The 228,691-nt window shown below is 66.9% G+C and carries 214 protein-coding genes, 2 tRNA genes, 2 other RNA genes and 1 pseudogene (2 of these 219 cut by a window edge); 101 read left to right on the top strand and 118 right to left on the bottom strand.

The genetic code is table 11. From position 1 onward, the window contains the following. The 8 genes from rseP to rpsB all read right to left on the bottom strand — a co-directional run. Positions 1–717, bottom strand: the 5' portion of a protein-coding gene (gene rseP, locus ASE75_RS06040) for an RIP metalloprotease RseP (RefSeq protein ID WP_055930435.1). 429 nt of this gene lie to the left of the window's left edge; only the first 717 of its 1,146 coding nucleotides appear in the window; its start codon is at positions 715–717; the stop codon falls past the left edge of the window. Further along, positions 714–1,871: a 1-deoxy-D-xylulose-5-phosphate reductoisomerase gene (gene dxr, locus ASE75_RS06035; protein WP_055930431.1), complete on the bottom strand. Its 1,158-nt coding sequence runs from the start codon at positions 1,869–1,871 to the stop codon at positions 714–716. The genes rseP and dxr overlap by 4 nt, the downstream gene beginning before the upstream one ends. A gap of 11 nt (positions 1,872–1,882) precedes the next feature. Beyond that, a complete protein-coding gene (locus tag ASE75_RS06030; RefSeq protein ID WP_055930428.1) occupies positions 1,883–2,629 on the bottom strand; it encodes a phosphatidate cytidylyltransferase in 747 nt (248 codons plus the stop codon). Between the two features lie 47 nt (positions 2,630–2,676). Beyond that, on the bottom strand, positions 2,677–3,450 hold the full coding sequence (locus ASE75_RS06025; RefSeq protein ID WP_055930426.1) for an isoprenyl transferase: 774 nt from the start codon (positions 3,448–3,450) through the stop codon (positions 2,677–2,679). Next, a complete protein-coding gene (gene frr / locus ASE75_RS06020; protein WP_055930423.1) occupies positions 3,447–4,004 on the bottom strand; it encodes a ribosome recycling factor in 558 nt (185 codons plus the stop codon). The genes ASE75_RS06025 and frr overlap by 4 nt, the downstream gene beginning before the upstream one ends. After that, positions 3,991–4,731 carry a UMP kinase gene (gene pyrH, locus ASE75_RS06015; protein WP_055930421.1) on the bottom strand — a complete coding sequence of 247 codons (741 nt, stop codon included), beginning with the start codon at positions 4,729–4,731 and terminating at the stop codon, positions 3,991–3,993. Before pyrH ends, frr begins: the two co-directional genes overlap by 14 nt. Positions 4,732–4,934: 203 nt before the next feature. Then, positions 4,935–5,861 (bottom strand): translation elongation factor Ts, encoded by a 927-nt coding sequence (tsf, locus tag ASE75_RS06010; RefSeq protein WP_055930418.1) that lies wholly within the window; start codon positions 5,859–5,861, stop codon positions 4,935–4,937. 90 nt (positions 5,862–5,951) lie between these two features. Further along, complete coding sequence (rpsB, locus tag ASE75_RS06005) at positions 5,952–6,806, bottom strand: 30S ribosomal protein S2 (protein WP_055930415.1); 855 nt, start codon at positions 6,804–6,806, stop codon at positions 5,952–5,954. A gap of 135 nt (positions 6,807–6,941) precedes the next feature. Between rpsB and ASE75_RS15850 the strand changes: the two genes are divergently transcribed. After that, on the top strand, positions 6,942–7,364 hold the full coding sequence (locus tag ASE75_RS15850) for a hypothetical protein (RefSeq protein WP_235512526.1): 423 nt from the start codon (positions 6,942–6,944) through the stop codon (positions 7,362–7,364). Here the strand turns inward: ASE75_RS15850 and pssA are convergent. Both pssA and ASE75_RS05990 read right to left on the bottom strand, forming a co-directional pair. Further along, a complete protein-coding gene (gene pssA, locus ASE75_RS05995) occupies positions 7,303–8,079 on the bottom strand; it encodes a CDP-diacylglycerol--serine O-phosphatidyltransferase (RefSeq protein ID WP_082463828.1) in 777 nt (258 codons plus the stop codon). The genes ASE75_RS15850 and pssA overlap by 62 nt on opposite strands. A 68-nt stretch (positions 8,080–8,147) precedes the next feature. Next, positions 8,148–8,870: a phosphatidylserine decarboxylase gene (locus tag ASE75_RS05990; protein ID WP_055930412.1), complete on the bottom strand. Its 723-nt coding sequence runs from the start codon at positions 8,868–8,870 to the stop codon at positions 8,148–8,150. Between the two features lie 130 nt (positions 8,871–9,000). On the opposite strand from ASE75_RS05990, the gene ASE75_RS05985 reads away from it, so the two are divergent. Then, positions 9,001–10,221: an NADP-dependent isocitrate dehydrogenase gene (locus tag ASE75_RS05985; protein WP_055930408.1), complete on the top strand. Its 1,221-nt coding sequence runs from the start codon at positions 9,001–9,003 to the stop codon at positions 10,219–10,221. 107 nt (positions 10,222–10,328) lie between these two features. Here ASE75_RS05985 and ASE75_RS05980 read toward each other — a convergent pair whose 3' ends face one another. Beyond that, entirely contained in the window at positions 10,329–10,772 is a 444-nt protein-coding gene (locus ASE75_RS05980) for a hypothetical protein (protein ID WP_055930405.1), read from the bottom strand. A 75-nt stretch (positions 10,773–10,847) separates the two neighbouring features. Between ASE75_RS05980 and ASE75_RS05975 the strand changes: the two genes are divergently transcribed. Next, positions 10,848–12,617 carry a cation:proton antiporter domain-containing protein gene (locus ASE75_RS05975; RefSeq protein ID WP_055930403.1) on the top strand — a complete coding sequence of 590 codons (1,770 nt, stop codon included), beginning with the start codon at positions 10,848–10,850 and terminating at the stop codon, positions 12,615–12,617. 37 nt (positions 12,618–12,654) lie between these two features. Here the strand turns inward: ASE75_RS05975 and ASE75_RS05970 are convergent, their stop codons facing one another. Genes ASE75_RS05970 through ASE75_RS05955 form a run of 4 tightly spaced genes read right to left on the bottom strand, consistent with a single transcriptional unit; the run spans position 12,655 to position 17,502 of the window. Beyond that, positions 12,655–13,023, bottom strand: coding sequence for a hypothetical protein (locus ASE75_RS05970; protein WP_055930400.1), 369 nt, complete (start codon positions 13,021–13,023; stop codon positions 12,655–12,657). Positions 13,024–13,062: 39 nt separating this feature from the next. Continuing rightward, positions 13,063–13,512, bottom strand: a complete 450-nt coding sequence (locus ASE75_RS05965) for a hypothetical protein (protein ID WP_162233718.1) — start codon at positions 13,510–13,512, stop codon at positions 13,063–13,065. Beyond that, the gene (alaS, locus tag ASE75_RS05960; RefSeq protein ID WP_055930394.1) at positions 13,513–16,179 is read right to left on the bottom strand and encodes an alanine--tRNA ligase; all 2,667 of its coding nucleotides are present in this window, start codon (positions 16,177–16,179) and stop codon (positions 13,513–13,515) included. It abuts the gene before it with no gap. Positions 16,180–16,233: 54 nt separating this feature from the next. Then, positions 16,234–17,502 (bottom strand): M24 family metallopeptidase, encoded by a 1,269-nt coding sequence (locus ASE75_RS05955; RefSeq protein WP_055930390.1) that lies wholly within the window; start codon positions 17,500–17,502, stop codon positions 16,234–16,236. A gap of 74 nt (positions 17,503–17,576) precedes the next feature. Between ASE75_RS05955 and ASE75_RS05950 the strand changes: the two genes are divergently transcribed. Next, on the top strand, positions 17,577–18,935 hold the full coding sequence (locus ASE75_RS05950) for a dicarboxylate/amino acid:cation symporter (protein WP_055930387.1): 1,359 nt from the start codon (positions 17,577–17,579) through the stop codon (positions 18,933–18,935). Here the strand turns inward: ASE75_RS05950 and ASE75_RS05945 are convergent. The 6 genes from ASE75_RS05945 to ASE75_RS05920 all read right to left on the bottom strand — a co-directional run bounded on the left by ASE75_RS05945 (position 18,920) and on the right by ASE75_RS05920 (position 26,176). Beyond that, the gene (locus ASE75_RS05945; protein WP_055930384.1) at positions 18,920–19,558 is read right to left on the bottom strand and encodes a glutathione S-transferase family protein; all 639 of its coding nucleotides are present in this window, start codon (positions 19,556–19,558) and stop codon (positions 18,920–18,922) included. The genes ASE75_RS05950 and ASE75_RS05945 overlap by 16 nt on opposite strands. After that, positions 19,555–20,397, bottom strand: a complete 843-nt coding sequence (locus ASE75_RS05940; RefSeq protein WP_055930381.1) for a class I SAM-dependent methyltransferase — start codon at positions 20,395–20,397, stop codon at positions 19,555–19,557. The genes ASE75_RS05945 and ASE75_RS05940 overlap by 4 nt, the downstream gene beginning before the upstream one ends. A gap of 291 nt (positions 20,398–20,688) precedes the next feature. Continuing rightward, on the bottom strand, positions 20,689–21,774 hold the full coding sequence (recA, locus tag ASE75_RS05935) for a recombinase RecA (protein ID WP_082463827.1): 1,086 nt from the start codon (positions 21,772–21,774) through the stop codon (positions 20,689–20,691). A gap of 301 nt (positions 21,775–22,075) precedes the next feature. Then, positions 22,076–22,900, bottom strand: a complete 825-nt coding sequence (locus tag ASE75_RS05930; protein WP_055930378.1) for a 4-(cytidine 5'-diphospho)-2-C-methyl-D-erythritol kinase — start codon at positions 22,898–22,900, stop codon at positions 22,076–22,078. Beyond that, positions 22,897–24,474 carry a hypothetical protein gene (locus ASE75_RS05925; protein ID WP_235512525.1) on the bottom strand — a complete coding sequence of 526 codons (1,578 nt, stop codon included), beginning with the start codon at positions 24,472–24,474 and terminating at the stop codon, positions 22,897–22,899. The genes ASE75_RS05930 and ASE75_RS05925 overlap by 4 nt, the downstream gene beginning before the upstream one ends. Before the next feature lie 46 nt (positions 24,475–24,520). Then, positions 24,521–26,176 carry an electron transfer flavoprotein-ubiquinone oxidoreductase gene (locus ASE75_RS05920; RefSeq protein ID WP_055931057.1) on the bottom strand — a complete coding sequence of 552 codons (1,656 nt, stop codon included), beginning with the start codon at positions 26,174–26,176 and terminating at the stop codon, positions 24,521–24,523. 121 nt (positions 26,177–26,297) lie between these two features. On the opposite strand from ASE75_RS05920, the gene ASE75_RS05915 reads away from it, so the two are divergent. From ASE75_RS05915 to moaB, 3 genes are read left to right on the top strand one after another with little or no spacing between them, the layout of a single operon-like run. Then, complete coding sequence (locus tag ASE75_RS05915; RefSeq protein ID WP_055930375.1) at positions 26,298–27,071, top strand: uracil-DNA glycosylase family protein; 774 nt, start codon at positions 26,298–26,300, stop codon at positions 27,069–27,071. Continuing rightward, the gene (locus tag ASE75_RS05910) at positions 27,068–28,948 is read left to right on the top strand and encodes a lytic transglycosylase domain-containing protein (RefSeq protein WP_055930371.1); all 1,881 of its coding nucleotides are present in this window, start codon (positions 27,068–27,070) and stop codon (positions 28,946–28,948) included. The genes ASE75_RS05915 and ASE75_RS05910 overlap by 4 nt, the downstream gene beginning before the upstream one ends. Further along, positions 28,938–29,465 carry a molybdenum cofactor biosynthesis protein B gene (moaB, locus tag ASE75_RS05905; RefSeq protein WP_055930368.1) on the top strand — a complete coding sequence of 176 codons (528 nt, stop codon included), beginning with the start codon at positions 28,938–28,940 and terminating at the stop codon, positions 29,463–29,465. Before ASE75_RS05910 ends, moaB begins: the two co-directional genes overlap by 11 nt. 124 nt (positions 29,466–29,589) lie before the next feature. Here the strand turns inward: moaB and ASE75_RS05900 are convergent, their stop codons facing one another. Both ASE75_RS05900 and ASE75_RS05895 read right to left on the bottom strand, forming a co-directional pair. Then, positions 29,590–30,144: a YbjN domain-containing protein gene (locus ASE75_RS05900; protein ID WP_082463826.1), complete on the bottom strand. Its 555-nt coding sequence runs from the start codon at positions 30,142–30,144 to the stop codon at positions 29,590–29,592. Positions 30,145–30,226: 82 nt separating this feature from the next. Continuing rightward, positions 30,227–30,559 (bottom strand): VOC family protein, encoded by a 333-nt coding sequence (locus ASE75_RS05895; protein ID WP_055930362.1) that lies wholly within the window; start codon positions 30,557–30,559, stop codon positions 30,227–30,229. 56 nt (positions 30,560–30,615) lie between these two features. Here ASE75_RS05895 and ASE75_RS05890 point away from each other — a divergent pair. Further along, positions 30,616–30,849, top strand: a pseudogene (locus ASE75_RS05890) (PA0069 family radical SAM protein); the annotation flags it as partial. Between the two features lie 50 nt (positions 30,850–30,899). Here the strand turns inward: ASE75_RS05890 and ASE75_RS15380 are convergent. Continuing rightward, complete coding sequence (locus ASE75_RS15380; RefSeq protein WP_156340206.1) at positions 30,900–31,319, bottom strand: hypothetical protein; 420 nt, start codon at positions 31,317–31,319, stop codon at positions 30,900–30,902. Between the two features lie 105 nt (positions 31,320–31,424). Between ASE75_RS15380 and ASE75_RS05885 the strand changes: the two genes are divergently transcribed. Further along, positions 31,425–32,492 (top strand): PA0069 family radical SAM protein, encoded by a 1,068-nt coding sequence (locus tag ASE75_RS05885; RefSeq protein WP_055930356.1) that lies wholly within the window; start codon positions 31,425–31,427, stop codon positions 32,490–32,492. Between the two features lie 18 nt (positions 32,493–32,510). Here the strand turns inward: ASE75_RS05885 and ASE75_RS05880 are convergent, their stop codons facing one another. Together ASE75_RS05880 and dnaE are read right to left on the bottom strand one after the other, a co-directional pair. Continuing rightward, on the bottom strand, positions 32,511–34,106 hold the full coding sequence (locus ASE75_RS05880) for a long-chain fatty acid--CoA ligase (protein ID WP_055930354.1): 1,596 nt from the start codon (positions 34,104–34,106) through the stop codon (positions 32,511–32,513). Between the two features lie 36 nt (positions 34,107–34,142). Next, entirely contained in the window at positions 34,143–37,640 is a 3,498-nt protein-coding gene (gene dnaE, locus ASE75_RS05875) for a DNA polymerase III subunit alpha (RefSeq protein ID WP_235512524.1), read from the bottom strand. Positions 37,641–37,733: 93 nt separating this feature from the next. On the opposite strand from dnaE, the gene ASE75_RS05870 reads away from it, so the two are divergent. Beyond that, on the top strand, positions 37,734–38,306 hold the full coding sequence (locus ASE75_RS05870; protein WP_055930351.1) for an HdeD family acid-resistance protein: 573 nt from the start codon (positions 37,734–37,736) through the stop codon (positions 38,304–38,306). 9 nt (positions 38,307–38,315) lie between these two features. Here ASE75_RS05870 and ASE75_RS05865 read toward each other — a convergent pair whose 3' ends face one another. From ASE75_RS05865 to ASE75_RS05845, 5 genes are all read right to left on the bottom strand, one after another. Next, the gene (locus tag ASE75_RS05865) at positions 38,316–38,795 is read right to left on the bottom strand and encodes a glutathione peroxidase (RefSeq protein WP_055930348.1); all 480 of its coding nucleotides are present in this window, start codon (positions 38,793–38,795) and stop codon (positions 38,316–38,318) included. Further along, entirely contained in the window at positions 38,792–39,394 is a 603-nt protein-coding gene (locus ASE75_RS05860; protein ID WP_055930345.1) for a GNAT family N-acetyltransferase, read from the bottom strand. The genes ASE75_RS05865 and ASE75_RS05860 overlap by 4 nt, the downstream gene beginning before the upstream one ends. Beyond that, positions 39,391–40,065: an ABC transporter ATP-binding protein gene (locus tag ASE75_RS05855; protein WP_055930342.1), complete on the bottom strand. Its 675-nt coding sequence runs from the start codon at positions 40,063–40,065 to the stop codon at positions 39,391–39,393. The genes ASE75_RS05860 and ASE75_RS05855 overlap by 4 nt, the downstream gene beginning before the upstream one ends. Continuing rightward, positions 40,058–41,308, bottom strand: coding sequence for a lipoprotein-releasing ABC transporter permease subunit (locus ASE75_RS05850; protein WP_055930339.1), 1,251 nt, complete (start codon positions 41,306–41,308; stop codon positions 40,058–40,060). Before ASE75_RS05850 ends, ASE75_RS05855 begins: the two co-directional genes overlap by 8 nt. 490 nt (positions 41,309–41,798) lie before the next feature. Next, positions 41,799–44,228 (bottom strand): TonB-dependent receptor, encoded by a 2,430-nt coding sequence (locus ASE75_RS05845; protein ID WP_055930336.1) that lies wholly within the window; start codon positions 44,226–44,228, stop codon positions 41,799–41,801. Between the two features lie 250 nt (positions 44,229–44,478). Here ASE75_RS05845 and ASE75_RS05840 point away from each other — a divergent pair, with 250 nt between their 5' ends. Next, positions 44,479–44,943, top strand: coding sequence for an Hsp20 family protein (locus ASE75_RS05840; RefSeq protein ID WP_055930333.1), 465 nt, complete (start codon positions 44,479–44,481; stop codon positions 44,941–44,943). Between the two features lie 46 nt (positions 44,944–44,989). Here ASE75_RS05840 and ASE75_RS05835 read toward each other — a convergent pair whose 3' ends face one another. Together ASE75_RS05835 and secG are read right to left on the bottom strand one after the other, a co-directional pair. Then, entirely contained in the window at positions 44,990–46,624 is a 1,635-nt protein-coding gene (locus tag ASE75_RS05835; RefSeq protein WP_055930330.1) for a CTP synthase, read from the bottom strand. A gap of 85 nt (positions 46,625–46,709) precedes the next feature. Continuing rightward, positions 46,710–47,054, bottom strand: coding sequence for a preprotein translocase subunit SecG (gene secG, locus ASE75_RS05830; protein ID WP_055930329.1), 345 nt, complete (start codon positions 47,052–47,054; stop codon positions 46,710–46,712). Positions 47,055–47,338: 284 nt separating this feature from the next. Here secG and ASE75_RS05825 point away from each other — a divergent pair, with 284 nt between their 5' ends. From ASE75_RS05825 to eda, 8 genes are read left to right on the top strand one after another with little or no spacing between them, the layout of a single operon-like run. Beyond that, on the top strand, positions 47,339–47,659 hold the full coding sequence (locus ASE75_RS05825) for a MarR family transcriptional regulator (protein WP_055930326.1): 321 nt from the start codon (positions 47,339–47,341) through the stop codon (positions 47,657–47,659). Next, positions 47,622–47,975, top strand: a complete 354-nt coding sequence (locus ASE75_RS05820; protein ID WP_235512523.1) for an SH3 domain-containing protein — start codon at positions 47,622–47,624, stop codon at positions 47,973–47,975. The genes ASE75_RS05825 and ASE75_RS05820 overlap by 38 nt, the downstream gene beginning before the upstream one ends. Beyond that, entirely contained in the window at positions 47,972–48,901 is a 930-nt protein-coding gene (argC, locus tag ASE75_RS05815; RefSeq protein ID WP_055930324.1) for an N-acetyl-gamma-glutamyl-phosphate reductase, read from the top strand. Before ASE75_RS05820 ends, argC begins: the two co-directional genes overlap by 4 nt. Positions 48,902–48,926: 25 nt before the next feature. Beyond that, positions 48,927–50,387 (top strand): glucose-6-phosphate dehydrogenase, encoded by a 1,461-nt coding sequence (gene zwf / locus ASE75_RS05810; protein WP_055930321.1) that lies wholly within the window; start codon positions 48,927–48,929, stop codon positions 50,385–50,387. A gap of 50 nt (positions 50,388–50,437) precedes the next feature. Beyond that, positions 50,438–51,145, top strand: coding sequence for a 6-phosphogluconolactonase (gene pgl / locus ASE75_RS05805; RefSeq protein ID WP_055930318.1), 708 nt, complete (start codon positions 50,438–50,440; stop codon positions 51,143–51,145). Then, positions 51,142–52,959, top strand: coding sequence for a phosphogluconate dehydratase (gene edd / locus ASE75_RS05800; protein ID WP_055930315.1), 1,818 nt, complete (start codon positions 51,142–51,144; stop codon positions 52,957–52,959). The genes pgl and edd overlap by 4 nt, the downstream gene beginning before the upstream one ends. Positions 52,960–53,006: 47 nt before the next feature. After that, the gene (gene glk, locus ASE75_RS05795) at positions 53,007–53,975 is read left to right on the top strand and encodes a glucokinase (protein ID WP_055930312.1); all 969 of its coding nucleotides are present in this window, start codon (positions 53,007–53,009) and stop codon (positions 53,973–53,975) included. Continuing rightward, positions 53,972–54,589, top strand: a complete 618-nt coding sequence (gene eda / locus ASE75_RS05790; protein WP_055930309.1) for a bifunctional 4-hydroxy-2-oxoglutarate aldolase/2-dehydro-3-deoxy-phosphogluconate aldolase — start codon at positions 53,972–53,974, stop codon at positions 54,587–54,589. The genes glk and eda overlap by 4 nt, the downstream gene beginning before the upstream one ends. Positions 54,590–54,634: 45 nt before the next feature. Here eda and mltG read toward each other — a convergent pair whose 3' ends face one another. The 5 genes from mltG to fabD all read right to left on the bottom strand — a co-directional run bounded on the left by mltG (position 54,635) and on the right by fabD (position 59,126). Further along, complete coding sequence (mltG, locus tag ASE75_RS05785; protein WP_055930306.1) at positions 54,635–55,603, bottom strand: endolytic transglycosylase MltG; 969 nt, start codon at positions 55,601–55,603, stop codon at positions 54,635–54,637. Positions 55,604–55,693: 90 nt separating this feature from the next. Then, positions 55,694–56,950: a beta-ketoacyl-ACP synthase II gene (fabF, locus tag ASE75_RS05780; protein WP_055930304.1), complete on the bottom strand. Its 1,257-nt coding sequence runs from the start codon at positions 56,948–56,950 to the stop codon at positions 55,694–55,696. A 152-nt stretch (positions 56,951–57,102) separates the two neighbouring features. After that, positions 57,103–57,339 carry an acyl carrier protein gene (locus ASE75_RS05775; RefSeq protein WP_055930301.1) on the bottom strand — a complete coding sequence of 79 codons (237 nt, stop codon included), beginning with the start codon at positions 57,337–57,339 and terminating at the stop codon, positions 57,103–57,105. 75 nt (positions 57,340–57,414) lie between these two features. Continuing rightward, positions 57,415–58,152, bottom strand: a complete 738-nt coding sequence (fabG, locus tag ASE75_RS05770; protein WP_055930298.1) for a 3-oxoacyl-[acyl-carrier-protein] reductase — start codon at positions 58,150–58,152, stop codon at positions 57,415–57,417. Between the two features lie 38 nt (positions 58,153–58,190). After that, complete coding sequence (gene fabD / locus ASE75_RS05765) at positions 58,191–59,126, bottom strand: ACP S-malonyltransferase (protein ID WP_055930295.1); 936 nt, start codon at positions 59,124–59,126, stop codon at positions 58,191–58,193. 187 nt (positions 59,127–59,313) lie between these two features. On the opposite strand from fabD, the gene ASE75_RS05760 reads away from it, so the two are divergent. The 4 genes from ASE75_RS05760 to rplI all read left to right on the top strand — a co-directional run bounded on the left by ASE75_RS05760 (position 59,314) and on the right by rplI (position 61,161). Then, positions 59,314–59,697 (top strand): RcnB family protein, encoded by a 384-nt coding sequence (locus ASE75_RS05760; protein ID WP_055930292.1) that lies wholly within the window; start codon positions 59,314–59,316, stop codon positions 59,695–59,697. Positions 59,698–59,875: 178 nt separating this feature from the next. Beyond that, positions 59,876–60,322, top strand: a complete 447-nt coding sequence (gene rpsF / locus ASE75_RS05755) for a 30S ribosomal protein S6 (protein ID WP_055930289.1) — start codon at positions 59,876–59,878, stop codon at positions 60,320–60,322. Between the two features lie 2 nt (positions 60,323–60,324). Continuing rightward, complete coding sequence (rpsR, locus tag ASE75_RS05750) at positions 60,325–60,549, top strand: 30S ribosomal protein S18 (RefSeq protein ID WP_010543816.1); 225 nt, start codon at positions 60,325–60,327, stop codon at positions 60,547–60,549. Positions 60,550–60,561: 12 nt separating this feature from the next. Then, the gene (gene rplI / locus ASE75_RS05745; RefSeq protein ID WP_055930286.1) at positions 60,562–61,161 is read left to right on the top strand and encodes a 50S ribosomal protein L9; all 600 of its coding nucleotides are present in this window, start codon (positions 60,562–60,564) and stop codon (positions 61,159–61,161) included. Positions 61,162–61,407: 246 nt separating this feature from the next. On the opposite strand, the gene ASE75_RS05740 is transcribed toward rplI, so the two are convergent. The 3 genes from ASE75_RS05740 to mutL all read right to left on the bottom strand — a co-directional run bounded on the left by ASE75_RS05740 (position 61,408) and on the right by mutL (position 64,885). Further along, complete coding sequence (locus ASE75_RS05740) at positions 61,408–62,475, bottom strand: endonuclease/exonuclease/phosphatase family protein (RefSeq protein ID WP_162233717.1); 1,068 nt, start codon at positions 62,473–62,475, stop codon at positions 61,408–61,410. A 102-nt stretch (positions 62,476–62,577) separates the two neighbouring features. Next, positions 62,578–63,114 carry a hypothetical protein gene (locus tag ASE75_RS15375; protein ID WP_156340200.1) on the bottom strand — a complete coding sequence of 179 codons (537 nt, stop codon included), beginning with the start codon at positions 63,112–63,114 and terminating at the stop codon, positions 62,578–62,580. 7 nt (positions 63,115–63,121) lie between these two features. Beyond that, entirely contained in the window at positions 63,122–64,885 is a 1,764-nt protein-coding gene (gene mutL, locus ASE75_RS05735) for a DNA mismatch repair endonuclease MutL (protein ID WP_055930280.1), read from the bottom strand. 149 nt (positions 64,886–65,034) lie between these two features. On the opposite strand from mutL, the gene ASE75_RS05730 reads away from it, so the two are divergent. The 7 genes from ASE75_RS05730 to katG all read left to right on the top strand — a co-directional run bounded on the left by ASE75_RS05730 (position 65,035) and on the right by katG (position 73,434). Then, positions 65,035–66,078 (top strand): rod shape-determining protein, encoded by a 1,044-nt coding sequence (locus ASE75_RS05730; protein ID WP_055930277.1) that lies wholly within the window; start codon positions 65,035–65,037, stop codon positions 66,076–66,078. Positions 66,079–66,102: 24 nt separating this feature from the next. Continuing rightward, positions 66,103–66,978, top strand: coding sequence for a rod shape-determining protein MreC (gene mreC / locus ASE75_RS05725; RefSeq protein ID WP_055930274.1), 876 nt, complete (start codon positions 66,103–66,105; stop codon positions 66,976–66,978). Beyond that, complete coding sequence (locus ASE75_RS05720; protein WP_055930271.1) at positions 66,975–67,490, top strand: hypothetical protein; 516 nt, start codon at positions 66,975–66,977, stop codon at positions 67,488–67,490. Before mreC ends, ASE75_RS05720 begins: the two co-directional genes overlap by 4 nt. 25 nt (positions 67,491–67,515) lie before the next feature. Further along, complete coding sequence (gene mrdA / locus ASE75_RS05715; RefSeq protein WP_055931046.1) at positions 67,516–69,597, top strand: penicillin-binding protein 2; 2,082 nt, start codon at positions 67,516–67,518, stop codon at positions 69,595–69,597. After that, the gene (gene rodA / locus ASE75_RS05710; RefSeq protein WP_055930268.1) at positions 69,594–70,706 is read left to right on the top strand and encodes a rod shape-determining protein RodA; all 1,113 of its coding nucleotides are present in this window, start codon (positions 69,594–69,596) and stop codon (positions 70,704–70,706) included. Before mrdA ends, rodA begins: the two co-directional genes overlap by 4 nt. Positions 70,707–70,799: 93 nt before the next feature. Beyond that, a tRNA-Lys gene (locus ASE75_RS05705) sits at positions 70,800–70,875 on the top strand. 324 nt (positions 70,876–71,199) lie between these two features. Beyond that, complete coding sequence (gene katG, locus ASE75_RS05700; RefSeq protein ID WP_055930265.1) at positions 71,200–73,434, top strand: catalase/peroxidase HPI; 2,235 nt, start codon at positions 71,200–71,202, stop codon at positions 73,432–73,434. A 48-nt stretch (positions 73,435–73,482) separates the two neighbouring features. On the opposite strand, the gene ASE75_RS05695 is transcribed toward katG, so the two are convergent. Continuing rightward, positions 73,483–74,736, bottom strand: coding sequence for an MFS transporter (locus ASE75_RS05695; protein WP_055931044.1), 1,254 nt, complete (start codon positions 74,734–74,736; stop codon positions 73,483–73,485). Between the two features lie 282 nt (positions 74,737–75,018). On the opposite strand from ASE75_RS05695, the gene ASE75_RS05690 reads away from it, so the two are divergent. Further along, a complete protein-coding gene (locus ASE75_RS05690; protein ID WP_162233716.1) occupies positions 75,019–77,994 on the top strand; it encodes a ligand-binding sensor domain-containing protein in 2,976 nt (991 codons plus the stop codon). A 12-nt stretch (positions 77,995–78,006) separates the two neighbouring features. Here the strand turns inward: ASE75_RS05690 and ASE75_RS05685 are convergent, their stop codons facing one another. Both ASE75_RS05685 and ASE75_RS05680 read right to left on the bottom strand, forming a co-directional pair. After that, complete coding sequence (locus ASE75_RS05685) at positions 78,007–78,984, bottom strand: polysaccharide deacetylase family protein (protein ID WP_055931041.1); 978 nt, start codon at positions 78,982–78,984, stop codon at positions 78,007–78,009. 29 nt (positions 78,985–79,013) lie between these two features. After that, complete coding sequence (locus ASE75_RS05680) at positions 79,014–80,825, bottom strand: sensor histidine kinase (protein ID WP_055930259.1); 1,812 nt, start codon at positions 80,823–80,825, stop codon at positions 79,014–79,016. Between the two features lie 243 nt (positions 80,826–81,068). Here ASE75_RS05680 and ASE75_RS05675 point away from each other — a divergent pair, with 243 nt between their 5' ends. Beyond that, the gene (locus ASE75_RS05675; RefSeq protein ID WP_055930255.1) at positions 81,069–81,536 is read left to right on the top strand and encodes an Lrp/AsnC family transcriptional regulator; all 468 of its coding nucleotides are present in this window, start codon (positions 81,069–81,071) and stop codon (positions 81,534–81,536) included. A gap of 113 nt (positions 81,537–81,649) precedes the next feature. Here ASE75_RS05675 and ASE75_RS05670 read toward each other — a convergent pair whose 3' ends face one another. Next, positions 81,650–82,945, bottom strand: a complete 1,296-nt coding sequence (locus tag ASE75_RS05670) for a hypothetical protein (RefSeq protein ID WP_055930252.1) — start codon at positions 82,943–82,945, stop codon at positions 81,650–81,652. 171 nt (positions 82,946–83,116) lie between these two features. Between ASE75_RS05670 and yaaA the strand changes: the two genes are divergently transcribed. From yaaA to ASE75_RS05620, 10 genes are all read left to right on the top strand, one after another. Further along, positions 83,117–83,869 carry a peroxide stress protein YaaA gene (gene yaaA / locus ASE75_RS05665; protein ID WP_055930249.1) on the top strand — a complete coding sequence of 251 codons (753 nt, stop codon included), beginning with the start codon at positions 83,117–83,119 and terminating at the stop codon, positions 83,867–83,869. Further along, positions 83,866–84,573 carry an SDR family NAD(P)-dependent oxidoreductase gene (locus ASE75_RS05660; protein WP_055930246.1) on the top strand — a complete coding sequence of 236 codons (708 nt, stop codon included), beginning with the start codon at positions 83,866–83,868 and terminating at the stop codon, positions 84,571–84,573. Before yaaA ends, ASE75_RS05660 begins: the two co-directional genes overlap by 4 nt. A 58-nt stretch (positions 84,574–84,631) precedes the next feature. Continuing rightward, entirely contained in the window at positions 84,632–85,603 is a 972-nt protein-coding gene (gene trhO, locus ASE75_RS05655; protein ID WP_055930244.1) for an oxygen-dependent tRNA uridine(34) hydroxylase TrhO, read from the top strand. A 75-nt stretch (positions 85,604–85,678) separates the two neighbouring features. Beyond that, positions 85,679–86,743, top strand: coding sequence for an NAD(P)-dependent alcohol dehydrogenase (locus ASE75_RS05650; RefSeq protein ID WP_055930241.1), 1,065 nt, complete (start codon positions 85,679–85,681; stop codon positions 86,741–86,743). 52 nt (positions 86,744–86,795) lie between these two features. After that, positions 86,796–87,182: a reverse transcriptase-like protein gene (locus ASE75_RS05645; RefSeq protein ID WP_055930238.1), complete on the top strand. Its 387-nt coding sequence runs from the start codon at positions 86,796–86,798 to the stop codon at positions 87,180–87,182. Positions 87,183–87,258: 76 nt separating this feature from the next. Continuing rightward, positions 87,259–87,546 carry a hypothetical protein gene (locus ASE75_RS05640; RefSeq protein WP_055930234.1) on the top strand — a complete coding sequence of 96 codons (288 nt, stop codon included), beginning with the start codon at positions 87,259–87,261 and terminating at the stop codon, positions 87,544–87,546. Between the two features lie 50 nt (positions 87,547–87,596). Continuing rightward, the gene (locus ASE75_RS05635) at positions 87,597–88,229 is read left to right on the top strand and encodes an ABC transporter ATP-binding protein (protein WP_235512522.1); all 633 of its coding nucleotides are present in this window, start codon (positions 87,597–87,599) and stop codon (positions 88,227–88,229) included. Then, the gene (locus tag ASE75_RS05630; RefSeq protein WP_055930228.1) at positions 88,226–90,748 is read left to right on the top strand and encodes an FtsX-like permease family protein; all 2,523 of its coding nucleotides are present in this window, start codon (positions 88,226–88,228) and stop codon (positions 90,746–90,748) included. Before ASE75_RS05635 ends, ASE75_RS05630 begins: the two co-directional genes overlap by 4 nt. Further along, positions 90,748–91,809, top strand: a complete 1,062-nt coding sequence (locus ASE75_RS05625) for a lipocalin-like domain-containing protein (protein WP_055930225.1) — start codon at positions 90,748–90,750, stop codon at positions 91,807–91,809. Before ASE75_RS05630 ends, ASE75_RS05625 begins: the two co-directional genes overlap by 1 nt. Before the next feature lie 2 nt (positions 91,810–91,811). Then, positions 91,812–93,290, top strand: a complete 1,479-nt coding sequence (locus ASE75_RS05620) for a deoxyribodipyrimidine photo-lyase (RefSeq protein ID WP_055930222.1) — start codon at positions 91,812–91,814, stop codon at positions 93,288–93,290. 16 nt (positions 93,291–93,306) lie between these two features. On the opposite strand, the gene ASE75_RS05615 is transcribed toward ASE75_RS05620, so the two are convergent. Continuing rightward, positions 93,307–94,452 carry an extracellular catalytic domain type 1 short-chain-length polyhydroxyalkanoate depolymerase gene (locus tag ASE75_RS05615; protein WP_156340197.1) on the bottom strand — a complete coding sequence of 382 codons (1,146 nt, stop codon included), beginning with the start codon at positions 94,450–94,452 and terminating at the stop codon, positions 93,307–93,309. Between the two features lie 190 nt (positions 94,453–94,642). On the opposite strand from ASE75_RS05615, the gene ASE75_RS05610 reads away from it, so the two are divergent. Beyond that, positions 94,643–95,587: a DUF808 domain-containing protein gene (locus tag ASE75_RS05610; RefSeq protein WP_055930219.1), complete on the top strand. Its 945-nt coding sequence runs from the start codon at positions 94,643–94,645 to the stop codon at positions 95,585–95,587. A 35-nt stretch (positions 95,588–95,622) separates the two neighbouring features. Here the strand turns inward: ASE75_RS05610 and ASE75_RS05605 are convergent, their stop codons facing one another. Next, positions 95,623–96,261 (bottom strand): TetR/AcrR family transcriptional regulator, encoded by a 639-nt coding sequence (locus ASE75_RS05605; protein ID WP_055930216.1) that lies wholly within the window; start codon positions 96,259–96,261, stop codon positions 95,623–95,625. A gap of 96 nt (positions 96,262–96,357) precedes the next feature. Between ASE75_RS05605 and ASE75_RS05600 the strand changes: the two genes are divergently transcribed. The 4 genes from ASE75_RS05600 to ASE75_RS05585 are packed head-to-tail and all read left to right on the top strand — an operon-like array spanning position 96,358 to position 102,625. Next, on the top strand, positions 96,358–97,563 hold the full coding sequence (locus tag ASE75_RS05600; RefSeq protein ID WP_055930213.1) for an efflux RND transporter periplasmic adaptor subunit: 1,206 nt from the start codon (positions 96,358–96,360) through the stop codon (positions 97,561–97,563). A gap of 6 nt (positions 97,564–97,569) precedes the next feature. Continuing rightward, the gene (locus tag ASE75_RS05595; RefSeq protein WP_055930210.1) at positions 97,570–100,785 is read left to right on the top strand and encodes an efflux RND transporter permease subunit; all 3,216 of its coding nucleotides are present in this window, start codon (positions 97,570–97,572) and stop codon (positions 100,783–100,785) included. Further along, a complete protein-coding gene (locus tag ASE75_RS05590; protein WP_055930207.1) occupies positions 100,782–102,278 on the top strand; it encodes an efflux transporter outer membrane subunit in 1,497 nt (498 codons plus the stop codon). The genes ASE75_RS05595 and ASE75_RS05590 overlap by 4 nt, the downstream gene beginning before the upstream one ends. Beyond that, positions 102,278–102,625 (top strand): hypothetical protein, encoded by a 348-nt coding sequence (locus tag ASE75_RS05585; RefSeq protein WP_055930204.1) that lies wholly within the window; start codon positions 102,278–102,280, stop codon positions 102,623–102,625. The genes ASE75_RS05590 and ASE75_RS05585 overlap by 1 nt, the downstream gene beginning before the upstream one ends. 51 nt (positions 102,626–102,676) lie before the next feature. Here ASE75_RS05585 and rimM read toward each other — a convergent pair whose 3' ends face one another. The 3 genes from rimM to ffh form a co-directional block, all read right to left on the bottom strand. Further along, on the bottom strand, positions 102,677–103,243 hold the full coding sequence (gene rimM / locus ASE75_RS05580) for a ribosome maturation factor RimM (RefSeq protein WP_055930201.1): 567 nt from the start codon (positions 103,241–103,243) through the stop codon (positions 102,677–102,679). A gap of 106 nt (positions 103,244–103,349) precedes the next feature. After that, positions 103,350–103,760 (bottom strand): 30S ribosomal protein S16, encoded by a 411-nt coding sequence (gene rpsP / locus ASE75_RS05575; protein ID WP_055930198.1) that lies wholly within the window; start codon positions 103,758–103,760, stop codon positions 103,350–103,352. A 50-nt stretch (positions 103,761–103,810) separates the two neighbouring features. Further along, positions 103,811–105,331, bottom strand: coding sequence for a signal recognition particle protein (ffh, locus tag ASE75_RS05570; protein WP_055930195.1), 1,521 nt, complete (start codon positions 105,329–105,331; stop codon positions 103,811–103,813). A gap of 246 nt (positions 105,332–105,577) precedes the next feature. Between ffh and ASE75_RS05565 the strand changes: the two genes are divergently transcribed. The 4 genes from ASE75_RS05565 to ASE75_RS05550 all read left to right on the top strand — a co-directional run bounded on the left by ASE75_RS05565 (position 105,578) and on the right by ASE75_RS05550 (position 110,215). Continuing rightward, complete coding sequence (locus ASE75_RS05565) at positions 105,578–107,215, top strand: putative bifunctional diguanylate cyclase/phosphodiesterase (RefSeq protein ID WP_055930192.1); 1,638 nt, start codon at positions 105,578–105,580, stop codon at positions 107,213–107,215. A gap of 91 nt (positions 107,216–107,306) precedes the next feature. Further along, complete coding sequence (gene mtaB / locus ASE75_RS05560; protein WP_055930188.1) at positions 107,307–108,587, top strand: tRNA (N(6)-L-threonylcarbamoyladenosine(37)-C(2))-methylthiotransferase MtaB; 1,281 nt, start codon at positions 107,307–107,309, stop codon at positions 108,585–108,587. After that, on the top strand, positions 108,584–109,519 hold the full coding sequence (gene ftsY / locus ASE75_RS05555; protein ID WP_055930184.1) for a signal recognition particle-docking protein FtsY: 936 nt from the start codon (positions 108,584–108,586) through the stop codon (positions 109,517–109,519). Before mtaB ends, ftsY begins: the two co-directional genes overlap by 4 nt. A gap of 81 nt (positions 109,520–109,600) precedes the next feature. After that, the gene (locus tag ASE75_RS05550; RefSeq protein ID WP_055930180.1) at positions 109,601–110,215 is read left to right on the top strand and encodes a septation protein A; all 615 of its coding nucleotides are present in this window, start codon (positions 109,601–109,603) and stop codon (positions 110,213–110,215) included. Positions 110,216–110,334: 119 nt separating this feature from the next. Here the strand turns inward: ASE75_RS05550 and ASE75_RS05545 are convergent, their stop codons facing one another. Next, positions 110,335–110,946, bottom strand: a complete 612-nt coding sequence (locus ASE75_RS05545; protein ID WP_055930178.1) for a superoxide dismutase — start codon at positions 110,944–110,946, stop codon at positions 110,335–110,337. A gap of 66 nt (positions 110,947–111,012) precedes the next feature. Next, complete coding sequence (pspF, locus tag ASE75_RS05540; protein WP_055930175.1) at positions 111,013–112,047, bottom strand: phage shock protein operon transcriptional activator; 1,035 nt, start codon at positions 112,045–112,047, stop codon at positions 111,013–111,015. Positions 112,048–112,216: 169 nt separating this feature from the next. On the opposite strand from pspF, the gene ASE75_RS15370 reads away from it, so the two are divergent. From ASE75_RS15370 to ASE75_RS05500, 9 genes are all read left to right on the top strand, one after another. Then, on the top strand, positions 112,217–112,363 hold the full coding sequence (locus tag ASE75_RS15370) for a hypothetical protein (protein ID WP_156340191.1): 147 nt from the start codon (positions 112,217–112,219) through the stop codon (positions 112,361–112,363). A gap of 82 nt (positions 112,364–112,445) precedes the next feature. After that, a complete protein-coding gene (pspA, locus tag ASE75_RS05535; RefSeq protein ID WP_055930172.1) occupies positions 112,446–113,114 on the top strand; it encodes a phage shock protein PspA in 669 nt (222 codons plus the stop codon). Between the two features lies 1 nt (position 113,115). Beyond that, the gene (gene pspB, locus ASE75_RS05530; RefSeq protein ID WP_055930169.1) at positions 113,116–113,394 is read left to right on the top strand and encodes an envelope stress response membrane protein PspB; all 279 of its coding nucleotides are present in this window, start codon (positions 113,116–113,118) and stop codon (positions 113,392–113,394) included. 1 nt (position 113,395) lies between these two features. Further along, entirely contained in the window at positions 113,396–113,779 is a 384-nt protein-coding gene (gene pspC, locus ASE75_RS05525; protein ID WP_055930166.1) for an envelope stress response membrane protein PspC, read from the top strand. 31 nt (positions 113,780–113,810) lie between these two features. Continuing rightward, positions 113,811–114,107, top strand: a complete 297-nt coding sequence (locus tag ASE75_RS05520) for a hypothetical protein (RefSeq protein WP_055930163.1) — start codon at positions 113,811–113,813, stop codon at positions 114,105–114,107. A gap of 56 nt (positions 114,108–114,163) precedes the next feature. Beyond that, entirely contained in the window at positions 114,164–114,430 is a 267-nt protein-coding gene (locus ASE75_RS05515; RefSeq protein WP_055930160.1) for a hypothetical protein, read from the top strand. A gap of 63 nt (positions 114,431–114,493) precedes the next feature. Further along, positions 114,494–114,715: a hypothetical protein gene (locus ASE75_RS05510; RefSeq protein WP_235512521.1), complete on the top strand. Its 222-nt coding sequence runs from the start codon at positions 114,494–114,496 to the stop codon at positions 114,713–114,715. Positions 114,716–114,726: 11 nt separating this feature from the next. Continuing rightward, positions 114,727–114,969, top strand: coding sequence for a hypothetical protein (locus ASE75_RS05505; RefSeq protein ID WP_055930157.1), 243 nt, complete (start codon positions 114,727–114,729; stop codon positions 114,967–114,969). Positions 114,970–115,272: 303 nt separating this feature from the next. After that, positions 115,273–115,680: a SufE family protein gene (locus tag ASE75_RS05500; RefSeq protein WP_055930154.1), complete on the top strand. Its 408-nt coding sequence runs from the start codon at positions 115,273–115,275 to the stop codon at positions 115,678–115,680. Here ASE75_RS05500 and ASE75_RS05495 read toward each other — a convergent pair whose 3' ends face one another. Further along, positions 115,681–115,986, bottom strand: a complete 306-nt coding sequence (locus ASE75_RS05495; protein WP_055930151.1) for a hypothetical protein — start codon at positions 115,984–115,986, stop codon at positions 115,681–115,683. 10 nt (positions 115,987–115,996) lie between these two features. Continuing rightward, positions 115,997–116,536: a J domain-containing protein gene (locus ASE75_RS05490; RefSeq protein ID WP_055931032.1), complete on the bottom strand. Its 540-nt coding sequence runs from the start codon at positions 116,534–116,536 to the stop codon at positions 115,997–115,999. A 241-nt stretch (positions 116,537–116,777) separates the two neighbouring features. Between ASE75_RS05490 and ASE75_RS05485 the strand changes: the two genes are divergently transcribed. Further along, positions 116,778–118,337 carry a SulP family inorganic anion transporter gene (locus ASE75_RS05485; RefSeq protein ID WP_055930149.1) on the top strand — a complete coding sequence of 520 codons (1,560 nt, stop codon included), beginning with the start codon at positions 116,778–116,780 and terminating at the stop codon, positions 118,335–118,337. Continuing rightward, positions 118,334–119,035 (top strand): carbonic anhydrase, encoded by a 702-nt coding sequence (locus ASE75_RS05480; RefSeq protein ID WP_082463824.1) that lies wholly within the window; start codon positions 118,334–118,336, stop codon positions 119,033–119,035. Before ASE75_RS05485 ends, ASE75_RS05480 begins: the two co-directional genes overlap by 4 nt. A 79-nt stretch (positions 119,036–119,114) precedes the next feature. Here ASE75_RS05480 and ASE75_RS05475 read toward each other — a convergent pair whose 3' ends face one another. From ASE75_RS05475 to ASE75_RS05430, 11 genes are all read right to left on the bottom strand, one after another. Further along, entirely contained in the window at positions 119,115–121,046 is a 1,932-nt protein-coding gene (locus ASE75_RS05475; RefSeq protein WP_156340185.1) for a hypothetical protein, read from the bottom strand. Positions 121,047–121,108: 62 nt separating this feature from the next. Further along, an RNA gene (gene rnpB / locus ASE75_RS06990) (RNase P RNA component class A) lies at positions 121,109–121,490 on the bottom strand. Positions 121,491–121,713: 223 nt separating this feature from the next. Then, positions 121,714–122,412, bottom strand: a complete 699-nt coding sequence (locus ASE75_RS05470) for an N-acetylmuramoyl-L-alanine amidase (RefSeq protein WP_055930141.1) — start codon at positions 122,410–122,412, stop codon at positions 121,714–121,716. Then, complete coding sequence (locus ASE75_RS05465; RefSeq protein ID WP_082463823.1) at positions 122,409–123,383, bottom strand: DMT family transporter; 975 nt, start codon at positions 123,381–123,383, stop codon at positions 122,409–122,411. Before ASE75_RS05465 ends, ASE75_RS05470 begins: the two co-directional genes overlap by 4 nt. A 38-nt stretch (positions 123,384–123,421) precedes the next feature. Next, entirely contained in the window at positions 123,422–124,273 is an 852-nt protein-coding gene (locus ASE75_RS05460; RefSeq protein WP_055930138.1) for a CheR family methyltransferase, read from the bottom strand. Beyond that, entirely contained in the window at positions 124,267–125,349 is a 1,083-nt protein-coding gene (gene cheB, locus ASE75_RS05455) for a chemotaxis-specific protein-glutamate methyltransferase CheB (RefSeq protein ID WP_235512519.1), read from the bottom strand. Before cheB ends, ASE75_RS05460 begins: the two co-directional genes overlap by 7 nt. A gap of 16 nt (positions 125,350–125,365) precedes the next feature. After that, positions 125,366–125,731, bottom strand: a complete 366-nt coding sequence (locus ASE75_RS05450) for a response regulator (protein WP_055930135.1) — start codon at positions 125,729–125,731, stop codon at positions 125,366–125,368. A gap of 76 nt (positions 125,732–125,807) precedes the next feature. Next, entirely contained in the window at positions 125,808–126,236 is a 429-nt protein-coding gene (locus ASE75_RS05445; protein ID WP_055930131.1) for a chemotaxis protein CheW, read from the bottom strand. Further along, the gene (locus ASE75_RS05440; protein WP_055930128.1) at positions 126,233–128,554 is read right to left on the bottom strand and encodes a chemotaxis protein CheA; all 2,322 of its coding nucleotides are present in this window, start codon (positions 128,552–128,554) and stop codon (positions 126,233–126,235) included. Before ASE75_RS05440 ends, ASE75_RS05445 begins: the two co-directional genes overlap by 4 nt. Positions 128,555–128,615: 61 nt before the next feature. Then, positions 128,616–129,272 (bottom strand): histidine phosphotransferase family protein, encoded by a 657-nt coding sequence (locus tag ASE75_RS05435; RefSeq protein ID WP_055930120.1) that lies wholly within the window; start codon positions 129,270–129,272, stop codon positions 128,616–128,618. Positions 129,273–129,282: 10 nt separating this feature from the next. Further along, positions 129,283–129,729: a M67 family metallopeptidase gene (locus ASE75_RS05430; RefSeq protein ID WP_055930117.1), complete on the bottom strand. Its 447-nt coding sequence runs from the start codon at positions 129,727–129,729 to the stop codon at positions 129,283–129,285. Positions 129,730–129,746: 17 nt separating this feature from the next. Between ASE75_RS05430 and ASE75_RS05425 the strand changes: the two genes are divergently transcribed. The 3 genes from ASE75_RS05425 (at position 129,747) to mtgA (ending at position 132,401) form a co-directional block, all read left to right on the top strand. After that, on the top strand, positions 129,747–130,694 hold the full coding sequence (locus ASE75_RS05425) for an RluA family pseudouridine synthase (RefSeq protein ID WP_055930115.1): 948 nt from the start codon (positions 129,747–129,749) through the stop codon (positions 130,692–130,694). A 60-nt stretch (positions 130,695–130,754) separates the two neighbouring features. Then, positions 130,755–131,660: an RNA polymerase sigma factor RpoH gene (gene rpoH, locus ASE75_RS05420; protein WP_055931026.1), complete on the top strand. Its 906-nt coding sequence runs from the start codon at positions 130,755–130,757 to the stop codon at positions 131,658–131,660. Positions 131,661–131,723: 63 nt separating this feature from the next. After that, positions 131,724–132,401, top strand: a complete 678-nt coding sequence (mtgA, locus tag ASE75_RS05415; RefSeq protein ID WP_055930109.1) for a monofunctional biosynthetic peptidoglycan transglycosylase — start codon at positions 131,724–131,726, stop codon at positions 132,399–132,401. Positions 132,402–132,486: 85 nt separating this feature from the next. On the opposite strand, the gene ASE75_RS05410 is transcribed toward mtgA, so the two are convergent. The 8 genes from ASE75_RS05410 to ASE75_RS05380 form a co-directional block, all read right to left on the bottom strand. Beyond that, positions 132,487–132,810, bottom strand: a complete 324-nt coding sequence (locus ASE75_RS05410; RefSeq protein ID WP_055930106.1) for a YbaB/EbfC family nucleoid-associated protein — start codon at positions 132,808–132,810, stop codon at positions 132,487–132,489. Then, the gene (locus ASE75_RS05405) at positions 132,807–134,510 is read right to left on the bottom strand and encodes a DNA polymerase III subunit gamma/tau (protein WP_055930103.1); all 1,704 of its coding nucleotides are present in this window, start codon (positions 134,508–134,510) and stop codon (positions 132,807–132,809) included. Before ASE75_RS05405 ends, ASE75_RS05410 begins: the two co-directional genes overlap by 4 nt. 200 nt (positions 134,511–134,710) lie before the next feature. Next, positions 134,711–134,805, bottom strand: an RNA gene (ffs, locus tag ASE75_RS15060) — signal recognition particle sRNA small type. Positions 134,806–134,852: 47 nt separating this feature from the next. Next, a complete protein-coding gene (locus ASE75_RS05400; protein WP_055930100.1) occupies positions 134,853–135,161 on the bottom strand; it encodes a hypothetical protein in 309 nt (102 codons plus the stop codon). Between the two features lie 97 nt (positions 135,162–135,258). Next, positions 135,259–135,567, bottom strand: a complete 309-nt coding sequence (locus ASE75_RS05395) for a hypothetical protein (protein WP_156340182.1) — start codon at positions 135,565–135,567, stop codon at positions 135,259–135,261. Positions 135,568–135,671: 104 nt separating this feature from the next. Then, positions 135,672–135,980, bottom strand: coding sequence for a 2Fe-2S iron-sulfur cluster-binding protein (locus tag ASE75_RS05390; RefSeq protein ID WP_055930094.1), 309 nt, complete (start codon positions 135,978–135,980; stop codon positions 135,672–135,674). Continuing rightward, positions 135,977–137,059 (bottom strand): cysteine desulfurase family protein, encoded by a 1,083-nt coding sequence (locus tag ASE75_RS05385; protein ID WP_055930088.1) that lies wholly within the window; start codon positions 137,057–137,059, stop codon positions 135,977–135,979. Before ASE75_RS05385 ends, ASE75_RS05390 begins: the two co-directional genes overlap by 4 nt. Then, on the bottom strand, positions 137,056–138,117 hold the full coding sequence (locus tag ASE75_RS05380; RefSeq protein ID WP_082463822.1) for a cysteine desulfurase family protein: 1,062 nt from the start codon (positions 138,115–138,117) through the stop codon (positions 137,056–137,058). The genes ASE75_RS05385 and ASE75_RS05380 overlap by 4 nt, the downstream gene beginning before the upstream one ends. A gap of 92 nt (positions 138,118–138,209) precedes the next feature. Between ASE75_RS05380 and ASE75_RS05375 the strand changes: the two genes are divergently transcribed. After that, a complete protein-coding gene (locus ASE75_RS05375; RefSeq protein ID WP_055930085.1) occupies positions 138,210–138,866 on the top strand; it encodes an alpha/beta hydrolase in 657 nt (218 codons plus the stop codon). A 236-nt stretch (positions 138,867–139,102) separates the two neighbouring features. On the opposite strand, the gene ASE75_RS05370 is transcribed toward ASE75_RS05375, so the two are convergent. From ASE75_RS05370 to ASE75_RS05360, 3 genes are all read right to left on the bottom strand, one after another. Beyond that, a complete protein-coding gene (locus ASE75_RS05370; protein WP_055930082.1) occupies positions 139,103–139,282 on the bottom strand; it encodes a hypothetical protein in 180 nt (59 codons plus the stop codon). A 3-nt stretch (positions 139,283–139,285) separates the two neighbouring features. Beyond that, the gene (locus ASE75_RS05365) at positions 139,286–140,896 is read right to left on the bottom strand and encodes a GNAT family N-acetyltransferase (protein ID WP_443025292.1); all 1,611 of its coding nucleotides are present in this window, start codon (positions 140,894–140,896) and stop codon (positions 139,286–139,288) included. Between the two features lie 72 nt (positions 140,897–140,968). Next, positions 140,969–141,931: a threonine ammonia-lyase gene (locus ASE75_RS05360; protein WP_055930079.1), complete on the bottom strand. Its 963-nt coding sequence runs from the start codon at positions 141,929–141,931 to the stop codon at positions 140,969–140,971. A gap of 137 nt (positions 141,932–142,068) precedes the next feature. Here ASE75_RS05360 and ASE75_RS05355 point away from each other — a divergent pair, with 137 nt between their 5' ends. From ASE75_RS05355 to ASE75_RS15365, 3 genes are all read left to right on the top strand, one after another. Continuing rightward, complete coding sequence (locus tag ASE75_RS05355) at positions 142,069–143,289, top strand: type III PLP-dependent enzyme (RefSeq protein WP_055930077.1); 1,221 nt, start codon at positions 142,069–142,071, stop codon at positions 143,287–143,289. Between the two features lie 121 nt (positions 143,290–143,410). After that, positions 143,411–144,460 (top strand): 1,9-bis(guanidino)-5-aza-nonane synthase, encoded by a 1,050-nt coding sequence (locus ASE75_RS05350; protein WP_055930074.1) that lies wholly within the window; start codon positions 143,411–143,413, stop codon positions 144,458–144,460. A 132-nt stretch (positions 144,461–144,592) separates the two neighbouring features. Then, a complete protein-coding gene (locus ASE75_RS15365) occupies positions 144,593–144,976 on the top strand; it encodes a hypothetical protein (protein ID WP_156340179.1) in 384 nt (127 codons plus the stop codon). A gap of 101 nt (positions 144,977–145,077) precedes the next feature. Here the strand turns inward: ASE75_RS15365 and ASE75_RS05345 are convergent, their stop codons facing one another. From ASE75_RS05345 to ASE75_RS05285, 13 genes are all read right to left on the bottom strand, one after another. After that, entirely contained in the window at positions 145,078–145,725 is a 648-nt protein-coding gene (locus ASE75_RS05345; protein ID WP_055930070.1) for a L,D-transpeptidase family protein, read from the bottom strand. 28 nt (positions 145,726–145,753) lie between these two features. Then, complete coding sequence (locus tag ASE75_RS05340) at positions 145,754–147,640, bottom strand: XrtA/PEP-CTERM system amidotransferase (protein ID WP_055930066.1); 1,887 nt, start codon at positions 147,638–147,640, stop codon at positions 145,754–145,756. Next, positions 147,640–149,154, bottom strand: a complete 1,515-nt coding sequence (gene xrtA, locus ASE75_RS05335; RefSeq protein ID WP_055930063.1) for an exosortase A — start codon at positions 149,152–149,154, stop codon at positions 147,640–147,642. The genes ASE75_RS05340 and xrtA overlap by 1 nt, the downstream gene beginning before the upstream one ends. Then, positions 149,151–150,323: a TIGR03087 family PEP-CTERM/XrtA system glycosyltransferase gene (locus ASE75_RS05330; RefSeq protein WP_055930060.1), complete on the bottom strand. Its 1,173-nt coding sequence runs from the start codon at positions 150,321–150,323 to the stop codon at positions 149,151–149,153. The genes xrtA and ASE75_RS05330 overlap by 4 nt, the downstream gene beginning before the upstream one ends. After that, positions 150,320–151,369 (bottom strand): FemAB family XrtA/PEP-CTERM system-associated protein, encoded by a 1,050-nt coding sequence (locus ASE75_RS05325; protein WP_055930057.1) that lies wholly within the window; start codon positions 151,367–151,369, stop codon positions 150,320–150,322. Before ASE75_RS05325 ends, ASE75_RS05330 begins: the two co-directional genes overlap by 4 nt. Next, entirely contained in the window at positions 151,366–152,205 is an 840-nt protein-coding gene (locus ASE75_RS05320) for an XrtA system polysaccharide deacetylase (protein WP_055930054.1), read from the bottom strand. The genes ASE75_RS05325 and ASE75_RS05320 overlap by 4 nt, the downstream gene beginning before the upstream one ends. Positions 152,206–152,210: 5 nt before the next feature. Beyond that, positions 152,211–153,233 (bottom strand): ExeA family protein, encoded by a 1,023-nt coding sequence (locus ASE75_RS05315; RefSeq protein ID WP_055930051.1) that lies wholly within the window; start codon positions 153,231–153,233, stop codon positions 152,211–152,213. Between the two features lie 11 nt (positions 153,234–153,244). Then, positions 153,245–154,918 carry a hypothetical protein gene (locus tag ASE75_RS05310; RefSeq protein WP_156340176.1) on the bottom strand — a complete coding sequence of 558 codons (1,674 nt, stop codon included), beginning with the start codon at positions 154,916–154,918 and terminating at the stop codon, positions 153,245–153,247. Continuing rightward, the gene (locus ASE75_RS05305) at positions 154,915–155,880 is read right to left on the bottom strand and encodes an AAA family ATPase (protein ID WP_055930048.1); all 966 of its coding nucleotides are present in this window, start codon (positions 155,878–155,880) and stop codon (positions 154,915–154,917) included. Before ASE75_RS05305 ends, ASE75_RS05310 begins: the two co-directional genes overlap by 4 nt. Continuing rightward, positions 155,877–157,403 carry an XrtA system polysaccharide chain length determinant gene (locus ASE75_RS05300; RefSeq protein ID WP_055930045.1) on the bottom strand — a complete coding sequence of 509 codons (1,527 nt, stop codon included), beginning with the start codon at positions 157,401–157,403 and terminating at the stop codon, positions 155,877–155,879. Before ASE75_RS05300 ends, ASE75_RS05305 begins: the two co-directional genes overlap by 4 nt. Positions 157,404–157,417: 14 nt before the next feature. Then, a complete protein-coding gene (locus tag ASE75_RS05295) occupies positions 157,418–158,068 on the bottom strand; it encodes an XrtA/PEP-CTERM system exopolysaccharide export protein (protein ID WP_055930042.1) in 651 nt (216 codons plus the stop codon). Between the two features lie 101 nt (positions 158,069–158,169). Further along, positions 158,170–159,417 carry a pyridoxal-dependent decarboxylase, exosortase A system-associated gene (locus ASE75_RS05290; protein WP_235512518.1) on the bottom strand — a complete coding sequence of 416 codons (1,248 nt, stop codon included), beginning with the start codon at positions 159,415–159,417 and terminating at the stop codon, positions 158,170–158,172. Continuing rightward, positions 159,414–160,937: an AMP-binding protein gene (locus ASE75_RS05285; RefSeq protein WP_055930039.1), complete on the bottom strand. Its 1,524-nt coding sequence runs from the start codon at positions 160,935–160,937 to the stop codon at positions 159,414–159,416. The genes ASE75_RS05290 and ASE75_RS05285 overlap by 4 nt, the downstream gene beginning before the upstream one ends. A gap of 101 nt (positions 160,938–161,038) precedes the next feature. On the opposite strand from ASE75_RS05285, the gene ASE75_RS05280 reads away from it, so the two are divergent. The 3 genes from ASE75_RS05280 to ASE75_RS05270 are packed head-to-tail and all read left to right on the top strand — an operon-like array spanning position 161,039 to position 162,800. Then, positions 161,039–161,311, top strand: coding sequence for an acyl carrier protein (locus ASE75_RS05280; RefSeq protein WP_055930036.1), 273 nt, complete (start codon positions 161,039–161,041; stop codon positions 161,309–161,311). Beyond that, positions 161,308–162,024 carry a hypothetical protein gene (locus ASE75_RS05275; protein ID WP_235512517.1) on the top strand — a complete coding sequence of 239 codons (717 nt, stop codon included), beginning with the start codon at positions 161,308–161,310 and terminating at the stop codon, positions 162,022–162,024. Before ASE75_RS05280 ends, ASE75_RS05275 begins: the two co-directional genes overlap by 4 nt. Continuing rightward, positions 162,000–162,800, top strand: a complete 801-nt coding sequence (locus tag ASE75_RS05270; RefSeq protein WP_235512516.1) for a hydrolase 1, exosortase A system-associated — start codon at positions 162,000–162,002, stop codon at positions 162,798–162,800. The genes ASE75_RS05275 and ASE75_RS05270 overlap by 25 nt, the downstream gene beginning before the upstream one ends. Before the next feature lie 44 nt (positions 162,801–162,844). On the opposite strand, the gene ASE75_RS05265 is transcribed toward ASE75_RS05270, so the two are convergent. Continuing rightward, entirely contained in the window at positions 162,845–163,654 is an 810-nt protein-coding gene (locus tag ASE75_RS05265; RefSeq protein ID WP_055930033.1) for a GcrA family cell cycle regulator, read from the bottom strand. A gap of 119 nt (positions 163,655–163,773) precedes the next feature. Here ASE75_RS05265 and ASE75_RS05260 point away from each other — a divergent pair, with 119 nt between their 5' ends. Next, on the top strand, positions 163,774–164,625 hold the full coding sequence (locus tag ASE75_RS05260; RefSeq protein ID WP_055930030.1) for an ABC transporter permease: 852 nt from the start codon (positions 163,774–163,776) through the stop codon (positions 164,623–164,625). Between the two features lie 56 nt (positions 164,626–164,681). Then, positions 164,682–165,977, top strand: a complete 1,296-nt coding sequence (locus ASE75_RS05255) for a serine hydrolase (RefSeq protein WP_055930027.1) — start codon at positions 164,682–164,684, stop codon at positions 165,975–165,977. Here the strand turns inward: ASE75_RS05255 and ASE75_RS05250 are convergent. The 4 genes from ASE75_RS05250 to ASE75_RS05235 all read right to left on the bottom strand — a co-directional run bounded on the left by ASE75_RS05250 (position 165,974) and on the right by ASE75_RS05235 (position 171,954). Further along, the gene (locus tag ASE75_RS05250; protein WP_055930024.1) at positions 165,974–167,209 is read right to left on the bottom strand and encodes an MFS transporter; all 1,236 of its coding nucleotides are present in this window, start codon (positions 167,207–167,209) and stop codon (positions 165,974–165,976) included. The two genes, ASE75_RS05255 and ASE75_RS05250, sit on opposite strands and share 4 nt — an antisense overlap. A 201-nt stretch (positions 167,210–167,410) precedes the next feature. Next, a complete protein-coding gene (locus ASE75_RS05245; protein ID WP_055930021.1) occupies positions 167,411–169,051 on the bottom strand; it encodes an NAD-dependent malic enzyme in 1,641 nt (546 codons plus the stop codon). A gap of 19 nt (positions 169,052–169,070) precedes the next feature. Next, entirely contained in the window at positions 169,071–170,594 is a 1,524-nt protein-coding gene (locus ASE75_RS05240; protein ID WP_055930018.1) for an alginate export family protein, read from the bottom strand. Between the two features lie 52 nt (positions 170,595–170,646). Beyond that, positions 170,647–171,954 (bottom strand): dicarboxylate/amino acid:cation symporter, encoded by a 1,308-nt coding sequence (locus tag ASE75_RS05235; RefSeq protein ID WP_055931009.1) that lies wholly within the window; start codon positions 171,952–171,954, stop codon positions 170,647–170,649. A 414-nt stretch (positions 171,955–172,368) separates the two neighbouring features. On the opposite strand from ASE75_RS05235, the gene ASE75_RS05230 reads away from it, so the two are divergent. Together ASE75_RS05230 and ASE75_RS05225 are read left to right on the top strand one after the other, a co-directional pair. Then, complete coding sequence (locus ASE75_RS05230) at positions 172,369–174,132, top strand: sensor histidine kinase (protein WP_055930015.1); 1,764 nt, start codon at positions 172,369–172,371, stop codon at positions 174,130–174,132. 19 nt (positions 174,133–174,151) lie between these two features. Continuing rightward, positions 174,152–175,429, top strand: coding sequence for a sigma-54-dependent transcriptional regulator (locus ASE75_RS05225; RefSeq protein WP_055931008.1), 1,278 nt, complete (start codon positions 174,152–174,154; stop codon positions 175,427–175,429). On the opposite strand, the gene ASE75_RS05220 is transcribed toward ASE75_RS05225, so the two are convergent. Continuing rightward, the gene (locus tag ASE75_RS05220) at positions 175,426–177,453 is read right to left on the bottom strand and encodes a M3 family metallopeptidase (protein WP_055930012.1); all 2,028 of its coding nucleotides are present in this window, start codon (positions 177,451–177,453) and stop codon (positions 175,426–175,428) included. The genes ASE75_RS05225 and ASE75_RS05220 overlap by 4 nt on opposite strands. Positions 177,454–177,518: 65 nt before the next feature. Next, a complete protein-coding gene (locus ASE75_RS05215; protein WP_055930009.1) occupies positions 177,519–177,722 on the bottom strand; it encodes a hypothetical protein in 204 nt (67 codons plus the stop codon). A gap of 269 nt (positions 177,723–177,991) precedes the next feature. On the opposite strand from ASE75_RS05215, the gene ASE75_RS05210 reads away from it, so the two are divergent. The 5 genes from ASE75_RS05210 (at position 177,992) to ASE75_RS05190 (ending at position 184,905) form a co-directional block, all read left to right on the top strand. Further along, the gene (locus ASE75_RS05210) at positions 177,992–178,201 is read left to right on the top strand and encodes a hypothetical protein (protein WP_055930006.1); all 210 of its coding nucleotides are present in this window, start codon (positions 177,992–177,994) and stop codon (positions 178,199–178,201) included. A 10-nt stretch (positions 178,202–178,211) separates the two neighbouring features. Next, positions 178,212–179,927, top strand: coding sequence for an alpha-amylase family glycosyl hydrolase (locus ASE75_RS05205; protein ID WP_082463821.1), 1,716 nt, complete (start codon positions 178,212–178,214; stop codon positions 179,925–179,927). 6 nt (positions 179,928–179,933) lie between these two features. Continuing rightward, positions 179,934–180,956, top strand: a complete 1,023-nt coding sequence (locus ASE75_RS05200) for a glycosyltransferase family 4 protein (protein WP_055930002.1) — start codon at positions 179,934–179,936, stop codon at positions 180,954–180,956. Positions 180,957–181,077: 121 nt separating this feature from the next. Beyond that, positions 181,078–183,018 (top strand): CocE/NonD family hydrolase, encoded by a 1,941-nt coding sequence (locus ASE75_RS05195; RefSeq protein WP_055931005.1) that lies wholly within the window; start codon positions 181,078–181,080, stop codon positions 183,016–183,018. Positions 183,019–183,264: 246 nt separating this feature from the next. Then, positions 183,265–184,905, top strand: coding sequence for an NAD(P)/FAD-dependent oxidoreductase (locus ASE75_RS05190; RefSeq protein WP_055929995.1), 1,641 nt, complete (start codon positions 183,265–183,267; stop codon positions 184,903–184,905). A 145-nt stretch (positions 184,906–185,050) separates the two neighbouring features. Here ASE75_RS05190 and lepA read toward each other — a convergent pair whose 3' ends face one another. Then, positions 185,051–186,862, bottom strand: coding sequence for a translation elongation factor 4 (gene lepA, locus ASE75_RS05185; protein ID WP_055929992.1), 1,812 nt, complete (start codon positions 186,860–186,862; stop codon positions 185,051–185,053). Positions 186,863–187,090: 228 nt separating this feature from the next. On the opposite strand from lepA, the gene ASE75_RS05180 reads away from it, so the two are divergent. Then, positions 187,091–187,167, top strand: a tRNA-Pro gene (locus ASE75_RS05180). 215 nt (positions 187,168–187,382) lie between these two features. On the opposite strand, the gene ASE75_RS05175 is transcribed toward ASE75_RS05180, so the two are convergent. After that, positions 187,383–188,822, bottom strand: coding sequence for a phospholipase D-like domain-containing protein (locus ASE75_RS05175; RefSeq protein WP_055929990.1), 1,440 nt, complete (start codon positions 188,820–188,822; stop codon positions 187,383–187,385). 235 nt (positions 188,823–189,057) lie between these two features. Here ASE75_RS05175 and dinB point away from each other — a divergent pair, with 235 nt between their 5' ends. Further along, positions 189,058–190,149 (top strand): DNA polymerase IV, encoded by a 1,092-nt coding sequence (dinB, locus tag ASE75_RS05170; protein ID WP_268796022.1) that lies wholly within the window; start codon positions 189,058–189,060, stop codon positions 190,147–190,149. A gap of 28 nt (positions 190,150–190,177) precedes the next feature. Here dinB and ASE75_RS05165 read toward each other — a convergent pair whose 3' ends face one another. The 5 genes from ASE75_RS05165 to glmU form a co-directional block, all read right to left on the bottom strand. Next, positions 190,178–192,031 carry an ATP-binding protein gene (locus ASE75_RS05165; RefSeq protein ID WP_055929985.1) on the bottom strand — a complete coding sequence of 618 codons (1,854 nt, stop codon included), beginning with the start codon at positions 192,029–192,031 and terminating at the stop codon, positions 190,178–190,180. After that, complete coding sequence (locus tag ASE75_RS05160; protein ID WP_055929983.1) at positions 192,028–193,929, bottom strand: putative bifunctional diguanylate cyclase/phosphodiesterase; 1,902 nt, start codon at positions 193,927–193,929, stop codon at positions 192,028–192,030. The genes ASE75_RS05165 and ASE75_RS05160 overlap by 4 nt, the downstream gene beginning before the upstream one ends. A 125-nt stretch (positions 193,930–194,054) precedes the next feature. Beyond that, the gene (locus ASE75_RS05155; RefSeq protein ID WP_055929980.1) at positions 194,055–194,951 is read right to left on the bottom strand and encodes an ROK family protein; all 897 of its coding nucleotides are present in this window, start codon (positions 194,949–194,951) and stop codon (positions 194,055–194,057) included. Further along, the gene (gene glmS, locus ASE75_RS05150) at positions 194,948–196,771 is read right to left on the bottom strand and encodes a glutamine--fructose-6-phosphate transaminase (isomerizing) (RefSeq protein ID WP_055929977.1); all 1,824 of its coding nucleotides are present in this window, start codon (positions 196,769–196,771) and stop codon (positions 194,948–194,950) included. The genes ASE75_RS05155 and glmS overlap by 4 nt, the downstream gene beginning before the upstream one ends. Before the next feature lie 35 nt (positions 196,772–196,806). Next, a complete protein-coding gene (gene glmU, locus ASE75_RS05145; RefSeq protein WP_055929974.1) occupies positions 196,807–198,162 on the bottom strand; it encodes a bifunctional UDP-N-acetylglucosamine diphosphorylase/glucosamine-1-phosphate N-acetyltransferase GlmU in 1,356 nt (451 codons plus the stop codon). A 62-nt stretch (positions 198,163–198,224) separates the two neighbouring features. Here glmU and ASE75_RS05140 point away from each other — a divergent pair, with 62 nt between their 5' ends. Beyond that, entirely contained in the window at positions 198,225–198,893 is a 669-nt protein-coding gene (locus ASE75_RS05140; protein ID WP_055929971.1) for an HAD-IA family hydrolase, read from the top strand. On the opposite strand, the gene ASE75_RS05135 is transcribed toward ASE75_RS05140, so the two are convergent. The 4 genes from ASE75_RS05135 to ASE75_RS05120 are packed head-to-tail and all read right to left on the bottom strand — an operon-like array spanning position 198,857 to position 201,494. Then, entirely contained in the window at positions 198,857–199,897 is a 1,041-nt protein-coding gene (locus tag ASE75_RS05135; protein ID WP_055929968.1) for a nucleotidyltransferase domain-containing protein, read from the bottom strand. The genes ASE75_RS05140 and ASE75_RS05135 overlap by 37 nt on opposite strands. Continuing rightward, positions 199,894–200,754 carry an HprK-related kinase A gene (locus ASE75_RS05130; RefSeq protein WP_055929965.1) on the bottom strand — a complete coding sequence of 287 codons (861 nt, stop codon included), beginning with the start codon at positions 200,752–200,754 and terminating at the stop codon, positions 199,894–199,896. The genes ASE75_RS05135 and ASE75_RS05130 overlap by 4 nt, the downstream gene beginning before the upstream one ends. Next, positions 200,751–201,029 (bottom strand): HPr-rel-A system PqqD family peptide chaperone, encoded by a 279-nt coding sequence (locus ASE75_RS05125; protein WP_235512515.1) that lies wholly within the window; start codon positions 201,027–201,029, stop codon positions 200,751–200,753. Before ASE75_RS05125 ends, ASE75_RS05130 begins: the two co-directional genes overlap by 4 nt. Before the next feature lie 6 nt (positions 201,030–201,035). Further along, positions 201,036–201,494, bottom strand: coding sequence for a hypothetical protein (locus tag ASE75_RS05120; RefSeq protein ID WP_443025291.1), 459 nt, complete (start codon positions 201,492–201,494; stop codon positions 201,036–201,038). Between the two features lie 100 nt (positions 201,495–201,594). On the opposite strand from ASE75_RS05120, the gene ASE75_RS05115 reads away from it, so the two are divergent. The 10 genes from ASE75_RS05115 to ASE75_RS05070 all read left to right on the top strand — a co-directional run bounded on the left by ASE75_RS05115 (position 201,595) and on the right by ASE75_RS05070 (position 211,397). Next, a complete protein-coding gene (locus tag ASE75_RS05115; protein WP_055929962.1) occupies positions 201,595–202,845 on the top strand; it encodes a sensor histidine kinase in 1,251 nt (416 codons plus the stop codon). 52 nt (positions 202,846–202,897) lie between these two features. Beyond that, positions 202,898–203,944, top strand: coding sequence for a substrate-binding domain-containing protein (locus ASE75_RS05110; protein WP_055929959.1), 1,047 nt, complete (start codon positions 202,898–202,900; stop codon positions 203,942–203,944). Next, positions 203,944–205,317, top strand: coding sequence for a phosphate ABC transporter permease subunit PstC (gene pstC, locus ASE75_RS05105; RefSeq protein ID WP_055929956.1), 1,374 nt, complete (start codon positions 203,944–203,946; stop codon positions 205,315–205,317). The genes ASE75_RS05110 and pstC overlap by 1 nt, the downstream gene beginning before the upstream one ends. Next, a complete protein-coding gene (pstA, locus tag ASE75_RS05100) occupies positions 205,310–206,608 on the top strand; it encodes a phosphate ABC transporter permease PstA (protein WP_055929953.1) in 1,299 nt (432 codons plus the stop codon). Before pstC ends, pstA begins: the two co-directional genes overlap by 8 nt. Continuing rightward, complete coding sequence (pstB, locus tag ASE75_RS05095) at positions 206,608–207,375, top strand: phosphate ABC transporter ATP-binding protein PstB (RefSeq protein WP_055929950.1); 768 nt, start codon at positions 206,608–206,610, stop codon at positions 207,373–207,375. The genes pstA and pstB overlap by 1 nt, the downstream gene beginning before the upstream one ends. Positions 207,376–207,388: 13 nt before the next feature. Further along, positions 207,389–208,072, top strand: coding sequence for a phosphate signaling complex protein PhoU (phoU, locus tag ASE75_RS05090; RefSeq protein WP_055931001.1), 684 nt, complete (start codon positions 207,389–207,391; stop codon positions 208,070–208,072). A gap of 46 nt (positions 208,073–208,118) precedes the next feature. Beyond that, complete coding sequence (gene phoB, locus ASE75_RS05085; protein WP_055929948.1) at positions 208,119–208,811, top strand: phosphate regulon transcriptional regulator PhoB; 693 nt, start codon at positions 208,119–208,121, stop codon at positions 208,809–208,811. 110 nt (positions 208,812–208,921) lie between these two features. Next, positions 208,922–209,293 carry a hypothetical protein gene (locus tag ASE75_RS05080; protein ID WP_055929945.1) on the top strand — a complete coding sequence of 124 codons (372 nt, stop codon included), beginning with the start codon at positions 208,922–208,924 and terminating at the stop codon, positions 209,291–209,293. A 96-nt stretch (positions 209,294–209,389) separates the two neighbouring features. Continuing rightward, complete coding sequence (locus tag ASE75_RS05075; RefSeq protein ID WP_055929942.1) at positions 209,390–210,289, top strand: SDR family NAD(P)-dependent oxidoreductase; 900 nt, start codon at positions 209,390–209,392, stop codon at positions 210,287–210,289. A 76-nt stretch (positions 210,290–210,365) separates the two neighbouring features. After that, on the top strand, positions 210,366–211,397 hold the full coding sequence (locus ASE75_RS05070) for a hypothetical protein (RefSeq protein ID WP_055929939.1): 1,032 nt from the start codon (positions 210,366–210,368) through the stop codon (positions 211,395–211,397). A 16-nt stretch (positions 211,398–211,413) separates the two neighbouring features. On the opposite strand, the gene ASE75_RS05065 is transcribed toward ASE75_RS05070, so the two are convergent. Further along, positions 211,414–211,755, bottom strand: coding sequence for a DUF2794 domain-containing protein (locus ASE75_RS05065; protein WP_055929936.1), 342 nt, complete (start codon positions 211,753–211,755; stop codon positions 211,414–211,416). Continuing rightward, a complete protein-coding gene (gene epsC / locus ASE75_RS05060) occupies positions 211,755–212,438 on the bottom strand; it encodes a serine O-acetyltransferase EpsC (protein WP_055929933.1) in 684 nt (227 codons plus the stop codon). The genes ASE75_RS05065 and epsC overlap by 1 nt, the downstream gene beginning before the upstream one ends. Positions 212,439–212,592: 154 nt before the next feature. Between epsC and ASE75_RS05055 the strand changes: the two genes are divergently transcribed. Continuing rightward, a complete protein-coding gene (locus ASE75_RS05055; protein WP_055929930.1) occupies positions 212,593–213,357 on the top strand; it encodes a sulfite exporter TauE/SafE family protein in 765 nt (254 codons plus the stop codon). A 40-nt stretch (positions 213,358–213,397) separates the two neighbouring features. Here ASE75_RS05055 and ASE75_RS05050 read toward each other — a convergent pair whose 3' ends face one another. Both ASE75_RS05050 and ASE75_RS05045 read right to left on the bottom strand, forming a co-directional pair. Next, the gene (locus ASE75_RS05050) at positions 213,398–213,916 is read right to left on the bottom strand and encodes a carboxymuconolactone decarboxylase family protein (RefSeq protein ID WP_055929928.1); all 519 of its coding nucleotides are present in this window, start codon (positions 213,914–213,916) and stop codon (positions 213,398–213,400) included. A gap of 124 nt (positions 213,917–214,040) precedes the next feature. Beyond that, positions 214,041–214,583: a peroxiredoxin gene (locus ASE75_RS05045; protein WP_055929925.1), complete on the bottom strand. Its 543-nt coding sequence runs from the start codon at positions 214,581–214,583 to the stop codon at positions 214,041–214,043. 152 nt (positions 214,584–214,735) lie between these two features. Between ASE75_RS05045 and ASE75_RS05040 the strand changes: the two genes are divergently transcribed. Both ASE75_RS05040 and ASE75_RS05035 read left to right on the top strand, forming a co-directional pair. Next, positions 214,736–215,638 carry a hydrogen peroxide-inducible genes activator gene (locus ASE75_RS05040; protein ID WP_055929921.1) on the top strand — a complete coding sequence of 301 codons (903 nt, stop codon included), beginning with the start codon at positions 214,736–214,738 and terminating at the stop codon, positions 215,636–215,638. An 84-nt stretch (positions 215,639–215,722) separates the two neighbouring features. Then, the gene (locus ASE75_RS05035; RefSeq protein WP_082463819.1) at positions 215,723–216,349 is read left to right on the top strand and encodes a fasciclin domain-containing protein; all 627 of its coding nucleotides are present in this window, start codon (positions 215,723–215,725) and stop codon (positions 216,347–216,349) included. Here ASE75_RS05035 and ASE75_RS05030 read toward each other — a convergent pair. The 3 genes from ASE75_RS05030 to pgsA are packed head-to-tail and all read right to left on the bottom strand — an operon-like array spanning position 216,346 to position 217,597. Next, on the bottom strand, positions 216,346–216,786 hold the full coding sequence (locus ASE75_RS05030) for a molybdenum cofactor biosynthesis protein MoaE (RefSeq protein WP_055929918.1): 441 nt from the start codon (positions 216,784–216,786) through the stop codon (positions 216,346–216,348). The two genes, ASE75_RS05035 and ASE75_RS05030, sit on opposite strands and share 4 nt — an antisense overlap. Then, positions 216,783–217,040 carry a molybdopterin converting factor subunit 1 gene (gene moaD, locus ASE75_RS05025; protein ID WP_055930995.1) on the bottom strand — a complete coding sequence of 86 codons (258 nt, stop codon included), beginning with the start codon at positions 217,038–217,040 and terminating at the stop codon, positions 216,783–216,785. Before moaD ends, ASE75_RS05030 begins: the two co-directional genes overlap by 4 nt. A 5-nt stretch (positions 217,041–217,045) precedes the next feature. Beyond that, complete coding sequence (pgsA, locus tag ASE75_RS05020; protein ID WP_055929915.1) at positions 217,046–217,597, bottom strand: CDP-diacylglycerol--glycerol-3-phosphate 3-phosphatidyltransferase; 552 nt, start codon at positions 217,595–217,597, stop codon at positions 217,046–217,048. Positions 217,598–217,715: 118 nt separating this feature from the next. On the opposite strand from pgsA, the gene ASE75_RS05015 reads away from it, so the two are divergent. Next, on the top strand, positions 217,716–219,005 hold the full coding sequence (locus ASE75_RS05015) for an MFS transporter (protein WP_055929912.1): 1,290 nt from the start codon (positions 217,716–217,718) through the stop codon (positions 219,003–219,005). Positions 219,006–219,015: 10 nt separating this feature from the next. Here the strand turns inward: ASE75_RS05015 and ASE75_RS15670 are convergent, their stop codons facing one another. Then, positions 219,016–219,183, bottom strand: coding sequence for a hypothetical protein (locus tag ASE75_RS15670; protein ID WP_162233713.1), 168 nt, complete (start codon positions 219,181–219,183; stop codon positions 219,016–219,018). Positions 219,184–219,320: 137 nt separating this feature from the next. Between ASE75_RS15670 and ASE75_RS05010 the strand changes: the two genes are divergently transcribed. Both ASE75_RS05010 and ASE75_RS05005 read left to right on the top strand, forming a co-directional pair. Next, positions 219,321–219,785, top strand: coding sequence for a GreA/GreB family elongation factor (locus tag ASE75_RS05010; protein ID WP_055929910.1), 465 nt, complete (start codon positions 219,321–219,323; stop codon positions 219,783–219,785). 3 nt (positions 219,786–219,788) lie between these two features. Then, on the top strand, positions 219,789–220,964 hold the full coding sequence (locus tag ASE75_RS05005; RefSeq protein ID WP_055929907.1) for a CaiB/BaiF CoA transferase family protein: 1,176 nt from the start codon (positions 219,789–219,791) through the stop codon (positions 220,962–220,964). Between the two features lie 11 nt (positions 220,965–220,975). Here the strand turns inward: ASE75_RS05005 and ASE75_RS05000 are convergent, their stop codons facing one another. The 3 genes from ASE75_RS05000 to ASE75_RS04990 form a co-directional block, all read right to left on the bottom strand. Then, positions 220,976–222,535, bottom strand: coding sequence for an alpha-N-arabinofuranosidase (locus tag ASE75_RS05000; protein WP_055929903.1), 1,560 nt, complete (start codon positions 222,533–222,535; stop codon positions 220,976–220,978). Between the two features lie 111 nt (positions 222,536–222,646). Further along, positions 222,647–224,452, bottom strand: a complete 1,806-nt coding sequence (locus tag ASE75_RS04995; protein WP_055929900.1) for an IlvD/Edd family dehydratase — start codon at positions 224,450–224,452, stop codon at positions 222,647–222,649. Positions 224,453–224,964: 512 nt separating this feature from the next. Continuing rightward, entirely contained in the window at positions 224,965–226,047 is a 1,083-nt protein-coding gene (locus ASE75_RS04990) for an NAD-dependent epimerase/dehydratase family protein (RefSeq protein WP_200922314.1), read from the bottom strand. Positions 226,048–226,369: 322 nt separating this feature from the next. Between ASE75_RS04990 and ASE75_RS04985 the strand changes: the two genes are divergently transcribed. Beyond that, on the top strand, positions 226,370–228,691 hold the 5' portion of the coding sequence (locus ASE75_RS04985) for a glycosyltransferase family 2 protein (RefSeq protein WP_055929894.1). Its footprint extends 990 nt past the window's final position; only the first 2,322 of its 3,312 coding nucleotides appear in the window; it begins with the start codon at positions 226,370–226,372; its stop codon lies beyond the right edge, outside the window.

Here is a 228,691-nt window from a genome sequence, read left to right as displayed (position 1 = left end):
CAGGCCGACCGGAACGACCACCGGATTGGACGGCGCGATGCCGATCCGCCCCATGCGATATTCATTGCCAAACCGGTCCCGTTCCAGCGCGGTCCCGATCACCAGTTCGCGCGACCGCGCGGTGCCGGCGCGGACGAAGTCCACCCGCACCCGCTCCTGCGCGCGGATCTGGACATAGCGGATCAGGTCGTTGAACGAATCCACCTCGCGACCGCCGATTGCGGTGATCCGGTCGCCGGGGACGAAGCCAGCGCTCGCGGCGACGCTGCCGGGCAGAACCTGTCCGACGACGGGTTGCAGGCGCACGTCGCCATACGCGACGGCAAAGCCGCCCAGGATGATGATCGCCAGCACGAAATTGATGACAGGCCCCGCAGCGACGATAATCGCCCGTTGCCACACCGGCTTGGCCTGAAACGTCTGCTGCCGCTCCGCCGCCGGCAGCGCGAGCCATTCGGCGTTCGGCGTGCTGGCGGGGCTCATGTCCCCGGCAAACTTCACATAGCCGCCAAGCGGGAGCCAGCCGAACTTCCAGCGCGTGCCGCGGGAATCGGTGAAGCCGGCGATCTCGCGCCCGAAACCGACCGCGAACGCATCGGCCTTCACGCCGAACATCCGCCCCGCCAGATAATGGCCCATTTCGTGGATGAACACGAGCGGGCCGATGACGAGGGCAAAAGCCAGTATCGTGAACGCGATACCCGGGGTTTCAATCAAACGACCGCATCCTTTACGCGCATATCGGTCCGCCGCCGCGCCTCGCCGTCGATGTGCAGCACATCGTCCAGCGTGGTTGGTGCGGGCGGATCATAGCCGTCGAGGATATGCTCGACGATTGCGGCAATTTCGAGGAAGCCGATGTGCCCGGCAAGGAAAGCCGCGACGGCTATCTCATTGGCCGCGTTCAGGATCGCCGGTCGCGCACCGCCGGCATCCAGCGCCGTCCGCGCCAGCCGCAACGCCGGGAAGCGCGCAGGATCGGGTGCCTCGAAATCGAGCCGGCCGATCGCGACCAGATCCAGCGGCGGCATCGGCGTCGGCATCCGGTCCGGCCACGCCAGCGTATGCGCGATCGGTACCCGCATGTCCGATGGCCCCAGCTGCGCGAGCATCGACCCGTCGACATAATCGACCATCGAATGAATGACCGACTGCCGGTGGAGCACGATCTCGATCCGGTCATGCTCGACTGGGAACAGCCGCGCCGCCTCGATCAGTTCGAGGCCCTTGTTCATCATTGTCGCCGAATCGACCGATATCTTCGCGCCCATCGACCAGTTGGGATGGGTGACCGCCTGCGCCGGCGTGACGCCCCGCATCGCCGCGCTCGACCAGTCACGAAACGGTCCGCCACTGGCCGTCAGGACGATCCGCCGCACCCGTTCGGGACGATCGAAATCGAAGCACTGATAGATCGCGTTGTGTTCGGAATCGGCCGGCAGCACGGTCGCATGGTGATCGCGCGCGGCGGCAAGCACGATGTCACCGGCCGACACCAATGGTTCCTTGTTCGCCAGCACCACGACGCCACCGCTGCGCAGCGCGGTCATGATCGGCTTCAGTCCGGCACAGCCGACGATCGCCCCCATCGTCCAGTCCGCGCCGCTTGCTGCCGCCTCGTCGATGCCGGTCGCGCCACCCGCCGCGCGGATACCGGTGCCCGACAGCGCATCCCGCAAATCGGGCAGGCACGCCTCGTCGGCCACGACCGCCAGTTCGGCCCGCGTCCGGATCGCCGCCGCCGCGAGGCGCTCGACATCACAATTGGCGGTCAGCGCACGGACCCGGAACCGGTCCGGCTCGCGCTCGACCAGGTCAAGCGTGGACGTACCGACCGAACCGGTCGCCCCCAGAATCGTGACGGTTCTCATCGTGCCGGTTCTCATCCGATCAGTGCCGGCAGGATCACCAGCAACGCCGCCACCGGGGCGACCGGTACGACCCCGTCGAGCCGGTCGAGCACGCCGCCGTGCCCCGGCAGGATATTCCCACTATCCTTCACGCCCGCGCGCCGCTTCATCCAGCTTTCGAACAGGTCGCCGCCCTGCGACAGCACTGCCAGCACCGGCGTCGCCAGCGTCAGACGCCACGGCAGGCCGAAATACCAGTGCATCCCGGCCGCCAGCACGCTCGACAGCACGACACCACCGATCAGCCCCGCCCAGGTCTTGTTCGGGCTGAGCCGCGGGGCCAGTTTCGGCCCGCCGATCGTCCGCCCGGCAAAGAATGCGCCGATGTCGCTCGCCCACACCAGCGCCATCGCCCAAAGCGTGAACATCAACCCCTGTGTCTGCACGTCGATCAGCAGCAACGAAAAGACCGGCAGCCCGCAATACAGCACACCCGCCGCGAGCATCCGGTTGCGCGTGACGATGACGACGAAGAACGCCGCCCCGGCCAACAGCCCCAGCGCGAACGCACCCGGACCCGCCGCGATCGGTGCCATGATCGCCAGCGGCACCGACAGCGCATATTGCGCCAGCCGCTTTCGGTCGCGCGGCAGGTCCAGCAGGTCGCCCCACTCGTCCATCATCAGCAGCGCGATGACGACCGTCAGCAACCAGAAGGCCAGACCGCCCAGATACAGCGCCAGCGTCGCGACCGCGATCATCGCCACGCTGGCGACCATCCGCAACCGAAGGTTGGACGGCGTACGGACCGCCGGATCGGGAATGCTCACAGGCCGCCGAACCGCCGCTGGCGACACCCGAACACCGCAACCGCATCCGCCAGCGCGCGCTCGTCGAAATCGGGCCACAGCGTGTCGACGAACAGCAGTTCGGCATAGGCCGCCTGCCACAGCAGGAAGTTGGACAGGCGCTGCTCTCCCGACGTGCGGATCATCAGGTCGAGCGGCGGCAGGTTGCTCGTGTCGAGTTCCGCCTCGATCGCCCGTTCGTCGATCGCTGCCGGGTCAATCGTGCCGTCCCGCGCCTTGCCCGCCAGCCGTCGCACGGCCGCCGCTAGTTCGGCCTGCGCGCCGTAGTTCAGCGCGATAGCCAGGACCGGTCCCGTATTGGACGCCGTCCGGGCCACCGCATCATCGACCAGATCGACCAGATCGGACGAAAACCGGCGATAGTCGCCGATGATCCGCAGCCGGACACCCTCGCGTACCAGTTCCTCGATGTCGCTTTTGATGAAGTGGCGCAGCAAACCCATCAGGTCGCTGACCTCCTCCTCCGGCCGCCGCCAGTTTTCGGACGAAAACGCATACAGCGTCAGCGCCTCGATCCCCATCGCCCGCGCGGCCCGGGTTACCCGGCGGACCGCGTCGACCCCGGCCTTGTGGCCTGCGAAGCGCGGCAGGAACCGCTTCTTCGCCCAGCGTCCGTTGCCGTCCATGATGATGGCGACATGGCGCGGCACGCCCCCGCCGGCGGGAACCGCGACCGGATTTGCCGCGGCACCGGCAACCGGGCCAGAAACCGGGACCGCGAGCGGTTTCACTTGCCGAGGATTTCCTTCTCCTTGGCGGCCGCCGTCGCGTCCAGTTCGGCGATGATCGCATCGGTCAGCTTCTGGACCTCGGTCTCGTGCCGCTTGCGATCGTCCTCGCCGAACACGCCCTTCTTCTCGTCAACCTTAAGCGAATCCATGCCGTCGCGGCGCACGTTGCGCACGGCAATGCGAGCCTTTTCGGCATACTGGTTGGCCAGCTTGGCCAGTTCCTTGCGGCGCTCCTCGGTCAGGTCGGGGATCGGCAGGCGCAGGGTCTGGCCGTCGACGATCGGGTTCAGGCCAAGGCCAGCCGACCGGATCGCCTTGTCGGCCGGGCCAACGTTGGACTTGTCCCAGACCTGCACCGACAGCATCCGCGGCTCGGGCGCGGACACGGTCGCCACCTGGTTCAGCGGCATCGACGACCCATAGACGGTCACCATCACCGGATCGAGCAGCGTCGTCTGCGCGCGACCGGTGCGCAGGCCGCCCAAATCGTGCTTCAGGGCTTCGACGGCACCGGCCATGCGGCGCTCCAGATCGGACTTGTCATAGGCTGGCATTGGGAGTCTCCAGTGTTTGCACGATCGTCGATACGCCTTCACCGCTCAGAACCGAGGCGAAGTTGCCGTGTTCGCGGATGTTGAAGACGACGATCGGAATATTGTTGTCGCGGCACAGCGCGACCGCGCTGGCGTCCATGACCTTCAGGTTCGCCGACAGCACCGTGTCATAGCTGATCGTGTCGTAGCGCTTGGCGTCCTTCACGACCTTCGGATCGGCGTCGTAGATGCCGTCGACCGACGTGCCCTTGAACAGCGCATCGCACTTCATTTCGGCGGCGCGCAGCGCGGCTCCCGAATCAGTGGTGAAGAACGGACTGCCGACACCGGCCGCGAAGATCACGACGCGGCCCTTTTCCAGATGCCGCTCGGCACGCCGCCGGATGAAGGGTTCGCAGACGCTGGCCATCGGGATTGCCGACTGGACCCGCGTGTCGACGCCGATCTGCTCCAGCGCATTCTGTACCGCGAGCGCGTTCATGACGGTCGCGAGCATGCCCATGTAATCGGCGGTCGCCCGCTCGAAACCCTTTGCGGCCGCTGCAAGCCCACGGAAGATGTTGCCACCCCCGACGACGATGCACAGTTCATAGCCCCTGGCCTTCACCTCGGCGATTTCGCTGGCGACACGCGCGGTGATGGCGGGATCGATCGCAAGGCCACCCTCCCCCATCAGCACTTCGCCGGACAGCTTCAGGAGGATGCGTTTGTAGCGCGGTTCAGTCATTGGGTCCAATGGTCTGGAAGTGAGGGTTCGGGAGGTGGGCGGCGCGCACCCTAGGCGGCGATGCAGCGGATTGGAAGCGCGTCCTGTCCGTCACATCGGCGAAAGCACGCGAGCGGCGTACAAACGGAGGCAGCAAAAAGGGGATGCGACGGATCGCATCCCCTCCTTCAACCCCATATCCCATTCGGGACAGGGTGCCGTGCTTACTTGATGCCGGCGGTCGCGGCGACTTCGGCGGCGAAATCGCTGACTTCCTTCTCGATGCCCTCGCCCAGCTGGAAGCGAACATAGTCCACCAGCTTGATCTCGGCACCCGCGTCCTTGCCGGCCTTGGCCACCACGTCGCTGATCTTGGTCTTGCCGTCCATGACGAACAGCTGGCTGACCAGCGCATGCTCCTTGCGATACTTGGCGATCGCACCGTCGACCATCTTGGCGACGATCTCGGCGGGCTTGCCCGACTCGCCGGCCTTCTCAGCGGCGATCGCGCGCTCGCGCTCGATCAGCTCGGCGTCGAGGTCTTCCTCGTTCAGCGCCTGCGGGAAGGCCGCGGCGATGTGCATCGCCAGCTGCTTGCCGAGCGCCTGGAGCACCTCGTCCGACGCCTCCGACTCAAGCGCGACGAGCACGCCGATCTTGCCGAGGCCGGGTGCGGCCGCATTATGAACGTAGGGCACGATCGCACCCTTGGTTACTTCCAGGTGACGCGCGCGACGCAACGACTGGTTCTCGCCGATCGTGGCGATGTTGTTGGTGAGCGTCTCCTCGACGGTCTTGCCCGACGGCATTGCCTCGGCCTTCAGCGCGTCGATATTGTCGCCCTTGGCCAGCGCGATCTGGGTGACCTCGCGGACGAACGACTGGAACTGGTCGTTCTTGGCGACGAAGTCCGTCTCCGAGTTCACCTCGACCGCAGCACCCTTGGTGCCAGATACGGCAACGCCGACCAGCCCCTCGGCCGCGGTCCGGCTCGACTTCTTCTGCGCGGCGGCGAGGCCCTTGGTGCGCAACCAGTCCATTGCCGCGTCCATATCGCCGGCGGCCTCGGTCAGCGCCTTCTTGCAATCCATCATGCCTGCGCCGCTCTTGTCGCGCAGATCCTTTACCGCTGCTGCCGTGATGTCGGCCATGTCAGTCGTCCTTCTTGTGTGTCGAATATGGGTGCGGGCGAGGCAAGGCGGCTGCCTTACCCCGCCCGCATGACGGTTCGGCGACGACGCTTACGCGTCGAGCTGGCGTTCCGCCTCTACGGCCTGCTCGGTCTCGACCGGCTGTGCAGCCTCGGCCGTCTGGGCAGCCGGAGCTTCCTCGACGATCGGGTCGGTGCCCAGCTCGTCCTCGCTCGGCGGCGTGACCATCGAACCGATGTCCTGGCCACGGCGTTGCTGCTGCTCGTGACCGCCACGGGTCGCGGCGATCGCGATGGCTTCGCAATACAGGCGGATGGCGCGGCTGGCGTCGTCGTTGGCGGGCACCGGGAAGGCGATGCCGTCCGGCGACACGTTCGAGTCGAGGATAGCGACGACGGGAATACCCAGCGTGTTGGCTTCCTTGATCGCCAGTTCTTCTTTGTTCGCGTCGATCACGAACATCACGTCGGGGATGCCGCCCATGTCGCGGATGCCGCCCAGCGACAATTCCAGCTTGTCCTTTTCGCGGGTCAGCTGCAGCACTTCCTTCTTGGTCAGGCCGTGCGTGTCGCCCGACAGCTGCTCCTCAAGCGTCTTCATGCGCTTGATCGAGTTGCTGATCGTCTTCCAGTTGGTGAGCATGCCGCCCAGCCAGCGATGGTTGACGAAATGCTGGCCCGACTTGCGCGCCGCGTCCGCGACCGGATCCTGCGCCTGACGCTTGGTGCCGACGAACAGGACCTTGCCGCCGCCGGCGACCGACTGCGACACGAACTCGAGCGCGCGTGCGAACAGCGGCACGGTCTGCGACAGGTCGAGGATGTGAACGCCGTTGCGGTCACCAAAGATGTAGGGCTTCATCTTCGGGTTCCAGCGATGCGTCTGGTGACCAAAGTGCGCACCAGTTTCGATCAACTGCTGCATGGAGACGACAGGTGCCGCCATAGGGATAACTCCTTCCGGTTGAGCCTCTGGGAAGCGGATGACCATGACCTGAAGGCCGCGGCACCGGGCTATATGCTTCCCATGCGGGATGTAGAGGCGCGCGCTTTAGCCGAGCGCCTGCCATGATGCAACCGCTTGACGAAAGAACGAAATGGGAACACACAGGGTTCACACGGCGTACAGGGGCACTATCAGTCGTCCGAATCGGCATCGAAACGATCGGCACGGATGACGGGGTCGTTGCGCGACGGGAACCTAATCGGACGTCAAGCTGTTGATCCGGCTTGTAATGCGTTCGCGACTTTCGAACTGGAGGCGGACTTGGGCTCTTTCATTAACGCAGCGATCTTTGCCGGTGCTTTCATCCTGTCGGTTACCGTCATCTACGCGATGATCGCCCCGCAGTGGCGTCGCATCCTGGATCTGGCGGCCGGCAATCCGGAACGCGCATTCGCGCCGCTCCAGACACTGGCGACGGCCGAACGCCGCATCGCCGTCAGGCGCTGGGCGTCGACGCCGGTTCCGTCGGCACTGCGTTCGTTGCGCGAAGCCGCTTGACCCGGGCATAGCTGGCAATGCTGAGCGGCAGCAGCGCGACATAGACGATGGTGATGACGGCCAGCGTGTGCCACGGGGCGGACACCAATGCCGCGCCAATCAGCACGATGGCAACCAGCGCCTCGAACCGAACATGACGACGGAGTTTCAGCGACTTCCATGAGAAGGTTGCGATACTCGATACCATCAGGATGGCCGAAAACGCTGTCCACGGTGCCACGAGATAGGGCGACGCAAAGACCGGAAGGTCCGTCACGAACCACAGATACATTGGCAGCATGGCAACGCCCGCGCCCGCCGGTGCCGGAATACCGGTAAAGAAACCGGCGGACTTGTGTGGTTGGTCGCTTTCGTCGATCGCCGCGTTGAACCGGGCCAGACGCAACGCGCAGAACACCGCGAAGATCAGTGCACAGATCCAGCCGACCCGCGGCAACCATGCCAGCGACCAGAGATACAGGATCAGCGCGGGCGCGACGCCGAACGAGATCGCGTCGGACAGTGAATCCAGCTCAGCCCCGAACCGGCTTTCCCCGCGCAGCATGCGCGCGATGCGACCGTCCAGACCATCAAGCACACCAGCGACCATGATCATGGCGACGGCATATTCCCACTGCCCGGCAATCGCGAAGCGAACGCCGGACAGCCCCGAGCACAGAGCCAGCGCCGTCACCGCATTGGGCAGGACCGATCGCAACGGGAAGCCGCGCGGCATGCGCGCCCGGCGTCGGCCAGCGCCGGATGCGCGCGCCGATCGCCCGGACGTCGCCGACTTTGCTGGGATCACTGCGAAATCCCGCTGACGGGCGTGCCCATGACGCGGCCGATGACGGTTTCCCCGGCGATGGTACGCTGACCCAGCGCCACCTGCGGCACGACGTCGTCGGGCAGGTATACGTCAACGCGGCTGCCGAAGCGGATCAGGCCGATCCGCTGGCCGGTGGCAACCATGTCGCCCGGCTTCACGAAGCACAGGATGCGACGCGCGACCAGTCCGGCAATCTGGGTAAAGCCGATCTTGCGGCCATCACGCCCCTCGACGACGAAATGCTGGCGCTCGTTTTCCTCCGACGCCTTGTCGAGATCGGCGTTCAGGAACTTGCCCGAGATATACACGACCTGGCGGATGACGCCGGCGATCGGCGTCCGGTTGATGTGAACGTCGAACACGCTCATGAACATCGACACGCGGACCAACGAGGTCGCGTTCAGTTCAGCCGCCATCTCGCGCGGCACCGGCACCCGGACGATCATCGTCACCAGACCGTCCGCCGGCGCGATCACCAGCCCCTCACCCGCCGGCGTCGTGCGTACCGGATCACGGAAGAACGCCGCGACCCAAATCGTCAGGCCGACGAACGGCCAGAACAGCACGTTGGTCAGCATCGTCGCCAGCAGTGTCAGACCGCAGGAGATCAGGACGTATTTACGCCCCTCGGGATGGACGGCGGGGAAGCGCCACTTGACGGTTGTCGTGACGACGGGTGGCTTTTCTAAGGATGGCATGGCTCTCGTGTATCGGTGCGGCATCGGCCTGACAATGCGCGTCGATCACATCCGGCAAGGTTGATCGTCGCGACCGCCTCCCCTAGACGCATCGTCAACCTCCCCAAACAGCGCACAGGAAAATGCATTCATGGCGAAGATCAAGGTAAAGACGCCGGTCGTGGAGATGGACGGCGACGAGATGACCCGGATCATCTGGGAATGGATCCGCGAGCGTCTCATCAAGCCGTACCTCGATATCGACCTCGATTATTACGACCTCGGCATGAAGCACCGTGACGACACCGACGACAAGGTGACGGTCGACAGCGCGAAGGCGACCCAGAAATACGGTGTCGGCGTCAAGTGCGCGACGATCACCCCGGACGAGGACCGGGTGAAGGAATTCGACCTCAAGAAGATGTGGAAGTCGCCCAACGGCACGATCCGCAACATCCTGGGCGGCGTGGTGTTCCGCGAACCGATCGTCATCAAGAACGTCCCCCGCCTGATCCCGGGCTGGACGCATCCGATCGTCGTCGGCCGTCACGCGTTCGGCGACCAGTATCGCGCGACCGACTACAAGGTCCCCGGTCCGGGCAAGCTGCGCCTGGTGTTCGAGGGCGACGATGGCACCGTGATCGACGAGGAGGTGTTCCGCTTCCCGTCCGCCGGCATCGCACAGGCGATGTACAACCTCGACGATTCGATCCGCGACTTCGCGCGCGCCAGCCTGAACTATGGTCTCGGCCGCAACTGGCCGGTGTACCTGTCGACCAAGAACACCATCCTCAAGGCCTATGACGGCCGCTTCAAGGACATCTTCCAGGAAGTGTTCGAGGCCGAGTTCGAGGCGGACTTCAAGGCAGCCGGCATCGTCTATCAGCATCGCCTGATCGACGACATGGTCGCCTCCGCGCTGAAGTGGCATGGCGAGTTCGTCTGGGCGTGCAAGAACTATGACGGCGACGTTCAGTCGGACCAGGTCGCGCAAGGCTTCGGGTCGCTCGGCCTGATGACGTCGGTATTGATGACGCCGGACGGCAAGACGATCGAGGCGGAGGCTGCGCACGGCACCGTCACCCGTCACTTCCGCCAGCACGAGCAGGGCAAGGCGACGTCGACCAACCCGATCGCGTCGATCTTCGCCTGGACCGGCGGCCTGAAGTATCGCGGCAAGTTCGACGACACGCCCGACGTGACCCGCTTCGCCGAGACGCTGGAGCGCGTCTGCGTGAAGACGGTCGAGGACGGCATGATGACCAAGGATCTCGCGATCCTCATCGGCCCGGATCAGCCCTGGATGACCACCGAGCAGTTCTTCGAGGCGGTTCGCGCCAACCTCGAAACCGAAATGGCCAACTGGGCCTGACGGTCGGATGGGCGGCAAGGTTTGCCGCCCATCTTCCTTCCCGAGGTGTAGAGCGGTGGCCGGCACGCTTGCCACCGGCCCGACGATGATGCCTCGACCGTCAGTCTTTATTCCCGAACGCCACGGCGGACCGCAGCCGCCCGCAGATACTGGAAATAGACCGCGCACCCGGCGAAAAACAGGGTGAACGGCAACCGCGAAAGCTTCCAGAAATCGACCCGTGCGAACGGGCACCACAGCAGGAACGCGGATATCCCGACCGCGACGAACGACAGCAGGATGGATGGAAACGTCCGCCCGATGCCGGTGAGCACCGGCGCAGCGCCACTGTAGCGAACAAGATACAGGGCCATGGTGACGAACCAGACCGAAGCCCATGCCGGGGCCGTCATCATTACCGAGACAAACAGCATGCCCGGCGCGTCCGGGCTTTTCCCGCCCTCGGCATAGTGTAGCTCCCCGCCGTACAGCAGCAGGGGAAACACCGTCAGCGCAAGGACGCTGCCGATGAACCAGAGCACGCTCGCCCGGTGCGGTGTTCGCAGCGCCATTCGATACCCCCCTCCCGTCGCCCCGTCGCGAAACGCGCTGGCCTATCGCCCCCGGGCCTGATCTATAAAGGTACCATGGCACTTCATCTCGACAACAGCGGTTTCAGCGACACACTGGTCATCCTGGGCGCGGCCGGGCTGGTGATCCCCGCCTTTGCCCGGTTCAAGGTGACGCCGGTTATCGGCTTCATTCTGGTCGGCGTACTGGTCGGCCCCGCCGGGCTTGGGTCGCTGGTCGGTCAGTTCCCGTGGCTGTACTACATCACCATATCCGACCCGCTGTCGATCGAGCCGTTCGCCGAGTTCGGCATCATCCTGCTGCTGTTCTCGATCGGGCTGGAGCTGTCGTTCAAGCGGCTATGGGCGATGCGACGGCTGGTGTTCGGCACCGGCGCGTCCGAACTGATCGGCTCCGGCCTCATCATCGGCGTCGCCATCCATTTCCTGGGGCAGGACTGGCCCGGCGCGATCGGCCTTGGCTTTGCGCTCGCACTATCGTCGACCGCGCTGGTGCTGCCGCTGGTCGGCACGACGAGCGCGGTCGGGCGGGCTGCCTTCGCGATGCTGCTGTTCGAGGATCTGGCGCTTGTGCCGATCATCTTCGTGCTCGGCGCCTTCGCCCCGACCGCCGCCGATGGCTGGAGCGGGATCGCCGGCGTCGCCCTGCGCGGCGCGTTGACCGTCGTTGCGATGTTCATCGCCGGTCGCGTGGTCCTGCCCCGACTGTTTGCGCAGGCCGCACGCACGAAAAGCCCGGAGCTGTTCCTCGCCGCCTCGCTGCTGGTGGTCATCGTCGCCAGCGTCGCGACGACCGCCGCCGGCCTGTCGCCGATCGTCGGCGCGCTGCTCGCCGGCCTGCTGATCGCCGAAACGGAGTATCACAGCGAGGTCGAGGTGATGACCGCCCCGTTCAAGGGGCTGGCGCTCGGGGTGTTCCTCATCACCGTCGGGATGGGGCTGGACCTGCGCCTCATCGTCGCCAACTGGCCGTCGTTGCTCGCGGCGGTCGTCGGCGTCGTGGCGGTCAAGACGATCGTCACCTTCCTGTTGCTGCGCGTCGCCAATGCCAGGCGCGGCACGGCGGCGGAAACCGGGCTGCTGATGGGCAGTCCGTCCGAAACCACGCTGATCGTGCTGGGTACGGCGGCGCAGGCCCAACTGATCCTGCCGTCGACCGCCAGCTTCTGGCAGACGGTGACCGCGATCGGCCTGACCATCACGCCCCTGCTGGCGACGATCGGCCACGCCATTTCGCGTCGGCTGGAGGCTTCGGACGGCGGCGCGGAAACACCGCCGATGACCGAGGGGACGCGCAGCGTCGTGATCGGCTTTGGCCGCGTCGGGCGCATGGTCGCGGACATGCTGACCGTCCACAAGCTCGCCTATGTCGCGGTCGACGCGGATATCGACACGGTGAAGGCGGGGCAGCGGCGCGGCTATGCCGTGCTGTTCGGCGATGTATCGCGCCCCGAACTGGTCGATCGGCTCAATCTCGACCAGGCCAATGCGCTGATCCTGACGATGGACGATCCGGTGCTGACCGTGCGGCTCGCGCGCGCGGTGCGACTGCGCGCGCCCGACCTGCCGATCATCGCCCGCGCGCGCGATCCCAAACACGCGACCGAACTCTACAAGGCCGGCGTCACCGACGCGGTGCCCGAGACACTGGAAAGCTCGCTGCAACTCTCGGAGGCGGTGCTGGTCGATCTGGGCGTCGCGATGGGGCCGGTCATCGCCTCGATCCACGAAAAGCGCGACGAGATGCGCCAGACCATCCGCCGCGAGGCCGAATTGAACCGCGAGCCGCGCATCCGGCGGGTGCGGCGGATGAGCGACCTGACCTGACGCGCCGCCACACCCGGCAGAACGGGTGAAGGTCCGGCTAGCGCTCCTCCACCCTGGTCGCCGTCGTCATCGCCGTCGTGATCTGTCCGCGCTTTGCGAGCCCGGCGATATTGGCCGGCCCGGCATAGAAGCCGCGCAGGAATGCCGCGTCCAGCTGGGTCATCCGGTCGGGCGGGGATGGTGCGTCGAACAGCGTCAGGATGCTGTCAGTGCCTCCGGCATCAACGGGATCGACCCCCGTCAGCGCGCGCATCGCCGCGTAATCGGCCAGCTGCTCGATACCGCGACCGACGATCGCCGCACGATCGAACAGGACCACGCTGGCGATCATGTCGCGGCGATAGGGCAGTTGAAGCGCGGACGCGGTATGCACCGTCAATTGCGGCGCGCCACCGCCCGTCCGCATGACCGGTTGCCCGTCACGGTTGTGAACCTCGGCCGTGGTCTAGGCATAGGCCGCGCCCTTGCGCGCCGTGATCGCGCGGATCTGGCTCAGGTCCAAGGAGCCGAACAGTCCTGCCGAGCGCAGCCGTAATCGCTCGATGGCGGCGGCTGGCGCATCGGCGAACACGACCAGGATCGACGGCCTGCACCCCTCCGCCGCGACGGCAATGCCCGCATCCAGCGCAACCCGGACGATCCGGTCGCTGATCGCCGCCAGATGTGTAGCCGGCAAACCGGCGGCCCCGACGCAGATCGGCGTGGTGAAGCGCGCGAACGGGACCGTCGATTCCGCGCGGCGGGTCAGCGCGTTGGTGAACCGACGGGCCTGCGGTGTATCCGGCGGGCGCTGTCCCGTGACAACGATATCATGGCCGGCATCCACCTGCGGAACGGCCGGCGCAACCGTCTGGACGAGCGCCGCCAATCCCAGTCCGATCGCCGGCACTGCCACTCAGCCCGCCAGCGCGCTTCGTACCGCCGCGACCGCGTAGGCCGCCTTGTCCGCATCGGGACCACCGCCCTGCGCCATGTCGGGCCGTCCACCACCGCCCTGCCCGCCCAGCGCCGCAACGGCGAGGCGGAGGAGGTCGACCGCGTTATGGCTCGCGACGAGATCGGCGGTCACCCCGACCGCGACCGAGGCGCGCCCCTCGTTGATCGCGACCAGCACGACGACGCCCGACCCGATCCGCTGCCTGGTTTCGTCGACCGCGCCGCGCAGCCCCTTGGCGTCGAAGCCGTCGAGCACCTGCCCGACGAAGGTCACGCCATTGACCACCTCGGGACCGGCCGCGTCACCGCCGCCGCCCATCGCCAATGCTTTCTTCGCCTCGGCCAGTTCGCGTTCCAGCCGCCGGCGGTCCTCGACGAGCGCCGCGACCCGCGCGGGCACCTCGTCGGGCGTGGTCTTCAGTACCGCGGCCGCCTCGCGCAGCCGCTCGTCACGACCCACCAGCCATGTCCGCGCCGCCTCGCCGGTCAGTGCCTCGACCCGGCGGATGCCGCTCGACACCGCACCCTCACCGACGATCTTCAGCAGGCCGATGTCACCCAGCGCGTCGACATGCGTGCCGCCGCACAATTCGATCGAATAGGTGCCGTTCTTGCCCCCATCCCTGACAACGCCCGGCGCATCGGTGCCCATCGACACGACGCGGACCTCGTCGCCATATTTCTCGCCGAACAGCGCCATCGCTCCCATCGCGATCGCGTCGTCGGGCGTCATCAGCCGGGTGACGACGCTGCCATTGCCGCGGATCTGCGCGTTCACATCGGCCTCGACCTGCGCGATATCGGCCGGTGTCATGGCCGCGGGCTGCGAGAAATCGAACCGCAGCCGCTCGGGCGCGACCATGCTGCCCTTCTGCGCGACATGCGTGCCCAGCCGCTCGCGCAGCGCCTCGTGCAGCAGGTGCGTCGCCGAATGGTTGGCGCGGATCGCCCCGCGCCGCGCGACGTCAATCGTCAGGCGAACGGGGTCGCCGACCTTGATACCGCCCGACTCGATCTGCGCATGATGCACGAAGATCCGCCCCAGCTGCTTCGACGTATCGGTCACCAGCGCGCGCAAGCCCGCATCATTGCCGATATGCCCGGTATCGCCGACCTGCCCGCCGCTTTCGGCATAGAAGGGCGTCTGGTTGGTCACGATCGCGACCGTATCCCCTGTCGTGGCGTGATCGACGCGGACGCCGTCCTTCACCAGCGCGACGACTTCGCCCTCGCCGGTGTCGGCGGTGTAGCCGATGAATTCGGTGCCGCCATGCGCCTCGGCGATGTCGAACCACAGGTCGTCGGACGCCTTGGCCCCGGATCCCTTCCACGCCGCGCGCGCCGCCCGCTTCTGCTCGGCCATCGCCGCGTCGAACCCGGCGCGGTCGACCGACAGCCCCTGCGTGCGCAACGCGTCCTCGGTCAGGTCATAGGGGAAACCGAAGGTGTCGTAGAGCCTGAACGCCGTCGCACCGGCCAGCGTATCGCCCGCGCCCATCGACGCGGTCGCCTCGTCGAGCAGCTTCAGTCCCTTGTCGAGCGTCCGGCGGAACTGCGTTTCCTCCTGGGCCAGCGTCGCCTCGATCTGCGGCTGCGCGCGCAGCAACTCGGGGTACGCCGCGCCCATCTCGGCGATCAGCGCCGGGACCAGCCGGTGCATCAACGGCTCCTTCGCGCCCAGAATGTGCGCGTGGCGCATCGCCCGCCGCATGATCCGGCGCAGCACATAGCCGCGCCCCTCGTTTGCCGGCAGCACGCCGTCGGCAACCAGGAATCCGGCAGTGCGCAGGTGATCGGCGATCACCCGGTGGCTGGCGGTATTCGCGCCATCGGTCGCGGTATGGGTCAGCGCGCCGGACGCGGCGATCAGCGCCTTGAACGTATCGGTATCGTAATTGTCGTGGACGCCCTGCATCACCGCTGCGATCCGCTCCAGCCCCATGCCAGTGTCGATCGACGGCTTGGGCAGATTGCCGGTGATCTCACCCGCCTCCTGCTCATATTGCATGAACACCAGGTTCCAGATCTCTACGAAGCGGTCGCCGTCCTCGTCCGGGCTTCCCGGAGGGCCACCGGGGATATGCTCGCCGTGATCGTAGAAGATTTCCGAGCACGGCCCGCACGGACCGTTATCGCCCATTGCCCAGAAATTGTCCTTGGTCGGGATGCGGATGATCTTGTGATCGGGCAGGCCCGCGATCTTTTTCCACAGGTCGAACGCCTCGTCGTCAGTATGATAGACGGTCGCGGTCAGCTTCGCCGGGTCCAGCCCCCATTCACGGGTCAGCAGGCCCCATGCGTTGACGATCGCCTGTTCCTTGAAATAATCGCCGAACGAGAAATTGCCGAGCATTTCGAAGAACGTGTGATGCCGCGCGGTGTAGCCGACATTGTCGAGGTCGTTGTGCTTGCCGCCGGCCCGCACGCATTTCTGCGACGAGGTGGCGGTGACGTACGGCCGCGTCTCCAGCCCGGTGAAGACGTTCTTGAACGGGACCATCCCGGCGTTCACGAACATCAGCGTCGGGTCGTTCTGCGGCACCAGCGGCGCGGAGGGCACGATCTGATGCCCCTTGCTACCGAAATAGTCGAGGAAGCTGCGGCGGATGTCGTTCGTCGATGTCATGGGACGCGGCTTAGGCGAGCGGGGGCCTTCGCTCAAGCGTGACGATTATGCCCGCTACTCCATCGGCGCGTCGATCGACGCCGGCGGCGTGCTGAACCACATCGGCCCCGTGTCGCTCATATGGAAACAATCCTCCAGTCGCACCCCGAACCGGCCCGGCAGGTACAGTCCCGGTTCATTGGAAAAGCACATGCCGGCCGCCAGCAAAGTCGCCTCGCCATGCACCAGATTGACCGGCTCATGCCCATCCATGCCGATGCCGTGCCCGGTCCGGTGCGACAGGCCCGGCAGGCGATAGCCCGGGCCATAGCCTTGCGCGGTGTAATAGCGCCGCACCGCATCGTCGATGCTGCCCGCCGCCGCGCCGATCCGCGCGGCGGCAAGCGCGACCTGCTGCCCCCGCGCGACCGTGTCCCACACCTTGCGCACGTCGGCCGACGCGACCCCGTGAACGAAGGTGCGCGATACATCCGACTGATAACCCTGCACGGTACAGCCGCAGTCCATCAGCACGACGCTGCCCGGCGCGACGCGCACGACCTTGCGCGTGCCGTGCGGATAGGCCGCCGCCTCGCCGACCAGCGCCATCGAAAACTCCGGGGATCCGCCCAGTTTTCGCGTCGCCGCATCCATCAGCGCGCCGATCTCGCGGCCGGTCATGCCAGCCTCGACGCGGGAATGGACCCAGCGATAGGCGGCGATCGTCACGTCGGTGGCGGCCTGCATCAACGCTATCTCGGCCGGCGTCTTGACCATCCGGCACCCGTGCACGACCGGATTGGCGCTGACGAACCGCGTCGCCGGCAATGCGCGACGCAGGCCATCGACCGCAAAGAACCGCACGCTCTCCTCGATACCGATCACCCGGCGGTCCAGCCCGCGCTCGCGCAGCCACCCGGCGATCAGCGCGGTCGGGCTTTCATCCTCCTGCCACACGCGAACGACCGCCGGCACGCCCAGGGATTCGCGGATCGACGGCTCCTCGAAAAACGGCGTCACGACCAGCGGTTCACCCTCGACCGGTATCACCGCCGCCGTCAGCCGTTCGCTGCGCCCCCAGCGGATCCCGGTGAAATAGGTCAGCGACGACCCCGCCTCGACCAGCACCGCGCCGATGCCGGCCGCGCGCATCAGGCCCTGCGCGCGCACCATCCGCCCGTGCCGCTCGGCGGCGTCGATCGGTGTCGCCTCCGTCGTGATGTCGCTCAGCGTCGACAGGTCCGGTTCGGCCGCGCGCAGCAACGCCCCGGACACCGATCTGGATGACAACAGCGGCAGCGCGGCGGTGGCGGCGATCAGGTCGCGGCGGGTCAGGTAAGCCATGCCACGGCGATACGGTCCTTGACCTCGCGGCCGCAATCCCCTTCCCTGTTCTGCATCAACCTGGGGAATATCGGATGGCCAAGCGCCTCACTTACTGGATCTTGGGCGCGCTGGTCGCGGGGCTTGTCGTCGGCTGGCTCATCAACGCCAACATCGACGACGGCACGCCCGCGGCCGCCGAACGGCTGACCGTGATCGCCGGCTATTTCAGCATCGTGACCCAGGTTTTCCTGCGGCTCATCAAGATGATTATCGCGCCGCTGGTCTTTTCGACCCTGGTCGTCGGCATCGCCCACATGGGCGACACCGGCGCGCTGGGGCGCGTCGGCCTGCGCAGCCTTGCCTGGTTCGTCTGCGCCAGCCTGTTGTCGCTGACGCTTGGCCTCATCCTCGTCAACGTCCTGCAACCCGGTGTCGGCCTCGCCCTGCCGATCCCGCCCGCCACCGCCGCCAGCGGCGTCGACAAGGGCGCGTTCGACCTGGCCAAGTTCCTGACGCACATCGTGCCGTCGTCGATGGTCGATGCGATGGCGACCAACGAAATCCTGCAGATCGTGATCTTCTCGGTCTTTGTCGGCGTCGCGATCACCGCGGTCGGCGAAAAGGCGGCACCGCTGGTGCGCGGGATCGAGGCACTGGTCGCCGTGATGCTGCAGATCACCAACTACGTCATGCGCTTTGCACCCTTCGCGGTGTTCGCCGCCGTCGCCTCGACGCTGGCGGAACGCGGCCCCGGCGTGCTCGGCGACCTCGCCTATTTCATGGGATCCTTCTACCTCGGCCTTGCGCTGCTCTGGCTGTCGCTGATCGCCATCGCCTTCGTGCTGATCGGGTCGCGGACGCGGTTGCTGGTGCGCTACATCCGCGATCCGCTGATCCTCGCCTTCTCGACCGCCTCGTCGGAGGCCGCCTATCCGCGCACGCTGGAGGCGCTGGACCGGTTCGGGGTGCCGCCGCGCATCGCCAGCTTCGTCCTGCCGCTCGGCTATTCGTTCAACCTCGACGGGTCGATGATGTACATGACGTTTGCGTCGCTGTTCATCGCGCAGGCTTACGGCATCGACCTGTCGCTGGGCGAACAGATCACGATGCTGCTGGTCCTGATGGTCACGTCGAAGGGGATTGCCGGCGTGCCGCGGGCCTCGCTGGTGGTCATCGCGGGCACGTTGTCGATGTTCAAGATCCCGGAGGCCGGCCTGCTGCTGATCCTGGCGGTCGACCATTTCCTCGACATGGGCCGATCGGCCACCAACGTCGTCGGCAACGCGATCGCCGCCACCGTGATCGCCAAGTGGGAGGGCGGGCTGGACCCGCGCGACCCCGCCGACCGCGATCCGCCGGTTGCCCCGACGGGTCACGGGCCGGCGAAGGACATCGACAGTTTCGAGCAGATCGGCGGCCAGACGCAGGGTCAGACTCAGGCAAAGGCGTAAGGGCCACCCTTTTCCAGCGCGGTCCGGTACGCGGGCCGCGCATGCACCTTATCAAGCCACGCGATCGTCGCCGGGCGGCTAGCGTCCAGCCCGCCACGACTGCGCGCCGCCTCCAGCGGAAAACTCATCATGATGTCCGCCGCCGTCATTTCGGCCCCGGCAAACCACGGCCGCTTCGCCAGTTCGGATTCGACGAAATCCAGATGCACGTCGATCATCGGCTGGATCCGCTTCAGCGCGATCTTGCCCATGATCGGGATGCGCGACACGACCAGTTTCAGCAGCAGCGGCGGCATCATCGACCCTTCGGCATAATGCAGGAACTGCCGGTATTGCAGGACGGAGTCGCGGCGGGCCAGCGGCCCCAGCCGCCCGTCGGCTTTCTCGACCAGATATTCGACGATCGCCCCGGTTTCGGCGATGACCACGCTTCCGCTGGAACTCCGGTCCTCGATCACAGGCGATTTGCCAAGCGGATGCACCTGCTTCAGTTCGGGCGGGGCCAGCATCGTCGCCGTGTTCCGCTCGTACCGCTTGATCGTGTAAGGCAGGCCCAGCTCCTCCAGCATCCAGAGGATCCGCTGCGACCGCGAGTTTTCGAGATGATGGACGGTTATGGTCATGGCGTTCCTGCTCCTGCGGGTCGTTTGGCCGACCATATCCATGCAACGGCCGGAAACACCACCCGGTTGCCGATCCGCCGCGCGGCACAGGCGGTCGACAGCGCGGCGACCGCCCGCGCTCGATCCGGCGCCTCGCGCAGCAGCGACGCGGCAGGACCGATCCGGCCGAAGAACGCGGTCGCGTCCGCCACGCAATCCTCGCCGTCCCCCGCGACATAGTCGAACGCGACCCGGCGTGGCGGCGCTGCGATCCAGCCGCCGCGCGTCAGAATCTGTTCGACATGGGCCGGGTCGGCAAACGCGAACGGCCCCGGTGTAACGCCGGTATCCACGTCCGCCGCGCCGCCCAGCGCGACCGCCGGCTCGATCGCCCAGCGATTGGCGGCACGCGCGGCAAAGCAGGAAAAGACGAGGCTGGCGTCGGGTGCCGATCGTGTCGCAAGCATGGCGAAGGCCGCGGCCGGATCGTCGAAGAACATGACGCCGTGGCGCGAACAATACAGGTCGGCCGGCGGTGTATCGGCGATGACGCGCAGGACATCGCCCGCGCGAAAGTGGACGTTACGGCTACCCCCCGCCCGTTCGCGCGCCACCGCGACCAGCGCCGCCGACAGGTCGATCCCCAGCACATCCGCATCCGGCCGCGCAGACGCCAGCGCCAGCGCCGTCGCGCCCGCCCCGGCACCCAGATCGACCGCGCGAAACGGTCCTGGCGGGGCGGCAGACAGGATCGCCGCGTCGAGGTGGGGCGAAAGATCCCGGAAGCTGCGGTCGGTCCGCGCCCATTCGGCGGCCCATACATCGCCGACCGGCCCGGTCCAGTCGAAGGATTGCGTCATGGTTATCGGCCTCCGATGGTCACCAACAGGTCGCGAAGTTAGTGAAGTTGTGGTTCGTGACCAGCCCCGCCGATAACAATCCGCAGGACCGATTCGACGTTTACCGTCCTTGCAACTGACCCCTACTGATTTCTCCGATATCCCGGGCCTGACCCGGGATGACGATCGAAAAGACGTTGTCCGGGTGAGCGTCGGTCCTGCCTGAACCGTGCGGACCAGATATGGCACCACGAAAAAAGGCCCGCCATCATGGCGAGCCTTTTTCTTTCTTCCGATCGGCAATCGCACCGATCAGACATCGTCCTCGTCGCTGGGGCCGACCATCAGTTCCTCGGCGACCTTGTCGGTCCGGTGGCGGATCGCCGCCTCCAGCCGGTCGGCCATCTCGGTATTTTCCTTCAGGAACGCCTTCGCATTCTCGCGGCCCTGACCGATGCGGACGCTGTCATAGCTGAACCACGACCCCGATTTCTCGACCAGCCCGGCCTTGACGCCCAGATCGAGGATCTCGCCGATCTTCGACACGCCCTGCCCGTACATGATGTCGAACTCGACCTGCTTGAACGGCGGCGCGACCTTGTTCTTCACCACCTTCACGCGGGTGGCATTGCCGACCACGTCCTCACCGGTCTTGATCGCACCGGTCCGACGGATATCGAGCCGGACCGAGGCGTAGAACTTCAGCGCGTTACCACCGGTCGTCGTCTCGGGATTGCCGTACATCACGCCGATCTTCATGCGCAGCTGGTTGATGAAGATCACCATGCAGCGCGACCGGCTGATCGACCCGGTCAGCTTGCGCAGCGACTGCGACATCAGACGCGCCTGAAGCCCGACATGGCTGTCGCCCATCTCGCCCTCGATTTCCGCGCGCGGCACAAGCGCCGCGACCGAATCGACCACCAGCACGTCGATCGCGTTGGAACGGACCAGCGTGTCGACGATTTCCAGCGCCTGCTCGCCGGTGTCCGGCTGCGACACGATCAGTTCGTCGATGTTGACGCCCAGCTTCTTGGCATAGACCGGGTCGAGCGCGTGTTCGGCGTCGACGAACGCGGCGGTGCCGCCACCCTTCTGCGCTTCGGCGATGACGTGCAGCGCCAGCGTCGTCTTGCCCGAGCTTTCCGGGCCATAGATCTCGATCACGCGGCCGCGCGGCAAGCCGCCGACACCCAGTGCGATGTCTAGGCCGAGCGACCCGGTCGAGATCACCTCGACCTGCATCGTCTCCTTGGACCCCAGCTTCATGGCCGACCCCTTGCCGAAGGCACGGTCGATCTGTGCGAGGGCGGCTTCGAGCGCCTTGGCGCGGTCAGCGGTCTGCTTGTCGGTTGCGCTTGCCATGCCGGAATTGATTACCTTCAGATTGGCGGCCATTTATCGCTCCCGTCGCTAAAGCATCTGTGCGTCGCGTACAACGCGTCATGCACCATGTATTGCATTTGTTCCTGCGGAACAAGTGGCGAACGAAATAATCGGTCCGGAATGCAAAATGGGGCGGCCATCCGATTGGACGACCGCCCCGAAATGGCTGACGCCCGGCGGGTGCCGGGGATCATGGTCGGGCGTGGGGCCTTGCGGCGACGGACCCGATTGCTCGTTGCCAGACAAGCCCAGAATGCCGTGGATTTCCAGTGTCCGCGCCGTGACCCACTGTCCCGCTGCGGCACAGCGATGCTCAGCTCAGTGTCGATTCGAGGCACCACCAGCCTTGCACTGCGGCCGTCCGCGCTGCCCTGGCACGGTCGGCGGCGGAGTCGAACAAGGCGAAACACGTCGCACCCGATCCCGACATGCGCGACAGGATCATCCCCGGCGCCGCGTCGAGCAGTTCGCGCACCGCGCCGATGACCGGTGCGACCGCGCGCGCCGGCGGCTCCAGGTCGTTGCGCCCGCCACGCGCCATCGCCAGCAGGTCGCCGTCGCCAATCGCGCCGCGATCGACCCCGTCCCATCCGCCGAACACCGCCGCCGTCGATACCCCGACCCGCGGATTGACCAGCAGGATCGGCGTGCCGGACAGCCCCTTCAGCATGCGCAGGTCATCACCCCTGCCCGTCCCCAGCGCGGTCCGCCCCGACAGGCAGGCGGGCACGTCGGCGCCAAGCGCGGCGGCGATCGCCACCAGCTGCGGCGCATCCCGGTCGATCCCGCGCCACCGCGCCAGCGCGTGCAAGGTCGCCGCCGCATCCGCCGACCCGCCGCCGATACCCGACGCGACCGGCAGATGCTTGTCCAGCCGGATCGCAAAAGATTGATCCACGCCGAACGCCCCCGCAAACGCAGTCGCGGCGCGCTGGACAAGATTATCGTCGCCGGTCGACAGTCCGGCCGAAAACGGTCCGGTGATCGTCAGCGACCCCGTATCGGCCGGGGTCAGCGACACCGTGTCGCCATCCGCGCAGAAGGCGAACAGCGTCTCGATCTCGTGATAGCCATCGGCGCGACGGCGTCGGACGTGCAGTGCCAGATTGACCTTCGCCGGCGCGGTTTCGAAGATCACCGCGAACGTTCCTTTGCGGTGGCCAGTCCGCCCGCGATCTTGCCGGCAAGCCGTGCGTCGGTCGTGGCATCCGCCACCACGGCCGCCGCGCGCCAGGCGTAGCGTGCGTCATATCGCCGCCCGAGCGTCCAGTAGGCATCGCCCAGATGCTCGGCGATCTCGGCGTTGGTGGGGGCGGCGGCGGCGGCCCGTTCCAGCAGCGGCAGCGCGCGCGCGCTGTCGCCGGTCAGGTGATAGGCCCAGCCCAGCGAATCGATAATCGACGGATCGTCTGGCTTCAACGCCCGCGCCCGCTCCAGCATCCGCGCCGATGCGGCCATGTCCTCGCCCCGCACGATCCGCGCATAGCCCAGATAGTTCAGCGCCAGCGGTTCGGCCGGGGCCAGCGCGACCGCCCGGACCAGCGCGGGTTCGGCGCGCAGCCACTGCCCCGCCTCGTCCAGCGCGCCGCCATATTGCAGCCACGCCGCCCAGTCGTCGGCGGTGTCCGGGGCCTTGGTGACCCGCGCATACCAGGTCGCCGCCTCCGCCGGGCGCGCTGCGGCGGTCAACAGGTCGGCGTACCGCTGCCAGTCGTCGGGGCCGGCGTCGGCGCGGTCGGCAAGCGCGCGCGCCTCGACCAGCGCGGTTTCGGCCAGCACCGGGTCGGATCGCCCGGCCAGCGCGAGTACCGCAACCCGCGCCGCCGCGACCGCCCCGGCATAGGGGCCTGACCGGTCGATCGCCGCCAGCACGGACAGCGCATCGTCCGTCGCCCCGCTGCGCGACAGGGCATCGGCCAGGATCAGCCGGGCACGGTCGTTGGCCGGATCGGCCACCAGCGCGATCCGGCCCAGCGCGATCGCCATCGTACCCGTTTCGCCGGTCGCCAGATCGGCGGCGACGCGGGTGAAGATACGCGAAATGCCGAACGCCATGCTCGGCCGGACGCCGGGGGCCTTGCGCAACGCCGCCAGCATCGGCGCATCGCCCGGCAACAGGGCCGCTGCCTGTTCGCCGCGTCCCTGCCCGGCCAGCAGGCGTGCGACCGCGATGCGCAGGTCGAGCGGCGCGCGCGCGCCGCCCAGGGCGTCGAGTCCGGCCAATCCCGCATCGACCTGTCCGCTGGCGATCAGCAACTGGACCCGCGCCTCCGCGGTGAAGCGGCGGGCGACGGCGTCGTCGCTGACCGGCCCGGCCGGCGCAGGCGATGCGCGCCCCTCGGTCAGCGCGATCCAGCCCTCGATCGCCGGCGTCAGCGCCATCAGCGGTCCGGCCTGCAACCGTTGCACGGCCAGCCGGGCCATACGCGGGTCGCCGGCATGCGCGGCATCGGCGATCGCCAGCAGGGCCACGTCCGCCGGTGCCACGCCTGCCGCCTGCAACACGCCGGCCGCACGCCGGGCCAGCGCGATATCCCCATGGTTGAGCGCCGCGCGGTAGGCGGGCGCGGCGATGACCGGATTGGCCGGCGATGCCGCCAGCGCCGTCGCATATGCATCGAGCGCGACGGCGGGACGGCCAGCGGCCTCGGCGGCGCGACCACGCAGATAGGCGGACAGGTCGCCGGTATCGGCCCGGGCCGGCACGGCCACGACGCCGAACGTCGCCGTGTTCAGACCCAGTGCGAAGATCAGATGCTTACATATTGGGATAGTTCGGGCCTCCGCCGCCTTCCGGTACGACCCAGTTGATATTCTGGGTCGGATCCTTGATATCGCAGGTCTTGCAGTGGACGCAATTCTGCGCGTTGATGACGAACTTTGGATCGCCCGTCTCCACGCCCACGACCTCATAAACGCCGGCCGGGCAATAACGCTGCGCCGGTTCGTCATACAGCGGCAGATTATGGCGGATCGGGATGTCGGGATCCTTCAGCGTCAGGTGGACCGGCTGGTCCTCCTCATGGTTGGTGTTCGACAGGAACACCGACGACAGCCGGTCGAAGGTCAGCACCCCGTCCGCCTTGGGATAGACGATCGGCGCGACCTCATCCTTGCGCCACAGGCTTTCGTGATCGGGATGATGACCGAGCGTGAACGGCATCTTGATGCCGATATGCTCGGCCCACATCGTGACGCCGGCCAGCGCCGATCCGACGAAATCACCAAACTTCTTGACCAGCGGCACGACGTTGCGGACGACCGACAGCTCCTTCTTCACCCAGCTCGCCTCGAACGCGGCGGTATAGGCGGTCAGCTCGTCATGCTCGCGCCCCTCGCCGATCGCCGCGAATGCCGCCTCCGCCGCCATCATGCCGGACTTCATCGCGGTGTGCGTGCCCTTGATCCGCGGCACGTTCAGGAACCCGGCCGAACAGCCGACCAGCACGCCGCCGTTGAAGGTCAGCTTCGGGATCGACTGCAACCCGCCGTCGTTGATCGCGCGCGCGCCGTACGAAACGCGCTTGGCCCCCTTGAGCAGTTCGGCGATCTCCGGGTGCGTCTTCCACCGCTGCATTTCCTGGAACGGCGACAGATACGGGTTGCGGTAGTTCAGCCATGTCACGAAGCCCAGCGCGACCTGGCCATTGGCCTGATGATAGATGAAGCCGCCGCCGTTCGCGCCGTCACCCAGCGGCCACCCCTGCGTATGGATCACCCGGCCGGGCGCGTGCCTGGCGGGGTCGATGTCCCACAATTCCTTGACGCCAAGGCCGTAGACCTGCGGCTGGCTGTCCTTGGCCAGATCGAAGGTGCGGATAATCTCCTTGGACAGGTGCCCGCGCACCCCTTCCGCAAAGAAGGTGTACTTCGCGTGGAGTTCCAGCCCCGGCGTATAGTCGCCCTTGTGCGTGCCGTCGCGTGCGACGCCCATGTCGCCGGTCGCGACACCCTTCACCCGCCCGCTGTCGTCGAACAGGATTTCGGCCGCCGCGAAACCGGGGAAGATCTCGACGCCCAGTTCCTCGGCCTGTCCCGCCAGCCAGCGGCACAGATTGGCAAGGCTTCCGGTGTAGGTGCCCTTGTTGTGCATGAACGGGGGCGTCAGGAAATGCGGCAGCGAGCGGCGCTTGGTCGCGCTCAGCACCCAGTGCTGGTTGTCGGTCACCGGCACTTCGGCCAGCGGGCACCCCTGGTCGCGCCAGTCGGGGAGCAGCTCGTCGAGACTGCGCGGGTCGATGACCGCGCCCGACAGGATGTGCGCGCCAACCTCCGACCCTTTTTCCAGGACGCAGACCGACAGCTCGCGCCCGGCCCCGGTCGCCAGCTGTTTCAGGCGGATCGCGGCACTCAGGCCCGCCGGGCCGGCACCGACGATCACGACGTCGTACGGCATGGATTCGCGGTCGCTCATCATCACTCTCCCGCAGGCGCCCGCGCGGACCCGTCGGTCGGGCGCGCAGCGGCAACGTCCTGTCCGTCAAGCCACTCAATCAAGTTGACCGCCACGTCAACCGGGCAGCTATAGGGTGGTCATGGGGGCAGATCAGGCAATAGACTGGGCGGCATTGACCGCGAGCACGCTGGACTGGTGGCAGGAGGCCGGCGTCGACGTGCTGGTCGAGGACGCGCCGCGCGACTGGCTGGTCGTGGAGGAGCCGGTGATCCTGCCGCCCCCCGCAAAGCCTGCGCCGGTCGCCGACGTTACGGCATCGCCGCCTGCCACGGCACTCGCGAGCGACGTTCCCGTGCCGGCAATGCCCGATACCATCGCCGCCTTCCTCGACTGGCGTGGCGGCCCCCATGCCCCGGAGGCCGGCTGGCCGGGCGCGACCATCCTGGCCAGCGGCCCGGTCGACGCGGCGATCATGGTGCTGGTCGACCAGCCCGACCGCGAGGATTGCGACGCGGAAAAATTATTGTCGGGCACCGTCGGGCGGCTGTTCGACCGCATGCTGGCGGCGATCGGCCAGTCGCGTGATTCGGTGCATGTCGCGTCGGTATGCGTCAAACGCCCGGCGGCGGGGCGTGTCGCGCGCGATCTCGACGCCCGGCTGGGTGAAGTCGCCCGCGCCCATGTCGCGCTGGTCGCGCCGAAACGCCTGTTCCTGATGGGCAATGCGGCGAGCCGTGCCGTCCTCGGGATGGATTTCATGAGCGCGCGCGGTACTTTACACCGCTTTAACTATGGTGATGCGCATAGTGAGGCCGTGGCAAGCCACCACCCGCGCTTCCTGATCGAAAAGCCGATCGCGAAGGCCGATGCGTGGAAGGATTTGCAGCTGCTGATCGGGGGACTGACCGAATGATCCGCACTTTGAGCCTGGCCGCGAGCCTCGTTCTCGTTACGTCGCCCGCGCTGGCCGCTCCGGCCGAAGCCGGGGACAACGGCGATGTGCGCACGATGCCGGCCGCGCAGGCCCCCATTCCGGGCCAGATGGACGCGACCCAGCGCGAGAATTACCGCGCCGTCTTCGCCGCCATCCGCGACGGCAAGTGGACCGATGCGCAGTTGCAGCTCGACGCGATGAAGCCCGGCCCGCTGCATGCGATCGCCCGCGCCGAACTGTACACCGCCAAGGGATCGCCCAAGGTTGCGCTGGAACCGCTGGTCGCCCTGCTGAACGAGGCACCCGAGCTGCCACAGGCGGCGCAGCTTGCCCGCATGGCCCAGAGCCGTATGGGACAGAGCCGTATGGGGCAAAGTCAGGGGGGCGCGGTCGAACTGCCGCCGCTGCCCGTCGCACAGCGGCTGATCTGGCAGGATGGCGCCCCCCGTCGCGTCCGCGCCGCCAGCGTCAAGAGCGACATGATCGCCGCCGACCTCGCCGTGAAGATGCAGCCCTACGTCAAGGGCGACATGGCCCCGGAGGCGCAGGCCCTGCTCGATGCGACCGCCGGCCTGACGCCCGATGCGCAGACCGAATGGCAGGCCAAGATCGCCTGGATGTATTTCCTGCGCGACGACGACGTGAACGCCCGCGCAATGGGCGCGAAGGCGGCATCCGGCACTGGCGACTGGGCGACCAGCGGGCGCTGGACCGGCGCGCTGGCCGCGTGGCGTCAGCAGGATTGCAGCGCGACCGAAAGCAGCTTTGAAAACGTCGCGGCGCGGGCCGGCGATGTCGATATGCGCGCGGCCGCCCTCTACTGGGCATCGCGCGCCGACATGGCCTGCGGACGACCCGACCGGGTCGAGGCACGGCTGAAGTCGGCGGCGCAGTTCACCGAGAGTTTCTATGGTCAGCTCGCGCGTCAGGCCTTGGCCATGCGCGACAAGGGCAAGCCGCTTGGCGGCCTCGTCGCGACCGACTGGGTCGCGCTCGACAAGCGACCCAATGTCCGCGTCGCGGCCGCGCTGGTCGAGATCGGCGAGAGCGAACTGGCCGACGACGTCATCCGGCAACAGGCACGGATCGGCGACCCGCGCGAATTCGGCAATCTTGTTCGCCTCGCCGAATCGCTCGATCTGCCATCGACCACGGTGTGGCTGGCGCATAATTGCCCCAGGGGCGTCACCGCCACGGCGGAGGCGCGCTATCCGACGCCGAACTGGACACCGGACAGCGGCTGGCGCGTCGACAAGGCCCTCGTCTATGCGCACACGCTGGAGGAATCCGGTTTCCGCAACAAAGTCGTCAGCCCGGCCGGCGCGTACGGCCTGATGCAGATCATGCCGGCCGCGGCGACCGATTTCGCGCGCGAACGCGGTCTGGGATCGCTCGACAAGCAAGCGCTGACCAAGCCGTCGACCAACATGGATATCGGTCAACGTCACCTGGAGCGCCTGCGCGACATGGCCGGCGTGACCGGCGGGCTGCTGCCCAAGGTGATCGCCGCCTATAACGCCGGTCCGCGCCCGGTCGGCGACTGGAACGCCATCGTCCACGATCACGGCGATCCGCTGCTCTACATCGAAAGCATCCCCTATTGGGAAACGCGCGGTTACGTGACCACCGTCCTGCGCAATTACTGGATGTACGAGGGCCAGGCCGGCAAGTCGGCATCGGCCAGCCGCAAGGCGCTGGCGCAGGGCATGTGGCCGCGCTTCCCGGGCCTGCCCGGCGCGACCGCCATCCGCATGAACGCGCAGCCCAATGTCCGCGCCTCCGCCAACGCCAGCCGGGCAACGATCGCGATCAACGCCGCGGTGGGCGCGCAGTCGACGGTGACGCGTGCCGATTGATCCGACGCTGACGTTCCTGCCGGTCCGCATTGCCGTCCTGACCGTATCCGACACGCGAACCATTGCCGACGACCGGTCCGGCGATACGCTGGTCGCGCGACTGATCGAAGCCGGCCATATGCTGGCCGATCGGGCCATCGTCCGTGACGACGTGGACCTGATCGTCGCCCGGCTGCACGGCTGGATCGACGATCCGCAAATTGATTGCATCATCACCACCGGCGGCACCGGCGTCACCGGTCGCGACGTCACGCCCGAGGCGATCGACCGGATCGCCGACAAGAGGATCGACGGCTTCGGCGAGCTGTTCCGCTGGCTCAGCTATGCCAAGATCGGCACGTCGACGGTCCAGTCCCGCGCCTGCGCCTGCGTCACGCGCGGCACCTATATCTTCGCGCTGCCCGGTTCGACCGGCGCGGTGAAGGATGGTTGGGACGGGATACTGCGCGAGCAGCTGGACAGCCGCCACCGCCCCTGCAACTTCGTCGAACTGATGCCGCGCCTGCTGGAACGGTGATCTGCCGCTGACGGCGGCGGCCCTTGGGTAGCGACACTGGTCTCAATCAGCGGCATATTCCCAAGATCCGGGACGACCCGCCGGGATCGGCCAAGTCCCGGATCCCGACAATCTCGACACACGTTCAGATTTTTGGCGCGGTTTTGCCCGGAGAAGGTGCAGCCGCGCCAGCCTTGGCGGCAACCGGATTGGCGTCGAAATATTTGCCAAGCTCGCCCAGCATCGCGCTCCACCAGTCCAGCACGTCGCCGAAGTTCTTGCGGTTCACGCCGCCGATCGTCGCCAGATCATAGCGCACCTCAACCGATCCGCTCTTGGAGATCGACATCTGCATGAACCGCTTGTTCATGTTCCACTGGTTGGCGAATGCGGCATCCCGCCCGTCACTTTTGAACGAGGCGTAGAGCTGGATCGAATCGCACTGCACGGCCTTCTCGCACCCGTAGAAATACACGGTGAACGTGTAGCCCGCCGCCGCGCTCTCGATCATCGGATCGCCGGTCGCGTCCTTGGAGATCAGCGCCTGATAGCCAGCCTTCATCATCGCCGCTGCGACCGACGTCGGATCGCTCGCGCAGATCATATCCTTTTCGCACGGCACGACATCCTTGGCCTGCGCCGGCCCTGCCGCCATGCCGGCCATCACCATCGCCGCAACCGTCGCCAAAACCGTCCGCATACAGCCCCCCCCTCTTGTGCTCACCAGCTGCGCTCACCCGCCGCAACCATAGCGGACACGGCCGCGCGCTCAATCCCGCCCGTCAGTCCGCCTGCATCACCGCCAGTTCGTGACCGTCGGGATCGCGGAAATGAAATCGTCGACCGCCGGGAAACGCAAAGACCGGCACCGTAATCGTGCCCCCGGCCCGCTCGACCGCCGCCTGCACGCTGGCAAGATCGTCGACCTCGATCACTGGCAAAGGCCGTGTCACCCGGTCCGCCCCGGCATCCAGCCCGACATCGGTATCGCCGGTGGTCGTGGCCGCATAATCGGGGCCATAGCCTGTGAAGGTCCATGCAAACGCCGCTGTGTAAAAGGCGCGGCTGGCCGCCAGATCACCGGTCGGCATCTCCAGATACTGCAATCGCGCCATTGCCATCCCCTTTTCCTGTTCTTGCTATGTTCTGCATCGCGAACTATGATTTGTCAATGACCCATCGCCGACCTTCGCGTGGAGCCACGTCGAATATCGTAAGCGGCCGGTTTGCCTTGGCGCAGGTCGAGGCGGACGGCGACTGGCTCGATGCGCGCGCCGATCTGGACGAAGTGCCGCCCCCCCTGCGCACCACCGTCACCGTCGAACACCCGAAAACGATCATCACCCGCAACACCTCCCCCGACGTGCCGTTCGACCGGTCGATCAACCCCTATCGCGGCTGCGACCAGCCCCGCAACGGTTATGCGAGCGTCCGAAGATGGTGGAATGCTGGCGTTCAAAGCCGTTTTGGAAGTGACTGATTGGTGATCGTCCGCTTTGGGTCTCGTGGCACTGGAAGAAGGCAATTCGCCCGGTAGACAGTCGTCCACTGGCCGGTATCGAGAAGCTGGAGGGCGCGTCCGCCAAGCGCGACACGCACTATTCGCGCGTCGCCTGCAACCCATGCATCCAGTGCACGCTCGAAAGTGAGGGCGCTCTTTTCGAATGGAAAGAAGTTCGACCAGAAGTCAGCAACGCCGAAATTGAGTTCGTCACCATTTTGAAGGCCAAGAGTGATGGGAAACGATAGCCCATCTTGTTCTGGAAACTCCCAAAGCACCTCAATGGGAGCGTCGGGGACAACGGTATAAACAAGCCTATGCCTCTCGGCGAAGCGAGTGAAAAGGGCGGTAGCTTCCTCGCTATGGTCGATCATGCACGGCGTTATCGCTCACCGACCCAATGTCCGCAATTAGGCGTTTTCAGACATTGCGCTACGGCTCGCGCTTGCACACTTGTTCGTGCTATGTTCTAATAATTAATGACCAAAAACGTAGGTCGTGGCGCGACCGAGAACACAATCAGCCGGCGGTTCAACCTACCTGACCGGGAACCCGACGGCGACTGGCTGGACGAGCGCCGTCTGATCGACGGTGCGCCGCCGAAGCAGCGAACCACCGTTACCGTGCTCAAGCCGAAGACCATCGTCACCTACAACACGTCGCCGGACGTCCCGTTTACCCAGTCCATTAACCCTTTTAACGGCTGCGAGCATGGGTGCGTTTACTGTTTCGCGCGGCCAAGCCATGCCTGGCACGACCTGTCGCCGGGGCTGGATTTCGAGAGTCGGCTGTTTGCCAAACCCGATGCGGCGGCGCTGCTGCGAGCGGCACTGGCCAAACCCGGATATGCCGTCGCGCCGATCGCGCTCGGTACCAACACCGATCCCTACCAGCCGATCGAGGCAGACTGGGCGATTACCCGGTCGATCGTCGCGGTGCTGGCCGAAACCGGGCATCCGCTGACCATCACGACCAAGTCCGACCGGATCCTGCGCGACCTGGACCTGCTGGGTCCGATGGCCGAGCGCGGGCTGGTGTCGGTGGTCGTGTCGATCACCAGCCTGGAGCCGAAGATCGCGATGACGCTGGAGCCGCGCGCCCCCCACCCCGAACGGCGGTTGCGCGCGGTGCGGCTGCTGGCCGACGCCGGCATCCCCGTGCATGTGTCGATCGCGCCGGTCATCCCGGGGATCACCGACCACGAGATCGAGCATCTGCTGGAGCGCGCGGCGCAGGCCGGGGCACGCGCCGCGTTCTTCATGCCCGTCCGCCTGCCGTGGGAGGTTGCGCCGCTTTTTCGCGCCTGGCTGGACACGCACTTCCCGGATCGCGCCGACAAGGTGATGGCGACGATCCGCTCGATCCGCGGCGGGCGGGACAACGACCCGGCTTTTCACTCGCGAATGAAGGGCCAGGGTCCAGGGGCGGACCTGTTGCGGACACGGTTTCGGATCGCCTGCCGCCGGCACGGCCTGAATGCCGAGCGCATTGTCCTGCGAACCGACCTGTTCCGCCCACCCGCCAGCGCACAGGGCACGCTGTTCTGATCGCGCGGCCACCACCGGTCAGGCCGTGGCGAGCGTGAAATCCTTATACTGTTCACGCAACGCGGTCTTCAGCAGTTTGCCGGTCGCGGTGTGCGGCAGCGAATCGACAAAGACGATCGCATCCGGCAACCACCAGCGCGCCACCTGTCCCGACAGATGCCCGGTGATCGCCGCCGCCGTCACCTCGCTTCCCGGCTTGCGCACGACCAGCAGCAGGGGCCGTTCGTCCCATTTCGGATGATCGACCCCGATCGCGGCGGCTTCCGCAACGTCGGGATGGCCGACCGCCGCGTTCTCCAGCTCGACCGAGCTGATCCATTCACCACCCGACTTGATAACGTCCTTGGCGCGGTCGGTGATCTGCATCGTGCCGTCCGGGTGGATGACCGCAACGTCGCCGGTGTCGAACCAGTTGTCGCCGTCGATCGCCGGGCCGCTCTCGTCCTGGAAGTAGCGCTGGATGACCCACGGTCCCCGGCAATGCAGCCGGCCCGAGCTTACCCCGTCGCGCGGCTGTTCGGTCCCGTCGTCGTCGACCACGCGCAGTTCGACCCCGAAGGGCACCCGGCCCTGACGCGCGACCTGATCGACCTGCTGGTCGAACGTCAGATCGTCCCAATCGGCGGAGCGCGCGCCCATCGTCCCGATCGGCGACGTCTCCGTCATGCCCCAGGCGTGGTTCACGCGGATGCCGGATCGCATCAGCCGCTCGATCATCGCGCGCGGTGCAGCGGACCCGCCGATTGTGACGAGTTCCAGATGCCGGGGCTGTTCGCCGGTCGCGTCGATATGCCCGAACATCCCCATCCAGACGGTCGGGACGCCCGCCGAATGGGTCACCTTCTCATCGTTCATCAGCGCGCACAGGACGGCAGGCTCGTTCACGGCGGAGAACACGAACTTCACGCCCGCCATCGCCCCGGCAAAGTTCAGCCCCCAGCCGGCGGCGTGGAACATCGGCACGATCGGCATCACGACGGACCGCGTATCCAGCCCGAACACCGCCGGCTGAATCTCCGCCATCGCATGGATCACCGACGACCGATGGCTGTACAGCACGCCCTTCGGATTACCGGTCGTGCCGCTGGTGTAGCACAACATGCACGGTTCGCGCTCGTCGCCCTCTGCCCAGGCATAGTCGCCGTCCTGCGCATCGACCATGGCGCGAAACGAATCCGGGCAGTCACCATCCATCACCACATAATGGTCGATGCTGGTCAGCCGGTCGCGCAGCCGGTCGACGATCGGCTGGAACGCGCGATCATAGAGCAGCACGCGGTCCTCGGCATGGTTGGCGATGTAGACCAGTTGATCGTCGAACAGCCGGGGGTTCAGCGTGTGCAGGACGCCGCCCATACCGATCACGCCGTACCACGCGGCCAGGTGATGGCCGTGGTTCATCGCCATCGTCGCAACCCGGTCGCCGCGCTTGATGCCAAGCGCTTCAAGCGCCTGCGCCAGTCTGCGCGCGTCGCGTGCAACGCCCGCCCAGTCCGACCGGGCTTCGCGCCCATCGGCCCATCGCGTGATGACCGGCCGGTCGCCATATTCGCGCGCGGCATGGTCGATCAGGCGCGGCACCCGCAATTCGAAATCCTGCATTGACCCAAGCATCGCTCTCTCCCGCAGACGCCCGGTGCACCGGGCATGCTATCCGACGAGCGCGAGCCTCGTTTCGGAGGCCTTCAGCGCAACGTCGGCGATACCGTGCAACGTCTCGATCCGGGCCGCAAGTTCGGCGTCCAGCAGGAAGTCGCGCCCCAGCAGCACAACCGCCTCCCCATCGCCCAGCGGCAGGCGCGCGCGCACCTCGCCACGCCCGCCACGATGATCGGCGAGCATTGCAGCCAGCGCGGCGAACGCGCGCTGGTCGGCGATCCTCACCTCGATCACGAACCGCGCGTTGCTGGCCAGCGTTTCGAACGGCTGGATTCGCGCGACCGACACGCGCGGCGTGTCCTCGCCCGGCTTGCGGTCGAGTTCGACCGTCACCAGTCCGCATCCGCCGACCTTGGCCGCCTCCTCCAGATCGCGGGCGACCGCATCGTCGAAACAGGTCGCGGCAAACTGTCCGCTCGCGTCCGACAGCATCGCCATCATGTACCGCTTGCCGCGCGCGGAGGTTCGCCAGCGCGCATCCTCGACCAGCACCGCCATCGTCGCGCCGGCCCGGCTGCCGTCACTGGGGATCGCGAGTTCGGTCAGCGCGGTATAGCTGCGCGCGCCGTGGCTCTTGGCGATATGCGCATAGCGATCGACCGGATGCGCGGAAAAATAGAAGCCGAACGCCTCCTTTTCCTGCTCCATTCGCTCGGCCAGCGTCCAGCGCGCGGTGGTCGACAGGCGGATCGCATCGCCGGCCGGCTCCGCGTCGCCGAACAGGCCACCCTGCCCGCTGGTCTTGGCCGCATGAGTTCGCGCGGCGATGGCAAGAATGGTCTCTGCGGCCGCATGGATCCCGGCGCGATTGGGATCGAGCGCGTCGAACGCGCCTGCTGCCGCCAGCGTCTCGACCTGGCGCTTGTTCAGCAGGCGCGGATCGACGCGTAATGCGATCGCATCAAGACCGGGATAGGGACCATTGGCCTCGCGCTCGACCACCAGCTTTTCCATCGCCCCCTCGCCGACGCTTTTCAGCGCGGCGAGCGCGAAGCGCACGGCGAGGCCGTCGGCGGTTTCCTCGACGTCGAACTCGGCCTGGCTCGCATTGATGCACGGCGGCAGCACGGCCACGCCCATCCGTCGCATATCGTCAACGAAGATGTTCAGCTTGTCTGTCTGCGCCATGTCGTAACACATCGAAGCCGCGTAGAATTCATGCGGATAATGCGCTTTCATCCACGCGGTCTGATAGGCCAGCAGCGCGTAAGCCGCGGCGTGACTCTTGTTGAAGCCATAGCCGGCGAACTTGTCAATCAAGTCGAACAGCTCGTTCGCCTTCGCCTTGGGGATGCCGTTCACCTCGGCGCATCCCTTGACGAAAATCGCGCGCTGCGCGTCCATCTCCGCCTTGATCTTCTTGCCCATCGCGCGGCGCAGCAGATCCGCGCCGCCCAGCGAAAAGCCGGCCAGGATCTGCGCGGCCTGCATCACCTGTTCCTGATAGACGAAAATCCCGTAGGTTTCGGACAGGATCTGTTCGAGCAGCGGATGCGGATAGGCGATATCCTCCTGCCCGTTCTTGCGCCGGCCGAAGCTCGGGATGTTGTCCATCGGCCCCGGTCGATAGAGCGACACGAGCGCGATGATGTCGCCGAAATTGGACGGCTTCACCGCCGACAGCGTGCGTCGCATCCCCTCGGACTCAAGCTGGAAGACGCCGACGGTGTCGCCCTTCTGGAGCAGCGCGTAGACGCCCTCGTCGTCCCAGGTCAGACCATCCAGATCGACAACTATCCCTCGCTTCGCAAGCAGTTGCAGGCCCTTCTTCAGCACCGACAGCGTCTTCAGGCCAAGAAAGTCGAACTTCACCAGCCCCGCGCCCTCGACATATTTCATGTCGAACTGGGTGACCGGCATGTCGGACCGGGGATCGCGGTACAGCGGCACCAGTTGCGCCAGCGGACGGTCGCCGATCACGACGCCGGCGGCATGGGTGGAGGAGTGGCGCGGCAGCCCCTCCAGCTTCATTGCAAGATCAAGTAACTTCCGTACCTGATTGTCATTGCTGTATTCCTTCGCCAGATCGCTGACACCGTTCAACGCGCGATCCAACGTCCAGGGATCGGTCGGATGGTTCGGCACCAGCTTGGCCAGCCGGTCGATCTGGCCATAGCTCATCTGCAGCACGCGGCCGGTATCCTTCAGGACGGCACGCGCCTTCAGCTTTCCGAAGGTGATGATCTGCGCGACCTGATCGCGCCCGTATTTTTCCTGGACATAGCGGATGACCTCGCCGCGGCGGGTTTCGCAGAAGTCGATGTCGAAATCGGGCATCGACACGCGCTCCGGGTTCAGGAATCGCTCGAACAGCAGGCCCAGCTTGATCGGATCGAGATCGGTGATCGTCAGCGCCCAGGCGACGACCGACCCCGCGCCCGAACCACGACCCGGGCCGACCGGGATGTCATGGTCCTTCGCCCATTTGATGAAATCCGCGACGATCAGGAAATAGCCGGGAAAACCCATCTGGACGATGACGTCGACCTCAAACGCCAGCCGCGCGCGATAGACCGCGCGCCAGTCGGGATCGTCCGCCGGTTGCGTCCCCAATTGCTCGATCCGGTCGAGCCGCGCTTCAAGTCCGGCAGCGGCATCGTCGCGCAACATCTTGGCTTCACCCGACAAATCGCCCGCCAGCGTTGGCAGGATCGGCTTGCGATACGGGGCCATCACCGCGCACCGTTGCGCCACGACCAAGGTGTTTTCGATCGCTTCGGGCAGGTCGGCGAACAGCGCCTTCATGGTGTCGGCGGACTTCAGCCATGCGTCGGGGCAACTGCGGATCCGGTCCGCGCTTTCGACATAGGTCGAATGGGCGATGCACAGCATGATGTCGTGAGCATCCCCGAACGCGCTTTCGGCAAAGCAGCACGGGTTGGTCGCGACCAGCGGCAGGTTGCGGGCATAGGCCAGGTCGATCAGCGCTCCCTCGGCCGCCGTCTCGGTCGCGTCGTTGCGGCGAGCCAGCTCGATATACAACCGGTCGGGGAACAGCGCCTGCAACTGATCGAGATAGGCGAACGCACGCTCGGGTTGCTGCTCGGCGAACAGGCGGGCCAGCGCCCCCTCCCCACCTGCGGTCAGCGCGATCAGTCCGTCGGTCCGCCCGGCCAATGCGGCCATCGACACATGCGCCGCCTGCTCGATCGGCCGGTCGAGATGCGCACGCGACACCAGCGCGCACAGATTTTCGTATCCGACCATGTCCTGCGCATACAGCGCGATCCAGTCGATCGCGTCGATCCCCTCGGGCATGTCGGGGCGCGACACGCCCAGCATGGTGCCGATGATCGGCTGGACGCCGTCCTTCTTCGCCGCGTCGGAAAACGCCATCGCCGCATACAGGCCGTTGCGGTCGGTCAGCGCGGCGGCAGGAAAGCCCTGCTTGCGCGCATGGGCGGCGATCGCCTTTGGCTCGATGGCGCCATCCAGCATGGTGTAGGACGAAAAGATACGAAGCGGTACGAACCCGGAGTGCATGGCCATGACCTAGGCCTTGCGGGATGATTCTACCAGCGGTCCGGAACTCCCGGCGCGACGGGCCGTTGCGCGGAAACTTTCATCGGCGAGGCACGGATCATGACGGATACACGCAATTTCGGCTCCGCGACGCCAAAGGTCGGCGCAGGCTGGGGCTGGATGCTCGCGTCGGGCGTGTTGTCGGCACTTCTGGGATTGGCCGCGTTCGTGTGGCCGTTCGCCGCGACCTATGCCGCGACGCTGGTGATCGGCATATTCTTCCTTATCGCCGGCGGCGTGTCGATCGCCGCCGGACTGGCGGGGCGCAGCCATGAGCGGCGTGGGTACGCGATCGGGTTCGGCATCCTGTCGCTGATCGTCGGGATGGTCATGGTATTTGCGCCAGCGACGGCAGCGCTGTCGCTGACCTTGATGGTTGCGCTCTGGCTCGGCCTGCGCGGCGCGATGGAGATCGGGTTTGGCACCCGTCTGAAGCGGGGACGCGGCTGGATGATCGGGCTTGGCATCCTGAACATCGTGCTCGCGGTCATCGTGTTGTCGACCCTGCCATTTTCCGCGCTGACGCTGCCCGGCTATATCCTCGGGATCAGTTTCCTGTTCAGCGGCATCACGTCGATCGCCGCCGCGCTGGACCACCGCAAGGGCGCGGCCGCGTTCGGATCGCCGGCCTGAACCGTCGCCCTACAGCAGCGCCTCGATCTCGGCGCGCAGATCCTCGGGTTTGGTCGTGGGGGCGTGACGTGCGACCGTATGGCCGGCCCGGTCGACCAGAAACTTGGTGAAGTTCCACTTGATCGCCTTCGTGCCCAGCACGCCGGGTGCGTCTGCCTTCAGGCGATCGAACAACGGGTCGGCGGAACCGCCGTTTACGTCGACACGCGCGAACACCGGAAAGGTGACGTCGTAAGTCAGCGAGCAGAAGCTGGCGATTTCGGCGGCATCGCCCGGTTCCTGCGCGCCGAACTGGTTGCACGGAAATGCCAGCACCGCGAATCCACGTTCGGCATAGTCGCGGTGGAGCGCCTCAAGACCGGCATATTGCGGCGTAAACCCGCATTTCGAGGCGGTGTTGACGATCAGAAGCACCTGGCCGGCGTAATCGGCCAGCGACACGCTGCCGCCATCCGCGCCCTTAACCGTGAAATCCGTTATGCCGGTCATGCCGAATACCTTCCGCGGGCGAGCAGGAATTGCAGGTTCTGCCGGACCGCCGGCCACTCGCGGTCGAGGATGCTGTATACGACGGTGTCACGCAACCGGCCATTCGCCATGACCTGATGCCCCCGCAACAGGCCGTCGCGCTTGGCCCCAAGACGCTCGATCGCGCGCTGGCTGGTCAAATTGAGCGCGTCGGTGCGGATCTGGACGCACTGGCATCCCATGACGTCGAAGGCCTGCGTCAACAGCAGCAACTTCGCCTCGGTATTGACGCCGGTCCGCTGCACCGCCCTGGCATAGAATGTGCCCCCAATCTCCAGCCGCCGATGCGCCGGGGCCATCCGCATGAACCGCGTACTGCCGACCACCATGCCCGCCGGATCGCACACCGCGAACGGCAGGGCGCGGCCATCGGCGTGATCGCGCTCGACCGCATCGAACCAGCGGTCCGGTGTCTTCAGCATCGACACATTGGCGTAGAACAGATCCCACAGATCGCCCGCCGACGCCGCTGTGACCAGATCACCCTCGTCGTCGCGCACCAGCGGGCGCAGGGTGACGTGCCGACCGACCAGCGTTGGCGTGTCGGTCCAGACGGTCACGTCAGCGTGCCCTCATGCAGGCGGACCAGCCGATCCATCTTCAGCGCCAGCCGTTCATTGTGGGTCGCGACCAGCGCCGCCGTCCCCTCCTCGCGCACCAGCCGCAGGAACTCGCCAAGCACGATGTCGGCGGTGTGCTCGTCCAGATTACCGGTCGGCTCGTCGGCCAGCACCAGCGCAGGCCGGTTGGCGAGCGCGCGCGCGACCGCGACACGCTGCTGCTCGCCACCCGACAACTGGCTCGGCCGATGGGTCAGCCGGTGGCCGAGGCCGAGCGCGGTCAGCAGGTCGGCGGCCCGCAACGCGGCGATATCACCCTCCTCGCCCTTCACCAGTTGTGGCAGCACGACATTCTCGGTCGCGTTGAAATCAGGCAGCAGGTGGTGGAACTGATAGACGAAGCCAAGGCTGTCACGGCGCACGACGGTGCGGCCGTGCGCGTCCAGCTTCGACGCCTCCTTACCGGCGATGCGGATCGACCCCTCGAACCCGCCCTCCAGCAGGCCGACCGCCTGTAGAAGGGTCGACTTGCCCGAACCGGATGGTCCCAGCAGCGCGACGATCTCGCCCGGCGCGATCGTCAGGTTGACGCCGCGCAGAACGTGGATGGTTTCCTCACCCTGCCTGAAGCTGCGCGCCAGCCCGGTGGTCTGGAGGACGGGTTCACTCATAACGCAACACCTGTACGGGATCGGTACTCGCCGCCTTCCACGCCGGATACAGCGTGGCCAGGAAGCTGAAGATCAGTGCCATCAGGGTGATGACGGTGACCTCGACCGGATCGGTCTTGGACGGCAGTTCGGTCAGGTATCGGATCGACGGATCCCACAGGTTCTGGCCGGTCACCAGCTGGATGAAGTTCACCACCCCCTGCCGGTAGAACAGGAACACGAACCCAAGGCCCAGCCCCGCGATCGTACCCAGCGCACCGATCGTCGTGCCGACCACCATGAAGATCCGCATCAGCCCACCACGAGTCGCCCCCATCGTCCGCAAAATCGCGATGTCCCGCGTCTTGGCGCGCACCAGCATGATGAGTGACGACAGGATGTTGAACACCGCGACCAGGATGATGATCGACAGTACCGTGAACATCGCCACCCGCTCGACCGCCAGCGCCTCGAACAACTGCGCGTTCATCGTCCGCCAGTCGGCGATCAGGCCGCGCCCGCCGATCTTCTGCGCCAGGGGCCGCAGGATCTGGTCCACCTTGTCCGCATCGGTCGTCTGCAGTTCGACCATCCCGACATTGTCGCCGAGCAGCAGCAGCGTCTGCGCATCCTCGATCGGCATCACGACATAGGCCTTGTCGTAATCGTACACGCCGATCTCGAAGATCGCACCGACGGTGTAGGCGACATAGCGCGGCATGGTGCCGAACGGCGTCGTCGCGCCGGCCGGATTGACCAGCGTTATGCTGCTGCCAACCTGTGCGCCCAGCGCCTCGGCGAGTCGCGAGCCGATGGCGATCCGGCCGCTGCCGGCAGTGATCGACGCCAGCGATCCCAGCACGATCTTGTTCTGGATCGTCGAATTGCGGCGGATATCCTCCACGCGCATCCCGCGCACCAGCACCGCCTCGACCCGGCCGTTATAGGTGGTCATCAGCGGCTGTTCGATCATCGGCACCGCGCGCGTGACGCCGGGCGTCGCCTTGGCCTGCGCCACGATGTCGCGCCAGTCGGGCAAGCGTCCACCGATGCCCTGCACTACCGCATGGCCGTTCAACCCGACGATCTTGTCGAACAGCTCGGCGCGAAAGCCGTTCATCACGCTCATCACGATAATGAGCGCGGCAACACCCAGCATCACCGCCACCAGGCTGATGGAAGCCACGAGAAAGATGAAGGCTTCCCCCTTGCCCGGCAGCAGATAGCGCCGGGCGATCATCCGTTCGTAGCGCGACAGGATCATGGGAAAAACAGGTCCGATAGGTAGGGTATGTTGCCCGGCTCTACGGCGGGCCGAACCGGCTGGCAACCGATGGTCACGCTGTTGCGGATTCGCCACAGCATCAGGGCAATCGTGGCGATGACGCCGCAAAGCCCGTGACAACAGCCGCCATGTTTCCTAGCAACACAATCACTGAGACACAGGCAATGGCCGTGGTTCGGGGATAACTCCAACGCCCCGCCGCAAAGGCGTGAGGGCGAGAGTGGGACAAGGGGGCTGACGAGCGATCGTCACGCAGGCGCCCGGATCGGAAACGGTCCGGGCGTTTGCTTGTCCGGCATCATCGAATACTTTCCACTGGCATCGGTTCTTTGCAAATCCGACCGGGTCACCCGTCGGATTCTGTCGTCAGGCGGCTGGCACCGGGCAGGGCGCGGGAGCTTCCAATTCACGCCCCCTGCCCGGCTCCAGCCCGCCCGTCACGGGTGTGGAACGTCGAAGCTGAACCGGATCAGAACGTCTTTGACAGGGTCACGCCATAGGTTCGTGGATCGCCCGGCTGACCCACGACCAGTCCGGTGCTCCCCGACTGGGTGGCGAGCAGTTCGTAATAGTCGGTGTCGAACGCATTGCGCAGCCAGCCAAAGACGTTCCAGTCGCCGTCCTTGCGATACCCCAGCCGGAAATTGGTCAGCGCATAGCCGTCGATATCGGTCGCGATCGACCGCGACGGGTTGGATGAGAAGGTCGACCGATAGCTGCCATCGACGCCGGCGTAGAACTGGCCATCGATCCCGAACAGGCTGGCGGGAAAATTGTATTCGCCACCATAGGAAAACGCCCATTTGGAAACGCCGGGAAGGATCTGGCCCGAGATATCGCAATTGGCCGGGCTGGCCCCGCCTGCCGTACCCGCCGCGCTGGCCGGATTGGTGGCGCTGGCCGCGCTGCCGCCCGACAGTTCGGGCGGGCATGGCGCGTCGACGAACTTGGCGTACTTCGCATCGGTGTAGGCGGCGTTGACGTAGAGGTTCAACCGTTCGGTCGGGCGGAAGGCGACATCGGCCTCCACGCCCTTCACCCGAACCTTCGCGGCATTGGCCAGATAGCCGCGCAGAACCCCAAGCTGTCCGTTGGTGACCGTCGCCTGATAATCGCCGATCTCGGTCCAGAAGGCGGCAAGATTGACCGTGGCGCGGCGGTTCAGGAACTGCGTCTTCAGGCCAAGCTCGTAATGATTGACCGTCTCCGGCTTCACCGTGCTGGCGGACAGGATCGGCATGTTGGCGGCGTCGAGCGGCAGGCCCGACAGGTTGATGCCGCCCGATTTGAAGCTGCGCGCATAGGTGGCATATCCATGGACATCGTCGCTGAAATCATAGGCTGCCGTCACGTCGCCGGATACATTCCAGTCATCGAAACTGGGGTCGTAGCTTTGCGGGGCCAGCACGCCGCGCTGGTCACTGTTCAAGATGCTGCTGCCAGTGCCGGTCACAACGGTCGAGACATAGGATCCATCCTTCTTGTCATAGTTGACGCGCAGCCCCGGCTGGATGCTGAAGCGGTCGGTGACATGCCAGGTCAGCTTGCCGAACGCGGCAGCGCTGGTGTTGGCAAAGCCGATCGTGTTGGTCGAGCGCAGGCCGTTCAGGACCGCGGGATTGTTCGCGTTGGTTGATATCGGGTTCAGCAGCCAGCGGCTCGCGGCGCTGCCCTGGACCTGCAACCCCTGCGTGTCGATCGTCTGGTGAAAGTAGAACAGACCGCCGACATAATCGACGGTGTTGGTCCCGTTCGACGCATAGCGCAGTTCCTGGCTGACCTGGCGCTGTTGCGACGGATTGGCCGACACCGACGTGATCGGCAGGCCGGTGAAGTCGCGGTCGTTCGACGGGTTCCAGTTCCAGAACCGCCACGCGCTGACCGACGTCAGCGTGCCCGGCCCGACATCCCATTCCGCCAGCAGCGACAGCCCGCCCAGTTCCTGCTTCGCTCGCAGCGGCGTGTCGAGGTCTGTCACCCGGTCGAACGCATTGGTGCTTGGCGGGGCATAACCGAAGGCGCGGGCCAGGGCCGCATATTGCCGGCTCAGCGGGCGCTGGGTTGGACCGGTGCGGGCATAGATCTGCGCGCAGCAATCCGGGTTCTGGTAGTTGTAATCCCCCGACAGCGTCAGGTTCAGGGTCGGCATCGCCCTCCACAGGATGCGGCTGCGGAGCGACAGGTTGTCCTGCGAATTGACATAGTGCCGCGAGGTCACGTTGTAGATCGTGCCGCGCCGGCTGGTATAGCCCGCGGACAGGCGGATCGCGACCGTGTCGTCGACCAGCGGCCCGGACACCGACGCCTTGGCCTGGACGAAATCGAGATTGCCGTACGTGACCTCCGCGCGCGCCTCGGGCGAAAAGCTGGGCGGGCGCGACGTCACGTTGATCGCGCCGGCCGTGGTGTTCTTGCCGTACAGCGTCCCTTGCGGTCCGCGCAGGATTTCGACCCGCTCGACATCGGTGAAGTCGAACGTCGCGGCGGCGATGCGCGCATTGTAGACCTGATCGACATAGATGCCGACGCCCTGTTCGATACCGTCGTTGGTCAGCCCGAACGGCGCCCCCAGCCCCCGGATGTTGGCGGCCGAATTGCGCGGGTTGGTCGAATAGAATTGCAGGCTGGGCTGCAACTGCGTCAGTCGGCCGACATTATAGGCCCCCGTCTCGGCCAGCGCCGACCCGCCGATGACCGACATGGCGATCGGCACGCGCTGGATCGATTCGGCGCGGCGGCGGGCGGTGACGATGATTTCCCCGCCGGCATCGCCGACCGCCGGCCCGGCCCGGCCTGTTTCATCGCCCTGGTCCGATTGCGTCGGTGCGGGTGTGGGGGGCGGCGGCGGAACGCTCACCGGCGCGGATTGCAGCAGGATGAGAGCGATGGTGATCGACATGACGAAGGCCCCTGAAGTGTAGTCCAGGCAATCGTCCACTGATTCGATGGGAAATGAAAGCGTGACGGCGTTGCCGCCACTAAAGCTGAACTTTACGACCTATTTTTCGTGCCGCCCGGATCTTGACGCCGCCGTGACGGCTCCCATTTTCCTGTCCGTGCGGTGCCGCTGACGGACCGCACGAAACCCTCGCGTCGCGGATGGTCCGGGCGCGGGACATCATCGCTTAGTGCTCAAGAGAGGCTTTAACATGCGACTTGATCTTACCCCCTATCGCCGTTCCACCATCGGCTTCGACCGGCTGTTCGACATGATCGAAACCAATTCGCGGGCGACGGCGGAAAATTATCCCCCGTTCAATCTGGAGCGGATCGCGCAGGACCGATACCGCATCACATTGGCGGTTGCCGGGTTCACCCGCGATGAAATCGACATAACCGCGCAGCAAAACCTGCTGCTGGTGGCCGGTCGCAAGGACGAACCGAAATCGGAGGGGCAGTTCCTGCACGTCGGCATCGCCAATCGCAGCTTTGAACGCCGTTTCGAACTGGCCGATTTCGTGCTGGTCGACGATGCACGGCTGAACGACGGTCTGCTCGTTATCGACCTGGTCCGCGAAGTGCCCGAGGCGATGAAGCCGAAGTCGGTGGCGATCCGGTCTGGCACACCGCTGAGCGCCGTCGACGCCGCGCCAACGGTCGATCAGGCCGCCTAAGTCGAAAAGGTGCCTCGTCCGCACGGACGGGGCACCTGCTTTCGGATCAGACCAGCCGGCTTTGCGCCACCGCCGCCGCGATGAAGCTGGCGAACAGGGGATGCGGGTCGAACGGCTTTGATTTCAGTTCGGGGTGGAACTGAACCCCGACGAACCACGGATGATCGGGCCGCTCGACGATCTCGGGCAATGTGTCGTCCGGCGACATGCCGGAGAATACCAGTCCGCCTTTTTCCAGCGCCTCGCGATAATTGGTGTTGACCTCGTAGCGGTGCCGGTGCCGTTCGCTGATCGCAGTGCCGCCATAGATCGACGCGACCACGCTGTTCCCGTCGAGCTTCGCGTCATACGCGCCCAGCCGCATCGTGCCGCCCAAATCGCCGCTCGCCTCGCGCTTCTCCAGCCCGTCTCGGCCCATCCATTCGTTGATGAGGCCGACGACCGGCTGGCTGGTCGGGCCGAACTCGGTCGATGATGCGTCGGTGATGCCGGCAGTATCGCGGGCGGCCTCGACACAGGCCATCTGCATGCCGAAGCAGATGCCGAAATACGGCACGCGCTTTTCCCGCGCAAACCGCACGCTGGCGATCTTGCCCTCGGCCCCGCGCTCGCCGAACGCGCCCGGGACCAGGATCGCGTGCAGCGGCTCCAGGCTGGCGGCGATATCGGCGTCGTCGCCCTCGAACAGTTCGGCGTCGATCCAGCGGATGTTGACCTTGACCCGGTTGGCGATGCCGCCATGCACCAGCGCCTCGTTCAACGACTTGTACGCATCCTGCAGGCCGACATATTTGCCGACGACGCCGACCGTCACCTCGCCCTCCGGGTTGGTCAGGCGGTCGGTAATCTCGGTCCAGCGCGACAGGTCGGGCTTGCCCTCGACCGGCAGGCCGAACGCACGCAGGACTTCCTCGTCCAGCCCCTCGCCGTGATATTGCAGGGGTACGGCGTAGATGCTCTTGGCATCCAGTGCCGGAATCACGGCTGAGGCCGGCACGTTGCAGAACTGCGCGATCTTGGCCCGGTCCGACGCTGGCAGCGGGTGTTCGCAGCGGCAGACCAGCACATCGGGCTGCACGCCCAGCGCGGCCAGTTCGCGCACCGAATGCTGGGTCGGCTTGGTCTTCAACTCGCCGGCGGCGGCGATATAGGGCACCAGCGTGACGTGGATGCTGATCGCATTGCCGCGACCCAGATCGTTCTTCAACTGGCGGATTGACTCGATGAACGGCAGCGATTCGATATCGCCGACCGTTCCGCCGATCTCGCACAGCACGAAATCGAGATCGTCGGTTTCGGCCCGCGCGAACGCCTTGATCGCGTCGGTGACGTGCGGAATGACCTGCACCGTCGCGCCCAGATAGTCGCCGCGCCGCTCGCGCTGGATGATCGTCTGATATATCCGGCCCGACGTGACGTTGTCGCTCTGGCGCGAGGGTACGCCGGTGAAGCGTTCGTAATGGCCAAGGTCGAGGTCGGTTTCCGCGCCGTCGTCGGTCACATAGACCTCGCCGTGCTGATACGGACTCATCGTGCCGGGATCGACGTTCAGATAGGGATCGAACTTGCGGATCCGCACACGGTAGCCGCGCGCCTGCAACAGCGCCGCCAGCGATGCCGCCATGAGACCTTTGCCGAGCGACGAGACCACGCCGCCGGTGATGAAAATAAACCGCGCCATGGGAGATACCGCCTAGCGTGTAATGATGTCGAACGAAAGCCTCCCGCGCGACGCGCGGGGGCGATTTAACGGTAGCGCGTGGCCGTCAGTTGGCCAGCGGTACGGCGCTGTTGTCAGCGGGTGCGGCAGCGGGGGCCGCCGGGGCGCCGGCCACCGGAGCCTGCGCCACGGGCTTGCGCGCGAGCGACGTGTCGATCGCGCCGCTGCGATGGTTGGCGGCGAATACCGCCAGCACGATCGAGAAGCCGACAAACAGCGTCGCCAGGATGGTCGTGGCACGGGTCAGGAAATCCGCCGCGCCACGCGCCGACATCAGGCCGGACGGGCTGCCGCCCATGCCCAGGCCGCCGCCTTCCGACCGCTGCATGAGGATCACCGTGACGAGCGCGGCGGCGATGATGGCGTGGACGACGAGAAGAAAGGCGAACATGGGCGCAGGGCTGTCCCGGATATGAGTGCGAAGGCGCGCACATAGGCGAGCCTGCGCCGGCGATCAACCGCGGTGGCGATAGCTCCCACCCGGACGGATACCGCCCGGCCGCGCCATGCGTCGGACAAAAGCCCGACCCCCGGGGAAACCACCGGCCCATGCGGGCGTTATACAAACGAAATGAAATGATGGTGTCGACCTCAGGCATCACTCCGAAAACCGGACGACCTCCAAAGTTGGAAAATCGCGTGGCTTCTTTTGTCGGACCCCCCCTGTCCAGCTGGATGGCGACCCTGATCGACTATGTACGCTCGGGCGAGCCGGACCTCACCAATCGGCAGATGGCGTTGCTGCTGGTCGTGTACCTCAAGCCCGGGCCTCATACGGTACGCGGGTTGGCACGTGCGCTCAACGTGTCTAAGCCGGTTGTCACTCGCGCCTTGAACAGGCTCGGTGCGCTCGGCTATCTGCGCCGTCAGCGTGACGATAGCGACAAACGTAATATCTTTATCGCGCAGACGGCGGAAGGGGCAGATTTTCTTGAAGAATTCGGGCAGCTTATCGGCATTGGCGACAGCCCTGCCGACCGCCGGGCCAGCGCATAAGAGTTTTGCGCTGACCGGGCGATCCGTAACGCTCGACCCGCGCACCCATGCCGTTCGTGCCGATATCGCCGATATCCGCCTCGCCGATCAGGTTTTTGCGCCGCATTATGCCGTGCCCATGCCGCAAATCGTGACTGTCCCGGTTTCCCTGATGGCCGCGCGCCAGGACGGCGCGGACGTCCTGGCACAGCTTCAACCGGGTGAAACGTTTGAAATGCTGGAAATTGCCGGACCCAAGGCCTGGGGCATCGCCGTGGCGCACGGGCTGGTCGGTTATGTCGACCGGTCCGCGCTGGACAGTGGTGTACGGTCATGAGCGATAGCGTATTCATCGACGGCGCGGCGGGTACGACGGGGCTGGAAATTCGTGATCGCCTTGCCGGTCGCAGCGATATCAGCCTGATGACCATCGACGATTCGCGGCGCAAGGATGCTGCTGCCCGGCGTGAGGCGCTGAACGAGGCCGATTATGTCATCCTCTGCCTGCCCGACGATGCGGCGCGCGAGGCGGTGACGCTGATCGACAACAAGCGAACCCGGGTGATCGACGCGTCCAGCGCGCACCGGGTCGCTCCCGGTTGGGTCTATGGCTTTGCCGAGCTGGAGGCGGATCAGGCCGAGCGGATCGCCAACGCCACTCGCGTGACGAACCCCGGCTGCTATCCCACCGGGTTTCTGGCGCTGGTCCGGCCGCTTGTGCGGGCCGGTCTGGTGCCAGCGGACTGGCCGCTCTGCGTCAATGCCGCGTCCGGCTATTCCGGCGGCGGCAAGGCGATGGTCGCCGAGTTCGAGCAGGGCGGCACCGACACCGCGTTCCGTGCCTACGCCCTTGGCCTCGCGCACAAGCATGCGCCGGAGATGACCCGGCATGCCGGTCTGGCCTATGCGCCGATCTTCGCGCCGTCCGTCGCCAGAACCTATCGCGGTATGCTGACCGAAGTGCCGCTGCACCTGCACGCCATGCCCGGCGCACCGACGCTGGACGCGGTGCGCGAGGTATTGACCGAAGCCTATGCCGACAGCCGGGTCGTTCGCATCGGCGACGGCGCGCCGGCGGCCATCACGATCGAAGCCGATGCCGGCAAGGACCGTATGACCCTGCACGTCTGCGGCAACGCCGACACCGGCCAGGCGCGACTGGTCGCCACGCTCGACAATCTGGGCAAGGGGGCCGGTGGGGCCGCCGTCCAGAATCTTAATATCATGGCCGGGCTTGACCCGGTCGCCGGCCTGGCGCTCTAGGCGCGCGGGTCCCCAAGGAGGCGTCATGCGGCAACCGGTTTCAAAATTGCTCCTGTTCGGGGCGACGGGCGATCTTGCGCAGCGGATGCTGCTGCCGTCGCTGTTCGGCCTGCACGCCGACGGGCTGCTGCCGGAGGATCTGACGATCACCGGCACGGCGCGGTCGGATCATGACGACGCGTCGTTCCGCAAGTTCACGAAGGCGGCGCTCGACGAGTTCCTGCCGGACGATCGCAAGGATGCCGAGGCGATCAAGACCTTCCTGCACCGTATCGGCTACCAGCCCGTCGATGCGTCGAAGACCGAAGGGTTTCCCGCGCTGGCCGAAAACGTCGGCGATGTCGCGGGTGGTCTTGCCATCTTCCTGTCGACCGCGCCGTCGCTGTTCGAGGCGACGATCAAGGGCCTCGAATCGGTCGGGCTGGCCGGCGACACGGTACGGATCGGCCTGGAAAAGCCGCTGGGCTATGACCTGGAGTCGAGCCGCGAGATCAACGACGCGGTCGCCTCTGCCTTTCCCGAGGAGCGGATTTTCCGCATCGACCATTATCTGGGCAAGGAAACCGTCCAGAACATCCTCGCCCTGCGCTTCGGCAATTCGTTCTTCGAACCCGTGTGGAACGCGCGCGGCATCGACAATGTCCAGATCACGATCGCCGAGACGGTCGGGCTTGAGGATCGCGCGGGCTATTACGAGGGCGCCGGCGCGCTGCGTGACATGGTGCAGAACCATATGCTCCAGCTGCTCGCGCTGATCGCGATGGAGCCGCCCGCCCGTTTCGACGGCACGGCGATCCGCGACGAAAAGGCCAAGGTGTTCCGTTCGCTGCGGCAGATCGCGCCCGAGGATGTGCCGCACAGCACCGTGACCGGCCAATATGGCGACGGTGCCGTCGGTGGCGCGATCGTCAAGAGCTATGCCGAGGAACTGGGCAAGCCGTCCAAGACCGAGACGTTCGTCGCGATCAAGGCGCATGTCGACAACTGGCGCTGGCAGGGTGTTCCCTTCTACCTGCGCACCGGCAAGCGGATGCCCGCCCGTCGGAGCGAGATCGCGATCCAATTCAAGGCGGTGCCCCATTCGATGTTCGCCGGACGCGGCGGGGTACTTCAGCCCAACATGCTCATCATCCGGTTGCAGCCGGAGGAATATGTCCAGCTGCTGGTGATGGCCAAGGAACCCGGCCTTGACCGCGACGGCATCCGCCTGCGCGAAGTACCGCTGAACCTGTCGATGGATGCCGAGTTCGCCGGATCGCGCCGCCGGATCGCTTATGAACGCCTGCTGCTCGATCTGATCGAAGGCGACCAGACCTTGTTCGTCCGCCGTGACGAGGTCGAGGCGCAGTGGCAGTGGATCGACGCGATCCGAAAAGGCTGGGACATCAACGACGTGAAGCCCAAGAGCTATGGCTCGGGCAGCTGGGGGCCTTCCGCCGCGGTCGCGCTGACCGAGCGTGACGGCGTTACCTGGCAGGACGACTGACTTTCATCGCCGGGCGGCATGTGCTGCCCGGCCAACACGAGTTTGAGTACATGACCGAGATCGAATGGTGGGATTATGACGACGCCGCCGAGATGGCCGCGGCCGTCGCCGGCGATGTTCAGTTCATCATCGAAAGCGCGATCGACGCGCGCGGCGCGGCGGTGATCGCGTTGGCCGGCGGCAAGACGCCGGTGCCGATCTATGAAAAGCTGAGCGCGGCCAAGCTCGACTGGAAGCGCGTCACCATCGTCCCCACCGACGAGCGCGTCGTGCCGCTGGGCGACCCGTTGTCGAACGTGACGATGATCGCCAAGACCTTCCTGCCCAAGGGCGCGCGGGTCATGCCGATCGTCAGCAACGCGGCCGCCGACTACAAGGCGGCCGGCCGCTCGGCCGACGCGCTGATGCAGGATCTGCACTGGCCGCTCGACCTATGCCTGCTGGGTGTCGGCGGCGACGGGCATACCGCGTCGATCTTCCCCGGCCCGGATTATGACGAGGCGATCGCCGGTCCCAAGGAGCGCCGCGCGCTGGGCGTCATGCCCGATCCGCTGCCGCCCGAGGCGCCGGTGCCACGCGTCACGTTGAGCCGCGAAGGCATCATCACCGCGCGTGCGCTCATCATCGCTTGCAGCGGTGCCGCCAAGCGCAAGGTCATCGAACAGGCGATCGAGCAGGGACCGTCGTCGAAATACCCGATCGGTCGCCTGCTGGCCGACGTCGAACTGCCGGTCGATATCCACTGGAGCGCCGAATGACTCTCAACGCCGTCGTATCCGCCGTCACCGACCGCATCATCGCCCGGTCGAAGGACAGCCGTGCCGCCTATCTGGCGCTGATCCAGAGCGAGGGTGAGGGCACGATACGACGGCCCAATCTGGGCTGCGCCAATCTGGCCCACGCCTATGCCGGAACCGAGGAGGACCGCGACGCCATGAAGGCGGATCGCGGCATGAACATCGGCATCGTCACCGCGTACAACGACATGCTGAGCGCGCATGCGGTCTATTACCGCTATCCCGAACTGATGAAGGTCTGGGCGCGCGAAGTCGGGGCGACTGCACAGGTCGCCGGCGGCGTGCCGGCGATGTGTGACGGCGTGACGCAGGGCTATCCCGGCATGGAATTGTCGCTGTTCAGCCGCGACACGATCGCGCTGTCGACCGCGATCGCGCTGTCCCACGGCACCTTCGAGGGTGCGGCCCTGCTCGGCATCTGCGACAAGATCGTGCCGGGTCTGCTGATGGGTGCGCTGCGCTTCGGGCATCTGCCGATGATCTTGATCCCAGGCGGACCAATGCCGTCGGGCCTGCCGAACAAGGCCAAGGCCGCCGTTCGCGAGCAGTTCGCCGAAGGCAAGGTCGGCCGCGACGAGTTGCTGGAAGCCGAGATCGGGGCCTATCATTCCAAGGGCACCTGCACCTTCTACGGCACCGCCAACACCAACCAGATGATGATGGAGGTCATGGGCCTGCACATGCCCGGTTCCGCCTTCGTCAATCCGGGCACCAAGCTGCGGCAGGAACTGACGCGCGCGGCGGTCCACCGGCTCGCGAAGATCGGTGCGCGCGGCGATTCGTACCGGCCGATCGGCCACTGTGTCGACGAACGGTCGATCGTCAACGCGGCGGTCGGCCTGCTGGCTACCGGCGGATCGACCAACCATCTGTTGCACGTTCCCGCCATTGCGCGCGCGGCCGGCGTCATCATCGACTGGGAGGATTTCGACCGGTTGTCGGCGGCGGTGCCGTTGCTGGCGCGCGTCTATCCGAACGGATCGGCCGACGTGAACGGGTTCGAGGCGGCGGGCGGCATGGCCTATGTCATCCGCGAGTTGCTTGGGGCTGGCCTGCTGCATGGCGATATCATGACCGTGTCGGGGGACAGCCTGGCGGCCTATGCCGAAAAGCCGGTGATCGCGGGCGACGCGCTGACGTGGCAGCCGGTCGGCGACAGCGGCGACGACACGATCCTGCGCCCCGCCGCCGCGCCGTTCTCGGCCGATGGCGGCATGCGCATCCTGGCTGGCAATATCGGTCGCGCCTGTATCAAGGTCAGCGCGGTCGAGCGTGACCGCTGGATCGTCGAGGCTCCTGCCCGCGTGTTCGAGGATCAGTTGGACGTGCTAGAGGCGTTCAAGGCCGGCACGCTGGAGCAGGATGTCGTCGTCGTCGTCCGCTTCCAGGGACCACGCGCCAACGGCATGCCCGAGTTGCACAAGCTGACACCCGCGCTGGGCGTGCTGCAGAATCGTGGGTTCAAGGTCGCGCTCGTGACCGATGGCCGTATGTCGGGCGCGAGCGGCAAGGTGCCGTGCGCGATCCATTGTTCACCGGAAGCACTGCTCGACGGTGCGATCGGCCGGATCCGCGACGGCGACATGATCCGCGTCGATGCCGTCAACGGTACGCTGGATGCGCTGGTCGATCCGGCGGAATGGGCCGCGCGCGAACCCGCCCCCGCCCCGGTCGCCGCCGAGGGCATGGGCCGCGAACTGTTCGGCCTGTTCCGCGGCAACGCCGACGAGGCCGAAAAGGGCGCGTCCGCCGTGCTGGCCGGCGCCGGACTGTAATCATCCAGACCTGGGGTCAACCCGGCGCGAATCTCAGGAGAGACGACATGGAAATCGTAAGCGTCGACATCGGCGGCACCCACGCCCGCTTCGCCATCGCCGAAGTCGAGGATGGCCGGGTCGTCCATCTGGGCGAGCCGGTGACGCAGAAGACGGCCGAACATGCCAGCCTCCAGACCGCGTGGCAGGCGTTCGAGGCGAGCCATGGCCGCCCGCTGCCCCGCAAGGCCGCGTTCGCGGTCGCCTCGCCGATCACCGGCGATGTCATCCGCCTGACCAACAATCCGTGGACGATCCGCCAGTCGCTCATCACCGAGCGGCTGAACGTTGACGACTGGGTCTTCATCAACGATTTCGGCGCGGTCGGCCATGCCGTCGCGCAGGTGCCGCAGAGCGATTTCCTGCATGTCTGCGGCCCCGACGTGCCGCTGCCGGTCGAAGGCGTCACCACCGTCTGTGGTCCGGGCACGGGTCTTGGCGTGGCACAGGTGCTGCACAAGAAGGGCCAGTATCATGTACTGGAGACCGAGGGCGGGCACATGGACTTCGCGCCGCTCGACGGGATCGAGGACGCGATCGTCAAGCGGCTGCGCAAGACCTATACCCGCGTGTCGGCCGAACGCATCGTGTCCGGCCCGGGCATCGTCGCGATCTACGAAACGCTCGCCACGCTGGAGGGGCGCCCCGTTCCCAGCCATGACGACAAGACGATCTGGACCGAGGCGCTGGGTGGCACCGACTCCATCGCGCTGGCCGCGCTGGACCGGTTCTGCCTGTCCCTTGGCGCGGTCGCTGGCGATCTGGCGCTGGCGCACGGGGCCAAGGCGGTCGTGATCGCCGGCGGCCTCGGCTACCGGATCAAGGATCATCTGGAGCGGTCGGCGTTCGACCAGCGCTTTGTCGCCAAGGGCCGGTTCCAGTCGCTGATGGCGTCGATCCCGGTCAAGCTCATCACTCATCCGCAGCCGGGCCTGTTCGGGGCAGCGGCGGCCTTCGCACAGGAACACACGCTATGACCGACACCCTGCTTGATATCGGCGCGATCATGCGCACCAGCGCCGTCATTCCGGTGCTGGTCATCGACGATGCCGCCACCGCCCGCCCGCTCGCCGAGGCGCTGGTCGCTGGTGGCCTGCGCGTGCTGGAAGTCACGATGCGCACGCCCGCCGCGCTGGAGGCGATCGCCGAAATGAAGAAGGTGCCCGGTGCGATCGTCGGTGCGGGCACCGTCGTCAACGCCAAGCAGTTTGCGCGGGTCATGGACGCCGGCGCGGAGTTCATCGTCTCGCCCGGCCTGACCGAACGGCTGGCCGACCCGATCATCGCCAGCGGCGTCCCATTCCTGCCGGGCATTTCCGATGCGGCCGACATCATGCGCGGCCTCGACCTCGGCCTCGACCATTTCAAATTCTTCCCGGCGGAGGCGAGCGGCGGGCTGAAGGCGCTGAAGGCGCTGGCCGCGCCGTTCTATCAGTGCCGGTTCTGCCCGACCGGTGGTATCACCGAGGCCAGCGCGCCCGAGTGGCTGGCGTTCGACCGCGTCCTGTGCGTCGGCGGCAGCTGGATCACCGGCGGGTCGATGGCTGATGTCGAGGCGAGGGCGCGCGCGGCGTCGGCCTTGCGCGGCTGAACAGATCCTCTGTCATCCTCGCGCAGGCGAGGATGACAGGCCCGCCTACATTTCCCCTCGCGCGCGGCGGATGGCGTACCATTTGGTAACGTTAGCGTTGTGTTCGGCCAATGTGTTCGCAAACACATGGCCACCAGTGCCATCGGCAACAAAGTATAGCGCGGTCGTCTTTTCCGGGTTCAGCACCGCGTCGATCGACGCCCGCCCCGGATTAGCGATCGGCCCGACCGGCAGACCGGGCGAAGCGTAAGTATTGTAGCCATTCTTGTCCTGAAGCTCCGACCGCTTGATGCGCCGGCCGAGCGGACGCCCCTTGGTGATCGGATAGATCACGGTCGGATCGGCCTGAAGCGGCATGCCGAGGCGCAGGCGGTTCCCATAGACGGCGGCCACCATGCGGCGTTCCGACGGCTTGCCCGTCTCCTTCTCGACGATCGACGCCAGGATGATGGCCTGTGCGGGCGTGGTGACCGCGATGCCGGGCTTGCGCGCGGCCCAGGCCTTGACGAGATAGGCGTCCATCGCCCGTTGCATCCGCGTGACGACGCTGGCGCGCGTATCCCCACGCTGGAACGCATAGCTGTCGGGCAGGATCGACCCTTCGGTCGGTACGGGAACGCTGCCGACCAGACCATCGGCCTTCGCGAGCGCGTCGTGGACGAGCACCGAGGGATACCCCTCAGGCACGACCACCAGCCGTTGCAGCGCCTTGCCACCCTGCAACAATTTCAGGATGTCGGACTGGCTGGCATGGGCGGGAATGCGGTATTCACCGGCCTTGATCGGATCGCCGGACCCGAAAATGCGCGCATAGAGACGGAAGCGGCTGGCGGAGGGGATCGCGCCCGCCGTCTCCAGTTCGGCAGCGGCCTTGGCGAGCGTCGATCCGTCCGCGACATCGACCGTCAGCGTGCGCGGTGCCGGACCGGACCCGCCCCAGCTTTGCACCACGACGAACAGGGCGATGCCGGCCAGCAGCACGACGAGCAGGCTCAAGCAGCCGACTTTACGCATTCATCAACCCCATCGTTCCTCCGCGAAGCCGGAGGTCCAGTCCAACGCCTCGGTCTGGACCCCCGCCTGCACGGGGGAACAGGATCCGGCTCAAATCGCCTTCATCACCAGCGATGCGTTGGTGCCGCCGAAGCCGAAGGAATTGTTCAGCACGGCCCGCACTTCGCGCTTCCGGGCGACATGCGGCACAAGGTCGACGCCCTCGGCCCCCTCCTCCGGATTGTCGAGGTTCAGCGTCGGGGGGACGATCTGGTCGCGCATTGCCAGGATGCAGAAGATGCTCTCCACCGCGCCAGCGCCACCAAGCAGATGGCCGATCGCCGACTTGGTCGAACTCATCGACAGCCCGCCGATCGCATCGCCGAACAGCCGCTTGACTGCGCCCAGCTCGATCATGTCCGCCATGGTCGAGGTGCCATGGGCGTTGATATAGTCGATGTCGGACAGCGCGAGGCCGGACCGCTTCATCGCCATTTCCATCGAGCGATAGGCACCCGACCCCTCCGGCTCCGGCGCGGTGACGTGATAGGCGTCGCCCGACAGGCCGTACCCGACCACCTCGCAATAGATCTTGGCACCGCGTGCCTTGGCCCGCTCATATTCCTCCAGCACGACGACGCCAGCGCCCTCGCCCATGACGAAGCCGTCGCGGTCGCGGTCATAGGGGCGGCTGGCCTGTTCCGGCCGGTCGTTGAAACTGGTGTTCAGCGCGCGTGCCGCGGCAAAACCGGCGATGCCGATCGGGCAGATCGTGCTTTCGGCACCACCGGCCAGCATCACGTCCGCATCGTCCATCGCGATCATCCGCGCGGCGTCGCCGATCGAATGCGCGCCGGTCGAGCAGGCCGTGACGACCGCGTGATTCGGTCCCATCAACCCGTGCTGGATCGAAACCTGACCGGAAATCAGATTGATGAGCCGGCCATGGACGAAATGCGGCGAAACGCGCTTCGGTCCCTTTTCGGCGAGCACCAGCGATTCGCTCTCGATTCCGGGCAGGCCGCCGATGCCCGAGCCGATCGAGCAACCGGCGCGAAACCGCTCGGCCTCGGTCATCTGCGTGAGGCCGGCGTCTTCCAGCGCCTGTCCCGCGGCGTCGATGCCATAGACGATGAAGGGGTCGACCTGCCGCTGGATCTTGTAATCCACGCGCTTGTCGGGATCGAAGCCGTATGGATGGTCCGCCGGCTTTACTTCGCAGGCGATCAGACACTTCTGATCGGACGCGTCGAAACGCGTGATCGGGCCAGCGCCCGATTTGCCCGCGATCAGGTTTGCCCAGGCCAGTTCGACCTCCGCACCAAGCGGGGTCACCAGACCCAGGCCGGTTACGACAACGCGCCGCATACCTCTCACTCCATCCAGTCCAAACATTCGGCCACCCGCGCGCCGGATAGTCGATACCAAAACGGCCCCCCGCCCACTGTGCCGGGGACGGGGGGCCGTTCTAATCCAGCCCTGACGGGCGCAGGCGAGGCAAAGGCCCGACCTGCTGGATCTTACGCCTTGTGCTCGTCGATATAGGTGATCGCGTCCTTGACGGTCGTGATCTTCTCGGCGGCATCGTCCGGAATCTCGACGCCGAATTCTTCCTCGAACGCCATGACCAGCTCGACGATGTCGAGGCTGTCAGCACCCAGGTCGTCGATGAAGCTCGCGTCCTCGGTCACCTTTTCGGCTTCAACGCCGAGATGCTCGACGACGATCTTCTTCACGCGGTCGGCGGTCTCGCTCATGGTAGTCCCTCTTCGTTTGGGTAATTTCGAGTATTCCTGAACGCACCTAGAACGGGGTCGTTCACGTGGCAAGCATCAGATCATCGCCATCCCGCCGTTCACATGCACGGTCTGGCCCGTGACGTATCCGGCTTCGCGGCTGGCGAGGTACACGACAGCGGCGGCCACGTCAGCCCCCTCGCCCAGCTTGCCCGCCGGGATCCGCGTGGTCAGTGCCGCCTTCTGCGCCTCGGGCAGCCCGTCGGTCATCGCCGACGCGATGAATCCCGGCGCGACGCAGTTCACGGTGATGCCACGGCTGGCCAGTTCCTGCGCCATCGCCTTCGACATGCCGACAAGGCCTGCCTTGGACGCGGCATAATTGGCCTGGCCCGGGTTGCCGGTCGCGCCGACGACCGAGGTGATCGACACGATCCGGCCGAACCGCGCCTTCATCATCGGTTTGGCGGCGGCACGGCAAAGGCGGAACGCCGCCTCCAGGTTGACGCGGATCACCTGATCCCATTCGTCGTCCTTCATCCGCATGAGCAGGTTGTCGCGCGTGACCCCGGCGTTGTTGACCAGAATGTCGAGCCTGCCGAGCGCGGCCACCGCCTGCGGTGCCAGCGCATCGACCGCCGCCCCGTCCGACAGATTGCACGGCAGCGCGACATGGTCGCCCGGCAGCGTGGCCCGAAACGCCTCCAGCTTGTCCGCATTCGAACCGGACACCGCCAGCCGCGCCCCCTGCGCGGCCAGCGCCTGCGCTATGGCGGAACCGATACCGCCGGATGCGCCGGTCACCAGTGCGGTCATGCCTGTCAGGTCGAACATGATACTCTCCTTCGTGTGTCGTAGTGCTGTCGGTCGCGTTACAGCGTCTTCAGCAGCGCCTCGATATCGTCCATCGTGATGACGCTGGTCGCGGTCACGTCGGGGGCGATGCGTTTGACCATCGGGGCAAGAACCTTGCCGCCGAACTCGACGAAGCCGTGGACCCCGGCCGATTCCATCGCCAGCACCGATTCGCGCCAGCGGACCATGCCGGTGACCTGCTCTACCAGCAGCCGGCGGATCGTATCGGGGTCGCTGACGGGCGCGGCGGTGACGTTGGCGAAGACGGGCACCAGCGGCGCGTCGATCCTGGCCTCGTCCAGCGCGGCCTCCATAGCATAGGCGGCCGGCTGCATCAGCGAACAGTGGAACGGCGCCGACACCGGCAGGGCCATCGCCCGCTTGGCACCGTGATCCTTGGCGATGGCGATGGCGCGGTCGATCGCGGCCCTGGTGCCTGAAATCACGACCTGGGTCGGGTCATTATCGTTGGCGACCGCGCAGACATCGCCCTGCGCCGCCGCGTCGGCGATCGCCTGCGCCCTGGCCAGATCGGCACCCAGCAGCACGGCCATGCCGCCCTCGCCCACCGGCACCGCCGACTGCATGGCCAGCCCTCGCAGCTTCAGCAGACGCGCCGTGGTCGTCAGGTCGATCGCACCCGCCGCACACAGCGCGCTGTATTCACCCAGGCTGTGGCCGGCGACATAATCGGCCTTGTCCGCCAGCCGGACGTTGCCCTCCACCTCCAGCACGCGCAGCGTGGCGATGGCGTTGGCCATGATTGCCGGCTGCGCATTCTGCGTCAGCACCAGTTCCTCGGCCGGACCATCGGCCATCAGCCGGAACAGGTGCTGCCCCAGCGCCTCGTCGACTTCCTGGAATACGGCCCGCGCCGTCGGACTGGCATCGGCGAGCGCACGGCCCATGCCGACGATCTGGCTGCCCTGCCCCGGAAAGATGAACGCACGCATCGTTATGACTACCCTCGTGAACGCGAAACGACGGCCCGTATAAACTCAAGGACAGCTGTGCAAGCTGCGACATTTTGCGACCAATTGGCCACGTCCCTGCAAAAGGTCTGCGACAGCTGGCTTCCATATATGTTTCCAGACGGCGGGCATGACGCCCTTCGCCGGATGACAAGAAGGAGTGATTGTCATGAAGAAGTTCCTGATGAGCGCCATTGCCGCCACGCTGATCGCTGCCCCCGTGATGGCCACCGCCGCCGATGCGCAGGCCTATCGCCAGACCGAGCGGACCGTGACGACGGTGAAGCAGAAGCCCAATGGCCGCACGGTCGTGAAGCAGCGGACGGTGGCACGCCAGCCCCAGGCCCGCGTCGTGTACCGGACCGGCTGGCGCAAGGGTGAGCGGTTCAACCGGCTTCAGGCCCGCAATTACCGGGTGATCGACTATCGCCAGTATCGCGGCCTGCGCGCCCCGCCGCGCGGCTACCGTTACGTCCAGTCGGGCAATGACGCGGTGCTCGTCGGCATCACCAGCGGGATCGTCGCCGCCGTGCTGAGCGGGGTCATCCGCTAAGACCGGAGACCCGACTTGCCTTTCGCGGTCAATGCGCTAAGGCCGATCGCAACCGGGGTGAAGGACCGCAACGTCCTTTGCCCCGGTCTGCATTCAAAACGTTTGCATTCGAGACGACAGCCGGAGGGGTATGCGCATGGGGCGTATATCAGCGATCGGCCAAGACGAAGGACGAGACATGGCTCTATACGAGCATGTGTTCCTTGCGCGCCAGGATCTGGCACAGGCGCAGGTGGACGCACTGGCGGAAATCGCCACCAAGATCGTGAATGACAACGAAGGCCGGGTCGTCAAGACCGAGAGCTGGGGCCTGCGTTCGCTGGCGTACAAGATCGCCAAGAACCGCAAGGCGCATTATGTCATGCTGGAAATCGACGCACCGGGTTCGGTCATCGCCGAGCTGGAGCGCCAGACCCAGATCAACGAAGACATCATCCGCTACATGACCGTCAAGGTCGACACCCTCGAAGAGGGTCCCACCGTGATGATGCGCAAGCAGGAGCGCGACCGTGAGCGTCGTGGCGACCGCGAGGGTGGTCGTGAAGGCGGCCGTGAAGGCCGTGGCGATCGTCCGGACCGTGGCGACCGTGGTCCCCGTCGTGACCGCGAAGAGGGAGCTGAATAATCATGGCACGCCCATTTTTCCGCCGCCGCAAGAGCTGCCCGTTCTCGGCCAAGGATGCTCCCCGGATCGACTATAAGGACGTCCGTCTGCTCCAGGGCTTCGTGTCCGAGCGTGGCAAGATCGTCCCCTCGCGCATCACCTCGGTGAGCGCGAAGAAGCAGCGCGAACTGGCCCAGGCCATCAAGCGCGCCCGTCATCTGGGCCTGCTGCCCTACATCGTTAAGTAAGGACACGCCCACATGGACGTCATTCTGCTTGAGCGCGTCGAAAAGCTTGGTGCTATCGGCGACGTCGTGAAGGTGAAGGACGGGTATGCCCGTAACTTCCTCCTTCCCAACAAGAAGGCGCTTCGTTCCAACGAAGCCAATCGCAAGGTGTTCGAGGCCAACCGCGCCCGGATCGAATCGGACAACGCCGCGCGTCGTGCCGATGCCGAGACGGAAGCCAAGACCTTCGACAACGCCACCGTCACCCTGATCCGTCAGGCATCGAACACCGGCCAGCTTTATGGTTCGGTCGCGGTGCGTGATCTGGTCGAGGCGCTGGTCGCCGACGGCCACAAGGTCGGCAAGACCGCGATCGTTCTGGACAAGCCGATCAAGTCGATCGGCGTCTACACGATCAAGGTCGCGCTGCACCCCGAGGTGTCGGTGCCCGTCAAGGTCAACGTCGCCCGTTCGCCGGAAGAGGCCGAGATGCAGGCGCAGGGCGTCGACGTGATGTCGGCCATGTTCGAAAAGGACGAGGCCGGTTTCGTCGAGGATTACGATCCCAACGCTGAGCCGGGCGCGACCGCCGAAGTCGATCGCGACCAGCCGGAGGACGAAGCGCAGGGCTGATCCCCTTCGTTTCCTTCGCCAAGGAAAAAGGCCACCCGGAGCGATCCGGGTGGCCTTTTTGTTGCGTTCAGCATTTTGTGGCGGTTGGCGTCACGGGCAGCTGACGCATGCGCCGACGACGGCGAGCAAGGGAACAAGGGCACAGAAAAGGGGAAAAGCCTGCTTCATGACAAGTCACTCTATGACGGGGTTCACCTGACAGAATGACCGATCGCGTCAAAGGTTGCGTTACGATGAACGCGGTTGTCAGTGCGTGTCGGTTTCGCGATATTCGTTCAGGATTTCCCGCGCGTCCTTGCGGTCCTCGGTCGATACCTTCGGCGCGGGTGCATCGGGTACCGTATCGCCCAGGCACAGCACCGCCGTCACGGGCAGATGATCGGACCCGATCGATGCGCCGACGCCCAGCGACCGCACCCGGAACTCCGGCGTGAAGAACAGATGGTCCAGCGGCCAGCGGAAGCCGGGATACCCGGCCGGGAAAGTCGGATAGGTGCCCCGCCCGATCCGGGGATCGAGATAGCCGCCAATCCGCTTGAACAATTGCGACGTGTGCGACCAGGCGACGTCGTTGAAGTCGCCCCCGGCCAGCACCGGATATTTCATCGCCCGCGCACGGCCCGCCGCGATCGCGATTTCGGCATCGCGCGCTTCGGTATCCTGCCCCGGCAGCGGCGGGCGCGGATGCAGGCCGATATAGTTGAACGGCGTGCCGCCACGCGTCGTCAGGCTGGCGAACACCGACGGCGTCTCCTTCTCGATGATCGCGCCGATCCGCCCCTTCGTCATGGGCAGCCGTGTCGCGAACATCAGGCCGTACGTGTTGTCGAGCGGCCGGTCGACGCGGTGGGGATAGCGGCGCAACACCGGCTCCAGCGCCACCGCCCATTTGCTGCCGGTTTCCAGCAGCAGCAGGATGTCGGGATCCTCGCGGTCGATCAGCGCGATCGTCCGCGCATAGTCGGTGTTGTATTGATAGACGTTCAGGGACAGCACGCTGAAGCAGGATTTCGCGTCGAATGCGTCATCGGCGAACGCGACCTCCCTGGACGCGAACGGTGTGTAGGGCAGGATCCGGTATACCTGCCAAGCGGCCGCAAGCGCCAGCAGCCCAAGCGCCGGCCAGCGCCAGCGACGACCGATCCAGCCGATCGCGATCGCAGCGACGGCCAGCCCGACAAGGATCTGGACGCGCGGAAAATCCCAGATCCGAATCCACCACTCGTTGGACTCGATCGCGCTGAGCGCCGTGACGAGAACGAGCAACCCGGCGATCGCGTACACCGCGCCTGCCGCTATCCTGGTCCACCGCATCAACCCGTCCCCCATATCCAGCCAACGCCTGGACCCGAAGCCGTTCGCCATTGGCGGCAGAACAGTCAAGCGCACGGCACGCGCGTCGGGCGTTATGGTCGGCTATTCCTGCCAGCGAACCACGCCCAGAATCTCGACATGCGGCTTGCCGGCGACAGATATCGACGGTGGAGTGGCGCACGCCCCGCCACTCAGAACAAGGACAGTGGCTGCGCCCTTCGCTTTCAGGACACGTGATACGTTATCGAGCGCATTCCAGCCAATTGCGCGCGCCGAAGCCCCCCTTGCTGGTTGAAAGCATAACAGGAATATCGCCAGCTTCGGGCCGGACCAAGATTCAACGGCGTTGGCCATCACGCCGGGGTCCATTGGTTTGCCTGCCGAATCGACGATCGCAAGAAAGGGGCCGGGCATAGGATCATAGATCGGCGGTGGCGCAACCGGCACGGATGATGGAGCGCCCTGCTGCGGTGATACTGGTCGCGCTGCCGGACCGGTAGCGGCCATTATAAGACCAGCAAACCCGACTAAGGTTGGGGTCAGCCTTAGTTTTACCATGACCACTGTCCTGTCGCTTTTGGTTGGATGGATGTGGTTGCCTGTTTCAACGACGACTTGAAAACGGGGTAGAGTCTTCAAGGTGGCCCTATTTTCGTCCGAACAGCTTCTCGATATCGCCGTGGGCCAGCTTGATCCAGGTCGGGCGGCCGTGGTTGCACTGGCCCGAATGCGGCGTGACCTCCATTTCGCGGAGCAGCGCGTTCATTTCGGCGACGGCCAGCACGCGGCCGGCGCGGACCGATCCGTGGCAGGCCATGGTCGAGGCGACGAGGTCGACCCGCTCCTTCAGCGACAGCGCCTCGTCGAACGCCGCCAGTTCGTCGGCCAGGTCGGTGACCAGCGCGGTCGTATCCCCCGCCCCCAGCAGCGCCGGGGTCGCCCGCACCAGGACCGCACGCGGGCCGAAGCGTTCGATCTCCAGCCCGAAATCGGCCAGTTCGCCGGCGCGCGCCTCCAGCCGGTCGCACGCCGGTTCATCCAGTTCGATCACCTCGGGCAGCAGCAGCGCTTGTGACGCGACCCGCCCGCCCGCCAGCGCGGCGCGCATCCGCTCCAGCACCAGGCGTTCATGCGCGGCATGCTGATCGACCAGCACGAGTCCGTCCTCCGCCTCGGCGACGATATAGGTCTTGGCCACCTGCCCACGCGCGACACCCAGCGGGAAGGCCGTCGTCGCCGGTGGTGGTGCCCAGGCGGGTTCGGCGCGGGCCTGTGGCGGGGCTGAGAAGAACGTCGGGCGGTGGTCGGCGACATGGGCGGATATCTGCGGCGTATAGAATGTCGGCGCAGTCGCAGGCCCGGGAACCGCCGGCTGTTCCGGCTGCCACATGCCGAGCGCCGCTTCGGTCGGGCGCTGGACGCTGCGATGGCCGGCAGCGTCCAGTGCGCGACGCAGGCCGGAAACGATCAGCCCGCGCACCATCGCCGGATCGCGGAACCGGACCTCGGTCTTGGCCGGGTGGACGTTCACGTCGACCTCGCTGGTCGGCATGTCGAGGAACAGCGCCACGACCGCATGGCGGTCCCGCGGCAGCATCTCGGCATAGGCACCGCGGATCGCGCCCATCAACAGCCGGTCCTTCACCGGGCGGCCATTGACGAACAGATACTGATGATCGGCAATCCCGCGATTATAGGTCGGGATGCTCGCCACCCCGCCCAGCACGACCCCGTCGCGTGTCCAGTCGATCGCGACGCAATTGTCGGCCAGCGCGCGGTCGGTCAGCGTCGCGACTCGCGCCGGGCGATCCTCCGCCAGCGGCGCGGAAAGCGCGCGCCGCCCGTCATGCTCCAGCGTGAAGGCGATGTCGGGCCGGGCCATCGCGAGCCGGCGCACTACGTCAAGGCAGGCGGCATATTCCGACCGGCCCGAGCGCAGGAACTTGCGCCGCGCCGGCACCCGCGCGAACAGATCCTCGACCACTACGCGCGTGCCCGGCGGCAGCGCGGCCGGCCCCTCACGCAGGACTTGGCCGTTGTCGACCACGCGTTGCCAGCCATCGGCCCCGCGCGGCCGGCTTTCCAGCGTCAGCCGCGCGACGCTGGCGATCGAGGGCAACGCCTCGCCGCGAAACCCCAGCGTCACCACCGATTCGATCGCCTCGTCGGGCAGCTTGGAGGTGGCGTGACGTTCCAGCGCCAGCGCCATCTCCGCCGGGTCCATGCCACAGCCGTCATCGGCCACCTCGACCCGCGCGATTCCGCCGTCCGACAGGGTGATGGCGATGCGCGTGGCACCGGAATCGATGGCGTTCTCGACCAGTTCCTTCAACGCACTGGCGGGCCTTTCGACCACTTCACCGGCAGCGATACGATTGACGAGGTGCTCGGGCAGGCGCCGTATTGACATGGGTTCGGCTGTAGACCAAGCGACGGCATCCCGCGACCCCGCAAACGTGTTGAACCCGAGCCTCGACAGGCTTGCGGCGGACGATGGGGAACAACGTACGATGCGCGGTCGGCAATGATGCCCGGCGGCCAGAACGGGACCCGGATTGAATGGCCTTCTACTCGCGTTTCTTCAAATTCATGTCGCATGACATGGCGATCGACCTGGGGACGGCGAACACCGTCGTCTATGTGCGCGGGCGCGGCATCGTGCTGAACGAGCCGTCGGTCGTCGCGGTCGAGACGCTGAACGGCGTGAAGCGGGTGAAGGCGGTCGGTGACGACGCCAAGCTGATGATGGGCAAGACCCCCGGCAATATCGAGGCGATCCGCCCGTTGCGCGACGGCGTGATCGCCGACATCGACGTGGCCGAACAGATGATCAAGTATTTCATCCAGAAGGTGCACGGCCCCCGCCGGTTCGCGCGCTGGCCCGAAATCGTGATCTGCGTGCCGTCGGGATCGACCAAGGTCGAGCGGCGCGCGATCCGCGACGCCGCCTCGAACGCGGGGGCCTCGCAGGTCTGGTTGATCGAGGAGCCGATGGCCGCCGCGATCGGTGCCGACATGCCCGTCACCGAACCGATCGGTTCGATGGTCGTCGACATCGGCGGCGGCACGACCGAGGTCGCGGTGCTGTCCTTGCGCGGGCTTGCCTACACCACCAGCGTGCGCGTCGGCGGTGACAAGATGGACGAGGCGATCGTCAGCTATGTCCGCCGCAACCACAACCTGCTGATCGGTGAAGCCACCGCCGAGCGGATCAAGCAGGAAGTCGGCATCGCCCGCCCGCCGGCGGACGGCATCGGCGTCATCATCCACGTCAAGGGCCGCGATCTGGTCAATGGCGTGCCCAAGGAAATCCAGATCAACCAGGGCCAGATTGCCGAGGCGTTGTCCGAACCGGTCGCGACCATCGTCGAGGGCGTCCGGGTCGCGCTGGAAAACACCGCGCCCGAACTGGCCGCCGATATCGTCGACCAGGGCATCGTCCTGACCGGCGGCGGCGCGCTGCTGGAGGGGTTGGACGAGGTGCTGCGCGACGAAACCGGTTTGCCGGTGACGGTCGCCGAGAATCCGCTGACGTGCGTGGCACTGGGCACCGGCCGCGCGCTGGAAGACCCGATGTTCCGCGGCGTGTTGATGAGCGGCTGACCCGCGAGCTGAGGGGACGGGCGCATGGCGCCAGGCCGGGACCGGCGGACGGGATTTTCCCGTCGTCGGCAATATGGAGTGTTTCTGGGCTATGTGCTCGCGGTCGCCGGGGTGATCGTGGGCGCGGGGCTGCTCGTCATGTCGCGATTCGATCCGCCGGCCTTCGCGGCATTGCGGATGGGAGTCGCCGGCATGACGACGCCGGTGTCCAGTGGCCTTGCCAGCGTCGGTGACGCGATCGCGTCGGTGCCGCGCGCGATCGGCACCTATCTGTTCGTCCATGACGAGAACGCGGTCCTGCGCGCCGAACGGGACCGGTCGCGCGCGCTGCTGATGCGGGCGCGGACCATCGCCTATGACAATCGCCGCCTGCGCCGCCTGCTGGACCTGCGCGACCGTGATGACAGCGTTGTCGTCAGCGCCCGACTGGTCAGTTCCACGGCGTCAAGCGGACGCCGCTTCGCCCTGCTGAACGCCGGGCGGTGGCAGGGCGTGTTTCCGGGCATGCCGGTGCGCGGTCCCGACGGGCTGATCGGCCGCATCGTCGAAACCGGGCCGAATGCGGCCCGCGTGCTGCTGTTGAGCGATCCCGAAAGCATCGTGCCGGTGCGTCGCACGCGTGACGGCCTTCCCGCGATCGCGGCCGGGCGGGGTGACGGCATGGTCGACATCCGATCCGTCGACACCACCAATGTCCGTTTCAACGCCGGCGACGTCTTCGTATCGTCGGGCACGGGTGGCCTGTATGCACCCGGCATCCCGGTCGCACGGATCATCGCCACGGGTGCGGACTCGGTGCCGGCGCGCACCTTCGCCCATCCCGACACGCTGGATTTCGCGATCGTCAGCAAGGCGTTCATGCCGGTGCCGCCGCCCCGGGTGGAGACGGCCGCCCCGTGAACGAAACCATCGACTACCGGCCGTTCGCGCCGACCCTGCCGCCGGGCCGCGCCCGCGCCATCCCGTGGATCACGGTCATGGCGGGGTCGCTCATGACGATCCTGCCCGTCGTTGCCACGATCCCGATCCTGCCGCCGATGGGGCTGCTGATGCTGCTCGCCTGGCGGCTGCTGGCGCGATATGCGCTGCGGCCCTGGGCGGCGGCACCGCTCGGCCTGTTCGACGACCTTCTCAGCGGCCAGCCGCTCGGCAGCGCGATGCTGCTGTGGTCGGCCTGCTTCCTGGTAATCGAGATGGTCGAACAGCGCCTGGCCTTTCGCGACTTCTGGCAGGAATGGCTGGTCGGCGGCACCGCCATCGCGCTGTGCCTGATTATCGGCCGATTCCTTGCGGTTCCGGTCGGCGCGCATGTCGATACTGTGCTATTGGCGCAGATCGTGACATCGGTACTGCTCTTTCCCCTGGCTGCGCGCATCGTTGCCTGGATCGACCGCAAGCGCGGACCGGCATGAGGCCGTTCGTTATGAGGCGGGCATCGTGAGGCGGACGCCGCGCATCATCACCGAGGCGAGCCAGGCCTACAGCTTCTCGCGCCGTGCCTGGCTGCTGGGGACCGCGCAGGGCGGCGTCGGCCTGCTGCTGGCCGCGCGGATGGGCTGGCTGTCGATCGCCGAGAACGAGCGGTATAATCTGCTGTCCGAAAGCAACCGCGTGAACATGACGCTGATCCCGCCGCGCCGCGGCTGGATCATCGACCGCAATGGCGTGCCGATCGCGAACAACCGCACCGATTTCCGCGTCGACATCATTCCCGACCGGCTGGAGGACGAGGCGCGGGTGCTGGCCGCGCTCGGGCGACTGCTGGCGCTCCCGCCCGAGGAACTGGAACGCATCAGGATCGACCTGAAGCGCGCGGCCGGGTTCCAGCCGGTGCAGGTCGCCGAAAATCTCGACTGGGAACGCTTCGCCGCGGTCAGCCTGCGTTTGCCCGAATTGCCCGGCGTCGCCCCGACGCGCGGATTCGCGCGTCATTATCCGGGTGGGGCGGCGGTGGCCCACCTGACCGGCTATGTCGGTGCCGCCAACGCCGAACAGTACAAGGCGACGCGCGATCCCCTTCTCGTCACGCCCGGCTTCAAGCTGGGCAAGGACGGGCTGGAAAAGATGCTCGAACCGGTGCTTCGCGGTCAGGCCGGGGCCAAGCGGGTCGAGGTCACCGCACGCGGCAAGATCGTCAAGACGCTGGCGACGAAGCCGGATATGCCCGGCCGCAACGTGCGCCTGACGATCGACGCCGGCCTTCAGGATTATGCCGCGCGGCGTTTGGGGACCAATTCGGGGTCGGCGGTCGTCATGGACTGCCGCACCGGTGAAATCCTGTCGCTGGTGTCGGTCCCCGCCTACGACCCGAACAGCTTTTCCGACGGGATCAGTCATCTGGAATGGCAGATGATGTCGGAGGACGATCACGTCCCGCTGATGAACAAGGTCACGCAGGGGCTGTACCCGCCAGGATCGACGGTCAAGCCGATGAACGGTCTGGCGTTGCTGCATGCCGGGGTTGACCCGCATGCGCGCGTGTCGTGTTCGGGGTCGATGCGGGTCGGTACCGGCGTGTTCCATTGCCACAAGCGGGGTGGGCATGGGCCTCTCGACCTGAAAAACGCGATCATGCAGAGCTGCGACATCTATTTCTACGAAATGGCGCGGCGGCTGGGGTACGACACGTTCGCCGAAACCGCGCGGATGCTGGGTCTGGGACAGAAGTTCGACCTGCCCTTCACCAACCAGCGGTACGGCACCGTGCCCGACAGCGCGTGGAAGCTGAAGAAATACAAGACCAAGTGGACGGTCGCCGATTCGCTCAACGCGTCGATCGGTCAGGGCTATGTGCTCGCCAATCCGCTGCAACTGGCGGTGATGGCCGCGCGGATCGCCTCCGGGCGTGACCTGCAACCCAGCCTGCTGGCATCGCGGGTCAGACGCGACGCCCCTGCCCTGCCGATCAAGTCGGAACATCTGGCGATCGTGCGCGACGCCATGGCGGGCGTCGTCAATTTCGGTGGCACCGGCGGCGCGGCCCGGTTGCAGATTCCGGGCATGTTGCTGGCCGCCAAGACCGGCACCGCGCAGGTCCGCCGCATCACCATGGCCGAGCGCCGGTCGGGCGTGCTGAAAAACGGACAGCTGCCGTTCAAGCTGCGCGACCATGCGCTGTTCGTCTGCTTCGCGCCGGCCGACAATCCACGCTATGCCGCCGCCGTCGTGCTCGAACATAACGGCCACACTATCCGCAACCTCGATACCCCCATGATCGGCCGCGACATCATGACCTATCTGCTCGACCGCGAGCGCGCGATCAAATCGCTGGCCGAGGTCGAACCGACCTGGGGCGGCGATATCGCGACCCGGATGGACGCCAAGACCGCCGCCTATCGCGCCGCCGCCGCGCCACAGCCCGCCGCCATCGCCACCAAGACCGATGCCGAGGTGCCAAGCGACGCGCCCGCCGTCGAGGCAGCGACCGATGCCGCCAGCAACGCGCAGGAGGCGCTGGCCACCGATGGTCCGGGCGACGACACCGTCGCCGAGGACGGTTCGACCGAGCGCAATCCATGAGCGGGATGCGGATCGTCCCCGAACCGCTCGCCAACCTGCCGTGGCGGACGATCCTGCTGGTGCTGGGCATCGGCGGCTTCGGTCTCGTCGTGCTCTATTCCGCCGCCGGTGGCAGCCTGAAACCGTGGGCGCTGTCACAGGGGATCAAGCTGTTCGGCTTCATGGCCGCGGCGATCCTGCTGTCGCGCGTGCGCGAGGACGTCTGGCGACAGGCAGCCTTCCCCGCCTACGGCATCATCGTCGTCATGCTGGTGCTGGTCGAGCTGCTGGGCGCGGTACGCGGCGGCAGCCAACGCTGGCTGAACCTGGGCTTCGTGCTGTTGCAGCCGTCCGAATTCATGAAGCCGTGCATCGTGCTGGCAATGGCCCGCTTCTACGAACTGCTGCCGCCGAACGAGACGCGCCGCTTCTCCGGCATCTGGCCCGCCGCCGCCATCGTCGGCGTCCCCGCAGCTCTGGTCCTGATCCAGCCCGATCTGGGCACCGCGTCGATGATCGCATTCGGCGGGATCACGGTCATGTTCCTGGCCGGCGTTCCGCTGCGCCTCTTCGTCGGTGGCGCGATGAGCATCGCCATCGCCGGGCCGATCGCCTTCAACTACGCGCTCCACGACTATCAGCGCAACCGCATCCTGATCTTCCTCGATCCTGAGAGCGATCCGCTGGGCAAAGGCTATCACATCAGCCAGTCGAAGATCGCGATCGGATCGGGCGGCATCTTCGGCAAGGGGTTCCTGAACGGCACCCAGAGCCACCTCGACTACCTGCCCGAAGGCCACACCGATTTCGTGTTCGCGACAATGGCGGAGGAATGGGGACTGGTCGGCGGCGTCCTGCTGATCCTGGCGTTCATGCTCGTCATCCGCTGGGGCATCAATGTCGGCCAGCGCGCGCAGACCCGCTTTGCCCGCCTGGCCGCCGCCGGCCTTGCCACGACGATCTTCTTCTACGTCGCGATCAACCTGTCGATGGTGATGGGCCTTGCCCCCGTCGTCGGAATCCCCCTGCCGCTGGTCAGTTTCGGCGGGTCGGCACAGATGACGGTGATGCTGTGCCTGGGCATCCTGATGTCGATCGACCGGCAAAATCGAAAATCCTCGCGTTGGTAGCAAAAAAGGGTTTGCGCGTTCAGAATCCGGTGCTATTGGCGCGCCTCCCGATCGGAAGGCGCTTCACCAAGGCGCTACAAACCAGACGGTTACGGACGCATAGCTCAGTTGGTAGAGCAGCTGACTCTTAATCAGCGGGTCCTTGGTTCGAGCCCAAGTGCGTCCACCACCCTCCCAAAATACACAGCCAAAACAGATCGTAAGATGCTTTGATCGCATCTGCTGCGTGTGGCCCTGTGTCCCTTCGCGCCCTATCCGCCCCCTTCCCGCGATAGTCTCGTCCTATGGCTGGTCCACGCATCGCCATGCCGCCGCGGTGTCATGCCTTGATCGCTTTTCTCCATCAGAGACATGATTTTCACTTGTTGGATTGATCGAACATCCGCGTCCACAACTACGGTCTATGCGGTGCGGCTCCGTTTGACCGGGTCACGGCGCAATGACGTTTGGCGGCGTGCAGACCCGCGACCGCGACGATGGATGGAGACGAGAGATGGATGCCATTACCAAGGACAGCCCGATGAACGATCCGGGCAAGAAGGCGGCGGCAAAGCGCAAGCTGCTGGGCCAGACCAGCCGTGACTGGTGGCCCAACCTGCTGTCGCTGGAAATCCTTCACCAGAAGGGCAAGTCGAGCAACCCGATGGGCGACGAGTTCGACTATGGCAAAGCCTTCAAGTCGCTGGACTATGCGCAGCTGAAGCGCGACCTGACCGCGCTGATGACCGACAGCAAGTCGTGGTGGCCGGCCGATTACGGGCATTATGGCCCATTCTTCATCCGCATGGCGTGGCATTCGGCGGGCACCTATCGCACCGGGGACGGCCGTGGTGGTTCGGGGGCGGGCCAGCAGCGGTTCGCGCCGTTGAACTCGTGGCCGGACAACGGCAATCTCGACAAGGCGCGTCGCCTGTTGTGGCCGATCAAGCAGAAATATGGCGCGGCGCTGAGCTGGGCCGATCTTTTCATCCTGGCAGGCAATGTCGGCATCGAATCGATGGGCGGCCCGACCTTCGGCTTCGGCGGCGGTCGCGAGGACGTGTTCGAGCCGGAAAAGGACGTCTATTGGGGCACCGAGGAGGAATGGCTCGGCCAGACCCGCATCGACGAGGAAGCGGGCATGGCGCTGGAGGAGCCGCTGGCAGCGATCCAGCACGGCCTGATCTATGTGAACCCGGAAGGCCCGGGCGGCTGTCCCAACCCGATGGGATCGGCGCGCGACATGCGCGCGACGTTCGCGCGGATGGGCATGAACGACGAGGAAACCGCGGCGCTGACCGCCGGTGGCCACACGTTCGGCAAGGCACATGGTGCCGGCGACGCATCGTTGGTCGGCGTGGAGCCGGAGGGGTCGGACATCGCGGCACAGGGTCTCGGCTGGATTTCGACGCATGAGTCCGGGATCGGCGATCACACCATCACGTCCGGGATCGAGGGATCGTGGACGCCGACGCCGATCACTTGGGACATGACGTATTTCGACATGCTGCTCGACCACGAGTATGAGCTGGTCAAGAGTCCGGCGGGCGCACACCAGTTCCAGCCGGTCGGCAATCCGGACGAGACGCTGGCCCCGGCCGCGCACACGCCGGGCAAGCGCGTGCCAACGATGATGACGTCGGCCGACATGGCGCTGAAGGTCGACCCGTCATACCGTGCGATCATGGAGAAGTTCCGGGCCGATCCCGCCTACTTCGCCGACGCCTGGGCGCGTGCGTGGTTCAAGCTGACCCACCGCGACATGGGTCCGCGTACCCGTCTGCTGGGGCCGGAGGTTCCGACCGAGGATCTGATCTGGCAGGATCCCGTTCCCGTCGCCGACTATCCGCAGATCGACGACGGCGACGTGGCCGCGTTGAAGACGGTGATCGCGGAGTCCGGCCTGACGGTGGCCGAGCTGGTGTCGACCGCCTGGGCCTCTGCCTCGACGTGGCGGGTGTCGGACATGCGCGGCGGTGCCAATGGCGCGCGCATCCGCTTTGCGCCGCAGAAGGACTGGGAGGTCAACCAGCCCGAACAGCTTGCCCGCGTGCTCGCCAGATACGAGACTATCAAGGCGGACTTCGACCGCGCGCAGGCGCAGCATGGCGGCAAGACGGTGTCGATCGCCGACCTGATCGTGCTCGGCGGTTCGGTCGGTGTCGAGACGGCGGCGCGTGCGGCCGGTCACGACATCGAGGTTCCGTTCACGCCCGGTCGTACCGACGCGACCGAGGAGTGGACCGATGCCGAGAGCTTCAAGGTGCTCGAACCGCGCGCCGATGGCTTCCGCAACTATCTGCAGGTGCAGTTCAACGTGCCGACCGAGGAGCTGCTGGTCGACCGCGCGCAGTTGCTCGACCTGTCCAGCCCCGAAATGACGGTACTGGTCGGTGGCCTGCGCGTGCTGGGGGCGAACGCCAACGGATCGCCGCACGGGGTTTTCACCGATCGTCCGGGTCAGTTGACCAACGACTTCTTCGTCAACCTGCTCGACATGCAGACGGCTTGGAAGCAGATCAGCGATGATAGCGACGAGGAGTTCATCGGCACCGATCGTGACACGCACGAACAGCGCTGGACCGCGTCGCGCACCGACCTGGTGTTCGGCTCGAACTCGATGCTGCGCGCGCTGGCCGAGGTCTATGCGATGGACGACGCGAAGGAGAAGTTCGTGAAGGACTTCGTCGTCGCCTGGACCAAGGTGATGAACGCCGATCGCTATGACCTGGCGATGGCAAAGGCCTGACCCCTCGATCCCATCCGGACACCCGGTGTCCGGATGGGATTACCTGTTTCAGCCGGCGGCGCGTTCCTTGGTCTCGGGCATGCTGGTCCAGTACAGCACGAACCCGACCGCCGCGATCGCGGCCAGCGTCAGGAAGCCCGCGCTATACCCCTCCCAGACGATGATCGAGCCTGCGAGCGTGGCGGATAGCGCGGCCCCCAGCCCCTGCGCCGTGGCAACCGCGCCCTGGCTGACGTTGAACCGGCCGGATCCCTTGGTCAGATCGGCGATGACCACGGGGAACAGCGCGCCGAAAATACCGGCACCGATACCGTCGAGTGCCTGCACGCCCACCAGCCACCATGGATCGTTCGACACCGTGTACAGCGCGCCGCGCGCCGCCAGGACGCCGAACGCCACGAGGAAGATCGGCTTGGTGCCCCAGCGTTCGGTGTTGCGCCCGACGATGATCGCGACCGGTACCATGACCAACTGCGCGGCGACGATGCAGGCCGCGGTCAGCGAGGTCGCCTGATCCTTGCCGACCGTCTTGGCCAGCAATTGACCGACCGACGTCAGCATGGCGGCATTGGCAAGGTGGAAGGTGAACGCCGCGACCGCGAACACCATGAGCGGGCGGTTCTCGATCAGCGTGCGCCAGGCGCTAGGCTCGTCGCATCCCTCCTCCGGTTCGCAGTCCAGCCCACGCGCCACCGCGTTATCGATGTCGCGATTGCGGATCCGCATCGCCGTCACGACGCTGGCGAGTGTCAGCACGGCCATCAGCCAGAAGACGACGACCGGACCGAACGTCCAGGCCAGGACACCGGCCAGCGCCGCCGATACGGCATTGCCGGCGTGGTTGAACGCCTCGTTTCGCCCCACCCGCTTGGCAAACAGCTTCGGCCCGACCAGCCCCAGCGTGATCGCGGAAATGGCCGGCGCAAACACCGCGCCGGCGATCGCGGCGATCGACTGGGTGATCGCGACCATCGTGTAGCCCGACACGATCGGCAGCGACACGCTGCTGATCGTCACCAGCAGCGCGGCAACCATGACGATGCGCGGCTTGTTGCGGCTGCGGTCGACCAGCACCCCGGCGGGCGTCTGCGCCAGCAAGCCGACAATCCCGGCGATCGTCAGCACGACGCCGACGGTCGCCTCGTTCCAGCCATGGGCCGGCCCGCGTACCGCGATCAGATAGATGGCCAGATACGGCCCCAGCCCGTCGCGCACGTCGGCCAGAAAGAAGTTCAGCGCATCCAGTGTCCGTGTCGGAATAGCGCCATGGTCGGCCCCGGCCGCAGTCTTCGTCGTTACCATCGACATTCCCCCAAAGACCAACCGCCCGACACCGACCGCACTGCGTTGCAGGAACGATCCGGCCCGGCGCACTACGGTATATTGTAGACCAATCCAGTCGCCTGCGACGATGTAACTCACGACCCCGAAGAAAGTCGCGCCGGGACGCGCACACGGCAAGGACAAGGCGCGCGGGCCGTTAAATAGATCGCAAGATGCCAGACCTATGGTAGATCCATGGGGTTGTACCGGTACATCACGGCGGCGATTGCGGGCGGATTCGCCTGCACGCTCGCAGCGTCGGTGAGCACCTCGGAACCGCGGATGCCGGCTGTCGAGGATCGCGACGCTGCCCGCGCCATCGCCCGCGATCCATGGCCCCCTACCGCCGACCTGTTCTTCAAGGTCGTGGCCAGGGACGATGCGATACCGGATTCCGGCTTGCCGCGCGCCATCGCGCAGGACGCGGCCGGCTTCATCTGGCTGGCGACCGACGCCGGTCTGGCCCGGTGGGACGGAACCGCCTTCAAAACCTACTCGACGGAGGCGACCGCGGATGCCGGGGCGCTGCCGGAACCGATGGTCAACCTCGTCCACGCCGATCGGGCGGGACGATTATGGCTGGGCATGAGTGCGGAGGGGCTGCTCTGGCACGACCCCGCCACCGAACGTTTCAGGCGGCCGCCGAACCGGACGTCGCTCGATCACGGCCATGTCAGGGCAATCAGCGACGACGGTCGGGGAGGACTGTGGGTCGGCGGCGACGGCGGGCTGGCCCATGTCCGGCGATCGGACGGCCGGGTCACAATCATCCACCCCACGGCCGCAAACGGCCTGCCACCGGGCGCTGTCGGCGCGGTGTTCGTCGATCGCGCGGGAACGTTGTGGGTGGCGACAGGAGCGCTGCTGCTGCGCCGCGCGGTCGGCGAGGAGCGGTTCTCCCGGGTCGGGCTGGCGCTTGAACCCGATGACAGGATCGCCGCGATGCAGACCGATCGGCAGGGTCGGTTATGGGCGACGACCAGCAAGTCCGGTTTTCATATCGTGGAGCCGGGTGGGCGCGTCCGAACCCTGCCGATCACGGTCGACGGCCAGACGACCGCCCTGGGCATGATGACCGCCATGCCCGACGGCACGCTGTGGACAGCATCTCGGTCCGGCATCTGGGTGGTCGACACCACGACGCTTGCCGTTCGCCGTCGCGCGCATGACCGGCAGATCCCCGGCAGTCTGCCCGAGGACGGTCTGAACTACCTGATGCGCGACCGGGCCGGCATGGTCTGGGCCGCCGGCGACGCAAGCCTCTCCCATGTCGACCCCGCCCCGCGGCGCGTGCTGGGTATCGTCGACGCCTTGCGGACCGATCGCACCCAGCCCCCCGACGCCGCCTGGTCCGTCGCCGCCGCACCGGATGGCACAGTGTGGTACGGATCGGCCGACGCGCCCGCGTCGCGGCTCATACCAGCCGAAAACGGCGGGATGGCGCAGGTTCAGCGCGTGCCGGGGACGGGCCGGGACGTTCATGACTTTGCCTTTCCGGTCGGTCGCGACGCCTTTCTCGCCGGCGAAGGGGGCCTGGTGCAGGTGCGGCTCGACGGGCGTGGTGCCCGCCGCCTGTCACCGCTGTCATGGTGGCGGTTGCTGACGCAGGGCGACACGCTGTACGTCGGCGGCATGGGCGTGGCGACGGTGGACCTGCGCCGGCCGACAGCGCCCGTCCTCGCACGCTGGTCGCATGCGCTCAGTGATCCGCGGGTGAAATCGCTGGCGACCACGCGCGATGGATCGCTGTGGGTCGGCACCGCGCGTGGCCTGAACCGCGTCGATCTCGCGACCGGTACCGTCACGCGGATCACCCGGCAGACCGGCGGCCCGCCCGCGCTGAGGGGCAATTTCGTCAGCACGTTGCTGGAGGACGGACAGGGTCGGCTATGGGCCGGCACGGTGGGCGGCGGGATCACGATCTTCGCGCGACACGAACGGACCTGGCGGGCGGTGGCGCATCTGGGCCGCCGGGACGGGATGCCCCACGACACCATCGACAAGATCCTGACCGGATCCGACGGCAATATCTGGGTCAGCACCGATGGCGGCATCGCATGGATCGACCCCGGCCCCTTGACGATCACGCCGCTGCGGGCAGCCGACGGCGTTGCATTCACCGCCAACTGGACCGGTGCCGGCGATCGCTTGCCCGATGGACGGATCGTGTTCGCCGGCTTCGGCGGCCTGACGATCATCGACCCCGCCGCCCCGCCGCGCCGCGCGGATCACGCGCCGTTGCGCTTCACCGCGATTGAAGGCGGCGGACGAACGATCATCCCCGCGTCGGTCGGCGGCGGCATCACCATCGCCGGCAGGAACCGCAGCCTGACCGCCAGTTTCGCCCGGCTGGATTTCACCGCCAGCCGGGATCAGGCCTATGCCTATCGCCTGTCACCGCTCGAAAGCGACTGGACGCCCGCCGACGCGCTGCACCGGGTGGCCCGCTATACCAACATGCCGCCCGGGCGATCGACGCTGGAGGTCCGCGCGCTGCAGCCGGTGCCGGGCGGCGGCCTGGCGATGATCGGCGCGCCGCTCGTCCTGCCGATCACCGTCGAACCGCGCGGGTTCGAAACCACCCTGGTCCGGGCCGCCGCGGTGATGACCGCGGGGGCGCTTCTGTTCGGGCTGTTCCATCTCCGGCTGCGCAGCGCGCGCCGGCGCGAAAAAGTTCTGGAGCGGCTGGTCGAACATCGCACCGCCGAGCTGATCGTCAGTCAGGGCGAACTGGAGAAGCTGGCCTATTCCGACACGCTTACCGGTCTGGGCAACAGACGGCTGTATGGCGAGGTTGTCGGCCGTCATCTGGCCAACGCCCACCGCCAGCCCTTCGCGCTGCTGCTGATCGACCTCGACCAGTTCAAGCCCGTCAATGACGATCTGGGTCACGACGTCGGGGATGCCCTGCTGGTGGGAGTGTCCGACCGGCTGACGACGACGCTGCGCCAGCAGGACAGCATCTTCCGGCTTGGCGGTGACGAGTTCGCGGTACTGGTCGCCAACGTGGAAGGCACGCAGACGATCGAGGATATCTGTACCCGCCTGTACACCGCGTTCGCGCTGCCGGTCGCCGCCGGACGGCACGACCTGCACGTTGCCATGAGCATCGGCGCGGTCATCGCCGCGCGGGCCGGACAAACGCCCGAGGCCATCTACAAGCAGGCCGATCTGGCGCTGTACGATGCCAAGCGTTCGGGCAGGGGAATCTGGCGACTGGCGACGACGGATATTTGACCGTGATCGGGGTCAGGGTCGGCTGGCACCAAGGATGTCGGCGATGGTCGCGCTGTGCACGCCCCGGCGGTCGAGATGGCCGAGCATCGCGTCCCACCAGCCATGGAACCGTGCAAGATCCGCCGCGTCGCGAACATAGGGCGTATGTCCCGGCACCAGCGACGGTGAATGAAACGAAAAGGTCAGCAACCGCTCTCCTTCGCCGATCGCGACATCCACCGCCGCCAACGCCGCCGCGATCGGCATATCCTCCGGCGTCAGGGCGATCCGCGACAGCAGGCCCGCCCGTGCGGCGATTCCCCGCCCCTTCGGCACCCGCCCCAGCGCGGTATGCAGCACATGGCCGCCGCGCCGCCAATGGCCGGTGAAGACCGTCGTCAGCGGCAGTTCGAGCAGCCCCGCCACCGACCGATAGGCCGCGTTGCCGACCGCGCGGAAATCCGGTCCGCCATCACCGCTATAGTCATACCGCGCGCGCGCCGAACTATCGAGTCGATAGCCCCGTTCCGCCAGCAGCGCGTGGCTGTCGGGACCGATCCCGTACCGTCCGGCGCGATAGACGCGGGGGCTGCGGCCGAAGGCGGCGATGATCGCATCGGTCAGCGCATCCAGCTTGGCCGCCTCCAGCGCGGGCGGCAGGTTGCCGGCATAGCTTGCCGCCGGCGACAGGGTTTCGATGAACGGCGGGTTGACCCAGGCGTGCAACTGGCTGCCGATCTCCGACCGGCCGTCCTCGACGATGCGCGCCAAGATGGCGACCGCCGCCGGATCGACGGCAACCGGGTGGTCGATCAGGCAGGTCAGCCCGACACCCCGGTCGGCGAACCGGCGATGCGCGTCGGGCAACGCCGCCATCGCCGTTGTCGACCGTGACGCCCGGTCGAGCGGCGCGCGCCAGTCGAACTCTTCCTCGACATCGACAAACAGGGTGAAGCGCGTCCCGAAATCGTCCGGCCACGCGACCAGCGATGCCGGGTCCGGCGCGGCCATGCGATAGGGTGGCCGGATCGCCGTCACGATCAGACGATCGACGCCTGCTCCACGGCGCGGGTCGCGACCGCCGGCAACCGCAAAGTCAGTCGGTCTTCGCCGATCGTCAGCGCGCCACCAAGCTCCACCGCCAGATTCTGCGCCAGCCGCAGGGCGAAGCCCGTCCCCAGCAGTGGCGCGCCCTCGATCTCGGCCTCACGCTCGGCATCGATGCTGAGCAGGTCGTCGGCGACGTGCGGACCCAGCGCGCGCGGGCGATCCACCGTGACGACGGCACACCCATCGACCAGCGCGACCGCGACCGTGATCCGTTCCCCCTGCGACCCGGCGGATACGATCGCCGCCAGCAATCGGCCGAGCAGCCGTTCCACCGCCCGGTCGTCGCCCGCGACATCCACCGGGTCACTGGCGGCGTCCAGCGTGACGATCGCACCGCGCAGGTCGGCCAACGGCTCCAGATCGGCGACGATCCGGGCGAGCAGCGGCTGCATCGGCACGACCATCGTCCGCAGGTCGAGCGCGTGAACCTCGATCCGGGCGGCGGTATCCAGATCGTCGATCGCGGCGATCAGGCCGGCGGCCTGGCTGCGGATCAGGTTGGCGCGATCACGATAGACGTCCGGCACCGGCCCCAGCAATTCGGTGCCGATCAGTTCGGCAAAACCGGCGATGGCGTTGCTGGGCGTGCGCAGTTCATGAACTAGTTGCCGCAGCGAATCCGACGCGCTGGACCGGACCGGGCGGACCGGGGCGGCGCTTTCGTCGGCGCGCGGCCGACGGGCGGTGCCGCGATAGCCCGCGAACCGCCCGGTCGCATCGTCGAACACCGGCGACCCCGACAGTCGCCACGATCCGGCGGCGGGTGAATCCCCGCCCACCAGCAGTCGCGCATCGCGGAATACCGAACGACGCCGGAACGCGCCGGTCGTCACGCCATCGACCTGCATCACGCCCTGAATCACCGACAGCGCGATCGACGCGCCGACCAGCGGCGTGCGGTTCACACCCTCGACGGTTACGATCGCGCCGGTCGCATCGGTTTCATACCGGAACCCCTGCGGCACCGGCTGCGGTGCCGGGGTTTCGTCCAGCCCGTCGGAGCGACGCTGGCGAAACGCCTCGATCCGCGCGACGATGTCCGAGATCACGAAGCCGTTGGGCGTCGGCACCGGCGGCGGCGGCATCGGGGCGGGAGCCGCCTCCGCCTCGGCTTCCGCGTGCCGCAACGCCTCCGCCACGACCGGCAGGCCGCGCGTGATGTCGCCCAGCGCCACGAACGGGCTTTCGCTCAGCGGCGCATCCGGCAGCGCCTGGGCGACGACGGCAACGGGTTCGGCCGGCGCGACGGGTTCAGCCGGCGCGACGGGGGCGACCACCGGCTGAGGCTCGGGATCCGCCATTACCGGCGTCGGATATTCAGCCGCCGGGGTCGGGGCCACCGGCTCAGGATCGACCGGCCCGGCAATGACGAAATCAATCGGCCCGAAACTTTCCAGCCCCCGCGCCACTTCGGCCGGCAGGTCGCGCCGGTGCCGCAGCACCGATCGCAGGGCGGGTGACAGCCTGGGCAGCAGGGCGATCCAGTCGTCCGCCGCAAGGGTCGCGGTTCGCAGCACCGGTGCTGCGATCGCCAGCTCGTCCTCGGCGAAAAATCCGACCAGCGCCGCGTCCGGTGCGGCAAAGGCCAGCGCCCGCGCACTCGCCGCCCGCACGGACACCGGCACCGATGGGCGCAGCATCCGCAACCGGGCGATCGTCGCCTCGTCCGCCGCCGCCCGACCACGACCGGTCAGGTCGACCAGTTGTCGCCACGCCGATTGCGCGCCGAAGCCCGTTGCCATGTCGGCAGAGAGGACGGTCTTGAGACTGTCGTCGAAACGCAACGGTTGTTTCCCCGGGAGATACGGCCACGAAACCCCGCGCCGCATCGATTCCTTACCCCCACCGCACGCTTTGCGAAACACCCGATTCGGGGATGTTTCCGTTCCGTCGCAATGTGGGACAATTGCGTTTGGTTGGAACTATCTTATAAACCGACACGGTATGGCCGATCAAACCGGCAAGATTTCCAAGGAGCCTGCGCAATGCCCTTCGACCGGATCGATCGCCAGATCCTGTCCCTGCTTCAGGCCGACGGTCGCATGACGAACGTCGATCTGGCGGAACAGGTCGGGCTGACCGCCCCGCCCTGCCTGCGCCGCGTGCGCGCGCTGGAGGAGGCCGGTGCGATCCGCGGGTATCATGCGGACCTGGATGCCGGCAAACTGGGCTTCCCGATCACGGTGTTCGCGATGGTCAGCCTGAAAAGCCAGGCCGAACACGACCTGTCGGCGTTCGAGGATCATGTCGCGCAAATTCCGGAAGTCCGGGAATGTCACATGCTGAACGGCGAGATCGACTTCATCCTGAAGATCGTGGCCAGCGACCTCAAGAGCTTTCAGGAAATCCTGACGACCCACCTGACGCCGGCCCCCAATGTCGGCAGCGTCAAGACGTCGCTGACCATCCGCACCGCGAAATCCCTGTCCGGCATCCCGGTTCCGCCGGAATGACCGCGACGGCGATCCGCCCGCGACAGCCGCAGTAACAGACTAAACCCGCCCGATAAAAAGAAGGGGGACGGCATCGCTGCCGCCCCCCCCCTTTCACGTCGATGCTTCGCCGATTACGCGGTCGGCGGGGCATCGAGATAGGTGGTCCACAGCGCGGCGATGTCGGCGCGCGGCGCGGTCTTCACCTCGGCAAAGGCGGTGCGGGCCGCTGCCTTGTCGCCGGAGCGGGCCAGCGCGATGCCGAGGTGCGTGTTAACTTCGTCCGCGTTAACACCACCCTTTTGCAGGGCGAGGCGGTACAGCGTGATCGCCTTGGCGTAGTTGCCCATGCCCAGATAGGCATCGGCGGTCTGCGCCGCGGTCGTGCCGGTCGCGGCGCTCGCCGCCTTGGTTTCCAGACCGGCGAGCGATCCTTCCTGACGGATGGCGTTTGCCGAATCGCGCAGCAGCGACATGGCGATCGGGCTGGATGCCGGGATCTTGCCCGCTGCCTTGCCTGCGTTCAGGACCGCCTGGGTCTCACCTGGCAGACCGCGATCATACACCTTCTGGGCATATTCCTCATAATCATACTGATCGGCGAGCGAGTTGGTCGCCATCATCAGGCGGAACAGGTCGATCTTCTGCGCGGTATCAAGCTTGGTGACCGAATTCTGCTGCAGACCGTACGTCACCAGCACGTCACGCCAGTTCTTGGTCGTCGGATAGGCGGTGACATATTTACGCAGCCACGACACCGTCGCCGGCGCGTTCTTCGCCGCGTTGTTGCGGGCGATGCCGTAGCGATAGAGATCCTCGGGCGGCTTGCGACCGGCCGCCGTCTCGGCCGCGATCACGGCCTCAAGGTCGGTCATCGCACCGGCCATGTCGCCGGCCCCTTCCTTGGCGCGCACGATCTGAAGCGGCAGGTTGGGGTCGGTGAAGCCGAGCTTCTGCGCCTGCGCGAAATATTGCAGCGCGACCGGATATTGCTTGGCGTTGAACGACAGGGCACCGCGGCGATAAGCATAACGCCCCTTCGCGTCGGGCGCGGTCGCCGGGCTGGCGATCAGCGCCTCCAGCGGACGCGCGAGTGCGCTTTCGTCGACCGGCGCGTTGGGATTGGCCGCCTGCTTGGCGCCGATCTTCTGCGATTCCAGATCGTACCGCAAAGCGGCGGCGATATACTTGTCGTCATCGGTCTTGGCACCCGCCTCGACCAGCGCGATGTTGGTTTCCGCCGTCGCGAAATCCTTGGCGGCAATCGCCGGCTGGGCCAGTTGCGCGGCCTTCAGAACGTCGGGGCTGAGCTTCAGGCCGGGCTTTTCCTCGGCCTTCTTGTCCTTGGCGATGGCGGGCACCGCCAACGTCATGCCGCCCATGCCGGCGACCAGCGCGCTCGCGAGCACGACCCTGGAAACGAACTTCATCCGAAAACTCTCCTCATGCGGTATCGGCGTCTCAACGCCCTGGCCTCGCGTCGGTTGCTCTAGGCAGGTGTGCGGCCCGGTTCAAGCGAGCCGGAGCTTAGCCGCCCTGATGACGAAACCCCGCTGAACGCCAATTGAACGAAGCGGCCGGGATCGCTAACCGCCACGGTCATGATCGCCATCCTGTCCCCCGCCAAGACGCTCGACTACGCCTCGCCCCTGCCCGACGTGACGCCGACGGTCCCGCGCTTCGCGGCCGAGGCCACGACCCTTGCTGCTGCCGCCAGCCACCTGACCCAGACCCGGCTGCGGGAGTTGATGCATATTTCACCGGCGCTGGCGAAGCTGAACGCCGACCGGTTCCGTGACTTTGCGGACGCGCCCGAACGACCCGCGCTGTTCGCCTTCGCCGGCGACGTCTATACCGGGCTTGAGGCGAAGACGCTGGACGCGCCGGCCGTCACCTTCGCGCAAGATCACGTCCGGCTGCTGTCGGGCCTGTACGGGCTACTGCGCCCGCTCGACGCGATGCGCCCCTACCGGCTGGAAATGGGCACGCGCTGGGCACCGCGCAAACCCGCGCTGACCGACTGGTGGGGCGACCGGATCGCCACGGCGCTGGCCGAGGACGTCGCCGAGGAAGGGTCCGGCGCGGTCCTGAACCTCGCCAGCCAGGAATATTGGGCGGCGGTGAACGGCCGGCTGCCGGCCGCCATCCGGGTGATCGGCGTCGACTTTCGCGAGCCCGGCCCCGATGGCCCGCGCTTCGTCAGCTTCCACGCCAAGAAGGCGCGCGGCCTGATGGCCCGCTACATGATCGAACATCACATTACGGAGATCGACGCGATGAAGGGCTTCGACACCGACGGCTATGCTTTCGACGCCGGTCAGAGCAGCGCCGACCGCTGGATGTTCGTGCGATGAGCGCGGGCAAGACCGCAGCCGTCGTCATCGGTGCATCGGGTGGCATCGGGGCCGCGATCCACGACGCGCTGGCCGAGGAGGGCGCATATGATGTCGTCCACGGCTTCGCCCGCTCTTTCGCTGGCGACCGCCATATCGACCTGACCGATCCGGCCAGCATTGCCGCCGCCGCGACGATCGTCGCCGCCGGCCCCGCGCCAACCCTGGTGATCGTCGCCACCGGCCTGCTGCACGACGACACGCGCGGGCCGGAAAAGGCGTTGCGCGATCTCGATGCCGACTGGATGGCGCGCAATTTTGCGATCAATGCGATCGGCCCGGCACTGGTCGCGCAAGCGTTCCTGCCGCTGATGCCGCGCACCGGGCGCAGCATATTCGCCGCGCTTTCGGCGCGCGTCGGCAGCATCAGCGACAACCGCATGGGTGGCTGGCACGGCTATCGCGCGTCGAAGGCCGCGCTGAACCAGCTGATCCGGACAATCGCGATCGAGGACAAGCGCCGCAACAGCTCGGGAATCGTCGTCGCGCTGCACCCCGGCACCGTCGACACCGCGCTATCGAAACCGTTTCAGGGCAATGTCCAGCCCGGCCGCCTGTTCGACGCGGGCCGTGCCGGCGTCCAGCTGCTCGATGTGCTGGACGAACTGAAGCCGACCGACAGCGGCAAGCTGTTCGACTGGGAGGGCAAGGAAGTCACGCCCTGACCGGCGTACCATGGCTGGCGGGGGTGCAACCCGGCGTCGTCCGGGGTAAAGTCTGACGATGACCCCCGATCCGCTGCCTGTCCGCGTCACCGCGCTGTATCACTTCACGCCGTTCCCCGAGCCGGCAAGCCTGCGCGATCCGCTCGACGCGGCGTGTCGTACCAACGGCGTGCGCGGCACGATCCTGCTGGCGCGTGAAGGGATCAACGGGACGATCGCGGGCACCGACGGCGGCATCGCCGCGGTGCTCGATCACATTCGCGCCCTGCCCGGCTGCGCCACACTGGCGGTCAAGGATTCGCGCGCCGCGATGATGCCGTTCCACCGGTTGAAGGTCCGGCTGAAGGCCGAGATCGTGACCATGGGCGAACCCGACATCGACCCGCTTGTCGACGTCGGCCATTATGTCGCACCGGCCGACTGGAACGCGCTGATCGACGATCCCGACACGGTCGTGATCGACACCCGCAACGACTACGAAGTCGCGATCGGCAGCTTTACCGGCGCGGTCGATCCGCGGACCCGCACGTTCCGCGAGTTTCCGGCATGGTTTCGCGAACACCGCGACGACCTGCTGTCGGGCAAGACCCGCGTCGCGATGTTCTGCACCGGCGGCATCCGTTGCGAAAAATCCACCGCATTCCTGAAGGCAGAAGGGATCGATTCGGTCTATCACCTGCAGGGCGGGATTCTAAAATATCTGGAGGAGGTGCCCGCCGCCGACAGCCGGTGGGAAGGCGAATGCTTCGTGTTCGATCAGCGGGTCGCCGTCGGCCACGGGCTGACCCCCGGCACCTACGGCCTGTGCCATGCCTGCCGGATGCCGGTCGACGCGACGGATCGCGCCTCGCCGCTGTTCGTCGACGGGGTCAGTTGCCCGCGCTGCCACGCCGCCCGGACCGACGAGCAACGCGCCGGCTATGCCGAACGGCATCGGCAGGCGACATTGGCGGAGGCGCGCGGCACCGCCCATGTCGGCGCGGTCCTGCCGCCCAAAGATACCGCCGCCGACACTGAACCAATGGGCTAGTCGCGGGTTAGTCATCATGACGCCGTCTGCCCCCGCACACGGCCCCTTTTTGTGTCTTGATGACGAGGTTCCCCCATGCCGACCCCAACCAATGCCTACGCCGCGACCGCACCCGACGCGCCAATGGCCCCGTTCAGCTTCGAGCGCCGCGATCCGCAGGCCAGCGACGTCGCGATCGACATCCTGTATTGCGGCGTCTGCCATTCGGACCTGCACACCGCCAAGGGCGAGTGGGAGGGGACGCTGTACCCATGCGTTCCCGGTCACGAGATCGTCGGCCGGGTCGTCGCGGTCGGTGATGCCGTCACCAGGTTCAAGGTCGGCGACATCGCCGGCGTGGGCTGCATGGTCGGATCGTGCGGTCATTGCCCGTCGTGCGACGATGGCGAGGAGCAATATTGCGAGACGACCGGCTTCGTCGGCACCTATAACGGTCCCGACACGGTCATGGGCGGACACACGTTCGGCGGCTATTCCGACCATATCGTCGTCGACGAGGGCTTTGTGCTGAAGGTCACGCATGACGAGGGCGATCTGGCCGCCGTCGCGCCGCTGCTGTGCGCGGGCATCACCACCTATTCGCCGCTGCGCCACTGGAAGGTCGGCCCAGGGCAAAAGGTCGGCATCGTCGGCCTCGGCGGCCTTGGCCATATGGGCGTGAAGATCGCCGCGGCGATGGGAGCCGAGGTGTATGTGTTCAGCACGTCGCCGGGCAAGCGCGACGACGCCATCCGGCTTGGCGCGAAGGATCTGATCGTGTCGAAGGACGCCGATGCGATGGCGACCCACGCCAACAGCTTCGACTTCATCCTGAACACGGTCGCCGCGGCGCATGATCTGGATCAGTTCCTCGCCCTGCTGAAGCGCGACGGCACGATGACGCTGGTCGGCGTGCCGGAAACGCCGCATCCCTCGCCCTCGGTCGGCAACCTGGTGTTTCGCCGTCGCGCGCTGGCCGGTTCGCTGATCGGCGGCATCGCCGAAACGCAGGAGATGCTGGACTTCTGCAAGGAGCACGGCCTGACCTCGGATATCGAGATGATCGCGATCCAGGACATCGAAACCGCCTATGACCGGATGGTCAAAAGCGACGTGAAGTACCGTTTCGTCATCGACATGCAGTCGCTGAAGGCGGCATGATGCCCAAGCCGGTCGACACGGTCGCGGGCGGGTCGACCGGTCCGTCACGACGATGAGCGACCGGCTCAAGATCTTCTTTGACGGCGGTTGTCGCGGCACGGCGGGCGTTATCGAGACTGCCGTGGTCATCCGCGGCGTCGCTCACCTGCGGAGCGACCATCCGCCCGGCACCAGTACCGAGGCGGAGTGGCTGGCGCTGGTCGACGCGGCTACGCTGGCGGTGGCCTCGGGCGTGAATGACGTCGTATTCGTCGGCGACTCGATCGTGGTGTTGAATCAGGCGCGCGGGGTTTCCGTCACGCGCGGGGAGAATCTGCAACGCCACCGCGCGGCATTCACGGCGCTGGCGGCGCAGATCCCCTATGTTGCCTATCGCCACGTCAACCGCGCGCAGAATCTGGCGGGCACCGCGCTGGAGCGCCTGCACGGCCGACGCTGATCGCAAATATCGCCATGCAACCGGGACCAAAGTCCCGGTCGCGCGTTGGGCGGCCAATCTGATAAGAGGAATACCCATGGCTACCACGATCACCGGCACGTTCGAGACCCGTCGCGAAGCGGAAATGGTCGTCGAACATCTCGTGCAGGAGCACGACATCGAACGCGGCGACATCGTCATCGGCACCGAGGATGACGAGAACAGCGTCGGCATCGCGCTCGATGGTGCGGATGAGGACGACGATGCCGAGGAAGCGGCGCTGGCGGGCCGGATCCTGGTATCGGTCGACATCGCCGACGAGGCGATGGTCGAGGATATCGAGGAAGTGTTCCACGAGTTCGGTGCCGAGGACGTGACGTCCTGACGACCGGCTGCTCCGATCCGCTGCTGACGGTCGCCGGGCTGGGTAAATCCGTGCCCGGCGGCCGACGACTGTTCGACGGCCTCGACCTGACCATTTGCGGCGGCGAGCTTGTTGCCATTGTCGGCGAAAGCGGGATCGGCAAATCGACGCTGCTGAACATGCTGGCCGGACTGGATTCGGCCGACGAGGGGTCCGTCGCGATCGACGAGACAATACTCGGATCGCTCGACGAAGCCGCCCTCACCGATCTGCGGGCCAGGCGCGTCGGCTTCGTGTTTCAGGCGTTCCACATTCTCCCCTATCTGACCCTGCGCCAGAACGTCGCCCTGCCGCTGGCACTGGCGTCGACCGATCGACGATCCATCGAAACCCGCGCGCAGGACATGCTCGACCGTGTCGGTCTGGGTACGCGCGGCGATGGCTATGCCCGCGACCTGTCGGGCGGCGAATTGCAGCGGGTGGCCATCGCCCGCGCGCTCGTCCACCGGCCGGCACTGATTCTGGCCGACGAACCGACCGGCAATCTCGATCCCGACACCGCCGCCCGCATACTCGACCTGTTCGCGCAGGCGGTACGGGACGACGGCGTCGCGGCAATCATCGTCACGCATTCGCGCGCGGCCGCCGCCATCGCCGACCGCACCCTGACGCTGACCGCCGACGGGCTGTCCCCGACCGCATGAACGGCTTTTCCGGTCTGCTCTCGGCGCGACTGGCCCTTGGCTGGCTGATCGTTGGCGACTGGCGCGCGCATCCCGCCCGCCTCGCCATGACAGCGGTGGCGATCGCGATCGGCGTCGCACTGGGCTTTGCCGTTCACCTCGTCAACGGATCGGCGCTCACGTCGTTCGAGGGTGCGCTCAGGACCGTCAACGGCGCGGCCGATGTCCAGATCAGCGCTACCAGCCCGCTTGGCTTCGACGAACGCCTGTATCCCCGCATCGCCACCGCGCGCGGCGTGATCGACGCCAGCCCGGTGGTAAAACTCGACGCGCGCGCGGCGGGCGACACCCGCTTCACCCTGCTCGGCCTCGACGTGATCCGTGCGGCGCAGGTCACGCCCAGCCTGATCGGCATCGCCACCGCCGGGGTCGACCGTGGCAGCGATGGGGCGTTCGATGGCGACGCGCTGTTCCTGTCCCCCGCCGCGATGCGCGCGCTGAACACCCGCCCCGGTGCCACGCTGACCGTCACCGCCAATGGTCGGAGCCGCCCCTTGCGCGTCGCCGGCAGCCTGCCCGCGATCGGCGATGCACAGGCGATCGGCGTCATCGACATCGCCGCCGCCCAGTGGCGCTTCGATCGCCTCGGCCGTCTCGACCGGATCGACGTGAAGCGGACCGATACCGCCAGCGACGCCGCGCTGTCGGACCTCCTGCCCCCGCAAGCCGTGGTCGGTACCGCCGCCAGCGACGGCGCGCGCAGCGACGCCCTGTCGCGTGCCTATCGCGTCAATCTCGACATACTGGCGCTGGTCGCGCTGCTGACCGGCGGGTTTCTGGTGTTCTCGGCCCAGTCGCTTTCGGTCGCCCGGCGGCTGCGCGCGTTTGCGCTGATCCGCACACTCGGCCTGCCGCGCAGCGGGATCGTCGCGACGGTCGCGGTCGAAGGGCTGGTGATCGGCATTATCGGGTCGGCGCTTGGCCTCGCGATCGGCTATGCGCTCGCCTGGCTGGCGCTCGACCGGTTCGGCGGCGATCTGGGGGCCGGCTATTTCGCCGATGGCGGGGTGCGGCTGACGTTCGCACCCGTCGCTGCCGCCGGGTTCTTCGCGCTGGGCACGGTCGCGGCGGTGGCCGGCAGCATCCTGCCCGCGCGCGCCGCCGCCCGCGCGGCACCCGCCGTCGCGCTGCGCAACGGCGGTGACCTGATCGACCCGCGCGCGCGTGTCGCCTGGATCCCGGCCGCGATCCTCGTCGCAGCCGGCGGCGCGGCGGCGCTGCTGCCCGCTATCAACGGCCTGCCTGTTTTCGGATTCCTCAGCATGGCGCTGATCCTGGCGGGCGGGATCGCCGGGATGCCCTGGCTGGCGCGGACCGTCCTCACCCCGCTGGCGCGCCGACCGGGCCGGTTCGTACCGTTCGACCTCGCGATCCGCCACTTGCACGGCGCGCCGGGACAGGCCGCGACGGCATTGTGCGGCATCGTCGCCAGCACCGCGCTGATGATCGCAATGGCGGTGATGGTCACCAGTTTTCGCGGCGCGGTCGACACCTGGCTGGGTCAGGTGCTGTCCGCCGACCTGTATCTGCGCATTGATGGCGGCGCGGGCCTGCCGCCGTCCGACCAGGCGCGGCTGGCCGCCACCCCCGGTGTTGCCGGAATCGCGTTCAGCCGACAGGTGCCGCTGACCCTGCGCGCCGACCGGCCGGCGGTCTCGCTGATCGCCCGACCGGTGGCGGGTGCGAACGACCCGACGCTGGTGCTGATCGACCGCGTCGACAGCCTGCCCGCCGGGGTGACGCCGGTCTGGCCGTCCGAACCCGCCGCCCGCCTTTATGACTGGACGGTCGGGCAGACGATCGCGTTGCCGATCGGCGGGCGCTACGTCGTCGCCGGCATCTGGCGCGACTATGCGCGGCAGCAGGGCGCAATCGTGATCCGCGACCGCGATTATACCCGGATCACCGGTGACCCGGTGCGCGACGAGGCGGCGGTCACGCTTGCGCCCGGTGCCGACCCGCAGGCCACCGGTGCCGCGATCCGTGCGCGGACGCCGGCGTCGGTCCGCGCGCAACTATCCATCGCGCAGCCCGGCACCCTGCGCGCCTACGCCCTTGACCTGTTCGATCGCAGCTTCACCGTCACCTATCTGCTGGAGGGGGTGGCGATCCTTGTCGGGCTGGCCGGGGTCGCCGCGACCATGTCCGCGCAGACGATCGCACGCACCCGCGAGTTCGGGATGCTGCGCCACATCGGCGTCCGCAAGCGTCAGATCATCGCGATGCTGGCCAGCGAGGGCGCGCTGCTGGGCGCGGTCGGCGCGCTGGGCGGCATCGCGCTCGGGTCGCTGCTGGCGCAAGTGCTGGTCCATGTCATCAACCCGCAGTCGTTCAACTGGACGATGGAGACGCGGATGCCGTGGACGACCTTGGCCGGCGTGCTCGTCGCGCTGGTCGTCGCGGCGGCCGGGACAGCGGTCGTGGCCGGTCGCCGCGCGGTCGCCGCCGACGCGGTGCGCATGGTGCGGGAGGACTGGTGATGCGCCGGATGACCCTTGCCGCCAGCGCGTTGCTGCTCGCCGCTGCTGGTCCTGCGACAGACTACCCGGTCGTCCGGCCCGGCGTGGCCATGCGCTTCCCCGCCGATCACGGCGCACACCCCGCCTATCGCACCGAATGGTGGTACGTCACCGGCCGGCTGCGGACGAAGGCCGGACGCGATCTCGGCTTCCAGATCACCTTCTTCCGCACCCGCCCCCGAACCGATCCGGCCAATCCCAGCCGGTTCGCACCCGGGCAGGTACTGTTCGCCCATGCCGCACTGTCGGACCCGGCGGTCGGCCATCTGCTGCACGGCGAGCGGGCGGCGCGCGCCGGGTTTAGACTGGCCCAGGCGCGGGTCGGCGACACCAACGTGGCGATCCGCGACTGGCATATCGTGCGGGGGACCGACGGTCGTTATCGCACCACCGTCACCACGCCCGATTTCACGCTGTCGCTGGTCCTGAACCCCACCCAGCCACCGCTGTTGCAGGGCGAGGCCGGCTACAGCCGCAAGGGACCGAAACCGGGGCAGGCGAGCCATTATTACTCCGTCCCGCATCTCGCCGTCTCTGGCCGGCTGACACGGGCCGGCACCAGCGAGGTCGTCACCGGACAGGCCTGGCTCGACCGCGAATGGTCGTCCGATTACCTTGGCGGCACGGCGGTCGGCTGGGACTGGACCGGCCTGAACCTCGACGATGGGGCCGCGCTGATGGCGTTCCGCATCCGTGGCAGGGACGGTCGCGCGATCTGGGCGGGCGGATCGTTGCGCCGTGCGGATGGTCAGGTCGTGCGGTTCGCACCCGGCGACGTCCGCTTCGTTCCCCGCAGGCTGTGGCGATCCCCGCGCACCGGCGCGCGCTATCCCGTCGCGCAGACCGTGCAGATCCGCCTGCCCGAAGGCGTCCGCAGCTGGGCGCTCGAACCGCTGTTCGCCGATCAGGAACTCGACGCGCGACGCAGCGGGATGCCGGTCTATTGGGAGGGCGCGGTGCGGACGCGCGGCGGATCGGGCTATCTCGAACTGACCGGCTACGCCGGATCCTTGAGAATGTGACGATGACCGATACGCTTCCCCCCGCCCTTGCCGAGTGGCCCGAGGCCCCGCGCGTGCGGACCCTGAACGCCGCCGCGGCGCGTGGCGGCGCCTATGTGCTGTGCTGGCTGCAACAAGCGTTGCGCGGGGTCGACAACCCGGTGATCGACGCCGCCATCCTGCTCGGCAATGCGCTCGGGCTGCCGGTGCTGGTCTATCATGGGCTGCGCGAGGACTATCCCTACGCCTCCGACCGGCTGCATCGCTTCATCCTTGGCGCATCGCGCGACCTGAAAGCGGATTGCGCCGCACGCGGCATCGCCTGCGTCCAGTTCGTCGACCGTGCCGATCACCGGGAACCGGGCCTTGTCTATCGCCTGGCCGACACCGCCGCGGCGGTCCTGGTCGAGGATCAGCCCGCCTTCGTGGCGCAGTGGCAGGCCAAACGCTTCGCCGCACGTTGCACCGCGCCCGTCTTCGCGGTCAACGCCGCCTGCCTCGTGCCGCCGGCCGTGCTCGGCGACGGCATCGCCTCGACCTCGGGCTTTCGCCGTCGGCACGAAAAGGTCCGCGACGACTGGCTGCACGGCACCGATGCGGAACCGACCATCCCCGCTTATGCCGGATCGCTGCCGTTCACGCCGGACATGCTGGGCGACGACGCGGCCCTTGATGCGCTGGTGGCTGCGTGCGCGATCGACCACAGCGTCTTGCCCGCACCCGATTTTCCGTCTGGCCGCGCGGCGGTGCGCGACCGGCTCGACCGGCTGCGCGAGACCGTCCTGCCGGCCTATGCCGGTGCACGTAACGATGCCAGCCGACCGGTCGGGGCCAGTGGCCTGTCGCCCTATCTGCATTTCGGGCTGGTCGGCCCGCGCGAGATCGTGGCGGCCGTTGCCGCCGCCGGTGCGGGCAAGGCGGCGACGACCAAGTTTCTCGACGAGCTGCTCAGCTGGCGCGAATGGTTTCACTACAAGGCACGCACCTTGCGCGTGCCCGAGGCATTCGACCGGCTGCCGCCAAAGGCACGCGACACGCTTGCCGCCCACGCCGTCGATCCGCGACCCGAGCTGGAAACACTCGATGCGATGGTCCACGGCGAAACGGCGGACGAAAGCTGGAACGCCTGTCAGAAACAGTTCCTGATCGACGGCTGGATGCACAACAACCTGCGGATGTACTGGGCCAAGCGGATTATCGCCTTCACGCCCAGCCCGGAAGCCGCATGGGCCACCGCCTGCTATCTAAACGACCGGTTCAGCCTCGATGGGCGCGATCCATCGACCTACGGCAATCTGGCCTGGGCGTTTGGCGATGCCGCGCCTGGGCACCGCGAACTGCCCGTACTCGGCTGGGTATCGGCCAAGTCGGATGGTTCGATCCGCCACCGCGATGGTGGCCCCGACTGGCTGGCCGCCGCCGCCGCGCGGCCGGCCGACCGGGTGACGCTGCCCGACGCGCCGCCGGTCGACCCATATTTGACGGGACAGGTACCGATCTGAGGATCGCCCCCCGGCGTCAGCGCATCAGGCCCGCCGCGCGCAGCGCGTCCTCGATCACCTGCTGAACCCCGTGCGGACCCGAACCAGCCGCCGGCCGCGCGGTGTCCGCCGCCAGTGTCGGCTGCGGAATGGCGCGCTTCACCTCGGGCGCCGGGGCTTGCGTTGCAACCACCGCCTCCCGCGTATCATCCAGCGCGATATCGGCCAGCAAGCCCCAGAAGGCGGCGATGTGCACCGTGCTGGAAATGCCGCTGTCCAGCATGAAGGGGCCGCTTTCCCCCACCCCGTCCGCGCCGGTCGGGTCCAGCGGCGTGCCGTGCGCCATGTCGGCAACCGTGATCGATTCGATGACCGGTTCACCGGCCGCGTTGCACCAGACGTCACGACGCTGGCCGTCGATCATCCCGCTATGGGTCGGCGCGCGGCCGATTCCGTGGACCAGCCGCCACTGCGCCACGATCCGCGCCGCGTTGGCGTGCACGACGGTGCGGTCGGCGCTGCCGTGCCAGACCGACACGCGCGGCCACGGCCCGTCATGGTCCGATGCGGCGTGAACCAGCGCCGCCAGCGCATCCTCGTCCAGACCGCCATGGCCGCGCATCCGGTCCATCGCCTCCGATACGGTCGTGGCACTGCCATAGGGCAGGCCGGCGATGATCGCGCCGCCGGCGAACACCTCGGGATAGGTCGCCAGCATGACCGACGTCATCGCGCCCCCCGCCGACAGGCCCGTGACGAAGACGCGCGTCGGATCCAGGTCGTGCGCCTCGATCACGGCCTCGACCATCTGGCGGATCGACAGGGCCTCGCCGCTGTCGCGTGTCGTATCCTCGGGCTGGAACCAGTTGAAGCAGCGGTTCATGTTGTTCGCCACCGACTGTTCGGGAAACAGCACCGCAAAGCCGTGGCGATCGGCCAGCGTCGACCAGCCCGATCCATGGTCGTACGCAGCGGCGGTCTGCGTGCAGCCGTGCAGCACGACGACCAGCGGCGCGCCGGCGGCGAGATCGTCGGGAATGTGGGTACGCGCGCGCAATGCGCCGGGATTGCTGCCGACATGGATCAGATCGCGCAGGCGATCCTGGCCCGGCGACGGCATCGTCTGGCTCAACTGGTCCCGCATCGCGGCAAGTCGGGTAATGGTATCGGACAATTTTCTCATGGTCGGCGTCTCCTTCGGGCCGCCAACGGCACCCATCGCTGACCGGTCCCTAACGCGTCTCCCGGATGATCGTTGCTGCACCGCACAATAAACGTATCGGCCGGCCCTGTCATCCTGCCTTGCAACCTTTGCACGACCGTCGGGTTCGACTAACGATCGGCGCGAAACGACACGGACGGGGGAAGAGCGGTTGGCTTCAGGATTAGTCGCATTGCTGGACGATATCGCCGGCATCACCAAGCTGGCGGCGGCATCGCTCGATGATATCGGCGCGGCCACGGCCAAGGCGGGCAGCAAGGCAATGGGCGTCGTCGTCGACGATGCCGCGGTCACGCCGCGCTATGTGGTCGGCTTCACGCCCGACCGCGAACTGCCGATCGTCGGCAAGATCGCGCTGGGGTCGATCAAGAACAAGCTGATCTTCCTGCTCCCGGCCGCACTGGCGCTCAGTGCGTTCGCGCCATGGGCGATCACGCCGATCCTGATGCTGGGCGGGGCCTATCTCTGCTTCGAGGGCGCGGAAAAGGTGATCGAGGCGTTCGGTGGCGGCCATGCCGAGGCAGTTGTCGACACGGCCGTCGATGCAAAGACGCTGGAGGACCAGAAGGTGTCGGGCGCGATCCGCACCGACCTGATCCTGTCGGCGGAAATCATGGCGATCGCGCTGGCCGATGTGGCCGAAAGCCCCATCCTCACGCAGGCGCTGGTACTGGCGGCGGTCGGCATCGCGATCACCATCGGCGTCTACGGCTTTGTCGCGCTGATCGTGAAGGCGGACGATATCGGCCTGCATCTTGCGACCAAGCCATCGACGCTGGCGCAGGCTGTCGGGCGTGGTCTGGTAAAGGGCATGCCGATTCTGATGAAGATCCTGTCGATCGTCGGCACGGCGGCGATGATCTGGGTCGGCGGCGGAATCCTGACGCACGGGCTGGAAACGTCGGGCGTCCTCGCGGCCCCCGCGCATCTGATCCATGACGTCGCCGAACACGCCGGCGCGGCGCTGGCCGGCATTGGCGGTGCCGTCAGCTGGATCGTGACGGCGGCGATGAACGGCCTGTTCGGCCTGGTCGTCGGTGGTGCCATCGCGCTGGTGGTCGGCCTGTTCCACAAGGCCCGCACGCCCGCGCACTGATCGCCGATGCGGCGGATGCATATGGCGGCTGCGGGTTATCCGCAGCCGGCCAGCGCCCGGATCTCCTCGTCGACCAGTCGCAGGATCCGGGCCTGCAACGCGGTGACGTCCCGGTCGACGGCGGATGCCATGCGGCTGCACTGACCGATCACCAGCGTCAGGATAAGGTCGGCGACGACCGCCACATCGTCGGCACGACCGGGTTCGGGCGCGAACACCGTCAGGGCCGCCTGCATGGTGTACCGGATCCGCGCATCCAGTTCCGCCATGATCGCCGCAATCCGCTCGTTGCGAACCGCCTCGGCAATGATTTCCGGCATCAGCTGATCGCGGCCGGCGATTCGATCCTGCACCACGAATCGGACGATCCAGTTGCGCACGCCCATCCGGTCGCCAGCCGCGACCGCCGCGCGCAAGGCCGCCTCGTCCAGAAATTCGGTGACGTCGGCCTCGACGATCGCGGCGATGATATCGTCTTTGCTGGCAAAGTCGCGATAGATCTGCCCGACCTTGACCCCGGACGCCTCCGCGATCTGGGCCATGCCCGTCGCGTGAAAACCCCGCTCGCAGAACAGGATACGCGCCGCCGCGGCCAGCCGCGTCCGTCGCTCCTCCGCCCGCGTCGGACCGACGCAGATCTGATCTATTTCGTCATACGCAAACACGTTGTGCACCGCACCATCCTTCGACTTGACCGACCCACGATTACTGGGCTAACGGCGCCTGTGAGTGATCGTTCACTCACACTAGCAGATCGAGCCCGAAACTCCATGATTAATGCACGTGCGCCGATGATGGCCTCCGCCCTGCTGCTCGCCGCGTGCGGTCAGCCCCAGCAGCAAGCCCCGGCGCCCACCGGCCCGGCGCAGGTCGGCGTCGTGACCGTGGCCAGCCAGCCCGTCACGCTGACGACCGAATTGCCCGGTCGCACCGCTGCGTATGAGACGTCCGAGGTTCGCCCGCAGGTGAGCGGGCTGATCGAGGCCCGGCTGTTCCGGGAGGGCGATCAGGTCCGCGAAGGCCAGCCGCTCTACCGGATCGATTCGACGCCGTATCAGGCCGCCGTCGCCAGCGCCCGTGCCGCCCTCGCCCGCGCGCGCGCCGCGATCGCGTCGAGCCAGGCGCTCGCGCGCCGCTATGGCGAGCTGGTCAAGATCAACGCGATCGCCCGCCAGGATTACGAAAACGCCATCACCAGCGCCCAGCAGGCGCAGGCCGATGTCGCGGCGCAGCAGGCCGCGCTGCGCACCGCGCAGATCGATCTTCGCCGCGCGCTCATCACCGCGCCGATTTCCGGCCGGATCGGTCGTTCGATCGTCACCACCGGCGCCCTGGTCAGCGCGTCGCAGACGAACCCGTTGACGACGATCCAGCGGCTCGACCCGATGTATGTCGACCTGACCCAGTCCAGCGCCGACGTTTTGAAACTGCGCCAGGCGGTGCTTGCGGGCGACGTGTCGCGCGGCGGCGCGGCGGCGCGGGTCAAGCTGACGCTGGAGGACGGCTCGACCTATCCGATCGAGGGGACGCTCCAGTTCGCCGACGTCTCGGTCGATCCCACCACGGGCACGCAGACCATTCGCGCCGTGTTCCCGAACCCGCGTGGCCTGTTGCTGCCCGGCATGTATGTCCGCGCCCAGATGATCGAGGGCACGCAGGCGTCGGGCATCATGGTGCCGCAGCGCGCGGTGTCGCGTGACGAACGCGGCGATGCGACGGTCATGGTCGTAGGTGCCGGCAACAAGGTGGAACCGCGCACGCTGGTGACCGACCGCGCGGTCGGCACCAACTGGCTGGTCACGTCGGGCCTGAAGCCCGGTGACAAGGTGATCGTCGAGGGTGGCATGTCCCTGCGCCCCGGCATGCCGGTCAAGCCCGTCGCCTGGACCGACAAGCCCGCGGGGCAAGGTGGGCGTGCGCCGGGCGGTCAGGCCCAGCCCGGCCAGCCCGCCACCCCCCAGCAGCAGGCGAAGTAAATCACCATGGCCCGGTATTTCATCGATCGCCCCATCTTCGCATGGGTCATCGCGATCATCCTGATGCTGGCGGGTGTCCTCGCCATCCGCAGCCTGCCGATCGCGCAGTTTCCCGCCATCGCGCCGCCCGCCGTCTCGATCACCGTCACCTATCCGGGTGCCGATGCCCAGACGCTGGAGAACACGACGACCCAGATCATCGAACAGCAGATGAAGGGGATCGACAACCTTCGCTATTTCTCGGCGAACTCCAGTTCGTCCGGCACCGCGACGATCACCCTGACATTCGAGCAGGGCACCGACCCCGACATCGCGCAGGTGCAGGTCCAGAACAAGCTGCAAGCCGCCACCCCGCTGCTGCCGCAGGAAGTACAGCAACAGGGCATCCGCGTCGCCAAGGCGACCGCCAACTTCCTGATGTTCGTCAGCCTGTATTCGCAGGACGGTTCGCATGACGGCAACGACCTGTCGGACATCATTGCCTCCAAGCTGCAGGATCCCCTGAGCCGCGTCACCGGTGTCGGTGATACGCAGGTGTTCGGGTCGCAATATGCGATGCGCATCTGGGTCGATCCGATCAAGCTGAACGGCTTTTCGCTGACCATGGCCGACGTGACGGCCGCGGTGCAGGCACAGAACGTCCAGGTTTCCGCCGGCCAGATCGGCGCGCAGCCGGCCCCCAAGGAGCAGATGCTGAACGCCACGGTGTCGGTCCAGTCGCGACTGGAAACGCCCGACCAGTTCGGCAACATCCGCCTGAAGACCGGCGTCGATGGCGCGGTCGTCCGGCTGCGCGATGTCGCACGGATCGAGCTGGGTGCCGAAAACTACGGCTTCGACGCCAAGTATAACGGGATGCCCGCCTCGGCGATCGGCATCAAGCTGGCACCGGGCGCGAACGCGCTCGACACGGTCACCGCGATCAAGGCGCAGGTCGACAGCCTGACGTCGCAGTTCCCGGCCGACGTGAAGGTCGTCTATCCCTATGACACCACGCCGTTCGTCCGCCTGTCGGTGGAACAGGTGGTGCACACGCTCGTCGAGGCCGTCGTCCTCGTCTTCCTCGTCATGTTCCTGTTCCTCCAGAACTTCCGCGCCACGCTGATCCCGACGATCGCCGTGCCGGTCGTGCTGCTGGGGACGTTCGGCGTGATGGCGCTGGCCGGCTTCTCGATCAACACGCTGACCCTGTTCGGCATGGTGCTGGCCATCGGTCTGCTGGTCGATGACGCGATCGTCGTCGTCGAAAACGTCGAACGCCTCATCACCACCGAACATCTCAGTCCCAAGGAAGCCGCCAAGAAATCAATGGACGAGATCACCGGCGCGCTGGTCGGTATCGCCCTCGTCCTGTCGGCGGTGTTTCTGCCGATGGCGTTCTTCGGCGGATCGACCGGCGTCATCTATCGCCAGTTCTCGATCACCATCGTCTCGGCCATGGTCCTGTCGGTCATCGTCGCGCTGGTGCTGACCCCGGCCCTGTGCGCGACCATCCTGAAGCCGCACGACCCGGACAAGAAAAAGAGCACCGGCCCGCTGGCGCGCTTCTTCGACTGGTTCAACGACAAATTCGATCGCGGTCAGGTGAAGTACGAACGCGGCGTGAAGGGCATTGCGCGCGGCTGGAAGCGGTCGATGATCGTCTATCTGGTCATCGTGCTCGGCATGGGCCTGTTGTTCGCGCGCCTGCCCTCGGGCTTCCTGCCCGACGAGGACCAGGGCTATGTCATCGCGCTGGTCCAGGGACCGGCCGGTGCCACGACCGCACGGACCGACAAGGGGCTGGACCTCGTCCGCAATCACTTCCTGAATGACGAAAAGGGCACCGTGCAGGGCGTGCTGACCATCAACGGCTTCAGCTTTGCGGGTCAGGGCCAGAACACCGGCCTGGCCTTCGTGCTGCTGAAGCCGTGGGACCAGCGTGAAGGCGCGGCCAACAAGGCCTCGGCCATCGCCGGACGCGCGATGGGTGCCTTCTCGAAATATGCCGACGGCCTGATCTTCGCGGTCATCCCGCCCGCCGTGTCCGAACTGGGCAATGCGACCGGGTTCGATCTCCAGCTGGTCGACAAGGTCGGCATGGGCCACGACAAGCTGTTGCAGGCGCGCAACATGATGCTGGGCATGGCGATGCAGGATCCGCGCCTCGTCGGCGTGCGTCCCAATTCGCTGGAGGACGCGCCGCAGCTGAAGGTCGACATCGACCAGGACAAGGCGCGCGCGCTTGGCCTGGACCTGACCGCCGTCAACAACACGATCGCGGCGGCGTGGGGTGGTGCCTATGTCAACGACTTCATCGACCGTGGCCGGGTGAAGCGCGTCTATGTTCAGGCGGACGAACAGTTCCGCCAGAACCCCGACGATATCGACAAGTTCTTCGTCCGTGGCGAATCGGGCCAGATGTCCCCCTTCCCCGCCTTCTCCACGCTGTCCTGGCGGCAGGCCCCGGTCATGCTGACCCGCTACAACGGCCAGCCGGCGATGGAATTGCTGGGTCAGGCCGCGCCCGGCTCCAGCACTGGTGCCGCGATGCAGGCGATGGAGGAAATGCAGGCCAAGCTGCCGCCCGGCACCGCGCTGGAATGGACCGGCCTGTCCTATGAGGAACGCCTTTCGGGCGGCCAGGCGCCGGCGCTGTACGGCCTGTCGATGGTGATCGTGTTCCTGTGCCTCGCCGCGCTGTACGAAAGCTGGTCGGTGCCGATCTCGGTGCTGCTGGTCGTGCCGCTCGGGATCGTCGGCGCGCTGCTGGCGGCGTTCCTGACGGGCCTGAACAACGACATCTACCTTCAGGTCGGGCTTATCACGACGATCGGCGTGTCGGCGAAAAACGCGATCCTGATCGTGGAGTTCGCGGAGGAACGCATCGCCGAGGGCATGAACGCCTTCGACGCGGCGATCGCGGCGGCCAAGCTGCGGTTGCGACCGATCCTGATGACGTCGCTGGCGTTCATCTTCGGTGTGATGCCGCTCGCGATCTCGACCGGCGCCGGTGCCGGTGGCCAGAACGCGATCGGCCGGGCGGTGGTCGGCGGCATGTTGTCGGCGACGGTCCTCGCGATCTTCTTCGTGCCGATGTTCTTCATCGTCGTCCTCCGGCTGTTCAAGCATCCGGCGGCCGCGAAGGGCGCAACCAGCACGGGGGCACACGCCCCGAACGATCACGGCCCTAACGACCACGGCCCGAACGACCACGGCACGCCGGCCCCCACAGAGGCATGATACGCATGAAGCCCACCCTCCTCGCCCTGCTGGCGGCAACGACCGGCCTGGCCGGCTGCAATCTCGCGCCGAAATATGTCCAGCCGGTCGGCGCGGTCCCGGCCGCGCTGCCCAGCGGCGGGATCTATCCGCGCGCCGCCACCGATGCGGTCGATATTTCGGCGATCGGCTGGCGGGACTTCTTCACCGACGACAAGTTGCGTCAGGTGATCCAGACCGGTCTCGACAACAACCGCGACCTGCGGCTGGCGGCGGCCAACGTGCTGCAGGCCCGCGCGCAATACCGGATCCAGCGCAGCGACCTGCTGCCGACGATCGCCGGCACCGCATCCGTCACGCGCACGAACAACGTGTTCGGCGCGGCGGGCGCGGCCGGGGGTGCCGGATCGGGCACGGGGACCGGTGTCGGCACTGGAGCAGGCGTCGGTACGGGTGCGGGTGTCGGCACCGGCACCAGCAGCGGCGACCTGACGATCTACAGCGCCAATGTCGGCATTTCGGCGTTCGAACTCGACCTGTTCGGTCGTGTCCGCAACCTCAGCGAAGCCGCATTGCAGCAGTATTTCGCGACCGAGGAAGCGCAGCGGGCCACGCGGATCACGCTGATCGCCGAGATCGCTACCGCCTATGCGACCATGGCATCCGACCAGGATCTCCTGCGGATCGCGCAGAACACGCTGGTCAGTTTTGAACAGTCGCTCAAGCTGACACGCGCGCAGTTCCGCATCGGCGTCGCCTCCGAACTGGAGGCGCGTCAGGCGGAAACCACCTATGAGGGTGCGCGTAACGACATCGCCGCCCTGCGCGCGCAGATCGCCCGCGACCAGAATGCGCTGAACCTGCTGGCCGGAACGACCATTCCGGCAGACCTTCTGCCGACCGCGCTCGGCACCGGTGTCGTCGCGCGTGAAACCCTGCCCGGCAATCTGCCGTCCAGCGTGTTGCTGCGCCGCCCCGACGTATTGCAGGCCGAACATCAGCTGATCGCGCAGAACGCGAACATCGGCGCGGCCCGTGCGGCGTTCTTTCCGCAGATTTCGCTGACCGCCACGCTCGGCACGCTCAGCACCGCGCTGGGCAGCCTGTTCGGCAGCGGGACGGGCACCTATTCGGTGTCGCCCAACGCCAGTATTCCGATCTTCGACTTCGGCCAGCGCAAGGGCAATCTGGATTACGCCCGCGCCAGCCAGCAGGCGGCGGTCGCGACATATGAAAAGACCATCCAGACCGCCTTCCGCGAGGTCGCCGATGCGCTGGCGCAGCGCGGCACGATCGGCGAACAGGTCCGCGCGCGCACCGCACAGGCGGAGGCGGCGACGGTCGCCTCGCGCCTGTCCGATGCCCGGTATCGCGCCGGGGTGGATTCCTTCCTGGTGTCGCTCGATTCCCAGCGCTCTGCCTATGCCGCGCAGCAGAATCTGGTCACGACCCGGCTGACCTATGCCGGCAATCTCGTCGAATTGTACCGCGCGCTTGGTGGAGGACTGAAGTGATGGCCTATCGCAATTTTTCCGACACGGCCTTCACCGAAACCGTGGCGGCGACCGCGCCCGCCACGCTGACTCCGCTCGAACGCACCACCGTGCTGCTGTCGATCCACGACAGCCGGTGTTCGCTTGGCGCAAGTCCCCGGTTCGACCGGATCGTCGGCGCACTGTTCGGCATCGCGCGGCCCAGCCGGCTGGCCGATGTCCGGCTTGAGGCGCTGCGCCGTTACGCGATCCTGCTGCGGATGGACGGCGATTCGATCGACCCGGTGGAAACCGCGACGCTGCGGGATCTGGGGTTCAGCGCCGGACAGATGGTGGCCGTCCGCGCGCTTATTGCGCAGGCCGCGTAATGGCATCCTGACAACCGTCCCCTGCAGGGGCGGTCGCCCCCGTCAATCGCCTCAATCGACGAACGCGGCGTCGATCACCATACGCGTCGCATCCCATTCGGGAACGGCCTCGATCCGCATCGGCACCATGAATCGCTTGCCGGTGTCGCGCTCGATCTCGATCACATCGCCCGCCCCGAAATTGTCGATGGCGACGACATGGCCAAGCGCGGTGCCGTCGGTCGATACCGCGGGCAGGCCCAGCAGATCGGCGTGATAATATTCTCCCTCGCCCAGCGGCGGCAGGGTGTCGCGCGAGACGCGCAGTTCGGTGCCGCGCATGGCCTCGGCGGTATTGCGATCGGTCACTTCGGCGAAGCGTGCGATCGTACCGTTGTTGCCGGCGCGCGCGGACTTAAGCGTCAGCGCGCCGTCGTTGAAAATCGTGTGGATGCTCAGGTCGTCGGCAAAGACCTTCAACCGGACTTCACCCTGCACCCCGTGCGCACCGATCACGACCGCCAGCGTCAGGGGTGCGCCGACGACGGCATCAGCCTTCGGGGGAGTCGTCGTCGCCGGCGGGGGCGTCGTCTGGCCCTTCGGCGGGTTGTCCCGCGGATACGCCCTGGTTGGTGGCATCTGGGGTGTGGTCGGACTGTGTGTCATCGGATTTTGGCGTATCGGCCATGTGGCGCGCTCCTGCGGGGTTGATCCACAGAAACGCACCACATGGCCGAAAGGCTGCTTACTCGGCGGTCGCGTCGGCGTCGGCCGGAGCCTCGGCCGGTGCGTTGGCGGCAGCGGCGGCCTCTTCCTGTGCCTTGACCTTCTCGGCACGCTCCTCGGCGCGCTCGGTTGCCTTCTCGCCGGGCTTGCCCTTGTTCGGGTTGTTGCGCGCGGTACGCTCCAGAACGCCGGCCGCGTCGAGGAAGCGGGCGACACGATCGGTCGGCTGCGCGCCAACGCTCAGCCAGTGCTTCGCACGGTCGGCGTCGAGCTGCACGCGCTGCTCATTGTCCTTGGCGAGCAGCGGGTTGTAGTTGCCGATCTTCTCGATGAAGCGGCCATCACGGGGGCTGCGCGCGTCGGCGACGACGATGCGGTAATAGGGACGCTTCTTGGAGCCGCCACGCGACAGACGAATGCTGATTGCCATTACATATGTTCCTTCTTCGTATTCAGGATTAAGGTCAGTGGGTTAAGTCGTTACTTCTTCTTGAAGAAATCCGGCAGGCCGGGCGGCATGGGCGGGCCGCCAAGGCCGGGAAGCCCGCCCCCCGCCTTGCCCATCATGTCGCCAAGCTGCGGGCCGCCGAGCGCGTTGCCGAGGCCGGCCATGCCGCCCCCCATCCCGCCCTTGCCGAGCATCGCCATCATGCCCTTCATGCCGCCCATCTTCTTGATCTTCTTCATGGCGTTCGCCATTTCCTGATGCATCTTCAGGAGCTTGTTGACGTCCTGCACCGTGGTGCCGGACCCCTTGGCGATACGGATCTTGCGCTTGGCGTTGAGCAGTTCGGGCTTCGAGCGCTCCTTCTGCGTCATCGACCCGATCATCGCGTCCATGCGGATCAGGATCCGGTCGTCGACGGCACCGCTCGCCATCGCCGCCTGCGCCTTCTTCATCCCCGGGATCATCCCGGCCAGCGCGCCCAGCCCGCCCATCCGCCGCATCTGCGCCAGTTGCCCGCGCAGGTCGTCCATGTCGAACTGACCCTTGGACATCTTGGCGGCCATGCGTTCGGCGTCTTCCTGCTGGATAGACTCCGCTGCCCGTTCGACCAGCGACACGACGTCGCCCATGCCCAGGATGCGCCCGGCGACACGCCCGGGATGAAACGCCTCCAGCGCGTCGAGCTTCTCGCCCGTACCGGCAAACTTGATCGGCTTGCCGGTGACCGCGCGCATCGACAGCGCGGCACCGCCACGCGCATCGCCGTCCATCCGGGTCAGCACGACCCCGGTCAGCGGCACCTGGGCCGAGAAGTTCTGCGCGACGTTGACCGCGTCCTGACCGGTCAGCGAATCCACCACCAGCAGGATTTCCGCCGGGTTGGCGATGTCCGCCACCGCGCGCATCTCGTCCATCAGCGCCTGGTCGACATGCAGTCGCCCGGCGGTGTCGAGCATCAGGACGTCATAGCCCTGCAGCCTGGCCGCCTGCATCGCCCGCCTGGCGATATCGACCGGCTGCTGGCCCGGCACGATCGGCAGGGTCGCGACCTCGATCTGCGTGCCAAGTGTCGCCAGCTGTTCCTGCGCGTTCGGACGATTGACGTCGAGCGACGCCATCAGCACCTTCTTGCGGTCACGCCCGCCGCCACCCAGCGAGGTCTGGCCCGCGGCCAGCCGCTTGGCGATCTTGGCGGTGGTCGTCGTCTTGCCCGACCCCTGCAGACCGACCATCATGATGATCGCCGGCGGGGTGACGCCCAGTTCCAGCTCGGCCGCGCCGGCATTCTCGCCGCCCAGCATCTCGACCAGCGCGTCGTTGACGATCTTGACGACCTGCTGGCCCGGCGTGATCGAGCGCAGGACGTTCTGGCCGATCGCCTTTTCGGTCGCCTTGTCGACGAACTCGCGCGCGACCGGCAAGGCCACGTCGGCCTCCAGCAGCGCGACGCGCACTTCGCGCATCGCCGCCCGCACGTCCGCCTCGGTCAGCGCGCCACGGCCACGCAGACGGTCGAAGACTCCGCCAAGCCGGTCGCTCAAGCTCTCGAACATCGGTTCACCTCAATACCACCCGCCACAAAACGCAAAAGCGCCGGCGGGCGAAACCTCGCCGGCCAGCGTGCGCCCGCAGACGCCGTGTCCAATGCGTTCCGTGATGGAACTATGTCGCCCGCATAGGGCAATGATGGCTGTGGCGCAAGCCGGCCGGCCTTAACATCTTCTATACGAACCCTGTGCGATGCGGGAGGCCGGATAGTAAAAGGGTTCTGCCCGGTGCGTACGAAACGATCAGCAGCCGTGCCAAACGGCACGCGCGACTTCAACGGCCAACGCGCCTTCATCAGTGGCGAGTTCATCAGCGGTGCCCTGATCGGTGCCGCGCTGCTGCTGTTTCTCGCCCTTGGCAGCATGATCCTCGCCAGCAGCCTGGATTCGATCCTCGGCAGCGGGTCGGCGATCGACCGGACGCTGACCGTCGCGTTCCTGCTGAATGCGGCGCTGATCCTGTTCATCTGGTTTCGTCATCGCGAACTTGGCCGCGAATTGTCGCGCGCCACGACCGCCACCGCGCGCGCCGAACGACTGGCCACGACCGACCCGGTCACCAGCCTGCCCAACCGCCGTGGCCTGATCGCCGACGGATCGGCGCTGCTGGCGATGGGGCGCAGGCGCGGCAAGGTGCTGGCGCTGATGATGTTCGATCTCGACCATTTCAAATCGGTCAACGACACCCACGGCCATGTCGCGGGCGACGCCGTCCTGGGCGCGGTCGCGGCCGCCGTCACCGCCATCCTGCCCCCGTCCGCGCTGTTCGCCCGGCTTGGCGGCGACGAATTCGCCTGCGCCTTCCTGTTCGACGCCGACCATCCCGGCGTCGCCGACCGGATCGGCGAGCAGATCGTCGCCGCGCTGGGGCGGCCTTTCGACATCGACGGCAAATCGCTGCACACCGGCGGCTCGGTCGGCATCGCCAGGTCGGACTATGACGGCACCAGCCTGGAATCGCTGATGCGCGCGGGCGAGATCGCGATGTACGCCGCCAAGACGGCGGGTCGCGGCCGGCACGTCTGGTTCGACGCGTCGATGGAACATTCGCTGAAGGCCCGCAGCGATTTGGAAACGGGCCTGCGCGCCGCGATCCCGGCGCAGCAGATCGTACCGTTCTTCGAACAGCAGATCGACCTGGCCACCGGCCGGCTGGTCGGATTCGAGGTTCTGGCCCGCTGGGCGCACCCGACGCGCGGCATCATCGGTCCCGACACCTTCATCCCGGTGGCCGAGGAAACCGGGATGATCGGCGAACTGTCACTGTCGATCATGCGGCAGGCGTTCGTGGCCGCGCGCGACTGGGACCAGAGCCTGTCGCTGTCGATCAACATCTCGCCGGTGCAGTTGCGCGACGCCTGGCTGGTACAGAAGATCATCAAGGCGCTGACCGAAACCGGCTTCCCGGCCAGCCGGCTGGAGGTGGAAATCACCGAAAGCTCGCTGTTCGACAATCTGGCGCTGGCCCAGTCGATCGTGGGATCGCTGAAGAACCAGGGCATCCGTATCGCGCTCGACGATTTCGGCACCGGTTATTCCAGCCTCGCCCATTTGCGCGCGCTGCCGTTCGACCGGATCAAGATCGACAAGAGCTTCGTCTCCTCGATCATCGACAACAGCGAAAGCGCCGCGATCGTCACCGCCATCGCCAGCCTTGGCGACAGCCTGAACATGCCGGTCACCGCAGAGGGGATCGAGGATGCGGCGATCGAGGCGCGACTCTGCGCGATCGGCTGCGCGCGCGGTCAGGGTTATCATTACGGCCGGCCGATCAACGCGACCAACGTCCGGCGGATCCTCGCCGAAAAGCACCTGCTGCCCGGCATGCCGGGGCTGGTGAACGGCGCAGGACTGACCGGCGAGCCTGACCTGCAACGCCGCGCCGGCTGATCCGGGTTCCCGAGCGGGCGCGCCGGTTGCCCGCGATGTCGCCAGCGATGTCGCATGGACAGCGGCGGTGCCCGGCCCTAGATCGACGCGCATGTCTGCCACGCCTGCACCCCAACCCGCGCATCAGCCCGCGCCAGAGGTGGTCAGCCTGGGCTGCCGCCTGAACATTGCCGAAAGCGAGACGATCCGCGGCCTGCTGGGCCAGATGCCGCCGGAGGGACACGACGTCGTCGTCGTCAACAGCTGCGCCGTCACCAATCAGGCGGTCAAGCAGACCCGCGTCGCCATCCGCCGCGCGCGCCGGGACCGCCCGACCGCGCAGATCGTCGTCACCGGTTGCGCCGCGCAGATCGACCCCGCCGGCTTTGCCGCCATGCCCGAGGTCGACCGCGTCATCGGCAACGGCGAGAAACTGTCGCCCGACGCCTGGGCCGGCACCGCGCCGATGGTCGTCGGCGACATCATGGGACTGCGTGAGACGGGCGCGCACCTGACCGCCGCCTTCTCCACCCATGCCCGCGCGTTTGTCGAGGTGCAGAATGGCTGCGACCATCGCTGTACCTTCTGCGCTATTCCCTTCGGGCGCGGGCCAAGCCGGTCGGTGCCGGCCGGCGCGGTGGTGGCGCGCATCGCCGGACTGGTCGCGGCGGGCCACCGGGAGGTCGTGCTGACCGGCGTCGACCTGACCAGCTATGGCCATGACCTGCCCGGCGCGCCGACGCTGGGGATGCTGGTCGACCGGATCCTGCGGCTGGTGCCGGACCTGGCGCGGCTGCGTCTGTCCTCGCTCGATTCGGTCGAGATCGACGACCACCTGTTCGACCTGGTGACCGGCGACGATCGGGTGATGCCCCACCTGCACCTGTCGCTACAGGCCGGCAGCGACATGATCCTCAAACGGATGAAGCGCCGCCACAGCCGCGCGCAGGCCGTGGCGCTGGTCGAACGGCTGAAGGCCGCGCGGCCCGACATCGCCATCGGTGCCGACCTGATCGCCGGCTTCCCGACCGAGGACGCAGGCATGTTCGCCGACAGTCTGGCGCTGATCGCCGACTGCCAGATCGTCCACGCGCACATCTTTCCCTATTCGCCCCGCGCCGGCACGCCCGCCGCCCGGATGCCGCAGGTCGCGCCCGATGTACGCCGCGAACGCGCGGCGATCTTGCGCGACGCGGCCGCCACCGCGAGATCAGCGTGGCTGCGCGCGCTGGTCGGCACGGTGCAGGACGTCGTCGTCGAAGCGCCCGGAACCCACGGCCACGCCGGCAACTTCGCCGAAGTGCGTTTCCCGCACGGACCGGCGACCGGCACCCTCACCCGCGTTCGCATCACCGCCGCCACCGACACCCATCTGCAAGGCCTTCCCGCATGAGCACCACCCCCTCCTGGCACGACAAGCTGATCGGCGGCTTCAAGCGTACGTCCGACCGGCTGATCGGCAATCTCGCCGGCCTCGGCGGCGCGCGGCTCGACACAGCCACGCTCGACGATATCGAGGAGGCGCTGATCGCGTCGGACCTTGGCCCCGAGACCGCCGGCCACATCCGCAGCCGCCTGGCCGAGGGCAGCTTCGAGCGCGACATGGAGGAACTGGGCATCCGCCTGATCGTCGCCGAGGAGGTCGAACGGACACTGGCGAAGGTCGCCATCCCGCTGGAAGTCACCGCCTTCCCCCGGCCGCAGGTCATTCTGGTCATCGGCGTCAACGGCTCCGGCAAGACCACCACCATCGCCAAGCTGGCGCATCTGCTGATGGAGCAGGACTATGGCGTCATGCTGGCCGCCGGCGATACCTTCCGCGCCGCCGCGATCGGCCAGCTCAAGACCTGGGCCGAGCGGGTCGGCGTGCCGATCGTGACCGGACCGGAAGGGGGCGACGCGGCCGGCGTGGTGTGGGACGCGGTGAAGAAGGCGACCGAAACCGGCATCGACGTGCTGATCGTCGACACCGCCGGCCGGTTGCAGAACAAGCGCGAGCTGATGGACGAGCTTGCCAAGATCCGCCGCGTGCTCGGCCGCATCAACCCCGCCAGCCCGCACGACGTCGTCCTCGTCCTCGACGCCACCACCGGCCAGAACGCGCTGAACCAGATCGAGGTGTTCAAGGAAGTCGCCGGCGTCACCGGCATGGTCATGACCAAGCTGGACGGCACCGCGCGCGGCGGCGTGCTGGTCGCGGCCGCCGAGAAATACGGCCTGCCGATCCATGCGATCGGCGTCGGCGAAGGCATGACCGACCTGCGCCCCTTCGATGCGAACGAGGTCAGCCGGATCATCGCCGGGGTGGAAAGCGTACGGAAATGACGGGGGCGATGCGCCGTTCAGCCACCCGACACCCCGATCCCCGCATACCCGTCCGCACTCACCCATAGAACGGCCCCACGCATGACGACCAAGACGTCCGCCCCCCTGCCCACCGGCCTGCGCATGGCCATCGACTATGGCCCGCTGGTGCTGTTCTTCGCGGTCAACTTCCTCGCGCCCGGCACCACCCACACCCGCGTCATCGCCGCCACCGCGACGTTCATGGCCGCGACGCTGGTGGCGATGATCGTGTCCAAGGTGAAGGCCGGGCACATCGCACCGATGCTGTGGATGTCGGGCGGCCTCGTACTCGTGTTCGGCGGGCTGACCATCTATTTCAACGACGACACGTTCCTGAAGATGAAGCCGACGCTCGTCTACGCAATGTTTGCCAGCATCCTCGGCTTCGGCCTGCTGACCGGCCGTCCGCTTCTGAAATCGCTGCTGGAAAGCACCTATCCCGGCCTGTCGGCGCATGGGTGGCGCAAGCTGACCCGCAACTGGGCGCTGTTCTTCGTGTTCATGGCCTGCCTGAACGAAATCGTCTGGCGTAATTCATCGTGGAACTTCTGGGTCGGGTTCAAGCTGTGGGGCGCGGTGCCGATGACGCTCATCTTCGCGATGGCCAACGTGCCGATGCTGATGCGCCACGGACTGAAAGTCGGCACCGACACCGACATACCGCCGGCCAACTGATCCCACTCCCGCGAAGATACGATCGCGGGCAACAAAAAGGGTGAGGGCCGCTGGCACCCTCACCCTTCCGCCGGCAGTGCCGGCTTCCTCCCTCCCCCGGCGGGAGAGGGAAAGAAGATTTAGCCTGCGACCGCCGCGTAACGCTCGGCGACCTTGTCCCAGTCGACGACGTTCCACCACGCCTTCAGATAGGCCGCACGGTCGTTCTTGTACGTCAGGTAATAGGCGTGCTCCCACACGTCGTTCCCCAGCAGCGGCGTGCCCTTGTCCTTGGCATCGTCCATCAACGGGTTGTCCTGGTTCGGCGTGCTGACGATCTTCAGCGTGCCGCTGGAATCCGCGATCAACCATGCCCAGCCCGAGCCGAACTGGCCCGCGCCCTTGGTGTTGAAGTCTTCCTTCAGCTTTTCCAGCCCGCCCAGATCGCGGTCGATCGCCTCGGCCAGCTTGCCCGACGGCGCGCCGCCGCCAGCCTTCATGGTCTTCCAGAAGAAATCATGGTTCCAGAAACCGCCGCCATTGTTGCGGACGGCGGCCGGCTGCGACGAGATCATGCCAAGGATATCCTCGATCGTCTTGCCCTGCAGGTTCGCGTCCTTCTCGACTGCCTCGTTCAGCTTGTCGGTATACGCCTTGTGATGCTTGTCATGGTGGAAATGCATCGTCTCCTTGTCGATCGTCGGCTCAAGCGCGTCGTAATCGTAAGGCAGCGGGGGAAGTTCGAACGCCATGAGATCGTCTCCTGATTGGGTCGCGCTGGTAACGCGCGTGCAGGCCAAATGGCTCCCGCATGGTCGTTACGCAAGCGTTCCCGCTGCGATAAGCTCATGCCGGCGCAGCGCGTGGCGCAACTGGTCGTAACTCAGGCCCAGCGCCTCCGCCGTCTGCCGCTGGTTGAACCGGTGTTCGGCCATCGCCTTTTGCAGCAGTTCGCGTTCGAACCGGGCGACGCGCGACTTGAAGTCGGACGGCCCCGTCTCGCATGCCACTACCGGTTCGTCGGCCTCGTCGCTCGGCTGGAGCGCGGCCGGGCGCACGGGCTTGCCGGCCGTGCGGGGGCGATGCGGCGAATCGAACGGGTCGATCTCGATCGCGTCGACCGGCCCGTCCCGGTCCCAGCGATAGACCGCGCGTTCGCTGACGTTGCGCAATTCGCGGACATTGCCCGGCCAGCGATATTCGGCCAGCGCGTCCAGCGCGGTCGGGCCGAAGCCGTGCCACCGCTCCCACCCCAGTTCCGCCGCCATCCGCCGCCCGAAATGATCGGCCAGGATCAGGATATCTTCCGGCCGCGCGCGCAGCGGCGGCAGGGTCACCACCTCGAACGACAGCCGGTCGAGCAGATCGGCGCGGAACGTCAGCGCGTCGACCCGGTCGGGCAGATGCTCGTTGGTGGCGGCAACGATGCGGACGTTGACGCGGATCGGCCGCGACGACCCGATCCGCGTGATCTCGCCATATTCCACCGCGCGCAGCAGCCGTTCCTGCGCCGCCATCGACAGCGTCCCCAGTTCGTCGAGGAACAGCGTGCCCCGGTGCGCCTCCTCGAACCGGCCGACCCGCGCCTTGGTCGCGCCGGTGAACGCGCCGGCCTCATGCCCGAACAGTTCGGCCTCGATCAGCGTTTCCGGGAGCGCGGCGCAGTTCATGATGACCAGCGGATGCTCCCAGCGCGGTGACAGCCGGTGCAGGCGTTCGGCGACCAGTTCCTTGCCGGTCCCCCGCTCGCCGATGACCAGCACCGGGCGGTCCAGCGCCGCCGCGCGGCTTGCGCGTTCCAGCGCGTCGAGAAAGGCCCCGGACTGGCCGATCACCTGCGTTTGTCGTTCCATGCCCCAAGGTTTGGCGCAAATTCCCGACACTTGGCAAGCATGCGATCGTTACGCAGCCGTATAATCTTGCAGGTCATTGGTATTGCATGGTTTTGTAAACTGGCACGCCCCATGCAAAGCTGTGGACAAGCCGCTTTCAAGGGCGGCACCAGAACAGGGAGTTTCCACCATGACCAATATTTCCAACATCGGCCGTAACCTCACCGCCGCCATGGGTTCGCTGCTCTTCACCGCGCTGATCGTTGCGGGCGCTGCGGCTCCGGCCCATACGGCAGTCCACGCGCCGACCGCCATCACCGCATCCGCCATCGCGTGATGTGGTGACGCCGGGGCGGGATCGACGGCCCCGTTCTTCCCGCCCCGGCACCCGATTTTTCGCACCCAGGAGTAGAGTACAGATGGGCATATTTTCCCGCACCCGCGACATCGTCGCCGCCAACTTCGCCGACCTGCTGGAAAAGTCCGAGGATCCCGCGAAGATGATCCGCCTCATCATCCTGGAAATGGAGGAAACGCTGGTCGAGGTGCGCGCGTCCGCCGCCCGCACCATCGCCGACCAGAAGGAAATGCGCCGGCATATTTCCAAGCTGGACCAGCTTCAGGCGAGCTGGACCGAAAAGGCCGAGCTGGCGCTGTCCAAGGACCGCGAGGATCTGGCCAAGGCCGCCCTGGTCGAACGCCAGAAGGCCGCCGACATGGCCGACCAGCTGAAGGCCGAGGTCGGCGTGCTCGACGACGCGCTGCGCGCGTCGGAGGAGGACATCGCCAAGCTGCAGAACAAGCTGCGCGAGGCGCGGACCAAGCAGTCGAACATCGCCACCCGGCTGGAAAGCGCGAACAACCGCGTCCGCCTGCGCGAGATGTACAACGGTCCCAAGACGCATGACGCCTTCAGCCGCTTCGACCAGCTGGAACGCCGGGTCGACGATGCCGAGGGTCGCGCCGAGGCGATGGGCCTGGGATCGCTGCCGATGAGCCTTGAGGACGAGATCGCCGCGCTCAGTGCCAACGACAAGGTCGATGCCGACCTCGCCGCGCTCAAGGCGCGCATGAAGAAGGACGGCTGAGATGGGATCGGAAATCATCGTCGTCCCCGCGATCTTCCTGGGGATGCCGTGGATCATCTTCCACTACATCACGAAGTGGAAGACCGCGCCGAAGATTACCGAGGAGGACGAGAAGCTGCTCGATGAAATGCACCTTCTCGCCCGCCGTCTTGAGGACCGGCTGAACACGATCGAACGCATCGTCGCCGCCGACAATCCCGACTTCAAGCCGACGCTGCCGTCCTACGACGCCCCGCCCTACGGCCAGGCGCCCCGCTACGAACTCCCACGGAGGAACTGACATGTCTGCAAGCCGCACCACATTCTACCTCAACAAACAGGATGCCAAGTGGAAGGGCGTCTGCGCCGGCATCGCCGACTATACCGGGGTCGATGCGCTCTGGATCCGGGTCGGCGCGGTCCTGCTGACCGTCACCGGGGTCGGCTTTCCCTGGATCCCGCTGGCCTATGTGCTGGTCGCCTGGATGGCCAAGGCCAAGCCGATCGGCCTGTACGACACGCCGGAGGATGCCAAGTTCTGGCAGGGGGTCCGCACCAACCCGACCCGCTCGACCGCCGAGGTCCGCTCGAAGCTGCGCGAGATCGACCGCCGCCTCGCCGATTTCGAAACGCACTACACCAGCCGCAACAGCCGGCTCGCCAACGAGATCGACAGCCTGCGCTGATCGGATCCGGGTTTGAACAGGGAGATATGACATGGGATGGGGTGGACCGGGTTTCGTCATCGCGCTGATCGCGATCACGACCGCTGGATGGATCATCAACAACTGGATCCGCGCGAAGCATGGCTACGAACCCACGGACGACTGGGGCAAGACGGCCAAGCGCGACGACATCGACGCCAGCCGCAAGGTCGAATTGCTGACCTCGGAGAACGCGCAGCTGACCGGCAAAATCAGCCGGCTGGAGGAGCGGATCGCGGTCCTCGAACGGATCGCCACCGATCCCGCCGAGCGTACCGCCCGCGAAATCGACGCCCTGCGCGACCGCTGACGCCCACCGATATCGCCCGACCGATTCCCCCCCACTGATTCCCAAGGACTGATCCGATGAGCCCGCTCATGATCCCGATCTTCGCCCTCATGATCCCGATCGTCGCGATCGTCAGTGGGGCGATCGTCAAGCCCTGGCTCGCCCTGCGCGAAAAGCAGCTCGACCAGCAGGCCAGCATGACCGCCGAGAAGGCCGCGCAATATGCGGCCCAGACCGAACGGCTGGAACAACGGGTACGGGTGCTGGAGCGGATCGTCACCGATCGCGGTGCGGATCTGTCCAGCGAGATCGAGTTGCTGCGCGACGCGCGGCCACTCAACTAATACAGACAATATCAACAACTTACGGGGATGATTTCGATGGAAGGTGGACAGATGATGGTCGTCATGATCGTTCTGATTGTGATGATTGCCGGGGTCATCAAGGCCCGCGTGCGCTCCGGGCGCGACTGGCGCGGCCAGCAGTTGGAGGAAAGCAAGGACACGCTGACCCTGCGCGATGACGTCCGCCAGTTGAAGGAGCGGATCGCGGTGCTGGAGCGCGTCGTGACCGACAACCATGGCAGCCTTGGCCTCGATCGCGAGATCGAGCGGCTGCGCGATCGATAGGAACCTGTGCGATGACGACCGATCCCAACTTCTATCTGACCATGGCCGCCGCCGCGCTTGTCGCGATCGCCATGCTGAGCGCCACGGTCCTCTCCGGCTGGCGCGGCTGGCTCAGCCTGAAGCGGTGCGAGATGGAGGCCGCCGGCGAACCCAACCCCGCCGGCGCCCCGGCGGTCGGCGCCCGCATCGAAATCGCCGATCTGAAGGAACGCATCAAGAAGCTGGAGGCGATCGCGGCCGGCGTCGATCTTTGACAGGTACGAAAAAACCGCTGTCCTATTCGCTGCGGCGATGACACGCTGACGGCGAACCTGCTCTTTCCCATCGCCGCCTCCAACCCCGCGCCCGATGCACCACCGTGCTCCTTCAACCGCAGGAGCACAGGGTTCCAAAGGCCAGCCCCCCCCCTGCCCCCCCCCCCTCCCTTGCCCCCCCCCTTTGCGGGTGTAACCTTTGTAACCTTTCGCACCCGCATTTTCCCCGGCGGACGCCGTCCACCTGTCGTCCACCTGTCGTCCACCTTGCCGCGTCGCGCACGACCCGTTACCCGGCCGGACATGACCAGTCTCAGCGACATTCACGACGAATATGATTTTCTCGACGGCGACGACCGGTATCGTCTGCTGATCGACCTCGGCAAAACGCTCGAACCCATGCCCGACGCGCTGAAGACCGACGCGACGCTGGTGCGGGGCTGTTCGGCCTCGGTCTGGGTCTATCCCACCGTGCGTGATGACGGCCGGCTCCATTTCCTGGCCGATTCCAACGCCGCGATCACCAAGGGGATCATCGCGCTGGTGCTGGTCAGCGTGCAGGATGCCGAACCGGCCGCCATCCTGGCGACCGACGTGCCGGCCGCGCTCGCGCCGTTCGACCTGTCGAAGCAATTGTCCTCGAACCGGACACAGGGGATCCCCAACATGATCGCCCTGATCCGCGAAACCGCCGCCCGTTACGCCGGGTAATCAGCCGGATCTGCCGCGCAGCTGACCGACGACGTCGTCGATCGCGGTCCCCGCCGGGATCAGCAGCCATTCGCCCGGCCGCGCGGTATCGACAAGGACGACGGCACCCTTGGGACAGATGCCGAGGCATTTGGTCTCGACGATCCCAAGCGGATCCTTGCGCCGCTTGCCGCCGCCGGTGGCCTTGGCCAGCGCCTTGGCCAGCCCGGTCTTGCCGGATGCGCCGAAGCCGCCGCCGACCTTCTTAGAACATTTGCCGCAAACCAGCACCGCGCCCTGCCAGTCGCTGCGAACCCCCATCTTCATACGGGCACCTTCATGCGGTCTTCGGCGTCCGCGCATCCTCGGCCGCGCGCAGCACCTCATAGGCCGCCTGCACCGCCTGAAAGCGCACCGCGGCATCGGCATCGCCGGGCCGGACATCGGGATGGTTTTCCTTGGCCAGCTTGCGCCACGCCGCCTTGACCGCGTCGAACGCGGCATCGGACTCAAGGCCCAGTATCGACAAGGCCCGCAATTCGTCGCGCGACCGGGTGCCGTCCCCCGGTCCACCCCAGGCATAGTGATTGGCCGACGTGTATCCCGACGCCTCGCGTGTCCCCGCCGCCTCGCGCTCGGCCGCTTCCTCCGCGCTCAGCCCTTCGAAATAATTCCAGCCCCGGTTATATTCGCCCGCGTGGGTCACGCAGAAATACCAGCGGTCCGGGCTGTTCGGCGATTTCGGTGCTGGACAATCGCCCGGCTGGTCGCAACCGTGGCGGTCGCACATCCGCACCTGCGTGGTTTCGCGACCGGAGCCATACCCCCGCCAGCGGGGAAAGCCCCAGTCGTTGTTTCGGGTGGTTGGTCGTCGCATGCCGACCACATAGGAGGTGATCGGCACAACGCAAAGCACTGCGCGCAAAGATGCCGATCAACATGACAGGATGATGACGCCGTCATGATGGCCGTTCGCCCTGGCGCACCCCGGCACCGGATCGTCGCATAATGCCCACAACGCATCACCCCTGCGCCATGATATGAAGTGACCGTTTCGGACATTCCCGAAGCCGACACCGTAGCGAATAGGAGCCCTGGTGCCGACCTCCCGTAACATTATGTCCTCGTGGCGAGCGGATCTGCCCGCCTCTGTCGTGGTCGCCCTTGTCGCCCTTCCCCTGTGCCTCGGCGTCGCGCTCGCCTCCGGCGCACCGCTCTTTTCCGGCGTCATCGCCGGCATCGTCGGCGGCATCGTCGTAGGCCTGCTGTCCAAATCGCCGCTGTCGGTCAGCGGTCCCGCCGCCGGCCTGACCGTGATCGTGTTCGAGGCGATCCAGCGCGCGCCGAGCTACCCCGTCTTCCTGACCGCCGTCGTGCTGGCCGGCGTGCTCCAGCTTGCCTTTTCCTTCACCAAGGCCGGCATCCTCAGCGAATTCGTGCCGTCGTCCGTCATCACCGGCATGCTGGCCGCCATCGGCATCATCCTGATCCTGAAGCAGATTCCCCATCTGGTCGGCTATGACGCCGATTTCGAGGGCAGCTTTGAGTTCACCACCGCCGACGGGGCCAACACCCTGTCGACCGTCTGGAACAGCCTGACCGGCAGCCTGACGCCGGGGGCGGTGCTGATCGGCATCGTCTGCCTCGCCTTCCTGTTCACCTGGGATTCGATCCGGCCGAAGGAAGGCCCGTTGCGCTTCGTGCCCGGCCCCCTGGTCGTCGTTCTGATCGGCGTGTTCGGCAACATGCTGCTCGGCGCGGTGAAGCCCGACTGGCAGCTTGGCGCGACGCATCTGGTCCAGGTGCCGATCGCCGACGGGGTCACCGGCTTCATCAACCTGTTCACCTTCCCCGATTTCGGCGCGATCACGACCGCGGTCGTATGGACCACCGCCCTGACGCTGGCCATCGTCGCCAGCCTTGAATCGCTGCTCAGCGTCAAGGCGGTGGACGAACTCGATCCGCAGCGTCGCACCACCGACAAGAACTGGGAACTGATGGCGCAGGGCGGCGGCAATATCGTCTCCGGCCTGATCGGCGGCCTGCCCGTCACCTCGGTCATCGTCCGCTCCTCGGCCAACGTCGATTCCGGCGCGCAGAGCAAGCTGTCGACCATTCTGCACGGGGCGTGGCTGCTGCTCAGCGTCGCGCTGATCCCGTTCCTGCTCAACCTGATCCCGCTGTCGGCGCTTGCCGCGGTGCTGATCGCCACCGGCTACAAGCTGGCCAAGCCCAAGCTGTTCGTCGAACGCTTCAAGCAGGGCTGGACCCAGTTCGTGCCCTTCGTCGTCACGATCGTCGCGATCCTGTTCACCGACCTGCTGATCGGCATCGTCATCGGGCTGGTCGTCGGCTTCGTGTTCGTCATCGCCCGCAATTTCCGCACCGCGATCACCTTTGCCCGCGACGACGACAACTGCCTGATCCGCGCCCGCCGCAACCTGTATTTCATTCACAAATATGAATTGCAGAAGGAACTGGCCCGGGTTCCCGACAACTGCCACCTGATGATCGACCTGTCGTCGACCAGCTATGTCGACCTCGACAATGTCGACATCATCAATGCCTTCATCAAGGGGGCCGCCTATCGCGGTATCGACGTCTCGGTGCGCGGCGACGTGGCCGAAAAGACCGCTTCGCTGATCCAGGCACCCAAATACGGGGTATTGTTCTCATGATCGACTACAAGCAGCTTCTGCTGGCCAACAAGGCGTGGGCGATCGAGCTGATCGAGGAACGCCCAGACTTCTTCTCGCGCCAGAGCGTCGGGCAGAAACCCCGCTTCCTCTGGATCGGCTGTTCGGACAGCCGCGTCAGCCCGGAACAGATGACCATGTCGCCCCCCGGCGGCATGTTCATCCACCGCAACGTCGCCAACCTCGTCTATGACGACGACCTCAACCTGATGTCGGTCCTGCAATATGCGGTCGACGTGCTCGGCGTGCGCCATGTGATCGTCTGCGGCCATCACGGCTGCGGCGGGATCAAGGCGGCGCTCGACGGCGGCACCGAGGGGCCGGTGCACCAGTGGCTCGAAAATGCGCGTCAGGTGCGTCACGCCCATGCCGACGAAGTCGATGCCCAGTCGACCGAGGAGGGCAAGGTCAACCGGCTGGTCGAGGTCAACGTCCGCGACCAGGCGATCAAGCTGGCCAAGACCGCCACCGTGCAGGGCGCCTTTGCGCGGGGGCAGGATCTGTGGGTCCACGGCTGGGTCTACGACATTCGCGACGGCCTGATCCGCACCCTCCACGAAATCGACTCGACGACCAATCTGGACGAAGTCGCCAAGCCCGACCGGGTCCTGCTGACCGCCGATGAGATGGAGAAGCGTCTCGAACGGCTGAAGGAAGATGCCGACACCGAGAACCTGTGACCCCCCCGGGGAGGGTGGCTGCCCTCCCCGGCCTGAACGACCGTCACTTGCCGGCCATGAACACCGGTCACGAACCGGATCACCTGCCCAGCGTAAATCGTATCCGGCGCGTCGTCCCGCCGCAGCCCAGCCCGCCGTCCGGCCTGAAGCTCTTGGCGAAGCGTGAGGTCGTGATCGCCGCCACGCCCGCCTTGGTGAAGACGAACGGCGGATAGCTGAGCACCGCACGCTCGTTCAGGACCCTGCCGTCCGCGCCGATATCAAACTGCGTGCTGGTCCAGCCCTCGAACCCCCAGCCCTGCGCTTCCTCGGGAAAGACACCGCCAGTTTTCAACTGCCTAGGCGGCGCATCCAGCAACGCGCACTGGTCCGCCGTCAGGCCGGACTTCTCAAACGCCGCGCGCGCGGCCGCCGTGTCGCCGGCGGTCTGCTCAAGCGATGCCAGCCGCACCAGCGCTCCCACCCGCAAAGGGTCGGACGCGTCGAGTGCCGGATCGTTCGCGACATTTTCCAGCAGCGGTTTGGCAACGCGCGGCTTTTCATGATCCGCCTGCATCAGCCGCAGAACCGAGCGGGTCCGGGCGTCGCTGGCATAAACGGGTTCATCCAGCATCCGCCGGTAGATCTGCTGGACAGCATCAAAGTCCCGATCCAGTTTTGCCGTCTGTCGCACCATCATGTCCAGCCCGAGCCGAACCGAAGGGGGAGCGCCGTTGGCAACCGCAATCGCCAGCGCCCGCGCCGCCAGCGCGTTGCGCTCGTCATTGCCGACAATCGGGTTTTCGATCAGCGCATAGATCGGCGACATCAGCGTCAAAGCATCGCGACCGGCCTTCCCCTCGCCCGTGGCCAGCGCGGCCCGCTGCGCGGCGATGGCCAGCACAGCCTTGTCCGACACCGGCTCCAGCGCGGGCGCGCCCCTTTCATCCAGCCAGTGCGCCAGGTCGCTACGCAGCGTCCCGACGATCGACGGTCGCTGGAACGCGGTCGAACAGCGCATTTCGACCCGCGCGCCATACCGGAAGAACGCGGGCATGGTCTTCACCTGTTCCGGCGTCCACGACCAGTCGCGCGCGGCGCGTGCGAATGTCAGCGCCGCCTCACCACCGCCGACGGCGTAGATCGGTGCCGCCTGGAGGACGCTGCCGTCGTCGCCGATACTGAATTCGACAACCGCCATATCGGCCGGTTTCAGCCCGGCATCGCCACCGCAATCGGGCACCGTCATTTCTGCACCGGGCGTGAAATCGCCCTTCGTGATCCGCCCGGCCCCGGTCATCGCCATGTAGCGCCGCGCATCGTCGGTCCTGCCGACCAGCAGCGACGCGATCGCCGCGTCCGACCGGACAGCGACGTCGCGCAGATCGGTCTTTTCCGTCATCCCGCCACGCAGGGTGACGGCCTGGATCGACGCCTGCCGCGCCGCCTCGAACGCACCGGTGTTCAGCAGCAACAGGCCCTTGCGCCGGGAAATCTCGGCCATGTCGCTTTTGGAAACCTTTATCGTCGCGGCCAGCGCCTCGGCCCGGGCCATCGCCTTCGCCGCCTCGGTCGGCGCGACATAGGTCAGCACATCGGCCTGGCCGATCATCGCCGCCAGTCGGAAGCCGGGATCATCGCTCGCGCCCTCGGCCTGGGCATAGGCGGTCGCCGCGCCGGCATAGTCGATCGCGTTCTGGGCGACGCGGGCGATGTTGAAGTACGCGGTGAAGCGATCCTCCTGCAACGTCTTGTCGGCCGCCGGCAGCCCGGCGAGTCCGGCGCGCGCCGCCGCCACCGATTCGTCCTTGCGGTTCAGCGCGAGCAGGGTCGCGCTCTTGCGGACCTGCACCAGCGCCAGACTGCGCCGCTTGCTGGCCGTCCGCTGTTCCAGCCTCTCCCAAGCTGCCAGCGCCGCCACATGGTCCCCCTTGTCCGCCAGCGCGGTTGCCGCCTCGAAATCCTGCTGGATCGTGGTTGCCTGCTGCCCCTGAACCGGGGCCGCCAGCAGGATCGCCGTCAGAGTCGTCATCATCGCCGCGCGCATGGTATCCCCCGTGTTGCCGGGGCGGATAGTGCTGACAGATCAGGGAAATTGCCAGAGGGTCTGTAAGCCGGGTTCTGTCCACCTTCATAAAGAAGGCTGTGCGACCATTCCTCTAGGACGACGCTTGCGCGCCGCCTCAAGCAATCAACCCGGGTAGCGGGCGGGAACACGCCCCGGAGCCTTGCGGCCCCATGCCACCCCTATTCGATCTTGCTTCCGGTGGGGTTTGCCGTGCCGCCCCTGTTACCAGGCGCGCGGTGCGCTCTTACCGCACCCTTTCACGCTGACTGGGCCGAAGCCTTAGCCGTCTGCTCTCTGTGGCACTGTCCCTGGGGTCGCCCCCGCCGGGCGTTACCCGGCACCGTCGTTCCGTGAAGCCCGGACTTTCCTCGCGCATCTTTCGATGCCCGCGGCCGCCCAACCCTCTGGCAGGCGCGGCCTTAGCAGATCGGGCGGTCACGCCTAGCCCCGATTGTCCGGGCGATGACGACCCGGCCCTTCCAATGTTGGAAATCGGATGACAGGCTGCGGCCGCATGTCGATCCTGCGCGCCTTCATCCCCCGCTTTTCGCGCAGGGGAAGCCATGCCCGCCCGTCCGAAGTGGACGAATCGACACCGTCTCTGATGCAGGTCGTCAACTTCGCGCGATGGTCATCCGTCCGAATCATCCCCCTGCGGACGCGGCAGCAGCAGCGCGAGCAGGATCATCCGGCACTCGGCGTCGATCTCCCCGTCGATCAGTTCGGGGCGAAAGCGACGCTGGAACGCCATGATCGCCGCCATCGGATCCTCGACGTCATAGCCGAACCGTTCGAGCGCAAGCAGGAAGCCGCCTTGCGTCCACTGCGGATCCATCAGCTTGCGGGTCGGGCGCGGCAGCGCGAGGCGGAGGCGGGCGAGCTTGCCCCATGGGAACAGCTCGCCGGGGTCACGTTTGCGGGTTGGCGCAATATCCGAATGGCCGACGATGTTGCCGCGCGTGATCGCGTACCGGTCCTTGATCGCGGCGACCAGCGGGATCAGCGCGGCGATCTGTTCGTCGGGGAACGGACGATAGCCGAATTCATGGCCGGGATTGACGATCTCGATGCCGATGCTGGCACTGTTGATGTCCGTCGTGCCGCGCCAGTGCGACCGGCCCGCGTGCCAGGCGCGCTTCTCCTCGGCCACCATCCGTACGACCGTGCCGTCCTCGGCGATCAGGTAATGCGCCGATACCTTGGCCGCCGGATCGCGCAACCGGTCGATCGCCGACTGCGCGTCCTGCATGCCCGTATAGTGCAGCACGATCATCGTGACCGGCAGCGTACGATCGTCAAAGTTCGGCGATGGCGTCTCGATGATCGTCATGCGGGTTTGTCCTTCCGGTCGATTTTGGCCCGGTCGATTTTGGCCCGGTCGACGCTGGCCCGGTCGACGCTGACCCGGTCGACGCGCGCAGTCCGCACGGTGACGATGCCGACGCCCAGCATCGCGATCGCGCCACCGGCCAGCATCACCAGCGTGAGGGGGTTGTCGAAATAATAGGCCGAGGCGAACACCGCGATGACGGGCGCGGCCAGCGTCATCGGCGTCACCATGCTGACCGGATGACGCTGCAACAGCCACGACATCGCCCCCTGCCCGATCACGGTCGATCCGATCGCCGAAAACCCGACCCAGGCCAGCGTGCCCAGCTTCAGCGACGGCAAGGCCCGCATGGCGGCCGGCTCGACCATCCAGGCGGCGACCCCCAGCGTGATGGTCCCCATCAGCCCGACCCAGGCATAGATCGTCAGCACCCGTACCCCGACCAGCCGCCGCTGGATCAGCGAACACACCGCCCAGACGAAACTGGCCAGCGCGGTCAGCATCAGGCCCGGTGCCTCGCGCGCCGCCGACGGATCGAACACCAGCAGCACGACACCGGCCACCGACAGGCCGATCCCGATCATTCGCGGTATGTGGATCCGTTCGCGAAACACCGCGATCGCCAGCAGCATCGAGAACGGCACGCCCAACTGCCCGGCGATCGCCAACGCGCCGATGTTGGTCGCGATCGCCAGCGACAGGTTGGTGATGACGTAGAAGACGCCACCCGACAGGAACCCCAAGGTCAGGAGCGCGCGGGTCTTGCCCGGCACGATCCGCAAGGCGCTGCCGCAGACCAGCAGGACAATGGCCTGCCGCAGAAAGCCGGCGGTCAGCGGCGCGATCTGGCTGACCGCCATCTTCACGGCGATGATGTTCAGTCCCCACAGGACGTTCATCACCAGCACGACGGCCAGATCGCGGACGCCGAATCCGGCGTGATGGGGTGGCGGGGATGCGACCGGGGCCATGACCACGACTTGGCGGCGGGCGCGCCGAAAGTAAACCGTCAGCCGGTCGCCCGCCGGGCCGCGCCACCGTCGCCGACCGCCCCGCCGACGGCCTCGTACATGCCGCGATAGCGTCGGCTGGGTTCGAAGGCGGGCGTCTGGCCGATCACCGTCTCGCCGGCGCCCAGCACCAGCAGGCCGCCAGGCCGCAGCACCGACGCCAGCCGCTCGAACACCGCCGCGCGCAGGACGGGGTCGAGATAGAACAGCACGTTGCGACACAGCACGATGTCGAACGGTCCGGGCGGCGGACGGTCGGCCACCAGATTCATCCGCCGGAACGTCACGCTGGCGACCAGATCCGGCTTGGCGACCCATTCGTCACCATCGCCGTCGAACCAGCGCATCATCCGCCGGATCGGCAGGCCGCGCTGAATCTCGAACTGGGTGAAACGGCCGCTGCGCCCGCGTGCCAGCGCGACCTCCGACACATCGGTCGCGACGATCTCAGGCATCGCCACGCCGGTTTCGTCACGACGCTCGGCCAGCAGCATCGCCAGCGACAACGGCTCCTGTCCAGTCGAACAGCCCGCGCTCCAGATACGCGGCCGCCGCCCCTCGGCCTCGACCACCTTCAGCGCGTCGAGCAGCGTGTCGAAAATCGGGGCCTCGCGAAAGAACGAGGTTTCCTGATTGAGCAGGGCATCGACTATCTGGTCGCCGACCCCGCGGTCGTTACCCTCCAGCAACAGGCTGACCAGTCCGTCGAGATCGGCCAGACCCCGCTCGCGCAGGATCGGCTTCAGGGTCGTGTCGAGCCGCCACGCCCGGTTCGCGTCCAGCCGCTGGCCGGTACGCGCCGCCAGCAGCGCCGCCAGCACGCCGTTCGCGCCGGATCCTGCGTTCAGCATGGCACACGCCGATGAGACGCAACGAACTGGCCGATCGCGTCTGGCGGCATAGTCGCGGCGGCAATGCCAGTGGCGGCGACCGCGCCGGGCATGCCCCACACCACCGAACTTTCCTCGTCCTGCACGATCACCGAACCGCCGCGATCGTGAATGATGCGCGCGCCCTCCGCCCCATCGCGGCCCATCCCCGACAGGACGATGGCCAGTGCCCGGTCGCCGTAAACCTCCGCCACCGATTCCAGCATTGGATCCACCGACGGCATGCACCCGCTCGACACCGGTTCGTGCGTCAGGCGGATCGCCGCGTTGCGGCCGCCAAGCGCGACACAGCGCATATGCGAATCGCCCGCCGCGATGATGATCCGGCCCGGCTGGATCCGCATTCGATCGGTCGCCACGTCACAGGGCCGCTTGGCCAGCACCGACAATTGTGCGGCAAAATACGCCATGAACGACGGCGGCAGATGCTGGGTAATCAGGATCGGCAGCGTGAAATCCTCGGTCAGCGCGCAGACCAGCCGGGACAGGGCGTGGATACCCCCCGTCGACGCCCCGATGGCAATCAGGTCATAGGCCTGTGTCCGCGGAATCGACATCCGCGCCACGCCCGTACCCGCGGTCCGCGATCGCGACAGCGCGGCACCGCGCAACCGTTCGAGCTTCTCGATCAACTCGCCCTCGAACCGCGACGTCCGTTCGCCCATGCCGGGTTTCGCCACCGTATCGGCCGCCCCCAGCGCCAGCGCACGGATCGTGGCGGTCGCGCCCTCCCCGCACATCGACGAGACCACGACGATCCGCGCGCCACCGGCACTGGCGATCAGATCGGGCAGCGCGGTCAGCCCATCGACGCCGGGCATCTCGACGTCCAGGATGATGAGATCGACCCGAACGCTCGGCAGAACCTGTAACGCGGCGGCGACGCTCCCGACCGCATCGGCGACGACAAAACCGGGCGTCGTTGCGACCATCCGCGACATCAACGCACGCGCGACCGCCGAATCGTCGACGATCAGCACCTGCAACGCATCGGCGTCGGCGCATGGTGTCGTCGGCAGGCGGAAGGGTGCGTTCACGGTCCGTGCGATCCGTTCAGGCGACGCCGACGATCTGCAACTTGCTTTCCAGCGTGTCGCGATCGAACGGCTTCATGACATACTCGTCGGCCCCCGCCTCGATCGCGGCACGGATATAGGCCATGCCGTTTTCGGTCGTGCAGAATACGACTTTCGGTCGGGTGGGCACGGTGCTGGCGCGCAGGGCCCGCAGGAAATCCATGCCGCTCATGACCGGCATGTTCCAGTCGAGCAGGATGACATCGGGGGCCGAAACAAGGCACGCATCAAGCGCCTCGCGACCGTCGCCGGCCTCCGTCACGACAAAATCCATCGTTTCCAGGATATGCCGTGCGACCTTCCGGATCACTTTCGAATCGTCGACGACAAGGCAGGTCTTCATGCTGAACCTTTCAAGGAAACCGGGCGGCGCCACTCTGGCTCACCAAATGTAAGGGTCTGGTTAAACCAGCGAACAATCAGGCTGCCTGAGCAACCGGCGGCAGCAGCGCCGCAAGGTTCAGGACGATCAGCGGCTCGCCATCGCGCTCGACGATGCCGTGCCCGGCCCGCCGCCACAGTCCATCGGTCACGATGCCCGTCGACAGCGGCTGGCGGTCGAACAGCGCCACATCCTCCAGCGCATCGACCAGAAAGGCGTAAAAATGCCCTTCGATCAGGGAGATGACGGCGCGGCTGCTATCCAGTGTCGTCGGCGGCATACCAAGCAGGATCGCCGGGTCGATCACGGTCACCACCCGGCTGCGCAGCGCGGCGAGTCCGCGCACCGCCCGCGTCGTGCGCGGAACCGCGATGGCATCGCCGATATCGACCACGGAATCGACCTGCCCGCTTTCAATGGCGACGCCACGCCCGGCGATCTGCGCGATCAGGAACAGTTCTTTCATCGTGCACCCCGATCGGCCAGACGTTGGGACAGCGCGGCCATCAGGCCGGTGCGATCGTAGCGATAGATGCTGCCGTCGGCAGCACCGCCGCCACCGGTCCTGGCGCGTCGCAGCCGCACGACCATGCCGGCGTCTCCGGCTGCTACATCGGCATCGTCGTCGGTCATCACCAGCGTGACATCGGGCACCTGACCGTCATCCAGTGTCGTGGCGCAGCGATAGCCGGCACCCTCCAGCGTCGGCCTGAGAAAGGACTCCATCCATCCGCCGCTATCGGCGCGCAGCAGGCAGAGCGGACGATCCCCGCCGCCATGCCCGGCCTGCGCGAACAGGATATGCGGATCGACCACCTCGATCTGCTCGCCGTCGATCATCACGACCCCGGCGATGCAACCAAAGCCCTGCGCCGCCGCGATGTCCGCCGGCAGTTCGACGATGTTGATCGGTTCGGCGATCGCATAGGCGACCTCGCTGTCGCCATCGGTCAGGCGCAGGATCGTGGTCTGCGTCCGCGAACCGATATCACCGATCAGATGCAGCGGTATGATCCTGTCGCCGATGGCCAGTCGCGGGCGGCCCGCCGTGTGGCGGATCGCGTCGCTCGACACCTTTTCCACCCGGTCCACGACAGCCAGCGCAATGGCGCGCCGCTCGCCGTCGAGATCCTCGAACAGCAGAGCCGAGATTCCGGGATCGGCGACCGCCTCCGCCTCGTCCGCGTCGTCAATGGCCTGCGTGAACACAAGACCGGCGGCGCAGGCGATGCCAGCCATGTCGAGCAACAGCATCGGCAGGCCGCTGTCTGGCAGGGTCTGTCCGGCGTAGATACCCGCCGCCATGATCGCGGGAGCGGCCGGCTTGACGACCAGTTCCTCGGTGTCGATCACCATGTCGACCGCCAGCGCGAAGTCACCGTCCTTGGTGCTGACGATCGCCAGCGTGTCGACCGGTCGACCGAAACTGTCGGGAATACCCAGCAGGGTGGCCAGGTCAACCACCGCCAGTCGCCGGCCACGCACATTAGCGACCACGCTGTCGCCGATCGTGCTTATCCGCACGGTGTCACCCCGTACGCGCACGATCTCCTCGATCGCCTGACGCGGCAGCGCGAACCGCTGGTCGCCGACACCGACCACGATCGTCGAGATGATCGACAGCGTCAGCGGCACTCCGATGGTGATCGTCAGCCCGCGACCCGGCGTGTTGACAAGGGTCAGCTTGCCACCGATCTGGTCGATGCTGTCGCGCACGACATCCATGCCGACGCCGCGCCCCGACGTCGCTGTCACGGTATCACGGCTCGACAGGCCGGGTTCGAAGATCAGGTCCAGCTTGGCCGCCTCGCTCATGCCGGCCAGCGTGTCGGCATCGCGCAGGCCCAGCGCGCGCGCCTTCGCGACGAGCCGGGACACGTCGATCCCCGCGCCATCGTCGGTGATCTCGATCATGATCTGGTTGCCCGACTGGCGTGCGGCGACGGTCAACCGTCCGGCCTCGGGCTTGCCGATCAACCGGCGCAGGGCCGGCGCCTCGATCCCGTGGTCCACGGAATTGCGGATGATGTGCCCCAGCGGGTCGCGCATCACCTCGATCATCTCGCGGTCCAGCTCGACGTCGGCACCCTCGACCGTCAGCGTGACCCGCTTGCCCAGCAACGACGCCGTATCGCGGACCATCCGGGGCAGCGCGGAAAACAGGGTTTCAACCCGCTGCATCCGGGTCCGGGTGACCGTATCGCGCATGTCGGCCACCGTCTGCGACAGGCGCTCCAGCGCGGCGTCGATGCTCGGGTCGACATTGCTGTCCCGCAGGCGGCGGGCAAGTTCGTTGCGGGCCAGCACCATGTCCGACATGCCGCTCATCATGTGATCGAGCAGGCCGACGTTCAGGCGCACGCTGCGTACCGCATGGCGGATGCCGGACTGGGCCGCGGTCGGCGTCACCGGCTTTGCATGCTCGGCCAGGGCCGCGATCAGCGATTCCTCGCCACTGTCGTCCAGCGGATTGCCGGCGTCGATCGCCTCGACCAGTTCGCCGATCCGGTCGATGATCGCCAGCACGGCGGTGACCAGATCCGCGTCGGGAACGCGGTTGCCGGCGCGCACGGTCGACAGGACGTCTTCCGCCGCGTGGCTCAGCCGTGCGAGCCGCGGCAGGTCGAGAAACCCGCAGCTGCCCTTTACCGTGTGGACGAACCGGAAGATCGCGTCGAGGCGCGCACGGTCGCCGGGGGCAGCCTCCCACGCCACGACTTCCCCGGACAGGGCGTCCAGCGTTTCGCGCGTCTCGGCGATGAATTCCTGAAGAAGATCGTCCATGGGCCCCAATCGCGTCCAGCGCTTGAGCCACGGCATGCACGCGACGGGGTTAAGACGTGGTTTACTTCGCCGGCTTTGCGGTGGTCATCGACGCACCCAGGATCATGATCCCGTCGGCCGGCTCCGATACCAGCACGGCACCATCGACCTCCGCCACCAGCGCATGGACCAGATAGGCCCCCGCGCCGTGCGTCGGGACCCCCTCCGCCCCCTCACCCGTCGTCAGGATGGCGCGCAGGTCGGGCTGGATGGTGATGAGCGTGCCCTCGATCTTCACGACGATCTCGACCTGTCCGGCGTTGTCTTCGCCACCGATGTCGATCGTGCCGCCGCGCGGCAACGCCTCGATCGCAATCAGGGCCAGGTTCAGCAGGATCTTGACCGCCGATTTCGGCAGCATCTCGGCATCGACCAGCCAGTTGAGCGCGATCCGCTTGCGGTCCGCCAGCAACCCCTCGATCGCCAGCCGGGCCTCGCGCACATCGACCGATTCGCCGAAACCGCCGGCCGCGCCAAACGCCAGCCGAAAGAACTTCAGCTTGTTCGCCGACACGCGCGCGCTGTCGTTCAGCAGCTCCAGGCAGCGCGCGCGCATCGCCGGGTCGGTTTCGTCGGCCAGCAGTTCCAGTCCGTTGTTCAGCGCACCAACCGGCGACAACAGGTCGTGGCACAGGCGCGAACACAGGATGCTGGCGAAATCGACCGGGGTGACTGGCATGCGCGTCCCTTCATGAATCCGGCTCTTCTGGCCGAGACGACGAGTCCGCGCAAGGCAAGGTCGTGAAGGCGACGGGCGCGAACCGACCCTCGATTGGACCCTCGGCCACCGCCCGCCACATCCGCGCATCGCCATCCGCGACGATCAACCACAGGCTGCCGTCCGGCACGCCGTCGGCCGCATCACGCGGCGACGGTACCGCCCGACCCGACGGGTGCGAATGATAATGGCCCAGCACCCGCTCGCCACCCGACCGGGCCAGGCGATGCGCCGCCAGCAGGGCCGCCGGGTCGACCTCGAACCGGCGGGCCGGATCGGCAGCGACGTTGCGGCAGGCGCGCGCGAGACGGATCGCCTGGCCGTCGCCCAGCAGCAGGCCACAGACCTCGACCATCGGCGATCCGGCGGCGTCGGCCAGGATAGCGGACAGGGCGCTGCTTGAAATCGTCACGTCCATCGCCACATGGCTACCTCATGGACCGGGGGGTTTCCATCTTGAATGCGCGGATCGCGGACACGGCCGATGGCTGGCGGATCGACCGTGCGCTGGCCGATGCCGTCCCCTCGCTGTCGCGCGAGCGCCTCAAGGCATTGATTACCGGCGGTGCTGTGTCGATCGGTGGAATTGCGGTGCGCGACCCCGCGCGCAAAGCGGTGGCCGGTGCCGAGGTTTCGATCGCGATGCCTGACGTGGTCGCCGCCGACAACGTCGCGCAAGATATCCCGCTGGTGGTCGCCTATGAGGACGAGCACGTCATCGTCGTCGACAAGCCGGCCGGGCTGGTCGTCCATCCGGCGGCGGGCAATTTCGACGGCACGTTGGTCAACGCCCTGCTTCACCATTGCGGCGGATCGCTGTCGGGAATTGGCGGGGTTGCCCGGCCCGGCATCGTCCACCGGATCGACAAGGACACGTCCGGGCTGATGATCGCGGCCAAGACCGATGCCGCGCATGAGGGGCTGGCCCGCCAGTTCGCCGACCATTCTATCGACCGGCGTTACCGTGCGATCACCACCGGCGTACCCCGGCCCGCCGCCGGCACGGTCGATGCGCCGCTGGCGCGATCGCCGCAGAACCGCAAGAAGATCGCCATCGTCCAGGGCGGCAAGCGAGCGGTGACCCACTATACGACGATGACGACGCTGAAGGACGCGGCGCTGATCGAATGTCGGCTGGAAACGGGCCGCACGCATCAGATCCGCGTGCACATGGCCTCGATCGGCCATGCCCTGCTCGGCGACCCGGTCTATGCCAGGGCAAAGGGCAAGCAGCGCGTACTGATGGAAACGCTGGGTTTCCACCGGCAGGCCTTGCACGCCGCGCGGCTGGGGTTCATCCATCCGATAAATAACGTCGCCCTGGCGTTCGAAAGCGACATGCCGGCGGATATGCAGGAACTGTTCAGTCAGCTTCACGTATAGATAATGAAGGCGGACGCCGCGAACGGTGCCGTTTTTCCCCAAGGGAAGGAAGATCAGGTTATGGCACGCGCCAGCAATGTACCGGCGACGGTCCCCGCACTTGGCGGCGAGGCGAGCCTCAACCGCTATCTGTCCGAGATCAAGAAGTTTCCGATCCTCGCACCCGAGCAGGAATATATGCTCGCCAAACGGTTCCAGGAACATGGCGACACCGAGGCTGCCGCGCAGCTCGTGACATCGCACCTGCGGCTCGTGGCGAAGATCGCGATGGGCTATCGTGGCTATGGCCTGCCGACCTCGGAGCTGATTTCCGAAGGCAACATCGGCCTGATGCAGGGTGTGAAGAAGTTCGAGCCGGATCGCGGCTTCCGCCTTGCCACCTATGCGATGTGGTGGATTCGTGCGTCGATCCAGGAATACATCCTGCGGTCGTGGAGCCTTGTCAAAATGGGCACCACCGCGGCGCAGAAGAAATTGTTCTTCAACCTGCGCCGCATGAAAAGCCGGCTGGACGCGTTCGAGGACGGCGATCTGCGACCCGAACACGTCACCAAGATCGCGACGGATCTGGGCGTGGCCGAAAGCGATGTCGTCAGCATGAACCGCCGCATGGCGATGGGCGGCGATACCTCCCTGAACGTGCCGATGCGCGAGGATGGCGAGGGCCAGTGGCAGGACTGGCTGGCCGACGACACGCCATTGCAGGACAGCGTCGTGGCAGAGGCGCAGGAGGCCGACGTCCGTCACACGATGCTGGTCTCGGCGATGGACGACCTGAACGACCGCGAGAAGCACATCCTGACTGAGCGCCGCCTGACCGACGATCCCAAGACGCTGGAGGAACTGAGCCAGGTATACGGCGTCAGCCGCGAACGGGTCCGCCAGATCGAGGTTCGTGCATTCGAAAAGCTGCAAAAAGCGATGATGCGCATCGCTGGCGACAAAAGGATGCTGGCCTCCGTCTGATGCACGCGATCCGCGTGACGATCCCGGCTTCACCCCCGGGACGTCACGCGGTACGATGCCACCATGGCGACCCTGCTTCTTCGTTTTCTGCTCAAGGCGGCCCTCGCCTTTTTGGCCGTATCCGTTCTCTGGGTGGGCGTGTACCGGTTCGTTCCACCGCCAGTGACCTTCACGATGCTGGGTGACGTGATCGGTGGTCACGGCATCACCAAGGACTGGATGTCACTGTCGGAGATGGACCCCGACATGGCGCGGGCCGCCATCGCCGGCGAGGATTCCCGATTCTGCGCGCATCACGGGTTTGATTTCCGGGCGATCGGCAATGCCGCGCTGCGCAACGCAAAAGGTGGTCGGATCCGTGGCGGGTCGACGATCAGCCAGCAGACCGCGAAGAATGCGTTTCTGTTTCAGGGTGGTGGCTATGTCAGAAAGGCATTTGAAGCGTATTTCACGGTGCTGATCGAGGCGCTGTGGCCCAAGCGCCGGATCATGGAAGTCTATCTGAACATCGCCGAAACCGGCATCGGCACATATGGCGCGAACGCTGGGTCGATCCGCTATTTCCATCACGACGCCTCGCGCCTTTCGGCCAGCGAGGCGGGGCGGATAGCGGCGGTCTTGCCGCTGCCCAAGAAGCGGGCGGCGATTTCGCCCACCGGCTTCGTCCGCCGCCATGGCAACACCCTGTCCCGCCGTGTCGCCACGGTCCGCGATCAGGGATTGGACGCATGCCTGCGGTGACATCCGTGCCGACCGGCCAATCGGTAGCCGGTCGGCAATGACGCCGTACGCTAGAGGTGTTCCGGCATGACGGCGCTCGCCGGTGTCAGAACGGCAGCTTGAAACCCGGCGGCAGCGACAGACCGCTGGTCATCTTCGACATTTCCGTGCTCGATACCGCGTCGGCCTTGGCGCGGGCGTCGTTGAACGCGGCGACGATCAGGTCTTCGAGCATCTGCTTTTCCTCGGGCTTCAGCAGCGATTGGTCGATGTCGATGCCGGCGATCCGCCCCTTGGCCGATGCCTTGACCTTCACCAGTCCGCCGCCCGAAACGCCCTCGACTTCGATCGTGTCGAGGTTGCCCTGTGCCTTTTCCAGTTCGGCCTGGACGTTCTGCGCCATGGCCATGATGTCTTCGAGGCTCTTCATGCGATACTCCGTGATGTTGGCCATTTTTCAAGAATGGCATCGGGAAAGGCGTCGCGCGCGGCGCGAACGATAGGCGAGTCCCAGGCGGCGATCCGCTCCGCTTCGGCGGCGGCATCGGCCTGTTCCTTCAGCGTGGGCGTGCCGGGCACGTCGTCGAACGACAGCTTCCACGCCTGACCGGTCAGGCTTTTCAGCGCGGCGGTCAGTTCGGCCACGGTGTCGGTCGCCATCGGCCGGCTGCCGCTGAACACGATGGCGGGCGGTGCGTAGTGCACGACTCGCGCACCATTATACAACCGGGCGGCGAGTGCCAGTGAACCAGCGGCGTCGAGCCTGGCGACCAGCGCCTCGAAATCCACCGGAAACACCGGCTCGGGTTCGGGTTCGGGCGGCGCGGCGGGTGGCGTGACCGCCGCAGGGGCAGCCGAAACCGGCGGCAATCCTGGCATTTGCGCCGGCATTTGCGCTGGCCCCGCGCCCGATCCGGCAACGGCCACGCCGCCCTGCGCGATCCGCCGTGCCAGTTCGCCCGGATCCGGCAGGCTGGAGGCGTGAATTGCGCGCAGCAGCGCCATCTCCGCCGCCTCGATCGGCAACGCCGCACGACCGACCTCGTCATGCCCCTTCAGAAACAACTGCCACAGGCGATGCAGCACTGGAAACGACAGGCTTGCCGACCAGTCGGCAAAGGCCGCGCGCTCCTCGTCCGGCTGCGTCGCGTCCGGTGCGGATCCGACCTTGGTCAGGGTGATGCCGTGCACCGTCTCCAGCAGCGAGCGCAGCACCGACACCGGATCGACGCCATAATCATATTGCCGCCGCAGCGACGCCAGCGCCGCCGGCGCATCCCCCGACAGGATCATGCCCAGCAGGTCGCGCACGGCACCACGATCCGACAGGCCCAGCATCGCCCGAACCGCATCGGCGGTGATGCCACCGCCCTCGATCCCCGCATGGGCGATCGCCTGATCCAGGATCGACAGGCCGTCGCGCGCCGACCCTTCGGCCGCCCGCGCGACCAGCATCAGCGCCTCCGGCTCGGCGACGACATCCTCCTGCCCGCAGACCCAGGCGAAATGGTCCGCCAGCGCCTCGGCGGTGATCCGGCGCAGGTCGAACCGCTGGCACCGTGACAGGACCGTGACCGGCACCTTGTTCACTTCCGTGGTGGCGAACAGGAACTTCACATGCGCGGGCGGCTCCTCCAGCGTCTTCAGCAACGCGTTGAACGCGTTCTTCGACAGCATGTGGACTTCGTCGACGATGTAGATCTTGAACCGCGCCGTGACGGCCGCATAGCGCGACGCCTCGATGATCTCGCGCACGTCGTCGACACCCGTGTGGCTGGCGGCATCCATCTCGATGACGTCGATATGCCGCCCCTCGGCAATCGCGCGACACGGCTCGCACACCCCGCACGGGTCGATCGTCGGACCGCCCTGCCCGTCCGCACCGACGCAGTTGAGCGCCTTGGCAATCAGCCGCGCGGTCGATGTCTTGCCGACCCCGCGCACGCCGGTCATCAGGAACGCATGGGCCAGCCGGTCGCGCCTGATCGCATTGCCCAGCGTCTGGACCATCGCGTCCTGCCCGATCAGCTCGGAAAAGGTCTGCGGCCGGTATTTGCGCGCAAGCACGCGGTAGGCCACCGGCTTGGTGACGGGCTGCGGCGGCTCGCCGAGGTCGAAGGAGTCGCTCATTGGCTGCTATGTAAGGGGTGGCGCGGCGGTTGTCGAAGGGGGTTTCGCGGCAAGGTTGCGTCGCTCTCGGGCAGACGGAGGGGCCGGCTTCTTGTACTTCTGACTGGAACACAGCGCCGCGGCGAAGCCGCGTCGTCGAACGGCGCTATCTGCGCCGTCGGCCGCGCTTGCAGTGCGGCGGCTTCGCCTGCCTGCTGCGCGCGGTGGGAGCCGGACGACCCGCGGCGAAATCGTTGCGGCTGCTTCCTTCCGGATCTGACCGGGTTGGCGACGACCACGTCCGCCCGACTCCCACGCGCCCTATGGCGGAGCCGGACGGACGGATCAAGCCATCACGTCAGCTTAACGACGGATCGTCCGGCAGGTGCGGATGCGACGATTGCCACGATAGACGTTGCGGCACACCGTGCGCTGGCGGACGACCGGGCGGCGGCCACGATAGCCATAGCCGCGCGTCTGGCGCGTGGTGCGGCGCACGACCGTGCCATTGCGGCGCACGACGGTACGCTGGCGCACGACGCGATCCTGCAGCATCGGTGCGCCGGATACGGCCGCCACCAGCGGTGCCGCCATCGGCGCGGCGGATACGGTCGCAGGCGCAATACCGGTGATGGCGACCAGGCCGGCGGCGATCATTGAGACAAACTTCATGGGTAATCCTTTTCACACGCGCCATCGACGACGACGCTTCCACGCAATGATCGCGTCCGGTGCGGGGTTCCGCCCCACACCAAACATGGATCACTATTTATCGGTATACCGTCACACAGCGACGGACGGGACCGTAATAGCCGCGCTGTAGGCGACACACGACGCGTCCGTGGGCATAGCCGCCGCGTCCGTAATAGCCGCCACGGGGTCCACGGAACCGCTGGCGGTAGCCGTTGTGACGACCGCGATCCCAGCCGCGACCACGATCCCAGCCGGGTCCGCGACGATGGCCGCCGTCCCAGCCATGGCGTGGACCATTGTCCCAACCGCGCTGCGCCTCGGCGGGCGCGGCGGTCAGGGAGGCGAAGGCAAGGGCACCGGCCCCGAACAGCGAAAGGATCTTCATGCGGTTACTCCTGACACACACCCGTCATGCGGGCATGGGCCAAGACTGCGCCATCCAGCGTGGCCCCTGACTGAACGCCATGTTGTCGCAATGACAGGTTTGAGTCAGGCCGGAATCCGCACCGTCAGCCCGTCCAGCGCCCGCGTCAGCACGATCTGGCACGCCAGACGGCTGGTGCGGGTCGCCCCCTGGGCAAGGTCGAGCATATCCTCCTCCTCGGCACCGGCGGGCGGGAGCCGGTCGAAATCCCCGGCGGCAACGATGACGTGGCAGGTCGCGCAGGCCATCTGGCCTTCGCACGTTCCCTCCAGCGGCTGATTGCCCGCCTGCCCCGCCGCAAGCAGCGTATCGCCCTCCGCAGCGGTGAGCGCGTGCGGTGTTCCATCGGCGGCGATGAAAGTCAGGTGGATCATGCCCGCACACGCTGCGCCCGTGCGGCGGTCGATAGCGCGTTCAGCGCGGCGCACAGCTCGTCTTCGTCCGTGTAACGACCGAAACCAAGGCGGATGCTCGCGCGGGCATCCCGCTCGCTGAGGCCAAGCGCACGCAGGACATGGCTAGACCGACCGGATCCGCTGGCACAGGCGGACCCGGCGGAAAAAGCGACGTCGCGCACGTCGGACATCAGCCGCGCCACATCCAGCCCCTGACGCCGCACGTTCAGGTTGCCGCGATAGCGCTGGTCGACGCCGCCGTTGATCGTCCAGCCATCGCCCAGCGCGGCGATCGCGCATGCCCACAACTGCTCGACGTGCCGCGTATCCTCTTGCCGCCGCGAGGCCATCAGCGCGGCGGCCGCGCCGAACCCGGCACACAGCGCCGGGGAGAGCGTGCCCGACCGGCCAGGGACCTCCTGACCACCGCCATGCAGCAATGGTGCCGGCACCACCCCATCGCGCAGCCACAGCGCCCCCACACCCTTCGGCCCATGAACCTTGTGCGCGGATATCGCGATCATGTCGCAGCTGTCGGGGATCGGCACCCGGCCATACCCCTGCACCGCGTCGCACAGCATCCGCGCGCCGACGCCATGTGCCAGACCGGCCAGCGCGGCGATCGGCTGGATCACGCCGATCTCGTTGTTCACCAGCATCGCCGCGACCAGCCCGGTGCCCGGCCCGATCGCCGCCCGCGCGGCATCAAGGTCGACCAGCCCGTCCGTTCCGACCGGCAGTACGGTCAGCGGCCGTCCCGTCGCTGCGGCCGTTTCCAGTACGGCGGCGTGTTCGGTGGCGATCGTAACGATCGGGCCGCGACTGCCCTGGATCGCCCAGTTCAGCGCCTCGGTCGCGCCACTGGTGAAGGCGAGCGTGCCGCCGGACGGCAGCAGCGCCGCGACCTGCCCCCGCGCATGGTCGACGGCGGCGCGCGCGCGCCTGCCCTCGCGGTGCGGCGAATGGGGGTTGGCATGGCCATGCTCCAGCCACGGCAGCATCGCCGACAGCGCCTCGGGCGCGAGCGGTGTCGTCGCCTGGTAATCGAGATAGGTCATGCCACGATCCGGACTTTTCGGGCCATGTCGCGCCACGCGGCGATGACGGCATCGACATCCGCCTCCGTCGTCATTCGGCCGAAACTGATACGGATCACCTCGCGCGAGGCGGCGTCGCTCCAGCCCATAGCGGCCAGGACATGGCTTGGCTTCATGCTGCCGCTCGAACAGGCGCTGCCGGCCGATACCGCAAACCCGGCCATGTCGAGGCGGATCAACTGCGTCGCCGACGCGACACCGGGCAGGTGATAGGCGGCAATGGCCGGATGTCGTGCTTGCGCATCGGCGACCACGACCCCGCCCGATCGCCGCACCGCATCGTCGAGGCGCGCGCGCAGCGGTATCAGCCGATCGACATCCTCCGGTTCGGCCAGCGCGGCGGCGTAGCCGATCGCCGCCGGCACATTCTCCGTCCCCCCGCGATAGCCCCGCTCCTGCCCGCCGGAAGGTGCGATCAGGCCGAGGTCGCGGATCAGCAGCGCGCCGATCCCCGGCGGCCCGCCGCGCTTGTGGGCCGATATCGCGACCATGTCGGCATGGGCGGCAACATCGGCATCGGCCCCGGCAGGCATCTGCGCGGCATCGACCAGCAGGCGGCCTCCGCGCGCATGGATCGTCTCGGCCAGCGCGGCGATCGGCTGGCGCACGCCGGTTTCGCTATTGGCCCACTGTACGCAGACGATCGCGTCACGCAGGTCCGGCAGGCTGGCGGGATCGACGATTCCGTCCGGCCCGACCGCGATGACACCCGCATCGGCGGGTGCCGCGCGGAACACCGCGTCATGCTCGACCGCCGTGACGACCGTCCGCGCCGCCATCGACCGGCCAAGCGCGATCGCCAGCGACTCGCTTGCCCCGCTGGTCAGGATCGTCTCGCCGGTCCAGCCATAGGCGCGGGCGATACCCCCGCGCGCCGCCTCCAGCATCGCCCGCGCCGCACGCCCCTCGGCATGCGGCGACGACGGGTTCGCCCAGCGCCCCATCGCGGCGTTCACCGCATCGCGCGCGGCCGGCAGCATCGGCGTCGTCGCGGCGTGATCCAGATAGATGCGAGTCAAATCGTGTCCTGATTGCGCGAAGGGAGGTGCCGCCTATATAGCCTGCATATTCCTGTGCCGCACCGGCGCACCCCTTTTTGTCGGCGAGATCCATGCCCGAAGTCATTTTCCCCGGTCCCGAAGGCCGTCTCGAAGGCCGTTTTGCCCCCGCTCCGCGCCCGCGCGCACCGGTCGCCATGATCCTGCACCCGCACCCGGCGTCGGGCGGCACGATGAACAACCGGATGGTGCAGGAACTGTACAAGACGTTCCAGCGGCGCGGGTTCGCCACGTTGCGCTTCAACTTTCGCGGCGTCGGCAAGAGTCAGGGCACGTTCGACAACGGCGTCGGCGAACTGAGCGACGCGGCCAGCGCGCTCGACTGGGTGCAGAGCTTCCACCCCGAGGCGCAGACGACGTGGATCGCCGGCGTCAGCTTCGGCGCGTGGATCGGCATGCAGCTGCTGATGCGCCGGCCTGAAATCCGCGGCTTCATTTCGATCGCACCGCCGGCGAACATGTACGACTTCACCTTCCTCGCCCCGTGCCCGGCCAGCGGAATCATCATCCAGGGCGAGGCCGACGAGGTCGTGACGCCGGGCGCGACTCAGAAGCTGGTCGACAAGCTGCGGACGCAGAAGCACATCACGATCCATCACGACACGATCCCGAAGGCCAACCATTTCTTCGAGCATGAGATGCCCGAGCTGATGGGCAGCGTGGACAAGTATCTGGATATGCGACTGGATCCCAATTCACCGATCCGGTGAATTAGGATACAGTCCGGCCGGCGGTGCGAGGAGCACCGACCGACGGCATGGGCTTCGCCCATGCCCGCCTCGGCGTAAAACCGACTGCGGCACACACATCCGTCATTGCGAGCGCAGCGAAGCAATGACGGGAAGCGTCAAAGTCCACCGGCCCTCACCCTTCAAGCGATGCGCGCCTCCCTCCCTCTCTCACCGGGAGAGGGAGGGAGGCGGCGGAGGATGAGGGCGACAGACCTTCAGAGCGTCCAGATCAGCACGTTGGCCAGCAACACGACGGCCATCACCAGCATCAGCACACCCTTGCGCCGGTCGCGTCGCTTGGCGATCAGCACCCCGCCGCCGATCGCGCAGGCGAACACGCCCAGCATCGCGATGGCGGGCGCGGCGGCGGCGATACTGCCCAGTGCCCCCGTCACCGATCAGCCGCCGCCAGGGGCCTTGGTACCACGCGGTTGCGCCTCGGGCGGCGGCAGGTCGCGCGGCTGGCTGCGGTTCCAGTCGATCCGGTACAGGTCGAACCGGCGATCGGCCAGATTGCGGACGGTCCCTTCCGCCCGCGCCCAGGTCAGGTCGGCCAGATTGACGTCGGCAATCGTCAACGTCTCGATATTCTCGCTCGCCTCCGCCGCGATGCCGTCGCGCGCGAACGGAAAATCGCACGGCGTCAGGATGCACGACTGCGCATATTGCACGTCCATGTTGTCGACGCCGGGCAGGTTGCCGACATTCCCCGACATCACGACGAAGCACTGGTTCTCGATCGCCCGCGCCTGCGCGCAATAGCGGACGCGCATATAGCCCTGACGGTTGTCGGTGCAGAACGGCACGAAGATAATCCGCGCGCCCTGATCGACCAGCCGCCGCGCCAGTTCGGGAAACTCGCTGTCGTAGCAGATGAGGACACCGATCGGCCCGATGTCGGTCTGGATGACATCGACCGAGCTGCCGCCGCGAATTTTCCACCAATAAGCTTCGTTGGGGGTCGGGTGGATCTTCTCCTGTGCATGGACCGACCCGTCGCGCAGGCAGACATAGGCGACGTTCTGGATGCTGCCATCCTCGGTCCGGGAGGGATGCGATCCGCCGACGATATTGATATTGTAGCGTAATGCCATGCGCGACAATTCGCTGACGAACGGCGCGCGATAGGCGGTCATCCGGTCGATCGCCTCCATTGGCGTCAGCGTTTCCTTCTCAAACGACAGCAGCGGCATCGTGAACAGTTCAGGGAAGACGACGAAGTCGGACCGGTAATCCGCCGCGACATCAACAAAATACTCGACGTTCTTCACGAATTCGTCGAAATCCTTGACCGCGCGCGCCTGCAGCTGGACCGTGGCTAGGCGGACGCTTTCGACGTCGCGCGGCACGCGGAAGGCCACCGGTTCGTTCGGATCGACATAAGGATTGCGCCAGACCATGTGCGCGGCGAAGCCATCGGATGCCTTGTCGAACGGCAGGTATTTGGGCAGCACGCCCATCGGCGTGAACCCGTTGGCCAGCTGGAAACTGATGACCTGGTCGCGGTATGTGCCGTCCAGCACCTTTGCGAGATAGTCGGCCGGGCCGTCGACCCTGGCCTTTACCCGCGCATAGCCCGGCATCCGTCCGCCGAACACGATCCCGCGCAGTTCCAGCCGCTCGGCGAGCACCCGCCGCGCCTCGTACAGCCGCTTGCCGATGCGCAGGCCCCGCTGGCGCTCGTCGACCGCCATTTCGATGCCATACAGCCAGTCGCCGGTCGGGTCGTGCCGGCTGCCATAGCCATTGCCGGTGATCGTCGCCCAGTCGTGCGCGGTCAGCGCAATGACCTCGTCGATCCGCGACGACGCGCAATAGCCGACGATCGTGCCCTCGAATACCGCGACGAACTGCCCTTCCGGGAAGTTGTTGATCTGGCCGCTGATCTGGCCGGGACTGTAATTCTCGATGCCCGGATACGCCCGGCTGATAAGCGCGAGAATGCCGGGAACGTCGCCGGGCACCGCACCGCGGACCTCCAGCGTGGCTGGACTCTTGCTCATCATCATACTCCCGGTGTGTCGATCGCCCTGATAGCGCACGGCCACGATGCGGCAACCGCAGAAAGCCGGCCGACGGCGCTATCCGGCCATCGCCCGTGCATAAACCGCGATGTCGACGTTGCCGCCCGACAGGATGACCAGCATCCCCGGCTCGACCGCCACCTTGCCCGCCAGCACCGCCGCCAGCCCGACGGCACCGCCCGGTTCGACGACCAGCCGCAACGTCGCCGCCGCCCAGCGCTGTGCCGCCGCCGTCTCCTCCTCCGACACCGCGACACCAGTCGCGTCGCGACGCGACAGCACGTTGAAGGTCAGCGGCGACACCCGCAGCGTCTGCAACGAATCACACGCGGTCGGCGGCGGGTTGTCGCTGACCGGCTCGATCCACGACGCCTCCAGCGAACGCCGCATGTCGTCCCAGCCTTCCGGCTCGACCACGGTCAGGCTCGCGCCGGGCAGGGCGAGTGCGATTCCCGCCGCCAGCCCGCCACCACCACACGGCACGACGACGCGGGTCGGGCTGCCGAGACCGGCCGCATCCATCTGCGCCGCCGCCTCGACGCCGGTGCTGCCCTGCCCCTCGATCACCCACGGATCATCGAAGCTCGGCACCAGCGTCGCGCCCCGCGCCTCGGCCAGCCGTGCGGCGATCGCCTCGCGGCTTTCGGTCGCGCGGTCGTAATCGACCACCTCCGCGCCAAGCGCCAGCGTGGCATCGCGCTTGGCGCGCGGTGCGTCGGCGGGCATGACGATGGTCGCGGCCATGCCCAGCCGCCTGGCCGCCCAGGCGATGCCCTGCGCGTGATTGCCCGACGAGAAGGCCACGACACCCCGCGTCCGTGATTCGGCGTCGAGCGCGGTCAGCCGGTGCCATGCACCGCGCAGTTTGAAGGCACCGATCGGCTGCAGACATTCCGCCTTGAATGCGACCGGCACGCCGTTGATTGCATGGACGAAAAGAGGGCTTGGCGGCAGGATCGCGGCGATCTTGGCGGCGGCATCGCGAACCCCGGCGCGCGTCGGCTGTCGTAAAATCGTCACATCCCGTCTCCGATCCGGCACAGCCACTTTACATCGCGGGAAGCTGGCCCTATTTCGCCCTTCCGCTGCCCCATGGGACTTCCAACCGCAAGGCAGTGTTTTCGTAATTTGTCTCACGACATTGGAGGTCCCTTGAGTTGCACAAGCATCATAACACGCTGGGGTTAGCGACCACCCATCCCATCGCCGCCTGCGGCAATGACATCGCTAATCGTCGACCGATCGACCCGGTCACCTTGGTTCGTCCGCATGCGGCCGCGCGCGCTGCCCGATTCTTCGTCGAGAAGTTTCCGGGCAAGTCGATGTATGCCGTCAAGGCGAACCCGTCTCCCGATCTGCTCCGGATCCTCTGGGACAACGGTATAGTGCAGTACGACGTCGCCTCGATTGCCGAGGTGCGTCTGGTTGCCCGAACGCTGCCCGATGCAATCCTGTGCTTCATGCACCCGGTCAAGGCCGAGGAAGCCATCCGCGAGGCGTATTTCACGCACGGCGTCCGCACATTCTCTCTCGACAGCATGGAAGAGCTGGAGAAGATCTGTCGCGCGACCAACGATGCGACCGACCTGACGCTGTGCGTCCGGCTGCGGGTATCGTCGGAACACTCCAAGCTCAGCCTCGCGTCCAAGTTCGGCGTCGCCCCGCATGAGGCCAAGCTCCTGCTGTTCGCCGCCCGTCAGGTGGCCGACGCGCTGGGCATCTGCTTCCACGTCGGCAGCCAGGCGATGACGCCCGAGGCCTATTCGAACGCGATGGAGCGTGTTCGTGCGGCAATCGTCGATGCGGCGGTGACGGTCGACGTCATCGACGTGGGCGGCGGGTTCCCCTCGTCCTATCCGGGCATGGAGCCGCCACCGCTCGAACATTATTTCGCGACCATCCACCGCGCGTTCGAAAGCCTGCCGGTCAGCTATTCGGCTGAACTGTGGGCCGAGCCGGGCCGGGCGTTGTGCGCGGAGTATTCGTCGATCCTGGTCCGCGTCGAGCGTCGCCGGGGCAGCGAACTCTACATCAACGACGGCGCCTATGGCGCGCTGTTCGATGCGGCGCATATCGGCTGGCGTTTCCCGACGATGCTCCTGCGCGAGCCGGACTCGAACGCACGCGACATGGGCTTCAGCTTCTACGGCCCGACGTGCGACGACATGGACCATATGGCCGGACCATTCATGCTGCCCGCCGACATGGCCGTCGGTGACTATTTCGAGATCGGTATGCTCGGCGCGTACGGGGCCGCGATGCGGACCGCGTTCAACGGCTTCGGTTCGGACGAGACGTGGATCGTCGAGGACGAGCCGATGACCTCGCTCTATGTCAATGATCAGCGCAAGGTCGCATCGAACGTCGTCACGCTGTAAAGAACTGCCACGATAATTCACGTCATCCTGACGACCGTCAGGATCCAGGTTTACGAGCGGCACGCTGCTTGGCTCTGGATCCTGACGGTTGTCAGGATGACGACGTATTGAGGGATTTGAAATGACCGAAGCCATCAACGACACCCGCAAGGCCGAACTGCTTTCCACCGAAGTCGAACATATCGACATCACCAGCTTCGACGCGCGGCCGATCGTCGATGCGATGAAGAAGATGAGCTTCACCAGCCGCGACCTTGGCCGCGCGACCGACATCTACAACCAGATGCTGGCCGACAAGGACTGCTCGATTTTCCTGGTGATCGCTGGCTCCACCTCGGCGGGCGGCTGCATGGACCTGTATGCCGAACTGCTGCGCAACAACATGGTCGACGGCATCGTCGCGACCGGCGCGTCGATCGTCGACATGGATTTCTTCGAAGGTCTTGGCCACAAGCATTACCAGGCGCTGGAGGTGCCGGACGACGATACGCTGCGCTCGCTGCTGATCGACCGGATCTACGACACCTATATCGACGAGGAACAACTCCAGCACGTCGACCACACGATCTTCGAGATCGCCGAGACGCTGGAACCGAAGGCATACTCCAGCCGCGCGTTCATTCGCGAGATGGGCAAGTATCTGGTCGAGCATGGCAAGAAGGACAACAGCCTCGTCAAGCTGGCATACGAGCATGACGTGCCGATCTTCTGCCCGGCGTTCGTGGATTCGTCGGCGGGCTTCGGTCTGGTCAAGCATCAGGTCGACCGTGCGAAGGCCGGCAAGCCCTACATGGTGCTCGACGCAATCGCCGACTTCCGCGAACTGACCGACATCAAGATCAAGGCGGGCACTACCGGTCTGCTGATGATTGGCGGCGGCGTGCCGAAGAACTTCATTCAGGACACCGTCGTCTGCGCCGAGATCCTGGGTCACGATGACGTGCAGGTCCACAAGTACGCGGTGCAGATCACCGTCGCCGACGTCCGCGACGGGGCCTGCTCGTCGTCGACGCTGCAGGAGGCGGCATCGTGGGGCAAGGTCAACACCGGCATCGAGCAGATGGTGTTCGCCGAAGCCGGCTCGGTCATGCCGCTGCTGGCCTCCGACGCCTATCACCGCGGCCTGTGGAAGGACCGCGTCAAGCGCCGCTGGGGTGCGATCTTCGATTGATCGTTTGCGTTGGTTTGAATTGCGTGAAAGGGGCGGCAGGGGAACCCTTGCCGCCTTTTTTTCTGATTTTATCATGCATAACGGCATGTTTAGACAGTTGCGGCTGTCCGTTTATGGTTCTAATTTACGGCGATGGCTGAGCATCAACCTCGTCTGCTTTCCGAAGATGAACAGACTTTCATCAAGGCTATAGCTGCCAAGTTATGTCCAGATAGCCAGGAACGGCTCCTACAAGATTTGCGAATAGCAAGTGTAAGATCCGATGGAGACTTTTTGCTAATTTATCTGGCTGGATATGATCGGCCGAATTACCGCGGCCATCGAAATCTTTCTTGTGAAGGGAGAATGCATACGTCCGAGGGCGGGCTAATTTCAGCGCTCGTGAATATGGATCAGAACGAGCGTCTCCTGGAAATCGAATTCATTTATTGGGACGACGGAAAGGGCGTAACGCCCGACTGGTCGACACTCTCCATCGGTTCGGAGCCGGCAAATTATGGCCCCGGAGCAATATGAGGGAAAGAGGGCGTTTGACGGCACGCGCTCTTATTTACACATTTCCTAACACCACTTCTCAGATAATGTCTGACAGCCGATGTGGTGAGAACGTCGCCCCCTCACGCCGCCGTAATCGGTTGTCCCACATCCAGCATTTCACCGCTGGTGACGATCACCTTGTCGCCCAGCTTCACCGCGCCGAACAGCTTCCTGGCGAACGCGACGGGCACGCCAACGCAGCCATGCGTCGCATATTGCTCGCCGACCTTGCTGCCGTGGATCGCGACACCGTCATTGGTCAGGCGCAGCATGTATGGCATCGGCGCGTCGTACAGGTTGGACACGTGGTCGGCGTCCTTTTGCGTGATCGGGAACACGCCGAGCGGGGTCGGCATGTTGTCCGCGCCGAAGATGATGACCGACGTGCCGATCTCATACCCGTCGCGGAAGATCGACAGGACCTGCGCCTTCAGGTCGACGGTGATGATGATCGGCCCGGCCTTGGGCGCGCCGCTCTCGTCCCAATAATGGTCGCCCTGCCGCATCGGCGCGTCTATCTTCAGCACGCGCTTGACCACATAGGCCGACGGATCGACCGGTGGCGGGGTTGCGGGAGTGGAGGCCAGCTTCGGGACCGCGACCGGAGGCTTGGCGGCCACAGCGGCGGGCGCGGCCGCCGGGGGGGCGTCGCGATGCAGCATCACTGCACCAACACCCAGCGCCAGCGCGCCGACAGCCACGCCGCCGATGACCCAGCGACTTGTCATGCTCTTGCTCACGCATCGTCTCCTTCGCTCATGCGAACATCCGCCGCACGCTGCGTTCCAGCATCATCAACTGCCACAGGGTGCGCCCGTGGTCGGACCGGCCGGTGCGGTGATCCTCGACCAAGGTCGCCACCGCCGTCATGTCGAACCAGCCAGTATCGCGCAGCAACGACGACCGCGCGAGCGATGCCGCCTCATCCGCCAGCCCTTTGCGAAACCATGCGCTGATCGGCGTGACGAACCCCATTTTCGGCCGGTACAGCACCTCGCGCGGCAGATACGGCTCCAGCGCCTTCTTCATCAGCCACTTGCCCTGCCCGCCCTTCAGCCGCAGCGCGACCGGCAATGTGGCGGCAAACTCGATCAGCCTGTGGTCGAGCAACGGCTCGCGCGCCTCCAGCCCGACCGCCATGCTGGTCCGGTCGACCTTGGTCAGGATATCGCCGGGCAGCCAGTGCTGGATGTCGGCATATTGCGCGCGGTCCAGCGCATCGCGCGCCGGCGCGGCCCGCATCGTCGCGACATAGCGGTCCTCCGCCCGGTGCCCGGCCAGCGCCTGCCGCGTGGCCGCTGAATAGAGCAAAGCCCGACGTTCGGGCGTCGTCACCCCGACCGCGCGGGCGTAGGCCTCGTCGCCATCGGCCGCGATCGCCAGCAATGTCGCCTTCGCGCGGAACGGTCGCGGTGCCCAATCCGCCTTGGGATAGGCGCGCCCGAGTGCGCCGAACACGCGCTGGCGCAAAGCCGCCGGCATCAGCCCGCGTACCCGCTCCTCGGCGGCGTGGAAACGATAGCGGCGATAGCCCGCCAGCGCCTCGTCCGCGCCGTCGCCGGACAGCGCGACCGTCACGCTCTCGCGGGCCAGCGCGCAGACCTGATACGTCGCTAGCGCCGAGCCATCGGCAAAGGGTTCGTCGAACGCGGCGACCAGCGTGTCGATCAGGCCGAAGTCATCGGTATCGACCACCCGCTCGCCATGGTCGGTGGCAAAGCGGGTCGCGACCTGCGTGGCATAGGCCCGCTCGTCATGATCCGCCTCGTCGAAGCCGATGGTGCAGGTCCGCACCGCGCTGCGCGAGGTTTCAGCCATCAGCGCGACGACCGCCGAGCTGTCCACCCCGCCGGACAGGAACGCGCCCAGCGGCACATCGGCGACCATCCGGCTGCGCACGCCTTCGCGCATCCGGTCGATCAGTTCGGCCTCCAGCACCTTCGCAGGCCGGATGTCGCGGTTGGAAAAGTCGACATCCCACCAGCGGCGTGGGGGTGGCACGGCGCGACCACGCTCGATCAGCAGGAAATGCCCGGCGGGCAGTTTCCGCACGCCCGCGACCAGACAGGCATCGTCGGGAACGTAACCCAGCCCCATGAAATCCTCGACCGCGCTCAGGTCCGGCGCGCGGCGCAGCAATGGGTGCGCGAGCAACCCCTTTAGTTCGGAGGCAAAGGCGATCGACCCGTCCGACAGTCCGACCCAGTGGAGCGGCTTCACCCCCATCCGGTCCCGCGCCAGGAACAGCGTGCGCGCATCGGCATCGTGGATGGCGAAGGCGAACATGCCGTTCAGCCGGTCAAGCATCGCCGGCCCCCAGGCACGCCAGGCGTGGAGCAGAACCTCGGTGTCGCCCTGCGTACGAAAGCGCGCGCCGGCGGCGGTCAGATCGGCGCGCAGGTCCGCGAAATTATAGACCTCGCCATTATAGGTGATGGTCAGCCCGCCGTCGGTCATCGGCTGCGGCGATCCGGCGACGTCGATGATCGACAGCCGCCGATGCCCCAGCCCGACGCCGGGCGCGGTCCACACGCCATCGCCGTCGGGGCCGCGATGCGCCTGCGCCGCGATCATCGCCTGAATGCGATGCGGGTCGACCGGCTTGGGGGTGGCGGGGTGGAAAATCCCGGCGATGCCGCACATCAGCGTGGATCCGTCATGCGGTCGGCCATCCGTTCGACGGGGCCAAGCGCGGCCGCAAAACGCTCGATCGACCCGCGCGCGTCCTGCCCCGGCCGGGCGACCGCCGACAGATGCAGCGCGACCGCGCGCAAGGGACCGCCGAACAGCCGCGCCTTCATCGTCTCGATCTTCACGCGCCTGTCATCCCCCGTCGTCACATCACCGACGCGGTACCATGTCGCGACGATCCGCTCCACGGGTCCGGGCGCGGTAATCCGCATCGCCGTGCCGCCGGCGATGGCTGGCTCGTCGGCGACCCGGACCCAGCGATCCGCCTCGCGCAGCACGCCGATGCCGAAACCGACGAGTTCGGCTCCCTCGCGCTGCCGGGCATAGACAGCGACCGCCATGTCGACGCTATGGCCCGCCGCATCGGTATAGCGGCCGAACAACTGGTGATCGGCCCCGGGATAATTCGGCTGCCACGCCGCCTGCGTATCGAGCGGGGCGCGGTGCCAGCCGGGTACATCGGGCAGGTCGATGCGCGGTGGCAATGGCTCTGCCCGCGTCGCCAGCACCGCGCTCCATGCGGGGAACAGGGCCGCCGTCGCCAGCACCAGCGCACCGGCCAGCGCCAACGGCATCGTGTGCGATACCCGCCCCTGCAACGTGGCCGGATCGAACGCCGGGTCATCGGGCGCGCGATCGAACCAGCGCCAGCCGATCGCCAGCACCCCCGCCATCACCAGCCCGAAGAACACCCAGCCATAGACAATGTGGTCGAATCCGGTCGCCGCCTCCAGCGAGGTGCGGTCGGCGGCGTAGATCGTCCCGAACGCGCGGATGCCGTTGGCGATGACCGGCACGATCAGGCACACGGCCATGAACACCGCGCGCCGTGCCCACGACACAAAGCACAGGTTGGCAACCAGCGCGCCGAACGCTAGCATCGCGATCACGAACTTGGCCCCCGAACACGCCTCGGCGACCTCGAAATAATAGCGGCCGGCATGGATCAGCACGCCATCGACGCTGGCGGCGATCCCGGCCGCGTGGAGCAGCGGCATGACGATCGCGACTGTCACCGCCTGCAACGGCGGCTCCAGCCCCTCGCCGAACGGCACCAGGAACAGCGCATAGGCCAGCGGAAACAGCAGCCCGCGCGCGACATTCGGCCCAAGTACGGTGACGACGGCGCCCTGCTGCATCAACACCAGCCCCAGGTGCCGGGCGAGCGCGACGCCGCCCGCATCTCCGACCAGCCAGGCCAAACCGCCGGCCGCGACCAGCGCCAGCCCCGGCAGCCACGCGACCGGCGTCAACCGTGCCAGCTGGCCCCGCCGCTGCCAGACCAGCCACGCCACGACCGGCGCGATGAACAGGCAATGCCCGAAGGTCGTGCTGGTCCACCAGATCCGCACCAGATCCGCCACATCGCCCGGAAACAGCGCGACGATGACCAGCGCAACCAGCGCCAGCGCGCCGCCATGCGTGGCCCATGCATCACGCCTTGGCGCGGCGGCGGCGACCGTCACGCCTGGCCGCCGATCAGCGAATCCAGCGGAGCCAGCCGCGCCGCCCAGCCATAGCGCGCCTGCACCCGCGCACGGGCGGCACGGCCCAGCATCGCGGCGTCGTCCGGTTGGTCGATCACGGTCGAGACCGCATTGGCGAAACCGGTGGCGTCGGCGGCGACCCGGATCGTGCCGTCATGGTCGATCCCCTCCGCCGCCGCCGTGGTCGCCACGACGGGTCGGGCCATCGCCATCGCCTCCAGCACCTTGTTCTGGATGCCGCGCGCCAGTTTCAGCGGCGCGACACAGACTGTCGCCGCCGCCAGCCAGCCGCGCGTATCGGGCACCGCGCCGGTGACGATCACCCCGTCACGCTCGCCAAGCGCCAGGACGGCCGCCGTCGGCGCACGGCCGACGATCGCGAACAGTGCTTCCGGGTGTTTCGCGCGCACCAATGGCAGGATTTCGTCGGCAAACCAGCGAACGGCGTCAATATTGGGCCGGTAGTCCATCTGTCCGGTGAATACGATCAGCGGATGCGGCGCACGGATCGGCACGATAGCGGCCGGGTCATAGGCGACGGTGTCGATCCCGTTCTCGACCGTCAGGATCCGCCCCTGCCCGCCGCTTCGCCGGAACAGTGCGGCTTCCGCATCGCTGACGAACAGGCTCACCGACACCCGCGCGGCCACCATTCGCTCGAACCGGCCAAGCAGACGGGCTTCGCGCCTGAGCATCCAGCGCATCGGTCCGCGCTGGTCCTTGGCAAGGCCAGCGAACTTGGCCGAATCCATGTCGACGAAGTCCATCACCGCCCGGCCATCATCGAGATACTGCGCCATCTGCCCGGAAAAGACATAGGTCGCGGCGATCGGGTGCGCGGCCCGCACCCGGCCGATCGCGGCGGCGATGCGGGGGTCGGCAAACGCGGCCAGCGACACCGGACGCCCGGTCAGCAACGATTCGATCGCCGCGCGCTTCTGCGACTTGGCACGGGGGATGACGGTGCAGCTTCGCAGCAGGTCGGTGAACGCTGCCGGCGGATCCACATCGCCCGTTTCGTCGGCAAACGTCACCAGATGGACGCGGTGCCGCGCCGCCAGATGCTGGAGGACATGAAAACTGCGGATCTTGTCGCCGCGATCGGGCGGAAACGGCACCCGGTGCGCGAGGAACAGGACGTCGCTCACCCCAGCCCTCTGGAAATCCACGGCCCCAGCAGGTTGGCGACCGGCAACGGCAAACGCTTCCACGTCCGCACCATCAACGCATATTTCGGGTTGAGCGGATTGACCGCGCGTACCGGCCCCGCGCTACGCGTCGCATAGCGGCGCGGCACGCCGACGAAGCCCCAGTTCTTCTTGAACGCCGCCGCACCCGTGTCGGTCTTCGACCGGCCGAAGTCGAACCGGGTGCAGCCCCGCGCGCGGGCATGGCCCATCAGCGCGAAATACATCCGGTCGTTGGCACGCAGCCCCCGTGCGGCCTGCGTCCCGCCGCCCCAATAGGGATAGACGGTGCCGGCATGATACAGGCTGAGGACGCTCGCCACCGCCCGACCCCGATGCCGCACCGTCAGCACATCGGCGTCCATCATCGCGACGACCGCGCGGAACAGCGCGGCCGGGAACACCGGCGTGCCTAGATTGCGGACGGATTCGGCATAGACGCGGTAATGCTCGGCCAGCATCGCCGGGCTGGTGCCGGTCACGACCTCCAGATCGAAGCCCAGCGAACGGCGAACCTCGGCGCGCTGCTTGCGCGGGATCGCCTTCAGTTCGGTCTCGTCATCAGCCGCCAGATCGCGCGCGAAACCCAGATAACTGGTATCGTCCGTCGTCCAGCCGATCGGGGCCGGACCGCCGCGAAGCTCGACGCCCGGGCACCCGAGCCGCTGCGCCAGATCCCACGCACCCGCCGCCAGCGGATCGACCGCATCGCCCAGCACGCCGCCATCGACACCGAATCCGGTCGACACCAACGCCGCCCCGAACAGCGGCGACCGCATCGCCGTCAGCGGCAGGACGCCCGCGATCGCGCCGTCCGCGCGCTCGGCAATCAGGTACCGCGCCGACTGGCCGCAGCCTGTTGCCACCGCCCGGCTCCAGGCCGGTAGATGAAACGGCGTTCCACCCGGCGTCGCCGCAACGAACGCTGCAATCCGCGCCACGTCGCCCGCGTCGCTCAGATCCGCCTCGCGCACGCCGACCGGAGTTTCGATCAGGGCCATGGTCATTGCATCCGCGCGGCTTCCACCGCCGCCACCGCGTCGACCCGCCCCCAGTCGTGCCGGTCGAGCAACCCGCGCAGCTTGTCCGCCATCGCGCCTAGCCGGGCATAATGGCGCAGTTTCGACTTCCACGGCGCGTTTGCCACGCGCGGCTGGCCGGGGTCGATCTCCCACGGATGGAAGTAGAACATCGCCGGCCGCGTCTCGCTATTGACCTGACGCACCGCGAAATCGGTCAGCCGGGCCGGCAGCAGGCGAAAGAAGCCGCCGCCCGTCGCGATCCGCCGCGCGCCAATCTGCGCGACGGTCACCGGAATTTCGACCAGCGCCTGCCCGCCAATCGGGCGGAACGCATAACGTGGCGCATCACGCCAGCCATAATGGTCATGCGCCAGCGGCGCGACGCTGGACGAATAGGCATAGCCCGCCTCGGCCAGCACGGCATGCGCCCAGGGGGTACGCTGGTCGATCGAGAAGCTCGGCGCGCGATAGCCGGTGATCCGCTGGCCGCTGGCATCCTCCAGCGCCATCTGCGCGCGCGCGACATCGGCACGGAACGTATCGGCGTCCATCGTGAAGACGCGTTGATGGTCCCATCCATGACTGGCCACCTCATGCCCCGCGTCGGCGATGCGACGGATCAGCGCCGGGTGGCGATGCGCGACCCAGCCCAGCGTGAAGAATGTCGCCCTGGTGCCGCTCTCGGCGAACAGGTCGAGCACCGCGTCGGTGTTCTTCTCGACACGCCGCGCCAGACCGTCCCAGTCCGCCTTGGGAATCGTGGTCTCGAACGCGCCGACCTGGAACCAGTCCTCGACGTCGACGGACATGCCGTTGCGCATGGGGGTCAGGCCGCGCCGCGGATCGGCACCGGCACGGCGCGGCTGTCCGCCTCGACCCAGTCGACCAGCAGCGTCAGCACCCGGCGCAGCGCAACGTCCTGTGTTTCCACCCGCGCCTCCAGCGCGGCCAGCCGCGCGATGATGGCGGGGTCGGCGGTCGGTGGCGTGGCGGCCGCCGATGTCGGGCCTGGTGCGGGCGACGGGGTCGCCATCGGCAGGTCGGCCTGAAGGTCGGCCACCACCGCATCGACCATCGCCCCGTCGATCACGTCGCGCCCCTCGATCGCGGCATGCAGCATCACACGGCCCGCAAGCTGGTTCAGCCGTCGTGGCACGCCGCCGGACCCGCGATACAGCGCCGTGAACGCATCCTCGACAAAGTCCGGCCGCCCCTGCCACCCGACGACGCTCAGGCGGTGACCGATATAGTCGGCGACCTCATCCGGTCCCATCGGGTCGAGGTGATGGATCGCGATGACCCGCTGGCGCAGCTGTTCCAGCCGGTCCGACCCGTGCAGCCGTTCGCGAAACTCGGGCTGGCCCAGCAGCAGGATCTGCAGCAGCGGATGGCCGCCGGCCTGGAAATTGGACAGCATCCGCAATTCCTCCAGCGCGGATACCGCCAGCGCCTGCGCCTCGTCGACGATCAGCAGGGTGCGGCGGCCGGTCCGCGCCACCGCGTGCAGCCCGCGTTCGATCGCGGTCAGCAGCTGCGCCTTGGCCAGACCCGCCGGATCGACGCCCAGCTGGGTCGCGACGATCCGCAGCAGGTCGTCCGCCTCGATCGCGGTCGAGGCGATGTGCAGCGGGTTCAGCGCCTGCCGGTCGAGCGTGTCGAGCAGATGCCCGACCAGCGTCGTCTTGCCCGCGCCGATATCGCCGGTGACGACGATGAAGCCCTCCCCCTGTGCCAGGCCATAGCCGAGATAGGCCATCGCCTTGCGATGGGTGGCGGTGTCGAACCAGAAGCGCGGGTCCGGCGTCAGCTGGAAGGGGCGCTCGGTCAGCCCGTAATGATCGTCATACATAGCGATGGCCCTCAGAACTGGTATCGTGCGCCGACCTGCGCCTGCGCGGTCAGGTCGCTGGCGAAGTCGCCGACCTTGAAGTGGTAGAGGCCCAGCGTCGCGGTGGTCAGCAATCGCCCGAAAGTATGGAAATAGCTTCCGGTCGCCCCCAGCGACAGCGTGGTATCCGCACCCACGACGCCGGTGTCGTAATAATTGACGAAGCCGTTGGCGTTGAAGCCGGAATCCGCGGTCAGGCTGCGCGAATAGAAAACCTGTCCGTACCAGCTCTGATCCTCCAGCCCCGAAATGACCACGCCGGGCGCGGTATCGGGCGCATAGATCTCGCGGTTGGCATACCCCGCGCCGACCCCGAACACGTTCAGCCCGCGCGTGACGCTCATCACCCCGTCGATGCCGCGCGCACGGTAGGTCGCGGTCGAGATCGACTGGAACACATCGTTCAGGCAGCCACCGGGGGCCGCGCCGCTGTTGCCGAACACGCAGCCGGTATATTGCTGATTCAGCGCATCGCGATTGGCGACGAAGCTGGTCGGCAGGCCGGCAAGGCCACTCCGCAACTGACGCCCGAAGGTCTGCACCCCGTCATACACGCCGACCGCCAGGCCGACGCTGCGCGACGCCTGATAGGTAGCCGAGCCGGTGATGCTGAGCGATCCATAGCGTTCGCCGACCCGCGCCTGCACCTCGGCCCGGCGGTTCGGCCGCCACACCACGCCGGCGTCGTAATAGACCCCGTCGGTGCGATAGGCGATCCGCTGGGGCGAGGCCGGATCGGTGACGAACCGGCCATTGCCGTCCAGCACCGGCGCACCGGCCGCGTTCACCAGTGGCGACCGCTGGCTGGTCTCGATCCGCTCGTAACCCACACCAGCCGCCAGCGCGAGCGTTGGCGACACCGGCAACAACGCGTCGCCGCGGCCGTACCAGCCCTCATAGCGCTGATCCAGTTGGCCGGCATCCTCGCGCTCATACGCACCGCTGGCGGTCAGCCCGACCGGCAGGACGGTACCCGGCGCGGTGCCCACGCGCAGGGTGGCGAGGTGGTTCGTCGCATCGTCGAAATAATCGAGCCGTGGCTGACCGAACAGGCCACCGCCGCCCGGCGTCGTCACCTTGGTATAGCCGATGTGATAGGCCGCATCGACCGCGACGGGACCGAACCGGTTCGAATAGTTCGGCCCGGCGTACAGCGAATAGACCTGCGAGACGTTGGCATCGTCGCCGACCAGCGTCCCCGGTGCCGCGCCGCGAATGTCGGATCGCGCCCGCGTCGCGATCGCCCCGCCGTCAATCGTGAGCGACGGGGTGATCCGGTACAGTCCGCGGAACAGGCCGCTATGGATGTCCTGATCGCCGACCCGGTCATCCCAGCTGAACTGGTGGTTGTAGCGATAGCTGACCTGCGCCTCGGCCCGGCGGGTCTGGATCGCCGCATCGACGCCGACCGCGACCGAGGTATAGGTGACGACGTCGCCGGAGTTCAGGTCGGCGTCGAGCAGCTGCCCGACCTCGATATAGGGGGCCACCGTCGTGCGGGCGGTCGGCTGTGCCGGTCCGTCACTGACGCCGGATGAATCCTGATCCAGTGGCGCACCGGAACCGACCGATTGCGCCTGCGCCGATCCGGCGACCGCCAGTGCCAGCACCGCACAGCTTGCGAACCCGTAGCGAAAACCGCTCACTTCATGGTCTCCTGACCGTAATAGGTGCCGTAGCGATGCCCGCCCGGCACGAACGAGACGGCATTCAGCAACAACTGGATATGCTCGCACCCATCAAGCAGGCCGACCGACTGACGCAGCTCGCCGTCGGGCGTCCGGTCCGCGCGCACGACCATCATCACCTGACCGACCAGCGTGGCCAGCACCGATGCCGGCGACGCGGCGAGCGCCGGCGGCGAGTCGAACAGGATGATCCGGCGCGGGTTGGCTGCAAGCAGCCGAGCGATCACCGTCCGCGTCCGCCCGCTCGCCAGCAATTCGGTATCGGCGTTGTTGCGCGCGCCGGCCGGCAGGATCGCCAGATGCGGGACGTCGGTGTGCAGCACCAGCGCCTCGGGATCGAGCGTCTTGTCCGCCAGCGCATCGAGCAGCCCCGGTGAATCGGGCAACCCCAGCTGCGCCAGCACATCGGGCTTTGCAAAGTCGGCATCGACCAGCAGCACTTCGGTATCGCGCTCGGCCGCCAACGACAGCGCGAGGTTGATCGCACAGAACGTCTTGCCGTCACCCGGACGCCCCGAACATACCAGGATCATCCGTGCCTTGTCGGCGTGTTCGCCGTCCTCGATCCGCGCGGCGGTGGCCAGCAGCTGGCGCTTCACCAGCCGGAACTCCTCGGCCAGCGATCCGACCGGCGCACCGGGCACGATCATCCCGCGTTCGGCCAGCATCGCCCGGTCGACCCGGACCTGCTCTCCCGGCATGGGAAACCCGTCATCGAAATCGTCATGGGCCGATGCCAGGAACTCGGCCGGGATCGCCGCCAGCGAGGCCGATGTCGCTTCGTCATAGACCGGTTGCGGCACCGTCGGAGCAGGCTCCCAGACCGGGATCACCGGCGCGCGGACGTGGGCGCTGAAGTCATAGACCTTGGCGGCGCGTTCCAGCAGCGACGGCTCGCGCGTGGGCTTGGGGGCGGTCATGCGGTCATCCCTCGCTGCAATATCTCGACGCCGAGCAGCAGGACATACGCCACCGCCAGGGCGGCCGTGCCGCCGGCAAACAGCTTCAGCCGCTTGCGCCGTTCATCCGACTGCGCGCGCGTGACAACCTCACCGATCGCGCCGATCACGGTCATGCCCGATGCGTTTTCCAGCCGGCTCGCGGTCGGGAAGGTGCCGCGAAGCTGCGACAGCGCGAACGCGGCGGCGATCCCGCCACCCAGCCCGGCCAGGAACACACCGGTCAGCAACAGCATGCGGTTGGGCGCCACGGGCGTGCGCGGTGTCGTCGGCGGGTCGATGACGTTGAACTTCACCGCATCGGTCTGGGTCTGCGCCTGGCCACGCAGCGCCACCTGTTCGCGATTGGCGAGCAACTGGTCGTACGCGTCCTTCATCACCTGGTAATTGCGTTCGATCTCACCCTGCTGCGCCGCGACCTCCGGGTCGCCGGCCAGCTTGGAATTGAGCAGATCGAGATCGCCCTGCAACTGCGCCTTGCGCATCCTGAGCGCCGCGACCTGCGCCTGCCGGTCGGCCTGCATCGCCTGCAACGACATGTAGAGCGGGTTGGGCGTGCTGCCTGCCCCGGCCGATCCGCCGGACAACGGCTCACCCCGTGCAGCCGCCGTCGCCGCCGCAAGCTGGCCCTTCAGCGCGATGACGTCGGGGTGGCTGTCGGTATAGCCCCGCGCGCGCGCATCGGCGAGCTGGCCCTGGATCGCCGCCAGCCGCGCTCGCGCTGGCCCGGCGCTGCCGGCCGTGCCACCGGCGCCGGCGACCGTCGCCGGGGTTCCCGCCATCTGGCCGGACACCGCGCCAAGGCTGGACTGCGCGGCGGCAAGGTCACCATCGACCTGTGCCATCTGGGAACGCGCCGCGCCGATCCGGTCCGCGACCGATCCGGTGCCGGGCAGCGACCCCAGATAGCGGTTCTGGAAATCGGCGCGCTTGGCCTCCGCATCCGCCAGCGCCTTCTGCCGCTGTTCCAGCTGTGAATCGAGGAACCGGACCGACTGGGTGGTCGAACTGCGGTCGCCCGCCAGATTCTGCTCGACGAAGATGTCGATCAGCTTCTGGGTGATCGTCCGCGCCAGTTTCGGACTGGCCGCGCTGGTCGTGATCTCGAACAGGTTGTCCTGCTGCGCGGTGATCTTGATCGCCTGGCTGAGGCCGGCGACGCGGTCGGCAACGTCACGGTCGGACGACACGGTGTTGGCAAGATCGGTGCCGCGCACGACCTTTTCCAGATTCACCGCCGAGACGAGCGTCTGGCGGATCTGATCGATATTCTTCTGCTGGTCGCCGGGCGTTCCGTTCATCGAATCCGGAAGTACGTTCTGCATCTGGATCAGGACGCGCGCGCGCGATTCGTACCGGCTGGGAATCTGCGACACGACCAGCCACCCCGCGACACAGATGGCCCACGCGACGCCAAGCGCCAGCCAGCGGCGGGTCCACACCGCGTGCAGCGCGATCCGCGCCTCGTCATAGATACCGTTCACGCCCTGCGCCCCCTTCAGAACATCGATTCGGGGATGATGATGACGTCGCCGGGTTCCAGCCGGACATTCGCCGACGAATCGCCCTTTTTCAGCAAATTGCCGATCTGTAGGCCATATTCGGTCTGCTTGCCGGTGGCGCGGTCGTACCGCACCAGCCGCGCCTTGTTGCCCGCCGCATACTGGCTAAGACCACCGACCGCGATCATCGCGTCGAGCAATGTCATGTTGGCGCGATAGGGGATCGACGCCGGCTTCTCGGTCGCGCCGACGATCCGCACCTGCTGGCTGTACGTCCCGCTGAAATTCTCGACGATCACCGACACGTTGGGGTTGGTGATGTACTGCGACAGCGCGGTCTTCATGTCGTCGGCCAGCATCGCCGGGGTCTTGCCCACCGCCGGCATGTCCGCGACCAGCGGCGTGGTGATGCGACCGTCTGGGCGGACCTGCACCTTCGACGACAGTTCGGGATTGCGCCAGACGAAGATGTTCAGCTGGTCGAGCGGGCCGATGACATATTCCTCGCCCGGCGTTTCCTTGTTCGCGACATAGGACGCCGGCGGCAGGGTCGGCCGGTCGCCGCCGGTTCCGGCGGTGCAGGCCGACAGCATCGTCGCGGCCAGCGCAAGGCCGATCACAGAACGGGAAAAGGGTCCGGAACGCATCGCAACTCATCTCCTGCCGACGCGAGGGCCGCCAAGGATTCGGCACCCCGGCGGTCGCATGACTTCTCCTCGTGCTATGCGACCCAGAGGTGAACATAGCGTTAGCCCATCGGTACTGGGGCCAGCACCTGTCCCGCTTCGGGATGACCAAGGAACGCGGACGGGCTAGCCGACGCACCATAGGCGCCTGCCATGAAGATGGCGACCAGATCGCCCACCGCAACCGGCGGCAGCGCGACGCGGTCGCCCAGCCGGTCGAGCGGCGTGCAAAGGCACCCGACGACCGTGACGGGCGCAACCGGCGCTGCCCCCATCGCGCCGGCCACCGCCAGCGGGTAATTGCGCCGCACCACCGTGCCGAAATTGCCGCTGGCGGCCAGCTGGTGATGCAATCCGCCATCGACGACGACGAAGGTTTCACCCTGACTGTCCTTCACGTCGACGACGCGCGTCAGATACACCCCCGACTCGGCCGCCAGCCACCGCCCGAGTTCGATCGCGAACCGCGTGTCCCGAAGGATCGCCGGACGCGCGCCAAGCGCCTCGGCCAGTCCTGCCCCCACCACCTCGACATCGAGCGCGATATCGCCGGCGAAATAGGGCACGCCGAATCCGCCGCCCAGATTGACCAGCGGCGGCGCGGCATCCGCCTGCTCCGCCAGCCGCGCGGCCAGTGCGATGGTCGCGGCCTGCGTCTCGATCACAGCGCCCGCATCCAGTGCCTGCGACCCGGCATAGATGTGGAATCCCCGCCAGTCGGCCCCTGCGTCGATCAGCATCCGGACGACGCCGGACGCCGCGCTCGCGTCGATCCCGAACGGCGAGGGTCGCCCGCCCATCCGCAGGCCCGACCCGCGCAGTTCGATGTCCGGGTTGACCCGCACCGCCAGCCGCGGCGCGATACCCAGCCGTTCGCCGATCGCGATCGCCCGGCGCGCCTCGTTGCCGGATTCGACGTTCAGCGTCGCCCGCGCACGGACCGCCACCGTCAGCGCATCGTCGCGCTTGCCCGGCCCGGCAAAGCTGATCGCGGTCGCGGGCTTCACGGACAGTGCCGCGCGAAGCTCGCCCGCCGACGCCACGTCCAGTCCGTCGACCATCGTCGCCATCGCCGCCAGGAACGGCGCAAACGGGTTGGCCTTCATCGCATAATGCAGGTCGATGCCAGGAAACGCCGCACGGAACCGGGCAACCCGCGTGGCGACGATCGCTGGATCATACACGAACAGCGGCGTGTCGCCGACCTCGGCCACCCAATCCTCCGCGCGGCGTCCGCCAATCGTCAATGCGCCGGCCTGTCCGGCGAACTCGGGCGGGATCGGCCCCATCGGCTTGGGCGTGATGGTCATACGCCCTGCTCCTCACCGACGATCGCCGCACGGATCGCGGCACGGTCGAGCTTGCCATTGGCGTTGCGCGGCAGATCCTCGTGCCAGCGATAGCCGACCGGCTGCATGAAGCTGGGCAGATCACGCCGCAGCCGTGCGCGCAGCGCCGCCTCGCCCGCCGGATCGCCCGCGACCGCGACCAGGATCGACTGACCCGATCGCGCATCCGCGACACCGACCGCCACCGCCTCGCGCGCTTCGCCACCCGCCAGCACCGCCTCCTCGATCTCCAGCGGACTGATGCGGTTGCCCGCGCTTTTTATCATCTCGTCGTCGCGCCCGACGAAGCGCAGCAGGCCATCCGCACCCTCGACCACGGTATCCCCCGACCACACCGCCCGTCCGGCATGGATCGCGGATGCCGGCGCCGGCCGAAACCGTTCGGCGGTCCGATCCGGGTCACGCCAATAGCCCTGCGCGACCAGCGGCCCGGCATGGACCAGTTCGCCCGCCTCCCCCGCCGCCGCGCGCGTGCCGTCGGGCCGGATCACCAGCACCTCGGCGAACGGGATCGCCCGCCCGATCGCGTCGGGGTGCGCGTCGATCAGGTCGGGATCGAGCCACGTCGATCGAAACGCCTCGGTCAGGCCGTACATCGCAAACACCCGCGCGGCCGGGAACCGCGACCGCAATGCCCGCACCAGCCGGGGCGTCAGCGCCCCGCCCGAATTGGTCAGCCGGGTCAGCCGCGCGGCGGCTTCCGCCGGCCAGTCCGCCTCCAGCAATTGCGTCCACAGCGGCGGCACTCCGGCCAGCGTCGTCACCGCGAACCGGTCGACCGCCTTCACCACGTCGCGCGCCGTCAGATAGTCGATCGGCGCGACGCTCGCCCCCGCCATCCAGGTCGAAAGCAACTGGTTCTGGCCGTAATCGAAACTCAACGGCAGCACGCCGAGCACCCGGTCGCCGGGCGCAAGGTCCAGATACGCCGCGACCGACGCCGCGCCGAGCCATAGATTCGCATGGCTCAGCATCACGCCCTTGGGACGGCCGGTCGACCCCGAGGTATAGAGGATCTCGACCAGTGCATCGGTGTCCACAGCCGACGGCGGCAACGCAGGGCTGCCATCGGTCAGCGGCACGTCCGCCTCATCGACCACCCGACACCCCCTGGGCACATCGTCCGCCAGCAGCGTCGCGGTCCGCGCGCCCTGCGTCAGCAACAGCCGTGCGCCGCTGTCGCCCAGGATATGCGCGACCTGCGCGCGGCGCAGTGCCGGGTTGATCGGTACATGGACGAGACCCGCACGGGCCGCCGCGAGCAGCATGACGCAGGCAGCGCGCGTCTTGGGCAGCCAGCACGCCACCCGGTCGCCGGGCATGAACCCCTGCCCCGCCAGCCAGCCGGCCATCCGCCCGACCGCCGTTTCCAGTTCGGCAAACGTCACCGAACCCGCCCGGTCGACCAGCGCCGGCGCATCGGACGCACCGCGCATCGTCAGATGGTCGATCGGCAAGGGGACGGGGTCGGGCATACGCATGCCCCTCCATAGCCCCAAGCCATTGCCCAATTCACCCCCGCACTTTAACGCCGCGATACGGCGACGCCGTCGCCTGGCACCACCCGCCGAAAGGTCCGCGCTTGATTCCCGAAGGTCGCTCCGCTGTTGATTCCACCGTCCGCGCCGTGCTGCGTGACGTCCTGGGCCTGTCCGAAGAGCGCGTTGCCGCGTTCACCGAATCGACGCCGCTGTTCGGCGCGCTGCCCGAACTCGATTCGATGGCGGTCGCCGGTGTGCTCACCGAACTGGAAGACAGGCTCGCCATCGTCATCGAGGATGATGAGGTGGATGGCGAAATGCTGGAAACGTACGGCGCGCTGCTGCGCTTCGCGGCGGGCAAGGCGCTGGTGTGATCGACCGGTATGACTGGGCCGGCGGGCGGGAGGCGATGCTTCGCTTCGGCCCCGCAACCGGCCCGGTCATGGTCGCGACCCTGCCGCTGATGGAGGAGGCGAACCGCACGCGGACCTTCGTCGTCGGTCTTCTGCGCGCGCTGGCGCTGCGCGGGATCGCCAGCGTCCTGCCCGATGTGCCGGGCCAGGGCGAAAGTCTGGTGCCGACCGGTACGCTGACCGTCCTGCGCATGGCGGAGGCTCTGGAGGCGGTGACCGGCCGCCTCAACGGCGAGGGTCGGCGCACCTACGCGCTGGGGATCCGCAGCGGAACCCTGCTCGATTATTGCGCGCTGCACGAAGGGCGGTGGCACCTGTCCCCGATCGACGGGTCGGATGTGCTGCGCGACCTGCATCGGACATGGCTGGCCAGTGGTGACCGTCCGGCGGGGTCGCGCGATCTCGATACCATGATGTATGGCGATGACGATCCCGTTGAAATCGCCGGCAACCTCCTGTCGTCCGACTTCCTGTCGTCGCTGTCCGCCGCCACGCCGTTCGACCAGCCCGGCATCCCGCGCAGGGTCGTCCGCCTGAGCAGCGATCCCCGCACCGCCGACCGGCACGTCGAGGCCGCGCCGCTGTGGCGACGGGCCGAACCGGGCGACGATCCCGCGCTGGCCGCGCTGCTGGCGGATGACATCGCCGCGTGGCTCCGCCTGTGCGACGGCTGATCGCCTTTCCCTGCGCCGGAGAAACGCTGGTCGGGACGCTTGACGAGGGTGATGGCCCGACCGGCCTGCTGATCGTATCGGGCGGCAACGAACTGCGCTGTGGTGCGCATCGGGGCATGGCGATGCTGGCGGCCGACCTTGCCGAACAGGGCATCCCGGTCTTTCGCTATGACCGGCGCGGCATCGGCGACTCCAGCGGCGTCAACGCCGGCTACGATTCGGCTGGGGCCGACCTCGCCGCGGCGCTCGCCACATTCCGCGCGGCGATGCCGGGGATGACGCGCGTCGCGGGGTTCGGCAATTGCGATGCGGCGACCACGCTGGCGCTGTTTGGCGACGGGCTGGATGCCCTGATCCTCGCCAATCCGTGGATCGACGCGGCGGGCGACGACGGCCTCCCGCCGACCGCCGCCATTCGCGCGCGCTATGCCGCCCGCGCGCGCGATCCCGAAACATGGCTGCGCCTGCTGCGTGGCGGCATCAATTTGCGCAACGTCGGCCGGGGCATCGTCAAGCTGCTGCGCGACCGAGCCGCGCCGACCACGATCGCCGGTACGCTCGCACGGCGACTGAGCCGCGCCGGCCAGCCGCTGACCATCCTGATTGCGACCGGCGACGCCACCGGCATCGCGTTTGAAGATGCGTTACGAACATCGGCCTTCGCCGCAACGACCGACCGCGCGCGAGTCATCCGGATCGCGACGGCATCACACAGTTTTGCGCGCCCGGACGACAAAAGGGCGCTGACCAATGGTCTGGTCAGCGCCCTTCGATAACGCCGGTTTCGGTTGACGGACAGGGAGGCACGACACCCCCCCGGTTACCGAACGCGCGGCCCGCCGAAGGGCAGCGGCGGAGCCGGCCGACGATCGCGACGCGGCAATTGCGCCTGATAGGCATGGCCGCAATGCTGGATGCAATAGGGAAAACCCGGATTGACCTTGTCGCCGCAGAAATGGAAGTCCGGTTCGCCCGGGTGACCGATCGGCCATTTGCAGATGCGGTCGTTCAGGTCGAGCAGGCTCGTCTTGGTGGCCATGTCGGCCGACGGCTTGGCCGGAACCAGACGACGCGGCGGCGCGGGCGTGATCGGAGCCTGCTGTTCACCAGGTGCCTGACGCAGGAAGCCACCGGGGCCGACCGACCGCAGGATTGGCGGTGGAGGCGGCGGCGGGGCGGCCGGTGCCACGACCTCGTCATCCGCCCCTTCATCCGTCTCGTCACCATCGTCGATATCGACGTCGTCCTCCGCAACGTCGCGGGTGACGACGGCTGGCGCGTCATCCTCGACGTCCGCGACCACGGCCTTCGGCGCAGCGGACGGGGCAACCGGCGCGGCCTTGACCGGGGCGGGCTTCGGCGTCGCTGGCGGCGGCGCGGCAACCGGTGCGGGCGGTGCTGCCGGAGTTACGACGGGGGCGACGACAGCCGGTTCGGCCTCGGCCGTCTCGGCGGCCTTGGCCTCGTTCGACTTCACCGGCGACGGGCGCGACTGCAGCCCCAGCCGATGCGCCTTGCCGATCACCGCGTTGCGGCTGACGCCACCCAGTGCTTCCGCGATCTGGCTGGCGGTCTGGCCCGCTTCCCACATCGTCTTGAGCGAATCGATCCGCTCGTCCGTCCAGCTCATGCCGTTTCCCATATCTGCTTGGCCAAAACGCCCGGTTGATCCCGGTCGGGCCATCCCATCCGCCGAACGCCCATCCTCCGGCTTGCGACGCATCGCCGCAGCGACTACGCGCTTGCGGCATGAGCAGCCAGCCCCAACCCGGAAAAAGTCCGTCGGCGATCCGAAGCGCCCCAGGTGTCCCGACGATCCGGAACGTCAACTGGGGTGGCCTCAAGACCCTCTATGTGAAGGAGGTGCGCCGTTTCTTCAAGGTGCAGCTCCAGACGATCTGGGCGCCTGCGATCCAGACGCTGCTGTTTCTCGTCGTCTTCACCACCGCGCTGGGCGCACGCCATGCCGTGACCGTCGGTGGCGGCGAGGTGCAGTTCGCCGATTTCATCGCCCCCGGCCTGATCGTCATGGGCATGCTGCAGAACGCGTTCGCCAACGCCAGCTTCTCGCTGCTGGTCGGCAAGATCCAGGGGACGATCGTCGATTACCTGATGCCGCCGCTGTCGACCGCCGAATTGCTGGCGGCGCTGGTCGGCGGCGCGGTCACCCGCGCGATCTGCGTCGGGCTGACCGTGTGGCTGGCGATGGCATTGTGGCCCGGCGTCCATGTCACGCCGCATGCCCCGCTCGCGATCCTGTGGTTCGGGTTGCTCGGCTCGGTCTTCCTGGCCCTGCTCGGCGTGCTGACCTCGATCTGGGCGGAGAAGTTCGATCATGCGGCGGCGGTGTCCAACTTCGTCGTCGGGCCGCTCGCACTGCTGTCGGGCACCTTCTATTCGGTCGACCGCCTTGCCCCCGCCTTCCGCACGATCAGCCACGCCAATCCGTTCTTCTACATCATCTCCGGCTTCCGCTACGGCTTTCTCGGCATTGCCGATTCGCCGGTGATGCTGGGCGGCGCGATCATCCTCGCCATTGATCTGGCACTGGCGGGCCTGTGCTACGCGCTGCTGCGCAACGGCTGGAAACTGAAGAACTAGGCTTGCAACGCCGCCGCCCCGTGTTAGCGTTGCAATACAGTTTTGGGGGACGGCGAATGCGATATGCGATGACGGGGCTGGCCCTGGTCCTGACGGCGTTGCCGATGATGACCACAGCCGCGCGGGCACAGTCGACGGTGGCCCCGGACCCGGCGGTTCGCGCCCGCGCCGACTCGCTCATCGCCGTGCTGAATGGCGGCGGCGACTTTGACGGCAGTTTCTCCCCCGCATTCCGCGCCGAAATCCCGCGTGAGAAAATGGTCGCATTGTCCGCGCAGGTCCGCGAAACATTGGGGACCGCACAGCGCGTCGAGACGCTGACGCCGCGCGGTGCCTGGGCCGCCGACCTGATCGTCGGGTACGAACGCGGCACCGCCGCCGTGACGCTCACGCTCGACCCCACGCCACCGCACGTCGTCACTGGCCTGCGCATCACCGGCATGACCCAGCGCGACGACAGTTTCGCGCGGCTGGAGGCCGACCTCCGCGCGCTGCCGGGTATGAGCGGCTATGTCGTCATGGCGCTCGGCAACGGCGCGCCCACCCGGGTCGCGGGGTACAATTCCGGCACTCCGGCACCGCTCGGTTCGGCCTTCAAACTGTGGGTGCTGGCGGAGGCTTCGCGTCAGGTGACCGCCGGTCAGCGGCGGTGGAGCGACGTGGTGACGCTGGGGCCGCGCTCGCTCGCCTCGGGCGTGCTCCATGCCTGGCCGAAGGATGCGCCGGTCACCTTGCAGACGCTGGCGACGCTGATGATCTCGGTCAGCGACAATACCGCCACCGACGCCCTCATGACCGCGCTCGGGCGCGACTCGGTCAACGCGGTCGTGGCGCGCACCGGCGTCGTGTCCGGCCCGCGCACCCTGCCGCTGCTGACGACCCGCGAACTGATCGCGATCAAGGCGGATCCGGCGCTGTCCGCCGCCTGGGGCAAGGCGGATGCGGGCGAACGCAAGCGCCTGCTCGCCGCCAACACCGCGCGGTTCGCCACCGCCCCGCTCGACGCGTCGATCTTCGCCGGCAATCCGGTCGCGATCGACAGCGTCGAATGGTTCGGCAGCCCCGACGACATGGCCCGCACGCTCGACTGGCTGCGGCGGAACGGCGATGCGACCGCGCGCGCGATCCTGGCGGTCAACCCGGGCGCTGCCGCGGCAACCGCCGACGCGCTCGCCTATCTGGGATACAAGGGCGGGTCGGAGCCGGGCGTCATCACGATGAACTATCTGGCGCAGGTGCGGGACGGTCGCTGGTTCGCGGTCGCCGGCAACTGGCACCGGTCGGACGCCGCCGTATCGGAAAAGCAGTTCGCGTCGCTGATGACCCGCGCGCTGTCGCTGGCGGTGCGTTAACGCGCGCTGCGGATCGGCAGGACCAGCAACCCGCCCAGCATCGCCAGCATCGCCAGCACCAGCAGCATCGTTCCGAACCCGTCCGGGCCGGCCAGCATCCACGCGATCGGCGGGCCGAGCAGGGCGGGCAGCGTGTTGGTCAGGTTGAGCAAGCCGAGATCACGCCCGCGATGGCGGGGCGACGGCAGGATCTGCATCGCATAGGCCGAATGCAGCCCCAGAAACAGGCCGCTGCCGCTGGCGAACAGCGCAAAACCGGCGACCGCGCTGCCCCAGCCGGTGGCCAGCGCCATCACCGACAGCCCCGCCGCTGCCATCAGCGCCGCCGCCACCAGATACGGCTTGCGCACCCCCGTCCGGTCCGACGTCCGGCCGACGACGATCGTCAGCGGAATTGACAGCAAAAAGGCAAAGCCGGTCAGATGCCCGACATGGCTGGCCACGGTCAGCGGGTCGCTGCTCCGGTCCACGCCCTGAAAATAGAACAGCAGATAGGCGAACAGGACGTTACCCGCGATCTGGATCGACAGGCGGGATGCGCCGACGAACATCAGGTCGACCGCATGGCCGCGCGGTCTTGCCACCGCCACGACCTGCGGCGCCTCGCCGCCCCGACCGAACCGGCCGAACGCCAGAATCGGCGTGACCAGCATCGCGGCCACGCCCGCGATCACCGCCAGCCGCCCGCCCTCACCCAGCAGCGCCGCGCCGGTAACCAGACCGCCGACCATCCCGCCGAACGGCGACGCCACACCCAGCAGGCCGCCGACCAGTCCCTTTTGTGAATCCGGCACTTCGTCGGCCATCACCGCGACCAGGGGGGCAAGCATCATGTTCAGCGCGACCTGAAACCCGGCGATCGCCACCACCAGCGACACGCCGTCGCGCGCCAGCCAGACGCCGCCATAGCTCGCGATCGTGGCAATCAGTCCGCCGACGATCCAGCGCCGACGGCGCCCGCGCCGCGCATGGCTGCGATCGCTGAGGATGCCGAACAGGATATTGGCCAGACTGGCGACGATCGCGCCCACAAAGATCGCAACCGCGAGCAAACCGACGCGGCTTCCCCCGTCGATCGCGCTCACCTTCAGCGGCAGCAACAGGGTCAGCAGCGGCAGATAGGCGACCACACCACCGGCATTGGCAAGCGTGTAGAGCGCCAGAAACCGCCACGACCGCCCGGCTCCCGCCGCCGGCCGATCGCCGGGCACACGTCGCGTGGACTCCGTCATCGCCGCATCCTCTCCTCCGCCGCCCCGCTGCCGATCCGGCGTTCGATCGTCCGGTGCCGCGTGCCGCCCGTCCTCGCGCGACACGGCGAGAACACGGGGTACGAACGACACCGAAACCGGGTCTTGTCGGTCGCCTCTAGGGTCGGATCGCGCGCGATGACACCGTTTTCGCAAGCAGCCGAAGACCGGATGCCCCCAGCGTCATATGGCTGGCGTGTAGACCGGATGCCACATCGCCGCATCGACCGCGGCCGACCAGCCGCCGGCCGGCACCGCTGCGGCCAGCCCCTCGGCCTGTGCCTGTTCGGCGACCGCGACCGCGATCCGCCCGGCCACCGCGCGCAGGTCGGTGATCGGCGGCAACAGGCCGGCATGGGCCGTACCCGCCACCGCCGCCAGCGCGCGGGCGGCGGCCATGAACATGCCGTCGCTGATCCGCGTGGCCCCCGCCACCAGCGCGCCAAGGCCGACGCCGGGGAACACATAGACGTTGTTGACCTGAGTCACCGCCGGGGTCGCGCCGATGACGGGCGCGAACGGGCTGCCGGTGCCGACGATCGCGCGGGCCTCGGTCCAGGCGACGAGATCGGCGGGATGCGCCTCCGCCCGCGACGAGGGGTTGGACAGCGGGAAGATGACCGGACGATCGACATGCGCCGCCATCTCGCGAACGATCTTTTCCGAAAACGCGCCCGGTTGCGCCGACGCGCCGATCAGCACGGTCGGGCGGACATTGGCGACGGTGTCGAACAGGCCGATGCCGCCGCCGTCGGTGCGGGACCAGCCCGCAACCTCGTGCGGAGTCCGGCACAGCGCGCGCTGCTGATCGCTCAGCGCGTTCTGCCCCTCGATCAGCAAGCCTTCGCGGTCGACCGCCCAGACCCGCGCCCGCGCCGCGCTCGCATCGAGACCATCGGCCATCATCGCCGCGATCAGCAGCGCGGCGATGCCGCTGCCGGCCGCGCCCGCGCCGAACAGGACGATGCGCTGCTCGATCAGCGGCTGGCCGGTGCGTGCCACCGCCGCCAGCACGGTGCCGACCGCCACCGCCGCCGTCCCCTGGATATCGTCGTTGAACGTCAGCAACCGGTCGCGGTAGCGCGCGAGCAGCCGGTGGGCGTTGGCCCCGGCAAAATCCTCCCACTGCAACAGCACGCCGGGCCAGCGATCCGCGACCGCCGCGACGAAATCCTCGACGAAGCCGTCATACTCCTCGCCACGCACCCGCGCATGCTGCCACCCGACATACAGCGGGTCGTCGCGCCGCGTCGCATTGTCGGTGCCGACGTCGAGCAGGATCGGCAGCACCTCGGACGGGTGGATGCCGGCACAGGCGGTGTAGAGCGCCAGCTTGCCGATCGGGATGCCCATGCCGCCCGCGCCCTGATCGCCCAGCCCGAGGATCCGTTCGCCGTCGCTGACCACGATAACCTTGACCCGGTCGTATGCCGGGTCGGCGAGGATATCGGCGATCCGGTGCCGGTTGGGATAGCTCAGGAACAGGCCGCGTGGCCGCCGCCAGATCTCGCTGAACCGCTCGCACCCCTCGCCGACCGTCGGCGTGTAGACCAGCGGCAGCAGCTCCTCCAGATTGCGCGCAACCAGCGCGTGGAACAGCACCTCGTTGGCATCCTGCAACTCGCGCAGGAAGGCGTAGCGATGGAACGCATCGGGTTGGCCGCGCAGGGCCACCAGCCGCCGCGCGATCTGCGATTCCAGCGTGCCGACATGCGGCGGCAGCAACCCGTGCAACCCCAGCGCGTCACGCTCGTCGGGCGTGAACGCGGTGCCCTTGTTGGTCAGCGGATCGGACAATAGGGCGCGGGCGGCGGCATGGGTCACAAGCGGGGATCCTGGCGTATCAGAAGCGGAAGCTGAGCCAGCCGGCGAGGAAGTCGGAGTTCCTGTACCCCGCCTTCGTCAGGGCCGATCCGGCGATGAGGTGTTCGTAGCGCCCAGTGAATGCCAGACGCGGGGTGATGGTGTAGACCAGTTGCAATCGGGCCATTTCCCCGATCTTGCGGCCGTCGTTCAGCTGCGTGCGGGCAAAGGCGGTGCCGTTCGCGCGGTACACCGCGTCGCGCACGTCGTCGCGCCACGCCCACTGATATTCGGCGGTCACGCGGACCTTCTTCACCGGATTGACCGTGACGTTGGGGGCGATCGCGATCAGGTTCGTCGGCGTCGCGAACAGCTGGTAGCTGTAATAGATGTTGTTGCCATAGGGCGAGAACGCGGTCTTCAGCGTCCCCGTCCCGAACGCGCCGCCGCCGCTGGCATAGTCCGCGTGGAAGCCGATGCGCGGCGCGGTGCCGGTCTTGCCCAGGCGATAGGTCTGCGCGAACAGCGCCTGCCACGCGTCGATCGCGCGCCCATCGAACCGGCCGCCCTGGTGGTTCAGCGTCCAGTCGATCGTGACCGGCCCCGCATCGCCCCAGGCATGGACGCCGTAATAGGTGCGGGCCTCGCGTGCAGTCGTCGTGCCCCACAGCGTGCGATCGCCGCGCAGTCGCCAGACGAAGGGATCGACATACAGTTTCGACCCGCCGAACGCGGTCTTGGGCACGACGAATCCGGTACTGACGCCCGAAAAGCGGCGCGCATGGTCGATCAGATCGTCACCCGTGCCGCCCAGGCCATATTCGGTCAGGCGGAAATCGAAGATGTCGGCACGCACCGTGCTCCCCCGTGCCCAGGCCCGGATACCGTTCAACACAAAACGGATCGTATTGTTGTCGCGCGACGAGATCATCAGGTTTGGGCCGTCGGTAAACTCCTGCCGGCCATAGCGCGCACCGACCGAGACACCCGACACGACGGCGGTCGCATCGACGAACGCCTGCTGCACGATCAGGTCGTTCTTCAGCGTCGCGACCCGGTTACCCAGTTCGATGCCCGACAGCCCGCCATGCGCCAGTTCGCCATACACCCGGAAATGCTTGCCCAGATGCAGGTCGGCCCCGCCGACCAGCCGGTTGATGTCCTGCCGCTGCGCCCGCGCTTCATTCAGATTGGGGTTGGTGGTGTGATTGACGCGCAACCGCGCCTCGCCGCTCAGCGTCAGATACACGTCGCCATCGCCGGTGATCGGCAGATATTTGAGGCGGTCGATCGGATCGTCCCGCTTGGCCGGGTCGCGATATCTGGTCCAGTCCTCGGCCCAGCGCGACAGGTTGTAGCCGTTGGTCGTCGGGCCGTCACCCGCCGCCGCGTCGGGATAGGCGGTGGCGATCGGCGTGGCCGGCGCGCGGGTCGTCTGCGGCTCGACCGGGTTGGCGGCGGGGCCGGCCTGCCGGGCAGCCTGTTGGGCGAAGGCCGGTCCGGCCGCAGCCGATGCCATCAGGGCGAACGCGGTCGATGCGCGCAGGAGCGTGGTGTTTGTCATGGATCAAGTCCCGTAGCGAACGGATATGGAGGTATGGTAAACCCGGCGGCGATCATTCCGCCGGGATCGCCGTGGCCTCCATCTGATCGACCCGCAGGCTCTGACCGCGCATCGCCCGGTCGAGCTGTTCGACGTCCAGCGCGTTTTCCCAGCGCGACACCACGACCGTCGCGACCGCATTGCCGATGAAGTTGGTCAGGCTGCGGCACTCGCTCATGAACCGGTCGACCCCCAGGATCAGGGCCATGCCCGCCACCGGCACCGACGGCACGATCGACAAGGTGGCGGCCAGCGTGATGAAGCCCGCGCCGGTCACGCCCGCCGCACCCTTGGACGACAGCATCGCCACCGCCAGCAACAGCGCCTGCTGGCTCCACGACAGGTCGATGCCCGTCGCCTGCGCGATGAACAGCGTGGCCAGCGTCATGTAGATGTTGGTGCCGTCCAGGTTGAACGAATAGCCGGCGGGCACGACCAGCCCGACGATCGACTTGGGGCAGCCCGCCCGCTCCATCTTCTCGATCAGCGCCGGCAGTGCGCTTTCCGACGACGACGTGCCCAGCACCAGCAGCAGTTCGGCCTTCAGATAGGCGATCAGGCGGAAGATCGAAAAGCCGCATGCCCGCGCCACGCCGCCCAGAATGACGACCACGAACAGCGCCGACGTCAGATAGAAGGTACCGACCAGCATCGCCAGGTTGGCGAGCGTGCCGACGCCGTATTTGCCGATGGTGAACGCCATCGCGCCGAACGCACCGATCGGGGCTGCCTTCATCAGGATGGCCACCATCTTGAACACGGCGACCGACAAGTCGTTGAAGAAGCTGACGACCGGCTTGCCGCGATCGCCGATCATAGCGAGCGAAATACCGAACAGAATGGCGATGAACAGCACCTGCAGGATGTTGCCCTCGACGAAGGCCGACACCAGCGTGTTGGGGATCACCCCGGTCAGGAAGCCGACGATCGACGTGTCATGCGCCTTTTCGACATACTCCGCGACCGCCTTGGTATCCAGGCTGGCGGGGTCGATGTTCAGGCCGGCCCCCGGCTGGATGATGTTGCCGACGATCAGGCCAACGATCAGCGCCAGGGTGGAAAAGAACAGGAAATAGACAAACGCCTTGCCGGCCACGCGGCCGACGCTGCCCAGGTCACGCATGCCCGAAATGCCGGTGACGATCGTCAGGAAGATGACCGGCGCGATAATCATCTTCACCAGCTTGATGAAGGCATCGCCGAGCGGTTTCAGGCTGGCACCGACAGTGGGGTAGAAATGGCCCAGCAACACGCCGGCCGCGATCGCGAACAGCACCTGAACGTAAAGATGCCGATACCAGGGCTTTGCAGCCTCGGGCATGGCGGCGTGGGTGTCGATGGTCTGGATCACGGTCAGGTCCTCTCGCGTGCTCGGCAATCCGACCCGCTTCTGTCGCGCGGGTTCGGTTCGCCGATGATATCGCGTGCGCGGCGCAGGACCAACGCGCCAGATCTTTGCCGATTATTATTGTTTTTCATGCCATTAGGACGATACCCGATCCTTCGGGACCGGACGGGACCATCAACGGACTGGACCTGTTGTGCAGTTTCTTGCACATCTTTCACCCATGCATGTGTCAGGGGATCATGGCCGGATCGACTCCAGCGTCCGGGAAAACGCAAACGTCGGGGCCGACGACAGGATCGCCGCGCACGGGCAGCGCGGACCGGAGCGCCTTGATCCGATATCGCCACGATCGCGCCCGGACCGGGGCACCCGCATGACCGTCGCTGGATGACGTCCATCGCACCCGCCTTTCGATCATGGTCCGCGCGTCGGATCGTCATTGGTTTCATCGCCCTGATCGTCAGTATCGCCATCGTGGTCGGGGCCGGCCGCTATGCGGAAAACCGCGCGATCGACGATCTGGCACGGCAGGCGCGGACCGCCGCGCAGTTGCGCACCGCCCTGCTGCACAGCGAGATCGAACGCTTCCGGCTGCTGCCCATGGCCCTGTCCGACGATACCGACGTGATCGGCGCGCTGGCTGGTGGCCGGCCGGCGCGCCATGCGCTCGACCAGAAGCTCGAAAGTCTCGCGCGTACCACCGGTGCGGCCACCATCTACCTTCTCGACGCCGCCGGCACCGCGATCGCCGCCAGCAACTGGCGCAGCCGCACCAGCTTCGTCGGCACCGACTATGCCTTCCGCGACTATTACCGGGCCGCCGTCCGCACCGGGTCGGCGGCGCAGTTCGCGCGTGGCACGGTCAGCGGGTCGTCCGGCCTGTACCTGTCGCGGCGCACCCGTGGCGGTGGATATCTGGTGGTCAAGCTGGAGTTCGGCCGGATCGAGCGCGAATGGGCGCGCAGCGGCGGCATCACCGTCGTCACCGAACCGCATGGCATCGTCCTGCTGACCAGCCGCCCTGAATGGCGGTTCCTGGCCCCGGCAACGCTGCCGCCGGCGGTCCGCGAACAGTTTCGCCAGACGATGAAATCCGGGGCCGGCTCGCTGCGCCCGCTGCCGATCGACCACCTCGGGCGGTCGGTCGTCACCATCGCCGGCGACGACCGCCGCTGGCTGGCCACGTCCGTCACCGCGCGCGAGTTCGGCTGGCGGCTGAACACGCTGACACCGATAGACCGCAGCGTCGCGGCGGCCACCCGCCTCGCCCGGCTGGCGACGGGCCTCGCGCTGTTGCTGCTCGCCGGCCTTGGTGCCGCGCTGGCGGTTCGCGCGCGGTCGCGTCAGCGGCGCAGGGCGGCCGCGGCGCTCCGTACCGCGGAACTCGAAACGCTCGTCACCGCCCGCACCGCGCAGTTGCAGGCCGAAATCGACGAGCGGATCGCGGTGGAGGCGCGCGCCGACACGTTGCGCGAAGGACTGCGCCAGGCCAACCGACTGGCGACGCTGGGTCAGATCACCGCCGGCATCGCGCACGAAACCGCACAGCCCGTGGCCGCGATCCGCAGTTATGCCGCCAACGGCCGTCAGTTTCTCCAGCGCGGCGACAGCACCTCGGCCGAGGCCAATTTCGCGGCGATCGGCCGCCTGACCGAACGGATCGGCGCGGTGACCGCGACATTGCGCGGCTTCGCCCGCAAGGGCGGCGGCACGCCGGGGCCGATATCGTTGGCGCGCGCGATCGAGGGCGCGACGCTGATCCTGCGAGAACGGCTTGCGCAGGTCACGTTTCGCTGCCCCACCCTGCCCCAGTCGCTGATGGTCATTGCCGACATGGTCCGGCTGGAACAGGTGCTGGTCAACCTGTTGCAGAACGCGCTGGAGGCGCTGGACAGGCGACCCGACCCGCGCCTTACCCTGTCGGTGGCGCAGCGGGCCGATGGCGTGACGATCACCGTGCGCGACAATGGGCCGGGCATAGATCCGACGATCGCCGACCGGCTGTTCACGCCGTTCGTCACCAGCCGCGCAACCGGGCTTGGCCTGGGTCTCGTCATTTCGCAGGACATCATGGCCGATATGGGCGGCAGCCTGAACGCGATGCCCTGCACCGACGGCGCGGCCTTCGTCATCGTCCTGCGCCGTGACTGACGGCCTGCTCGACCAGCCGATGGCCGTCGCGCTGGTCGACGACGACGACGACCTGCGCGATGCCATGCGCCAGACGCTGGCGCTGGCCGGAGTCGACGTCGTGCCGTTCGCGGGCGCAGGGCCGGCACTGGCGGCGATCGACGCCAATTTTGCCGGCGTCGTCGTCACCGACGTGCGGATGCCGCGCATCGACGGGCTGGAACTGTTCCGCCGGTTGCACGACCGTGATCCCGACCTGCCCGTCATCCTCATCACCGGCCACGGCGACGTCGCGATGGCGGTGAACGCGATGCACCGGGGCGCGTGGGATTTCCTGACCAAGCCGTTCGACCCCGCCGTACTGGTCGCCGCCGTCCAGCGCGCCCGCGCGCACCGGTCGCTGGTGCTCGACAACCGCCGGCTGCGCGCGCTGGCCGACGACAGCGGCACCTCGGCACTGATCGGGCGATCCCCGGCGATCCGCCACCTGCGCGACACCATCGCAATCCTGGCATACGCCGATATCGACGTACTGGTGCAAGGAGAGACGGGGTCCGGCAAGGAACTGGTCGCGCGCCTCATCCATCGCGGCGGTAAACGCGCGCGCCAGCCGTTCGTCACGATCGCCTGCGCCGCACAGGCCGACACGCTGCCCAATGGCGTGATCGACGCGCACCTCTACGCCCGCATCGGCGAAGCCCAGCGCGGCACGCTGCTGCTGGACGACGTCGACCGCGCCGCCCCTACCCTGCAGGCGCGGCTCGCCCAGATCATCGAGGATCGCAGCATCCGGCCGGTCGGCACGGGCACCGCCACGCCCGTCGACGTCCGCATCGTCGCGACCGCCAGCCCGGGCCTGGAGGATCTGGCCGGTGCCGGCGGGTTCGACCCCGCCCTGCTGTACCGCCTTTCGGCGGTCACGCTGCGCATCCCGCCGCTGCGCGACCGCCGGGAGGACATCGCCCTGCTGTTCGCGCACCTGATCGACAGTGGAGCCGCCCGGTTGCGCCGCCCGCCGCCACCGTTGACCGACGCGGTACGCCGGCACCTGATCGACCATGACTGGCCGGGCAATGTCCGCGAGTTGACGCACTTTGCCGAACGCGTCCTGCTCGGCATCGACGACGGCGATACCGGTCCCGCCGCGCCCCTGCCCGACCGGGTGGATCGGTATGAACGCGCCCTGATCTGCGAGGCCATCGTCGCCGCCAATGGCGAGATCGGCCCCGCGATCGTCCGGCTCGGCATCCCGCGCAAGACCTTTTACTACAAGGTCCAGCGCCTCGGCATCGACCTGTCCACGCTCAAGCGGCGTTAGGCGGCCAGCCCGTACCGCCGCAGCAGCGCGTCGTCGGCCGGCTCGCGCCCGCGGAACGCCACGAAGCTGTCGATCGCCGGCCGCGTCGCCCCGCGTGACAGGATTTCCAGCCGGAACGCATCGCCGACCGCGGCGGACACCGTACCGTCCTCCGCGAACCGGCCGAACGCGTCGGCGGCCAGCCGCTCCGCCCACAGATAGCTGTAATAGCCCGACGCATAGCCGCCGGCGAACACATGGCTGAACGCATGGGCGAACCGGTGCCATTCCGGCGGTGTCGACACCGCGACCTCGCCGCGCACCTGCGCCAGCAGACGCCCGACGGTGCCGGCATCGACCTTCGCCCCCTCGCGGTGGATCAGCAGGTCGAACAGCCCCATCTCGATCTGCCGCAGCAGGAACAGCCCCGACTGGAACGTGCGCGCGCCAAGCATCCGGTCGAGCAGATCGTCGGGCAGCACCGCGCCGGTATCGACATGCCCCGACATCAGCCGCAGCCCTTCGCGGTCCCAGGCAAAATTCTCCATCAACTGGCTGGGCAGTTCGACCGCATCCCATTCATATCCGGTGATGCCGCCCACTGACGGAATCGATACCTCGGTCAGCAGATGGTGCAGGCAATGGCCGATCTCGTGCAGCGTCGTCACCACATCGTCATGCGACAGCAAAGCCGGGCGCCCGCCGGTTGGTGCCGCGAAATTGCACACCAGTTGCGCGATCGGCAGCTGCTCCCCGGCAGGCCGCTTCAGGCGCGGGCGACAGACATCCATCCACGCGCCCCCCTTCTTGCCTTCGCGCGCGAACAGATCGAGGTAGATGCCGGCAAAGACCGGACCATCGCCGCGCCGCAGATCGTAATAGCGCACATCGGGATGCCAGGTCTCGACATCGTCGCGCGCCGTGAACCGCAACCCGAACAGCCGATCGAGCAGCACGAACAGGCCGTCGAGCACCTTTGTCACCGGGAAATACGCGCGGATTGCGGTCTCATCCAGTGCATGCCGGTCGACGCGCAGCTTCTCGACGACGTAACCGGTGTCCCATGGCTGCATGTCGGCGATCCCCAGCCGCTCGGCCGCAAACGCACGCAGATCCGCCAGATCGCGGTCGGCAAAGGGGCGCGCCTGCGCCGCCAGCCCGCGCAGGAACGCGATCACCTCGTCCGAATCGCGCGCCATCTTGGTCGCCAGCGACACGCCGGTGTGGTCCGCATGGCCCAGCAGTTCGGCGGCCTCCTGCGATAGCGTCAGGATCTCGACGATGCGCGGGCCATTGTCGAATTGCCCCGCGTGCGGCCCACGATCCGACGCGCGTGTGCCCGATGCCTCGTACACGCGGAACCGCAGGTCGCGATTGTCGGCATGCGCCATGATCGCGCGGACGCTGGGCTGATGCAGCGTGACGCGCCAGCCTGTGACCCCGTTCGCCGCTGCTTCCGCCGCGAACGCCGCCTTGTCGGCCTCGGGCACGCCGTCCAGCATCGCCTCGTCGGCAATATCCTCATGCCAGGCGGCGGTCGCATCGAGCACCGCATTGCCGAACGCGCTTTTCAGTTCGGACAGTTTCACCTTGATCGCCGCGAACCGTGCCCGCTCGGCATCGGGCAGCGCCACGCCAGACAGTTCCAGGTCGCGCAACGTCGCCGCCAGCGCCGCCTGCTCCTGCGCATCGTTCGGAGTGAGGTCGCGCAACACCGCATACAGGCGCGGATCCTGCGCCACCGCCATCGCATGACGGACCAGCGCCGGCCGCGCACCGTCCACCGCCGCGCGCAATTCGGGCGTGTCGCACACCGATTGCAGGTGGTTCACCGCCGACCAGATCTGGTCGATGACCGCGTCCGCCCGCTCGCGCGCCATGAACACGCTGTAGAAATCGCCGCCACGCGAGGTCATGATCTCCGCCATCGCCGCCTGGTGGTCGGCAATCGCGCGATCGAGAGCCGGGGCGACATGCTCTGGCCGGATATCGGCAAAGGCGGGACGCGGCGCGTCGATCAGCAGCGGGTTCGGGTCGGTCGGCATCGGTCACACAACTCCATTCGGGTCCGGCGTAGATAGGGTCGCCCCGCCCGAATGTCAGCGCGTTCTCAGCCGGACAGGACGCCGTGCGTGGCGGATGCCCTGATCGCCGCGACGATCGCCATGTTGATCGCCGGGGTGTTCAGCGTCGTGTGAACGTCGTCGCGCCCCTCGCGCCGCAACGTCTGGCGGATCTCGTTCACCGACCGGCAGGCACCCGACGATGCCAGCTCGATCGCGCGTTCGGCGGTGGTGAGGGTGGCGGTGTCCATGACCGGACGCTAGGCCCATTCGCGGACCGCCGATAGCGCAATCGGCGTGCCCCCCCCACTCCCCCCGGACGCCCCCCTCTGTGCGACCCCGCACGACACTTGTGCGATCGAGCCGAAAAGGCCACAGTCGGCATTGGCGGTCGCTCGCCGGTCAGCCCGCGGGAATCGCCCACGGCCCTTGACCGACATTCTTGTCCCTTTCGTCGACCCTGCGCCATGACGGCGCATGCGACGCGTCGCGCCCGACCGCCCGATGGAGTTTCCAACCGATGTCGAACGCAGCTCTCCGCCCCTTTCTGGTCGCCAAGGATGACGCCGGCGCCTTCCGCGTCACCGTGCGCACCACCCGCTACAACTCGCAGGGGTATCCGCTGGTGTCGACCGAGCTGCTGGAGGACAGTTTCCGCACGCAGAAGGAAGCCAAGACCTTCGTCTGCACGCAATATCGGGTAGAGACGAGCGAGATCGCGACCAAGTAACGAGACCTGCATGACGACGGAAAGCGCGCCCTGGTGGCAATCGGGTACGATCTATCAGATCTATCCGCGATCCTTCCAGGACAGCGACGGCGACGGTATCGGCGACCTGCCCGGCATCGAACAGCGGCTGGACCATCTGGTCGACCTTGGCGTCGACGCGGTCTGGCTGTCGCCGATCTTTCCGTCGCCGATGGCCGATTTCGGCTATGACGTGGCCGACTATACCGGCGTGCACCCCGCCTTCGGCACGCTCGCCGACCTCGACCGGCTGATCGCCGGGCTGCACGCGCGGGGGCTGAGGGTCATCCTCGACTTCGTGCCCAACCACAGTTCCGACCAGCATCCCTGGTTCGTCGAAAGCCGGTCGAGCCGCGACAACCCGAGGCGCGACTGGTACATCTGGCGCGATGCCGGACCGGGTGGCGCGGTTCCCAACAACTGGGTCAGCGATTTCGGCGGCAGCCCGTGGGAATGGGACGCGGCCACCGGCCAATATTACCTGCACACGTTCCTGAAGGAACAGCCCGACCTGAACTGGCGCAACCCGGATGTGCAGGCCGCGATGATGGACGTGCTGCGTTTTTGGTTCGACCGCGGCATCGACGGCTTCCGCATCGACGTGCTGTGGCACATCGTCAAGGCGGACGGCCTGCCCGATAATCCGCTGAACCCCGACTGGACCCCCGACCGGACCGAGCGCGACCGTGTGATCCAGCTACACTCGACCGACCAGCCCGAGGCGCACGCCATCTCCGCCGAGTTCCGCGCGCTGGCCGACGATTACGCGACAACCACGGGACGAGAGCGCGTGCTGATCGGCGAGATCTTTCTCCCCAACGCCGCCCACGCGCGCTGGTACGGGACGCCCGATCGACCGCAGGTCCATCTGCCGTTCAATTTTCAGCTGATCGAGAACCGCTGGGACGCCGCCGTCCTCGCCCGCACCATCGCCGACTACGAAGCATCCCTGCCCGCCCATGGCTGGCCCAACTGGGTGATCGGCAGCCACGACGCACCCCGCATCGCCGCGCGCATCGGCGAGCCACAGGCCCGCGTCGCGGCCATGCTGCTGCTGAGCCTGCGCGGTACGCCGACGCTGTATCAGGGCGACGAAATCGGCGTCGGTCCGGTAACGATCCCTCCGGACCGCATCCGCGACCCCCAGCATTTCCGTCAACCGACGCTGAACATCGGCCGCGACCGGTCGCGGACGCCGATGGCGTGGAACGACGGCGCGAACGCCGGCTTCACCACCAGCGATCCCTGGCTGCCGCTGCACGCCGACTGGCGGACGCGCAACGTCGCGGCGGAACGCGCCGATCCGGCGTCGATGCTGGCCCTCTACCGCGCGCTGCTCGCGCTGCGCCGGACGGAACCGGCGCTGGCGATTGGCACGATGACACAGGTTTCGGCCTCCGACGATGTGCTGGTCTATCTGCGGCATCACCGCGACCGGACGCTGCTGATCGCGCTCAATATGAAAGATGAAGCGCGCACCGTGCCGATCCCTGCGGGGGTCGTTCCAGACGAAATCCTCCTCTCGACCCATGGCCCCTCCTGGTCCCCCCGCAAAAGCCAGGGTCTGGTCCAAGGCAACCCACAAACCGGAGTCCTGCTCGGCACTGGATTCCCGCCAGCGCGGGGAAACCGGGAGGTCCGTCAACCATTGACCCTGCGCCCGAACGAGGGCGTCATCCTCTCCACCCGCCCCGCCCCGAAAGCCTGACAGATCATGACCGCCCCCTTACGCATCGCCATGCTCGGCTCCATCTCCTGGCGCACGCCGCCGCATGGCTATGGCCCGTGGGAACTCGTCACCAGCCTGCTGACCGAGGCGCTGGTCGCGCGCGGCGTCGACGTCACGCTGTTCGCCACACAGGATTCGCAGACCGCCGGCACGCTGTCCGGCCCGGTCCCGCGCCCCTATTCCGAAGACCCGTCGATCGACGCGAAGGTCTGGGAAATGGCGCATGTCGCCGAGGTGTTCGAGCGCGCGGGCGAGTTCGACATCATCCACAACCAGGCCGATTTCGTGCCGCTCGCCTTTTCCCGGCTGGTCGATACGCCCGTCGTCACGACCATCCACGGCTTCGGGTCGGACCGCATCCTGCCGATGTACAAAAGATATGACGACCGCGTCGCCTATGTCGCGATCAGCGATGCCGACCGGCATCCGTCACTGACCTATGCCGCGACGATCCATCACGGCATTGCCCTTGATGATTTCCCCTTTGATCCAGCGGGCAGCGAAGACTTGCTGTTCTTCGGTCGCATCCACCCGGACAAGGGCGCGGGCGAGGCGATCCGCGCCGCCGCCGCCAGCCAGCGCCGGCTGGTGATGGCCGGGCTGGTGCAGGATCAGGGCTATCATGATCGCGAAGTCGCGCCGTTTATCGACGGTGACCGCGTGACGCACCTCGGCATCGTCGGCGGTGCGCGCCGCGCGCAGGTGCTGGGATCGGCAAAGGCACTGCTCCATCTGATCGGCTTCGACGAACCGTTCGGCCTGTCGGTCGCCGAGGCGATGGCTTGCGGCACGCCGGTCATCGCGTATCGGCGTGGGTCGATGCCCGAACTAATCGAGGACGGCGTCACCGGCTTCCTGGTCGATACCTTCGACGAGGCGGTCGCAGCGATCGGCCGGATCGGCGAGATCGACCGCGCCACCTGCGCCCGGATCACCCGTGAACGCTTCGGCGTCGACCGGATGGCGGACGAGTATCTGGCGCTCTACCACCACCTGCTGAACCGCTGAACGGGGCCGAAACGAACCTGTCGACAATCGCCGGCGGCGCGTTACTCTTGCTGGCATAATGACCGGGAGCGGTGCCAGTCCGGCGCAGGCGACCCGGTCCGGCCTCAAGGATCACACCGCCATGCGTTTCGGGTTCGTTGCCTTCGCCTCCACCGCCCTGCTCTCCACGATGGCCATCGCCCAGACGACGCCATCCGCGCCGTCCGCCTTCCCCGCCGGCCCCAGCGATATCCCGGCCAAGTTCGTGCCCCCGATCGGCGAGCGCGATTACGACAAGCGCGAAATGATGATCCCGATGCGCGACGGGACGAAGCTGTACACCGTCATCGTCGTGCCCAAGGGGGCGACCAACGCGCCGATCGTCCTCACCCGCACCCCCTACAACGCCGCCGGCCGCGCCAACCGCAGCGACAGCCCCAAGATGCTCGACGCGCTGCCGCTGGCCGACGAGATCTTCGTCAAGGACGGCTATATCCGCGTCTATCAGGATATTCGCGGCAAATACGGGTCGGAAGGCCAGTATGTCGTAACCCGCCCCGTCATTGGCCCGCTGAACCCGACCAAGGTCGACCACGTCACCGATGCGTACGACACGATCGACTGGCTGGTGAACAAGGCGAACCTGCCCGAAAGCAACGGCCGCGTCGGCATGATTGGATCGTCGTACGAGGGATTCACCGTCGTCATGGCCCTGCTCGCCCCGCACCCCGCGCTGAAGGTCGCGGCCCCCGAAAGCCCGATGATCGACGGGTGGATGGGCGATGACTGGTTCCACCACGGCGCGTTCCGCCTTGCCAACATCGCCTGGCTCGGCAGCCAGACCGGCTACAAGGGCGCGGGCAAGGCCCCCTCGACTGGCGGCTGGGACGATTACGACAATTTCCGCGAGGTCGGCTCGGCCGGCGACTGGGCCAAGAAGTCCGGGTACGACCAGTTGCCCTTCTGGCAGCGGATGGTCGCGCACCCCTCCTACGACGCCGAATGGCAGGGGCAGGCGCTCGACAAGATGCTGGCCGCCAACCCGTCCAACGTGCCGACGCTCTGGGAACAGGGCCTGTGGGATCAGGAGGACATGTACGGCGCGATCACCTCGTGGGAGGCGCTGAAGGCCAAGGGCAAGATAGGCAACAACCACCTCGTCATGGGGCCGTGGCGGCATAGCCAGGTCAATCGCGAGGGGCGTGAACTCGGGCCGTTCGAATGGAATGGCGACACCGCCGCGCAATTCCGTGAACAGATGGTCCTGCCGCTGTTCAACCAGTATCTTAAAGGAGGCCCGGCCGCCAACCTGCCCGCCGCCGCGATCTACAACACCGGTGAGAACCACTGGGACAAGTTCAGCAACTGGCCGCTCGCGTGCGAGACCGGCTGTGCCGCGCCGCTGAAACCGATCTATCTCCAGGCGAACGGCGGCCTCGGCTTCGACAAGGGCGTGGGCGGCGAGGACAGCTATGTTTCCGACCCCGCAAAGCCGGTGCCGCACCTGTCGCGCCCGGTGAACTTCAACGACGGCCGCTGGGGTGACTGGCTGGTGCAGGACCAGCGGTTCGCCGATGGCCGGCCCGACGTGATGACCTACCAGACGCCGGTCCTGACCGCCGCGATGCGCGTCTCCGGCGCACCGATCGCCGATCTGCTCGCCAAGACCACCGGCACCGACGGTGACTTCATCGTCAAGGTGATCGACGTCTATCCGGCCGAAAACGCGACCGACCCGAAGATGGGCGGCTATCAGCTCGCGATTTCGCAGGACATCTTCCGTGGCCGCTACCGCGACAGATTTGAAAAACCGACCCCGATTCCGGCCGGCAAGGTGCAACGGTACAAGTTCCGCCTGCCAACCGTGAACCACGTCTTCCAGCCGGGCCACCGGGTCATGGTCCAGGTCCAGTCGACCCAGTTCCCGGTCTATGATCGCAATCCCCAGAAATACGTCCCCAACATCTTCCTGGCCAAAAAGGCGGATTACCAGAAGGCTACCATCACGCTGGAGCGCGGTGGTGCGACGCCAAGCGCCGTCTGGCTGCCGGTCGTGCCGGTCGCGCAGACGACCCTGCCGTGAGATGACACGGGATGGGAGGGCGTGGGATGCGGTAAGGTGACGTTCCCGCGGCCCCCGACCTCCCCGGCGAAGGCCGGGGTCCAGTTGGGTAGGCGTTTGTCAGAAGGCACCGTCCTGCCGTTACGGCGACCCTGGCAACTGGTCCCCGGCCTCCACTCGAATGGTGCCGGCGCGGTAGTCGAGCGGGACGTGGCAAGCCGCCCACCAACGGTTCCAAACGCCCCCGCACCCCGCTACAGCCCGTCCATGCTACGCATCACCGAACTGAAACTGCCGCTGAACCACGCGGACGAGGCGCTGCCCGCCGCGATCCGCAAGCGCCTGCGCATCACGCCGCGCGATCTGTTGCGCTACACGGTCGCCCGGCGGGCGCACGATGCGCGCGACAAGATGGATATCCAGCTCGTCTATTCGGTCGACGTGACGCTGAAGGACGAGGCACCGGTCCTGGCCCGCTTCCGCAAGGACCGGCACGTCCAGCAGACGCCCAATACCGGCTATCGCTTCGTGACGAAGGCCCCCGCCGACTATGCCGGGCCACGCCCGGTGGTGGTCGGTGCCGGTCCGTGCGGCCTGTTCGCCGGGCTGATCCTGGCCCAGATGGGGTTCCGCCCGATCATCCTCGATCGCGGCAAGGTGGTGCGCGAACGGACCAAGGATACCTGGGGCCTGTGGCGCAAGGGCGTCCTGCACCCCGAATCCAACGTGCAGTTCGGCGAGGGCGGCGCGGGGACGTTCTCCGACGGCAAATTGTGGAGCCAGATCAAGGATCCCCGCCATCTCGGCCGCAAGGTGCTGACCGAGTTCGTGAAGGCCGGCGCGCCACCCGAGATCCTGACCGAGGCGCATCCGCACATCGGCACCTTCCGCCTCGTCACCATGGTCGAGGCGATGCGCGAGACGGTGGAGGCGCTGGGCGGCGAATACCGGTTCGAGAACCGGGTCGACGACATCGACCTGACCACCGATGCCGATGGCACCCGCCATGTCACTGGCCTGCACCTGCACACCGGCGAGCATCTGGCCGCGAGCCACGTCGTCCTCGCACTCGGCCACAGCGCGCGCGACAGCTTCCGCATGCTCCACACGCGCGGCGTCCATGTCGAGGCCAAGCCCTTTTCGATCGGCGTCCGCATCGAACATCCGCAGTCGTGGATCGACGAGGCCCGGTTCGGTCCCTGCGCCGGCCACCCGGACCTTGGCGCGGCGGCCTACAGCCTGTCGCACCACTGCAAGAACGGGCGGACGGTCTACAGCTTCTGCATGTGCCCGGGTGGCACCGTCGTCGCCGCGACCTCCGAACCCGGCCGCGTCGCGACCAACGGCATGAGCCAGTATTCGCGCAACGAACGCAATGCCAATTCCGGGATCGTCGTCGGCATCGACCCGGCGCGCGATTATCCGGGCGATCCGCTGGCCGGCATCGAACTGCAACGCCACTGGGAGTCGCTGGCCTATGTCGCCGGCGGATCGGACTACAAGGCCCCGGCGCAGAAGCTCGGCGACTTCCTGGCGGGCCGCCCCTCCACCACGCTCGGCAGCGTCGTGCCGTCCTACAAGCCGGGCGTGAAACTGACCGACCTCGCCGAATGCCTGCCCGATTTCGTCATCACCGCGATGCGCGAGGCCCTGCCCGCCTTCGGTCGCGAGATTCCGGGCTACGACCATCCCGACGCGGTCCTGACCGGCGTCGAAACCCGCACATCCTCACCCGTCCGCATCACGCGCGGCGACGATTTCCAGAGCGTGAATACTGCCGGCCTGTTTCCGGCGGGCGAAGGCGCGGGCTATGCCGGCGGCATCCTGTCGGCGGCGGTGGATGGGATCAAGATCGCCGAAGCGGTGGCGCTCAGCCTGATGGGGATGCCGGCCCGGGTCGGGGAATAGCGCCCGCTAGCCGTTCCCCGGCGAAGGCCGGGGTCCAGTCGGGACGGCATTTGTGGCCGAGGACGATCCTACGTTCGACTACGCCAACCCAACTGGACCCCGGCCTTCGCCGGGGACGTAAGAAGACGCCGGGGACCAGCAGGCATCAGCCATCATCCCCCATGCGCAGCGCGGCGATGAACGCCTCCTGCGGGATGCTGACCGATCCGTACTCGCGCATCTTCGCCTTGCCCTTTTTCTGCTTTTCCAGCAGCTTCTTCTTGCGACTTGCGTCACCGCCATAGCATTTCGCGGTCACGTCCTTGCGCATCGCGCTGATCGTCTCGCGCGCGATCACCTTGCCGCCGATTGCCGCCTGGATCGGAATCTTGAACAGATGGCGCGGAATGAGGTCCTTCAACCGCTCGACCATGCCGCGCCCGCGCACTTCGGCGGTGCCGCGGTGAACGATCATGCTCAGCGCGTCGACCGGCTCCTCGTTGACGAGGATGCTCATCTTGACGAGATCACCCTCGCGGTAGCCGATCTGGGTATAGTCGAAGCTGGCATAGCCCTTCGACAGCGACTTCAGCCGGTCGTAGAAATCGAATACCACCTCGTTCAGCGGCAGTTCGTAGGTCGCCTGCGCGCGTCCGCCGACATAGGTCAGGTTCTGCTGGATCCCGCGCCGGTCCTGGCACAGCTTCAGGATCGACCCCAGATACTCGTCCGGAACATAGATCGTCGCGCTGATCCACGGTTCCGAAATGCGCTCGATCTTGTTGGGATCGGGCATATCCGCCGGATTGTGCAGTTCCAGCTGCCCGCCGTCATGGCTCAGTTCCAGCTCGTACACCACCGACGGTGCGGTGGTGATGAGGTCCAGGTCATATTCGCGCGTCAGCCGCTCCTGGATGATTTCCAGATGCAGCAGCCCCAGGAACCCGCAGCGGAAACCGAAGCCCAGCGCGGCCGACGTCTCCATCTCGAAGCTGAAAGACGCATCGTTCAGCCGCAGCTTGGAAATGCTTTCGCGCAGCTTCTCGAAATCGGCGGCATCGACCGGGAACAGGCCGCAGAACACCACCGGCTGGACTTCCTTGAACCCCTCCAGCGGTGCCAGCGCCGGACGCTTGGCGTCGGTGATCGTGTCGCCGACACGGGTCTGCGCCACTTCCTTGATCTGCGCGGTGATGAAGCCCATTTCGCCGGTCGCGAGTTCGGTCAGCTGCTCAATCTTCGGGCGGAAACAGCCGACGCGGTCGACGAGGTGCGTCGTCCCGGTCTGCATGAACTTGATCTGCTGACCCTTTTTCAGCTTGCCGTCCATCACCCGCACCAGGATGACGACGCCCAGATATGGGTCGTACCAGCTGTCGACCAGCATCGCCTTCAGCGGTGCATCGGGATCGCCCTTGGGCGGCGGGATCTTGGTGACGATCGCCTCCAGGATGTCGGCGATACCGATCCCGGACTTGGCACTGGCCAGCACCGCGCCGGACGCGTCGATGCCGATCACGTCCTCGATTTCCTTGCGCACCTTTTCCGGTTCGGCGGCGGGCAGGTCGATCTTGTTGATGACCGGCACAATTTCGTGGTCATGCTCGATCGACTGGTACACGTTGGCCAGCGTCTGCGCCTCGACCCCCTGCGCCGCGTCGACCACCAGCAGCGCGCCCTCGCACGCGGCCAGCGAGCGGCTGACCTCATAGGCGAAGTCGACATGCCCCGGCGTGTCCATCAGGTTCAGGACATAGGTTTCACCGTCCTTGGCGGTATAGGACAGGCGCACCGTCTGCGCCTTGATCGTGATCCCGCGTTCCTTCTCGATATCCATGTTGTCGAGCACCTGCTCGGACATTTCGCGTTCGGTCAGGCCGCCCGTCTGCTGGATCAGGCGGTCGGCCAGCGTCGACTTCCCATGATCGATATGGGCAATGATGCTGAAGTTGCGGATTTTATCGAGCGGTGTGGACACGGGTGCGGGATCATTCCTGTAGAATCTGATCCGCCGTTAGCAGCTTGCACCCGCGATGCCAAAGCCTGACGCCGCTGCCGCCTCTTATCGCCCGATTGCCGCCACTCCACCCGTTTCGACGGCAGCGCCGAAAAAAGCATCCGCGACGCTTGCACCCGACACCACCGCTGGGTATAGGCGCGCCTCCAAGCACGAAGGCCTCGACACCGAGGCCCTTCGGGACTCCGTCGGGGAGTAGCTCAGCCTGGTAGAGCACTGCCTTCGGGAGGCAGGGGTCGGAGGTTCGAATCCTCTCTTCCCGACCATTTTCTGCAAGCCTTGGCGCAACTTCGTTGCGCAGGGCCGCAGTAAGAAACACTTCACATGTTGAAAATCGTTCGGCAGATGCTGGTCGATGTCGACGCGCGCCTGCCCTTGTCGTTTCACGCACTATCCACACGACCCGATCCAGGCCGCCGGCGAAGTTGACGAAACGACACCATCTCTGATGCAGGTCGTCAACTTCACGGCCATCATGCCGTCATTTCGGCTTGCGTAGGCGGCGGAACAGGCCGCGCTTGGTGAACCCTTCGAACATTTCCTCCGGCCCCTCGGGGTCGAGCACCTCGTTGTCGGCCAGCCACTCCTCGATCGCGCTCAGATCCGGCTCCTCGTACGGCACCAGCGTCTTCTGCCCGCTCTTGGGAGCAGCCCGCATTGCCTCGATCGTGGCGATCAGCGATCCGGTCTCCGCGATGCTCGCCGTCACCGCATCGGCATCGACACCCAGATGCTCGGCGATCAGTTCGTTGCGGATGGTGGCGATTCGCGCGCGCATCGCGTCATCGGTCGCGCTCAGCGACACGTCGCACTCGGTGTCGAGCCGAAGCGAACGATTGTTCATGTTCGACGATCCAAGCCGCAGGACGGTATCGTCGGCGATCAGGATCTTGGCATGGACATAGATTTCCGCTCCGCCGGCGGTTTCGGGATGATACATCCGCAGCCGCCCGTGCGTGTCGCGCCGGTGCAGCGCCTCCATCAACCGGCCGCGCGCGGTATCCATCGCGATCGGCTCCAGCCAGCCTTGCGCGCTATGAGGGTTGATGATGACGATGTCAGGGCAATCGACCGTATCGAGCCGTTTGGCGATCGCCTCGGCGATCCGGCGGGACGCGAAATACTGGCTTTCGATGTACAGATGCTCCCGCGCCGCCGCGATCTGGGCCAGAAACAGATCCTCGGATTCGTGGATTTCCTCCTGATCGGCCATCGTCGGAAACGTGCGAGCGATGCCGACGTCGACCTTTTCGAAATCGACCGCCAGACCCTCGGGCCAATTGTCGTGGATGCCAACCACCGGCTTCAGGGTCTTGCCCGACGCCAGCCGCCAGCGCTCGCGCGACAGATCGCCCAAGGCCGCCGCCGCCGCGCCCTGCACCGCGCTCGTCGCGTCATGCCAGGGTTTGTACGGCCCGCCGTTGGGGAAGACCCGTTTGGGATCGTCGTCGCGGTGCGCGCGCGTGTCCCAGCGATCGCCGGTCATGTCGATCCCGCCGCAGAACGCCAGCGAATCGTCGATCACGACGATCTTTTGGTGATGCGAGGCCCCCGCCGGGTGATGGTTGTCCAGCTTGGTATGAATGCGCGGATGCTTCATCCACTTCATGACCGTGAAGATGGTCTTGCCCCGGAACAGCGACTTGATCGCCCCCATGCCCCAGCGCAGCAGGTAGACCTCAAGCTGCGGGTTCTGCTCGACCAGCCAGTAGATATAGTCGCCGACCGATACCGGCCCGGGCAGGATCGCGTCGGACCGGTCGAGCGAAATCCGTGCATCGAAGTCCCAGCCGATCAGCATGATCCGCTTCCGCGCGCCAAGCATTGCGGATCGCGCGATCCGGAAATAATCCTCGGCATCGACGATGATGGACATGCGGTCCGCCTGTTCGATGCGCCACACATCCTTGCCCGGTGTCATGCCATTCCCCGTCGTCGCCCGCGTTCAAGACCGTCCGCTACACGAGGGAAGCCGACGATGCCCCCCGAAAATCGTTCATCTCCGCTTATGTTCCGCAACGGCCGATCTGGACCGGCACGCCATATTCTTGGTTTGTTCCGATTTGCTCTGGTCTGCAACCCGCCCGCGCGCTATTGACGGTCCCGACATGCTCCCGCCGGACATTCCCCACGACCGCCGGAACTGACGAGGCCCCGTGCAGCAACAGCCGCCCGATACGGCACCCACCAACCGCAAGATCATCCATGTCGACATGGACGCCTTCTATGCCTCGGTCGAGCAGCGCGACGCGCCGGAACTGCGCGGGCGGCCGGTCGCGGTCGGTGGATCGCGGGCGCGCGGCGTCGTCGCCGCCGCCAGTTACGAGGCGCGGCGGTTCGGCGTGCGGTCCGCGATGCCGTCGGTAACCGCAATCCGCCGCTGCCCGGATCTGGTCTTCGTGCCGCCCCGGTTCGATGTGTACCGCCAGGTGTCGGATAACATCCGCGCGATCTTCGCCGACTATACCGACCTGGTCGAACCGCTGTCGCTGGACGAGGCGTATCTGGACGTGACCCACGATCGCCACGACCTTGGGTCGGCCAGCGCCATCGCCGAACAGATCCGCCAGCGGATCCGCGCCGACACCGGGCTGACCGCGTCGGCCGGCGTCAGCTACAACAAGTTCATTGCCAAGCTCGCGTCGGACCAGAACAAACCCGACGGCATCTGCGTCATTCCGCCGGCAAAGGGACCGGACTTCGTCGCCAGCCTGCCGGTCAAGCGGTTCCACGGCGTCGGCCCGGTGACGGCGGCGCGGATGGAGGCACTCGGCATCCTGACCGGTGCCGATCTGCGCAACCAGTCGCTGACGTTCCTGACCGGTCATTTCGGCAGCCATGCGGGCTATCTGTACGCCGCCGCGCGTGGCGAGGACCATCGCCCGGTGCGGGCCAACCGCATTTCCAAATCGGTCGGGGCGGAGCGGACGTTCGAGACGAACCTGACCGAACCAGCCGACCTCGCCGCCGCGCTGGCCCGGGTCGCCGACGCGGCATGGCTGCGGATCGCGCGCAGCGACACACGGGGGCGGACGGTCACGCTGAAACTGCGCCACGCCGACTTCCGCACCATTACGCGCGCGCGATCGGTCAGCGACCCCGTTGCCGATCAGGCGGCATTCCTCGCCATCGGTCAGATGCTGCTGGACGACCTGTTGCCCGTGCCCGGCGGAGTCCGGCTGCTGGGGCTGACGCTGTCAGCGCTGACCGACGACAGCGACAACCGACAGCCGATCCTGCCGCTGTAATCCGGTTCACGCCCGCTGCTGCCAGCGATCACGCCGCCCGGCCCATCGCCTGGACGGGCGCGGACTTGAGCGTCAGCGTCGCGGTCGCACCCTGCCCCACGCCATCGCTGTCCAGCGTCAGGGCGCCGTCCATCGCGGTCATCGAATTGGCGCACCAGTGCAGGCCAAGACCGCCGGATTTCTGCGGACGCGTCGAAAATCCACGCTGGAACAGCACCGCCGCGCTGGCCTTGTCGAACCCCTCGCCATCGTCGCGAAAGCGGATGCGGGTCGTGCCGTCATGATCCTCGATCGTCACGGTGATCGTCCCCGACTGCCGCCCGGTGGCGGCGATCGCTTCGGCCGCGTTGCCGATCAGATTGCCGATTACCTGGCTCAGGATCACGCGGTTGCACAACACCATGTGCGGCTCGGCGGGGAAGCGAAAGCCGATCGACAACCCCAGCGTGTACCGCGCGATGCTGGCATTCCGAGCGATGACCTCGCTGACGTCGCACGGGTCGAGCAGCGGGCGTTCGTGCGCGCGCGCCTGCTGCGTGCCAATGATTTCCAGCACATGCGCCATCGCCTCGCGGCCGATCTGCAACTCGCGCTGCTGGGCGATCCGATTGGTCGTTTCGGTCTCGATCGCCGCCCCGACGAACGCGGTCAGCTTCTGCCGCCGTGCACCGTCGACATCCTCACGCGTCAGTTCACCCAGCGCGCGGTCGAGCATCGCGCGGTCAATCGCCGCGCCTTGCGCCACACCTTGGCTCAGGATCGTGCTGACCGGGGCCAGCGCGTTGCGGACGTTGTGCATCACCGCGACCGCGCTTTCCGTCCTGCCCAGCGCAAAGGACTGGGCCTCGATCTGTTCGCGCAGATCCTTCAACTGTTGCAGCATCGCATTGAAACTGCGGCCAAGCGATCCGAACTCGTCGCGCCGCCCCTCCTCCTCCAGCGCGCTGAGCGATCCCGACGCCCGCACCCGCTGCATGTGATGTTCGACCCGGTGAAGCGGTGCCAGGACCAGCACGTCGATCACGCGACGCAGGACGACAAGGACCAGTAACAGCAGCACGGTCGAGCCCGCGACCGCCAGCATCAGCATCCGCCGCCCAAGCACCGATACGTCACGCCCGACCGTAAAGCGCGCGCTGGCCACCGCGCGCCCGTCCGCACCGACGATCGGAACGCCGATGCCGATCGCACCGCGAGTCGTCGTGACCGCGCCCGCCGTCGCGACCGGCACCGGATCGACGACCGCCCGCAACTGCAACAGCGCGGACAGTTGCGCCGACGTCAGCAACCGCGCCATCAGCACATGCCCGACCCCGCCACCGCTGCCATCCGATCGCCGGATCGGCGCGATACCGATCGCCGCGATGTCAGCCCCAAGACGCGCGTAGAAGCCACGCCGCGTCGTCCGCCAGTCCATCGCCCCGGCCATCGTGGCCAACGCGGCACGGTGCCTGGCATCATCGCCGCTCGCGGCCGCGTCGCGCCAGCGCGACAGGACGACCCGACCGCCGGCATCGACATAGGCGACACCCTGCATCCCGACATTGCGCAAGGCGCGGGCGGAGATCCCGTCGAGATTCGTCGCCGAAACCGCCCCGGTCATGTAGCCATGGCTGGCGTTGGAGTCGCCATAATCGCGCGCCGCACCATCGGCCTTGGCGGCATAATCGACCAGTGCGGCGCGGGTCCGCGCGACATGGCCGGCGACGGCGCGCGATTCCAGCTTGCTGAAGCTCGGCGTGATGACGGCGGCGAGCAATATGGTGATGCCGATCGCGCCGACGACCCCGACGACCGTCAGGATCAGCACCAGCTTGGATCCCAGCGAGATCGGTTCAAGGCGCAACCGCGTCAGGCGGCCCGCCAGCGCCGACCAGGTCATCCGGCCATCCCGACCGCACGCGGCATCGCCACGGGGATCTCAGGACCGCACAGGAACCGCGCAATCGCCAGCCGGTTCGCCTCGGCAATCGGCACCGGGCGCGACAGATGATAGCCCTGGAGATGCGATGCGCCGGCCAGCCGCAGCGCCTGCATCTGGGCTTCGGTCTCCACCCCTTCGGCAATCACGCCCAGGCCAAGCGAGCGGCCAAGATGGATGATCGACTGGACGATCGCCGCCGATTCCCGCTCGCGGCCCATGCCGTCGATGAACGACCGGTCGATCTTCAGGCAATCGAGCGCGAACTTGCGGATGTTATAGAGACTGGAATAACCGGTACCGAAATCGTCGAGCGCGATGCGAAATCCCATCTGGCGCAACCGGTACAGCGTATCCGCTGCCCGCTCGGCATCGTCGAAGATCGCGGTTTCGGTGATCTCGATCTGCAATCGGGCCGGCGAGATGCCCTCGCGCTCGACGCATTCCATGACATGGCCGATGAAATTGGTCCGGCGAAACTGGCGCGGCGAGAAGTTGACCGACACATACTGGCCGGGCCACGCCTTCATCACCCGCAGCGATTCCGCCAGCACCCAGTCGCCCAGGTCATGGATAAGATTGCTTTCCTCGGCGATGGGGATGAACACCGCCGGGCTGATCGGACCGTGCTCGACGGTGTTCCAGCGCAGCAATGCCTCGAACCCGACGATCTCCAGCGCCTCGCGCGCGACGATCGGCTGGAACACCAGGCTCAGTTCGCCCTTGTCGATCGCTTCACCCAGACCGGCCTCGATCCGGCGGCGCGACCGCATCCCCTCGTCCATGCTTTCGTCGAACGGCCGTGCGATCCCGCGTCCCGCCTTCTTGGCATCGTTCAGCGCCAGATCGGCGCGGCGCAGGACGTCGATCGGGTCGTGGCCCGCTGCCCCCTGCGTGACGACGACGCCGGCCGACGCCCCGCATCGAACGGCATGACCAAGCACGGTGATATCGACCGCGCAGGCGGCGATCATCCGGTCGCAGGCCATGACCGCCGGTTCGACACCGACCGTATCGAACACGATGCCGAACTCGTCACCGCCAAGCCGCGCGACCAGTGCGCCCTCGGGCGCAGTGGCCTGAAGGATCGCGCAGATTTCACGGATCAGCGCATCGCCGGCAAGATGCCCCAGCGTGTCGTTGACCAGCTTGAACCGGTCCAGGTCGATCATCACCGTAGCGAAACCACCCTCTGCCCGGGTCCGATCGCCCAGCGCGCGCAGGAACGCCAGCCGGTTCGGCGCGTCGGTCAGCGAATCGTGGTTGGCGATGTGGATCGCGCGGCTTTCGTTCGCGGCCAGTTCCAGCCCCTGCTCCTCCAGCAGCAGCACCTGCGCCGACAGCATCGCCCGCGTCGCGGCCAGTTCGCGGTCGATTTCCCACCGGCGGCCAAGTGCTGTCGCGGTCTGGACAATTTCGCCGACCTCGAACGGCTTGGCGATGTAGAACAATTTGTCGGCCGGTCCCGCCACCCTTGCAATCTCGATCGGCGAGAAGTCGGAATAGCCGGTGACGATGACCAGGTTGATATCCGGGTCGATCGCGCGGATCCGCCGCGCCGTCTCGCGCCCGTCGATACCTGGCGGCATCCGCACGTCGATGAACGCGACCGGGAACGGATCGCCAGCGGCAACGGCCCGCTCGACCTCGGCCACCGCGTCCAGCCCCTGATGGTGCAGCGTCAGGACGAAATCGGGCTGCGGATCGGCGTCGGGCGCGTCGCCGGCACGATCGTCGCCGAACAGGTCGGACGCCATCGCGTTCAGTGCATCCTGCTGCCCGGTCGTGCGGCCGCCCTTGAAACTGCGGACGTAGGACTCCTGAACAGCCTGTTCATCGTCGACGATCAGAATCCGCATGACGTCACCGTTGCGTTGCGAGCGATGGCGTCGCCCGTGGGAGGGGACGACGCGCAAGTCTCGCTGCACGCCATCGGAATGGTGTCAGCGGTAAACGGGGATGGTTAAGGGGCCGTAAACGCTGTTCAGCCGCTGGCGGCGACCGCCTGTGCGCCCAGCACGATCGCCCCCAGCGGGCCGGCACGATTGCCAAGTGCCGCGCCCACGACGAACGTATCGACCTGCGCGACCTCGGCCAGCGGGACGTAGCCGTTCAGGCTGCGGGTCATCGCCTCGCGCACCTGTGGGAACAGGTGATCGACCCCGGTCATCACCCCGCCGCCCATCACGATCCGACGGGGGATGCCGGTCAGCACCAGGGTGTGGAGCAACTGGCCCAGCGTGTGGCTGACCGTGGCCCAGGCGGGATCGTCGGCGGCCAGCGTGTCGGCCGACCGTCCGGTACGCGCGGCGATGGCGGGGCCGGCGGCCAGTCCCTCGACGCAGCCGCCATGAAACGGGCAATTGCCGATCCAGTCGTCGCCGGGCAGCCGGACGGGACGGATATGCCCAAGTTCCGAATGGGTGAGGCCATCGACCGGTCGTCCGCCGGCGATCATGCCAACGCCGACCCCGGTGCCCACCGTGACATAGGCCAGATCGTCCAGCCCCCGTCCCGCGCCCCACCGCGCCTCCGCCAAGGCCGCACCGACGACGTCGGTGTGAAATCCGACCGGCAGGCCGTAGCGCCGGCCGATCCGCGCGGCGACATCGACCCCGGCCCAGCCCGGCTTCGGCGTGGCCGTGATATAGCCATAGTCGCGGGCCGAGCGGTCGATCGACACCGGCCCGAAGCTGGCGATGCCGATACCGGTAAACCCGCTCCAGCGGTCGAGCACCGCCTCGATCGCCGCCAGCGTTTCATCCGGACGGGTCGTCGGGATGCGGACCTCGTCCTCGACCGAATCCGGCCCGCGCGCCAGGATGCAGATGCATTTGGTGCCGCCGAGTTCGATGCCGGCGATCAAGGGAGCGTCGCTCATTCGACCGTCACGCTCTTGGCCAGGTTGCGCGGCTGGTCGACGTCGGTGCCTTTCAGCACCGCAACATGATAGGCGAGCAGCTGGACCGGCACCGCATAGACGATCGGCGCGATCAGCGGGTGGACCTTGGGCATGGTGATCGTCGCCATGCAGCCATCGCCGGCCGCCTCGACCCCATCATAATCGGAGATCAGCACGACCTTGCCACCGCGCGCCTGCACCTCCTGCATGTTGGACACGGTCTTCTCGAACAGCGGTCCCGATGGCGCGATGACGATCACCGGTACATTTTCGTCGATCAGCGCAATCGGCCCGTGCTTCATCTCGCCCGCCGCGTAACCTTCGGCGTGGATGTAACTGATTTCCTTCAGTTTCAGCGCGCCCTCCAGCGCCAGCGGATAATCGGTCCCACGCCCCAGATACAGCACATCGCGCGCGCCGGCGATCAGCGGGGCCATCGCCTCGATAGACTCGTCATAAGCGAGCGCTGCGTTGATGGCGGCCGGTGCCTCGCCCAGATGCCGCACGATCGTGCGTTCCTGATCGGGTGTCAGCCGCCCACGGGCGCGCGCCAGATTGGCCGCCAGCGCGGCGAGCACCGCCAACTGGCAGGTGAACGCCTTGGTCGAGGCGACGCCGATTTCCGGCCCGGCGTGGGTCGGCAGCAACAGGTCCGCCTCGCGCGCCATCGTGCTGGTCGGCACGTTGACGACGACCGCGATCTTCTGCCCCTCGGCCCGGGCGTGGCGCAGGGCGGCCAGCGTGTCGGCGGTTTCGCCCGACTGGCTGATGAACAGGGCGAGGCCGCCTGTCTCCATCACCGGTTCGCGGTAGCGAAACTCCGACGCCACGTCGATGTCGACAGGCACGCGCGCGAACTGCTCGAACCAGTATTTCGCGACCATCCCGGCGTAGAAACTGGTGCCGCACGCGACGATCGTCACGCGGCGGATATCGGACAGGTCGAACTCCGGGATCGGCAGCGACAATTCGCCTTCCATCCGCTTCAGGTACGAGCGCAGCGTCTGCGCGACGACGATCGGCTGTTCGTAGATCTCCTTCTGCATGAAGTGGCGGTGGTTGCCCTTGTCGATCAGCGCACCGGTCACGCCCGACAGCGTCACCGGCCGCTCGACCGCCACATTGTCGCGGTCGTAGACCTGCGCGCCGTCGCGGCGAATGACGACCCAGTCGCCCTCCTCCAGATAGGCGATGCGCTGGGTCAGCGGCGCCAGCGCCAGCGCGTCGGAGCCGAGATAGGTTTCACCATCACCATAGCCGACTACGAGCGGCGAGCCGAGCCGCGCGCCGATCAGCAGGTCGGGATGGCTGCGGAACAGGATCGCCAGCGCGAACGCGCCGTGCAGCCGGGGCAGAACAGCGCGCACGGCCTCGACCGGGTCCATCCCGCCTTCGACCTTTTCGCTGACGAGATGCGCGACGACCTCGGTATCGGTTTCGCTGGTAAATACCCGGCCGCGCGCGACCAGCTCCTCGCGCAACGTCTTGAAGTTTTCGATGATCCCGTTGTGAACGACGGCGACTTCGCCGGTCGAATGGGGATGCGCATTGCTGGTCGTCGGGCCGCCATGCGTCGCCCAGCGGGTGTGCGCGATACCGATCTCGCCGGGTAGCGGGTGATCGGCCAGTTCGCTGGCCAGGTTCTTCAGCTTGCCCGATGCGCGTCGCCGCTCGATCACGCCATCGTGGACGGTGGCGATACCAGCGGAATCATAGCCGCGATATTCCAGCCGCTTCAATCCGTCGAGCAGCCGGTCGGCCACTCCCGAGGTTCCAAGAATCCCGACAATTCCGCACATTGGCTAGACTACCTTCGATAGAATATATTGAGCGATCACTTGGCGGCCTTGCGCGCGGCCATGCGAGCGCGAAACTGCGCAGCCCAGCCGTCGCGGGCGGTCTGCGGTGGTCGGACGAGCGCCAGTGCGTCGTCAGCGACATCGGTGGTCACGACGGAGCCGGCCCCGACGATTGCGCCGGCACCGATGCTGACCGGCGCGACCAGTGCCGAGTTCGAGCCGATGAACGCCCCCGCCCCGATCTTCGTACGATATTTGAAGTACCCGTCGTAATTACAGGTAATCGTACCAGCACCGATGTTTGCGCCGGCACCGATATCGGCATCGCCCAGATAGGACAGGTGACTGGCCTTGGCCCCGTCGCCCAGCACCGCCTTTTTCATCTCGACGAAATTGCCGACCTTGGAGTCCCGGCCCATCACGGCACCCGGCCGCAGACGGGCGAATGGACCGACCTCCGCCCCCGTACCGACCGTCGCGCCCTCGATATGGCTGAAGGCGTGGATGACGACGCGGTCGGCGACGGTCACGCCGGGGCCGAACACGACGTTGGGCTCGATGACCACGTCGCGCCCGATAACGGTGTCATGCGCGAACCAGACCGTGTCGGGCGCGATCAGCGTTGCGCCGTCCGCCATCGCCTGCATCCGCCGCGCCGCCTGCCAGTCCCCCTCGACCGCCGCCAGTTCGGCGCGACTGTTGACGCCGGCGACTTCGCCCGCCGCCGTCTCGATCACCGCTGACCCACGCCCATCGGCCGCCGCCAGCATCACGATATCGGGCAGATAATATTCCCCCGCCGCATTGTCGTTGCCGACGCGGGCCAGCAACGCGAACAGATCGGCCGATCGCACCGCCATCAGCCCGGAATTGCACAGCGTTTCCGCGCGCTCCGCTTCGCTCGCGTCCTTGTATTCGACCATCTTCGTGATTCGCCCGTCGGCATCGGCGATCACCCGGCCATAGGCTCCCGGATCGGCGGGACGGAAGCCCAGCACGACGGTTGCCGGCGAATCATTGGCCTGCAACCGGTCGAGCATCCGCCGCATCGTCGCCGACGTGACCAGTGGCACGTCGCCATACAGGATCAGCACATCGCCGGAAAATCCATCCAGCGCAGCTTGCGCCTGCGCGACCGCGTGACCGGTGCCCAACTGTTCCGCCTGCAACGCGGTGGCGATCCCGAGCGGTGCGACCGCCGCTTCGACCTGCTCGCGCCCCGCGCCAGTGACGACCACCGTTGCCGCCGGTGACAAGGCCGCAACGCTATGGGCCAGATGCAGCAGCATCGGCCGACCGGCGATGGGGTGGAGAACCTTGTGCAGGTCCGATTTCATCCGGGTGCCCTTGCCGGCGGCGAGGATTATCGCGGCGATCGCTTGCGTCGTCATATCACCACTCGCTGCCACGAAAGCCTTGCCAAAACCATAGCATGGCGGCACCCGCGCCACCGATGACGCATTTTTCATTCGATATCGTCGGCTTCGACCTCGATGGCACCTTGCTCGACACCAGCGGCGATCTGGCGGCGGCGGTCAATCATGCGCTAGGTACTATCGGCCGCGCGCCCCTGCCCGTCGCACAGATCCGGCCGATGATCGGTGGCGGCGCGCGGCACATGCTGGCGCAGGGTATGGCCGCGACCGGCGGCGGTGACGATGCGCAGATCGACGTGCTGCACCAGCGGCTGCTGTCTTATTACGAGGCGAACATTTCGGTTCACACCCGGCCCTTCCCCGGTGCAATCGAAGCGGTCGGAGCCTTGCGCGCGCGCGGCGTCCGGGTCGGCATCATGACCAACAAGATCGAGAAATTCGCGCGCGCCGTATTGGGCGACCTCGGCCTCACCGATCATTTCGACTGTATCATTGGCGGTGATACACTGGGGCCGGGCACGTCCAAGCCATCACCGGTCGCGATTGAGGCGCTGGTCGAACGGCTCGGCGGCGGGCGCGCGGCCTATGTCGGCGATACGATCTACGACGTGAAGGGTGCAAGGGCGGCTGGCCTGCCATGTGTCGTCGTCAGCTTCGGCTTCCGGACTCAGCCGGCCGAAGACCTCGGCGCGGACCGGGTGATCGACGACTATGCCGACCTGATCTCCGCGCTGGAGACGCTCTGACCCCGCCATTTGGTCCACAGGTGCCGCGCCAGCATGAGCGGCGGCATGCGAATCCAGTGCGAGCGGACGTAGAAGGCGAGGCGCGTGAATGGTCGGGTCGGCCGCCCCCATCCGTCACGGGCAAGCAGGCGGCGCAAGAACCAGCGGTCCAGCAGATGGCTCCTGGATGCGTGCGGCATCGGCGTCCGGTACAGCCGGTTTGCCAGTCGCAGCGCCCGACGCACCGCTGTAATCAGATCGTGGTTCACCGCCGCCCGCCGCAGCGCATCGTGAAACCCGGAATTATTGTCCGCAAATTCCCGCACCAGCCGGTCGACATCCCAAAGGTTGCGCAAGCCCCCCGCCAGGTCACCATCCGCGAACAGATGCGCGGCCGCGTGAACGACCATGTCGGCGGGCGACAGCATCCGCAGCCCGTTTTCAAGTGCCACGCTGCCGCCGATCAGCGCCGCCGCGTCGGGTGTCGGCCGCGCGGTCGGGGGCAGGATCGTGTGATGAATGTCGATCATCCGGTCCCGATCGCGGTGGATCAGCGGCGGCAGCTCGTGCATCCAGCGGCGGTAATAGGCGTCGTCATAGACGTCGGGCTTCACCCATTCCCAGCCCGCCGCCAGGATCGCCGCCTCCACCGCGCCCAGCCGGTCACGCGGCACCAGAATGTCGCAATCGCCGATTGACCGCCCCTGCCCCGCGTCCAGACCACCGGCAACGAAGGCCGTTCCTTTCAGCAGCACCACCGGGCACCCGATCGGCGCAAGCGCACGGCGGATCATTTCGGCCTCCCACAAGGCCACGCGCCGGCCATGCTCGGCCGACTGCCGCGCTTCGTCGAGGATCGCCGCGACGCCGTCCGGCACCGGCAGCCCGCGCAGACGGCCGGCGAGCGAACCGATAAGCTGCTCGGCCCGCGCCATCGCGATCAGCGCGGTCCACCCCTCGCCGTCCAGCGCGGCGACGCTGCCCGGATCGCGCAGCGCCCGGACGAGCGGCATGGCGTCGGTCATGTCGCCGCCATCCGGGCCTCAACCAGCGCGACCGCCGTCGCCCCGTCGGGATAGTCGATCGCAACGGCGGGCACATCATGGACCAGCCGGGTCAGCGCGGTGAACCCCGCCTCGCCAATCGCGGTGTAGTTGGTCGACGCCTGGGTCAGCCGGACGAACACTTCGGCGGGCGGCACCGGCCGCTCCTCGGCCGTAAAGCCGTAGCGCGGGAACAGGATCAACACCGGCCGGGCGGGCACGTCCATCGCCGCTAGCGCCTGCGCATCGGGGGCGAGGTGGCGTATGTCACCCTTGGGCGTGCCGGGCAGCAGTGGCCCGAACCGCGCGTTCGGCCACGCGGCCCGCGCGGCGGCCACGCTTTCGTTCTTCAGGCTGATCGCGCGCGGGAAGGCATGAAGCAGGCCGGTGACCGGATCGACCAATGCGAACTCGTCGCCCATGAAACGCCAGCCACGCGCCGCCAGCAGCGTCGCCAGCGTCGATTTGCCCGCACCGGACTCGCCCGTCATCACCACCGCGCGCCCGTCCCGCTCGACCACCGATGCATGGAGCAGCAGGAACCGTCGCGTACCGAGCGCGACTTGCAAATTCATGGCCATTTCAGCCGCCAGCAACCCCTGTGCCAGCGGCAGCGGCACCGCACCCGGCAGCATATAGTCCCCACCGATCGTCACTGACGGCCGGATGAACCGTCGCCAGGGTCGCGCAGCGGACAGGCGGACGGTGAAGTCGGCGACGCCATCACGCGGTGTCGGATAGCCGGCGTACAGCGCCCGCAACTGTGCAATGGGCGCGCGCCAGTCGCTGCCCACCCGGAACCCGAACGGCCCCACCCGAACGTCGAACCGGTGCCTCACGCGACGTAGACCAGCCCGGCGGCCACCAGTTCGTCCAGCCGCGCCTGCAACGCCTGCGGATCGGCATCCGCAAGCCCGAACCGGGTTTCCAGCGTCTGCATGGCGGCGGCAAGCGTTGCCCCGCCCGGCCGCAGGACGTCGAGGATTTCGGGGGCCGGCGCGGTCAGGAGATGGGTGATGCCGGACGGCCGGTGGAAGACCGCCACGAAGACGTCGAGCGGCGCGACCAGCAGCATTTCGGGCGGTGCCGCATGATAGACCGCGTCACCGTCCACGAAGGGTCAGCGGCGCGGCATCTGGAGCGAGGCGAAGCAGGTGAACCCACCCTGCCCGCGCTGAAGACGACGGATATAGTTGGTATAGGCCTTGCTGCGGTCGTAATCGACGCCCGGCAGCTGCCCACCGGACAAGGCCCGTCGCGCTTCCTCGCCCTTGAAGGGTCGCGGCGCGCCGGGAAACGCGCCCTTGGTCCCGTTGGCGACGACCTTGCCGTCCGGCGCGATATAACTGCCGGCACGACTCGCATCGGGGACCGGAATTTCGCAGTTCAGCACCGATCCCGCGGTCTGCGCCAGCGCGGGGCGGATCGACACGACCGCCGACGCCCCGATCGCACCCAGCATCAGGACGCGCCGACGCGAGGCAACGGCGTCCACCGCTGATGGCCCGGACCCGGCAGCGGCCCCCTGGTCGGGACCGGCACCGGGATCGCCGTGATCTGTATCGGTCGTTTCGCGCATGGCCGCCCCTTCGTGAAGCAAACGCCTTTCATATTCCTGAATCGCTGGCAAGACTGAGCGTCGTTCCGATCCGGGACGCACTGGGCTACAGGGTGGTGCCATGATAAACGGAATCGGCCTTCGCACCCCCTGGGCGCTGCTCGTGATGCTGGCCGCGACGCTTGCCATCTATCTGCTGACCGGCGATCTGCAGGCCACCGTCATCGCACTGGTCGGCGGATGCGCCGCGGTGCTGGTCGCGGCCGGCGGTACGGAGCCGGACGAGCCACCGTTGATCGTCGAACCCGATCCGCGGTCGCGCGAGCCGTCGCTGCAGGACACGCTGGATATCATCGTCGAACCGGTGCTGGTCGTTGGCAACGGCCAGGTCACGATCGCCAATCGCGCGGCCTGCGCCCTGCTGGGCAGCCACGTCGTCGGCGAGGATGTCCGGGTCGCGATCCGCCATCCGGCGGCGGCGGCACGACTGGCGGCGGACGACACCACGGTATCGGACCGCCCGATCGACCTGGTCGGTTTGGGGACGCTGGATCAGCGTTGGCAGATGCGGGTCGGCCGCGCAGGCAACGGCGACCGGATCGTCCACCTGATCGACCAGACCGGCAATTACGCCGCCGAACGGATGCGGGTCGATTTCGTCGCCAACGCCAGCCACGAGCTGCGCACCCCGCTAGCGTCGATCCTCGGCTTCATCGAAACGCTGGCCGACGAGGCGGGCGAAAGTCCCGCACTGCGCACCCGCTTCCTGAAGGTTATGAACGACGAGGCGCGACGGATGCAGCGGCTGGTCGAGGATCTGATCTCGCTGAGCCGGATCGAGGCGGAAAAATACCGTCTGCCCGCGACCGCGATCGACCTCGCCGACCTGACCCACGACGTCCACCGCGAGCTGGCCGCCACCGGCAGTCCGCGCGGAACCGATGTCGTCGCCACGATCGAGGCCGGCGTCCCGCCGATCGCCGGCGACGTCGCACAGCTGTCGCAGATGCTGCACAATCTGATCGGCAATGCGATGAAGTACGGTCGCCCCGGCACACCGGTCAGCGTCGCCCTGCGTCGCGACGATGCCGGGATGGTCCGCCTGTCTATCAGCGATGAGGGCGACGGGATCGCGCCTGAACATATTCCGCGCCTGACCGAACGCTTCTACCGCGTCGACGCCGGGCGCAGCCGGTCGCTGGGCGGGACCGGGCTTGGCCTCGCCATCGTCAAGCATATCGTCGAGCGGCATCGCGGGCGGCTGGACATCGTCAGCCAGATCGGGGTCGGCACGACCTTCACCGTCCTGCTCCCGCCAGCCGAGGCGCTGTCATCAAACCGTAACACCACTGTCACAGAGGCGCACCGATAGGATGGTAGCGCGTCGCCAGGGTGTCGACCGACGCTTCGTAACAGGGCCTTTCATGAATCGCAGTCTACCCTTGATCGCCGCGGCGTTGACGCTGGCGGGCTGCCAGGATCAGGCCAATGGCGGCGGGGCGGGGTCGCGCGACCAGATCACGGCCGTCGGCTCCTCGACCGTCTATCCCTTCACGACGATCATCGCCGAACAGCTGATCGCCAACGATCCCGACGCAAAGGCACCGGTCATCGAATCCACCGGCACCGGTGCCGGCATGAAGCTGTTCTGCGCCGGCGTGGGCGCTGCCCATCCCGATATCGAGGACGCCTCGCGCCGGATGAAGGCCAGCGAATATGCGGCCTGCGAGAAGAACGGCGTCGGCCCCGTGCTGGAAATCCAGGTCGGGATCGACGGCATCGCCTTTGCCGAAAGCAAGAGCGGGCCGAAGATGCGGCTGACGCCGACCGACCTGTACAAGGCGCTGGCGGCAAGTCCGGGCGGCAAGCCCAACACCGCGCGGACGTGGCGCGACGTGAACCCCGCGCTGCCGGCGATCCCGATCCAGGTCTATGGCCCGCCCTCGACCAGCGGCACCCGCGACGCGCTGGCCGAGCTGATCCTGACCAAGGGATGCGAGGCGAGCGATCCCGCCGCCAAGCCGCTCGCCAAGACCGATCCCGACGCGCACAAGGCGCTGTGCACACGGGTGCGCGAGGATGGCGTGTATGTCGACGCGGGCGAGAACGACAATCTGATCGTCCAGAAGCTGCAGTCCAATCCCAACGGCATCGGCATCTTCGGCTACAGCTATCTGGAAGAAAATCTGAACGCGGTGAACGGCGTGGCGATCAGCGGCGTCCTGCCGACCTATGACGCGATCGCCGATGGCAGCTATCCCGGGTCGCGGCCGCTCTACATCTACGTCAAGAAGGCGCATCTGGCGGCGATCCCCGGCCTGCGCACCTTCCTGAAACTCTATGCTGCCAACTGGGGCCGCGGTGGCCCGCTGGTCAAGCGCGGGCTGATCGCGGCACCCGAGCCGGTACTGGCGCGGTCCGCCCGGATCATCGCCAATGAAATCCCGCTTGATGCGTCGGAGCTGAACTGATGTCGGCGCTTGCGCTTCTTTTCGTCATTGCCGGCCTTGGCCTCATCGCCTGGATGTCGGCCCGCGTGCGCGCGGCCCGTTTCCGCACGGCCGGCACCCGGTTCAGCTCGCTTCCCGTGCATCATGGCTGGTTCGTGGCGCTCTGGACCATCCTGCCGCCGCTCCTGTTCCTGGTGATCTGGGCGGCAACCTCGCCGGCGCTGGTCACCGACATGGTCCTGACGACGCCGCTGGCCGCACAGTTGCCGCCGCCCGGCTTCGACCGCGCGTCGATCCTGTCGGAGGCGCGCGCGCTGGCCAATGGCGATACCTTCGGCGCGTTCCATGCGCTGTCCGCACAGCTGGCCCCGGCCTATGCCGCCGCGCAAAGCCGGTTCGATTGGATCGCCACCGCCGTTGCGCTGCTGCTGGCACTGGCCGGCGGCGGCTATGCGTTCCTGCGGGTGAAGCCGGGCTTCGGCGCGCGCACCCGGATCGAACGGATCGTCATGATCCTGCTGCTGGCGGCATCGCTGATCGCGATCCTGACGACGGTCGGCATCGTCGCGTCGCTACTGTACGAGGCGGGGCGTTTCTTCTCGATCGTGCCCGTCACCGATTTCCTGTTCGGCACCCATTGGAGTCCGCAGGTCATCGACAATCGCGACCCCGGTGCGTCGCTGGGCGCGGTACCGCTGTTCTGGGGCACGTTCTTTATCGGTGCGGTCATCGCGATGATCGTCGCCATCCCGTTCGGCCTGATGAGCGCGATCTACCTGACGCAGTACGCCGCGCCGGCGACACGCAAGTGGATGAAGCCGATCCTGGAGATGCTCGCGGGCGTCCCCACCGTCGTCTATGGCTATTTCGCGGCGCTGACGGTCGCACCGGCGGTGCGCGACTTCGCGGTGTCGATCGGGATCAGCTGGGCCAGTTCGGAAAGCGCGCTCGCCGCCGGGCTGGTCATGGGCATCATGATTATCCCGTTCGTGTCGTCGATGGCCGATGATTCGATCGCGGCCGTGCCGTCGTCGATGCGCGACGGCAGTCTCGCGATGGGCGCGACCAGTTCGGAAACGATCCGCAAGGTGCTGCTGCCCGCCGCCCTGCCCGGTGTCGTCGGCGGCGTCCTGCTCGCCGTGTCACGGGCGATCGGTGAGACGATGATCGTCGTCATGGCGGCGTCGGGTGTCGCCACGCTGACGCTGAACCCGTTCGCCAGCACGACCACCGTCACCAAGCAGATCGTCGACCTGCTGACCGGCGAGGCCGAGTTCGACAGCGCCAAGACGCTTGCCGCCTTCGCCCTGGGCCTGACGCTGTTCGTCGTCACCCTCCTCCTCAACATCATCGCGTTGACCGTGGTGAAGCGGTATCGGGAAGCGTATGAGTAAGTCCCCAGTCCCGGGCTTGCCCGCTGGCACGACCAGGTCGCCCAGCCGCGCGCCAACCGACTGGCAGGCGGCGGCGATGCAGAAGCGGATCCGCCGTCGCTATGCCGCCGAACGCCGGTTCCGGCTGATGGGTCTGGTCGCGGTCGCGTTGTCCGCCGGTTTCCTCGCGTTCCTGCTGTTCTCGATGCTCGCCGATGGCTGGCGTGGTTTCACCGAAACGCGCGTCGCGCTGCCGATGGATTTCGCCGCGAGCAGCCTCGCGATCGAGCCTGACCGGTTGCAGGGGCGCGGAGCCGATCTGGCACTTGCCGGGGCCGGTCTTGAAGGCATGGTCGATACCGCCGCGGTGACCGCGTTCGGCAAGGACGGCACCGACCTTCTGTCCGATGGCGCATGGTTGCGCGTCCGCGATGCGCTGAAGGCCGATCCGTCGCTGCTGGGCCGCAGGGTCACGCTGGACGTACCCGTGTCCAGCGCGCTCGACGTCGCGGCCAAGGGCGACGGCACCCCCGACGCGGAGGCTGTCGTCGCCCGACTGAACGCGCGTGGCCTGATCTCGACCGGGCTGAACCGCAGCTTCCTCAGCGAAGCCGATTCGACCGATGCGACCCGCGCCGGTATCTGGGGCGCGTTCAAGGGGTCGTTGCTGACGATGGCGATCACGCTGATCCTCGCCTTTCCGATAGGCGTGCTGTCGGCGCTCTACCTTGAGGAATATGCCCCGAAGAACCGCTGGACCGACCTGATCGAGGTGTCGATCAACAATCTGGCGGCGGTGCCGTCGATCATCTTCGGCCTGCTGGGTCTGGCCGTGTTCCTCGGCACGTTCGGCCTGCCGCGATCGGCCCCGATCGTCGGCGGCCTGACGCTGGCGCTGATGACGATGCCGGTCATCGTCATCGCCGGCCGCAACGCGATCAAGGCGGTGCCGCCGTCGATCCGCGACGCGGCGCTGGGCATCGGCGCGTCGCCGGTGCAGGTCGTGTTCCACCACGTCCTGCCGCTGGCCCTGCCCGGCATCCTGACCGGCACGATCATCGGCATGGCCCGCGCGCTGGGCGAGACCGCGCCGCTGCTGATGATCGGTATGCGCGCGTTCATCGCCGCGCCGCCGACCGGCTTCGACGACCCCGCCACCGTCCTGCCGGTGCAGATCTTCCTGTGGTCCGATCAGGTCAGCCGGGGCTTCATCGAAAAGACGTCGGCTGCAATCCTGGTCCTGCTGGTGTTTCTGCTCGTGATGAACGGCCTCGCCATCTACCTCCGCAACCGATTCGAGACCCGCTGGTAATGACCGATACTCCCCCCAAGATGACGGCGCGCAACGTCAACGTGTTCTACGGCACGAAGAAGGCGATCGACGACGTGTCGATCGATGTCCGCATGGACCGCGTCACCGCGTTCATCGGTCCGTCGGGCTGCGGCAAGTCGACCTTCCTGCGAACGCTGAACCGCATGAACGACACCGTCGCCAGCGCGCGCGTGGAGGGCCGGATCGAGCTGGACGGGCAGGATATCTACTCGCCGGAAATGGACGTGGTGCAATTGCGCGCGCGGGTCGGCATGGTGTTCCAGAAGCCGAACCCGTTCCCGAAATCCATCTACGAAAACGTCGCCTACGGGCCGCGGATCCACGGCCTTGCGACGTCCAAGAGCGACTTCGACGGCATTGTCGAACGGTCGCTGAAGCGCGCCGGCCTGTGGGACGAGGTGAAGGACCGGCTGACCGACAGCGGCACGGCCCTGTCGGGTGGCCAGCAGCAGCGACTGTGCATCGCCCGGGCGATCGCGGTCGACCCCGAGGTAATCCTGATGGACGAGCCGTGCAGCGCGCTCGACCCGATCGCGACCGCCAAGATCGAGGAGCTGATCCACGAACTGAAGGGGCGATACGCAATCGTCATCGTCACGCACAACATGCAGCAGGCGGCGCGCGTGTCGCAGCGGACCGCGTTTTTCCACCTGGGCACATTGGTCGAATATGGCGCGACCTCGGACATCTTCACCAATCCGCGCCAGGAACGCACCAAGGACTATATCACCGGCCGCTACGGCTGATGTGGGGACGATCATGAACGACCATACGGTAAAGGCCTTCGACGCCGAGATCGGCGAACTGCGCGGTCTCATCTCGCAGATGGGGGGCCTCGCTGAAGCGGCGATCGTCAAGGCGATCAAGGCGTTGCAGCGCAGCGACCTGGCGCTGGCGCAGCAGGTCCGCGACGAGGACAAGGTGATCGACGCGATCGAGGCCGAGGTCGAGCGTCTGGCCGTCCGCATCATGGCGCTGCGTGCGCCGATGGCGATCGACCTGCGCGAAGTGGTCGCCGCGCTGAAGATCGCCGGCGTGGTGGAGCGGATCGGCGACTATGCCAAGAACATCGCCAAGCGGGTGCCGCTGATCGCCAGCGACCAGCGGATCGAACCCTTGTCGGTCCTGCCGGCAATGGCGCGGATGGCCAGCGGCATGGTCCACGACGTGCTCGACGCCTTTGCCGCGCGCGATGCCACGGCCGCGATCACCGTGTGTGAAAGCGACACGGCACTGGACGATTTCTACGACAGCATCTTCCGCACGCTGGTCACGCACATGGTCGAAAATCCCAAGACGATCAGTCAGGTCGCGCACCTGCTGTTCGTCGCCAAGAATCTGGAGCGGATCGGCGACCATGCGACCAACGTGGCGGAAATGGTCTATTTCGCGGCGACCGGCCAGCAGATGGCCGAACGCGAACGCGGTGGTGGGCTCGGCTGAAAGCGGGTCGGGTCGGATACGAGCTGGGTTGAAGGACGCGGAAACGATGGCACGAGCGAAAATGCTGCTGGTGGAGGACGATGCCGCCCTCGCCGAGTTGTTGACCTGGCATTTCAAGCGCGAGGATTTCGAGATCGCGCAGACGCCGGATGGCGAAGAGGCGCTGTTGCTGGCGCGCGAAACCACACCCGACATCGTCCTGCTCGACTGGATGGTCGAGGGACTGTCCGGCCTGGAAGTGTGCCGCCGCCTGCGCCGGATGCCGGAAACCGCCAACGTGCCGATCATCATGCTGACCGCGCGCGGTGAGGAGGAGGACCGCGTTCGCGGGCTGGAAACCGGGGCCGACGACTATGTCACCAAGCCGTTCTCGCCGCGTGAGCTGGTCGCGCGGGTCGGCGCGGTGCTGCGTCGGGTCCGCCCGGGTCTGGCCGGCGAACAGTTGACCTATGGCGACATCGAGATGGACACGGTCGGCCACAAGGTGCGCCGGTCGGGGTCGCTGGTGGCACTGGGGCCGACCGAGTTCCGCTTGTTGAAGCATTTCCTCGAACACCCCGGCTGGGTGTTTTCGCGTGAGCGACTGCTGGATGCCGTCTGGGGCCATGATTCCGAGATCGAGGCGCGCACCGTCGACGTGCATATCCGACGCCTGCGCAAGGCGATCAACATCGGCGAATGTCCCGATATCATCCGCACCGTCCGGTCGGCGGGCTATTCGCTGGACTCGGGGGCCTGAATCGCGAGCGAAACAATCGCAACCGAAACAATGGAGCCATATTGATACCGGCGCGTTGGGGGTTCCGAACCTGGCTATAACGCCGGGTTTCGAAATCAGGAGAAATCCACATGAAGATGTATCTGCTGGCCGCTGCGGCCCTGATCGCCGCCCCGACATTCGCGCAGACCATGCCGCCCGCACCCCCGGCCCCGGCCGACCAGACGATGCCGGCACCGGCCGACCAGACGATGACCCCGCCGGCGGGACAGACAATGCCGGCGGACCCCGCCATGCCGGCTCCGCCAGCACCGCCAGCCGATCCGGCGATGACCCCCGCACCGGCCGACCCCGCAATGATGTCGCCGCCGCCGGCTGCACCGGGTACCGGTGGTGTCGTCTTCGGTCAGCCGACCATGACCCCGCCGACCCCGGCACCGGCAGAATATCCGCGTTGCTCGCGGACCGTGACCGATGGTTGCGTCCAGCGCGGCGGCAAGTAACGCTTATGTCTGTGAATGCCGGTTGAATCCGGCATTCACGGATGACAGCTTACCCTGTAGGAAAGGCGCTTCCCGTCATCGAGGAGCGCCTTTTTTATGTCCGCCATCCGTTTCGACAACAGGGTCGCCATCGTCACCGGAGCCGGTGGCGGACTTGGCCGGGCCTATGCGCTGGAACTGGCACGACGTGGCGCACGGGTCGTCGTCAACGATCTTGGCGCATCGCGTGACGGCAGCGGGCAGTCCGACGCGGCGCAGGCCGTCGTCGAGGAGATCACGGCGGCCGGCGGCATGGCGATGGCCAATGGCGGCAGCGTCACCGAATATGACCAGATGGCGGAGATGGTCGCGCGCGCCCGCGATGCATGGGGCGGCGTCCACATCCTCATCAACAATGCCGGCATCCTGCGGGACAAGAGCTTCGCCAAGATGGATCCGGCCGACTTCGAATTCGTGGTAAGGGTTCATCTCGTCGGCTCCGCCTTTGCGACCAAGGCGTGCTGGGACGTCATGCGCGAGCAGAATTACGGCCGCGTGCTGATGACCGCTTCGTCCAGCGGCCTGTTCGGAAACTTCGGCCAGGCCAATTACGGCGCGGCAAAGCTGGGCCTGGCGGGACTTGCCAAGACGCTGCATCTGGAAGGGACCAAGACCAACATCCGGGTCAACACGATCGCGCCGGTCGCCGGCACGCGCATGACCGAAGGGCTGTTCCCGACCGAGGCGTTTGAGGCCTTTGCGCCGGACAAGGTCGTGCCGGCGGCGCTGTATCTGGTGTCCGAGGATGCGCCATCCAATGCGATCGTCGGGGCCGGGGCCGGGGTGTTCCAGTGTTCCTACGTCACGCTGACCCAGGGGCAAATGCTGGTGGGTGACGACCTCACGCCTGAAGGGGTGGCCGCGCACTGGGACCGGATCACCGACCGGACCGGCGAGATCTTGCCGCAGTCCGGGGCCGAGCAGACGATGCTGATCGGCAAGACCCTGCAGCGCTGAAACGCAGGCACAACCGGGTGTATTGCTCTTTCAATACACAACCGCTAGCCTTCCGCATCCAGCGTAGGGGAACGCCATGTACAGTGAAAGCGATATCGACGGTGCGGTGACCGCCGGCGTCTTGCGGCCCGAGGACGCGGCAGCCCTGCGCGATCATGTCGCAGGGTTGCGGTCCCTGCCGTCGGTGGACGAGGAGCATTTCCGGTTGCTGACCGGATTCAACGACATCTTCGTGGTGATCGCGCTGATCCTGTTGCTCGCCGCGCTGGGGCAGATCGGTGGGTCGATCAGCGCCGGTCTGGGCGGTGTGTTCGTCGCTGCGGCAGCATGGCCGCTGGCGGTCTACTTCACCGCCAAACGCCGCATGGCGCTGCCCAGCATCCTGTTGCTGCTGGCATTCGTCGGCGGTGTCGCCGGTGCGCTGTCCATCTTCGCCGCCACAATGGCCTCGGACGCTTCACAGCAGACCCGTTCCATGATCGCCGCCGTGATCGCGCTCGCCGCCGGTGCGGCGTCCTATCTTCACTGGCGTCGCTTCATGGTGCCGATCACCGTCGCGGCCGGCGCGGCAGCGGCGGTGGCCACCGTCGTCGCCATCGTCGCGGCGATCTTTCCGACGGCCAGGGATCTGGTCTGGCCCGCATTGTTCGTCGGCGGCCTCGTCGTGTTCGCGGTGGCGATGTGGTGGGACATGAGCGATCGCGAACGCCGTACCCGCCGGTCCGACGTCGCCTTCTGGCTTCACCTCGCCGCCGCGCCGATGATCGCGCATCCGGTGTTCCAGATGCTGGGGATCTTCCGCTCGGACGTCAGCATCGGCATGGCGATTCTTGTCATGGTGCTCTACCTCGCCTTCGCGTTCGTCGCGCTGGCGGTGGACCGGCGGGCGCTGCTCGTGTCCAGCCTCGCCTATGTCCTGTATGCGATGTACTCGCTGTTCCAGACCGCCGGCGCGGTGGAGCTGAGCGCCGCTTTCACCGCCCTGGTGATAGGAGCCGCCCTGCTCAGCCTGTCCGCCTTCTGGCAGCCGATGCGGCGGATCGTGGTCGGCACACTTGGTGGCGTGGCCGAACGGCTGCCGCCAGTTCAGGCCGTCGCGGCGACGTGAAACCCGACCGGCGGTGTCAGTCTACGACCTTCATCAGGCGACGTTCGAGCGGGGCGAGGACTCCGGGCAATTCGTGGCCGCGCTTCAGCACCACACCCCCCTCCCCGATCAGCGCCCACATCCCCTGACGATTGCGCAGCGCCGGCCGTTTCTCGATCCGGAACTCCGGCCGCTCCGCTGCACGACGAAAGGCTGCGAAGACCGCCGCGTCCGTGCCCAGATCCATCGCATAATCGCGCCAGATCCCCGCCGCGACCATCCGTCCATAGATGTCCAGGATCCGAGTCAGTTCGGCGCGCTCGAACCCGACCTGCGCCGGCGATCGGGTCGGTATCGGAAAAGGCGTTACCGTCCCCATCAGGCGCGATCGCGACGGTCCCCGGCCGCATCATGGTCCGCCAGCAGCGCGTCCAGCCGCTTGCGCATCGTTTCCAGTTCGCACCGCAGCAGTTCGACCTTCTGCGTCGCCGGGTCGAACATCTCGCCGCACGCGGTGCCATACGGCAGAAACCGGGGCGGTGTCGCGCCACCGTCGACGACGGTCGGGCGCGCGGGGATGCCGACCATCACCGCCCCCTCGGGCACGTCGCGCGTCACCACGGCGTTGGCTCCGACACGGGCGCGCTTGCCGACCGTGATCGGCCCCAGCACCTGTGCGCCCGACCCGATGATCGACCCATCCTCCAGCGTCGGATGCCGCTTGCCGCCGACACCGTTATCAGGGCTGGTCCCGCCCAGCGTCACGCACTGGTAGATCGTGACGTTGTCGCCGATCTGCGCGGTTTCCCCAATCACGACGAAGCCATGGTCGATGAAGAAATTGCGGCCGATCGTCGCACCGGGATGGATGTCGATCGCGGTCAGCGCCCGGGAAAAATGATTGACGACGCGCGCCAGGAAAAACAATCGCGCCCGGAACAGGCGATTGGCAACCCGGTGCCAACCCAGCGCCCAAAGCCCCGGATAGGTCATGACCTCCATCCGCGACCGTGGAGCCGGATCGCGCGCCCGGATGGAATCAATATAGGCGATTAAAGACATGCGCGTTTCCCGGCACTCATCGAAGTATGCAAAATAGGATGGCCGACCCGGAATAGCCAGATGCGGCCAAGTTTAGCTTGGCGGAGCGAAACTCCACCGCGCTTGTAGGATATCGAACATTCGGGCAGATCGTCGGGTATCGGGGAGATATGACGTGCCGGATCTTGCGACCTTCGACTTTACCAGCCTGTTGCCGTTCATCGCGGTCGGCTTCGCCGCGCAGGTGGTGGACGGCGCGCTCGGGATGGCGTTCGGCGTCATTTCCAATACGATGCTGCTGTGGATCGGCGTGCCACCGGCGGCGGCCTCGGCCGGGGTTCACACGGTCGAGACGTTCACGACCGCCGTATCCGGCATCAGCCATGCCCTGCACCGCAACGTCGACTGGAAACTGTTCCTGCGGCTGATGATCCCGGGCGTGATCGGCGGCATCTGCGGCGCGTACCTGCTGTCCAACATCGACGCCAGCGTCGCCAAGCCGTTCATCCTCGCCTATCTGACCGGCATCGGCCTGTATCTGCTCTACCGCGCCGCACGCTTCCCGCCGAAGCCGAAGCAGCCGAAGATCGTCGAACCGCTGGGGCTGATCGGTGGATTCCTGGATGCCGCCGGCGGCGGTGGCTGGGGACCGGTCGTCACGTCGAACCTGCTGGTGCAGGGGGCGGAACCGCGCACGACGATCGGCACCGTCAACACCGCCGAATTCTTCCTGACCCTGACCATCTCGATCACCTTCATCACCCAACTGGGGTGGAAGGCGTTCACGATCGCTACCGTCGGCCTGCTGATCGGCGGGCTGATCGCCGCCCCATTCGGCGCGATGCTTGCCAAGCGGGTGCCGGCGCGTCGCCTGCTGCTGCTGGTCGGCGTCATCCTGACCGCGACCAGCCTGTTCGGCCTGTACCGGGCGCTGTCCTGAACGAACGGCTTCCCGGAAATGACCGGGAAGCCCCTTCTTATCAGGCGATGGCGTGGACGGTCGCAACGGCCTTCATCACCGATGCGATCCGCGCCGCGCTCTGGATCTGCTCGGCTGGAACGCCCGCCTTCTTCAGCACATTCTCATGTGCGTCGATGCACATGCCGCAGCCGTTCATCGCCGACACCGCCAGGCTGAACAGTTCGAAATCGACCTTGTCGATACCGGGCGCGCCGATGACGTTCATCCGCAGCTTGGCCGGCAGATTGCCATACTCCGGGTTCGAGGCGAGGTGGACGAACCGGTAATAGACGTTGTTCATCGCCATGATCGCCGCCGCCGCACGCGCCGCGGTCGCGGCTTCGGGGCTGAGCTTGGGTGCGCATTCCGCCTCGGCCGCCTCGACCAGCGGCTTGTAGCCGGAGCCGTGCGCGCAGGCGAGCAACGTTCCGTATTTGCGCTGGTCGGACAGCAACGTCTCGTTCAGCAACGACCCGACGTTCAGGCGGATATCCTTGGCAAAGTCGGGGAGAGCCCCGGCAAATTCCTTGAGCGACATGCGATGTTCCTTGTTCGCCGGACCATTTGGGTGGTCGGCGGATACCGTTCAGGCAAAAAGAAAGGGCGCAAACCCTGCGGCGCGCCCCTCCCCACCCCTCCCGCGAACGGGAGGGGCTATTCAATCAGGCCGCGACCTGAAGGACGTCGTCGCCCTTGTTCCAGTTGCACGGGCACAGCTCGTCGGTCTGCAGCGCGTCGAGCACACGCAGCGTCTCGGCCGGGTTACGACCGACGTTCAGACCGTTGACCTGCACCGCCTGGATGACATTGTCGGGGTCGATGATGAACGTCGCACGGAATGCGACATGCTCGTCACGATCGAGGATGCCCAGCGCCGATGCCAGCTTGCCGCCATTGTCGGCCAGCCACGGGAAGTCGGCGGCGGCCAGATCGGGATCCGACTTGCGCCAGGCGAGGTGAACGTGCGCGGTGTCGGTCGACGCGCCGATCAGCACGGCGTCACGGTCCTCGAAGTCATCCTTCAGGCCGGCATAGCCGACGATCTCGGTCGGGCAGACGAAGGTGAAATCCTTCGGCCAGTAGAACAGCACCTTCCACTTGCCCGGGAACGCGTCCTGGCTGAGCGTCTCGCCGGCGGGGAGCGCGTTGATGCCCTGCTGCACGGGGACGGTGAAATCGGGGAGCTTGTCGCCAACGGTCAACATGATGAAAGCCTTCTAGTTATGAAACTGGTCGGCCTGACCGCATCCTCATCCCGTGGCGTTTGCCGCCATCAGTTCTTGAAACGCGCCATACAGGGGTTCGCTCCGGCGATCCAATGGTCTATCTGGTCATTATAGATCGACGGAGACGATCAATGACGGCCACCTACCTGCCCACGCTGAAGCAGTTGCAGTATTTCGTTGCCCTGAAGGACAATGGTCACTTCGGGCGAGCGGCGGAGGCGTGTTTCGTCACCCAGTCGACGTTGTCGGCGGGGATCCGCGAACTGGAAACGCTGATCGGCGTCGTGCTGGTGGAGCGGACGCGCCGGGTGGTGCGGTTCACGCCGCTGGGCGACCGGATGGCCGACAAGGCGCGGCGCGTGCTGCGCGAGGCGGAGGAACTGAGCGACATGGCCCGTGCCGCCGGGCAGCCCCTGTCGGGCGAGATGCGGATGAGCGTCATCCCGACGATCGCGCCGTTCATGCTGCCCCGCATCCTGCCGCGCCTGCGTCGCGACTATCCCGACCTGAAACTGTTCCTGCGCGAGGAGCCGAGCGGCCCGGCGTGCGAGGGGTTGCAGAACGGCCGGACCGACTGCGTGCTGCTCGCCCTGCCCTATGCCTGTGGTGAGATGACGGTCGCTCCGCTGTTCGACGACCGGCTGTTCGTCGCGTTCCAGGCGGGCGAGGACGGCACCACACCGCCGACCATCGCCGCCGCCGACATCGACGAAACGCAGTTACTGCTGCTGGAGGATGGCCACTGCCTGAAGGATCATGCGCTGGCCGCCTGCAACCGGCCGGAAGTGCGGGCGGAGGCGACGATGATGGGCACCTCGCTGCACACGATCGTCCAGATGGTCGACAACGGCCTTGGTATCACCATACTGCCGGAAATGGCCTTGAAGGCCGGCATCCTCGATCACACCAGCGTGTCGGCGCGTCCGCTGGATGCGGCCAGCGCGTCGCGCCGGATCGCGCTGGTCTGGCGGCGGGCGTCGCCGCGCGAAAAGGACTTCCGGCTGCTGGCAGACGTGCTGGCGGAAGCGGTGTAGGCCGCGAAACCATTCCACCGCTCGATCGTATCCTTTGCGTAACCATGTCGCCGTCCGCCGGGCGGCCCCGTTCAGGAGACTGTGATGACTTTCGGCAAACTTCCGTCGATCGCCCTGGTGGCGATGCTCGCCCTGTCGGCATGCGGCCGTACCACGTCGAGCGAGACCGCCGCCACGCCGTCGACGTCGGCGGCACCGAACGCGACGACTGCCCCCATGGCCCCCAACCCCGCCGTCGGCGGCGCGGCGATGCTTGCCACCAACACGATCGTCGCGAATGCGTCGATGGCGCCCAATCTGACCACGCTGGTCGCCGCCGTGAAGGCTGCCGATCTGGTGACGACCCTGTCCGGGCCGGGTCCGTTCACCGTGTTCGCCCCCACCAACGAAGCGTTCAGCCGGCTGGCCCCGGGGACGGTCGACAATCTGCTGAAGCCTGAAAACCGCCCGACGCTGGTCAAGGTGCTGACCTATCACGTCGTGCCGGGCACGCTGTCGAGCGCGATTCTGGCCCAGCAGATCGCGGCTGGCGGCGGCACTGCCACGCTGACCACGGTCGAGGGCGAACCGCTGACCGTCACGATGACCGGCGACGTGTTCACGCTGACCGACGTCAGCGGCAACAAGAGCTATATCGAGACGCCGGACGTGCGCCAGTCGAACGGCATGGTCCATGTCGTCAACGGCGTGGTGATTCCGAAGATCGGCTAATCGTTCCAGCGCGCGGCGGCGGCATGATCGCTGTCGCGCGCCTCGACCCAGCGTGCGTCCGCGCCCCGGGTTTCCTGTTTCCAGAACGGCGCGTCGGTCTTCAACCGGTCGATCAGATAGGCACAGGCCGCCAGCGCGTCGCCGCGGTGCGGAGCAGCGGCGGCCATAAAGACGATCCGGTCACCGGGATGCATCGGCCCGACCCGGTGGATGATCGTGGCACCCAGCAACGACCAGCGCGACATCGCCCTTTGCGCAACCGCCCGCAACGCGGCTTCGGTCGCGCCGGGATAATGTTCAAGTGTCAGCGTCGCCACGCCGTCGTCGGCGCGGACCAGCCCGGTGAACGTGGCGACCGCCCCGGCCGGCAGCGCCTCGACCAGCGCCAGTTCCACCGACGCGTCGATCGGCATCGTATCGACGACGATGCGGATCATCCGCCGGTCACCGGTGGAAAGATCGCCACTTCGCCAGCGCCGAGGATCGACGCGTCCAGCGCGACGAAACTCTGGTCGACCGCCGCCCGCAGCCGGGTCGGATCGGCAAAGGCCCGCGCGTGGCCGTCGCTGCGCGTCGCCAGCCAGTCGACCAGCGCGGCCACGGTGGTCACGGCCGGTGGTGGCGCGACGGTTTCCTCGCCGGTGCCCACCGCCTCGCGGACCCAGGCAAAGTACAGGATGCGTAACGTCATGTCGGTCAATCCATGTGCCTGAGGCCGACGCGCAGATAATCCCAGCCGGTCACCAGCGTCAGCACGGCCGCGCCCCACAGGGCCGTCAGTCCGACGGTGGCGATCCAGGATGCGGTCGGCAGCGCGCCGGCGAGGATCATCGCGCCAAGCGCCACGAGTTGCAGCGTCGTCTTCCACTTGGCGAGTTGCGACACCGGTACCGACACCTGCACCTGCGCCAGAAACTCGCGCAGGCCGGACACCGCGATCTCGCGCAGCAGGATCACCAACGCGGCAACGACGTGCAGCCCGGCGATGTCCCGCGTCGACACCAGGATCAGGATGACGGCCGCCACCATGATCTTGTCGGCGATCGGATCCAGAAAGATGCCGAGCCGCGACACAGCGCCCTGCGCGCGTGCCAGATAGCCGTCGAAATAATCGGTGATGCCCATCAGGCAGTACAGCACGAACGCGAATCCGTATCCAAAGGCCCAGCCCGGCCACCACAACAGCCCGACCAGCAGGGGGACCGCGACGATGCGCGACAGGGTTAGAAGATTGGGAAGCGACCACATACACCCTCTCTAGCCGCAGCGGCCCGCCCAAGGAACCGGCTTTAAGCGGTGGCATGGTGCGTGGCGCTCGGCTATGCCGGTCGCCGTCATTTCGCCAATATCAGGGCTAATTTCCGACATGCTCAACGCGCTCGGCCTGCTGAAAGAGCGCCGATTCCTGCCGCTGTTCACCACCCAGTTCCTGGGCGCGTTCAACGACAATCTGTTCAAGACGTCGATGGTCCTGTTCGCGACCTACGCCATCTTCAACGATGCCCGGATGGAGGCCAATTTCAACGCGCTGGCCACCGGCCTGTCGCTGATCCCCTTCTTCCTGCTGTCCGCGCTGTCGGGTCAGCTGGCCGACACGCACGACAAGGCGCGGATCATCCGGCTGGTGAAGGGGGCGGAAATTGTCATCATGCTGTTGGGGGCCGCCGGGCTGCTGACCGCCAAGGCCGGCTACACGACGCCGGGCATGGTGATGATGCTGGGCGCAGTCGTCCTGCTCGGTGCCCATTCGACCTTTTTCGGCCCGATCAAATATGCGATCCTGCCGCAGCACCTGCAACCCGACGAAGTGCTGGGCGGCACCGGGCTGGTCGAGGCCGGAACCTATCTCGCGATCCTGATGGGAACCATCACCGCAGGGTATATCGGCATCGAGACCGCGGCCGGGGCCGTGCTGGCACTGGCGCTGGTCGGCTATGCTGCCGGGCGTCAGGTGCCCCCCGCCCCGCGCGAGGGGCCGCCGCTGAAGATCAACTACAACCCGTTCACCGCCTCGATCCGGCTGATCGGCGCGACGATGCATATCCCCCGCCTGTTCCTGGCGATCTGCGCGATCAGCTTTTTCTGGACGATCGGCGCGGTCCTCATCATCATCTTCCCGCCACTGGTGAAAAACGTGCTGACCGCCGACGAACGCGTCGCCAGCTTCGTCATCGCCATCTTCTCGATCGGCGTCGCGATCGGATCGGTCGTCATCAATTCGATGCTGAAGGGGCGGATATCCGCGAAATATTCACCCGCCTCGGTCATCGGCATGGGTGGGTTCGTGGTGCTGTTCTCGGTGCTGGTCCGGCGCTGGACGCCGGCACCCGCTGGCACCTATTACGACTGGAGTGGCTTCATCGCCCAGCCGGGGGCCGTCCCGACGCTTGCCGTGCTGATGGCCATCTCGATCACCGGCGGCATGTTCGTCGTGCCGCTCTATGCGTTCCTCACGACGACCGTCGAAAAGGACCAGACCGCCCGCACGGTCGCCGCCAACAATGTGGTCAATTCCGGGGCGATGGTCGTCGGATCGCTTTCTGTCCTTGGCATCACCGCGATGGGCGTCACGCCGGAAGACATGCTGCTGGTGGTCGCCGGCATGTGCGTCGTGTCGGCATGGATCGCCCAGAAACTGCACCGCGCCTGCGACTGACCGCGGCGGGTCAGCCGATGAAGCTGTAGAAGCAGACGAAGAACGCGGTGAAGCTCAGGACGAACAGCTTCAGATCGTGATCGTCGCCACGCGGCGCGGCCGGGGTGACGGGCGGCGGCAACGAACGGCGCAACGGGTGTCGGGCGGCTTCGTTGGTCAGGACAAGTCTGCGTTTCATCATGGAGGTGTTAACGGTTTGTTTACGAATTGGCTCACCCCATTTTGGACCGAATCGCATCCGTCCATGGATGGGACACCTGCGCCAGGCGCACGACCGGCCCGGACACCCCGGCCGGACAACAAGGATGACGAACGATGAGTGTGGCATTCCGCCGGGAGAGTGACGAGGAACACCTTGAACCAAAGTTCGAATTGCCGATTCCGGCGGGCCCGAACCTGGTCACGGCGCGCGGTCCGGCACTGATCGCCGCGCGGATTGCCGCGTTGGAGGCGCGGATCGACGGCGCGTCCGAGACCGGGATTCTCGAAATTCGACGCGACCTGCGCTACTGGAACACGCGCCGCGCCACGGCGGTCGTCACAACGCCGCCTGCCGACGGCACGGTCGGTTTCGGTACGTCGGTGACCATTCGGTTGGCGGGAAAGGTACGGACGATCGCGCTGGTCGGCGACGACGAAACCGATCCGGCGGCGGACCGGATCGCCTACACCGCGCCCCTTGCCCGCGCGCTGATCGGCGCGGAGGTCGGCGAGACGCTGCCCTTCAACGGGCGTGACGACGCGATCGAGATTCTGGCGATCACGCCGGTCGATCACTGAGCTATGGGCGCGCTGTCCCACCTGAAGGTGCTCGATCTGTCCCGCGTCCTTGCCGGCCCATGGGCGGGGCAACTGCTCGGCGATCTTGGCGCCGACGTCATCAAGGTCGAGCGACCCGGCACCGGCGACGACACCCGCGGCTGGGGTCCGCCCTTCATTGCGGATCCCGCAGACGGTACGCCCGGCGACGCCGCCTATTTCCTGGCGGCAAACCGCAACAAGCGCTCGGTCACCGTCGACATCACCACGGCCGAGGGCCAGCGCGTCATCCGTGCGCTGGCGGTGGACAGCGACGTGGTGATCGAGAACTACAAGGTGGGTGGCCTTGCCGCCTACGGTCTCGACGCGGCGACCCTGTGCGCGCTCAACCCCCGGCTGATCTGGTGTTCGATCACCGGCTTTGGTCAGACCGGCCCCTATGCCGCTCGCGCCGGGTATGACGTACTGATTCAGGCGATGAGCGGCCTGATGAGTATCACCGGCGGCCGCGATGGCGAGCCGGGGGCTGGGCCGCAAAAGGTCGGCGTCGCGCTGGTCGACATCATGACCGGCCTGTACGCCAGTGTCGGAATCCTCGCCGCCCTCGCCCATCGCGATCGGACCGGTGAGGGGCAGGTCATCGACATCGCCCTGCTCGACGTATCGGTCGCGACGCTGGCGAACCAGGCGATGAACTATCTGGTTTCGGGCGTCGCCCCGACCCGGATGGGCAACGCCCACCCCAATATCGTCCCCTATCAGGATTTCGCGACCGCCGATGGCGCGATCATCCTGGCGGTCGGCAATGACGATCAGTTCGCGCGCGCCTGGGCGGCGTTCGGCCTGGCGGCGGATGCGGGCCTTGCCACGAACGCGATGCGCGTCGCGCGGCGGACCTTCGTCGTGGCGGCGATCGCCGATCGCGCCGTCACACGGACAACCGCGCACTGGATCGCCGCGCTGGAGGCGGTCGGCGTGCCCTGCGGGCCGATCAACACCATCGCCGACGTCTTCGCGGATCCTCAGGTGCTCGCGCGGGAGATGCACCGGACGCTGGATCACCCGCTGGCCGGCAGCGTGCCGACCGTCGCCAACCCGTTACGGCTGTCGGCGACCCCGGTGACGTACCGGACGGCCCCGCCGATGCTGGGCGAGGCGAACGGCACCCTGCCCGGCGGCGCGCCCGGTACGACGGCCTGAGCCGCCGCCGCTCAGCGGATATCGAGCATCACGACCGACTTCGGCGGCAGCGTCACGGTGACCTTACCGTCAGCAAGCGTCGCGCCGCTGAACGCGGCCGGGCGCACGACGTCCGGCGCGTCGAACGTGTTGTGCGCGTCGATCGCCCCGGCGGTCAGGATACGACCGCTGACGCCCGCGCCCGCCACGCCGGCCAGTGCCACCGACACGGTAGCCGGCCGGTTCGGATCGACATTGGTCAACCCCATATGGACAATCCCGTCCACCCCACGCACCGCGCTCGCACTGACCGCCTTCATCGTCCACTCGTTCTTGTTGTACCAGCGCGACTGGACATCGACCGGCAGGACGACGCCGTCCTGATAGTCCTTGTACATGTCGAAGACCCAATAGGTCGGTGTCTTCACCATCCGCTTGCCATCGGTCAGCAGCATCGCCTGAAGCACGTTGACCATCTGCGCGATGTTGGCGCCGCGCAGGCGGTCGGTATGCCGGGCGAAGATGTCGAAGTTCAGGCTGGTGACCAGCGCGTCGCGCAGCGAGTTCTGCTGATAGAGGAACCCCGGATGGCTGCCCGGTTCCTGATCGTACCAGGTGCCCCATTCGTCAACGAGCAGGGCAACCCGCTTCTGCGGATCGTATTTGTCCATCCGCTTGATGTGACCGGTAATATATTCATCCATCTTCAACGTCTTGGCGAGGGTACGCGCCCAGCCGTCTTCGTCGAAGCCGGTCGCCGCCCCCTTCTTCGCCCAGGTGTAGGGGACGGTGTAGTAATGGACGCCGATGCCGTCGAAATACCCGCCAGCCTCGCGCATCATGACCTCGGTCCAGTTATAGTCGTCGGAATTGGCACCGCTGGCGATCTTCATCACCCGCTGGCCGTCCGGCATCTTCAGGAAGGTGCCATAACGCCTGGTGACATCGGCGGCATATTCGGGTCGCATGTTGCCGCCGCAGCCCCAGAGTTCATTGCCGATGCCGAACATCGGCAGTTTCCACGGCGTCTTGCGGCCGTTCGCGGCGCGCTCCTGCGCGAGGCTGGAGCCGGTCGGCGTGGTCATGTATTCGACCCATTCGGCCATTTCGCTCGGCGTGCCGTTGCCGACATTGCCCGAGACATAGGCTTCGGCCCCGACCGCCTCGGCATAGTTCATGAACTCATGCGTGCCGACGGCATTGTCCTCGGTCACGCCACCCCAGTTGGTGTTGATCTTGACCTTGCGCTTGCCCGGCGCGCCGATACCCTCGCGCCAGTGATATTCGTCGGCAAAGCAACCGCCCGGCCAGCGGATGACGGGTGTGCGGATCGCCTTCAACGCCTCCAGAACGTCGATGCGGTACCCGTCGACATTGGCGATCTTGCTGCCCTTGCCGACCCAGATCCCGCCATAGATGCCCGTGCCAAGATGCTCGGCGAACTGGCCGAAGATGCGCTTGTCATATTTGGGCGCCGGCCGGTCGCCGTGAACCGTGACCGTCGCCCCATCAGCTGGCGGCAACGGTGCCGACTGCGAAAAGGCCGGGGTCGCGAGCACCAGCGCCAGCGCGCCAAGCAACATGGATCGCATTGATTCAAACTCCACTAGGCGTGCCGGCATCCGGCGTGACGACGTGCGACGGGACGAGGCTGGGCGCGAAGGAATATGCCGCGCGCCCGGCCCTGCCCCATTGCCGGCGGATCAGTGATTGTCGCGCGGCAGGCCCATGGTCTGGGCGATGCGCTGGTATTTTTCCGCACCCTCCAGAATGGCACCGTCCTGCAACTGGCCGACGGTCGACCGCTGGATTTCCTGCCACGGCGTCTGCGAGGCGGGATAGGCATAGCCACCCGCCGCCGCCAGCGCGCGCCGGCGCTCGGCCAGTTCGTCATCGGAAATCAGCACGTCTGCGGTGCCCTTGCCCAGGTCGATACGGACACGGTCGCCGGTGCGGATCAGCGCCAGGCCACCCATCGCCGCCGCCTCGGGACTGGCGTTCAGGATCGACGGCGAGCCGGACGTGCCCGACTGCCGCCCGTCACCGATGCACGGCAGCGCGTGGACGCCCTCGCGGATCAGATAGGCCGGCGGCCGCATGTTCACGACCTCGGCAGCGCCGGGATAGCCGATCGGTCCGGCCCCGCGCATGAACAGCAACGTGTCGGTTGTGATGCCGACCGAGGGATCGTCGATGCGCGCGTGATAATCCTCCGGCCCGTCGAACACGACCGCCGGACCCTCGAATGCCTCGGGATCCTGCGGATTGCTCAGATACCGTTCGCGGAACGCCGGGCTGATGACGCTGGTCTTCATGATCGCGCTGTCGAACAGGTTGCCACGCAGGACGATGAAGCCGGCATCTTCCAGCAACGGCGTCGCAAACGGGCGGATGACCCGCTCGTCCTCGATGGTCGCATCACGGCAATTGTCACCGATCGAGCGACCGTTGGCGGTCATCGCGCCCTCGTGGATCAGCCCCTGCTTCATCAGTTCGCCGACCACCGCGGGAACGCCGCCGGCATGATAATAATCCTCGCCCAGATATTCACCGGCGGGTTGCAGGTTGACCATCAGCGGCACCTTGTGGCCATGCGTCTGCCAGTCGTCGATCGGCAGGTCGACGCCGATGTGGCGGGCGATCGCGGCCAGATGGATCGGCGCATTAGTCGACCCGCCAATTGCCGAATTGACGACGATCGCGTTGTGGAACGCGTCCCTGGTCAGGATGTCGGAGGGCTTCAGATCCTCGGCGACCATGGCGACGATGCGTTTGCCGGTGAGGTACGCCATTTCCTGACGGTCGCGATACGGCGCGGGGATCGCGGCGGACCCGGGCATCTGCATGCCCAGCGCCTCGGCGAGGCTGTTCATCGTCGTCGCGGTGCCCATCGTGTTGCAATAGCCGGTCGACGGCGCGGACGAGGCCACCAGCTTGATGAAGCCGGCGTCGTCGATCGCGCCGGTCGCGAGCATCTCGCGCGCCTTCCACACGATGGTGCCGGACCCCGTCCGCTCGCCCTTGTGCCAGCCGTTCAGCATCGGCCCGACCGACAGCGCGATCGCCGGGATGTTGACGGTCGCCGCCGCCATCAGGCAGGCCGGCGTCGTCTTGTCGCAGCCGATCGTCAGCACCACGCCGTCGAGCGGATAGCCGTACAGCACCTCGACCAGCGCCAGATAGGCAAGGTTGCGATCGAGGCCAGCGGTCGGGCGCTTGCCGGTTTCCTGGATCGGGTGGACCGGGAACTCCAGCGCGATGCCGCCCGCTTCCCGGATACCCTCGCGCAGCCGCTCGGCCAGCACCAGATGGTGGCGATTGCACGGGCTGAGGTCGCTGCCGGTCTGGGCGATGCCGATGATCGGCTTGCCCGACTGCAGTTCCTCCAGACTCAGCCCGAAGTTCAGATACCGCTCGAGATACAGCGCGGTCATGTCGATATTCTCAGGATTATCGAACCAGGCGCGGCTCCTGAGCGACTGGGGAGGCTTGGGGGCGGTATCGGTCACGGGATGCTCCAGAAAACGGGAATCAGCGCGCCGGACGGGCGCAGTGGATGACGCGGTGGTGACAGGAAAGATCGGGGTGGATGGCGCAGGAGCGCGCGGTTACGCGGATGTTCACACCGGAAAGCGGTCGCGCCTGTACCATGATGCCCCTCCGTCGCGGTCATCGCGGATGTCGCATGACCAATCATTACCCGGACATATAGTCAGACAAATGCGGGCGGCGCAAGACAATCGCTGTCCCGTGGAGCGGGGCGCAAGTAACGGCGGTCAGGACGGCGATCAGGGATGCGGCCAGCACCGACAGGTAGTTGGCCGGCACGGTCCAGATCACGCCAGGCTTCGGGACAACCATGCCATTCGACGTGATTCGACCCTGTGCGCGTCGTGGAGGATGACATGGTCGAACCGGCACCGCCGCCAAAGGTGCACCTATCGCCGGATGCCGGCCGGACACACCGATCCATCCGGACGGGCGGCAGGGTTCGAACGTCGCGAACCCTGCCCAAGCGCGATCAGCTCGTCGCCTTGATCCAGGCGGCGAGTTCGGCGACGCCCTCCTCGAACGAAATGGCCGGGTGCCAGCCGAGGCGGTCGGCTGCGCGGCTGATGTCGGCGCGGGCGTGACGGATGTCGCCGATCCGGAAATCGCCCGTGATGCTCAGCGCGGTTTCGTCATGCCCCAGATTACGCATCAGCGCGCGCGAGGCATCGAGGATCGTGGTCGCCTCGCCACTACCGATGTTGATCGGCTCGGACGTCACGGCGTCGGCGGTCGACGCCGCGATCACGGCAGCCGCCACATCGCGGACATGGACGAAGTCGCGGGTGATGAGGCCGTCTTCATAGATGTTCAGGTGCTGGCCACGCAGGATCATGCCGCCGAAGATCGACAGCACACCCGTGTACGGATTACGCAGGCTCTGCCCCGCGCCATAGACGTTCTGGAATCGCAGGACCGCCAGTTCGATACCGGAATCGGTCAGCGCCTGATCCAGCAGATACTCCTGCATCAGCTTGGTGCTGGCATAGACCGAGCCGGGCGCTGGCTGTGCATCCTCGGGCGTGGGGATCGGCTCCAGCGCTGCCCCGTCGGCCCCGGTCGGCAGGAATCGTCCCGCCGTCATGTCCGCCGGATCCCGCGGCTTGGGCACGACGACATGGCCACCCGCGTCGCGATAGGCCCCCTCGCCATATACCGCGCGCGACGAGGCGAGCACGACGCGCCGCCGCGCCTTGGGCAGCGCGCGCAGGGCTTCGGCCAGATAGGCGGTCCCCTGCACGTTCACCCCGGTATAGCGGCTGACTTCGTCATAGGACTGCCCCGTGCCGGTTTCAGCGGCCAGATGCAGGACGAGATCGGGCTGTGTCTGCGCAACCGCCTCGGCCAGCGCCGCCTGATCGCGGACGTCGCCGCGAATGAAGTGATAAGTCGGGCCATGATCCGGCACCTTGGCATCCGGTCCGTGGACCTGCTCCAGCAGATTGTCGAACACGGCCACCCGGTCGCCAAGATCGAGCAGCGCGGGCATCAGCGTGGTGCCGATGAACCCGGCTCCACCGGTCACCAGAATGGAAGAATAGCGCGTGATTGCCATCATGGCCCCCTGGCAGAAAAACGACCCGCCAACATGCGGGATACCCCGTCGCCTAGCGTAATATCGCGAGCCGGAAAAGAGCAGGTCCGTACCATCGACCATCGCCAGCACATCGCGCAATTCCGTGTCTGGACCTTACCTGACGCCAGGGAAAAATCCGCGCGCGACAATCGAATGGCAGGCACTACCCGATCGTGGCCGATGAACCGAAAAGTCGCGCCGCCATGCAGCATGATTGTAGGATAAAGTGCTTGATAGCCATCACCCTTTGGTGGATTTACGCCGCATATTTTCAGGCACGCACCAGAAAGGCTGCTGAACCTTGTCAGGCAATACATTCGGTACGAACGGCGTCGGCAAGGAGCCGTCAGGCATTGGGACCGGGCGGCTGACCAAGGCGGCGTCCCATGCCGAAATGGTTCGCGCCGCGCGTGATCGCGAGAAGCAGTTGATCGCGACCAGTCCCTGGTTCGACAGCGCCTGGTATCTCACCCAATATCCCGACGTCGAGGCAGCCGGCGTCGATCCGGTCGACCATTTCGTCACCTATGGCTGGCGCGAGCGCCGCAATCCCAGCGCCTATTTCCATACGTCATGGTATCTGGCCAACAACCCCGACGTCGATGAAACCGAACTCAATCCGCTCCTTCACTTCATCGAGCATGGCCAAGCTGAAAATCGCCCGACCAACCCTGACGGCCGGGTGCCGACCGCAATCGCTGGCGGAGAGATCGACGCTCGTACTGGAACCCGGTTGTCCGCGCGTGGCACCGCCGCCGCGCCGCATGGCATCGCAAGGGCCAGCGACGGCGTACACGACGGCATGTCGGTCCGCGAGCGTGAAGACCTCGGCCTCCTGCAATCGTCGCCACTGTTCGATGCTGATTGGTATAGCGCGCAATATCCCGACGCAGCCGCGATGGGCATGGCACCGGAACGCCATTATCTGCACATCGGCGGGTTCAACGACCACGATCCAGGTCCGCGGTTCAAGTCCGGTCGCTATCTGGCGAGCTACGCGGATGTCGCAGGTAGCGGACTGAATCCGCTCATTCATTTCCTTCGCTATGGTCAGGCCGAAGGCCGCAAGGGTGTCACCGACGAAAAGCCCGTCACAGCGCCGCCAGCCGCAGTGCCGACCAGCAAGCCGGTGAAACCCGCGCGGGTGCCCGCGCCCGCGCCCGCTGATACCAAATCCAACGCGATGTCGGCACGCGAGCAAGAAGACGTGGGCCTGCTGCGATCGTCGCCACTGTTCGATGCAGACTGGTACACGGCCGAATATCCGGCAGCGGCCGCTACAGGCATGACGCCCGAACGCCATTACCTGCAGATCGGCGGTTTCAGCGACCATAACCCAAGCCCGCGGTTCCGGTCTGCCTGGTATTTGTCGAATTACACCGACGTGGCGGGCAGCGGTTTGAATCCGCTGATCCATTTTCTCCGTTACGGTCAGGCGGAGGGACGCAGAACCGCGTCCGAGGAAGAAATCACGGTCAATGCGATTTCACCCGATACGGCAGCCGCTGCCGCCGAGATCGCCGCGAGCACGGCGATGCCGGTCATCGATTCGATCAAGCCGACCCCGAACTTCGTCGTTGTGTCCATGCAGGGACAGACGATGGGCTTGGTGCCGCACGACTGGTCGGCGTCGCCACCTCAACCGCTGCAGGCGATGCTGGCCATGGCCCGCCTGCACGATTGGGACGATCGGATCGCCATCGACCTGCGAACGTCGGCCAAGACGATGAACAGGCGCGAAACGCCGCCACTTGTGCTTTGGGATTTCAAGACCCTCGCACCGTTCGAGGTCACTAACGGCAAGGTGGCGGATTGCTGGTTTTCGGGCGATTATGATCTGCGGCTGCGGATAGATCCCGTTGACGGGGCGACATTCACGGGCGACCACCGACTTCGGTTTCACCAATCGAACATGACGGAAATGGCCCTGTGCGGCGAAAGCCTGTTGCGTGGCGAGGGGCCGGCCTTTGTCGGCGTCAAGTTGCTGAACCCGTTCAAGCCTGTGCTCATCACCGTCACGGACGACGCCGGACTTCTCGTGTCATCCGCACTGATTCCGTTTCCGTCACTGCTGCGGGGTGGGGCTCATCACGCCGAAGTCGTGGCGATGGGCGAACGCGCGGCCCGCATGTCCGACTGCCTCGACCTCTCCGACACGCTGTTCCGCGAAACCGTCAACTGGGACGAGGAAGCGGCACCGTTCTCGATCGCACGAATTGACATCGACCTGTGTGGTGCGACGGGCAGCGAACGTATTTTCGACCCGCTGGTTCGGGAGTGGCTGGCCGAAGTATTCAAGCTCGGAGTTTCGGCGGTCAATGCCGATACCGTGGAGGACCGCCGCGCCCGTTCGAGCCTTACGAAAACGCTGCTTTCCCGCGATCAACTGGCCCCGGCCATCGTCCAGTCGATGACGGATCGTCGTCTGGCCGGGCATACCAGCCTGGTGATCCCGCATGACTCCCTGCCAAGTTTGTCGGCCATCGCCTCGCGCCGGCTCACGCCTACCGGGGCCGATCCTCTGCATGGCTGTTACCTGATGGCGAACGCCACGACCGGGAAGGCGGTCCTGTCGGTGACGATCCCGACGGTCCGCAATCTTGATGCCGTGCAGCCCAACCGT

This window comes from Sphingomonas sp. Leaf17, from assembly GCF_001421505.1.
Classification (GTDB): Bacteria; Pseudomonadota; Alphaproteobacteria; order Sphingomonadales; family Sphingomonadaceae; genus Sphingomonas.
Note: the sequence above shows the minus strand (reverse complement) of the source record. Positions and strands in the feature narration are given on the sequence as shown.

Excerpts from the sequence above, each read along its gene's own strand:
- dxr (WP_055930431.1), bottom strand. The coding sequence starts at position 1,871 with ATGAGAACCGTCACGATTCTGGGGGCGACCGGTTCGGTCGGTACGTCC.
- ASE75_RS06030 (WP_055930428.1), bottom strand. The coding sequence starts at position 2,629 with ATGGTCGCCAGCGTGGCGATGATCGCGGTCGCGACGCTGGCGCTGTAT.
- frr (WP_055930423.1), bottom strand. The coding sequence starts at position 4,004 with ATGCCAGCCTATGACAAGTCCGATCTGGAGCGCCGCATGGCCGGTGCC.
- pyrH (WP_055930421.1), bottom strand. The coding sequence starts at position 4,731 with ATGACTGAACCGCGCTACAAACGCATCCTCCTGAAGCTGTCCGGCGAA.
- tsf (WP_055930418.1), bottom strand. The coding sequence starts at position 5,861 with ATGGCCGACATCACGGCAGCAGCGGTAAAGGATCTGCGCGACAAGAGC.
- rpsB (WP_055930415.1), bottom strand. The coding sequence starts at position 6,806 with ATGGCGGCACCTGTCGTCTCCATGCAGCAGTTGATCGAAACTGGTGCG.
- pssA (WP_082463828.1), bottom strand. The coding sequence starts at position 8,079 with ATGCCGCGCGGCTTCCCGTTGCGATCGGTCCTGCCCAATGCGGTGACG.
- ASE75_RS05990 (WP_055930412.1), bottom strand. The coding sequence starts at position 8,870 with ATGCCATCCTTAGAAAAGCCACCCGTCGTCACGACAACCGTCAAGTGG.
- ASE75_RS05985 (WP_055930408.1), top strand. The coding sequence starts at position 9,001 with ATGGCGAAGATCAAGGTAAAGACGCCGGTCGTGGAGATGGACGGCGAC.
- ASE75_RS05980 (WP_055930405.1), bottom strand. The coding sequence starts at position 10,772 with ATGGCGCTGCGAACACCGCACCGGGCGAGCGTGCTCTGGTTCATCGGC.
- ASE75_RS05975 (WP_055930403.1), top strand. The coding sequence starts at position 10,848 with ATGGCACTTCATCTCGACAACAGCGGTTTCAGCGACACACTGGTCATC.
- ASE75_RS05970 (WP_055930400.1), bottom strand. The coding sequence starts at position 13,023 with ATGCGGACGGGCGGTGGCGCGCCGCAATTGACGGTGCATACCGCGTCC.
- alaS (WP_055930394.1), bottom strand. The coding sequence starts at position 16,179 with ATGACATCGACGAACGACATCCGCCGCAGCTTCCTCGACTATTTCGGT.
- ASE75_RS05955 (WP_055930390.1), bottom strand. The coding sequence starts at position 17,502 with ATGGCTTACCTGACCCGCCGCGACCTGATCGCCGCCACCGCCGCGCTG.
- ASE75_RS05950 (WP_055930387.1), top strand. The coding sequence starts at position 17,577 with ATGGCCAAGCGCCTCACTTACTGGATCTTGGGCGCGCTGGTCGCGGGG.
- ASE75_RS05945 (WP_055930384.1), bottom strand. The coding sequence starts at position 19,558 with ATGACCATAACCGTCCATCATCTCGAAAACTCGCGGTCGCAGCGGATC.
- ASE75_RS05940 (WP_055930381.1), bottom strand. The coding sequence starts at position 20,397 with ATGACGCAATCCTTCGACTGGACCGGGCCGGTCGGCGATGTATGGGCC.
- recA (WP_082463827.1), bottom strand. The coding sequence starts at position 21,774 with ATGGCCGCCAATCTGAAGGTAATCAATTCCGGCATGGCAAGCGCAACC.
- ASE75_RS05920 (WP_055931057.1), bottom strand. The coding sequence starts at position 26,176 with ATGAGCGACCGCGAATCCATGCCGTACGACGTCGTGATCGTCGGTGCC.
- ASE75_RS05915 (WP_055930375.1), top strand. The coding sequence starts at position 26,298 with ATGGGGGCAGATCAGGCAATAGACTGGGCGGCATTGACCGCGAGCACG.
- ASE75_RS05910 (WP_055930371.1), top strand. The coding sequence starts at position 27,068 with ATGATCCGCACTTTGAGCCTGGCCGCGAGCCTCGTTCTCGTTACGTCG.
- ASE75_RS05900 (WP_082463826.1), bottom strand. The coding sequence starts at position 30,144 with ATGCGGACGGTTTTGGCGACGGTTGCGGCGATGGTGATGGCCGGCATG.
- ASE75_RS05895 (WP_055930362.1), bottom strand. The coding sequence starts at position 30,559 with ATGGCGCGATTGCAGTATCTGGAGATGCCGACCGGTGATCTGGCGGCC.
- ASE75_RS15380 (WP_156340206.1), bottom strand. The coding sequence starts at position 31,319 with ATGATCGACCATAGCGAGGAAGCTACCGCCCTTTTCACTCGCTTCGCC.
- ASE75_RS05885 (WP_055930356.1), top strand. The coding sequence starts at position 31,425 with ATGACCAAAAACGTAGGTCGTGGCGCGACCGAGAACACAATCAGCCGG.
- ASE75_RS05880 (WP_055930354.1), bottom strand. The coding sequence starts at position 34,106 with ATGCTTGGGTCAATGCAGGATTTCGAATTGCGGGTGCCGCGCCTGATC.
- dnaE (WP_235512524.1), bottom strand. The coding sequence starts at position 37,640 with ATGGCCATGCACTCCGGGTTCGTACCGCTTCGTATCTTTTCGTCCTAC.
- ASE75_RS05870 (WP_055930351.1), top strand. The coding sequence starts at position 37,734 with ATGACGGATACACGCAATTTCGGCTCCGCGACGCCAAAGGTCGGCGCA.
- ASE75_RS05865 (WP_055930348.1), bottom strand. The coding sequence starts at position 38,795 with ATGACCGGCATAACGGATTTCACGGTTAAGGGCGCGGATGGCGGCAGC.
- ASE75_RS05855 (WP_055930342.1), bottom strand. The coding sequence starts at position 40,065 with ATGAGTGAACCCGTCCTCCAGACCACCGGGCTGGCGCGCAGCTTCAGG.
- ASE75_RS05850 (WP_055930339.1), bottom strand. The coding sequence starts at position 41,308 with ATGATCCTGTCGCGCTACGAACGGATGATCGCCCGGCGCTATCTGCTG.
- ASE75_RS05845 (WP_055930336.1), bottom strand. The coding sequence starts at position 44,228 with ATGTCGATCACCATCGCTCTCATCCTGCTGCAATCCGCGCCGGTGAGC.
- ASE75_RS05840 (WP_055930333.1), top strand. The coding sequence starts at position 44,479 with ATGCGACTTGATCTTACCCCCTATCGCCGTTCCACCATCGGCTTCGAC.
- ASE75_RS05835 (WP_055930330.1), bottom strand. The coding sequence starts at position 46,624 with ATGGCGCGGTTTATTTTCATCACCGGCGGCGTGGTCTCGTCGCTCGGC.
- secG (WP_055930329.1), bottom strand. The coding sequence starts at position 47,054 with ATGTTCGCCTTTCTTCTCGTCGTCCACGCCATCATCGCCGCCGCGCTC.
- ASE75_RS05825 (WP_055930326.1), top strand. The coding sequence starts at position 47,339 with ATGGCGACCCTGATCGACTATGTACGCTCGGGCGAGCCGGACCTCACC.
- argC (WP_055930324.1), top strand. The coding sequence starts at position 47,972 with ATGAGCGATAGCGTATTCATCGACGGCGCGGCGGGTACGACGGGGCTG.
- zwf (WP_055930321.1), top strand. The coding sequence starts at position 48,927 with ATGCGGCAACCGGTTTCAAAATTGCTCCTGTTCGGGGCGACGGGCGAT.
- pgl (WP_055930318.1), top strand. The coding sequence starts at position 50,438 with ATGACCGAGATCGAATGGTGGGATTATGACGACGCCGCCGAGATGGCC.
- edd (WP_055930315.1), top strand. The coding sequence starts at position 51,142 with ATGACTCTCAACGCCGTCGTATCCGCCGTCACCGACCGCATCATCGCC.
- glk (WP_055930312.1), top strand. The coding sequence starts at position 53,007 with ATGGAAATCGTAAGCGTCGACATCGGCGGCACCCACGCCCGCTTCGCC.
- eda (WP_055930309.1), top strand. The coding sequence starts at position 53,972 with ATGACCGACACCCTGCTTGATATCGGCGCGATCATGCGCACCAGCGCC.
- mltG (WP_055930306.1), bottom strand. The coding sequence starts at position 55,603 with ATGCGTAAAGTCGGCTGCTTGAGCCTGCTCGTCGTGCTGCTGGCCGGC.
- fabF (WP_055930304.1), bottom strand. The coding sequence starts at position 56,950 with ATGCGGCGCGTTGTCGTAACCGGCCTGGGTCTGGTGACCCCGCTTGGT.
- ASE75_RS05775 (WP_055930301.1), bottom strand. The coding sequence starts at position 57,339 with ATGAGCGAGACCGCCGACCGCGTGAAGAAGATCGTCGTCGAGCATCTC.
- fabG (WP_055930298.1), bottom strand. The coding sequence starts at position 58,152 with ATGTTCGACCTGACAGGCATGACCGCACTGGTGACCGGCGCATCCGGC.
- fabD (WP_055930295.1), bottom strand. The coding sequence starts at position 59,126 with ATGCGTGCGTTCATCTTTCCGGGGCAGGGCAGCCAGATCGTCGGCATG.
- ASE75_RS05760 (WP_055930292.1), top strand. The coding sequence starts at position 59,314 with ATGAAGAAGTTCCTGATGAGCGCCATTGCCGCCACGCTGATCGCTGCC.
- rpsF (WP_055930289.1), top strand. The coding sequence starts at position 59,876 with ATGGCTCTATACGAGCATGTGTTCCTTGCGCGCCAGGATCTGGCACAG.
- rpsR (WP_010543816.1), top strand. The coding sequence starts at position 60,325 with ATGGCACGCCCATTTTTCCGCCGCCGCAAGAGCTGCCCGTTCTCGGCC.
- rplI (WP_055930286.1), top strand. The coding sequence starts at position 60,562 with ATGGACGTCATTCTGCTTGAGCGCGTCGAAAAGCTTGGTGCTATCGGC.
- ASE75_RS05740 (WP_162233717.1), bottom strand. The coding sequence starts at position 62,475 with ATGCGGTGGACCAGGATAGCGGCAGGCGCGGTGTACGCGATCGCCGGG.
- mutL (WP_055930280.1), bottom strand. The coding sequence starts at position 64,885 with ATGTCAATACGGCGCCTGCCCGAGCACCTCGTCAATCGTATCGCTGCC.
- ASE75_RS05730 (WP_055930277.1), top strand. The coding sequence starts at position 65,035 with ATGGCCTTCTACTCGCGTTTCTTCAAATTCATGTCGCATGACATGGCG.
- mreC (WP_055930274.1), top strand. The coding sequence starts at position 66,103 with ATGGCGCCAGGCCGGGACCGGCGGACGGGATTTTCCCGTCGTCGGCAA.
- rodA (WP_055930268.1), top strand. The coding sequence starts at position 69,594 with ATGAGCGGGATGCGGATCGTCCCCGAACCGCTCGCCAACCTGCCGTGG.
- katG (WP_055930265.1), top strand. The coding sequence starts at position 71,200 with ATGGATGCCATTACCAAGGACAGCCCGATGAACGATCCGGGCAAGAAG.
- ASE75_RS05695 (WP_055931044.1), bottom strand. The coding sequence starts at position 74,736 with ATGGTAACGACGAAGACTGCGGCCGGGGCCGACCATGGCGCTATTCCG.
- ASE75_RS05685 (WP_055931041.1), bottom strand. The coding sequence starts at position 78,984 with ATGGCCGCGCCGGACCCGGCATCGCTGGTCGCGTGGCCGGACGATTTC.
- ASE75_RS05680 (WP_055930259.1), bottom strand. The coding sequence starts at position 80,825 with ATGGCAACGGGCTTCGGCGCGCAATCGGCGTGGCGACAACTGGTCGAC.
- ASE75_RS05675 (WP_055930255.1), top strand. The coding sequence starts at position 81,069 with ATGCCCTTCGACCGGATCGATCGCCAGATCCTGTCCCTGCTTCAGGCC.
- ASE75_RS05670 (WP_055930252.1), bottom strand. The coding sequence starts at position 82,945 with ATGAAGTTCGTTTCCAGGGTCGTGCTCGCGAGCGCGCTGGTCGCCGGC.
- yaaA (WP_055930249.1), top strand. The coding sequence starts at position 83,117 with ATGATCGCCATCCTGTCCCCCGCCAAGACGCTCGACTACGCCTCGCCC.
- ASE75_RS05660 (WP_055930246.1), top strand. The coding sequence starts at position 83,866 with ATGAGCGCGGGCAAGACCGCAGCCGTCGTCATCGGTGCATCGGGTGGC.
- trhO (WP_055930244.1), top strand. The coding sequence starts at position 84,632 with ATGACCCCCGATCCGCTGCCTGTCCGCGTCACCGCGCTGTATCACTTC.
- ASE75_RS05650 (WP_055930241.1), top strand. The coding sequence starts at position 85,679 with ATGCCGACCCCAACCAATGCCTACGCCGCGACCGCACCCGACGCGCCA.
- ASE75_RS05645 (WP_055930238.1), top strand. The coding sequence starts at position 86,796 with ATGAGCGACCGGCTCAAGATCTTCTTTGACGGCGGTTGTCGCGGCACG.
- ASE75_RS05640 (WP_055930234.1), top strand. The coding sequence starts at position 87,259 with ATGGCTACCACGATCACCGGCACGTTCGAGACCCGTCGCGAAGCGGAA.
- ASE75_RS05630 (WP_055930228.1), top strand. The coding sequence starts at position 88,226 with ATGAACGGCTTTTCCGGTCTGCTCTCGGCGCGACTGGCCCTTGGCTGG.
- ASE75_RS05625 (WP_055930225.1), top strand. The coding sequence starts at position 90,748 with ATGCGCCGGATGACCCTTGCCGCCAGCGCGTTGCTGCTCGCCGCTGCT.
- ASE75_RS05620 (WP_055930222.1), top strand. The coding sequence starts at position 91,812 with ATGACCGATACGCTTCCCCCCGCCCTTGCCGAGTGGCCCGAGGCCCCG.
- ASE75_RS05615 (WP_156340197.1), bottom strand. The coding sequence starts at position 94,452 with ATGAGAAAATTGTCCGATACCATTACCCGACTTGCCGCGATGCGGGAC.
- ASE75_RS05600 (WP_055930213.1), top strand. The coding sequence starts at position 96,358 with ATGATTAATGCACGTGCGCCGATGATGGCCTCCGCCCTGCTGCTCGCC.
- ASE75_RS05595 (WP_055930210.1), top strand. The coding sequence starts at position 97,570 with ATGGCCCGGTATTTCATCGATCGCCCCATCTTCGCATGGGTCATCGCG.
- ASE75_RS05590 (WP_055930207.1), top strand. The coding sequence starts at position 100,782 with ATGATACGCATGAAGCCCACCCTCCTCGCCCTGCTGGCGGCAACGACC.
- ASE75_RS05585 (WP_055930204.1), top strand. The coding sequence starts at position 102,278 with ATGGCCTATCGCAATTTTTCCGACACGGCCTTCACCGAAACCGTGGCG.
- rimM (WP_055930201.1), bottom strand. The coding sequence starts at position 103,243 with ATGCCACCAACCAGGGCGTATCCGCGGGACAACCCGCCGAAGGGCCAG.
- rpsP (WP_055930198.1), bottom strand. The coding sequence starts at position 103,760 with ATGGCAATCAGCATTCGTCTGTCGCGTGGCGGCTCCAAGAAGCGTCCC.
- ffh (WP_055930195.1), bottom strand. The coding sequence starts at position 105,331 with ATGTTCGAGAGCTTGAGCGACCGGCTTGGCGGAGTCTTCGACCGTCTG.
- mtaB (WP_055930188.1), top strand. The coding sequence starts at position 107,307 with ATGTCTGCCACGCCTGCACCCCAACCCGCGCATCAGCCCGCGCCAGAG.
- ftsY (WP_055930184.1), top strand. The coding sequence starts at position 108,584 with ATGAGCACCACCCCCTCCTGGCACGACAAGCTGATCGGCGGCTTCAAG.
- ASE75_RS05550 (WP_055930180.1), top strand. The coding sequence starts at position 109,601 with ATGACGACCAAGACGTCCGCCCCCCTGCCCACCGGCCTGCGCATGGCC.
- ASE75_RS05545 (WP_055930178.1), bottom strand. The coding sequence starts at position 110,946 with ATGGCGTTCGAACTTCCCCCGCTGCCTTACGATTACGACGCGCTTGAG.
- pspF (WP_055930175.1), bottom strand. The coding sequence starts at position 112,047 with ATGGAACGACAAACGCAGGTGATCGGCCAGTCCGGGGCCTTTCTCGAC.
- ASE75_RS15370 (WP_156340191.1), top strand. The coding sequence starts at position 112,217 with ATGACCAATATTTCCAACATCGGCCGTAACCTCACCGCCGCCATGGGT.
- pspA (WP_055930172.1), top strand. The coding sequence starts at position 112,446 with ATGGGCATATTTTCCCGCACCCGCGACATCGTCGCCGCCAACTTCGCC.
- pspB (WP_055930169.1), top strand. The coding sequence starts at position 113,116 with ATGGGATCGGAAATCATCGTCGTCCCCGCGATCTTCCTGGGGATGCCG.
- pspC (WP_055930166.1), top strand. The coding sequence starts at position 113,396 with ATGTCTGCAAGCCGCACCACATTCTACCTCAACAAACAGGATGCCAAG.
- ASE75_RS05520 (WP_055930163.1), top strand. The coding sequence starts at position 113,811 with ATGGGATGGGGTGGACCGGGTTTCGTCATCGCGCTGATCGCGATCACG.
- ASE75_RS05515 (WP_055930160.1), top strand. The coding sequence starts at position 114,164 with ATGAGCCCGCTCATGATCCCGATCTTCGCCCTCATGATCCCGATCGTC.
- ASE75_RS05510 (WP_235512521.1), top strand. The coding sequence starts at position 114,494 with ATGATCGTTCTGATTGTGATGATTGCCGGGGTCATCAAGGCCCGCGTG.
- ASE75_RS05505 (WP_055930157.1), top strand. The coding sequence starts at position 114,727 with ATGACGACCGATCCCAACTTCTATCTGACCATGGCCGCCGCCGCGCTT.
- ASE75_RS05500 (WP_055930154.1), top strand. The coding sequence starts at position 115,273 with ATGACCAGTCTCAGCGACATTCACGACGAATATGATTTTCTCGACGGC.
- ASE75_RS05495 (WP_055930151.1), bottom strand. The coding sequence starts at position 115,986 with ATGAAGATGGGGGTTCGCAGCGACTGGCAGGGCGCGGTGCTGGTTTGC.
- ASE75_RS05490 (WP_055931032.1), bottom strand. The coding sequence starts at position 116,536 with ATGCGACGACCAACCACCCGAAACAACGACTGGGGCTTTCCCCGCTGG.
- ASE75_RS05485 (WP_055930149.1), top strand. The coding sequence starts at position 116,778 with ATGTCCTCGTGGCGAGCGGATCTGCCCGCCTCTGTCGTGGTCGCCCTT.
- ASE75_RS05480 (WP_082463824.1), top strand. The coding sequence starts at position 118,334 with ATGATCGACTACAAGCAGCTTCTGCTGGCCAACAAGGCGTGGGCGATC.
- ASE75_RS05475 (WP_156340185.1), bottom strand. The coding sequence starts at position 121,046 with ATGACGACTCTGACGGCGATCCTGCTGGCGGCCCCGGTTCAGGGGCAG.
- ASE75_RS05470 (WP_055930141.1), bottom strand. The coding sequence starts at position 122,412 with ATGACGATCATCGAGACGCCATCGCCGAACTTTGACGATCGTACGCTG.
- ASE75_RS05465 (WP_082463823.1), bottom strand. The coding sequence starts at position 123,383 with ATGGCCCCGGTCGCATCCCCGCCACCCCATCACGCCGGATTCGGCGTC.
- ASE75_RS05460 (WP_055930138.1), bottom strand. The coding sequence starts at position 124,273 with ATGCTGAACGCAGGATCCGGCGCGAACGGCGTGCTGGCGGCGCTGCTG.
- ASE75_RS05450 (WP_055930135.1), bottom strand. The coding sequence starts at position 125,731 with ATGAAGACCTGCCTTGTCGTCGACGATTCGAAAGTGATCCGGAAGGTC.
- ASE75_RS05445 (WP_055930131.1), bottom strand. The coding sequence starts at position 126,236 with ATGAAAGAACTGTTCCTGATCGCGCAGATCGCCGGGCGTGGCGTCGCC.
- ASE75_RS05440 (WP_055930128.1), bottom strand. The coding sequence starts at position 128,554 with ATGGACGATCTTCTTCAGGAATTCATCGCCGAGACGCGCGAAACGCTG.
- ASE75_RS05435 (WP_055930120.1), bottom strand. The coding sequence starts at position 129,272 with ATGCCAGTCACCCCGGTCGATTTCGCCAGCATCCTGTGTTCGCGCCTG.
- ASE75_RS05430 (WP_055930117.1), bottom strand. The coding sequence starts at position 129,729 with ATGGACGTGACGATTTCAAGCAGCGCCCTGTCCGCTATCCTGGCCGAC.
- ASE75_RS05425 (WP_055930115.1), top strand. The coding sequence starts at position 129,747 with ATGGACCGGGGGGTTTCCATCTTGAATGCGCGGATCGCGGACACGGCC.
- rpoH (WP_055931026.1), top strand. The coding sequence starts at position 130,755 with ATGGCACGCGCCAGCAATGTACCGGCGACGGTCCCCGCACTTGGCGGC.
- mtgA (WP_055930109.1), top strand. The coding sequence starts at position 131,724 with ATGGCGACCCTGCTTCTTCGTTTTCTGCTCAAGGCGGCCCTCGCCTTT.
- ASE75_RS05410 (WP_055930106.1), bottom strand. The coding sequence starts at position 132,810 with ATGAAGAGCCTCGAAGACATCATGGCCATGGCGCAGAACGTCCAGGCC.
- ASE75_RS05405 (WP_055930103.1), bottom strand. The coding sequence starts at position 134,510 with ATGAGCGACTCCTTCGACCTCGGCGAGCCGCCGCAGCCCGTCACCAAG.
- ASE75_RS05400 (WP_055930100.1), bottom strand. The coding sequence starts at position 135,161 with ATGAAGTTTGTCTCAATGATCGCCGCCGGCCTGGTCGCCATCACCGGT.
- ASE75_RS05395 (WP_156340182.1), bottom strand. The coding sequence starts at position 135,567 with ATGAAGATCCTTTCGCTGTTCGGGGCCGGTGCCCTTGCCTTCGCCTCC.
- ASE75_RS05390 (WP_055930094.1), bottom strand. The coding sequence starts at position 135,980 with ATGATCCACCTGACTTTCATCGCCGCCGATGGAACACCGCACGCGCTC.
- ASE75_RS05385 (WP_055930088.1), bottom strand. The coding sequence starts at position 137,059 with ATGACCTATCTCGATTACCAGGCGACGACACCGCTCGCGCCCGAGGCG.
- ASE75_RS05375 (WP_055930085.1), top strand. The coding sequence starts at position 138,210 with ATGCCCGAAGTCATTTTCCCCGGTCCCGAAGGCCGTCTCGAAGGCCGT.
- ASE75_RS05365 (WP_443025292.1), bottom strand. The coding sequence starts at position 140,896 with ATGATGATGAGCAAGAGTCCAGCCACGCTGGAGGTCCGCGGTGCGGTG.
- ASE75_RS05350 (WP_055930074.1), top strand. The coding sequence starts at position 143,411 with ATGACCGAAGCCATCAACGACACCCGCAAGGCCGAACTGCTTTCCACC.
- ASE75_RS15365 (WP_156340179.1), top strand. The coding sequence starts at position 144,593 with ATGGCTGAGCATCAACCTCGTCTGCTTTCCGAAGATGAACAGACTTTC.
- ASE75_RS05345 (WP_055930070.1), bottom strand. The coding sequence starts at position 145,725 with ATGACAAGTCGCTGGGTCATCGGCGGCGTGGCTGTCGGCGCGCTGGCG.
- ASE75_RS05340 (WP_055930066.1), bottom strand. The coding sequence starts at position 147,640 with ATGTGCGGCATCGCCGGGATTTTCCACCCCGCCACCCCCAAGCCGGTC.
- ASE75_RS05325 (WP_055930057.1), bottom strand. The coding sequence starts at position 151,369 with ATGACCATGGCCCTGATCGAAACTCCGGTCGGCGTGCGCGAGGCGGAT.
- ASE75_RS05320 (WP_055930054.1), bottom strand. The coding sequence starts at position 152,205 with ATGCGCAACGGCATGTCCGTCGACGTCGAGGACTGGTTCCAGGTCGGC.
- ASE75_RS05315 (WP_055930051.1), bottom strand. The coding sequence starts at position 153,233 with ATGTATGACGATCATTACGGGCTGACCGAGCGCCCCTTCCAGCTGACG.
- ASE75_RS05305 (WP_055930048.1), bottom strand. The coding sequence starts at position 155,880 with ATGACCGCCCCCAAGCCCACGCGCGAGCCGTCGCTGCTGGAACGCGCC.
- ASE75_RS05295 (WP_055930042.1), bottom strand. The coding sequence starts at position 158,068 with ATGCGTTCCGGACCCTTTTCCCGTTCTGTGATCGGCCTTGCGCTGGCC.
- ASE75_RS05290 (WP_235512518.1), bottom strand. The coding sequence starts at position 159,417 with ATGACCATCACGCCCAAGCCGATGGGGCCGATCCCGCCCGAGTTCGCC.
- ASE75_RS05285 (WP_055930039.1), bottom strand. The coding sequence starts at position 160,937 with ATGCGTATGCCCGACCCCGTCCCCTTGCCGATCGACCATCTGACGATG.
- ASE75_RS05265 (WP_055930033.1), bottom strand. The coding sequence starts at position 163,654 with ATGAGCTGGACGGACGAGCGGATCGATTCGCTCAAGACGATGTGGGAA.
- ASE75_RS05260 (WP_055930030.1), top strand. The coding sequence starts at position 163,774 with ATGAGCAGCCAGCCCCAACCCGGAAAAAGTCCGTCGGCGATCCGAAGC.
- ASE75_RS05255 (WP_055930027.1), top strand. The coding sequence starts at position 164,682 with ATGCGATATGCGATGACGGGGCTGGCCCTGGTCCTGACGGCGTTGCCG.
- ASE75_RS05250 (WP_055930024.1), bottom strand. The coding sequence starts at position 167,209 with ATGACGGAGTCCACGCGACGTGTGCCCGGCGATCGGCCGGCGGCGGGA.
- ASE75_RS05240 (WP_055930018.1), bottom strand. The coding sequence starts at position 170,594 with ATGACAAACACCACGCTCCTGCGCGCATCGACCGCGTTCGCCCTGATG.
- ASE75_RS05235 (WP_055931009.1), bottom strand. The coding sequence starts at position 171,954 with ATGCCCGAGGCTGCAAAGCCCTGGTATCGGCATCTTTACGTTCAGGTG.
- ASE75_RS05230 (WP_055930015.1), top strand. The coding sequence starts at position 172,369 with ATGACGTCCATCGCACCCGCCTTTCGATCATGGTCCGCGCGTCGGATC.
- ASE75_RS05225 (WP_055931008.1), top strand. The coding sequence starts at position 174,152 with ATGGCCGTCGCGCTGGTCGACGACGACGACGACCTGCGCGATGCCATG.
- ASE75_RS05220 (WP_055930012.1), bottom strand. The coding sequence starts at position 177,453 with ATGCCGACCGACCCGAACCCGCTGCTGATCGACGCGCCGCGTCCCGCC.
- ASE75_RS05215 (WP_055930009.1), bottom strand. The coding sequence starts at position 177,722 with ATGGACACCGCCACCCTCACCACCGCCGAACGCGCGATCGAGCTGGCA.
- ASE75_RS05210 (WP_055930006.1), top strand. The coding sequence starts at position 177,992 with ATGTCGAACGCAGCTCTCCGCCCCTTTCTGGTCGCCAAGGATGACGCC.
- ASE75_RS05205 (WP_082463821.1), top strand. The coding sequence starts at position 178,212 with ATGACGACGGAAAGCGCGCCCTGGTGGCAATCGGGTACGATCTATCAG.
- ASE75_RS05200 (WP_055930002.1), top strand. The coding sequence starts at position 179,934 with ATGACCGCCCCCTTACGCATCGCCATGCTCGGCTCCATCTCCTGGCGC.
- ASE75_RS05195 (WP_055931005.1), top strand. The coding sequence starts at position 181,078 with ATGCGTTTCGGGTTCGTTGCCTTCGCCTCCACCGCCCTGCTCTCCACG.
- ASE75_RS05190 (WP_055929995.1), top strand. The coding sequence starts at position 183,265 with ATGCTACGCATCACCGAACTGAAACTGCCGCTGAACCACGCGGACGAG.
- ASE75_RS05175 (WP_055929990.1), bottom strand. The coding sequence starts at position 188,822 with ATGACACCGGGCAAGGATGTGTGGCGCATCGAACAGGCGGACCGCATG.
- ASE75_RS05165 (WP_055929985.1), bottom strand. The coding sequence starts at position 192,031 with ATGACCTGGTCGGCGCTGGCGGGCCGCCTGACGCGGTTGCGCCTTGAA.
- ASE75_RS05160 (WP_055929983.1), bottom strand. The coding sequence starts at position 193,929 with ATGCGGATTCTGATCGTCGACGATGAACAGGCTGTTCAGGAGTCCTAC.
- ASE75_RS05155 (WP_055929980.1), bottom strand. The coding sequence starts at position 194,951 with ATGAGCGACGCTCCCTTGATCGCCGGCATCGAACTCGGCGGCACCAAA.
- glmS (WP_055929977.1), bottom strand. The coding sequence starts at position 196,771 with ATGTGCGGAATTGTCGGGATTCTTGGAACCTCGGGAGTGGCCGACCGG.
- glmU (WP_055929974.1), bottom strand. The coding sequence starts at position 198,162 with ATGACGACGCAAGCGATCGCCGCGATAATCCTCGCCGCCGGCAAGGGC.
- ASE75_RS05140 (WP_055929971.1), top strand. The coding sequence starts at position 198,225 with ATGACGCATTTTTCATTCGATATCGTCGGCTTCGACCTCGATGGCACC.
- ASE75_RS05135 (WP_055929968.1), bottom strand. The coding sequence starts at position 199,897 with ATGACCGACGCCATGCCGCTCGTCCGGGCGCTGCGCGATCCGGGCAGC.
- ASE75_RS05120 (WP_443025291.1), bottom strand. The coding sequence starts at position 201,494 with ATGCGCGAAACGACCGATACAGATCACGGCGATCCCGGTGCCGGTCCC.
- ASE75_RS05115 (WP_055929962.1), top strand. The coding sequence starts at position 201,595 with ATGATAAACGGAATCGGCCTTCGCACCCCCTGGGCGCTGCTCGTGATG.
- ASE75_RS05110 (WP_055929959.1), top strand. The coding sequence starts at position 202,898 with ATGAATCGCAGTCTACCCTTGATCGCCGCGGCGTTGACGCTGGCGGGC.
- pstC (WP_055929956.1), top strand. The coding sequence starts at position 203,944 with ATGTCGGCGCTTGCGCTTCTTTTCGTCATTGCCGGCCTTGGCCTCATC.
- pstA (WP_055929953.1), top strand. The coding sequence starts at position 205,310 with ATGAGTAAGTCCCCAGTCCCGGGCTTGCCCGCTGGCACGACCAGGTCG.
- pstB (WP_055929950.1), top strand. The coding sequence starts at position 206,608 with ATGACCGATACTCCCCCCAAGATGACGGCGCGCAACGTCAACGTGTTC.
- phoU (WP_055931001.1), top strand. The coding sequence starts at position 207,389 with ATGAACGACCATACGGTAAAGGCCTTCGACGCCGAGATCGGCGAACTG.
- phoB (WP_055929948.1), top strand. The coding sequence starts at position 208,119 with ATGGCACGAGCGAAAATGCTGCTGGTGGAGGACGATGCCGCCCTCGCC.
- ASE75_RS05080 (WP_055929945.1), top strand. The coding sequence starts at position 208,922 with ATGAAGATGTATCTGCTGGCCGCTGCGGCCCTGATCGCCGCCCCGACA.
- ASE75_RS05075 (WP_055929942.1), top strand. The coding sequence starts at position 209,390 with ATGTCCGCCATCCGTTTCGACAACAGGGTCGCCATCGTCACCGGAGCC.
- ASE75_RS05070 (WP_055929939.1), top strand. The coding sequence starts at position 210,366 with ATGTACAGTGAAAGCGATATCGACGGTGCGGTGACCGCCGGCGTCTTG.
- ASE75_RS05065 (WP_055929936.1), bottom strand. The coding sequence starts at position 211,755 with ATGGGGACGGTAACGCCTTTTCCGATACCGACCCGATCGCCGGCGCAG.
- epsC (WP_055929933.1), bottom strand. The coding sequence starts at position 212,438 with ATGTCTTTAATCGCCTATATTGATTCCATCCGGGCGCGCGATCCGGCT.
- ASE75_RS05050 (WP_055929928.1), bottom strand. The coding sequence starts at position 213,916 with ATGTCGCTCAAGGAATTTGCCGGGGCTCTCCCCGACTTTGCCAAGGAT.
- ASE75_RS05045 (WP_055929925.1), bottom strand. The coding sequence starts at position 214,583 with ATGTTGACCGTTGGCGACAAGCTCCCCGATTTCACCGTCCCCGTGCAG.
- ASE75_RS05040 (WP_055929921.1), top strand. The coding sequence starts at position 214,736 with ATGACGGCCACCTACCTGCCCACGCTGAAGCAGTTGCAGTATTTCGTT.
- ASE75_RS05035 (WP_082463819.1), top strand. The coding sequence starts at position 215,723 with ATGACTTTCGGCAAACTTCCGTCGATCGCCCTGGTGGCGATGCTCGCC.
- ASE75_RS05030 (WP_055929918.1), bottom strand. The coding sequence starts at position 216,786 with ATGATCCGCATCGTCGTCGATACGATGCCGATCGACGCGTCGGTGGAA.
- moaD (WP_055930995.1), bottom strand. The coding sequence starts at position 217,040 with ATGACGTTACGCATCCTGTACTTTGCCTGGGTCCGCGAGGCGGTGGGC.
- pgsA (WP_055929915.1), bottom strand. The coding sequence starts at position 217,597 with ATGTGGTCGCTTCCCAATCTTCTAACCCTGTCGCGCATCGTCGCGGTC.
- ASE75_RS05015 (WP_055929912.1), top strand. The coding sequence starts at position 217,716 with ATGCTCAACGCGCTCGGCCTGCTGAAAGAGCGCCGATTCCTGCCGCTG.
- ASE75_RS15670 (WP_162233713.1), bottom strand. The coding sequence starts at position 219,183 with ATGAAACGCAGACTTGTCCTGACCAACGAAGCCGCCCGACACCCGTTG.
- ASE75_RS05010 (WP_055929910.1), top strand. The coding sequence starts at position 219,321 with ATGAGTGTGGCATTCCGCCGGGAGAGTGACGAGGAACACCTTGAACCA.
- ASE75_RS05005 (WP_055929907.1), top strand. The coding sequence starts at position 219,789 with ATGGGCGCGCTGTCCCACCTGAAGGTGCTCGATCTGTCCCGCGTCCTT.
- ASE75_RS05000 (WP_055929903.1), bottom strand. The coding sequence starts at position 222,535 with ATGCGATCCATGTTGCTTGGCGCGCTGGCGCTGGTGCTCGCGACCCCG.
- ASE75_RS04990 (WP_200922314.1), bottom strand. The coding sequence starts at position 226,047 with ATGGCAATCACGCGCTATTCTTCCATTCTGGTGACCGGTGGAGCCGGG.